The organism is Thiofaba sp. EF100, assembly GCF_039822285.1.
GTDB lineage: Bacteria > Pseudomonadota > Gammaproteobacteria > Halothiobacillales > Halothiobacillaceae > Thiofaba.
Genome location: NZ_JBAJEY010000001.1, coordinates 279,844 through 506,568, shown reverse-complemented (window position 1 = coordinate 506,568; position 226,725 = coordinate 279,844). Strand labels below are relative to the sequence as shown.

Here is a 226,725-nt window from a genome sequence, read left to right as displayed (position 1 = left end):
GGTCCGTCCCGGGTTGGCTCAGGCCAGCGAGGTCGCCCTTGATGTCGGCCAGAAAGACCGGGGTGCCCATGCGGGAGAAACCCTCGGCCAGGGTTTGCAGGGTGACGCTTTTGCCGGTGCCGGTGGCACCGGTGATGAGGCCGTGGCGGTTGGCCATGCGGCCGAGCAGGCGGGCCTGGATCTCCCCGGTCCCGATCAGGATGTCATGTTCCATGGGTCTTCATGTTCCGTGCTTGACGCCGACTCGACCATTGTAGGGGCAGTGTTGTGCGCATGGGGGTGAGGATCAGGGCCGGCTCTGTGTCGTCCAGTCTTCCAGTCGTAAGCCCTGCACGCGTTCGAATTCACGCACATTGTTGGAGACAAGGATCAGCCCCCGGCTGCGCGCATGTCCCACGATCATCAGGTCATACGGGCCGATGGGCGTTCCGGCGCGTGCCAGTTCGGCACGGAGCTGGCCAGTATGCTGCGCGGCTGCTTGGTCGTAGTCGAGGACTTCGAGTCTTGCAGCGAAGCCTTCGATGATCTGGAGGTTCCTGTCGGGGGCTGACGATTTCTCGGCACCGTAGACCAACTCCATCAGTGTGATGGCGCTGATGCACATCTGTCCGGCATGCCGCCCAAAGGCCTCACGGATGATTTGAGGTTTGTTTTTGATGGTGAAGATGCAGATGTTGGTGTCCAGCATGTACTTCAGCATCAGAGCCCCTCGCGCAGCTGGTCTTGAGGCTGTTCGCGCTCGGCCATGAAGTCCGGGGTCACGTCAGGCCCTTCAAACCAAGTGTCCCAGCCCGTGCCAGCAGGTGTGATGATCCGCATACGGCCGATGGCAATGACATCCACGCGTTTGACATCGTCGGGCAAGGCCACCGATTTCGGCAGACGGACGGCCTGACTGCGATTGCTTTTGAATATGGCGGCTTGTTCCATGAGGTCGGGGGCCTTTGGGTTGAAGTCCTGTTCATCATAGGCTGGAGATGGGATATGTCAATGGGATATGCCTGATGTGGGTGGCCTGGAGGCCGATACAGATTGATCCCCGTTGAAATGGGCGATCCCCTTGGGGGCAGTCATGGATGGCGAGCCTCTGCGTGTTATCCTTACCGACCATTTTTGTCAGGTATGAAGTGGCTATGTTGGGTCGTCTGGGTGCGCTGTGGGGGCTGCTTGGGGTGTCGCTTCTGATCGGCTGGGCCGTGGTGCGGCTCACGCCGATGGCTGTGGAGGCCTGGGGTATGCCTTGGGGGATGATCGAATGGCTGGTGGCCGTTCCATGGCTGGTGTTCATGCTGGTGGGGGAGGGCTATCGGGGCTTCCAGAAAGGCTTTGCCCCGCGCGTGGCCGCCCGCGCCCGCTACCTGCGTGACCACCCGAGAGCGCTACATGTGCTGCTGGCACCGCTGTTCTGCATGGGATTCATCCATGCCACCCGCAAGCGGCGCATCGTCTCCCTGGCCGTGACCTCAGGCATCGTGGTGTTGATCCTGGCGGTCAGAATGCTGCCGCAACCCTGGCGGGGGATCATCGACCTCGGCGTGGTGGCTGGGTTGAGCTGGGGCCTGGTGGCGATTGCCGCCTTCGGGGTTCGGGCGCTCACGACTGAACGCTTCGATCACCCTGCGGAAACGCCGGATGAGGAGCAGGGACGGGATGCGTGACCCCTCAGCCCGGAAAGGGTAGGCGGGCTGGCCGGGCCAGCCCGGGATGAGAGGGTCAGTGGCGGCTGACCGCGCGATAGACGGCGTAGGCGCCGCCGACCATCAGGACGGTCAGGACAACGATGCTTCCCCAGGCAGCCGGGTCGTTCATGATCAGGTTCATTGCACGTCTCCCATCAAGTCGTTGCGTCATCCGGCGCGGCCTATAACCACACCGTATGTAGACATTAAACAAGAAGGGTTATGTCTGCAAGCCCCCATCATTATTGTGTGATTGGGGACTTGGCGTCTGCGTCAGGTCGCGCAGGGTCATCCCACTCAGGGCCTGGGCACGGGCGGCGTGCATCCGTCGCATGATGGTCGAGACGGCCGGGCCTTCCTCGTCGAGGACTGCCACACCCTCGGCCACTTCGATCACTTTCTCCAGCGGGATGGCCTCCAGTGCCGCTGCGGGGCGCCATGCCGGTGGCTCGCGCGTATCCGGCATCAGGATGTTCGCCGCATGCAGGCGCTCAAGCAGGGGAAGAATTTCGTCCTGGCGCATGTTCAGGCGGCTGGCCAGGGCCGGGGCGGTCCATCCCGGACCCGCGTGGGTGAAGTCGTCAGCGATCAGTGCCGCCATCCGGAGGGTGGTTTCGGCGGCGGCTCGGCTGTGTCCATCGAAGCGATGGCCCACGCGCTTCGGATTCTGCAGTGCGTAGCTGACGCTCGCGCCCAGCAGCAGGATCAGCCAGGCGAGGTGGAGCCAGAGCATGAACAGGATTAGGCCGGCAAAGGCGGAATAGATGGCGGTGTAGTTTCCGGTCTTGACCACCACGTCGGCGAACAGGCGCCCGGTAAACAGCCAGACTACGGCCGCCAGAGCGGCGCCGATCAGGGCCGGTCCCAGCCGCACGCGGGTGTTGGGGACGTAGATGTAGATGAAGGCGAAGGTGCCGGCCAGCATCAGATAGGGGGCGAGCCGTTCCAGGCCGTGGCCCAAGGGGGTCAGGAGTCCCCCCGCGATCGGCAGGCTCGCCGCGGCCCCGGAAAACTGGGTGAGGGCGCTGATGATGGCGAACAGCAGCACCGGACCGACGATCACGACCGACAGGTAGTGGGTGAAGCGTTGCGCCAGCGGGCGGTCCTCACGCACGCGCCAGACATCGTTGAAGGCCCGCTCAACTTTCTGCATCAGCGCGATCACGGTGTAAAACAGCAGGGCCAGGCCGATCGCCCCGAGCACGCCGACGCGGATGTTCTCGACGAAGCCGACGATGCGGCTGGCGATCTCCTCGCCCTGTGCGCCCAGCGGCTCGAGCACATTCAGCAGGAAGGGCAGCAAGACGTCCTGTACGCCGAACGCCTTCAGTACCGAGAAGCTCACCGCCAGGAGCGGGGCGAGCGAGAGCAGGGTGGTGAAGGACAGGCTCATCGCGTGCAGGTTGAGCTGACCGTGATCCAGTTCCTGCCAGAGGTGCCGTCCGACGAGCAGTATCCGTTTCCACGCCGTACGCACGGCGGGAGGCATCAGGCGTTGAGGGCGTGGGCGCATGGGTCTATTCTCGAAAGCATTCATCGATCATACGCCATGGGACCATCCATGCAGGACATCAAACCACCGCCCGTCGTGCTCGTCTTCGCCGGCCTCGACCCCACCGGCGGGGCGGGCCTTTCGGCCGACATCGAGGCCATCATCAGCCAGGGGTGCCACGCGGCCCCCATCGCCACCGCCCTCACCGTGCAGGACACCCGCGACGTGATCAGGGTGGGGCAGGTGGATGCCCTGCTGGTGGTCGAACAGGCCCGCGCCTTGCTGGAGGACATGCCGGTGGCGGCGATCAAGCTCGGCATGCTCGGTAGCGCGGCGATGGTCGAGGCCATCCACACCATCCTGCGCGATTATCCGCAGATTCCTGTCGTGCTCGACCCGGTGCTGCGTGCCGGCGGCGGCACGGAACTCGCGGACGAGGAGCTGATCGACGCGATGCGCGAACTCCTGATTCCGCAGGCCACCATCCTCACCCCCAACAGCGAGGAGGCGCGCCGCCTCGCCCCGGACGCCGACAACCTGCACGCCTGCGCCCTCTCCCTGCTGGAGCAGGGTAGTGAGTACGTGCTGATCACCGGCACGCACGAGCCGACGCCGGAGGTCGAGAACCTGCTGTTCGGCGGTCACCGCCTGCTTGAGACCTTCAGCTGGCCGCGGCTGGCGGAGAGCTTCCATGGCTCGGGTTGCACCCTCGCCTCCGCCATCGCCGGGCTGTTGGCCCAGGGGCATGAGCCGATGACCGCCATCCACCAGGCGCAGGACTACACCTGGCAGGCTCTCGAGCAGGCCTACCGGCTGGGACGTGGGCAGATGATCCCGAACCGCCTGTTCTGGACGGGGGGCGAAGACGATGTGCTCGATGAGGAGGGCAGCGGCCGTGCCATGCTCCACTGACAAGCAGAGCATGCTCGAGCGGCTCGATGCCATCGAGACCGCCATGCGCGGTCTTGGTCTTTGGTCGCTTGAGCCGCCCTCGGCCGAGGCGCTCGCAAGCCAGACGCCCTTCGCGGCCGACACCATGCCGCTGCAGATGTGGCTGCAGTGGATCTTCCTGCCGCGCATGCGCGAGACCATCCGTTTGGGACTCCGGCCGCCCGCCGCCTGCAACATCCATCCCTTCGCCGCACACAGCTTCGTCAGTCACGGCCTCGCCGCCCGGCCGCTCGTCGCGGCCATCCGTGCCTTCGACGAGGCCTTCGCGGCTTGGGTGAAGGCGATCTGACAGGTCTGCTCAGCCGAGCAGCATCTTCACGCCCAGTCCGATCAAAAGCAGAGCGAAGACCTTCTTCAAGACATTGACCGGCAGCCGGTGGGTGAGTTGGGCGCCGACCCGGGCGAACAGGATGCTCATGATGCCGATGCCGAGCCAGGCCGGAAGGTAGACGTAGCCCAGGCTCGCCTCGGGCAGCCCCGCGAGGTTCCATCCGGCCACGACATACGCCGCCGAACCCGCCATGGCGGCGGGCAGGCCGATGGCCGCCGAGGTGGCGATGGCGTTGCGGATTGGCATGTTGCACCAGACGAAGAAGGGCGTGGAGATCGCGCCTCCGCCCATGCCCATGATCGAGCTGAGCGCGCCGACGCCGGTGCCGGCCACGGTCATGCCGGGCAGGGCGGGGAGCTGGCGGTGTGGTGCGGGCTGGCGGCCGAAGGCCATCTGCAGGGCGATCAGGATCTCGAGCGTGCCGAAGAGCTTCTTGAGCACATCGCTCGGCAGGTAGTGGGCAAGATAAGAGCCTGCTACCGAGCCGATCACGAGCCCCCCGAGGATGCGGCGCACCACGTACCAGTCCACCGCGCGCTTCTTGTGATGCGTCCAGATGGAGCCGATGGAGGTGAGGATGATGGTCGCGAGCGAGGTGCCGACCGCGACCTGCATCAGGTGCTCGGCGGACACGGTGCCCTGGAGGGTGTAGAGGTAGGCAAGCGCGGGTACGACGATTAGGCCGCCGCCGATGCCGAGCAGGCCGGCCATGAGGCCGGTGAAGACCCCAAGCAGGGCATAGATGCCTAGGGCGAGAAGATCCATGCGCAATCTCCGGGAAACGCACCAAAAAGAGCGCGGTGCCCTGTACACCGGGCGGCTGGTATGACCGTCCCGGTGTGGGGGGGGCTCAGTGCCGCTTCTTCGGCGGCAGCAGGTCGGTGATGGTGCCTTCGGCCATCTCGGCGGCAAAGCCGAGGGTCTCGGACAGGGTGGGGTGCGGGTGGATGGTCAGGCCGATGTCGGCCATGTCCGCGCCCATTTCCAGCGCCAGGGCGGCCTCGGCAATCAGCTCACCCGCATTCGGCCCGACGATCCCCGCGCCCAGCAGGCGGTGGGTCTCGGCGCAGAACAGGGCCTTGGTCAGCCCTTCGTCGCGGCCAAGGGAGAGCGAGCGGCCCGAGGCAGCCCAGGGGAAGGCCCCCTTCTCGTAGGCGATACCTTCGCGCTTGAGCTCCTCCTCGGTCTTGCCCACCCAGGCCACCTCCGGGTCGGTGTAGGCCACGCCCGGGATGCCCATCGGCGTGAAGGCCGACGGCAGGCCACAGATCACCTCGGCGGCCACCTTGCCCTCATGCACCGCCTTGTGCGCGAGCATCGGCTGGCCGATCACGTCGCCGATGGCGTGGATATGCGGCACGTTAGTGCGCAGACGGGCATCGGCGGGGATAAAGCCACGCTCATCGACATGCACCCCGGCCTTGTCCGCGTCGATCAGCTTGCCGTTCGGCACGCGGCCGACGGCCACCAGGATGCGGTCGAAGGTGTCCTGCTCCGGCACACCCTTGCCCTCGAAGGACACCACCAAGCCTTCGGGGGTGGCCTGCACGGCGGTCACCTTGGCACCAAGGTAGATCGCCTCGTAGCGCTTTTTGATGCGCTTGAGCAGCGGCAGGGTGATGTCCTTGTCGGCGCCGGGGATGATGGTGTCGGACAGTTCGACCACGGTGATCTTCGCGCCCAGGGCATCGTAGACCTGAGCCATCTCCAGGCCGATGATGCCGCCGCCGATGACCAAGAGGCGCTTGGGGATCTCGGCGAGTTCCAGCGCCCCGGTGGAGTCCATCACCCGCGGGTCGTCGTGGGGGATGAACGGCAGTTGCACCGGGCGGGAGCCGACCGCGATGATGGCGTGCTCGAAAGCCACGGTCTTTACCCCTTCAGCCGTCTCCACCGCCACGGTGTGCGGCGAGGTGAAGCGGCCCACACCGCTCACCACCTGCACCTTGCGCTGTTTCGCCAGCCCCGCGAGGCCGGTGGTGAGCTTTTTGATCACGCCTTCCTTGAAACCGCGCAGCTTGGGCAGGTCCACCGCGGGCTCGCTGAAGCTCACCCCGTGCGCAGCCATCTCACGCGTCTCGTTCATGACCTGGGCCACGTGCAGCAGGGCCTTGGAGGGGATGCAGCCGACATTCAGGCACACCCCGCCGAGCACCGGCTCCTTCTCCACCAGCACCACGCGCTTGCCGAGGTCCGCAGCGCGGAAGGCGGCGGTGTAGCCGCCGGGGCCAGCGCCGAGGACGAGCACGTCGCAGGTGATATCGGCTGACGGAAGGGCTCCCTCCCCCTTGAGGGGGGAGGGTTGGGGAGGGGGTGATGCGGCGGCGGGTGCTGCGGTCATGGCGGGCGCTTGTTGCCCCCTCTCCCCCGGCCCCTCCCCCGCAAGGGGGGAGGGGAGATCGGCGGCGACTTCGATGTTGGCGACCGGTGTGCCTTTACTGACCTTGTCCCCGAGCTTGACCAGGAATTCCACCACCCGCCCATTGACGGGGGAGGGGATCTCCATGGTCGCCTTGTCGGACTCCAGGGTCAAAAGGGACTGGTCCTTCTCGACCTGCTCGCCCGGCTGGACGAGCAGTTCGATGACCGGGATGTTCTCGTAGTTGCCGATGTCCGGCAGCAGGACGGTTTCGATCTTCGCCATGGCCCGCTCCTCAGATCAGCATTTCGCGCAAGTCGCGCAGCAGGGCGGCCAGGCGGGTGGTGAAGCGCACGCCCTCGGCCCCGTCGATCACGCGGTGATCGTAGGAGACGGAGAATGGCATCATCAGCCGCGGCTCGAAGCTTGCGCCATTCCACACCGGGGCCATCTTGGCCTTGGACAGGCCGAGGATGGCGACCTCCGGGGCATTGACGATCGGGGTGAACTGGGTGCCGCCGATGCCGCCCAAACTTGAGATGCTGAAGGTGCCGCCCTGCATGTCGCTGGGGGCCAGCTTGCCGTCGCGCGCCTTCTGGCCAAGCTCCGCCAATTCCCGGGCGAGCTCGAACAGGCCTTTTTTGTCTACGTCCTTGACCACCGGCACGACCAGGCCGTTCGGGGTGTCCACCGCCACGCCGATGTTGTAGTAGCGCTTGAGGATCAGTTTCTCGCCGCCCGGATTGAGCGAGGCGTTGAACTGTGGGAACTCCTTGAGCGCCTGCACCACGGCCATCATCACGAACGGCAGCGGGGTGAGCTTCACCCCGGCCTTGTCGGCGCGGGCCTTGAGGCTTGTACGGAAGGCCTCCAGCTCGGTGATGTCCGCCTCGTCGAACTGGGTGACGTGCGGGATGTTGAGCCAGCAGGCGGTGAGGTGCTTGCCGGAGAGCTTCTTGATCCGGGACAGCTCCTTCTCCTCGGTCGGGCCGAACTGGCTGAAGTCGATGGCCGGGACCTGCGGAATGCCGGCGCCGGCCGTGACCGGGGCCTTGGGCGCGGGCTTCTCGCCCTGCATCACGGCCTTGATGTAGGCCTCTACGTCCTGCTTCTGGATGCGGCCCTTGGGGCCGGTGCCGGTGACGTGCGCAAGCTCCACGCCGAGATGACGGGCGTAGGCGCGCACCGAAGGCGAGGCGTGGAACTTCGCCCCGGAGGGTTGGGCATTGATGGGCTTCTCAGCGGCTTGCGTCAGACCTGCCCCCTCCCCCTTGACGGGGGAGGGCTGGGGAGAGGGTGATGCAGCGGTTGGGGTGGACGCTTCGCTTGAAGGCTTACCACCCTCACCCCCGGCCCCTCTCCCCTCAAGGGAGAGGGGGGATGAAGTGGAAGGTGCCGGGGCCGGCGCGTCCATCGAGGTCTCGATGTCGCAGATGTAGCTGCCCTTGCTGACCTTGTCCTCCAGTTTGATCTGGAGGTTACGGATCACTCCACTGACCGGGGCCGGGATCTCCATGGTGGCCTTGTCGGACTCCAGGGTGAGGACCGACTGGTCCTTCTCGACCGTGTCGCCCTCGCTGACCAGGAGCTCGATGACCGGGATGTTCTCGTAGTTGCCGATGTCCGGCAGCAGGAATTTGTGCATACCCATGCGCGGCTCTCCTTACACGGTCATCGGGTTGGGCTTGTCGGCGTCGATGCCGTACTTGGCGATCGCCTCGCTGACCTTGGCCACCGGCACGCTGCCCTCGTCGGCCAGGGCCTTGAGGGTGGCGACGACGATGTTCCAGCGGTCCACCTCGAAGAAACGGCGCAGGGCCTGGCGGGTGTCGGAGCGGCCGAAGCCGTCGGTGCCCAGGGTGAGGTAGCGCTTGCCGGGCAGGTAGGCGCGCACCTGTTCGGGGATGGCGCGCACGTAGTCGGTGGCGGCGATGATCGGGCCGACGGTCTCGCCCAGGCACTGGGTGACGTAGGGCACGCGCGGCTCGGCCTCGGGGTGGCGGGTGTTCCAGCGCTCGCAGTCCATGCCGTCACGGTAGAGCAGGTTGAAGCTGGTGGCCGACCAGACGTCGGCAGCCACGCCCCAGTCGGCTTCCAGCAGCTCGGCGGCGGCGATGACCTCGCGCAGGATGGTGCCGGAGCCCATCAGCTGGGCGCGGACCGTGTGCTTGGCCTCGCTTGCGCGGAAGCGGTACAGGCCCTTGATGATGCCGTCCTCGACGCCTTGCGGCATCTCCGGGTGGGCATAGTTCTCGTTCATCACGGTGATGTAATAGAACACGCTCTCGCGGTTCTCGACCATGCGCTTAAGGCCATCGTGGACGATGACGGCGAGTTCGTAGGCGAAGGTCGGGTCGTAGGAGAGGCAGTTCGGGATCTGGCCGAAGGCAAGCAGGTTGTGGCCGTCCTGGTGCTGCAGGCCCTCACCCGCGAGGGTGGTACGGCCGGCGGTGGCGCCCATCAGGAAGCCGCGCGCCTGGATGTCGCCCGCCGCCCAGGCCAGATCGCCGATCCGCTGGTAGCCGAACATGGAGTAGTAGATGTAGAACGGCACCATGGCCACGCCATGGTTGGCGTAGGCGGTGCCGGCGGCGATCCAGCTCGACATGGCGCCGGCCTCGTTGATGCCTTCTTCCAGCACCTGGCCGTTGGCGGCCTGCTTGTACCACATCACCTGGTTGGCATCGATCGGCTCATACAGCTGGCCGGCCGGGTCGTAGATGCCGACCTGACGGAACAGGCCCTCGAGGCCGAAGGTGCGCGCCTCGTCCGGGATGATCGGCACCACGCGCTTGCCGAGCGCCTTGTCGCGCAGCAGGGCGGCGAGCAGGCGGCCGAAGGCCATGGTGGTCGACATCTCGCGATCACCCGTGGATTGCAGCAGGGTGTCGAACGCGGAAAGCGGGGGCACAGGCACGGCCGGGGCAGCGTCGCGGCGGGTCGGCAGGTAGCCGCCCAGGGCCGTGCGGCGGGCGTGCATGTACTGCATGACCTCGGAATCCGCGGCCGGGCGGTAGAAGGGGATGTCCTTCTCCAGCTGCTCATCCGAGATGGGTACGGAGAAGCGGTCACGGAAATACTTCAGGCCGTCCAGGTCCAGTTTCTTCTGCTGGTGGATGGCCATGGAGGCCTCACCATACGGCCCCATGCCGTAGCCCTTGATGGTCTTGGCAAGGATCACGGTCGGTTTGCCCACGCTCTCGGTGGCAGCCTTGTAGGCGGCGTAGAGCTTGCGCGGGCTGTGGCCGCCGCGGGTGAGGGCGAAGATCTCGTCGTCGGTCATGTGCTCGACGAGCTTGAGGGTTTCCGGGTACTTGCCGAAGAAGTGCTCGCGCACGTAGGCGCCATTCTTACCCTTGTAGGACTGGTACTCGCCGTCCACCACTTCCATCATGCGCTGGACCAGCTTGCCGGAGTGGTCATGGGCGAGCAGCTCGTCCCAGCCGGAACCCCAGATGACCTTGAGCACGTTCCAGCCCGCGCCGCGGAAGTGGGCCTCAAGCTCCTGGATGATCTTGCCGTTGCCGCGCACGGGGCCGTCCAGGCGCTGCAGGTTGCAGTTGACCACGAAGATCAGGTTGTCCAGTTCCTCGCGCGCGGCGAGGCCGATGGCGCCGAGGGATTCCGGTTCGTCCATCTCGCCATCGCCGAGGTAGGCCCACACCTTGCGCTTGCCCTCGGGCGCGAGCCCCCGGGCGTCCATGTACTTCATGAAGCGCGCCTGGTAGATCGCCATCAGGGGGCCCAGGCCCATGGAGACGGTCGGGAACTGCCAGAAGTCGCGCATCGTCCACGGGTGCGGGTAGGACGGGATGCCCTTGCCGTCGACCTCCTGGCGGAAGTGCACCAGGTGCTCCTCATCCAGGCGGCCCTCGAGGAAGGCGCGGGCGTACATGCCCGGGGCGACGTGGCCCTGGAAGAAGACCATGTCGGCCCCGTCTGGGTGGTCCGGTCCCTTGAAGAAGTGGTTGTAGCCCACTTCGTAGAGGGTGGCGGCGGAGGCGTAGCTGCCGAGGTGGCCGCCGATGCCGTCGTGCGCCTTGTTGGCCTTTACCACCATGGCCATCGCATTCCAGCGGATCAGGGCGCGCAGGCGGCGCTCCAGCGCGAGGTCACCGGGGTAGGTGGGCTGCGCTTCCTTGGGGATGGTGTTGATGTAGGGGGTGTTGGCGGAGTAGGGGGTGTCGATGCCGTGCTTGCGGGCGGCCTCGATGAGCGCGGCGATCAGGTGCTGAGCCTTGTCGGTGCCTTCGAAGCCGATCACCGCCTCCAGGGCGTCCAGCCATTCCTGTGTCTCGTGCGGATCGTAATCCTGATAGGTCGTCGTCATGCGGCGCGCACTCCAAGGTCAAGTTCGGTCGACGGGAAGGCCGGGCGGTGCGCCTGGCCTCCGGGCAGAAAAGTTCCGTGATTATGCTGGAAGGGCACGCTTTTTCCTACCCGAGGAGGCATGAGGCGGCGAGTCCGGCGGCAGCCATTCGGCAGGTGGCTATGTCATAATTCGGAAAATTCGCGTATCTCAAGGAGTCATCATGTCCTCGATCAAGAAGGTGGTTCTGGCCTACTCCGGCGGCCTGGACACGTCCGTCATCCTCAAGTGGCTGCAAGAGACCTACCAGTGTGAGGTGGTGACCTTCACTGCCGACCTCGGCCAGGGCGAAGAGGTGGAGCCGGCGCGCGCCAAGGCGCAGGCGATGGGGGTGAAGGACATCTTCATCGAGGATGTGCGTGAGGAGTTTGTGCGCGATTTCGTCTTCCCCATGTTCCGCGCCAACACCGTTTACGAGGGGGAGTATCTGCTCGGCACCTCCATCGCCCGCCCGCTGATCGCTAAGCGCTTGATCGAGATCGCCAACGAGACCGGCGCCGACGCCATTGCCCACGGCGCGACCGGCAAGGGCAACGACCAGGTGCGCTTCGAACTGGGGGCCTACGCCCTGAAACCCGGTGTCAAGGTCATCGCCCCCTGGCGCGAGTGGGATCTGAACTCGCGCGAGAAGCTCATGGCCTATGCCGAGCAGCATGGCATTCCCGTCGACTTTGCCAAGAACAAGAAGAAGTCGCCGTACTCCATGGACGCAAACCTTTTGCACATCTCCTACGAAGGGGGCGGCCTGGAGGATCCGTGGTGGGCCCCGGAGGAGGACATGTGGCGCTGGACCGTGTCCCCCGAGAAGGCGCCCGATCAGGCCGAGGACATCGTGATTACCTTTGAGAAGGGGGATCCCGTCGCCATCAACGGCGAGCGCCTGTCCCCGGCGAATCTTTTGCTCAAGCTCAACCAACTCGGTGGCAAGCATGGCATCGGCCGCCTGGACCTGGTCGAGAACCGCTATGTCGGCATGAAGTCGCGCGGCTGCTATGAGACCCCGGGTGGCACCATCCTGCTTAAGGCCCACCGCGCCATCGAGTCCATCACCCTGGACCGTGAGGTGGCGCACCTGAAGGACGAGCTGATGCCGCGCTACGCCAGCCTGATCTACAACGGCTACTGGTGGAGCCCGGAGCGCCGCATGATGCAGACCATGATCGATGCGAGCCAGGAGCGGGTGAACGGTGAGGTGCGCGTGCGCCTCTACAAGGGCAACGTCATGGTCACTGGCCGCCGTTCCGAGCGCGACAGTCTGTTCAGCGCCTCCATCGCCACCTTCGAGGACGACCAGGGCGCCTACAACCAGAAGGACGCCGAGGGCTTCATCAAGCTCAACGCCTTGCGCATGCGCATTGCCGCCCAGCGCGGGGGTTGAGGGCCTGTCCATTTAGGCGTGGATGGGGGATATCGGCATGATTCCTCAAAAGCCCTCAACAGTGCATGTTCCCTCCCCCCTGGCGGGGGAGGGTTAGGGAGAGGGGGATGACTTTGCTACTGGTCTTCACCCTCTCCCCCAGCCCCTCCCCCTTGAAGGGGGAGGGGGGTATCTCAATCCGGCCCGCTGCTGCGGGCCTTCTGCTATCTGGAGGTTGAAACCATGCGCATCCTGCACACCATGCTCCGCGTCGGCGATCTTGATCGTTCCATCCGCTTCTACACCGAGGTGCTCGGCATGCGCCTGCTGCGCCGCAAGGACTATCCCGAGGGGAAGTTCACCCTGGCGTTTCTCGGCTATCAGGATGAGTCCGAGGGGGCGGTGCTGGAGCTGACCTACAACTGGGGCGTGGATCATTACGAGATGGGCACGGCCTACGGTCACATTGCCCTGGAGGTGGACGACGTGTACCAGGCGGCCGAGGCTATCCGTGCACGTGGCGGCAAGATCATCCGCGAGCCGGGGCCGATGAATGCGGGCAGTACGATCATTGCCTTCGTTGAGGACCCGGATGGTTATCCGATCGAGCTGCTGGGGCCAAAACACTGACGGATGCGGTTCCGATCATCGGCTGTGCGCAGCCAAGGCGGGCCGGAAAAAGCCATGAACGACAAGGGCTTTGGCGCATCATGCCCGCCTCCTGCACAGGCTTTTCCACAGTCTTTGTGGATGACTTTCTGGCTCCGGGTGCGATTTCTTTTCCACAAGCCTTGTCAAGCCCTTGAAAAGCCATGCGTGGATATGCCTTATGGAGGGCGAGTCGCGCTAAGTTATTGATTCTTTGAATACGAATCCTGGGTGGTCAAAATCTGACCAGCCGTTTGAAAACCTTGGCCGGATGCGTGCTTGCGCCGCTTTCCACCGCTTTATCCACAGCTTCATCCACGGCCCATGTGGAGCAATCCCGCTCCATGCTCAGGTGTGATTTTTCATGTCCGCCATGCACCCCAAAAATCATGCCGGAGGGTTTGATCCCGCCCGGATCGACCTGCCCATCGTCGAAATCCTGCCCGCGCTGCGCGATGCCCTCTCTGCGTCCGGGGTGGTCGTGCTGGAGGCCGCCCCCGGTGCAGGCAAGAGCACCGTTGTCCCGCTCGCCCTGATGGATGAGCCCTGGCTGGGCAGGCAGCGGATCATCATGCTTGAGCCTCGCCGCATCGCCGCGCGTGCCGCGGCCGAGCGCATGGCGGATCTGTTGGGCGAAGCCGTGGGCCAGACCGTCGGCTATCGCATGCGCATGGAGAGCCGGGTGGGGCCCACGACCCGCATCGAGGTGGTGACCGAGGGGGTGCTCACGCGCATGGTGCAGGACGATGCCGCGCTCGACGGGGTGGGGCTGGTCGTCTTCGACGAATTCCACGAACGCAGCCTGCAGGCCGACCTGGGACTCGCCTTCACCCTCCAGGCACAACAGATGCTGCGTGAGGATCTGCGTGTCCTGATCATGTCGGCCACCCTCGAGGGCTTGCCGCTGGCGGAGCGCCTGCAGGCCCGGGTGGTGAAAAGTGCGGGCCGCATGCACCCGGTCGAGGTGCATTACCGGCCGCCCCAGCGCGACTCATCGCTGGAGGGCCATGCTGCCGCCGTGGTGCGGCGCGCCCTGGCGGAGGAGCACGGCGACATCCTGGTCTTCCTGCCGGGCAAACGGGAGATCCAGCGGGTGGCTACGGGGCTGGGGGAGCTTGCGGGGGTGGAGGTCCTCCCCCTGCACGGCGACATGAGCCTCGCCGAGCAGCATGCCGTGCTGGAGCCCCGCCCTGCGCGCCGCCGGGTCATTCTCGCCACCAACATCGCCGAGACCAGCCTGACCATCGAAGGGGTGCGGGTGGTGGTGGACGCGGGCCTGGCGCGCCTCTCCCGCTTCGACCCGGCAAGCGGCATGACCCGCCTCGTCACCCAGCGTGTGTCCCGTGCCAACGCCGAGCAGCGCCGGGGCCGGGCGGGACGCCTGGGGCCCGGGGTGTGTATCCGTCTATGGGGGGAGGGCGAGCAGGCCAGCCTGCCGGCGCAGGCTGAGCCTGAGATCCAGCGCGCCGACCTGCTGCCGCTGGCGCTCGAGCTGGCCCAGTGGGGCGCCCAGCCGGGAGAGCTGTTCTGGCTCGACCCGCCGCCCGTAGCCCTGCTCGACCAGGCCCGCGAGGTCTTGCAGGGGCTCGGCGCGCTGGATGCCGGAGGCCACATCACCTCGCATGGCCGGGAACTCGCGCGCATGCCCCTGCATCCGCGCCTGGCCCACATGCTGATGGAGGGCAAGCGCCTGGGACATGGCGGGCTGGCCTGCGAGCTGGCCGCCCTGCTGGCCGAGCGCGACCTCGTGCGGGGCGCGGGGCGTGAGCGCCCGCCGGTCGACCTCGCCCTGCGCATCGAGGCCTTGCAGCGCGGCAGCGCGGCCCTGGCGCCCGGTCTTGTCCTCGACGAAGGGGCACGCGCCCGCGTCCGCCAGTCGGCCCGCGATCTTGCCCGGCGCATGCGGATCGACCTTGCCGGGGCGGAGGGCGATGTCCATGCCACCGGCCTGCTGGTCGCCCTGGCCTATCCCGAGCGCGTGGCGCAGGGGCGATCGAGCCAACCGGGGCGCTTTTTGCTTGTCAATGGCCGGGGGGCGCTGCTGGAGACGAGCGATGCCCTGGCGCGCGCGCCCTGGCTCTCCATCGCCCATCTCGAGGGCCAGACCGACGGACTGCGCCGTGAGGCGCGCGTCTTTCTGGCCGCGGGCCTTGCGCAGACCGACATCGAGTCAGCCTTCGCGGAGCGGATCGAGGATGTGGAGGAGATCGTCTGGGACGAGCGCGAGCAGGCCGTCAGGGCCTTCCGTCAGCGTCGTCTCGGGGCCTTGGTGCTGGAGGACCGCCCACTCCCCAAACCCGATCCGGAACGGGTACGCACCGCCCTGCTGGAAGGCATCCGCCAGGCGGGGCTGGCCTGCCTGCCGTGGCAGGCGCGCCACCAGCAATGGCGGGGGCGGGTCGCCCTGCTGCGCCGCACGCTCGGCGAGTCGTGGCCGGACGTCTCCGATACCGCGCTCCTGGCCTCGCTCGACGCCTGGCTCGCGCCCTGGCTCGATGGCATGACCCGTCTGGCCCACCTCGACCGGCTCGACCTCGACGCCGCCCTGCAGAGCCTTTTGCCCTGGGACAAACGGCAGGCGCTCGACCGGTTTGCCCCCACCCACCTCGAAGTCCCGAGCGGCTCACGCATCGCCCTCGACTACGGCCCCGTGCTCGAAGGGGAGGGTGTGCCGGTGCTGGCGGTCAAGCTCCAAGAACTGTTCGGCCTTCTGGAGACGCCGCGGATCGCCGAGGGTAGGGTGCCGGTGATGATCCACATGCTCTCCCCCGCGCAGCGGCCGGTGGCGGTCACCCAGGACCTTGCAAGCTTCTGGCGCGGGCCCTACCAGGACGTGCGCAAGGACCTGCGCGGGCGCTATCCCAAGCATCCCTGGCCGGAGGACCCGCTCACGGCCACACCGACGCGGCGCACCAAGCGGGCAGAAGGATGAAGCTGGCGAAGCTTCAGTTTGCGGTCGGGGTGGGCTTGCCTGTGGATGCCAGCGATGGACTGCACCATTGACGATTCGCGGTTCCAGGCTATCTTGTAAGAAACTGCTTACTTACAAGACGCATGAAACCTGCTCGACAACCGACCAAAGCGCGCCAGGGGCAGATCGTGGCGGCCATGGTCAGCCTGGCCGCCCGGCGCAGCCCGGCCGAGATCAGCGTGAATGACCTGGCCGCTGCCGTGGGCCTGAGTTCGGGGGCCATCTTTCGCCATTTCGAGAACAAGGAAGCGATCGGCGTCGCCGTGATCCGCTGGGTGATGTCCGAGTTGCTGCCGAATCTCGAGCGCGTGGCTGAGGAGGCCGGCGCGCCCATGGCCGCCCTGGAGGCGATCTTTCACGCCCATGTCGATTTTGTCACCCGATATCCTGGGGTGCCGAGGATCATCTTCTACGAGCTGCAGCAGCCGGCCGATTCGCCGCTCAAGCAGGCCGTGGGGCAGCTGATGGGGCGCTATCGCACCCTCATTGCGCGTCAGTTGGAGGCCGCGGGCACGGAAGGGGTGTTGCGCGACACCCTTGATCGGGCCGCCGCCGTGGCCCTGTTCGTCGGGGCCGTCCAGGGGCTGGTCATGCAGGCGATGGCGCTGGGCAACGTGGGAGCCATGAAGCTGCTGGCGGCCGGTGTGTTCGATGTGTGGCGTCAGGGCGTCGTCGCCGGGGGGAGGTGAGAGGTGGGCATGGCAGGCAGGGGCTGGATCGGAAAGATCGGCATGGGGGCCGTCGCCATCGCGGTGGTGGCGGGTTTCGTGCTGGTCGTCCTGCGCAACGGGCCGATGGCGCCGACACGCGTGGTGTTGGCGGAGGTACGGGCCGAGCCGATCCGGGAGGAGGTCTTCGGCCTCGGCACGGTCGAGGCAAGGCGCGCGTATGCCGTCGGTCCGACCGTGCCGGGACGGGTCTTGCGTGTGCAGGTCGATGTCGGCGAGCGGGTGCGTGCCGGCGAGGTGCTGGCGGAGATGGATCCGGTCGATCTCGATGCGCGGCAGGCCGCGGCGAGGGCGGGCATCGAACGTGCCCGGCATGCGCTCGATGCCGCCGGTGCCCAGATCCGTGACGCGGAGGCGCGGGTGCGGCTGGCGGCAAGCAATCGTGCACGCTACGAGCAGCTGCTCGCCCAGCGCCTGGTCAGCCCGGCGGATGGCGATGCGCGCCGTCAGGAGCATGAGGCCGCCCAGGCGGGCCTCGTGGCGGCGCGTGCCGCGCAGGAGGTGGCGCAGAGCGATCTGGCACGCAGCCGTGCCGACTACGAGGCGCTGGAACAGCAACGCGGCAATCTCGTGCTGCGGGCGCCGGTGGACGGCGTGGTCACCGCCCGCGACGCCGAGCCGGGCAGCACGCTGGTGGCGGGTCAGAGCGTGGTGCGCCTGGTCGATCCGGCCAGCCTGTGGCTGCAGACGCGGATCGACCAGGCGCGGGCGGGCCGGGTGAGGGTCGGGCAGGAGGCCAGGGTTATCCTGCGCGGTCGTCCCGGACAGCCGCTGGCCGGACGGGTGGAGCGGGTGGAGTGGCTGGCCGACAGCGTGACCGAGGAGCGGCTCGTCCAGGTCGGCCTGCAGGCCATGCCCGAACAGGTGTCGATCGGCGAGCTGGCCGAGGTCACCATCCTCACGGCCGCCCTCGACGAGGCCCTGGTCATCCCCAATGCCGCGTTGAAGCGCGAAGGCGGACGGACGGGGGTTTGGCGCCTGGACGAGAGGCGGGTGGTCTACCAGCCGGTCGAGACCGGGCTGCGTGACCTGGACGGCCGGGTGCAGATCACCCGGGGGTTGGAGCGGGGGGATCGGGTCGTCATCCACAGCGAGCGCGAGCTGACGGCGGCGTCCCGGGTGCGCGTGGTGGATGTGATCCAGGGGCGCTGAGCATGATCAACCTGGCCGCGCGCGACATCCTGCACTCCTGGTCGAAGTTCGTGCTGACCGGCGTGGGGCTGGGCTTGCTGATCGGCGTGACCTTCTCGATGGCCGGCATCTACCGCGGCATGGTGGACGATGGCAAGGCCCTGTTGCGCAACAGCGGCGCGGATCTCTGGGTGGTGCAGCAGGACACGCTTGGCCCCTACGCCGAGCCCTCCAGCCTGCGCGATGACGTCTATCGGGGCATTCTCGGCCTGCCCGGGGTGATGGCGGCGGCCAATGTCACCTACCTGACCATGCAGGTGCAGCGGGCGGGGCGGGACGTGCGCGTGATGGTGGTCGGCTTCGAGCCCGGCCAGCCGGGAGAGCCGCCCTATCTGGTCGAGGGAAGGCAGATCACCCGCAGCCACTACGAGGCGATCGCCGACGTGCGCACCGGCTTCAGGGTGGGGGATGTCGTGCGCATCCGCAGGCATGACTACACCGTGGTCGGATTGACCCGGCGCATGGTCTCGTCCGGCGGCGATCCCATGCTGTTCATTCCACTGAAGGATGCCCAGGAGGCCCAGTTCCTCAAGGACAACGAGGCCATCCTCAACGAGCGGGCGCGCACCGCCGCCAATCCCGCCCTCAACCGTCCCGGCGTACCCGGCCTGCTCGAGGCGGTGCAGGCCGCCCAGACCAGCAGCCACAGTGTCAACGCGGTGCTGGTGCGGCTGCAGCCGGGCTGGACGGCGGAGCAGGTGGCCGAGCCGATCCGGCGCTGGAAGCATCTGCAGGCCTATACGGTGGAGCAGATGGAGGAGATCGTCGTCGCCAAGATGATCGCCACCTCCTCGAAGCAGATCGGGCTGTTCCTCGTCATCCTGTCCGTCGTCTCGGCGGCGATCGTATCGTTCATCATCTACACCATGACCCTCGGCAAGCTCCGCGAGCTGGCCGTGCTGAAGCTCATCGGCACGCGCAACCGCACCATCGCCGGCATGATCCTGCAGCAGGCCCTCGGCCTCGGCCTGATCGGCTTCGTCATCGGCCGCCTGGCGGCCACCCTGTGGGCACCGCATTTCCCCAAGTACGTGCTGCTCCTGCCGGAAGACGCCCTCCGTGGTCTCGTGGCGATCATGGTGATCTGCACCCTGGCCAGCCTGCTCGCCATCCGGGTGGCCCTCAAGGTGGACCCGGCCACCGCCATCGGAGGTTAAGTGCATGGCGTTGCAACCGGCGATCGAAGTGAGTGGCCTGCGCAAGCGCTACGGCGAGGGTGCGACCGCGGTGGACGCGCTCAAGGGCGTGGACATGGTGGTCTGGCCGGGTGAGGTGGTCGGTCTCATCGGTCCCAGCGGTTCGGGCAAGAGCACCCTGCTCAAGTGCCTGGGTGCGGTGACCGACCCCACCGCCGGCCGCATGGCCCTGGGCGGCCAGACCATCTTCGACGAGGGCTGGACGATTCGCGACCTGCGGGCCCTGCGGCGGGACAAGATCGGCTTTGTGTTCCAGGCCCCCTACCTGATTCCCTTCCTCGATGTGACCGACAACGTGGCCCTGCTGCCGATGCTGGCCGGCGTGCCCAATGCGCAGGCCCGCCAGCGGGCACTTGAATTGCTGACCGCCCTCGACGTGCAGCACCGGGCCACCGCCAAGCCCGCCCAGCTTTCCGGTGGTGAACAGCAGCGCGTGGCCATTGCGCGGGCGCTGGCCAACCGCCCGCCGGTCATCCTTGCCGACGAGCCGACCGCGCCGCTCGACAGCGAACGCGCGCTGGCCGTGGTGCGCATCCTCAACCAGATGGCCCGCCAGTACCAGGCGGCAATCATCGTCGTCACCCATGACGAGAAGATCATCCCCACCTTCAAGCGCATCTACCACATCCGCGATGGCAGGACCTACGAGGAAGCGGGCGAGGGGCGTCCCATCGACTGATGCGGGCTGCACCGGCGTGGCCTGAATGAAAAAAGCCCGACCCTGGGGTCGAGCTTTCGTGGGATGGAAGGGCCACTCCCTGGCCCTGTCGGGTGCTTAGTGCTGCGCGGCACCCTCGGCACCGATGCCGGTCTCCGAGCGGACGTACTGGGCAGTGAATGCCTCTTGCTCGGCCTTGGCGCGCGCGCTCTTGTCCGTGATGGAGAAGAACCAGGCCAGGATGAAGGCCACCGGCATGGAGAAGATGGCCGGGTCCTTGTAGGGGACGATTTCCTTGGCGTTGCCAAGCACGTCCACCCACACGGTCTTGGAGAGCACGACCAGCACCACGGCGGTGATCAGGCCGCCAAGACCGCCCATGACCGCGCCACGGGTGGTCAGGCCGCGCCAGTAGATGGCCAGGAACAGGATCGGGAAGTTGGCGCTCGCGGCGACGGCGAAGGCCAGGCCGACCATGAAGGCGATGTTCTGCTTCTCGAACGCGATGCCGAGGAAGATCGCGACGATGCCAAGGGCGATGGTGGCGTACTTGGAGAAGCGCATTTCGGCCTGCTCGTCGACCTGGCCGCGCTTGAACACGTTGGCGTACAAGTCGTGCGACACGGCCGAGGCGCCCGCCAGGGTCAGGCCGGAGACCACCGCGAGGATGGTGGCGAAGGCCACGGCGGAGATGAAGCCGAGGAAGAGGTCGCCGCCGATCGCGTGGGAGAGGTGGATGGCTGCCATGTTGTTGCCGCCGATCAGCTTCTTGGCCGCATCCAGGTACTGGGCATCGGTGGAGACCATGATGATGGCGCCGAAGCCGATGATGAAGGTCAGGATGTAGAAATAGCCGATGAAGCCGGTGGCAAACAGCACAGACTTGCGCGCTTCCTTGGCGTCGCTCACGGTGAAGAAACGCATCAGGATGTGCGGCAGGCCGGCCACGCCGAACATCAGCGCAAGGCCCAGGGAGATGGCGGAAATCGGGTCCTTCACCAGGCTGCCCGGGGCCATGATGGCGTCATGCTTGGGGCTGATCTCAACCGCCTTGCTGAACATGGCGTCGAAGCTGAAGCCGAAGGCCCACAGCACGGCCAGGGCCATGAAGGTGGCGCCGGAGAGCAGCAGCACGGCCTTGATGATCTGCACCCAGGTGGTGGCGAGCATGCCGCCGAAGGTGACGTAGAGGATCATCAGCACGCCGACGATGATCACCGCGTAGGTGTAGGGCAGGCCGAACAGGACCTCGATCAGCTTGCCCGCGCCGACCATCTGTGCGATCAGGTACATGGCGACCACGACCAGCGAGGCCACGGCAGCGACGGCGCGCACCGGCACCTGGGACAGGCGGTAGGAGGCCACGTCGGCGAAGGTGTACTTGCCGAGGTTGCGCAGCTTCTCGGCCAAGAGGAACAGCATGATCGGCCAGCCCACCAGGAAGCCGATGGAGTAGATCAGGCCATCGAAACCGTTGGCGAATACGAGGCCTGCGATGCCGAGGAAGGAGGCGGCGGACATGTAGTCACCCGCCAGGGCCAGACCGTTCTGGAAGCCGGTAATGCCGCCGCCCGCGGTGTAGAAGTCCTTGGCGGTACGGGTACGCTTGGCGGCCCAGTACGTGATGCCGAGGGTGGCGATCACGAACAGGATGAACATAGTCACGGCGGGCATGTTGACGCCCTTCTGGGCGCCATCGGCGGCCAGGGTGACGCCGGCGTAGGCGAGGGCGGCGAATCCGGCCGCCATCATCATGGGACGCATCATCATTTCGCGTTCTCCTTGATCTGCGCGGTCAGGGTGTCGAACTCGCGGTTCGCGCGGCGCACGTAGATGCCGGTCAGGACGAAGGCGGCAATGATGACGAGGAAGCCCGTCAGGATGCCGACCGACATGACCGTGCCTTCGCCGAGCTTGGCGGCCAGGGCCGTCGGATTGAAGGCGATGAACAGGATGAAGGCGTAGTAGATGATCATCATGATGATGGCCATCGTCCAGTTGTACTTGGAGCGCTTGCTCACAAGCTCCTGAAAGCGCGGATCCGCCTGGATGCGCGCGGCCAGATCGGGTTGCATGGTGGAGGACTCCTGAGGGTTGTCTTTATCGTGGCGCAGGGCCGCACGGCAGGGTATGCCGGACGGCCTTGCAGGTAAAGTGCTTTTAAATCATTAGGGTATAAGGATGTCCTAATGATCTGCGTCAAGCCTTGCCCTGCAGCTGGTCCAGGATGGCCGGGTTTTCCAGGGTGGAGACATCACCGGTGATGTCTTCGCCCTTGGCAATGGAGCGCAAAAGGCGGCGCATGATCTTGCCGGAGCGGGTCTTGGGCAGGTTGTCTCCGAAGCGGATCTCGTCGGGCTTGGCGATGGGGCCGATCTGCTCGTTCACCCATGCACGCAGTTCCTCGACCATCTTCGCCGCCTCCTCGCCGACCGGACGCTCACCCTTGCAGACTACATAGGCGACGATGGCCTCGCCCTTGATCTCGTGCGGACGGCCGACCACGGCGGCCTCGGCGACACGCGGGTGGGCGACCAGGGCGGATTCGATCTCCATGGTGCCCAGGCGATGGCCGGAGACGTTCAGCACGTCGTCAATGCGGCCCATGATCCAGAAGTAGCCGTCGGCGTCCTTGCGCGCCGAGTCGCCGGCCAGATAGTAGCCGGGGAAATAGGGCGGGAAGTAGGTCTGCTTGAAGCGCTCGTCGTCGCCCCAGATGGTGCGCACCATGGACGGCCAGGGCTTCTTGATGACGAGATACCCGCCGTGCTCCGCATCGACCGGATGGCCGTGGTCGTCGACCACATCGGCCATGATGCCCGGCAGCGGACGGGTGCAGGAGCCGGGCTTGGTGGCCACGGCGCCGGGGATCGGGGCAATCATGTGGGCGCCGGTTTCGGTCTGCCACCAGGTGTCGACGATCGGGCAGCGCTCCTTGCCGATCACGCGGTGATACCACATCCAGGCCTCAGGGTTGATCGGCTCGCCCACGGAGCCAAGCAGGCGCAGCTTGGAGAGGTCGTACTGGGCGGGAACCTCCTCGCCCAGCTTCATCAGCGCGCGGATCGCGGTCGGTGCGGTGTAGAAGATGGTCACGCCGTGGTTCTGCGCCACTTCCCAGAAACGGCCGCCGTGCGGGAAGGTCGGCACGCCCTCGAAGATCACCTGGGTTGCGCCAATCGCCAGCGGGCCGTAAGCCACATAGGTATGGCCGGTGATCCAGCCCACGTCGGCGGTGCACCAGAACACGTCCGAATCCGTGGTGTCGAAGACCCACTTGTTGGTCAGGATGGCGTTCAGCAGGTAGCCGCCGGAGGAGTGCTGGATGCCCTTCGGCTTGCCCGTGGAACCGGAGGTGTAGAGCAGGAACAGCGGGTGCTCGGCGGAGACGAACACAGGTTCGCAGCTTGCCGGCTGGCTGGCGGTCAGCTCGTGCCACCAGATGTCGCGGCCAGCCGTCATGGCGGCGCCATGGTTGGTGCGCTGGAACACCACGATCTTCTCGATGGTCGGGCAGCCGTGCTCCATGGCCTTGTCCACCGCGCCCTTCAGCTCAATGGTGCGTCCGCCGCGGAAGCCGCCGTCGGCGGTGATGATGACGCGCGCGCCGGCGTCGTTGACGCGGTCACGCAGGGCCTCGGCGGAGAAGCCGCCGAACACCACGGAGTGGATGGCGCCGATGCGGGCGCAGGCCTGCATGGCGACGACTGCCTCGGCGATCATCGGCATGTAGATGACGACGCGGTCGCCTGCCTTGATGCCCAGGCTCTTGAGGCCGTTGGCAAGCGTGCACACCTCGGCGTGAAGCTGGCGGTAGGTGATCTCGCGGGTGTCGCCCCGGTCGCCTTCGAAGCGGATGGCGATCTTGTCGCCGCGGGTCTCGAGGTGGCGGTCCAGGCAGTTCCAGGAGACGTTGAGCTTGCCATCCTCGAACCAGCGGAAGTGCGGGGCGTTCTCGGTGTTGAGAATGGTCTGGAACGGGGTGTGCCAGTCGATCTCGGTACGGGCAAGGTCCGCCCACGTCCCCTCGAAATCCGCGTCGAAGCGCTGGTGCAGTGCGTCGAGGCGCTCCCCGTTCAGACGCGCGCGGGCGACGAATTCGGCGGGCGGGGCGAAGACACGGGTTTCATGCAGGACGGATTCCAGGGCCTCGGACATCACAAGCTCCTTGGGTTGGGCGATCGGAAAACAATGCTCCATTCTATCTGCCCGATGGGGTGCGGGTCACCCCGGGTGCCGGGATGATGCCTTTGCGCCCGATTTGCATTACCTTCGAGCCTGGTATGGGGATGCAGAGGAGGTGTCACATGCGAGTCAGCGAACTGGTTGAACATTGGGCGCGCAAGCCCGAGGCGGGGGAGGTGATCGAGGTGCCGGTCGTGATGGCCCTGGATGACGCCGCCAAGATCGAGGCCTTGGCGGAGATGTTTGCCGCGGGCGATTCACGCACCATCCTGCGCGACCTGATCCATGCTGCCCTGCGCGAGGTCGAGGCCGGTTTTGCCTACGTTCCCGGCCAGCGCGTGGTCGAGCAGGACGAGCAGGGCGATCCCATCTATGAAGACGTCGGCCTGACCCCGCGTTTCGTCGAACTCAGGAAGCGCCACTTCGCCCGTCTGCGGGGCGAGGGCTGACCGCGTGCGTGCGGCGGATGTTGCGCGCCTGCTGGCGCGCGAGATCGAGGCGGCCGTCTTGGGCGAGCACACCCCGGTCATGCTGTGGGGACCGCCCGGGGTCGGCAAGTCCGCCCTGGTCGCCCAGGCAGCCGCCGCCCGGGCGGTGCCCATGATCGACCTGCGCCTGTCCCAGCTTGAGCCCTCCGACCTGCGTGGTATGCCTTACCAGCGGGAGGGTCGGGTCGAATGGGCCACCCCCTCTATGCTGCCGCAAGCCGAACGCGACGGTCCGTGCGGCGTGCTGTTCCTTGACGAGATCAACGCCGCCCTGCCGCAGGTCGCGGCCAGCGCCTACCAGCTCATCCTCGACCGCCGCCTGGGCGACTACCGCCTGCCGGACGGCTGGGCCATCCTCGCTGCCGGCAACCGGTTGGGTGACCGCGGCGTGACCTACGCCATGCCCGCGCCGCTCGCCAACCGCTTCACCCACTACGAGCTCTGGCCTGCGATCGACGACTGGCTGGAGTGGGCTCAACGGGCCGGGGTGGATGAACGCCTGCGCCGCTTCCTCGCCCAGCGCCCGGATCTTTTGTTCGTGTTTCCCGAGCAGGCCAACATTCACGCCTTCCCCAGTCCGCGCAGCTGGGCCTTCGCCGACCGTGCCCTGCGCAAGTTTGCCGCCGACCCGGACCTGTTGGAGCCCGCCCTCGCGGCCTGTGTGGGCGAGGTCGCCGCCATGCTGCTGGCGGACTGGCTTGCGCGGCCGCAGTTCGACCTCGACACCCTGCTGGCCCAGGACGATCCGGCTCTGCCCGAGGATGCGGACGGCCGCTGGGCCGTGTTGGATGCGGCCATCACCCGGGCCGGACGGATCGCCCCTGAGGATGCCGACCAGGCCGGTCGCCTGCTGCGCCTCGCGGGCCGGTTCGAGGCGGAGCTTGGCGAGCGGCTGGTGCGGGCCCTGCACGCCCGCCTGGGCGAGCGGCTGTATGCCTTGGAGGCTTTCGACGACTGGGCCGTCAGGATCGCTGGGGGCTGACCGGGTTTGGACAGGATGGACCGCGTCCGCCGCGAACTCGCCCGTGCCCATCCGGTGCTCGGCCGGCTGGCCAGTTTCCTGCAGGTGACGGTCGAGCCGGGGTTGGGCGTGGATGTCGAAACCAGCGCGCGAAACCTGCGCTTTGACGCGCACTATGCCGCGCGGGCAAGCGCTGCGGACCTTGGGTACTGGCTGGCCCACGCCACCTTGCATGCCGCGTTGTTGCACTTCGCCGCGCCGCCCGGAAGGCCCGAGGCCTGGTCGAAGGCGTGTGATGCCACGGTGGAGCGCCTTTTGCACACGCTGGGGATGCCCCCGCTCGCATCGCCTGCCGCGGAGCGCCATGCCTGGTGGCTCGGTGCGGCGGAGGAGGGCGGGGAGCTTGCAAGAAGCCGCACCTCGGGGGTGGCGAGCGATGAGCAGCCTGCCGGAGCGCCGCACCATCTCGAGGCCCGCCCCTGGCGCATCCGTGTGCGCCAGGCCGTGGGCGAGGCTCTGGGGGCGGGGGATGCGCGCGCTGCCGTACTGCGCGAGCTTTTGGGCGAGTCGCCCGATGTGGCGGCGCACGACTGGCGCGGCCGGCTGGCGGCCTTCATGCAGCGCTGGCACCGGGCGGAGGCGCACTACGGACGGCCCTCGCGCCGCGCCAGCGAGCCCTTCCTTTTGCCCGCGCTGCGGCCCGCCGCCGCGCATATCGTGCTGGCGGTGGACATCAGCGCCTCGATCGACGATGCCCTGCTGCGCAACTTCTGGGCCGAGGTCCAGGCGCTGGCTGGACAGATCCCCATGCGGCTGACCCTGCTCGCCGCCGACACCTGCCTCGCTCCGGGCACCCCCTGGCGCTTTGCCGTGGGGGAGGTGCCGTCCTGGCCCAAGCCGCACGGGCAGGGCGGCACCGACTTCCGCCCGGTGTTCGACTGGATTGGGCAGAGCGGTGAGGATTTCGACGCGCTCGTCTACTTCACCGACGGCAAGGGCGACTACCCGGTCCGCCCGCCCGGCCTGCCGGTGCTGTGGGCAGTGGCGGGCCCGGTCACGCCACCGTTTGGCGAGGTGATCCGCCTGTGAGGCCGGCCCGCGTCATCATCGCCGAGGCGGAGCAGGCCCTGATCCGGCGCGTGCTCGACCAGCTGTGGCTGGAGCAGGGGCTGTCGCGCCACACCCTGAGCGCCTACGAGACGGACATCCGCCTGTTCGCCGCCTGGCTCGACAGGCAGGGACGCAGCCTGATGGGTGCCGACCGGGCGCTGATCATGCGCTTCCTTGCCGAGCGCCTGGCGGAGGGGCATAAGCCGCGAAGCACCGCCCGCCTGCTTTCGGCCCTGCGCCGCTTCTACGGCTGGCTTGCGGCGCATGGCCAGATCGGGCTTGACCCCACCCTCGACATTTCGCCGCCGCGTATCGGCCGCCCGCTGCCCAAGGCCCTGGGCGAGGCGGATGTCGAGGCCCTGCTCGCGGCGCCGATGATCGATACCCAGCTCGGCCTGCGCGACCGTGCCATGCTGGAAACCCTGTACGCCACCGGCCTGCGCGTGTCGGAACTCGTCGGTCTTGCGCTCGGTCAGATCAGCCTGAGTGCGGGCGTGGTGCGCGTGCTCGGCAAGGGGCGCAAGGAGCGGCTGGTGCCGCTCGGCGCCGAGGCGGTGCACTGGATCGAGCGCTATCTGGCCGAGGCTCGCCCCATCCTGCTGGAGGGGTTGGGCGAGAGTGAGGCCTTGTTCGTCACCCGGCGCGGCGGGCCGATGACGCGGCAGATGTTCTGGACGCTGATCAAGCGTTATGCACGCGAGGCCGGCATCGCCGCGCCGCTCTCGCCGCACACCCTGCGCCATGCCTTCGCCACTCACCTGCTCAACCACGGCGCCGATTTGCGCGTGGTGCAGATGCTGCTCGGCCACAGCGACCTCTCCACCACGCAGATTTACACCCACGTGGCGCGGGCCCGCCTCAAGGCCCTGCACGCGGCCCATCATCCTCGCGGATGAACTTTCATGCCCGGGACATGTATGCTGGGCAAAGTGCCTTTTAACCTACCCACCCCTGTGGTGGTTGTTTTTGGAGAATTGCATGAAACGTCTGACCCTCCTGGCCCTTGCGCTTGCCGCGAGCCTGCCCGCGCTGGCCGATCCCGCCACCGAGGCCCTGACCAAGAAGCTCAAGGAGACCATGCCCGGTCTGCCGCTGAGCTCGGTGACGGCCACCCCGGTGCCCGGCGTCTACGAGGTGGTGGCCGGGCCGGACGTGGTGTACATGACCGGGGATGGGCGCTACATGTTCCAGGGGGCGCTGGTGGATTTCGAAAAGCGCAAGAACCTGACCGAAGAACGCCGTACCGGCATCCGGGTCGAGCTGCTCAAGCAGGTGAAGGATGAGGACACCATCATCTACGCCCCGCAGGGTGCGGCGAAATACAGCATTACCGTGTTCACCGACCCGAGCTGCCCCTACTGCCGCAAGCTGCACCAGGAGGTGCCGGAGCTGAACAAGCAGGGCGTCAAGGTGCGCTACGTGCTCTATCCGCGGGCGGGGCTCGATTCGCCGATCGGCAAGTCGAGCATCGGCATCATGTGCGCCAAGGACCGCAAGGCCGAGCTGGACAAGTCGCTCGGTGGCCAGAGCGTGAATCTTCCGGCCTGCGACAAACACCCGCTGGCGCAGATGATCGACCTAGGGGGGCAGTTGGGGCTTGAGGGGACGCCGTTCATCGTCACCGAGGGCGGGCAGGTCATCCCAGGCTACCGTCCGGCGGCCGAATTGGTGAAGGTGCTGGAGCGGCTCAAGGCCGGGGGATGAACCGCGGCTGGCCTGTAGGAGCGCCTCCCGCCGCGTTCGAGTGTCGCTCCATCGGCCCCCGGGGCAGACTGTTTCAAAAGGGCTGTCCTGCCCTTTTGAAACTCGCCTCGTCGCGGTACATGCCCGCGACGGGCTCCGAGAATCAATCACTCATCGTGATTGATTCTCGCGCGATCCGTCCATGGCTCGCATTTCAGCCTGTGTCAAAGGCTTTTGACACAGCCTGGAGGGCGGGCCTCCTACAGCAGGGGCCGCGTGGGAGCGGCGCCCCCGCCGCGATCGAATGCCGGGTGTTCAGCCCGGGGGCGGGCCTCCTACCTCGCTTCATCCGGGCCGATGGGTTGAACCCAGGGAGGCGAACATGATCTGGCTGGCCTTCGGGCTGTGCGCGCTGGTGATCGGGGTGGCGGGCTACCAGCTCTCCCGCTACGGCGACCGGATCGCCGAACTGACCGGCCTGACCCGCGGCTGGATCGGCCTGGCCTTGGTGGCCACGGCGACCTCCCTGCCTGAGCTGTTCACCGGCATCAGTGCCGTCAGCTTTGCGCATGCCCCCAACATCGCGGTGGGCAACATCCTCGGCGCCACGGTCATGAACCTGCTCCTGATCGTGCTGCTCGACTTTTTCCATCGCAAGGCTCCGGTCTTCACCCTGGTCAGCCACGGCCACATCCTCGGCGCGGGTTTCGCGGTCATGATGCTGGGGCTGGTCGGCTTCAACATCCTCCTTGCCCAGCAGGGTCCGCAGCCCACCCTCGGTCATGTCGGTGTCTATACGCCGGTGATCGTGTTGCTCTACCTCGTCGCCCTGCGCGTCGTCTTCCTCTACGAGAAGGGACACAACCACGTCGAACCCCAGCCTCCGGGGGATGGCATCACCCTCGGGGGTGCCATCCTCCGTTTCACGCTCGCGGCGCTGGTGGTGGTGGCTGCTGCCCTGACCTTGCCCTTCATTGCCGAGGGCATCGCCAGCGAGATGGGCTGGGCGCGCGGTTTCGTCGGCACCCTGTTCGTTGCCCTGGTCACCACCCTGCCTGAGATCGCGGTCACCGTTGCGGCCCTGCGGCTGGGCGCGCTCGACCTTGCCATCGGCAACCTGTTCGGGAGCATCCTGTTCAACCTGGCCATCCTTGCCATCGATGACCTGTTCCTTCTCGAGGGGCCGCTGTTCTCCCATGTCGACTTGATGCATGCGGTTTCTGCCCTGTCGGCGGTGATGATGACCGGGGTGGCCGTCGTCGGTCTGCTCTACCGGCCCACGACGCGCCTGTTCAAGACGGTCGGCTGGGTCAGCCTGACCCTGTTTTCCCTCTACATGCTGAATGCCTATGTCCTCTTCATCTATGCCCAGTGAGTGCATGCATGCCGGGGGGGAGGGGAATATCTGCCACAACCTTGCGTGGGAGGTGGTCCTGGCAACACTGCAGAGCGATGCCGATCATGGCCTGGACGAGGAGGAGGCCGCAGCGCGGCTGGCCCGCCATGGCGAGAATGTCCTCCCCAGTCCCCCCCGGCAGGGCCTCCTGAGACGCTTCCTCGCCCAGCTGAACAATCCCTTGATCTATGTCCTTTGGCTTGCCGCCCTGGTGACGCTGTTCCTGGGGCATGTCACGGACACCGGCGTGATCGTGGGGGTCATCCTCATCAATGCACTGCTGGGAGTGGTGCAGGAGGGCAGGGCGGAGCGGGCGCTGGAGGCCCTGCGCCAGGTGCTCACCCCGTATGCCCAGGTGCTGCGCAACGGTCGGGTGATGCAGATCGACGCCAGCCGGTTGGTGCCGGGGGATATCGTGCTGCTGCAGGCGGGGGACAAGGTGCCGGCGGACATGCGCCTGATCCGGGCGCACAGCCTGGCCATCGATGAGAGCCTGCTCACCGGCGAGTCCGTGCCTGCGGAGAAGGGCACGGTTCCGGTGGCCGTCGGGGCCAGGGTGGCCGAGCGCAGCAGCATGGGCTTCGCCGGAACCCTGGTGACCCAGGGGCAGGGGATGGGCGTGGTTGTGGCCACCGGGGTGCACACCGAGCTTGGCCGCATCAGTGCCCTGCTCAAGACGGTTCCCCAGCTGACCACGCCACTCCTTCGGCACCTGGAGCGGCTGTCCAGGGATCTTAGTCTGATCATCTTGGCCCTCGCGCTGCTGGCCTTTGTGATCGGCGTGGCCTGGCAGGGGCTGCCTTGGGCCGACACCTTCCTGATCGCAGTCGGCATGGCGGTGGCCGCAATCCCTGAGGGCCTGCCGGCTGTGCTGACCATCGCCCTCGCCATCGGCGTGCAGCGTATGGCCAGGCGCAACGCCATTGTGCGCCGCCTGCCGGCGGTCGAGGCGCTTGGTGCGGTGACCACCATCTGCACCGACAAGACCGGTACCCTGACCTGCAACGTCCTCACGGCCGTGCATGTCTTGACCCCGCAGGGCGAGTACACGGTCGAAGGTGCAGGCTACGACCCCCACGGCCGCGTCCTGCGGGATGGTGTTCCCATCGAGCGGGATGGTCACCCGGATGTGGAGGCGCTCCTGCATGCGGCCATGCTCTGCAATGATGCCGAGCTGGTCCGCGACGGTGATCGGCGCTGGTACGTCCTGGGGGACCCGCTGGAAGGCGCACTCCTGGTGCTGGCGCGCAAGTTCGGCCTCGACCCGGAGCTTGAGCGCGCGCGCTGGCCGCGCCTCGAGCTTCTTCCCTTCGACGCGCGCCTGCGCTACATGGCCACACTCCATCGCGACCCCGAGGAAGGCAGGGTCGCCTTCATCAAGGGCGCGCCCGAGGTCATCCTGGCCCGTCTGAAGGAGGTTCCGCCGGGTATCGAGGCGGAGCTGGACCGGCTCGCCGGCGAGGGCTTGCGCCTGATCGCCTTCGCGCGCAAGCCGCTGGCGGGCCATGAGCTCGTCGCCGAGGATCTTTCCGGCGGGCTGGAGTGGCAGGGGGTGGTCGGCTTCATCGATCCGCCGCGCGAGGGCGTGCCCGAGGCCGTGGCGGCCTGCCAGCAGGCGGGCATCCGGGTGAAGATGATCACCGGCGACCATGCGGTCACGGCCGCGGCCATCGCCCGCCAGCTCGGCATCGGCGACGGGCAGGCCGTCCTGACCGGCGAGGAACTGGAGAGGCTGGCGCCCAACGAACTGGCCCAGCGGGTGCGCGAGGCGGACGTCTTTGCCCGTACCACGCCCGAGCAGAAGCTGACCCTCCTCTCTGCCCTGCAACAGGCCGGCGAGGTGGTGGCCATGACCGGCGACGGGGTGAACGACGCCCCGGCGCTCAAGGGGGCGCAGGTCGGTATCGCCATGGGCAAGACCGGGTCGGAGGTGGCGCGCGAGGCCTCGGTGATCGTGCTGGCGGACGACAACTTCGCCACCATCGCCAAGGCAGTGCGCGAGGGGCGGGGGGTGTACGACAACCTGCGCAAGACCATCCTCTATATCCTGCCCTCGGATGCGGGCGAGGCGATGATCATGCTCGCTGCCCTCCTGCTGGGCGGGGTCGCGCCGATTACGCCGGTGCAGATCCTTTGGATCAACATGGTGACGACGGTCAACCTTGCCCTTGCCCTCGCCTTCGAGAGGCCCGAGGCGGATGTCATGCGGCGTCCTCCTCGGTCCCCGCGGGCCCTCCTGGTCGGCGGGGGGGTGTTGTGGCGCATCGTCCTGGTCGGCAGCCTGATGGTGCTGGGGGGGTATGGCATGTTCAACCTGCTGCTCGACCAAGGAGGAAGCCTCGAGGCCGCGCGCACCGCGGCACTCAACACCATCGTCCTGATCGAATGCTTCTATCTCCTCAACGCGCGCTACCTGAATGCCCCGGTGCTCAACCGCGAAGGACTGTTCGGCAACCCGGTGATCTGGTACGTGATCGGCCCGCTGATCCTCCTGCAGCTGCTGGTCACCTATGCCCCGTTCATGCATGCCCTGCTTGGCACGGCGCCACTTCCAGCGGTCACCTGGGGCTGGATGATGCTGGTTGCCATCGGGGTGATGCTCGTGGTCGAGCTGGAGGTGAGGGGCAGACGATGGTGGGAGCGGCGCGCTGCATCGCCGCGCGGAGCCTGAAAGCCAGACACCCGCCGGGCGGCGGGTGTCTGGTAGGCGGTGCGGGCTTGCCTTGGCAGGATGTTGAAAGCCTTTTTCAACGGCTGTTAGTGCATCAGGCTGAACATCCTGCGGCGGTAGGTCGAAACCAGAGGGTGCTCGTTGCCGAGCATCTCGAACAGCTGCAAGAGCCCCTTGCGCCCGGCGTCGTCGCCGAAGGCGCGGTCGCGCTTCATGATCTCGAGAAACTGCTCCATCGCCGCCTCGTGCTGGCCCTGGCCGATCAGCACGGTGGCGAGCTTCTGGCGGGCTTCGAGGTCGGCGGGGTCGTGGCTGATGCGCCCCAAAAGCTCGCCCATGTCACCGGCCTCCTTGGCCTGGCGGGCGAAGCCGATCTGCGCCTTCAGCTCGCGTGCCATGCCCGCCTCGGGGGCCTCGTCCGGGATGGCCTCCAAGATGGCCAGGGCTTCGTCGAAGTTGCCGGAGTGGGCGGCGAAGCGGGCGAGGGCGAACAGCACGGCGGTGTTCTTCGGGTCGATGCGGTTCGCCTGCTTGAGCATCTCCACCGCGGCCTCCTCTTCACCCTGCTCCAAGAAGCCCATGGCCTGTTTCAGCAGCAGGTCAGACTCGCGCACGATGTGCTTGTCGATGAGTTTGCGGATTGCGCCCTCCGGTTGCGCGCCCATGAACTGGTCGATGGCGCGGCCGTCCTTGAACAGCATCACGGTCGGCAGGCTGCGGATGCCGAACTGGGCGGCCAGCATCTGCTCCTGGTCGGTGTCGACATAGGCCAGGTGCACCTCGCCGTTATAGCCCTCCACCACGCGCTTGAGCAGCGGCTTGAGGATCTGGCAGGGCTGGCACCACGCTGCCCAGAAATCGACCAGTACGGGGCGCTCGTGTGAGGCCTGGATGACCTTCTCGGCAAAGTCCTGTTCGGTGACGTCAAAGACGAAGCTACTCATCGTGTGATCTCGAATCGGTTCCAAAAACGGTGAGCCCTATCTTACAGGCTGCCGTTAGAATGGGGGCGTCCATCGGGGATTCAAGCGACCAGCATGAGCAACAACGCCTACAACGCCGCCGCCATCGAGGTGCTCACCGGGCTTGAGCCTGTGCAGAAGCGTCCTGGCATGTATACCGACACCACCCGCCCGAATCATTTGGCGCAGGAGGTCATCGACAACAGCGTGGACGAGGCGCTGGCCGGCTTCGCCAAGCGGATCGAGGTGACCCTGCACGGCGATGGTTCGGTCTCGGTGGTCGACGACGGGCGTGGCATGCCGGTCGACATCCACCCCGAACAGGGCATCCCGGGGGTGGAGGTGATCCTCACCAAGCTGCATGCGGGCGGCAAGTTCTCCGAGAAGGCCTACGGCTACTCCGGTGGCCTGCACGGGGTGGGGGTGTCGGTGGTCAACGCGCTTTCGCGCCGGCTGGAGGTCACCGTCTGGCGGGACGGCAAGGAACACGCCATGGCCTTCGAGCATGGCGCCAAGGTCGAGGACCTGCACGTCATGGGCACGGTGGGCAGGAACCGCACCGGCACCTTGGTGCGTTTCTGGCCGGAACCAAGGTATTTCGACACGCCGAAGTTCCAGGTGGGCCGCCTGCGCCAGCTGTTGCGTGCCAAGGCGGTGTTGTGCCCCGGCCTTAAAGTCACGTTCATCGACGAGGGGGAGGGGACGAAGGAGGAGTGGTGCTACGCGGATGGGCTGCGCGACTACCTGCTGGAGGCCTTGGCCGGTCAGCCGATCCTGCCGATGGCGGCCTTCACGGGCAGCCTGGCGGGCGAGCGCGAGGCGGTGGATTGGGCTCTGGCCTGGCTGGCCGAGGGCGGTGAGGCCATCCAGGAGAGCTACGTCAACCTCATTCCCACCCCGCAGGGCGGCACCCACGTCAACGGCCTGCGCCTGGGGCTGACCGAGGCCCTGCGCGAGTTCTGCGAGTTCCGCAACCTGCTGCCGCGTGGGCTTAAGCTTGCGCCGGAGGACGTCTGGCAGGATGTGACCTTCGTGCTCTCCTTGAAGATGCGCGAGCCGCAGTTCGCCGGCCAGACCAAGGAGCGCCTCTCCTCGCGTGAGAGTGCGGCCTTCGTCTCGGGTGTGCTCAAGGATGCCTTCAGCCTGTGGCTCAACCAGCAGCCGGAGGTGGGCGAGCAGATCGCGCAGCTTGCCATCCAGAAGGCCCAGCGCCGCCTGCGCGAGGAGAAGAAGGTGGTACGCAAGCGCGTCACCCAGGGCCCCGCGCTGCCGGGCAAACTGGCGGACTGCCTGTCTACCGACCTTTCCCGCACCGAGTTGTTTCTGGTCGAGGGCGACTCCGCCGGCGGCTCGGCCAAGCAGGCGCGCGATCGGGACTTCCAGGCCATCCTGCCCCTGCGCGGCAAGATCCTGAATACCTGGGAGACCGACCCGGAGCAGGTGCTCGCCTCCCAAGAGGTGCACGACATCGCGGTGGCGCTCGGCATCGAGCCGGGCAACCCCGATCTGTCGGGGCTACGCTACGGCAAGGTGTGCGTGCTGGCGGACGCCGACTCCGACGGCCAGCACATCGCCACCCTGCTGTGCGCCCTGTTCGTGCGCCATTTCCCAAGCCTGGTCGAGGCCGGACACGTGTACGTGGCCATGCCGCCGCTGTTCCGCATCGATGCCGGCAAGCAGGTGTTCTACGCCCTGGACGAGCAGGAGCGCGACGGCATCCTCGACCGCCTGAAGGCGGAGAAGGTGGGCAAGATAAGCGTGACCCGCTTCAAGGGCTTGGGTGAGATGAACCCGATGCAACTGCGCGAATCGACCATCGCCCCGGAGACCCGCCGCCTGGTGCGCCTGACCCTTGATCAGGCGGAGGAGGCGCGCCTCATGCTCGACATGCTGCTGGCCAAGCGGCGTGCCGCCGACCGGCGCGCCTGGCTGGAGAGCAAGGGTCATCTGGCGGATGTGGTGGTCTGAGGCAAGTCTGCATCCCCCCGTATTTCTTCACCGCCACGGGTAGCTTGGCCTCTGGGTGAGCGGTCCCCGCCCGCGATGATGCGCATCGGCCCGGGGCGGGCCTCCTACAGTGCCTTCATTTCCGGAGGGAGGATGGAACCTGCCCACAGCCAGGGGCTACCCCTGCCCCCGCCATCAGGAGGCTTTCGACGGCGCTTCGGCGAGTACGACGACGATGGTCTGGCCGGGCTTGAGCTCGCCCTTCTCGTCCAGCTTGTTCCACTGGCGCAGCTGCGCCACCTCCACCTTGAAGCGTCTGGCGATGCTGAACAGGGTGTCCCCTTTCTGCACGGTGTAGGTGGTCTTGCGCGCTTCCCCGGCAGGCGCCTTGGCGGTGGCGCTCGGCGTGCTCGTCGGGCGTCCTTCCGCGATCTTGGCCTCGCGGAGGCCGTCCGCACCCTGCGCGCGGGCTTCGCCAGCTTCACGTAGCGCCTTCGGCGATCCCCGATCCGCTGATCCCTCCCCTCCGACCCTTCCGGCTTCCATGCCGGAAGCCCCTGCGGGGTGTGGCCGTCGGGTCCACGACGGATCGGTGTAGATGACCAGCTTCTGTCCTGCCTTGAGCGTGGTGTCCGGCTTCAGGCCATTCCACGAGGCGAGGGTCTGCGTATCCACCCCGTGCTGGCGCGAGATCTGGTAGAGGTTTTCGCCAGGTGAGACCGCGTGATTGATGGCCTTGCCGGGAGCCGCTGAAGCGGCCGGTTTGGCCTCGGCCAGTTCGATACGCTCGGAGGGCCTTTCGGGGAGCAATACGGTCTGGCCGCGTGTGACCTTGTCACGCAGCAGGGGGTTCATGTCGCGCAGGGTGGCGAGGCTCACACCAAAACGGCGGGCGAAGCTGGCCGCGCTCTCGTCACGGGCCGCCTTGATCTGGCGCTGCCTGGGCAGGACGGCATACAGCTCTTTCATGTCCATGGTCTTCAGCCGGTGGGCCTTGTCCTGCGGCAGAAGCAGGGCCACGGTTTCCTTGCCATTGCCGTTCACCCCGCGCTTGAAGCCGGGGTTGAGGCGGTACAGTTCATCCACGCTCATGTCCATGGCATTGGCGACCTTGGACAGGTCCAGCGGGCGGTCCAGTTCGATGCGGGCGAGGAAGGGGGCATCCTCGACCTTGTGCGGGATCAGTCCGTACACGTGCGGGTCGTGGAACAGGCGGCTGAGGGCGATCAGGCGGGGGACGTAGGCCTTGGTCTCCTCCGGCAGGTCGAGCGACCAGTAATCCGTAGGCTCGCCTTTGGACGCGGCGCGTTCGATGGCCCGGCTGACGGTGCCTTCGCCGGCGTTGTAGGCGGCGAGGGCGAGGGTCCAGTCGCCCTCGAACATGTCATTCAGGCGCTGGAGGTAGTCCAGTGCGGCCTGGGTGGAGGCGTGTACATCGCGGCGGCCGTCGTACCACCAGTTCTGCTTCAGGCCGAAATGCTGGCCGGTGCTGGGGATGAACTGCCACAAGCCGGCGGCCTGGGAGCGCGAGGTGGCCTGCGGCTGGTAGGCGCTTTCGACGATCGGCAGCAGGGCGAGCTCCATCGGCATGCCGCGCTCGCGCAGCTGCTCGACGATGAAGAACAGGTAGGGTTCCGCGCGCTGGGTGATGGTCTGCAGCTGGTCCAGCCGGCTGAGGTAGCCGAACATCTCCCGGTCGATGCGGTCGTGCACCATGGAGTACATGGTGAAGTCGCGCGCCAGGCGGGTCCACAGTCCATAGTCGGGGGCGGGGTCGCCGCGCGGGGCCTGGGTTGCGGGTGCAGGCTCCTGGGCAGCAAGACGGTAGAGGTCCTCGTGACTCGGCAGGTCGTTCGGCGTCGCACCCGGTCCGGACTGTGCCTCGGCCTTATCCTCGCGGATGTCCAGCTCGGCGCAGCCCGAAAGGGCGAGCATGAGCACGATGGCAAGGGATAACAAGCGCATCGGAGGCCTGTGCTGCTGTCCTGGATCAAGCCGGGGATCGTAACGTTGGCAGGATGTTCATGCAAGTTTGGCATCGAACGCGTCTTTCCAGGCGCGTACTGCGGCGAACATCGCGCTGGGGACCGAGAGGTTTTCTCCGCTGCGCTCGGCCGCGCGCTGGCGCAGCTCGGGGCTGTCCCAGCGCAGGAAGGGGTTGGTCGACTTCTCGAGCAGGAGGGTGGAGGGGACGGTCGGTTCACCCCGCTCGCGCTGTGCGCGGGTGGCCTCGATGCGGGCGCGGATGGCAGGGTTGCCGGGTTCGGCCAGCACTGCGAAGCGCAGGTTGTCCTCGGTGTACTCGTGGCCGCAGTAGATGAGGGTGTCATCAGGCAGGGCGCGGATCTTCTCGAGCGAGTCCTGCATCTGTTGCGGGGTGCCCTCGAACAGCCGGCCGCAGCCGGCGCCGAACAGGGTGTCGCCGCAGAACAGCGCGCCCGCCTTCGGGTTGTAGTAAGCGATGTGGTCGAGGGTGTGGCCCGGGGTGGCCATCACCCGCCACTGGCCGAGCCGGCCAAGATCGACGCTCTCCCCCTCTTTGAGCGGCCGGCTGACGCAGTCGATGCGCTCTGAATCCGGGCCGAGGATCGGCGCCCCATAACGCTCGGCCAGTTCGCGCGCGCCGCCGGTGTGGTCCCAGTGGTGGTGGGTAAGCAGGATGGCGGTCAGGCGCAGGCCTTGGCCGTCGAGGTGGTCGATCACCGGCCGTGCGTCGCCCGGATCGACCACGGCGGCCTCCTGGGCGTCATCGTGCAGCAGCCAGATGTAGTTGTCGTCGAAGGCGGGCAGGGGAGTGATGCGCATGGATTCGGGCTGGTCTAGATTCAGAGGATCATGGAAGTCTAGGCGAAAGGAATGTCGCAGCCCATCCCCTTCTCGGTCACCCCCGCCCGTGCCGCGTTACTGATGCTGGCAGGGTGCGTGGCTGCCATGCCGTGCCCTTCGCTGGCCGAGCATGTCTTTCTTGCCCTGCTCCTTGCCGTGTTGCTGGTGCTCCTCCCCGGTACCCGCCCGCTCGCATGGCTGTTGCTTGGGCTGGCCCTCGGCGGGCATGCGGTCGGGGCGGTGCGCGATGGTTGGCTTGCGGCCCCGCTTGAAGGGGAGCCGTTGGTGTTTGATCTGCGCATCGAGGAATTACCGGAGGCGCGTGCCCGTGGTGTCGTCTTCGTCGCTGAAGTAGTGAGGGCGCCTGAGGGGCAGGAGCCGGGGTTCCCCCGCAAGTTGCGCCTGAGTTGGTACAAGGATGCCCCGAGGCTTGCACCGGGAGAGGTGTGGCGGGTCAACGCGCGGCTCAAAAGGCCGCACGGGACCGTCAACGGCTTCGGTTTCGATTACGAGGCCTGGTTGTTCCGCCAGGGTATCCAGGCCACCGGGACGGTGCGTGATGGCACGCGCCTTTCGCCCGCCCCGGCGTGGGCGGTCGATGGCCTGCGGCTGGCCGTGCGCGAGCGCTTGGCCGGGATGCTGGCGGGGGAGCCTTCGCTTGGCCTGATCTTGGGGCTTGTCATCGGCGATCGCTCGCTCATCGTCGAGTCCCAGTGGGATGATCTGATCGCCACCGGGACCAATCACCTGCTGGCGATCTCCGGGTTGCACGTCACCATGATCGCGGGACTGATCTGGGCGCTGGTGCGCAGGCTTTGGGCGTGGATCCCTGCCTTGGTTCTCCGGTGTCCTGCCCCGCTCGCCGGTGCGCTCGCGGGCGGGGTGGGTGCGCTGGGGTACAGTCTGCTGGCAGGCTTCTCCGTGCCGACCCAGCGCACCTTGCTGATGCTGCTCGCGGTGGTGCTGGCCCTGCTCTCGCGCCGCGTGGTGCGCACGCGCGACGTGCTCGGCCTGGCCTTGCTGTTCGTCCTGCTGTGGGATCCGCTGTCGGTGCTGGACGTCGGCCTCTGGCTGTCCTTTGGTGCGGTCGGCCTCCTGGTCTATGCCGGGTCGGGACGGCTGGCGCGGCCGGGCTGGCTGCGGGAGGCCAGTCATGCGCAGCTGGCAGTCTCGCTCGGCCTCTTGCCTCTGACCCTGCTGCTGTTCCAGCGCGGCGCGCTGGTCTCCCCGCTCGCCAATGCCATTGCTATTCCCTTGGTGAGTCTGCTCGTCACCCCGCTGGCGCTGGCGGGGAGTGTGCTCGCCCTGTTGGCCGAGCCGCTCGCTCATGCCCTGTTGTGGCTCGCCGCCCGCCTGCTTGACGGGCTGATGGGGCTGCTGCACGGCATGGCGGCCTGGCCCATGGCGCAATGGTTCCCGCCCAAGGCCCAGGGCTGGGCCTTCCTGCTCGCCATTCCGGCACTGGTCTGGTTGCTGGCGCCCGTCGGCGTGCCCGCGCGCTGGGTGGGGCTGTTCCTGCTCGCGCCCTTGACTTGGCCGCGCGTACCGCAGCCTGGGCCGGGGGAGCTGTGGCTGGACATGCTGGATGTGGGGCAGGGGCAGGCGGTTCTGGTGCGCACCTCCGGCCACGTCATGCTGTACGACGCCGGTCCCCTCGGCTTTGGCGGTTTCGATGCCGGCGCGGAGGTGGTGCTGCCCGTGTTGCGCGGGCTGGGCGTGGGGCGTCTGGACGCGGTGGTGCTCAGCAATGGGGACCGGGACCACGCCGGCGGATTTGAGGCCATCCGCTCGGATCGCGAGGTGCTACGCCTCTGGCATGGCGGGGGCCTGCATGAGGGCGAGCCCTGCCGGAAGGGCGAGGGCTGGGCTTGGGATGGTGTGCGTTTTGCCTTCTTGCACCCGGTGGCCGGTTTCCGCGACGGCAAGGACAACGATCAGAGCTGCGTGCTGCGCATCGATGCGCCGGGCGGGAGTGTATTACTTACCGGGGATATCGAGCGGCGGGCCGAGGCGGCGCTTTTGGAGGAGCCCGATGCCTTGCGTGCCACGGTGGTGCAGGTGCCCCACCACGGCAGCGCGACCTCTTCGAGCATGGCCTTCGTCGAGGCGGCCGCACCCCGCATCGCCCTGATCTCGGCGGGCTACCGCAACAACTTTCGCCATCCCAGACCGGAGGTCGTGGCGCGCTGGCAGGAGGCTGGGGCGGCGGTCTTGGATACGCCTGCCTGTGGTCGGATTCGGGTGCGGCTGGCGGAGGCTGGGGCGCCGGAGGTGGATTGTGCCCGGTTGGGGTGGTTGTGGGCTTGGCGGGTGCCGGCGGAGTCGCCATCACCCTCTCCCCCGACCCCTCCCCCGTCGAAGGGGGAGGGGGGAGTAGTTATTCAGGCCTTGCCCTGAGGGTCAGGCCGCCTCGAGTGCAGCCAGCTCGTTAAGCACGGCGCGGACCAGGCGGGCCTGAGCCTCGGGCAGACCTGCGGTCAGCGTGTCCGTCTCCCGCTCGCCCTCGACGATGGCGATCAGCGCCTCGGACGTCGCGATCGCGGCCGGGGTGTCCGCCGCCTCGCGCAGGCCCGCCATGGTCTCCAGCGCCTCGCGCTCGCCCAAGGTGGCGGCGTAGATCAGCGCGGCGAGGGGGGCTGCCGCCTGGTGGGCGGCGTCCTGCTCCAGCTCGGCGAGGAAGGTGGGGTCCTCAAGGCCACGCTGCATGGCCTGCAGGATGGCCCGGTCCTCCTCGTCCAGTGCCGCAAGGTCGACAGCCTCGCCGTTGACGAAGTCGATCATGGCCTTCACCAGTGCGTTCCAGCCGGCCTCCTCCATCTCGCGGAAAAGTTCGAACAGGGCCGGGGCCAGGTCGGAATCCTGGCGCACGGCCACCGCCAGGCGGATGAGTTCGGCGTGGGTATGGGCGATCTGGTGCTGGAGGGCGTTGGGCATGGAAGTCACGCGGGCCTGTGAAAGCCGACATGATACGACGTCCGTCAGGTCCGGTTCACCGTCTGCCCCAGCACCTCGGCCAGCTGGCGGGTGGCGGGCCCGGCCAGTTCGGGCTGGACGAAGATGAGGTAGAGCGGCGCCTTACGCCGCTGCCCCTCGCGTAGGGGCAGGGGGAGAAGCTCGCCCGCCTCGATGCGCGCCTGGATCAGGTGGCGGGGCAGCCAGGCGAAGCCGAGCCCGGCGGCAACCATCGACAGGGCCGTCTCCATGCCCGTCACGGTCCAGCGCCGGGGGGAGCCCAGCCAGCCCTCGTCCCTGGGCTTCATCCTGCCCGAGTCGCGCAGCACGACCTGCTGCGCCTGGCGCAGGTCGTCAGCCTCGATGGGGCGTCCAAGGCGATGCAGCGGGTGATTGGGATGGGCGACGGCGATGAACTCGACCTCGATCAGCACATCGCCCAGATGTCCCTCCGGCACCCGCGCGGCGATCACCAGGTCGGCGCTGCCGTCGATGCAGGCCTCGTCCGCCCCGGACAGCACTTCCTCCCGCAATTGCAGGCGCGTCTGCGGCGCCAGTTCGGCAAAGCGGGCCAGGGCCTGGAGCAGCAACGGGGTGGGGAAGGCCGCGTCCACTGCCAGCCGCACTTCCGGCTCCCAGCCTTGGCGCAGGGTGGCGGCCAGTCCCTCCAGCCGGCGCGCGGCCTCCAGCACTTCCTCGGCGCGAGCCAGCAGCGTCCGGCCAGCCTCCGTCAGCCGCGCCTTGCGCCCCTCCGGTGCGAGCAGCTCAAGGCCAAGTGACTCCTGCAGCCGTGCGACGGCATAGCTGACGGATGACTGGCTCCGGTGCAGGGCCGCGGCGGCCTGGGCGAAGCCGCCGTGCTCGACGATCGACTGCAGCACGCGCCATTGCTCAAGGGTGGTCCTTGGGATGAACATTGATCGAATATTTGGATGATATTGTTGCAATTTATGCGCTTTTTTATCGAAGAGATCAAGCCTATCGTTCTCCCGGTAGAAACCTCGGGTCCCCGGATAAGGAGATAGCCATGAACACCCTGCTGCAGATCAACACCAGCGCCCGCGCCGCCGGTCACGCCAACCGCCTGGCGCATGAATTCGTAGACGCCTGGCGTGCCAGGCATCCGGCAGATCGCATCGTCGTCCGTGACCTCACCACGGCTCCCGTGCCGCACCTTACGGAAACCACCCTGAACGCCTTCTTCACCCCGCCGGAACAGCGAGACGAGGCGCTTCAGGCGGCCGCGCGCCTGTCCGACGAGCTGATCGCCGAGATTCAGGGGGCGGACGTGATCGTGATCGGCGTGCCGATGTACAACTTCGGTATCCCGTCCACCCTGAAGGCTTACTTTGATCACATTGCCCGCGCCGGCATCACCTTCCGCTATACCGCAAACGGCCCGGAAGGGCTGCTTCAGGGTAAGCGCGCCATCATCCTCGCGGCGCGCGGAGGGATCTACAGCGGCACGCCGAAAGACACCCAGACCGGCTACCTGCGCGACTTCCTCGGCTTCATCGGCATCACCGATGTCACCTTCGTCTATGCCGAGGGGCTGGCGATGGGCGAGGAGCGCTTCGCCGAGGCCGACGAGGCCGCGCGCCGGCAGATTCACGCCTTGACCTCCGGGTGAAACAAACAAAAGGAGAGCGACATGATCACGTTGCGCAGGGCGGATGATCGCGGCCGCGCCCGCTTCGGCTGGCTCGACAGCCATCACAGCTTTTCCTTCGGCCAGTACTATGACCCGGAGCAGATGGGCTGGGGTCCGCTGCGCGTGATCAATGACGACCGGGTCATGCCGGGGGCAGGGTTCAGCACCCATGGTCACAGCAACATGGAGATCATCTCCTACGTGCTCGAGGGCGCCTTGCAGCACAGGGACTCGACCGGCAGCGGCTCGGTGATCCGTCCGGGCGAGGTGCAGCTGATGAGCGCGGGACGCGGCATCATGCACAGCGAGTACAACCCCTCCGCGACGGAAGAGGTGCATTTCCTGCAGATCTGGATCGAACCTGAGCGGCGCGGCACCGAGCCGGGCTACCAGCAGCGCGCTTTTCCAGCCGATGAGCTGGTCGGGCGCCTGCGCCTGATTGCCTCGCCGGACGGGCGGCATGGCTCGCTGACGATGAAGCAGGACGCGCTCCTTTACGCCGGCCTGCTCGATGGCGGGGAGGTCGTCGAACACACGCTTGCGCCAGGACGCCGCGCCTATGTGCACCTCGCGCGCGGTGAGCTGACGCTCAACGGCCAGCAGATGCGGGCGGGTGACGGGGCGAAGATCGCGGAGGAAGCCCGGCTGGTTTTCGCGGAGGGCAAGGACGCGGAGTTCCTGCTGTTCGACCTGCCATGAGCTTTCCGCGGCAGGGCTTGCAGAGGAGCCGCAGGAGGCTTATTCCCGTACCTTGCCCCGCAGGGCCTTGATCCGGCCGTGTTTCGCCTTGCTCTCCAGCCGCCTCACCCTTGACGCCCGCGTCGGCTTGGTCGGCTTGCGCAGCTTGGCTGGGCGGGTGGCGGTCACGAGCAGGTCGTGCAGGCGCAGGAGTGCGTCCGCACGGTTCTTCTCGTGGCTGTTGAAGCGCTGCGCTTTGATCACGACCACCCCATCCTTCGTGATGCGGTGATCGTGCAGGGCGAGCAGCCGAGCCTTCACCTCGTTCGGGAGGGAGGAGGCCTTCACGTCGAAGCGCAGGTGAACCGCGGTCGCGACCTTGTTCACGTTCTGCCCGCCCGGTCCCTGGGCGCGGATGGAGGTGAGCTCGATCTCGTCCTCGGGGACGGGCAGGTGAGCGGTCACAGCGCGCGGATCTTCGCTTCCTGCGCCCGCAGTTGTTCCAGGGCGGCGCTGAACTCGCGCTCGCGCTGGCGCTCCTGCTCGACGACCGCCGGCGGGGCCTTGTCGGTGAAGGTGGGGTTACCGAGCTTGGTGCGGCACTTGTCCAGCTCCTTCTCGAGCTTGCCGATCTCCTTGCCGAGGCGCGCCAGCTCGGCCTCCTTGTCGATCAGCCCGGCGAGCGGGATCAGCACCTTCATCTCACCGACCAGGGCGACCGCGGACTCGGGCGCGCTGGCCTCGTCCTCGACCACCTCGATGTTCTCGATGCGGGCGAGGGAGGTGAGGAAGGCGCGGTTGTCAGCCAGCAGGCGGCGGTCGTTGGCGGAGGCGTTGGCGATGAGCACCGGCAGCGGTTTGCCCGGGGCAATGTCCATCTCCGCACGGATGCGGCGCACGCCGAGCACGAAGGCCTTGAGCCAGTCGATGTCAGCGAGGGCTGTTTCGTCGATGCGGCTGGCCTCCGGCTGCGGGAAGGGCTGCAGCATGATGGTGGCTTGGTATTCACCCTCTCCCCCGGCCCCTCTCCCCTCAAGGGCGAGGGGAGCCTTGCCTGCCAGCGGTGCGACGCGCTGCCAGATCTCCTCGGTGATGAACGGCATGATCGGATGCAGCAGGCGCAGCAGGGCTTCGAGCACGCGCACGAGGGTGCGGCGGGTGCCGCGCTGGGTGGCCTCATCTCCGGTCTTGAGCGCGGGTTTGGAGAGCTCGAGGTACCAGTCGCAGTACTCGTTCCAGGTGAAGTCGTACAGCGCCTGGGCGGCGAGGTCGAAACGGTAGGATTCAAAATAGCGGATGACATCCGCCTCAAGCCGCTGCAGAAGGCTGATGATCCAGCGGTCGGCGAGGGTGAGGGTCACCTCGCCTGTAGGAGCCCCGCCCTCGGGGCGAGCCGTGTCTGAACGCGGCGAGGGCGCCGCTCCCACCACGCCGCAGTCCTGCCCTTCGCACTGCATCAGTACGTAACGGCTGGCGTTCCAGAGCTTGTTGCAAAAATTGCGGTAGCCCTCCACCCGCGCAAGGTCGAAGCGGATGTCGCGGCCGGTGGAGGCGAGGGCGGCGAAGGTGAAGCGCAGGGCGTCGGTGCCGAAGGCGGGGATGCCGTCCGGGAACTCCTTGCGGGTGTCTTTCTCGATCTTGGCGGCCATCTTGGGCTGCATCAGGCCGCTGGTGCGCTTCTTGACCAGGGTTTCGAGGTCGATGCCGTCGATCAGGTCGATCGGGTCCAGCACATTGCCCTTGGACTTGGACATCTTCTGGCCCTGCGCGTCGCGCACAAGGCCATGCACGTACACCTCGCGGAACGGCACGTCGCCCATGAAGTAGTTGCCCATCATCACCATCCGGGCGACCCAGAAGAAGATAATGTCGAAGCCCGTGACCAGGACGCTGGTGGGGTAGAAGGTGGCAAGCTCGGGGGTTTTTTCTGGCCAGCCGAGGGTGGAGAACGGCCACAGGGCGGAGGAGAACCAGGTGTCGAGCACATCCACGTCCTGGGTCAGGACGAGGTCGGCGGGCAGGCCGTACTTGGCGCGCGCCTCCGCCTCCGAACGGGCGACGTAGACGTTGCCCGCGCCGTCGTACCAGGCGGGAATGCGGTGGCCCCACCAGATCTGGCGACTGATGCACCAATCCTGGATGTTGTTCAGCCACTGGAAGTAGGTGTTCTCCCAGTTTTGCGGCACGAATCTGACCCGGCCGTCACGCACGCAGGCGAGGGCCGGCTCGGTGATGGCCTTCTTGCCGCCGGGGCGGCCATCGGGCTGCACCTCGCGGGTCAGGTCCACAAACCACTGGTCGGTCAGCATCGGCTCGATCACGCTGCCTGTGCGGTCGCCGCGCGGGACCATCAGGGTGTGCGGCTTGATCTCGCCCAGGAGGTCGAGCTCCCTCAGGTCGTGGAGGATGACGTCGCGTGCCTCGAAGCGGTCGAGGCCACGGTACTTCTCGGGGATGAGGCCGAGGTTCGCCTCGCCGCCGACAACCTCAGCCTGGTCGCGGATGCGCGCGTCAGAGGTCATGACGTTGATCATCGGCAGGTTGTGGCGCTGGCCAATGGCGTAGTCGTTGAAGTCGTGCGCCGGGGTGATCTTCACGCAGCCGGTGCCGAAGGCCATGTCGACGTACTCATCGCCGATGATGGGGATCTCGCGGCCCACCAGCGGCAGGCGCAGGGTCTTGCCGATCAGGTGCTTGTAGCGCTCATCCTCCGGGTTCACCGCTACGGCGGTGTCGCCCAGCATGGTCTCCGGGCGGGTGGTGGCGACGACGAGATGACCGGAGCCGTCGCTCAGAGGGTAGCGCAGTTGCCACAGGTGGCCTTGTTCCTCCTCGCTGATCACCTCCAGGTCGGAGACGGCGGTGTGCAGGACCGGGTCCCAGTTCACCAGGCGCTTGCCGCGGTAGATCAGGCCGTCGTCATACAGGCGGACGAACACTTCTTTCACGGCGTCCGACAGGCCCTCGTCCATGGTGAAGCGCTCGCGCGACCAGTCGGGCGAGGCGCCCAGGCGGCGCATCTGGCGGGTGATGGTGCCGCCGGATTCGGCCTTCCACGCCCACACCTTGTCGATGAAGGCGTCACGGCCCAGGTCATGGCGCGTCTGGCCTTTGGCCGCCAGCTGACGCTCCACCACCATCTGGGTGGCGATGCCCGCATGGTCGGTGCCCGGCTGCCACAGGGTCTGGTCCCCCTTCATGCGGTGATAGCGGATCAGCGCATCCATGATCGTGTCCTGGAAGGCATGCCCCATGTGCAGGCTGCCGGTCACGTTCGGCGGCGGCAGCATGATGCAGTAGGCGGGGCCATTCCCCTGCGGGGCAAAGTGGTTGGCGTGTTCCCACTCGGCGTACCAGCGGGCTTCGATCGCTTTCGGATCGTAGGTTTTTTCCATGACGGGCGTTCGGAGGCGTGTAGAAGATGGGGCATTATAGGCTCTTCTTTATCGAGGTTCCGACTGGGGCAGTTGGGAGGTGTGGCATGGGCTGGGCTGAATTGATCCAGGAGCAGGTGAAGTCGCTGCCTGAGGATCAGGCTAAGGAAGTGCTGGACTTCATCGGTTATCTGAAGGAGCGGCGCGAACAACAGGCGTGGGCGGATCTCGTCCAGGCCCAGCAGTCGAGCCTGGCAGGCCTTTGGGACCAGCCGGGCGAAGAGGTCTGGGATCATGTTTGAGGCGGGAAGCATTCTGCTCATCCCTTTCCCCTTCACCGATATGTCCTCGTCCAAGCGCCGTCCGGTGCTGGCCCTGACCGCGCCTGATGCCTTTGGCGATTTCATCGCCTTGCCGGTGACTTCGCGAGCGCATCATGAGCACACCATGCCCCTCAGTAACGCGGACCTTCAGGAAGGGCAGTTGCCTGTCGAAAGCTGGATCAGGCTCGATCGCGTTGTGACGCTGAGTGCGGGGTTGGTCGTCAAGGCCATCGGCAGGGTGGGGACCGAGGTTCTCGAACGGGCGCGGAACGGACTGTGCGACACGATCGGCTGAAGCTGGCGCGGTGGATCTCGCCTGCCGTGCGGCGGGGGGTGGGGTATGTCCTGGTGATCCTCCTCGCTCTCGTCGTTGAGTGGCTCTTCGGCTGGGGGCGCCTGCTCGCCCCTTGGGCCGAGGTCTCGTTCGGCGGGCTGCTGGTCGCCGTCGCCATGATGCTCGGAAGCTATGTTCTCCGCGCCTGGCGCGTGGCGGATCATTTCGCTATCCATCGCCGCTTCGGTGCGGTGCTCTCCCTCAACCTTCAGCACAATCTCTGGAACAACCTCCTGCCCATGCGCAGCGGGGAGCTGAGCTTTCCGATCCTGATGCGGCAGCGGTTTGGCACCGATCCTGCGCATGCGCTGGCGGGGCTGTTCTGGATCCGGCTGGTGGATGCCCAGGTTTTGGCCGCCCTAGGGCTCGGGAGCCTCTTATGGCTGGCGAAGGTGAAGGTCATGGCCTTGGCTTTGCTGGGGCTCGCCCTGGTGGCCCCGTTCGTGGTCTGGTCGTTGCGCGGGTGGCTGACAGCCTGGGTTGCGGGCATGGGGGAGGGCAGGCTGCGCAGGCTGCTCGACAAGGCCCTGGCCGGCCTGCCGCGCGATGTTGCGCATTTCTCACGCGGTGTGCTTTTGACCTGGGCCAACTGGCTGGTCAAACTCGCGGCGCTGGCGTGGATCCTGCGCCAGTTCCTCGCCATCGACTGGGCCGGGGCGGGGCTTGCGGTGCTCGGCGGGGAGGTGACCTCCGTATTGCCGATCCATGCCCCAGGCGGCTTTGGCACCTATGAGGCGGGCATGCTCGGCCTGCTGCTGCCGCAGGGGATGGAGCTGGCAGCAGCCACCGCAGCGGCCATCAATACCCACCTGTTCCTGCTCGCCTCAAGCCTGCTTTTCGGCCTGGCCGCCATGCTGATCTCGGGCAAATCGGCTACCATGCCGACACCCGCCAAGGACCCATCAACGCCATGACCTCCAGCGCCCAGCACCGCCTCTCCCTTGTCATCCCCATGTACAACGAGCAGGACAACGTCCTGCCCATGCTCGAGCGCGTGCACGAGGTGCTGGGGCACTATCCCATGCCCTGGGAGGTGCTGCTGGTGAACGATGGCAGCAGTGATGGCACGCTGGCGATGATGCGCGAGGGCCAGGCCAAGTATGGCGAGCACGTGCGGGTGGTGGAGCTGCGCCGCAACTTCGGCCAGACCGCGGCGATGCAGGCGGGGATCGACCTTGCGCGCGGTGATGTGATCGCCACCCTCGATGGCGATCTGCAGAACGACCCCATCGACATCCCGCGCATGGTCAACCGCCTGCTGGACGAGGACCTCGACCTCGTCGCCGGCTGGCGCAAAAACCGCCAGGATGCGGTCATCATGCGCAAGATCCCCTCGCGCATCGCCAATAAGCTGATCCGCCGTATTACCGGGGTGCAGCTGCACGACTATGGCTGCAGCCTGAAGGTGTTCCGCGCCGAGGTGGTCAAGAACGTGCGCCTGTATGGCGAGATGCACCGCTTCATCCCGGCGTGGCTTGCCACCTACACCGCGCCGAACCGCATCGCCGAGGAGGTGGTGCAGCACCATCCGCGCACCCGCGGGGTGTCGAAGTACGGGATCTCGCGCACCTTCCGTGTCATCATCGACCTGTTGGTGGTGTACTTCTTCATGCGCTTCTCCGCGCGCCCCGGGCATTTCTTCGGCATGGTGGGCCTGGGCCTTGGGGGGCTGGGTGGCCTGATCATGGCCTACATGGTGCTGCTCAAGCTTTTGGGTGAGGACATCGGCACCCGTCCGCTGTTCTTCACCGGCATCCTGCTGATCCTGGTGGGCGTGCAGATGCTGACCACCGGCGTGGTGGCCGAGATGCTCTCGCGGGTCTACTTCGAGTCGCAGGAGCGCAAGAGCTACATTGTGCGCAACAAGGATGCCGTACCGGCCACCGATGATGAGGCTTGGTGTGAACCCCCTCCGGCCTGAGCAGCGGCTCTATCTCGCCCTGGCCGGGCTGTTCGCGCTCCTGCTGCTGATCAGTTTTCTTCCCGGCGTCAACCTGGCGGGTTTCCATTTCATCAATGGCTGGGGCGTAGGATTCGAGCCGCCATGGGCGGGGATCAACCTGCTCGGCGACACCCTGGTTACTGTCGTCCTTTTCCTGCCGTTTATCTGGCGCCGGCCCGAGGTGGTCTGGGCCGCCGTGGTCTCCGCCCTGCTCGCCACCCTGGTGGTCCATGGTCTGAAACCCTGGCTTGCCTGGCCGCGCCCATTGGGTGTTTTGCCGACCGACGAGGTGCACCTGATCGGTCATGCCCTCCACGCCAAGACCTTTCCCTCCGGTCACTCGGCCAGCATTGCCACCGCCGCGGGCGCACTGGCCCTGGCCCTGCGCGCGCCGTGGTGGGGTGTGCTGCTTGCCGCTGGCGTGGCGGTGGTGGTGGGGCTTGCGCGCACCGTGGTCGGTGCCCACTGGCCGCAGGACGTGGCCGCCGGGGTGTTCATCGGCTGGATGGCGGCCTGGGTCGGGGTGCGCCTGGCCGAGCGCTGGCCGGTCAACCGCCGCTGGGGTCAGCCGCTCATGGCCCTGTTGCTGGTCATCGTCCTGACGCAGCTCCATGGCTTCGACGGCGGCTACCCCGAGGGGCGCTGGGTGCTGGTGCCGGTGGTCCTGTGGGCCGTGCTCGGCAGTGCCTGGGTGTTGTGGCGCGCCAATCGCCGCCTGCGCTGACGGCCTGGTGGCCTACACTCCTCGGCAGGCGAATCGAGGAGGTGCCTGCATGAACGCAGAAACGACCAGCGCAGAAACGACGAGCGGGCCAACGCCCCCCGCCAGGGGCGGGATGCGCGGCATCCATGTGTTCTGGATCGTGCTCGTAACGATTCTGGTCACCATCGCGACGACCTTCTGGTTCGTGCGCACCTTCATCGACGTCAAGGATTTCACCCCCGTTGAATTGAGCGCGACGGAGCAACGGACGCTGGCGTCCAAGCTGCGTGCGCTCGGTTTCGAGCCCGAGGTGCCCGAGCACGGCCCAAAGCCACAAACGGACGAGGCGTGGCTTAAGCCCCGACCTTACGCCGAGCGGGCGGAGGAGCGCGTGGTCAGCTTCAGCGAACGGGAGCTGAACGCCCTGATCGCCAACAACAAGGATCTGGCCCGCAAGATGTCCGTCGACCTGTCGCGCGATTTGATCAGCGTGCGCCTGCTGGTGCCGGTCGAGCCGGATTTTCCGATCCTGGGGGGCAAGACCGTGCGCGTGTCCGCGGGGGTGGAGGCGGCCTTCCGAGGCGGCCGCCCGGTGGTCGTGCTCAAGGGCATCAGTCTGATGGGCGTGCCTATCCCCGGGGCCTGGCTCGGCGGTATGAAAAACATCGACCTGGTGCAGACCTTTGGCGACGAGCAGGGCTTCTGGCAGGGCTTTGCCGAGGGTGTCGAGGACATCCGCGTTGAGGATGGCTGGCTGCGGGTGAGGTTGAAGGAGTGACCGGTGTGGCGGCAGGGCGGCGTCCACGGATGAGCCTGGATTCGGTTCGGGGCTCCTCCAGCACCGCCATGCTGGCTACTTCAAACGCACCAGCGCATACCCCCGCTCATCCATCAGCACCTCATGCGGCGGCAGTTCCGCCAGCTTGCGTGTACGGGTCAAGACTAAATCCCCAGGGCGCGGCTCCCGCCGCTCCTGCACATGCCCGCTGTGCACGCTGTAGCTTGGGGTGTTGAGGCCCCACATCACGTAGGGGCCGGCTTGGTTGCGGGCAAGTTCAGCGGCGTGGGCGATGGGGCCTTGCTGGATGGCGGCCAGGCTCGGGACGAGCCACAGGGCGAGGGCGAGGTTGCCGGCGAGTCCCAGGCCGATCAGGGCGCGGGTCAAGGAAAGCCTGCGGGCCAGCATCAGGGCGATGCCGCCGAATGCGAGCAGGGCGAACACGATGCCAAAGCCGGGTACGAACAGCCCCTCCGCGCCGCTCAAGAGGGCGCGCACGTCTTCGTCCCTCTGCATGGCGGTGATATGCGGCCATAGTGGGGGCAGGGCGGCGAGGGCGGCGAAAAACAGCACCGGCGGGAGCAGGGCGAGGGTGCGTGAGCGCAGCGCGGACAGGGCCAGGGCGGCGAGGATCAGGGCCGCGGTCATGCCGTAGTTGAGGTAATGCGGCAGCTTGGTGCCGGAGAGGGAGAAGAACACCAGCACAAAGCCAAACCACAGCCATAGGTAGAGGCCCAGTGGCGACTTGACCCGCTCGGGCAGCTCGCGCACCGCGCGCAGCAGCGGGGTGGTGTAGGGCAGGGCGAGCAGCAGGGCGACGGGGAGGTAATAGAACAGGCTGCCCGCGTGGCCCTCCATCGGCCCCGAGAAGCGTTCGACGTTGTGGGTGCCGAAGAAGCCGTCGATGAAGGCCATGCCCTGGGCCTGGTATTGCAACAGGTACCAGGGCAGGGGGATGGCGATGAGCAGCACCAGGCCCAGCGGATGGAAGGCCGCCCGCCATAGGGCGGGCAGTTCGCGCTGCAGGGCAAAGAACAGCAGGGCCACCGCACCCGGGATCAAGAGCGCAATCGGGCCCTTGGTGAGAAAGCCGAGGCCCATGGCGGCGTGGGTGAGCAGGATCCAGCGCGTGCGGCGCTCAAGGAAGTAGAGGTAGATCCCGAACATGGCCGCCACCAGCCAGAGGTTGAGCAGGGCGTCGGCGGTGGCGGCGCGGCCGATCACCATGATCCCGAGGGCGGTTGCGACCAGCAGGGCGGCGCGCAGGGCGGTGTCGCGATCCAGCACGCGGGCGATGAAGCCGTAGACCAGGAGTACCCAGCCGGTGGCCGCCAGGGCCGAGGGCAGGCGGAAGGCGAATGGGGTGGGGCCGAAGATGGCCATGCTTGCCGCCTGCAGCCAGTGGATCAGCACCGGCTTGTCGAAGCGCGGCACGCCGTTGACGAACGGGGAGATGAAGTCCCCGCGCACGAACATCTCCCGCGTGGCCTCCGAGAAGGCGCCTTCGTCCAGGTCGAACAGGGGGACGCCCCCGAGGTTGACCAGAAAGCTGATCACTGCGGCGAGGGTGAGCAGGACGTAGTGAGGCGCGTAACGGGGCATGGCCGGGCGGAAAATCGAAGGGTGAGGCACTGTAACAAGCCCCTTTGGGTTAGGCTATGCCTCCTTGCCAGTCTCATGACGATATTTTCGTGCGCCCTCTGATCGACACGCCTGATTCCCGCGCCTATCTCGGAGTCGTTCTGCTGATCGGCCTTGTGACCGCTTACCGGGCCTTGGTGCTGGCGGGGTCCGGGCTGAGTCTGTACGTGGACGAGGCCTATTACTGGGGCTGGGCACAACAGCTCGACTGGGGCTATTACTCCAAGCCGCCGCTGATTGCCGTGTTGATCGCCCTGACCACCGCGCTCTGTGGCGATGGCGTGTTCTGCGTCAAGCTCGGCGCGCTGCTGGTCTACCCCATCACCACGTTCCTCGTGTTCAAGCTCGGTGAGACGCTTTTCGATGCCCGCACCGGGCTGTGGGCCGCGGCGCTGTTCCTGCTCATGCCCGGCGTGGCACTCTCCAATCTGATCATCTCCACGGATGTGCTGCTGCTGCTGTTCTGGACGGCAGGGCTGTTGGCCTTCATCCGTGCCCTGGAAACCAATGCCTGGCGCCATTGGCTCCTGGTCGGGCTGGCGGGTGGATTGGGCCTTTTGAGCAAATACACCATGATCCTGTTTGCGCCCTCCGCCCTGCTCGCGCTGCTGCTGGTGCCCGCCTGGCGTGGTCAGCTGCGCAATCCGCGCCTGTGGCTGGCTGCGGGTCTTGCCCTGCTGATCTTCCTGCCCAATCTGCTCTGGAATGCCACCCACGGCTGGCCCACCCTGCGGCATACGGCGGAGATATCCCATCTGCATGAGCAAACCCTGCACTGGGGGGAGCTCGGTGCCTTTTGGGGCGGCCAGTTTGCGGTGTTTGGGCCGTTGGCCTTGGTGCTGGGGCTGGTCGCGGCCTTCCGGGTACCACGTACCCCCTGGACGGTGCTGCTTCTGGTATTCACCTTCACCTTCCTTGCCGTCATCAGTGCCCAGGCCCTGCTTGGCCGGGCCAATGCCAATTGGGCCGCTCCCGCCTTCGTTGCGGCCAGCGTCCTGCTGGCCCACTGGGGCGTGGCGCATGCCCATCCTCGCTGGTTGCTGGCGGCCTTGGCCTTGAATGTGGCGTTGATGTTCGGGGCCTACCATTACGATCGGATCGCGGCGGGGCTCGGTTTCGAGCTGAGCGCCAAGAGTGATCCGTTCAAGCGGGTGCGGGGCTGGGACCGCTTGGGCGAGCAATTCACCCGTCTTCAGGCCGCGCACCCGCAGGCGTTGCTGGTGAGCGAGGAGCGCGAGGTGTTGGCGGAGCTCGCCTATTACGCCCGCATTCCGTCTGAGCGGGTGTTGAGTTGGAATCCGCAAGGTTTGCTGCGGCACCAGTATGACCTCATGCACAGCCTGGGCCCCACGCAGCGGGGCCGGGATGTGTTGTTGGTCACCAGCGCCAGTGCGCCGGGGCCCATCGCCGAACACTTCGCCTCCGTCGAGCCTCTCCCGCCTTTGCATGTGCCCATTCACCGGGACTGGGCGCTGGAGTATTCGGTTTTCCTCCTCCGAGACTACAAAGGATGATGCGCGCATGAACCGAAGGCTGCGCTGGAGCGCCATTTACCGCCTGTACGAGGGCATTGAACCGCTGTTGAATTATTCCGTGGCCAAGGAGGACAAGCCGCGCGGCCAGCGTGTGGTGGTGCTCGCCCCGCACATCGACGATGAGACCATCGGCTGTGGTGGGGTGATGGCCAAGCATGTGGCGCTGGGGGATCGGGTGGCGGTGCTGACCTTTGCCGATTGCACGCCCGAGCGCATCGCGGAAGGTCAGGCGGCCGGAAGGATCTTGGGGGTGCAGCGACAGGATTTTCTGCCCTATCCCTCCAAGACGCTGATGGATCAGGCCGATCTTCCGGGCATACTCGCGACCTTTCTTGCCGAGGAACAGCCGGATGTGGTCTACACCCCGGGGCTGTTTGATCGGCACGTCGACCATCTTTCGGTGAACCTCCTCCTGGCGCGCCACAGCCGGGCGAGCCGGGCGGGTTACATGGTCTACTCGTACGAGGTGTGGAACACCCTCACGCCCAATGTGGCGATCGACATCTCCGCCCATGCCGGGCAGAAGCGCGAGGCGCTGGCCTGCTTTACCAGCCAGAATGCGGCCAACAACTGGCTGGAGGCGGGCATGGCCCTCTCCCGCTACCGAGGCATCACCACGGGCGCGGGCGAGTATGCGGAAGCCTTCCTGCGCATGAGCGCCTCGCGCCACGTCGAGTTGATGGAACATGCCTTCAAGCGCATTTGACGGGCCGGATTGCCGCCTACGCCTGGTGCAGATTATCGCCGGGGATGGCCGCGGCGGGGCCGATCGCATTGCGCTGGCCTTGGGGCGGGCGATGAGCGAGGCCGGGCATCGGGTCGATTACGTCGTCAAGCCAGCCTTCCTGCGTTACCACGACCTCGCTGCCCTGGGGCATGTGACCCTCGACTATCCCCGAGGCCTGCGCGGCCTGCGTGCCTTCAACCGGGCGGTGCACGATGCGGATGTGGTGCTCACGCATGATTCCGGCAGTCGCCACCTGGGGCTGCGTGCCAAGCTGCTTGGGATGCGGCCACCGCTCTGGTTCATGCGTCACTGCATCAGCGGCACCAGCCGTCTGGGCGGGGTGCAGTTGCACCGCTGGCTGGTGGCGCGCCAGATCGCCATCAGTGAGGCGGTGGCGCAATCCCTGATCGCGTCGTCCTACCCCGCCGCCCGCGTGCACCTGATCCATGCCGGGGTCGATCTTTTTCCCTTTGCCCACCCCGATCCCCAGGCGGTGGAGCGCCTGCGGGCGCAGTGGCTGCCCGATCGCCAACCGGGGGAGATGGTGCTTGGCATGGTGGCGCGGTTTGGGGTCTATCCGGGGTGGTCGCCGGACAAGATGGACCTCAAGGGCTACGACGTGCTGTTCGCGGCCCTTGCCAAGGTGAGTTTCCCCTACCGCGTGCTGATCCTGGGGCCCCGTGATGAGCCCGATCATGCCGCCCTGCGTCAGATGGCCGCCTATCATGGCGCCGATCCCGAGCAGCTGGTGTTTACGGGCTTCGTGCAGGATGTGGCGCCGTATTACGCCCTGATGGACATCAATGTCCTGCCCTCGCGCGGGGAAGGCTTAGGGCTTGGGGCCATCGAGGGCATGGCGGCCGGTGTGGTCACCGTGGTGAGCGCGAGCGGTGGATTGGGCGAGGTCATGCGCAACCACGAAACCGGGTTGTCCTTCCCCGAGGGGGATGCGCAGGCGCTGGCTGCCTGCCTTGAGCGGCTGGCGGCCGATGCCGAACTTCGGCGATCCCTGGGCCAGTCTGGGCAGGCGGATGTTTTGGCACGCTTTGGCCTGGAGCGGATGGCGCGAGCGGTGGATGACCTGATGCAAACCTATGTCCGCAAGGCGGCGAATTGACGATGAAACATCCTGTGTTGTGGCTGTGGCTTGGGCTGTTTGCCCTCGCCGCTTTGATTTTCAGCCTCTGGCCTGAGCTCGATCTATGGGTCACTCGACGAGCTTACGATCCCGCACAGGGGTTCATCGGTGAGCGGCTCGGGTGGGTGGATGCCATCTATGCCTCGGCCCGCTGGCAGACCATCGCCGCCCTGTTGCTGGGGCTGGTGCTTTTGGCAGGCAGCTTCGTCAAGCGCTGGCAGGGGCGCTGGCCGCGTCGGGGCGTCGGGGCCTTCCTGCTCGCCAGTCTGCTGTTGGGGCCGGGGTTGATGGTCAACGGGGTGCTCAAGGAACACTGGGGGCGGGCGCGACCGCATCAGGTGGTGGATTTCGGCGGTTCCAAGCCGTTCACTCCCGCCTTGCTGCCGGCCCACAACTGTGAGCGTAACTGCTCGTTCGTCAGCGGGCACTCATCGATCGGCTTCTGGTGGCTGGCGCTGGGGCTGGCCTGGCCGGCCTGGCGCTGGCGCGCCATGGCCCTGGGACTGGTGTTGGGCGGCGCCCTGAGCGTGGCCCGTGTCATGCAGGGGGGGCATTTTCTGAGCGACACGGTGTTTTGCTTTCTCATCGTGTGGGGCGTGGCCGAGGCCCTGGCCTGGCTGTTCCGCCGCCAGGGCTGGCTGCCGGCCCCAGGCGCCCGTCCAACGGAGGATGCGGCACCCTCCAGCCGCTGAGGCGGCGGCTTACCCCTGAGCCGCCTTCTCCATCAGCCAGGTCATGATCAGCGGCAGCGGGCGGCCGGTGGCGCCTTTCTTGTCGCCCGAGTTCCAGGCGGTGCCGGCAATGTCCAGGTGGGCCCAAGGATAGTTCTTGGTGAAGCGGGCAAGGAAGCTCGCTGCCGTGATCGCCCCACCTTCGCGCCCGCCGATGTTGGCCATGTCGGCGAAGTTGGATTTGAGCAGGTCCTGGTAGTCGTCCCACAGCGGCAGCTCCCAGGCGCGGTCGCCGCTCTTCTCGCCGGCCTTGAGCAGGGCCTGCACCAGCGGGCGGTGGTTGCCTAGCAGTCCGGAGGGGAAACGGGCGAGGGCGATGACGCAAGCACCGGTGAGGGTGGCCATGTCCACCACGGCTTCGGGCTTGTAGCGTTCGGCATAGGTGAGCGCATCGCACAGGATCAGGCGGCCTTCGGCGTCGGTGTTGAGCACCTCGATGGTCTGGCCGGAGAGGGAGGTGACGATGTCGCCCGGCTTGAGGGCATGGCCCGAGGGCATGTTTTCCACCGTCGGGATCAGGCCGACCAGGTTCACCGGCAGGCGCATCTCGGCGCAGGCGGCGAAGATGCCAAGCACGCTGGCGGCGCCGCTCATGTCGTACTTCATCTCGTCCATCTTCTCGCCCGGCTTGAGCGAGATGCCGCCGGAGTCGAAGGTCACGCCCTTGCCGACCAGCACGACCGGCTTGCCATCCTCGGGGCCCTGACGGTATTCGAGCACGATGAAGCGCGGCGGCTGGCTGCTGCCGCGGGCGACGGCCAGCAGGGCGCCCATGCCGAGCTGTTCCATCGCGCTCTGGTCCAGCACCTCGGTGTGGATGGTGGTGTAGAGCGAGGCGAGGCGGCGGGCCTCGTCGGCAAGGTAGCTCGGGGTGCAGACGTTGCCCGGCATGTTGGCCAGATCCTTGGTCAGGCGGATGCCGCCGGCGATGGCCTCGGCCTGACGCAGGGGCTCTTCGAGTTCGCGTGCCTCCTTGCGACCGGCGATGAAGTTCACCCGCTTGAGGGCGCGCTTGCCGTTCTTGTCGCGCTTGAACTGGTCGAAACGGTAGTCGCGCTCATCCACGGCGAGCACCGCTAGACGCAGGGCCTCCGCCATGTCCATGCCGCGCGGGAAGGCCTCAAGGAGGCAGAACGCCGCATCGCCCGCGCCGCGCTCCAGAAGGGCGCCGACGGCCTCGGCATGGGCCTTCTTCCAGCCTTTCAGGTCGAGTTCGCGGGCCTGCCCCAGGCCCACCAGCAGCACGCGCTCCGCGGTGATGCCGGGCAACGCCGGCAGCAGCAGGGTCTGGCCGCATTTGCCTTCAAGATCACCGCGCTTGAGGATCTGGCTGATCTGGCCACCACTTGCCTCATCCAAAGCCTGGGCGGAGGGGGTGAGCTTGCGCCCCTCGAACACGCCGACCACGACGCAGGCGCTTTTGATGGAGGTGGCCGAGCCGCTCTTGATGCCGAATTCCACGGTGTTCGTCCTCGTTCCGACGGTGAAGGTCGCATCATCATAGAACCTCTTTCGGCCGCTTTCATACCCCATCCCGTGGGGCGGACCATGGATTGAGCGGGGGGGGCGTTTAGGGTATTCTGCAATTCCTTCAGGGGTGCATCCCTATGTGCCCTGCCCACGGCTTCTGAAGGCTCATGACTCGATACATTTTCGTTACCGGCGGCGTGGTGTCCTCCCTCGGCAAGGGCATTGCGGCGGCCTCCCTCGGCGCGCTCCTCGAGGCGCGCGGCCTCAAGGTCACCCTGCTCAAGCTCGATCCGTACATCAACGTCGATCCGGGCACCATGAGCCCGTTCCAGCACGGCGAGGTGTATGTCACCGAGGATGGCGCCGAGACCGATCTGGACCTCGGTCACTACGAGCGCTTCGTCCGCACCACCTGCACCCGCGACAACAGCTTCACCACCGGCCGCGTCTACGAGGACGTGATCCGCAAGGAGCGCCGCGGCGACTACCTCGGCGGCACGGTGCAGGTCATCCCGCACATCACCGACGAGATCAAGCGCCGGGTGCGCCTGGGGGCGGATGGCTACGACATCGCGCTGGTCGAGATCGGCGGCACGGTGGGTGACATCGAGTCGCTGCCCTTCCTTGAGGCCATCCGCCAGATGGGGGTGGAGCTCGGGCGCGAGCGCGCCCTGTTCATGCACCTGACCCTGGTGCCCTACATCAAGGCCGCCGGCGAGCTGAAGACCAAGCCGACCCAGCATTCGGTCAAGGAGCTGCGTTCCATCGGCATCCAGCCGGACATCCTGATCTGCCGCTCGGATCGCGAGGTCCCGGTGGATGAGCGCCGCAAGATCGCCCTGTTCACCAATGTGGAGCAGGACGCCGTCATCAGCGCAGTGGATGCCGATACCATCTACCGCATCCCGCGCCTGTTGCATGCCCAGGGGCTGGACGAGATCGTGGTGCGCAAGATGCGCCTGGATGTGCCGCCAGCGGATCTGTCCGAGTGGGATCGCGTGGTCGAGGCGCAGACCAACCCGCACCACAGCGTGCGCATTGCCATGGTCGGCAAGTACGTCGAGCTGGCGGACGCCTACAAGTCGCTCAACGAGGCCCTGACCCACGCGGGCATCCATACCCGTACCCAGGTCCACATCGAGTACATCGACTCCGAACGCCTCGAGACTGGCGGCACGGACCTGCTGGAGGGTATGGATGCGATCCTGGTGCCGGGCGGCTTTGGCGAGCGCGGGGTGGAGGGCAAGATCCGCGCGGTGCGTTTCGCGCGTGAGCACAAGATCCCTTACCTCGGCATCTGCCTTGGCATGCAGGTGGCGGTGATCGAGTTCGCCCGCCATGTCGCGGGGCTCGAGGGGGCCTACAGTACCGAGTTCGATCGCAACGCCAAGCACCCGGTCATCGGCCTGATCACCGAGTGGCGCACCGCCGAGGGGGGCATCGAGCAGCGTGGCGAGGATTCCGACCTGGGCGGCACCATGCGCCTCGGCGCGCAATTCTGCCGCCTGGAGGAAGGTAGCCTGGCGCGCAAGGTGTACGGCCAGGAGGTCATCTCCGAGCGCCACCGCCACCGCTACGAATTCAACGAGCATTACCGCGCGGCGCTCGAGGCCACGGGTCTGACCTTCTCGGGCATGTCGGCCGACAACAGCCTGGTGGAGATGATCGAGCTCAAGGACCATCCCTGGTTCCTGGCCTGCCAGTTCCACCCGGAATTCACCTCCACCCCGCGCGACGGACACCCGCTGTTCAAGGCCTTCGTCGAGGCTGCCCTGAAGCACAAGGAGTCCGTCGCGTGAGGCTCTGTGGTTTCGAGGCGGGCATCGACCGGCCGCTGTTCCTGATCGCCGGCCCCTGCGTGATCGAGAGCGAGAAACTCATCCTCGAGACCGCCGCCACCCTCAAGGAGATCACCGGCCGCCTCGGCATCCCGTTCATCTTCAAGGCCTCGTTCGACAAGGCCAACCGCTCGTCGGCCGGAAGCTTCCGTGGTCCGGGTCTGGAGGCAGGCCTGCGCATCCTCGAGCGGGTGAAGACGGAGCTCGGCCTGCCGGTTTTGACCGATGTGCACGAGGACACCCCGCTTGATGAGGTGGCCGCGGTGGTGGACGTGCTGCAGACCCCGGCCTTCCTCTGTCGGCAGACCAATTTCATCCAGAACGTGGCGCGCCAGGGCAAGCCGGTCAACATCAAAAAGGGCCAGTTCCTCGCCCCGTGGGACATGAAGAACGTGGTGGACAAGGCCCGCCAGGTTGGCAATGAGCAGATCATGGTCTGCGAGCGCGGGGTGTCCTTCGGTTACAACACCTTGGTGTCCGACATGCGCGGTCTGGCCATCATGCGCGAGACCGGCTGCCCGGTGGTATTCGATGCCACCCACTCGGTGCAGCAGCCGGGTGGGCAGGGCAGCTGCAGCGGCGGTCAGCGCGAGTTCGTCCCCGTCCTGGCGCGCGCTGCCGTGGCGGCCGGCGTCAGTGGGCTGTTCATGGAGACCCACCCCAACCCGGAGCAGGCTTTGAGCGATGGCCCTAATATGTGGCCGCTGAACAAGCTGGAACCTTTGCTCTCCACGCTGATTGAGCTGGACCGGGTGGTGAAGTCCCGGCCGTGGGCCGAAGATAGCCTGTAGGCCGGAATAAGCAGAACGCCTGTAATAGGGCACGTCCCCTCCCCCCTCGGGGGGAGGGTCAGGGAGAGGGGCCAAGAGCCGCAACGGGCGCCCCCTCTCCCCCAACCCCTCCCTCTCAAGGGGGAGGGGAGAAGTTTATTCAGATTTTTTCAGTGAATGTTCATGCGCAGCTGCTTCAATGGGCTGCGCGACCGACGAATCAAGAGCACAAGGAGCGAACCGAATGTCCGCGATCAAGAGCATCCACGCCCGCGAAATCCTCGACTCCCGCGGCAACCCCACCATCGAGGCCGAGGTGATCCTCGCCTCGGGCATCATGGGCAGCGCCGCGGTGCCCTCCGGGGCCTCCACCGGCAGCCGCGAGGCGCTGGAGCTGCGTGATGGCGACGCCAAGCGCTATGGCGGCAAAGGGGTGACCAAGGCCGTCGCCAACGTCAACGGCCCGATCGCCCAGGCGTTGGTTGGCAAGGACGTGCAGGATCAGGCGGCCATCGACCGGATCATGCTTGAGCTGGATGGCACCTCGTACAAGTCCAACCTCGGTGCCAACGCCATCCTCGCAGTGTCCCTGGCCTGCGCGCATGCCGCGGCCAACGAGAACGGCAAGCCGCTGTACGAGCAGCTCGGCGGTGAAGCGGCCGTGACCCTGCCGGTGCCGATGATGAACATCATCAACGGCGGCGCGCATGCCGACAACAGCGTCGATATGCAGGAATTCATGATCATCCCGGCGGGCGCGCCGAGCTTTTCCGAGGCCCTGCGCTATGGCGCCGAGGTGTTCCACGCGCTCAAGAAGGTGCTGCACGACCGCGGTCTGAGCACCACCGTGGGCGACGAAGGCGGTTTCGCCCCGGACCTGCCCTCCAACGAGGCAGCGATCGAGGTGATCCTCGAGGCCATCGCCAAGGCCGGCTTTGTTGCGGGCAAGGACATCTACATCGGCATCGACGTGGCCTCCTCCGAGTTCTACAAGGATGGCAAGTACGTGCTGGAGAGCGAGGGCAAGTCCTTCACCTCCGAGGAGTTCACCGCCTTCCTGCAGGGTTGGGTCGAGAAATACCCGATCCTCTCGATCGAAGATGGTATGGCCGAGGGCGATTGGGCTGGCTGGAAGCACCATACCGAGGTCCTTGGCAAGAAGATCCAGCTGGTGGGGGATGACCTGTTCGTCACCAACACGGCCATCCTCAAGGAAGGGATCGAGAAGGGCATCGCCAACTCCATCCTGATCAAGGTCAACCAGATCGGCACCCTGAGCGAGACCCTGGAGGCCATGCGTCTGGCAGCCGCCAACGGCTACACCAGCATCAGCTCGCACCGCTCCGGCGAGACCGAGGACACCACCATCGCCGACCTCGCCGTCGCCACCAACTGCGGCCAGATCAAGACCGGTTCCCTGTCCCGCTCGGACCGCATCGCCAAGTACAACCGCCTGCTGCGCATCGAGGAGCGTCTGGGGGCGCGTGCGGTGTTCCCGGGCTTGGCCGCGTTCAACCCGAAGCGCTGAGTCCGCGTGTGAGCCACGCCGGCGGGAACTCGCCTGTCCTGCAACGCCGCCTTCGTGCGGCGTTTTGTTATGCAGGTAAGTGCTGATGCTGCGCTGGCTCGTCCTGCTGCTCGCCGCCCTCTTCGCCCTGCTGCAATACCGGCTGTGGCTCGGGGACGGCAGCTGGCCGCGCGCCGAGGCGGCACGGGTCGCGCTCGAGAAGCAGTTGGCGGAGAACGAGCGGTTGCAACAGCGCAACGCGGCGCTCGAGGCCGAGGTGCTCGATCTCAAGACCGGGCTCGACGCCATCGAGGAGCGTGCGCGCTCCGATCTTGGCCTGGTCAAGCAGGGCGATACCTATTTCCAGATCATTGATGAATCCAGCAAGAACTGACGGCGACCTGTGGGTGGTCATTCCCGCCGCGGGACTGGGTACGCGCATGGCCGCCGACCGCCCCAAGCAATACCTGATGTTGGCGGGGCGGACGGTGCTCGAGCATACCCTGGCCTGTTTCGCCGAGCATCCTCGGGTGCGTGGCATCGTGCTCGCCATTGCCCTCGATGACCCGTTCTGGCCCGATCTCGTGCTCGATGTTGCGTTGCCCGTTCATGTCGTCCCGGGAGGGGAGGAGCGGGCCGAGTCGGTGCTCAATGCCCTCGACTTGCTGGCCGCGCTCGGTCAGCCGTCCGACTGGGTGCTGGTGCACGACGCGGCACGCCCCAACCTTGCGCGGGAGGACCTTGATCGCCTGGTGGCTGAGGTGGAGCAGGATGCGGTGGGTGGCATCCTGGCCGTGCCGGTGCGTGACACGATGAAGCGTGCAGATGAGGAGGGACGCATCGCGCGCACCGAGCCGCGCGATGGGCTGTGGCATGCGCTGACCCCGCAGATGTTTCGCCTCGGCCTCTTGCGCGGTTGCCTGCAGCGGGCACTTGAGGAAGGGGTGCGGGTCACCGATGAGGCCTCCGCGCTCGAATATGCAGGCTTGCACCCGCTGCTGGTCGAAGGGCGGGCGGACAACATCAAGATCACCCGGCCGGAGGACCTTGAGCTTGCGGAGTTCTTTCTGACCCGGAGGCAGGCATGAACCTGCGGATTGGCCACGGCGTCGACGTGCACACGTTCACCGACGGTGACCACGTCACCCTCGGCGGGGTGCGTATCCCTCATACGCATGGCTTCAAGGCCCACTCCGATGGCGATGTGCTCATCCATGCCCTGTGTGATGCGCTGCTTGGCGCACTCGCCCTCGGTGACATCGGCCACCATTTTCCCGACACCGATCCCGCCTACAAGGGCATCGACAGCCGCATCCTGCTGCGCCGGGTGATGGAGGAACTGCGCAGCCGCGGCTTTCGGGTGGTCAACGCCGACATGACGGTCCTCGCCGAGGCACCCCGCCTGGCGCCCCACGTCGACGCGATGCGTGCCGTGCTCGCCGGTGACATGGGCGTGGGTCTGGACCGGGTCAATATCAAGGCCACGACCAACGAGGGCATGGGCTATGTCGGGCGCCGGGAGGGTATCCTGGCCTATGCCACCGTGCTGGTGAGCCAAGGCGCGGCGGGCGAGGGCGCGTGATGCACCGCGATGGTGCGCGGGCGGCCCTCCCAGGCGGGGAGGGCGGCCCTGTTTTTATCCAACCTTTTGAAATAAAAGATTAATCAAACGGTGGCATGCTACATGCTTCTTACATACATGCCAGCAACGCCTGCAAGCGTGGCATGGTGCCGTTGACTCCTCCTGTATTGGCGCACCTCTGGTGCGCCTTTTTTCGTTAGCAGTCGTTGAAAAACGCTTTCAACGGCCTGTTAAGGCAAGCCATGGATGGCTGAGCCGAAATAAGCCAAGGATGGCCTTGCCCAGAGCTTACTTAGGGAAACGCTGAAAATTCAGCGTTTCCCGTTTGGGGCAGGACGCCCCAACGCGAACAACGACGTAAGTCGTTGATTCGCTGAGGCCGTCGCGGACATGCGCCGCGACGAGACGAGCTGAAAAAAATCCATGGATGGATTTTTTCAGCATTTCCTTAGAGGGAACACCCATGGCCGATATGAGTTACCTGGCCGTCATTGAGAGGTATCACGAGTACAGGGGCCCGATCCGCGAGCTTCTCGCCTCCATTATCACCGGCATCACTGAGGCGTCCTTGCTGCATGATCAGGAGGCTCAGCGCCGGACCCTGGTTTCGGTGCGTGAGCGCTATCCCTTCGTGCAAATCCTCTATGTGCTTGATGAACATGGCGTGCAGATCAGCGAGTTCGCGGCAGGTAAGGGTGGGGAGATTAGTACCCGTCATGATGTTGGACGGGGGCGCGACCGACGTCACCGCCCCTATTACCAGCAGGCGGTTGCCGCTGAGGCCGCGATTGTGACCGACCCCTACCTTTCCACGGTCGACAGTACGCTCTGCCTCTCGAGTGCCATGCCGATCGTGGATGGGGATGGGCGAAAGGGATATCTCGTCATCGACGCGAACCTGGAGGAGCTGATCCGCTTCTTCATGGGAGATACCCGCCGCCGCCAGTTCGAACCCCTGTTCAAGGGGGTTTACACCCTGATCGGTCTCAGCCTGCTGGGCGTGGTCGGAGTGTTGATGTTCAATGCCCTGCGCGAGCTTCTCGAGGCCGTTATCCACCCGATTCAGACCGAGCACGACAAGTTACGGCCGTTTGGCATCATCATCGTCATCACCCTGGCGATGGCGATCTTTGACCTGGCGAAGACGACGTTGGAAGAGGAGGTGCTGATGCACAAGGATATCTTCCGTCACAGCACCACGCGGCGGACGATCACCCGCTTCCTCGCCGCCATCATCATCGCCGTGTCGATCGAAGGCCTGCTGCTGATGTTCAAGTCTGCCATGGGCGCAGCCGACCACCTTCTGGAGGCCGCCTTCGTCATGCTGTCCGCGGCGATCCTGACCGTGGGGCTTGGACTCTATGTCTATCTCGGCGCGCGGGCGGAGGCCCAGCTGCTCTCGATCAACCGTCGCAGGGGAAAGTGAGGATGCAGTTCAACGGGCCCCTGATGGTCGATCTTGCCGGGACGCGCCTGGCCTTTGATGAGGCCGAGCGCCTGCGTCATCCGCTGGTGGGTGGCCTGATCCTGTTTGCGCGCAACTACGAGCATCCCGATCAGCTGCGTGCGCTCATCGCTGAGGTGCGTGCCGTACGGCCTGAGATCCTCATCGCGGTGGACCACGAGGGAGGACGGGTACAACGCTTTCGGGACGGCTTCACCCGCGTCCCGCCGGCGGCGCGGCTGGGGGAGCTGTACGATGCAGACCCACACGCCGCGGTGCAGCTTGCGCGCGACTGGGCCTGGCTGCTGGCTGCCGAGCTTCGCGCCTTCGACATCGACTTAAGCTTTGCCCCGGTGCTGGACCTGGGCGGGCCGCGTTCCCGCGTGATCGGCGACCGGGCGCTGCATCCCGATCCCGCCGCCATAGCCATCCTGGGCCAAGCCTGGATGGAGGGCATGCGCGAGGCCGGCATGGCGGCGGTGGGCAAGCACTATCCCGGCCACGGTTCGGTGGCGGAGGATTCGCATCACGAATGTCCCGTCGATCAGCGTGCCCTGGCCGAGATCGAGGCGCTGGATCTTGCGCCGTTCCGTGCCCTGATCGCGGCGGGCCTGCCGGCGGTGATGATGGCCCACGTCATCTACCCGGCGGTGGACGCGCGGCCGGCCGGTTTCTCGCCGCGCTGGGTGTGCGACATCCTGCGCGCAAGGCACGGCTTTGAGGGTGTGGTGTTCACCGACGATCTGAGCATGGCTGCCGCCGCCACGGTGGCGGACCCCGTTGAGCGCGCCCGCCTGGCGCTCGATGCAGGCTGCGACATGCTGCTGGTCTGCAATCGCCCCGAGGATGCCGAGGCGGTGCTGGCGGGGCTTGGGGAGGTGCATGATCCTGCACGGTCGGCACGCCTCGCCCACCTGCGTGGCCAGAGGCGGATCGAACTGGCCGAGCTGCGCGCCATGCCCCGCTTCTGCCAAACCGCCGCTACAATGGCGGCCATGCTGTGAACAGGGGGAGCCCATGCAAGCCGCTGAACTGAATGCCCTGCGCGCGCGGGCCGAATGCCTGGTGGACGGGGCCTCGATGGAGGCAGCCTACGACCGCCTGGCCGAGTCCATTCGATCGGACCTTGCGGATCGGATACCGCTGGTGTTGGTGGTGATGACCGGGGGGGTGATCGCGGCGGGCAAGTTGCTTCCCAGGCTCGATTTCCCGCTGGAGATCGACTACCTGCACGCCACCCGCTATGGCGAGGCAACCCGCGGCGGTGAGCTGCGCTGGCTGGCCCGTCCGCGCCACTCCCTGGCTGGCCGTCATGTGCTCATCATCGACGACATCTTCGATGAGGGGGTGACCCTCAAGGCCATCGTCGAGGCCTGCCGTATCGAAGGAGCCGCCAGCGTGCGCTGCGCCGTGGCCGTCGACAAACGGCATGGGCGCAAGGTCGAGGGCTTCCTTCCGGACTACGTCGGCGTCGAGGTGCCGGACCGCTTCCTGGTGGGGGAGGGCATGGACTACCGCGGCTATTTCCGTAATCTGAACGGCATCCACGCGCTGCCTGACACCCCATGAAGCGGTCACGCATCGGTCTTGCGCTGGGGGGCGGCGCGGCGCGCGGCTGGTCGCACATCGCCGTCCTGCGCGAGCTGGACGCGAAGGGGATCCAGCCCGAGGTGATTGCCGGCACCTCGATCGGTGCCCTGGTCGGGGCCGCCCATGCCCTGGGCCGTCTGGACGCGCTGGAGGCTTGGGTACGCGATATGCGCTGGCCGGACCTTGCGGGCTATTTCGATATCCGCCTCGAGGGTGGCCTGATCGCGGGCGAGCGGCTGATGGCCGCCCTGGCGGAGCTGATCGGCGATGCCGACTTCGCCGATTGCCGCACCCCCTTCGCTGCCGTGGCGACCGACCTCGAGACCGGCCAGGAGCGCTGGCTGCGCGAGGGACGGGTGCTCGACGCCGTGCGCGCCTCCATCGCCATGCCCATCCTGTTCTCCCCCGTGCGCTATGAACAGACGTGGCTGGTGGATGGCGGCCTGGTCAACCCCGTCCCCGTGTCGTTGTGCCGGGCCATGGGGGCGAACCGTGTCATCGCGGTCGACCTGCTGGGGGATGCCTTGGAGCGCGAGAACCTTCAGCCAGCGTCCTCCGTTCCGGAGGATGGCCTGCTCGGCCGTGCCCGACGTGCGATGACGGAATGGCTTGGGCGAGGGGAGGGTGTGGGTATGCCCTCCATCCTCGATGTCATGGGGCGCAGCATCAACATCATGGAGTTGCGCATCAGCCGCTCCCGTCTCGCGGGGGACCCGCCCGATGTCCTGCTGATGCCGCGCATGCCGGGCATCGGCCTGCTGGACTTTCACCGCGCCGAGGAGGCCATGCAGGCTGGCCGCCAGGCGGTTGAGCGTGCAAGCCCGGCGCTCCATGACCTGATTTGCGACATCCAACGAGAAACGACGGGGAGAGAACGATGAACCTGCTGGCCATCATCGGCGGCACCGGGCTTGGCAGCCTGAAGAATCTGGAAATCACCCGCCATCAGGTGGTCAACACGCCGTTTGGTGAACCGTCCGGCCCGCTGACCTTCGGCACCCTCGGCGGCAGCGAGGTGGTGTTCTTCGCCCGTCACGGCTACGCCCATCGCATCCCGCCGCACGAGATCAACTACCGCGCCAACCTGTGGGCGCTGAAGGAGGTGGGGGTCAAGGAGATCATCGCGGTCGCTGCCGTGGGAGGCATTACCCCGCGCATGGGGCCAGCGGTGCTGGCGGTGCCGGACCAGATCATCGATTACACCTATGGCCGCAAGCAGACCTTCTTCGAGGGCGAACTCGAGAGCGTGACCCACATCGACTTCACCCATCCCTACAGTGGCGCCGTGCGTGCTGCGCTGCTCGACAGTGCGCGTACGGTTGGGGTGGAGGTGGTGGATGGTGGCACCTACGGCTGCACCCAGGGGCCCCGGCTGGAAACCATCGCCGAGATCCGCCGCATGGAACGGGATGGCTGCGACCTGGTCGGCATGACCGGCATGCCGGAGGCCGCCCTGGCGCGCGAACTGGGACTGGAGTACGCCCATCTCGCGGTGATCGCCAACTGGGCCGCGGGCAAGAACGGCGAGCAGGAGATCACCATGGAAGACATCGACCGCACGCTCAAGGAAGGCATGCGCAAGGTACGCCTGATCCTCCAGCAGCTATTGGAGAACCGCGCCACCGCCGGGTGATCCCAAGGGGAGGAACCCTCCGCCGGCTGAGGGATAGCCCCAAAGCATGATGCGGTAGGCTACATTCGCGGCAAGGGGTCGTCCCTTGCACCGGAGGATGTCGCCATGATCCGCACCATCGCCTCCCGCCTGCTCTTGCTGTTGTTCATCGGGGCCCCGCTCACGGTCCAGGCCGTCGAACCGCGCCTTTTGGATGCGCAGGTCGATGCCCTACTGCTGCACAGCAGCCCGCCGCCGGGCGTGGTGTTCGAGGTGGAGAGTTGGGATCCGCGCAGCCTGTATGTCCTGCTGCCGTGGGTCGAAAAGCAGGTCGTGCGGCTGCGGGAGCGCTTCCCCGGTCTGGACATGGCGATCGTGACCCACGGGCGCGAGCAGTTCACCCTGCTGCGCAGCGAGGCCGTTGCCCATGCCCCGGTGCATGAGGCGGTGAGGCGTCTGCGCCTGGCCCATGTCCGCGTGCATGTCTGCGGCGAGCATGCCTCTTGGCGCGGTGTGACGCCGGAGGAGTTCATCGCGGACGTGGACGTCGCCGCGTCCGGGCCGGCGCAGATCAACGATTACCTGCGGCTCGACTGGGCGCTGGTGGTCACCGACAAGATGAGCCTTGAGCAATTGATGTCCCTGCTGCCGAAGGCGGCAGGGCAACCATGAACCCCGGAAAGACGAGGCTGGAGCTATGTGCGGTTGCGCATCGATCGGTATGAAGACCTGGCAGGCCGAGGATGGCTGGTACGCGGAGGCCTACGGACGCCAATTCGGCCCAGCCAGGACTGAGCATGAACTGCTGGATTTCATCATCCAGACTTCGCTGGAACAGTCGCGCCAAAACTACGCGCGGGCCCAGGCCGAGGCGGCAGCGGCCTGAGAGGGTGTTTACAAAACAAGTCGCGAAAAAGAAGGTTTTCTTTACACCCCTCTGAGCCCTGCGCCCTCGTCCCAGGGTAGTGCAGTCTTTAAGAGGGGCGGCCCTCGCCGTGATGATTCAATCGGCCCGCGGGCGGGCCTCCTACATGCCCTGAGTCTTGCCTGTTTGGCGCTGCGCACACACCGGGCAGCTTGGGTCGCGCTTGAGCCTGAGGGTGCGCAGGTCGAAGCTTAAGGCGTCGAACAGCAGCAGGCGGCCGACCAGCGGCTCGCCAAGGCCGAGCAGCACCTTGATCGCCTCCAGCGCCTGCAAGGTGCCGAGGCTGCCCACCACCGGGGCGAGGATGCCGTTGCGGGTGCAGGTTTCCAGTTCTTCGCCGTCTTCGCGGTAGAGGCAGTGGTAGCAGGGGCTTTCGTCCTTGCGCGTGTCGAACACCGAGAGCTGTCCCTCCAGGCGGATCGCCGCCGCCGACACCAGCGGTTTGCGCTCCGCCACGCAGGCCCGGTTGATGGCGTGGCGGGCGGCGAAGTTGTCGGTGCAGTCGAGCACCACGTCCGCCGCATGCACCGCGGCGCGCAGCGCCTCGTCGTCCAGGGGGCCGGGCAGGGCATCGATGCGCACGTCCGGGTTGAGGGCGGCGAGATGGTCGCGCGCCGATTCGATCTTGGGGCGGCCCACATCGGCCGTGCGGTGGATGATCTGGCGCTGCAGGTTGGAGAGATCCACCGTGTCGAAATCGACCAGGGTCAGGCGTCCGACCCCCGCGGCGGCGAGGTAGAGACTTGCGGGGGAGCCGAGCCCCCCCAGGCCGACGATCAGGGCGTGACTCTCGAGCAGGCGCTGCTGGCCCTCAAAGTCGATCTGCGGCAGGAGGATTTGCCGGCTGTAGCGCTGGAGTTGTTGGTCGTTCATCGGAGCTAGAGGTAGCGGTCCCAAGCGTCGCCGTTGTGGGCCTGGCCTTTGCCGTGGCGGGCATGGATGTGGGAGGCCAGCTCGCGCATGGCCTCCGGCTGGCTGATCGGTAACAGCAGGGTTTCGCGCTGGGCATCCTCGGAATAGAAAGCCAGCGCATAGCGCAGCTTGGACCACAGGCTGGCGTCCAGGTGCAGGCCCCAGCTTTCCAGGATCTGCAGGATGCCGCGCAGACAGACGGAACGCAGGTCGTAGCTGACTCGCACCGCGTAGGGTGTGGGCGATTCCGCCGTCAGCACGCCGGGAATCTCGGCCAGCATCAGCGCGGCCTTGGCCGTCAGCCCAGGATGTGGGCCGCGCAGGCGGATCTCGCGGGTCTTGATGAAATTGCCGGCATCCATGCGGTGAAGAGTAGCCCGAGTCTCGTCATGTGCAAATCCTGCCGGCGCAAAGCATCAGGAAAAATTCATTGTATCCTATGCGAAAAACCGAATATGTTTTCCCCATGGAGCTTGAAAGCCACACCTTCTTCCACGCCCTGAGCGACCCCACCCGCCTCCGTTGCCTGGCCATGCTGCATGCCCAGGGCGAGCTGTGCGTGTGCGAGCTCACCCGGGCGCTTGGACTGTCGCAGCCCAAGATTTCCCGCCACCTGGCGCTGCTGCGCGATCTTCACATCGTCAAGGCGCGTCGGGAGGGCGTGTGGATGCATTACCATCTGCACCCGGACCTGCCGGGGTGGATGCATGAGGTCCTGCGGCTGGCCCTCGATGCCTTCCTGGTCTCGCCCCAGGGGCAGGCCGACCGGGCAGCCCTCCGCGGCAGGGCGGGGGCTTGTGAGGGCATGGCGGCGCTGGCCGCTGAGGGCTGAGGCGGTCGGTCAGTCTGGCTTGGGCAGCCTCACCCCAGCCAGGCTTCGATCTTGGCCCGGTCGGGCATCCCGCCCGCATGCACCACCTTGCCGTCCACCACCACGCCGGGGGTGGACATGACGCCGTGGCGCATGATCTCGGCGATGTCCTCGACCTTCTCAAGCCGGACGTCCACGCCCTTGGCCTTGGCGGCCTCCTCGATCATCTGATAGACGGTCTTGCAGCTTGCGCAGCCGCTGCCCAGGACCTTGATGTGCTTCATCGTCTGTTCCCCGTCAGTTGCAGCAGGCGCTGGCGCCGCAGCAGCCGCGCCCGGGCAGAGTGGCCGCAGCGGGCGTGGTGCCGAGCTTTTCGAGCATGCGTGCATCCACCCGCTCGTCGAACAGCTGGTGTGCCTCATCGCGCACATTGCGTGCGAGCTTGATCGCCTGGGCGATGTGCTCCGCCGGCACGCCTTGCGCGGCGAGGCGTTCCATCAGGCAGACGTCGCCGCCCGGATGGTTGCTGGCCACGCGCGCGGCCAGCGCGATCAGGTCGAGAATGGAGTCATGCAGACCGGTACTCATAGGGTATGCCTCATGGTGTTGAACAGGACCCCGACCAGGATGAAGGCCAGGGCGAGATAACCGGCGAACAGGCCGAGCAGCGGCCACTTCACCACCTTGCGCAGGATGATCATCTCCGGCAGCGAGAGCGCGGCGACGGCCATCATGAAGGCGAGCACGGTGCCGATGGGGACGCCCTTGCCAAGCAAGGCCTCGGCCACGGCGATGACCCCGACGGCATCGGAATAGAGCGGAATGCCGATCAGCACCGCGCCGATCACCGACAGCACGCCCCCATCGCCGGTGAAGCGGGCGAGCAGATCCATCGGCACATAGCCGTGGATCAGCGCGCCCACACCGACACCGAGCAGGACGAACTTCCACAGCCGGCCAACGATCTCCTTGACCTGGCTGACCGCATAGGCGTGTCGCCCGCGTAGGCTGCGGTCGGGCTCGGGCAGGGTGGCCTCGCCCAGACGGATCTGCCAGACGTAGTCCTCCACCCAGCGCTCGGGGCGGAAACGTTCCAGCACGAAGCCGCCGATCAAGGCCACGGTCAGCCCGGCGAGGACGTAGAGCAGGGTCAGCTTCCAGCCGATCGTTGATGCGAGCACCACCACCGCCACCTCGTTGATCATGGGGCTGGCGATCAGGAAGGAGAGGGTCACGCCGAGTGGGATGCCGGCCTCGACGAAGCCGATGAACAGAGGCACCGAGGAGCAGGAGCAGAAGGGCGTCACCGCGCCGAGACCGACGGCGAGAAAGCGCGAGGAGAGGTTGCCGCGGTGGCGCAAAAACTCGCGCACACGCTCCGGAGTCAGCATCCCACGCAGCCAGCCCATGGCGTAGATGATCAGCGTCAGCAGGACCAGGATCTTCGTCACGTCCATGACAAAGAAGTGCAGGGCGGCGCCCAGTGGCTCCTCGGGGGCCAAGCCCAGGGCGCGGTGGACGAGGAGGTCGGCTAGCAGGTCGAACATGTCAGGTCATCGCAGGATGCATCGCCGCCGAACGAAGGCTGCAGGGTGGCGTGGCGGATGTTGAAGCGCTCCTCCAATCCCGTCTGGGCGGCATGCACGATGGCTGGCCAGCGGGTTGGATCGGGCACGATCAGGTGGGCGGTGAGGCCGATCATGCCGCCGTGGATGCGCCATACGTGGATGTGGTGGGCATGCCCGACCCCGGGAAGCTGGCTCAGGAAGGCCTCCACCTCGTCCAGGCTCAGATCCAGCGGTACGCCGTCCATCAGCTGGTGCACGGCCTCACGCAGAAGGCGCAGGGCGGAAACGCCAATCAGCACGCAGATCACCAGCGAGAGCACGGGGTCGAGCCAGTAGGCCTCCGTGAACAGCAACACGATGCCGGTCGCAAGCGCCACGATCGAGCCTAAAAGGTCGCCCAGCACGTGCAGCAGGGCACCGCGCACGTTGATATTCTCGCCGGAGGGCCACAACAGGCGGGCGACGAGAAGGTTCACGACCAGGCCGATCAGCGCCACCCAGGCGATGGTGCCGGCCGCAAGCTGCGGCGGGGATTGCAGGCGCACGATGGCCTCGTGGGTGATGCCGGCCACCACACCGAGCATGAGCAGGGCATTGATCAGCGCGCCGAGCATCTCGACGCGCCCGAAGCCGTAGGAGTGCCGCCGGTCTGCCGGCCGGCGCGCCAGCCAGGCGGCGAGGGCGGCAAGGCCGAGGGCGAAGGCATCGGTGACCATGTGGGCTGCATCGCCCAAAAGGACCAGGGCGCCGGACCACCAGCCCGCGACCGCCTCGATCGCCGCGAAGCCGAGGGTCAGCCCGACGGCCAGCCCCAGCGCACGGGCCGGGCTGCCTTCATGCCCGTGGGCATGATGATGCCCATGATGCTCGTGCGTGTGCTCGTGGGCCATGGCTTACTGGCCTTCGAATTGCAGGTAGGTGCGGCTCATCACCGTCTTGTGCCAGGTGTCGTAGTGCTTGAGGTGCTTGAACTGCGGCATGTCGGCGTACTTCGCGATCACCTCGTCGAGCGGCTCCATGTTCTGCGCGGCCTTGCCGACCACGTTGACCAGGAAGTCGTAGTAGTCCCCGGTATCACGCTTGGCCTTGGCCAAGTCGCACACCTGACCGTGGCCGGGGATGATCTTCACCGGCTTGAGCTTCACCAACTCCTGCCAGGCGGCCCAGGCACTCTTGACACTGGAGGTGTCATGCACGCCCAGCATGCGGTCGACGTAGACCAGATCGCCGGTGATCGCGACCTTCTCCTTGGGCAGCCAGACCATGGTGTCGTGCGGGAAGTGGGCGTTGGTTTCAATGACCTCCAGGGTCTCACCGCCCAGGGTGAGGGTGGTGCGCGCATCTTTCAGCAGGCGGTTGGCATACACCGGCTGGGTGCCTTCGAAGCGGTCCTTCAGCACCTTGGACAGGGCGTCCATCTGCCCGGCGGCAACCTTCTTCTGCGTTTCGACGGTCCCGGTGAAGGCGATGACCTCCGCGCCCTTGCCGGCGAAATAGCCATTGCCTAACCAGCGGTGGTCTTGGCTGCCGGTATTGATCACCCACTTGATCGGCGCCTTGGTGACGCCCGCCACGGCCTTCTCGATGCGTTCTGCACCCTTGTTGCTCGCCCCGGAGTCGATCAGGATCACGCCGTCCTTGGTGACGATAAAGGCCTGGTTGTTGTTCAGGCCGTCGTTCTCGTAGCTGCGATCGTCGATCGGGCCGACGATGGCGTAGACGTTGTCGACCACCTTGGAGACCTTGAGCGCCTCCTCGGCAAGGACGGTGCCGGTGGTGGCAAACAGGAGCGATGCACTGACAAGAAGTCCTTTGAGCATGGTGTCACCTTGGGGTTGGGGTGTCGCCGGAATGGCTGCACCGTCATGATATATACATAATCGTATATTACAAATATCGTATGTTTTTCGTGGCAGGCCTTGCAGCCTGTCCCCACCATCAGCATGAGGTTCGCAGCATGAGCATCCGCGTCGCCATCAATGGCTTTGGCCGCATGGGCCGTCTCGGCTTCCGCGCCGCTTGGGACAACCCGGCCTTCGAGATCGTCCACATCAATGAGATCAGCGCCGATGCGGCCGCCCTTGCTCACCTGCTCAAGTATGACTCGGTGCATGGCCGCTGGGGGCGTGATGTCCGCGCCGAAGAAGGTGCCATCCTCGTGGACGGCCGGCGGGTGAGCTACAGCATGGAAAAGGACCCGGCCAGGATCGACTGGGCGGGCTTGGGTGTGGACATCGTGGTCGAGGCCACCGGCAAGCTGCGTAACCTAGAGCAGATCCAGCCGCACTTTGACCGCGGAGCCAAGAAGGTGGTGGTGGCCGCCCCGGTGAAGGGCGCGCTCAATATCGTCATGGGCGTGAATGACCATCGTTACGATCCCGCCGTTCATCACCTGGTCACGGCCGCCTCCTGCACCACCAACTGCCTGGCTCCGCTGGTCAAGGTCATGCACGAGCACCTCGGCATCGTGCACGGCACCATGACCACCCTGCACGATCTGACCAATACTCAGTCCATTCTCGATCGGGGGCACAAGGACCTGCGCCGCGCCCGCGCCAGCGGCATGTCGCTCATTCCGACCACCACCGGCTCGGCCAAGGCAATCGGCGAGATCTTTCCCGAGCTGAACGGCAAGCTGAATGGTCATGCTGTGCGCGTGCCGCTGGCGAATGCCTCGCTGACCGACTTTGTGTTCGAGGCCGCGCGGCCGACCACGGTGGAGGAGGTCAACGGCCTGCTCAAGACGGCGGCCGAAGGGGCATTGGCTGGGATTTTGGGCTACGAGGAACTGCCACTGGTGTCGGTCGATTTCAAGGACGATCCGCGTTCCTCCATCGTCGACGCCCTCTCCACCCTGGTGATCGATGGCACCCAGGTGAAGGTCATGGCCTGGTATGACAACGAATGGGGCTATGCCAACCGGATGATGGAGCTGGTGGCCAAGGTGGCGCGGGGGATGTGAATCTTTCGAGGCAAGGGAACGGGGGCTCTGCCCTCGTATGACCCTCACCCCAACCCCTCTCCCGCTTGCGGGAGAGGGGCGATTTTTTGAAGATCATGTTCATGAACGCTGAGCTGCGCAACTACGCCATCGTCACCGGCAACTACTGGGCTTTCACCCTCACCGACGGGGCCCTGCGCATGCTGGTGGTGCTGCACTTCCACCAGCTCGGCTATACGCCGCTCGAGATCGCCATGCTGTTCCTCTTCTACGAGGTGTTCGGCATCGTCACCAATGCGGTGGGGGGCTGGCTTGCGGCGCGCATCGGCGTCAACCGCACCATGCAGATGGGCACGGGCCTGCAAATTGTCGCCCTTGGGATGTTGCTCGCGCCCACCGCCTGGCTGACGGTGCCTTACGTGATGGCTGCGCAGGCGTTGTCCGGCATCGCCAAGGACCTCAACAAGATGAGTGCCAAGTCCTCGGTCAAGCTGGTGGCGGGGGAGGGGAGCCTGTTCAAATGGGTGGCCATCCTCACCGGCTCGAAGAACGCGCTCAAGGGCGTGGGCTTTTTCCTCGGTGGCCTGCTGCTGGCGGTCCTTGGCTTCCACGGCGCGCTGTGGACGCTGATCGGCTTGCTGGTGGTGGGGCTTGCCGTCACCCTCACCTTGCCGGGCGGGCTCGGCATGGTGAAGGGCAAGCCGAAGTTCACGCAGGTGTTCTCCAACACCCCGGCCATCAACTGGTTGTCCGGGGCGCGTTTCTTTTTGTTCGGCGCGCGCGACGTGTGGTTCGTGGTCGGCCTGCCGGTCTACCTCTCCGCCGTGCTCGGTTGGGGGTTTGCCGAGGTCGGCGGCTTCCTCGCCCTGTGGGTGATCGGCTACGGCATCGTCCAGGCGGCCACGCCCGGGCTGTGGAGAAGACCGGGGCACAGCCCGGGGCGCGGCGCAGTGGTGGCAGGGGCTCTGACCCTGGCCTTCATCCCCGGGGCCATGGCCGGGGCCCTCGGCGCGGGCCTCGATCCCGCCACGGTCGTCATCGGCGGCCTGCTGCTGTTCGGCGTGCTGTTCGCCCTCAACTCCTCCGTGCACTCCTACCTCATCCTCGCCTATGCGGAGGGCGACAAGGTGGCGATGAAGGTGGGTTTCTACTACATGGCCAACGCGGGAGGGCGCCTTGCCGGTACGGTATTGTCTGGCTGGGCGTACCAAGTGTGGGGGCTGGAGGGGTGTCTGGTGGCGTCCAGCCTCTTGCTGCTCGGCGCGGCGGCACTGTCGCTCAAGCTGCCGGTCAGCGCAGGAGAGGTTCGCAGAGCGTAATCCGCCGGAGGGGTTACATTCGGCGCAATAGGCTTTGCTACTGCGCCTTGCGTGGATCTGCCTCCCCTCCATCCACTCTCTTCGCAGGGTTTCCTGCTGCGCTGCACTGTTTTAGTGTTCCAAAATAGTGCGCGAGGATGGAGGTCATGCGATGCACCTGTCCCAGAGGCTTGGCAGGGTGTTCGGGGCGGCGACCACGCCTGTGGGGCCGGCAGAGCAGGCAGTGTCCGCGCTCGGGGGGTTCCTCGGCATTTATCTCGTCTTTCTGCTCAGTCACGCCATCCTCGGCCCCGAAGGGGCGGTGTGGATGGTGGTGTCGATGGGGGCGACCGCGGTGCTGCTGTTCGGTGTGCCGCACGGCTTGCTGTCCCAGCCGTGGCCTCTCTTCGGCGGGCATCTGGTCTCCGCCCTGATCGGCGTGACCTGTGCGCTGTGGATTCCAGACACCGCCCAGGCGGCGGCCTGTGCCGTGGGACTTGCGGTCGGTGCGATGCACCTTTTGCGCTGCATCCACCCGCCCGGCGGCGCGACCGCGCTGACAGCGGTACTGGGCGGGCCGGCCATCACGACGCTCGGCTACCACTACGTGCTGGCGCCGGTGCTGCTGAACGTGGCGATCATCTTTGCTGTGGCGGTGGCGGCGAATTATCCCTTCGTCTGGCGGCGCTATCCCATCCAGTTGATGCGTTTCGGGGCGACGCGCACAAAGGCCTCACGCTTGCACGAGGAGGATATCGAGCAGGCACTCCGCGAGATGCATGTCATCGTTGACGTGACGCCCGATGAGCTGATGCAGATTGCCGAGCGCGCCCTTCGGCACGCGGAAGAGGGTGGGGAGATGATTCAGCTGAGAGGTCGGCCGGTCACGCTCCTGCCGGGAGATGAGGAGGCCGACGGGCCGTTCTGCGGGGTGGCGATCCGGGTGAGAGGAACGTAGGCGCATTCCAGACTGTTTCAAAAGGGCTGTCCTGCCCTTTTGAAACTCGCCTGGTCCTCCTCTCACGCCCTTCCGGCATCCATGCCGGAAGCCCCTGCGGGGTTCGGCCTTCGAGAACGTCGCGGTACACGCCCACGACGGTCTCCGAGAATCAATCACTTATTGTGATTGATTCTCGCGCGAGCCATTCATGGCTCGCATTTCCAGGCTGTGTCAAAGGCTTTTGACATAGCCTGATTCGGCGCCATGCGTTTTAGCCATGGCGTTCGCTGTGGCAGTGGCTAGGGTCAGCCTGTCCATTCCTCGGTGAAGGTCCAGGGATCGGGTCGCGACTTGGTAAGGGGCTCGACGGTGGGCGTGCCCATGGCAAGGTAACCCGCCAGCCGCTCGTGCGGCAGCAGACCCAACGCCTGCCGTACCCATGCGTCGCCGCAGCTCTCGCCGGAGAGCCAAACGCTGCCGTAGCCCAGTGCCTGGGCCATCAGCTGCATGTGCTCGGCGGCAGCGCCCACGGCCATCATCTGCTCCCATTCCGGTACTTTGGCGCATTCCTGGAGGTGGGCAATCAGCAGGATCAACAGCGGGGAGCGCAGAGGCTTCCCGCGTTGGCGCTCGATCAGCTCCGCCTCGGCCTCTGGATGGCGGCAGCGATACCCTTCCGCGAAGATGTCGCCCAGCCGTGCGCGGGCCTCGCCCTGAACCAGCAGGAAGCGCCACGGGCGCAGGGCTCGGTGGTCGGGAGCGCTCATGGCCGCGCGCAGGATCAGGTCGAGGTGTTCGCCTTCCGGGGCGGGCGCGCCGAGATGCTTTGCGGGGGTGGAGTGGCGGTTCAGCAAAAGTTCGATGGCGGCATTCATACGCGGCGGGACAACCTTGGTGGAGTGCGGGGAAACCCGGGTGTTTCCCTCTGGTACACTCGCCACATGGTAAAGCGGAGAGCGGATTGATGGAAAAGCATTACGAGGCCATTCTCGGCGCCGTGGGGGAGGACCTGAGCCGCGATGGCCTGCGCGACACGCCCAGACGCGCCGCCAAGGCGATGGAGTTTCTCACCAAGGGCTACCACGAGACGCTCGAGCAGGTGGTGGGCGGCGCGCTGTTCGACTCCGACAACGACGAGATGGTGATCGTCAAGGATATCGAGCTCTATTCGCTTTGCGAACACCACCTGCTGCCGATCGTCGGCAAGGTGCACGTCGGCTACCTGCCGAGCGGCAAGGTGCTCGGCCTGTCCAAGGTGGCCCGCATCGTCGAGATGTTCGCCCGCCGCCTGCAGATCCAGGAGAACATGACCCGCCAGATCGCCGAGGCGATCCTCCAGGTGACCGGCGCCAAGGGCGTGGCCGTGGTTGTGGAGGCGCAGCACTTCTGCATGATGATGCGCGGGGTGGAGAAGCAGAACTCCTGGACCACCACCTCCATGATGCTTGGCCGTTTCCGCGAGGACCGTGGCACGCGGATGGAATTTCTCAGCCTGATCGGCAAGTGAGGGCGGCCATGGTGAGACTCGAAGCTGCCCTGCAGGCCTTGGGCACCCCGGGGTTCAAGGACGTCCTGCGTGACGAACTGCTGCGGCAGGATGCCCTGTCCCGCCCGCTGCAACTCGGCCTGACCTATGGCACGGTGGCGCTGCTGGATGACGTGAACATCGGCATCCTCGCGCTGGAAGAGGGCATGACCGGCCCGCGCATCCGCGCGGCGGTGCACTATTCCAGCATCACCACCGGCTGCAATTGCAGCGAGGAGCCCAACCCCTTGAGCGTGATGTCGGAATACGTCGAGTTGCTGATCGACATCGACCGGACGACGGCTGAGGCGAAGGTCGGCCTGGCGCCGGAGTGAAGCCGTCCGCAAGGGTCAGCGCATCGCCGAGGGCAGGACGATCTCCCTGCCCGCCACCATGAACCGGCCGTAGCCACGGTGATGCAGGGTCTCCGGCCGGGTGACGGCCGGGTCGTGCCAGGCCTTGACCACCTCCAGCACGAAGAAGTTGTAGGGGGTGACCATCTGGCGATCCCTCACTTGGCATTCGAGGTTCGCGTAGCATTCCCCGACCAGCGGCGCGGCCACCTTGGCGGCCGGTTTCGCGGTCAGGCCGAAGGCCTTGAACTTGTCCACCGTGCGGCCGGAGGCATTGCCGCAGGACACCACCTTGTCGGCCAGCTCCACCGTCGGCACGTTCAGCACGCATTCACCGGTCTCCTCGAGCGCGGCAAAGGAGTGGCTGGTTTCGCTGACGACGCAGCCCACCAGCGGCGGCTCGAACTCCATCATCACGTGCCAGGACATGGTCATCACGTTCGCCACGCCTTGGCGTGAGGTGCTGAGCAGCACGACTGGGCCGGGCTCGAGTACGGTGTAGACGTCGGCCAGGGGCAGTTCCCGTTTCATGGCTTCATCCTCGGAGGGATTCACTCTCATGTCTTAGCGGATGCCCCCTGAATGGGCAAGCCGCAGGGCAATCGCATGAAGGCGTGGAGCGATCGCACAAGTTGAAAATCCAGCGTGCGAGGGGGCATCCTTGCTCTCGTTGGCTGTAGGAGGCCCGTCCTCGGGCCGATAGCCCGTTCAGGGCTGACCTATCGCGGCGAGGGCGCCGCTCCTACGCGAGCGTCCAGACCGATGAAATAGGTTCATGCAATTGCCCTGGGGCAAGTCGGATCAGGGGGCGCAGCAGGGCCTTCCACCTCCTATACTGATGAATGACAGGGGTAGGTCCCATGCCCCTCCGTAGTGCGGGCCGATGCCCCCTCTACCGCCCGCATCGCGCATCATGCCGCCCGGGTTCGAACGCCGGGCGCTCCGACAGGGAGATGGTCAAGCGGCTGCCAGGACGGCCTTGCAACCCGTTCGATCCGAAGCAGGAGCACAGCCATGCTCTATCCAAGAAGCTCGGTCGATCCGGAGATGGTGAAGTGCGAGGTATGCCTCAAGGAGATTCCCGCCTCCGAGTCCAAAAACGTGGAGGCGGTCGAATACGTCATGTATTTCTGCGGCCTCGAGTGCTATGCGATATGGAGCCGGCAGGACGCCGATCAACCCAGGCAGGAGCCTCCGGTCTGACGTTCCGGCCGTACCGGAAGAAGGAGAATGTGACATGCCCCAACTGAGCAAGGCCCTGGCGGCCTGGGGAACGCCCGCCTTCAACGATGTCCTGAAGGACGAGGTCCGGCAGCTCGGGGTCGAGCACCTGCCCCTGCAGCAGGGGCTCGCCCATGGCAACTTCACCAGTGGCGAAAACCTCCAGGTGCGTGTCATTTCCACGTCCGAGACGTTTGACGCCATCGAGGTGAAGGCTGGCCTGTTCTATACCAGCATCATTGCCGGTTGCGCCTGCGTGGATGATCCCACCCCCCTGAGCGACCTGCCGGAGTACAGCGAGGTTCTCATCCGCATCGACAAGGTCACCGCCGAGGCGACGATCACCCTGCTCACGGCCTGAAGCACTGCATCACGACGGCGTCACGCAAGCCGCGTTAAGCTAAGGCAAGCTTTTCCGCATGCATCGACTGGAGCCTTGTCCCATGCGCGTTGCCGTCTTCAGCAGCAAACCCTACGACCGCGACAGCCTGATCAGCGCGAATGCCGCGCATGGCCATCAGCTGGAGTTCTTCGAGGCTGCCCTGACCCCGCAGACCTGCGGCCTGGCAGAAGGGTTCGAGGCCGTCTGCGTGTTCGTCCACGACCAACTGGACGAGCACCTGTTGCGTTGCCTCGTGGGGGAGGGGGTACGGGTGGTGGCCCTGCGCTGTGCGGGCTTCAACAACGTCGACCTTGCCGCGGCGCGGGCGCTCGGCATCCAGGTGGTGCGTGTGCCGGCCTATTCGCCCCATGCGGTGGCGGAGCATGCCGTTGCGCTGATGCTGACCCTCAACCGCCACACCCACCGCGCCTACAACCGCGTGCGGGAGGGGAATTTCGCCCTCAACGGCCTGCTCGGCTTCGACATGCACGGCAAGACGGTCGGCATCGTCGGCACCGGGCGCATCGGCGCGGTGCTGGCCCGTATCCTCCATGGTTTCGGCTGCGTGCTGCTCGGGGCAGACCTGCAGGAAAACCCGGACTGCCTTGCGCTTGGCATGCGTTATGTCGACCGCGACACCCTGCTCGCCGAGAGCGACATCATCAGCCTGCACTGCCCGCTGACGCCGGAGACACGCCACATGATCGATGTGCACAGCATCCCGCGCATGAAGCGCGGGGTGATGCTGATCAATACCGGACGCGGGGCATTGATCGATACGCAGGCCATCATCGCCGGTCTCAAGAACGGTCACATCGGCGCTCTGGGGTTGGATGTGTACGAACAGGAAGAGCATCTCTTCTTCGAGGATCACTCCAACGAGATCATCCAGGACGACCTGCTCGAGCGCCTGTTGACCTTCCCCAACGTACTCGTCACCTCCCATCAGGGATTTTTCACCCGCGAGGCCCTCACGGCGATCGCCGAAACGACGCTGGGCAACCTTGCCCGCCTCGAGCGTGGCGAGCCGTGCCCGAATGCGTTGTGAGCCGAGGCGTGTTCATTCGTGCCGCAAGGCCTCGATCGGATCCAGCCTGGCCGCACGGCGGGCGGGGAAGAAGCCGAAGATCACGCCGATGGCGGCTGAGAACAGAAAGGCGAGCAGGTTGATGCCGAGGTTGAAGATGTAGGGCACCTTCATCAGCTGGGCGAGCCCGATCGATGCCCCGGTGGCGAGCAGGATGCCGACCAGTCCGCCGAGCGAGGACAGCACCACCGCCTCGATCAGGAACTGCAAGAGCACCTCGCGCTCCAGCGCGCCGATGGCCAGGCGGATACCGATCTCGCGCGTGCGCTCGGTGACCGACACCAGCATGATGTTCATGATGCCGATGCCGCCGACCAGCAGGCTGACCGCCGCCACCGCGCCGAGCAGGGTGGTCATGACGCGCGTCGTGCCGGAGAGGGTCTCGGTGATCTGACGGGTGTCGAGCACGCTGAAATTGTCATCCTCATTCGGCGTGATCCCGCGTCGTTCGCGCAACAGCAGCACGACCTGTTTCTTGGCCTGGTCGATCGATGCGCCTTCCCTCACCGAGATGCGCAGGCCGGTGATGTCTTGCGTGCCGGTCAGCCGCCGCTGCACGGTGCGCAGGGGCATGACCACCACATCATCCTGGTCCGAGCCGAAGGCCGACTGGCCCTTGCTCACCAGCAGCCCGATCACCTCGCAGGAGAAATTCTTCACCCGCAGGTTTTGCCCCACGGGGCTTTGCTCGCCGAACAGCTCGCGCCGCACCGTCTCGCCGATCACGCACACAGCCTTGCCGCCGCGCTCTTCCGCCTCATTGAACGGGCGGCCGCTGGCCAGGGTCCACTTGCCGGTCTGGAACCAGGCGTTGGTGCTGCCGGTGATGGGCGTGGACCAGTTCCTGGCCCCGTAGACCACGGTGACCCCCCGGCTGACGGTGGGGGCCACGGCCTGTACCGCGCTGATCTGCTCGGCGATGGCCTCGGCATCCGCCAGCCTGAAGTTGGGTGCACCGGCGGTGTCGCTGCCGGGGCCGAGACGCTGTCCCGGGCGCACGATCAGGAGATTGCTGCCAAGGCTTGCGACCTGGTCGGCGATGGCTTGCGTGGCGCCATTGCCGAGGGTCACCATGGTGATGACCGCGGCGACGCCGATGACGATGCCGAGGATGGTCAGGAAGGATCGCATCAGGTTGCGCCGGATCGAGCGCAGCGCAAGCAGCAGGGTGTTCCACAGCATCAGCCGGTCCCTCCGTTGCGCTCGTCGCTGGCGACCCTGCCGTCGCGGAAATGGATGACGCGATGGGCGTATGCCGCCATCTCCGGCTCGTGGGTCACCATCAGCACGGTGATGCCCCTATCGCGGTTGAGCCCGGTGAGCAGTTCCATGATCTCGCGGCTGGTGTGGGTGTCGAGGTTGCCGGTGGGCTCGTCGGCCAGCAGTACGGCCGGTCGGGTGACGATGGCGCGGGCGATGGCGACCCGCTGCTGCTGGCCGCCGGACAGCTCGGCGGGGGTGTGGTGGCCAACGCCCGCAAGCCCCACCGAGGCGAGCGCCTCGCGGGCGAGGGCGTGACGCGATGCGGCGCTCTCGCCACGATAGAGGAGGGGCAGTTCCACGTTCTCCTGCGCCGAGGTACGAGCCAGCAGGTTGAAGCCCTGGAACACAAAGCCGAGGTAGTGGCGCCGCAGCAGGGCGCGCTGGTTGCGGTCCAGCCGCTCCACGGGGATGTTGCGGAACAGGTAGCTGCCGCCGCTGGGCACGTCCAGGCAGCCCATGATGTTCATGGTGGTCGATTTGCCCGAACCGCTCGGTCCCATGATGGCGACGAACTCACCCGCTTCAATGGAAAGATCGACCCCGCGCAGGGCTTGGAAGGCGGCCTGTCCCTGGCCGTAGGTCTTGGTGACCCCGCGCAGGGCGATCAGCGGTTCTCCAGGGGGTGGGGTCGCAGTCATTTCTTCGTGGCCAAGGCTTCGGTGATGACCTCCATCCCGGGCTTGAGCCCGCCGCCGGTGATCTGGGTCATGCGCCCGTCGGTCGCGCCGGTCTGAACCTCCACAGGCACCGGCCGTCCGTCATGCACGACCCAGACCTGTTGCTTGCCATTGCGTGCAGCCTGGCCGCTGCCGCGCGAGGAGGTGCTGCGCGACGGACGGGGGACCAGGGCGCTGAGCAGGCCCGGCTTGGGTGCGGCAGGGGCCGCCGCGGGGCTGAAGCGCAAGGCCGCGTTGGGCACCAGCAGCACGTTCTCCAGCGCGGTGGTGGTGATCTCGGCCGTGGCTGTCATGCCGGGCCGCAGGCTCAGGTCGTCATTGTCCACCTGCAGGATGGTCAGGTAAGACACCACGCCATCCTTGACCTGCGAGCCGAAGTTCACCCGCACCACCGTGGCGGGATAACTGCGGTTGCGGTAGGCATCCACCGTGAAGCGGGCCTGCTGGCCCGCACGGACCTCGCCGACGTCGGCCTCGTCCACGTCCACCTGGAGCTCCATGCGGGCAAGGTCCTCGGCCAGGACGAACAGCACAGGGGCTTGGAGGGAGGCTGCCACGGTCTGGCCGGGCTCCACCTTGCGTGCCAGCACCACCCCGTCGATGGGTGAACGGATGACCGACTTGGCCAGATTGGTCTCGTTCGAGTTGAGCGTCGCCCTGGCCTGCTCGACGGCCGCGTGGGCGGCCGCCACGCTGGCGCGTGCCCGGGCAAGGGCAGCCTCGGCATTGTCCAGTTCAGCCTTCGAGGGCACCTTGCCACCGGAGAGACGGGCCACCTCGCGCAGGCGGCTGAGGTTGGCGCGGGCCTCGTCCTCGGTCGCCTTCGTCTGCAGCACCTGGGCCTCGGCCGAGGCGAGGGCCGCCCTGGACAGGGCGACCTGATCCTTCAGGCGGCTCGGGTCCAGCCAGGCCAGGATCTGCCCTTTGCTCACCCGGTCGTTCTCATGCACCAGCACCGTCTGGATGGTGCCCGAGAGCTCGCTGCCCACGTCCACCTGGTTGGTCGGATGCAGATTGCCCGTGGCGGAGACCGTGACCACGAGATGGCCCATCTCGGCCGGGGTGGTGCTGTAGTTCGTCGCCGAGGATTCCTGCGTCGGGTGCAGCACCAGCCAGGCGATTCCAGCGGCCAGCAGGAGCAGGACAAGGATGATGACGATGCCTGTTCTCATCGGCTGGCGGGGCTTCTGCAGGCCCAGAACCTGCTGAATGTCGGGGGAGGGCGTCGGATTAGTCATGCATTGATCCTTGCAGCATCATCATTCATCACCGGGCCTGGCCCTCTCATGCGGGGGACCAGCCGCCGCCGAGGGCCTTGTACAACTGGATCAGGGCCTGGGTGGTTTCGGCCCGCGCCGAGGCCAGGCTGTCCTCGAGTGACAATACGCTGCGCTCGGTGGTCAGCACGGTCTGGAAGTCGATGATGCCACTGGCGTAGCGCTGGCGGGCGAGGTCCGCTGCGGCACGGGCAGCGCGGGTGGCCTCCGCCAGCGCCACTTCCCGCTCGCGGCCACGGGCGAGGGCGATCAGGGCGTTCTCCACGTCTTCCAGGGCGGTCAGCACGGCCTGTTCGAGCGCGATGCCTGTCCGGTCGCGCACCGCAAGCTGGATCTCCACCTGACGGCGCAGGCGGCCGCCGTCGAAGATCGGCGCGGCGAGACTGGCCAGCGCGGAGCGGGCGAGTGCCCCGCCGCTGGTCAGCCCATCGAGGGTCAGCGCATCCAGCCCGATCGATCCGCTCAGGGAGAGGGTGGGCCAGCGGGCGGCCTCGGCCTGGCCAATGCGCGCGGTCTCGGCGGCAAGCTGACGCTCGGCGGCGCGCACGTCCGGGCGTTGGCGCAGGGTGTCGGCGGGGATGCCGATGGCGAGCGGCGCGGGGGCGGCTGGAATGGGGCCGGGGGCGGCCAGCCGGTCGTGCAGCGCGCCGGGCTGCTCGCCCAGTAGGATGGCCAGGCGGTTCTTCGCGGCGTTGAGGCTGGATTCAAGCAGCGGGATCTGGGCGCGGGTCTGCTCGCGGCTGGCGCGGGCCTGCTCGACCTCAAGGGTGCTGGACAGTCCCGCCTGCGCGCGCCACTCGGTCAGACGCAGGGTTTCGCTCTGGCTGGCGAGGTTGTCGTGGGCGATGCGCAGGCGCTCCTGGGCGGCGCGCAGGTCGACATACAGTCGCGCCACCTCGGCCACCAGGCTGACCTGGGTGGCGTGCAGGCGCGCCTCGCTGGCCGCAAGATCCGCCTGGGCTGCCTCGATGCCGCGGCGGGTGCCGCCGAAGATGTCGGCCTCCCAGCGTGCGTCGAACCCCGCGCTGAAGCTGTTGCGCGTGGTGCCAAGCCCCGTCTCGGCGCTCGACTCACCTCGCCGCGCGGATGCCGAGGCATTCAGCGTGGGGGAGAGGCCGGCCGCAGCCAGCTCGGCGCGCGCCCGTGACTCGCGCAGGCGCGCCTGCGCGGTGCGCAGGTCGAGGTTGCGCGCGAGCGCATCGCGAATCAGCCCGGAGAGCAGCGGCTCCTGCAGCTGCTCCCACCATTGTGCGAGGTGTTGCGGATCGGCGGGGGCGTCCGTCGCCACGCCTTGCGGCAGGCCGCGCCACTGCGCAGGCGCCTGCAGCCCGGGCTGGGCATAGTCGGGGCCGACCACGGCGCAGCCGGAGAGGGCAGCGAAAGCGGTAATCATCCAGAGAGGGGATGGTGTTCTCATCATGACCTCGGGGAGCCGTCTTCCGGGCGGTCCATGGTGATGAGTGTACGTGAGTCCGACCGCTGCGGTCAGGGGGGCCGTTTCCGACCCTCCTCAGGTTCCGTGAGCGGGTGCCTGGTCTGCGCCCGGATGAGGCGGGCGTGCCCCGTGTTACTGCATCTTCGCCCGGGCGGCCTCGCGCTGCTCCGGGGTGAGCACGGCGAGGATCGCGTGCTGCATGCGCACGCGCTGTGCCGCCATCTCTCCCATGGTCTGGGCGGTCTGGGCAATCAGCTCCTGCAGCCGGGTCTCGTCCACGTTGTCGGCGGCAGCAAGCTGGCGCATGGCCAGGCGATTTTCGCGCATTTTCATTGCCAGTTCTCGCATCTTAGGACGGTTCTCCTGCATGATCGTGCGGATCTGGTCGCGCTGGGCGTCGTTCAGGTCGAGGTCGTGCAGCACATGGCGTAGGCCATGGTCGTGGTGTCCCTTGCCGTGCATTGGGGCGTGGTGGTGGCGCTGGCCATCACAGAGACCGTCGCCGGGCAGGGCCAAGGCGGTCAGCGGCAGGGCCAGGGCGGCAACGAGCAGGCTCTTCTTGAGGATGGACGTTTTCATGGTGCGATACCTCGTCTTGTGTGTCGGGGCGGGTGTGCCCCGCTGAGAGCAAGTCTGGGGGTGGCGACCGTTAAATGGCGTTGCCGGTGTGTAAAGTTGGGTAAAGACGGCATTGAATGGGGGTGAATCATGATGCGTTCACCCTATGATCGACTCCATCCCAAGGCGTGTCCCATCCCCTCCCTGAGGCCCCGACCTGTTCACGAAGATGACGACAAAAACCTCCATCCTCTTGGTCGACGACGACACCGAACTGACCGGCCTGCTGCGCGAATACCTCGCCCAGGAGGGCTTTGCCGTGGGTGTTGCGCACAACGGTGAGGATGGCGTGCGCGAGGCCCTGGCCGGCGCGTTCGACCTCGTGGTGCTGGACGTGATGATGCCCGGTCTCAACGGCATCGACGCCCTGCGTGCCATCCGTGAGAAAAGCCGCATCCCCGTGCTGATGCTCACCGCCCGTGGCGACGACGTGGACCGCATCGTCGGTCTGGAGCTGGGGGCAGACGACTACGTGCCCAAGCCCTGCACCCCGCGCGAACTGGTTGCCCGCATCCGCGCCATCCTGCGCCGCAGCCAGCCCTTGGCCCCGGGCGGCTCGCTGATCGTGGGCGCCCTCAGCCTGTGGCCGGAAAGGCGCCAGGCCACGTGGCATGGCGAGCCGGTCGAGCTGACCGGCACCGAATTCAACCTGCTCGAGGTGCTGGCGCGCCACGCCGGGCGCGTGGTGAGCAAGGCCGAGCTGTCCGAGCAGGGGCTTGGCCGTCCGTTGGCGCGCTTCGACCGCAGCATCGATGTGCACATGAGTAGCCTGCGCCACAAGCTCGGCACCCTCTCCGACGGGCGCTCCTGCATCCAGACCGTGCGCGGCCAGGGTTACCAGCTGATTCGGGAGTGAACCCCATGGGCCGCCTGTTTTGGAAGTTCCTCCTCGCCTTCTGGCTCGCCTTGCTGCTGGCGGGGGCGGTGGTCGGTACCACCGTCTGGTTGCACCAACGCGCCCAGGGGCAGGCAGCGGCAAGCCTCGCCACGGGCCCGCGCGACGCCCTGCTGGTGCACACCGCGGCGCTGACCCTGCGCCACGGTGGGGTGGATGCTCTGCGCAGCCTGCTGGAGGAATGGCGTGACGAGCGCGGCGTGCCAGTGCTGGCGGTGGACGACTCCGGGCGTGAACTGCTGGGCCGCCCGTTTGGCCCCGAGGCCCTGGCGGGGGCGCGCGAGCTGGTGCAAAGCGATGTCCGTCCCCGCATGGCCCGGCGGGTGGCGGCCAGCGACGGCAGCCAGTACCTGCTGTTCGTCCTCGCCCGCGAGGGGGCCGTCCCGCACCGTCACCGCCCCCCACAACCCCCTCCGTTCGCCTTCCTGCTGCTCGGCGGGCTGCTTGGAAGCCTGGCCTTCAGCGCCCTGCTGGCCTGGTACCTCTCCCGCCCCATCCGCAACCTGAGTTGGGCGCTGCGACAGATCGAGGAGGGGCGACTGGAAACCCGCGTGCATCCGCTCATGGGCCGTCGCCGCGACGAGATCAGTGACCTGGGCGCGGACTTCGACCGCATGGCCGGTCAGATCGAGGCCCTGGTCGGGGCGCAGAAGCGCCTGCTGCACGACGTCTCGCACGAGCTGCGCTCGCCGCTCGCCCGCCTGCAGGTGGCCGTGGGTCTTGCGCGCCAGCAGCCGGCCAAGCTGGATCAGTACCTGGAGCGCATCGAGCGCGAATCCCAGCGCCTCGACCAGCTGGTGGGGGAGGTACTGACCCTGGCGCGGCTGGAGTCGGGCATGGTGCAGGGCGGCCGGGAGGAGATCGATCTCGGCGACCTGTTGGCCGGTGTCGTGGAAGACGCCTGCTTCGAGGCCGAGGTCCAGAGGCGCCGGATCGGGATGGTCAACGAAGCGGAAGGCCGGGACCGGCTGCACGGACAGGCCGAACTGCTGCACCGTGCCATCGAGAACGTCATCCGCAACGCCCTGCACCACACCCCGGAAGGCGGCGCGGTCGAGGTCGCCCTGCGAGCGGGTGGGCGCGGACTCGTCCTCACCGTCGACGACCACGGCCCCGGCGTCCCCGAGGCTGAACTGGCCGCCATCTTCAAGCCCTTCCGCCGCGGTGCCCACGAACAGGAAGGCAACGGCTACGGCCTCGGCCTTGCCATCGCCCGCCGGGCGATCGAGGCGCACGGCGGGGCGATCCAGGCGGTCAACCGGCCGGAAGGGGGGCTGCGGGTGATCATCGACCTGCCCGTTTCAAGCAGGCTTGACCCGATGCAAGGCGCCATAGCGCAACGCCTTGCGCCGGATGAGGCGGGGTGAAAACCCCAGGTTCCGGGTTGTGATTCTTAATCCTGGCCACGCTTGCTGGCGCAAACCATGCCTTTTCCATGGACTCATGGGCCGCCTGTCGCCAGGCTTTCATGGATGTCGGGTTAGACTATCAATCCTTTTTATCGGAGGTCATGACAACCCATGAAGCGCATGGAGAAGTTCCTGGAAGAGAGCCTATTCGGCAGCCGCTGGCTGATGGCGCCGATCTACTTTGGCCTGGTGGTGGCCATGGCCCTGCTGCTGTTCAAGTTCGGCAAGGAACTGTTCGGCATGATCGCGAACATCGGCAGCGCCAGTGGCGGGGAACTGATCGTCGGGGTGCTGACCCTGGTGGACGTGGCTCTGATCATGAACCTGCTCATCATCATCATCTTCAGCGGCTACGAAAACTTCGTTTCCAAGATGGACCTGGAAGACCACGAGGACCGTCCCGATTGGATGGGCCACATCGGCTTCTCCGACCTCAAGATCAAGGTGATCGCGTCCATCGTCGCCATCTCCGGGATCGAGCTGCTGAAGGCGTTCATGCACGTTGACCATTATTCCGACCGTCACCTGGCCTGGATGATCGGCCTGCACGTCACCTTCGTCGTCTCCGGCCTCGCCTACGCGCTGATGGATCGGTTGGGCAGCAGCAACCACTAAGCTGCAAGACGCACCAAAAACGACACGCCCCGGGGGAAACCTCGGGGCGTCTTTTTGGTGGGGAGGTTGGGGCGTCGAGTTTCCTCTGAGAAGAGGGAGATCGGTGAATGTTCGGTCTTATGGCCGCATATTATTCCGGTAAAGACAGGCCCAGTTATGGGGAGCGGGCTGGGTGGTGGTATCTTTGCACCAGGCTCTGCCTCAATCGTATAGTTTTTTAACTCGACCTATGGGCGGCGCAGGTTTTTGTGCAGGTTCGGTGTAATGTCGGATTGTGCGTCGCTACGATACGTGGTGCTGTTTCGTAACGCGCCCGGAAAGGCTTTCGACATATGGTGATACGTTTGTCTATGTCTTGCCTGGTTAACTGAAGATGGTCGAACTCACGAAGGTCGAGGATTCTCCTGATCAGTCTTTGTGCCTCTCTCTTCTCGGCAAGGGTGAGCGACCGAAGCAGAAATCGTGTTTTGGTGTTGCCGAAAATTCTTTTTGCTAGAAGAGGCGCTTCATCGGCCAGAAGTGGACCGCGATGTTCAAAAAGTCGAAAGTTATTCGGGGTGAACGACGCCAATGGACCTCTTGAATCAATAGGGTTCTGTGATTTCCTAGGGCGACGTCCAACCCAGTTGATTTTTCCGGCAATCCCTTGTTGTGTAGGCCAGCTGCCTACTCCACCCACTCCAATGACAGCATCAAATGTAAAACCTCGTACACGACCCATGCACCCTGCATGACCAAATTGGCGACGATAGTTGGGGTCGCCAATATGAGTTCTTTTGTAGATAAGAATTCTCATATTGATGGATTCTTGAATTTGAATTTGCGATTGCTTGTGCCTTAATTGTCAAGTTAGGGGGGCGCTGATTGGCAATCTGTGTCAGTAACACAACTTCCGTTTTAGTTGGATGCAGCAAAGCCGATCGTTGCTAGAAGGAGGGGGGAGGTGGCTAGGCCGATGATGGTCAAAGCCCAAGCCAGGGCGTTAACTCCAATCCCGGCAAGATTCTTATTCTTTATTGCGATGATTGTTCCAAATACCGCAACAATTGCCGCCAATGGAACGAAGACGATGCCAAAGAAAAGAATACCAAGAACTGCCAGGGCGCAGGCAATGATTCCTGCAACCATTCCAGTTCCTTGTTTGGCTGAGACTGCCTGTGACGTTGTCATTTTCTGTGACTCCCTTCGTCGTTGGTTGAACTATTTGGTTGTTATGGGCGGACAGGATGAGGAAACACTGCATGAGATGTGATGCAGCGTTGGTTGATTTGAAGAGGTTTGTTGCTTGCCTTCCATGGCTTTGTTTCCTTGAGGAGTGAGGAACTGCGCGATCGACTGTAATCCTGCTACAAGCTCGGTACTGAATCAAGCCACTTGCTCGGTACCTTCCCCCCTTCCAATTCCAAGTCGCGCCTTCAAGCTCTCCAGCATGTACAGCAGCGCGGGGATGAAGAACAGCACCAGCAGGGTGGCAAAGCCCAGGCCGAAGGCGATGGAGGTCGCCATCGGGATCAGGAACTGGGCTTGCAGGGAGGTTTCGAACAAGAGCGGGGTGAGGCCGCCGATGGTGGTGAGTGAGGTGAGCAGTACCGCACGCAGGCGGCCGCAGGCGGCTTCGATCAGGGCATCGTGCAGGTCCATGCCCTTGGCGCGCAGCTCGCTGTAGAGGCTGACCAGGATGATGGCGTTGTTGACCACGATGCCGGAGAGGCCGAACAGGCCGAACATGGAGAGGATGGTCAGGTCGATGCCCATCACCCAGTGGCCGAAGATGGCGCCGGCAAGCCCCAGGGGAATGGCGGTCATGACCACCAGCGGCCAGCCCCAGGAGCCAAACACCCAGACTAGGATCAGGTAGATCAGGGCAAGGCCCAAGATCAGGCCATTGCGCATGTCGGCCATGGTTTCGCGCTGGTCGGCGGCGCGGCCCTCGAAGCTGTATTCGAGGCCGTAGCGCTCGGCGAGCCGTGGCAGGACCTCCTTTTTCAGCTCGGCGATGATGGCGTTGGCATTGTTCTGGTGCTTGTCTACCTCACCGGAGACTTCGACTGCGAGCCTCCCTTCGGCGTGGCGCAGGGCCTCGAAGCCACGCCGCGATTCCCACGCGGCGACGGTGGCGAGCGGGACGAACTGTCCGGCATGGGGGCCGTTCGGGAGGCGGATGGTCATGCGCTCCAAGACGTCCAGCCGCTCGCGCTCGTCACGCGGCAGCAGCACCCGAACCTCCAGCTCGTCCTGGCCGACCTGCACCAGTTGCGCGAGGTGGCCGTCGAAGGCGGCGCGCAGCTGGCGGCCGAGGCTTTCGGTGGTCAGCCCCAGGGCCTCGCCGGCGGGGGTGAGGCGGTAGACGAGCTGTTCGCGGCCGAAGGGCATGTCATCCACGGTGTCGGTCACGCCGGGGATGGCCTTGAGGGTCTCCGCGAGCTCCAGGGCGGCGTTCTTGAGGGTGTTGGCATCATCGCCGGTCAGGCGGATGGTCAAATCGCGCCCTGGTGGGCCGGACTGGCGCGAGGTGAGGGTGAGGCTCTCGAGCCCTGCGGGCATGCGGATGTTGGCACGCCAGGCGTTGAGGAAGGTCTCGTTGCGCACCTCGCGCTGCTCGGAGGGGACCATCTCGACGATCATCGAGCCGAGCTGATCGCCCGTCGCCGAGGCTCCCGTGCCTGCCGCCGCCACCGTGCTGCCAAGCCGGGTCACAGCGATCTGCACCAGCCGGCCGCCGAGCTGCTGCTCGGTCTCGCGCAGGCTGCGCTCCAGCTCGCGCAGGAAGGCCTCGGTCTGCGCGCGCGGGGTGCCTGCCACGAAGGTCGCGTTGGCGTAGAGCACCTGCGACTCCGGGGCGGGAAAGAAGACGAATGGGATGCGTCCACCGGCCAGCAGGCCGATGGCGAGGATCATCGTGCCCAGGGTGAGGGCCACGGTGCTGCCGCGCCGCTCGAGCGCCAGCCTCACCAGGGGGCGGAAGCGTCGCTCACGGAAATGCTCGAAGGCCAGATCCAGGCGCTCGCGCAGGCGCGAAGACTTCTGCCTGGCCTCGTGGGCAAAGGCCGTTTTCAGATGGGCGGGCAGGATGAAGAAGCTCTCCAGCAGCGAGGCCATGATGACCATGACCATCACGAAGGGGATGTCGAACAGGATGTTGCCCATCACCCCGCCCACCAGCATCAGCGGCAGGAAGGCAGCCACGGTGGTGAGGGAGGAGGCGGTGACCGGCCAGAACATGCGCCGGGCGCCGCCGAGGGCGGCCTGTTCGGGCGATTCGCCCATCTTGCGGTGGGTGTCCGCGTCCTCGCCCACCACGATGGCGTCGTCAACGATGATGCCGAGCGCCATGATCAGGGCGAACAGGCTGATCATGTTGATGGTGCCGCCGAACAGCATGAGCAGCCCCAGGGTGGCGAGGAAGGCCGTGGGGATGCCCACGCCTACCCAGAAGGCCACGCGTCCGGGCAGGAACAGGTAGAGAATGGCCAGCACGAGCAAAAGCCCCGAGAGGCCATTGGAGAGCAGCAGGTTGATGCGGTCGCGGATCAGTTCCCACTGCTGGTCGTAGACCTCAAGCTTGAGGCTGGGCGGCAGGAGGGGGCGGGTGGCCTTGAGCCAGTCGTCGAAGATGCGCGCGGCCTTGAGCGAATGGCCGGACTCGGCCCGCTGCAACAGCAGTTCGACCACGGCCTCGCCCTTTTCCGATAGATCCAGGCTGGCCGGGCGGGCCTCACGCTGGATGGTGGCGACGTCCCCGAGCCGCACCAGACCACTTTCATCGCTGACCATCGGCAGGCTCTCGAAGGCGAGGGCGTCGCGGCGCTGTTCCAGTCCGCGCACCTCGCGTGCCCCGTCCTGGTTTCCGGCAATGCCCGCGGGCACATCGCGGGCCAGTTGGTTGACGCGCTCGCCCACATCCACCAGCGACAGGCCAAGCGTTTCCAGCGCCGCAGAGGGAACCTCGATGGCGATGCGCTCCTGCGGCAGGCCGGTGATGTCCACCCGGTCGATGCCGCGGGCCAACAGTTCCCGCTCGAACTTGCGCACCCAGGGGCGGAGTTCCTCGATGCTTGGGCCGCGCACCAGGAGGCGGGCAATGGGCTCGTAGCGCGAGACGCGGCTGATCTGCGGCGTTTCGGCGTCCTTGGGCAGGTTGCGGAACTCGTCCACCCGCTGGCGCACCTGGTCAAGGGCGAGCAGGGGGTCGGTGCCCTCCACCAGCTCCAGGGTGATGCTGGCGATGCCCTGGGCGGAGGTGGAGGCCATCTTCTTCAGGCCATCCACCGTCTTGAGCCGCTCTTCGAGTGGGGTGGTGATGCCATTCTCGACGTCCTCCGCCGAGGCGCCCGTCCACACCACACGCACGCTGATCACGTCCAGCGCGAAGGTGGGGAAGAACTGCACGTTCATCCGGTTGAGCGCGAGCAGCCCCACCAGGAAGGCGACCAGCATCATCACATTGGCCGCCACCTTGTGGCGGACGAAGACACCGAGGACGCTGTTCATGATGCGCGCTGGATCGGCGTGACGGCCAGCCCGTCGATGGCGTGGGGCAGGTGGGTGATCATCACCACATCCCCCGGTCTGAGCGCCTCCGCATGCACCAAGAGACGCGCCTCACCGTTGATGCGCAGCTCGCCGATGCGTTGAACGGTCACGCCCTTGAGGCGTCCGTCCTTGACTAGGTAGATGCGATCGCCGCCATGCAGGGCGGAGAAAGGCAGGGCCACGGCATCGGGGGCCAGCGGGCGTTCAAGCTGGGCGTTGACGAAGGCGCCAATCGGCACGCCGGTGGGATCGTCCAGCTTGAGCAGGGCGTCCACCCCGCGCGCATCGGCCTCTCCGGAAAGGCGTTCGAGGCGTGCGCGCAGGGGCTTGCCGCCGAAATCGGCACGGGCAGTCAGCTCCTCGCCGCGCTGGAGTGCTGCGCGAAGTTCTTCCGACAGGTGGGCAGGGACCTTGGCGCGCAGGTAGATGGCATCCGATGGGTAGAGGGTCAGCAGGGTCTGGTTGGGCTGCACCTGGTCGCCGGCGGCGGCCTCGACCTTGCCGATGCGGGCGGCGAAGGGCGCGATGATCTCACCGCGGGCGGCATCGCGCTCGGCTTCAGCCAGCTTCGACTGTAACTGGGCGAGGCGGGCAGGGTGCTCGGCCAGGGCCTGTTCGCGCTGGGTGACGGCCAGTTGGGCGCGCGAGAGCTGCTCGCGCGCCTGGTCGGTGCTGGCCTGCGACCCGAGCTTTTGTGCCTGGATCAGCTCGGCGCGGCGGAGGGCGTCCTCGGCCAGGGCAAGCAGGCGGCGCTCCTGGGCCAGGGCGGCCTGGTCGCTCCTGTAGCGCACCTTCTCGCGCTCCACATCGGCGCGGGCCTGGGCCAGGCGCGGCTCCAGATCACGCGGGTCGAGGCGGGCCAGCACCTGACCGGCGCGCACCCGCTCGCCATCGCGCACCAACACCTCAAGCACGCGGCCGCTGACCGGGCTTGCAGCGCGCACGCGATCAGGGGCCTCCACGCGGCCGTAGAGGGTCAGGGTGGGACGCAAGCTCGTGGGCTGGATGGTCTGGGTGTCGATGTGCCACACGCGCTCCTGCACCGTAATGGCGGGCGGGGCGGGCCGTGTTGCCTTGAGCAGCATGAAGCCACCGATGGCCAGGGCAAGGATGGCAAAGGGCAGGAGACGTTTCATCGAATGCCTGAGTCTATGTGTCGGTTTAGGCGCACAGCATACTGAGGACAGTATGCAAGGCTCAATGTTCCTTATGATCAGAGTCGTCGGCGGACATGGCGCAACGCCGCCATCGCGCGCGGATGAGGTCGGCCTCTGCTAGGCTCTGCTTACCTGTTCAACGGTGAGTCCGGTGCATGTTGCGTTCCACCCGCCAGCGTTTCGGCAGCATAGCCATCCTCTTCCACTGGGGCATTGCCCTGGGCGTCGTCGTCCTTTACGCCCTGGGGCTGTACCTGGATGAGCTCGGGTACCAGGATCCTTGGTTCAACCGCGCGATGGATCTTCACAAGGGGCTGGGCATGCTGTTGTTCGCGGCGATCCTGGCCCGCTGGCTGTGGCGCCGGGTGGATGTACAGCCCGTGCCGCTCGAGACCTATTCGGCCTTCGAGCAGTGGTCTGCCCGGATGATGAAGGCCGTGCTCTACCTGCTGCTTGTCTTGGTGCCGCTCAGCGGCTACCTGATCTCCTCGGCGGAGGGGCAGCCCATCGACGTGTTCGGCTGGTTCCACGTCCCGGCCCTGATCAGCGGCCTGCCGGAGCAGGCGGACGTGGCGGGTGAGGTACACGGGTTTCTGGCCCACCTGCTGATCGCGCTGGCGGTGGTGCATGCTCTGGCCGCCATCAAGCACCACGTGTTCGATCACGATGACACCCTGCGGCGCATGACCTTCAGGCCGCTACGCTCTTCTTCCCGCGAATAAGGAGCCTGACGATGAAACAGCAACGCCTGTTGGTATCCCTGCTGCTTGGCTGCACACTGTCGTTGTCTGCGGGGGCAGCCTGGGCGGAGGTCGAGCGCTACGTGATCGACACCAAGAACGCCCACGCTTTCATCCAGTTCAAGATCAGCCACCTGGGTTTCAGTCGGCTGCTGGGGCGTTTCGACAGGTTCGAGGGGCAGTTCAGTTATGACCCGCAGCATCCTGCGGTGTCCAAGGTCGAGGTGAGTATCGAGACCGCGAGCATCGACAGCAACCACGCCGAGCGCGACAAACACCTGCGCAGCGCTGATTTCCTCGATGTCGGCAAGTATCCCAAGGCCCGCTTCGTCAGCCGCAGCTATACCGAGCAGGCGGACGGCAAGGGTGTGCTCGAGGGGGACCTGACCCTGCACGGCGTGACCCGGCCGGTGACGATCGAGACGCGCGCCCTCGGCCATGGCCCCGATCCCTGGGGCGGTTACCGGCGCGGCTTCGAAGGCACGACCCGGCTGGTACTGAAGGATTTCGGCATCGACTACGACCTCGGGCCGGCTGCGCGCGAGGTCGAACTGTTCCTCTCCGTTGAGGGGGTACGGCAGAAGTAGCGGTCGCCCGTCCGGGAAGGGCCCCATTCCGTTCCCTCCACGTCCCCAAGGAGGTTCCCAGGACTACCGTAGCGGCTTCCGCCTCGGGCCCAGCGCCAGAGGCCGAGCTGTTCCTCACCATCGAGGGTGTGCGCCAGACGGAGGTATGGCGTTAGGTGCGTTGCCCCGGCGCGTCCCTCTCGTGGATGAGCCGTGGGCAACCAAAGCAAAGGCCCGGGGATACAGGCTGGGTCAAAAGCCTTTGACCCAGCCTGGATTGGCGAGCCATGGACGGCTCGCGCGAGAAACAATCACGATAAGTGATTGATTCTCGGAGCCCGTCGCGGGCGTGTACCGCGACGAGGCGAGTTTCAAAAGGGCAGGACAGCCCTTTTGAAACAGTCTGGGATACCGGGCCTTGTCGTATTGGGCGGGACCGTGCCCGCTCAGGTGCGCATGTCGTCGAAGAATTTCTTCACCCGCCCCATCCAGGACTGCTCCTGTGGACGGTGGTGGTCGCCGCCGAGCGACTCGTCGAACCGCCTCAGCATGTCCTTCTGCGCTTCGGTCAGGTTGACCGGGGTCTCGACGTTTACCTTGCAGATCAAATCGCCCGGTGCGCCGCCGCGGACCGGGGCCACACCCTTGCCACGCAGGCGGAAAAGTTTGCCGCTCTGTGTCTCGGCCGGAATCTTCAGACGGGCGCGGCCACCGAGGGTCGGCACCTCCACCTCGCCGCCGAGGGCGGCCGTGGCGAAGCTGATCGGCACCTCGCAATACAGGTCGGCGTCCTGGCGGGTGAAGATCGGGTGCGGCTTGACGTGAATGACCACGAACAGGTCACCCGCCGGGCCGCCGTGCTCGCCCGGCTCACCCTCGCCGCCGAGGCGGATGCGATCGCCCGTGTCCACGCCGGGCGGGATCTTCACCGACAGGGTCTTGTGCGTCTGCACGCGGCCCTGGCCGCGACACTCTGGGCAGGGATCTTCGATGATCTCGCCGCGGCCGTGGCAGGTCGGGCAGGTCTGCTGCACGGCGAAGATGCCCTGCTGGATGCGCACTGCGCCCGCACCGCCGCAGGTGGGACAGGTTTTGGGCTTGGTGCCCTTCTTCGCGCCGCTGCCGCCGCAGACGGTGCAGGGTTCGGTGGTGGGGACGCGGATCTTGACCGTGGTGCCCGCCACCGCCTCCTCGAGACTGATCTCGAGGTTGTACTGCAGGTCGGCGCCGCGATAGGCGCGGGTGCCGCGGCCACGGCCGCCGCCGAAGATGTCGCCGAATACGTCGCCGAAGATGTCGGAGAAGCTGGCCCCGCCGAAGCCTGCGCCATAACCCGGTCCCGCGCCGCCGCCCATGCCTGCCTCGAAGGCGGCGTGGCCGAACTGGTCGTAGGCCGCGCGCTTCTGCGCGTCGGAGAGGATCTCGTAGGCCTCCTTGGCTTCCTTGAACTTGGCCTCAGCGTCCTTGTCGTCCGGGTTGCGGTCCGGATGGTATTTCATCGCCAGGCGGCGATAGGCCTTCTTGAGCTCGTCCTCGCTGGCGTTCTTCGCCACGCCGAGGATTTCGTAAAGGTCTTTCTTGGCCATGATGTTTCCTGAACAATGAGGCCACAGAGCCCACAGAGAGGTCCTCTGTGTTCCCTGTGGCCCGTGAAGGGGCGGTGTTGCCTTACTTGGTGTCCTTCACTTCCTCGAACTCGGCATCAACCACGTCGTCCGCGGCCTTGCCGGCACCGCTGGTCTGCTGGGCACCCGGCTGGGCCTCGGCGCCTTGAGCATAGGCCTTCTGGGCGATGGCGGCGGAGGCCTTGGCGAGTTCCTCGGCCTTGGCCTCGATGGCGGCCTTGTCGTCGCCCTTCATCGCCTCCTTGAGCGCGGCGATGGCATCCTCCGCAGCCTTCTTCTCGCCGGCATCGACCTTGTCGCCGAGGTCCTTGATGGACTTCTCGGTGGCGTGGATCAGGCTGTCGGCCTGGTTGCGCGCCTCGACCAGTTCACGCAGCTTGCGGTCTTCCTCGCGGTGCGCCTCGGCGTCCTGCACCATGCGCTGGATCTCGTCCTCGCTCAGGCCGCTGGAGGCGGTGATACGGATGGACTGCTCCTTGCCGGTGCCCTTGTCCTTGGCGGACACGTGCAGGATGCCGTTGGCGTCGATGTCGAAGGTGACCTCGATCTGCGGCACGCCGCGCGGCGCCGGCGGGATGTCAGTCAAATCGAAACGGCCCAGCGACTTGTTGCCTGAGGCCATCTCGCGCTCGCCCTGCAGCACATGCACGGTGACGGCGGTCTGGTTGTCGTCAGCGGTGGAGAACACCTGACTCGCCTTGGTCGGGATGGTGGTGTTCTTCTCGATCAGCTTGGTCATCACGCCGCCCATGGTCTCGATGCCGAGGGAGAGCGGGGTGACGTCGAGCAGCAGTACGTCCTTGCGCTCGCCGGTCAGTACACCGCCCTGCACGGCTGCGCCCACGGCGACCGCTTCGTCCGGGTTGACGTCTTTGCGCGGATCCTTGCCAAAGAAGGCCTTCACTGCCTCGCGCACCTTGGGCATGCGGGTCTGACCGCCGACCAGGATCACCTCGTCGATCTGGGAGGCGGTGAGGCCGGCATCCTTGAGTGCGACCTTGCACGGCTCGATGGTGCGCTGGATCAGGTCATCCACCAGGGCCTCGAGCTTGGCGCGGGTGATCTTGACGTTCAGGTGCTTGGGCCCTGTGGCATCGGCGGTGATGTACGGCAGGTTGACGTCGGTCTGCTCGGTGGAGGAGAGCTCGATCTTCGCCTTCTCTGCTGCCTCCTTCAGGCGCTGCATGGCCAGCGGGTCGTTGCGCAGGTCGATGCCCTGCTCCTTCTTGAACTCGTCGACCAGGTAGTCGATCAGCCGGTTGTCGAAGTCCTCGCCACCGAGGAAGGTGTCGCCGTTGGTGGAGAGCACCTCGAACTGCTTCTCGCCGTCGATGTCGGCGATCTCGATGATGGAGATGTCGAAGGTGCCGCCGCCGAGGTCATACACGGCGATCTTCATGTCCTTGGATTGCGCCTTGTCGAGGCCATAGGCCAGCGCGGCCGCGGTCGGCTCGTTGATGATGCGCTTGACCTCGAGGCCCGCGATGCGGCCGGCATCCTTGGTGGCCTGGCGCTGGCTGTCGTTGAAGTAGGCCGGGACGGTGATAACCGCCTCGGTCACCGGCTCGCCCAGGTAGGCCTCCACGTCCTTCTTGATCTTCATCAGCACGCGCGCGGAGACCTCGGGCGGGGCCATCTTCTTGCCGTTGACCTCGACCCAGGCGTCGCCGTTGTCGGCACGGACGATCTTGTAGGGCATCAGCTTGATGTCCTTCTGCACCGCCTCTTCCTCGAAGCGGCGGCCGATCAGGCGCTTGACGGCGTACAGGGTGTTCTGCGGGTTGGTGACCGCCTGGCGCTTGGCCGGCTGACCGACGATGACCTCGCCGTCCTTGGTGAACGCGACCACGGAGGGCGTGGTGCGTGCGCCCTCGCTGTTTTCGATGACCTTGGGCTGGCCACCTTCGATGATGGCGACGCAGGAGTTGGTGGTGCCAAGGTCGATGCCGATGATCTTGCCCATGATGAAGTGCTCCTTAACAGAATTCGTTGATTTTGCTGAGGGCGGCGCCCCAGCCGCGATTTGAAATGGTTGATCGCGGCGGGGCGCCGCTCCTACGGGTTGTTCGGTTGGCTTGATGGTGGGGGCACTTAGTGCCGTTTCAAGGCCGTGTCACTGGGAAACGATCACCAGTGCCGGACGCAGCACGCGCTCGTTCAGCTGGTAGCCCTTCTGAAGCACCTGGATGACGCGGTTGGATTCGCCCTCGGCCGGCTGCATGGCAATGGCCTGGTGCAGGTCCGGATTGAAGGGCTCGCCCAGCGGGTCGATCGGCTTGACGCCGAAGCGCTCCAGGGTCTGGAAGAACTGGCTGTGCATCATCTCGGTGCCCTGCTGCAGGGGGGCGATGTCGGTGGCCTCCTGGCAGGCCTTGAGGCCGAGATCCAGGCTGTCGGCCACACCGAGCAGGGATTCGACGAATTTCTCCAAGGCATATTTGCGCGCGTTGTCGATGTCGCGTTCGGTGCGCTTGCGCAGGTTGTCCATCTCGGCGCGCAGGCGCAGCACCTCGTTCCAGTGCTCGTCGGCCTTGCTGCGCGCGTCTTCCAGCAGGGCGTGGATGGAGTCGTCCGGCAGCAGTTCGGTGGCTTGCTCCACTTCGGGGGATTCCGGGGTGGGTTGGGTGTCCTGACTCACGCGCTGTCTCCTGATGCGGATGGTTGGATTGTGGAAAACAAATCTTGGGCTTCAGCCTTCGGTTTCAAGACCGGGACTCATGGCCGCGCCCAGCAGGCGGGCGGTGATGTCCACCAGGGGGATCACCCGATCATAGGGCATGCGGGTGGGGCCGATGACGCCAAGGTAGCCCACCACCCGGCCCTGTTCGCGGTAGGGCGCGGTGATCAGGCTACAGCCCTCGAAGGGATCATAGCCCGATTCGCCACCGATAAAGATCTGCACGCCCTCGGCACGCTCAGACTGATCGAGCAGGTGGAGGATGTCGCGCTTGGTCTCGAAGGCTTCGAACAGGCGTTTCATGCGCGCAAGATTGCCCATGTCCTCCAGCCCGACCAGGTTGGATTGGCCACTGATGACGAGGTCGGGTTCGGGGGTGGCGGCATCGAGTGCCTGTTCGGTGAGCTGGATCGCCTCCAGCATGAGGGTGTTGAGGTCGCTGCGTACCTTGTCCATCTCGGCCAGCAGGGCCTCGCGCACCCGGGCGGCCTCCTGGCCCGCCAGCTGCTCGGAGAGCAGGGCGCTGTACTTGCGCAGCTCACTGCTTGAATAGTCGCGGCTGACCGGTAAGACGCGGTTCTGGACCTCACCGTCGTCCATCACCAGGATCGCCAGGACCCGCCGGCCGGAGAGCGGGACGAATTCGATCTGGGTCAGGCGCGCATGCTCGCGGCGGGGCAGGGTGACCAGGCCGGCATAGCGGGTCAGGTGGGAGAGCAGCTGTGAGGCGGTTTCGATCAACTGCTGGCGCGAACTGCTGGCCTGGCGCAGTTCGCCACTGAGGAAGTCGACCTGGGCCTCGTCCAGGTTGCGCATGGTCAGCAGCTGGTTGATGAACAGGCGGTAACCCTGGATGGTCGGCACCCGCCCGGCGGAGGTGTGCGGCGCATGGATCAGCCCCATCATTTCCAGGTCGGCCATCACGTTGCGGATGGTGGCCGGGCTGAGGGAAAAAGGGGTAGCCTGCGAGAGGGTGCGCGAGCCCACGGGTACGCCTTCGCTGATGTAGCGCTCGATGAGGGCCTTCAGCAACTGCTGGGCGCGTTCGTTGAGGGGCGGTAGGCTCATTGCGCGGAGGTTTGGCACTCGTGGAGTGAGAGTGCCAAAGATTGCCCTGCGGGGGAGAGGGGTGTCAAGGCGGGCGAGCTGGGGGGCGGAGATGCTATATCAAAGTGGGTGATGCCCTGGCACATGGAGGCCGAGGATGCCGGAGATGAATGCGGAAATCGCCGACCGCTTCGACGAGATGGCTGATCTACTCGAGATCGAGGCGGCCAATCCCTTCCGCGTGCGTGCCTACCGTAACGCCGCGCGGCTGCTGCGGACCTTGCCCAGGAGCGTGGACGAGATGCTTGCGGCAGGGGAGGACCTGACCGCGCTGCCGGGCATCGGAGACGATCTTGCGGCGAAGATCGGCGAGTTTGTCGCCTCCGGCCGCCTCGCCGCGTTGGATCGTCTGAAGTGCGAGCTGCCCGAGCATCTCGCCGACCTGCTGCATGTGCGCGGGCTGGGGCCGAAGCGCGTGCATGCGCTGTATCACGAGCTTGGCATCGACAGCCTGGACAAGCTGCGCGCGGCCGCCGAGGCGGGGCGGCTGCAGGCCCTGCATGGCTTCGGTCCGAAGATGACGGTCACCATCCTCGCCGAACTGGCCGCGCTCCGTCCAGCGGAGAGGCGGCGTTGGGCGGATGCCGAGCCGGTGGCGGAGGGTCTGCTCGGCTTCATCCGCGCCATCGATGGGGTGAGGTCGGCCGTGGTGGCGGGCAGCTTCCGCCGGCATCTGGAGACCGTGGGGGATCTCGATATCTTGGTTGTCGTCCAGCGTGGCAGCCCCATCATGCAGCGCCTCGGCGGCCATGCCGAGGTTGACGCGATTCTGGAGCGCGGGGGCACGCGAGCCAGCCTGCGCCTTCGTTCGGGACTGCAGGTGGATGTGCGCGTCGTGCCCGCGGCGAGCTTCGGTGCGGCGCTGCATTACTTCACCGGTTCCCGGGCGCATAACATCGCCGTGCGCACCCTGGCCGTGAAGCGGGGGCTGAAGATCAACGAATACGGCGTGTTCCGCGACGGGCAGCGCGTGGGCGGACGGACCGAGGAGGAGGTGTTCGCTGCGGTGGGCTTGCCTTTCATTCCGCCCGAGTTGCGGGAGGATCGCGGTGAGATCCAGGCGGCGAGGGAGCACCGCCTGCCGGTCCTCGTTGAGCCCTCCGACCTGCGGGGTGACCTGCATGCGCACAGTGACTGGGGCGAGGGGCGCGATGGGCTGGAGGCGATGGCGCGCGCGGCCAGGGCGCGGGGGTACGATTACCTCGCCATCACCGACCATGGGCTGGATGCCGGCCGGCTCCTGGAACAGATCGAGGCGATCGACCGGATCAACGCCCGGCTGGAGGGCATTCGCCTGCTCAAGGGGGTGGAGGTGGACATCCTTGAGGATGGAACGCTCGCGCTGCCCGACGACATCCTGGCCCGGCTCGACCTGTGCGTGTGTGCCGTCAACGATGGATTCGACCTCCCGTCCGCGCAGCAGACCCGGCGCATCCTGCGCGCCATGCAGCACCCGCACTGTACCCTCCTCGCCCATCCCACGGGACGCCTCCTGCCCGGCCGGCCCTCCATGGCGTTGGACATGGAGCAGGTGCTGCGGGCCGCCGCCACGCACGGGGTGGTGCTGGAGGTCGATGCCCGTCCTGAGCGCCTCGATCTCGACGACCATCATGGCCGCATGGCGCGTGACCTGGGTGCCCGGCTGTGCATTGCCAGCGACGCGCGTTCCGCAGCCGAGTTGGATCTTGTGCGGCACGGCGTTTTCCAGGCGCGGCGGGGCTGGATCGAGGCTGGCGATGTGGTCAACACCCTGGCGCTCGACGCTTTGCTTCGGGGCCTGCGCAGGGCCTGAGGCTGGTGGCCGGTCCCGTGTCGGGCAACAATGGGCGGAGAAACGATCCGAGAGAGGGGAGATTGCACATGAATCGACATGAGGTGTCCGTGCTGTTCGTCTGCATGGGCAATATCTGCCGTTCGCCGACGGCCGAAGGCGTGTTCACGCGCAAGGTGACCGAGGCCGGCCTGATCAACCGTATCCGCATCGACTCGGCCGGGACGCATGCTTACCACATTGGCAATCCGCCTGACCCGCGCACCATGCAGGCCGCGCAGCGGCGAGGCTATGACCTGTCGGCCCTGCGTGCGCGCAAGGTCGAGGTGCCGGACTTCTCCCGCTTCGACTATGTGCTGGCGATGGATGAAGACAACCTGGCCATCCTCGAGCGGCTGATGCCGGCCGAGAGTTCATCCCGCGTGGGGCTGTTCATGGAGTTCGCACCCGGGTACGGCGCTCGTGAAGTGCCCGATCCCTATTACGGCGGGCCCGCGGGGTTCGAGCAGGTGCTGGACATGGTCGAGGCGGCCGCCGAGGGTTTGCTCGAGACCATCCGCAGGGAGCGCGGCTGGTACTGACCGGGCAGGGCACGCACAAAAAAGGCGGGGAATGATCTGACTGTTTCAAAAGGGCTGTCCTGCCCTTTTGAGACTCGCCTGGTCCTCCTCTCACGTCCTTCCGGCATCCATGCCGGAAGCCCCTGCGGGGTTCGGCCTTCGAGAGCGTCGCGGTACACGCCCGCGACGGGCTCCGAGAATCAATCACTTTTCGTGATTGATTCTCGCGCGAGTCATCCTTGGCTCGCCCCTTCAGGCTGGTTCAATGGGTTTTGAAACGGCCTGAATGATCCCCGCCCCTTGATGAGGGCCGATGGCGCCCGGCTTGGGGGCGGACACCAGCCTTCCGCTCAGCCGCGCGGGGGTTCTTGTCCGCCCTGCGGTGCGGTGCCAGCTTCGCTGGCCTCGGTTTTGCTTTCGGTCGCGGCGGATTTTTCGCCTTCGGCAGGGGGGGCCGTGTCGCCTGCGGATTCGCTGTCGGCCTCACCCTCGACGCGCGGACGGCGGGTCCGGCGGCGGCGTGGGCGGCGGGCGCGGACCTCGCCGGGCTCGGCCTCAGTCTCTTCCTCGGTGGTCTCCTCGGCCGGGCTCGGAGCAGGCTTTTCAGCATCGAGCTCCGCCTCGGCCGAGACGCTGGCGATGGCTTCCGCCTTGGCGAGGGACGCCTCGCGCTCGCCCTCCCGCGTGGCGGCGGGTTGCTCGGTCTCGGCGGGTGCGGCCGCGATTGCGGGGGCGATGGGCTCGGTGACCAGAAGCGGGGCAGCCTCGACGTGAGGGGCCGGGGCCTCCGGCGTGACTCCGGCCTCGCCGCTGACCACACGGTCGCTGGATTCCAGGCGTACGGCCGCGTTCGGGGGCAGCTGCTCGGCGATGCTGGTCTTGGCCGCGATGTCGATGACCGGCTGCATCGGCGCGGCCAGCGGGGCGGCGAGCTGCTGGGCGATCAGGCCTTCGTCCTCACGCAGGCGCTCAGGGCCGGCTTCGAATTCCTCGCGACGCGGGCGCTGGCGTTCGGGGCGCGTCTCGCGCGGGGGAACGCTCCCCCGGGGGACGGGAGCAATCGCAGGCTTCGGCTGGGCCGGGCGTTCCCCTGCCTCGCCGCGCCCACGTTTGCGGGCGCCGCGCTCGCGCGGTTCGCGGGGCTCCGGCGCGGCCTTCTCCTCGCGCTCCTCGCGCGGGGCTGGTGCAGTCGGCATGGCGAGCCGTTCGGTCGGGGCCGGGGTCTGTGCGCCGAACAGGAAGCCCCAGATGCGCTTGAGGAAACCGCCCTCGGGCGCGGGCTGGGCCTCGCCGGCGGCAGACTCAGGCCGCGGCCTTTCGGCTTGGGTGCGGGGTGGCCTCGGGGGCTTGGCCGGGGCCGCCGCCTCGGTGGGCGCAGGGGCGGGGGCTGGCACGGGGGCCGGGGTCGGCGGGGCCACCATTCTTACCGCAGGCTGGCTTGGCGCCTCACGCATGGCGGCGGGACGGGGGGCCTCCCAGGCGATTTCCTGGCGTGCCTCGACCAGTTCGTGCGCACGGGCACCCTGGGCCTCCATGTCGGCCCGACGGACGCGCTCGAGGCGGTAGTTCGGGGTCTCGAGGTTGGGGTTCGGGATCAGGATGATCTCAAGACGGTATTCCTGCTCGAGGCGGCCGATGACCTCGCGTTTCTCGTTCAGCAGGTAGGTCGCCACCGCGACCGGCAGCTGGGCGACGATGCGGCCGGTATTCTCCTTGAGGGCCTCTTCCTGGATCAGACGCAGGATGGACAGTGCGAGCGATTCGGTGCTGCGGATGGTGCCCTGGCCGTGACAGCGCGGGCAGACGTGCTGGGTGGATTCCTCCAGCGAGGGGCGCAGGCGCTGACGCGACATCTCCAACAGGCCGAAGCGGGAGATGCGGCCGAGCTGGACGCGGGCGCGGTCCATCTTCAGTGCGTCGCGCAGGCGGTTCTCCACCTCGCGCTGGTGTTTGGACGGCGCCATGTCGATGAAGTCGATGACGATCAGGCCGCCGAGGTCGCGCAGCCGCACCTGGCGGGCGATCTCCTCGGCCGCCTCCAGGTTGGTGTTCAGCGCGGTCTGTTCGATGTCCTCGCCCTTGGTGGCCCGTGCGGAGTTGATGTCCACTGCGGTCAGGGCCTCGCACTGGTCGAACACCAGTTCGCCGCCGGAGGGCAGGGTGACGGTGCGCTGGTAGGCGGATTCGATCTGGCTCTCGATCTGGAAGCGGGTGAACAGCGGCACGCGCTCCTGGTACAGCTTCAGGCGCTTGATGTTCTGCGGCATGACCTGCTGCACGAAGTCCATGGCCTGCTGGTAGGTCGGCTCGTGGTCGATCAGGATCTCGCCGATGTCATCGCGCAGATGGTCGCGCAGGGCGCGGATCAAAAGGTTGCTTTCCTGGTAGATCAGCACCGGGGCGGAGCGCTCGGCGGCGGCCTCCTCGATTGCGCGCCAGACATTGAGCAGGTAGTCGAGATCCCACTGCAGCTCCTCCGGGGTGCGGCCCACGCCGGCGGTGCGGATGATCATGCCCATCCCTTCCGGCACATTGAGAGCGGCCATGGCCTCCTTGAGCTCGGCACGGTCCTCGCCCTCGATGCGGCGTGACACGCCGCCGGCGCGCGGGTTGTTGGGCATGAGCACCAGGTAGCGGCCGGCCAGGCTGATGAAGGTGGTGAGCGCCGCCCCCTTCTGGCCGCGCTCCTCCTTGTCGATCTGGACGATCAGCTCCTGCCCGACGGACAGGGCTTCCTTGATGATCGGGCGCCCCTTCTCATCGACGGCCTCGGGCTTGAAGTAGCTGCGGGCGATTTCCTTGAACGGCAAAAAGCCGTGGCGCTCAGCCCCGTAATTGACGAAGACGGCCTCAAGGCTCGGTTCGATGCGGGTGATGGTCGCCTTGTAGATGTTGGACTTCTTCTGTTCCCGGGAAGGGGTCTCGATGTCGATGTCGTAGAGCTTTTGTCCATCCACCAGGGCAACGCGCAGTTCCTCTGGGTGGGTGGCATTGATGAGCATGCGTTTCATGCAGGAATTCTCGGCAAGGGTAACTGGACGCCAAGGCCGGGACCCGCCACCCATCGCCCCCTGAACGAACAGTGCGAGCCGAGCGATCGGTGGTCGCCTTCAGATACGCGCGCAGCAGGCCGATCAAGGATGAGCGGTGACTGCAGAGGCTGGAGGGGCGGGGAGGCTGGGGGCAGGAAGCCGCTGGCTCGGGCGCCTGGCAGAGCAGGCGCCCGAACAGCTGCCGTGCGCTGGAAACGCCCCTTGCAAGGAAGGGAGCGATCAGGCAGGCCAGGGCAAGGCGTCCAAGAATGATCATGAGTCGTTCGTTGACCCTCCGCCTTGAGCGGTTACGGCCCAGGTTGGGGCCGTCTCCCTGCAGCCTTGCCGCGCGGGCGAAACGACAGCGCTCTAAGGTTCGAAACGGACCGGCAGGAAGGTCAGCAAGCGCTGCTTGTGGACCTGCACAGTCCGATTCTGGCTTAGCCTTGGGTCGTTTCTACCCGCGTCCGGCGTGCTGCCGGGAGAGGAAATATCGATGTCGTTCAGGTCGCACGCCCATGCGTACGATCGATCGGAATATAGCAATATCGTTACAGGCCGGCAATTTGCCCTGCACCCCGCTCAGGGGCGGGGCATGGGGTATCATGCCGCTTATGAATACCAAGATCGCGAACACCGAATCCCCCTCGACTGCGGCCCGCCTGGTGACCGTGGGCGAGCACGAGGCCGGGCAACGGCTCGACAACTTCCTCCTCGCCCAGCTCAAGGGGGTGCCCAAGAGCCGGATCTACCGCATGTTGCGCACTGGCGAGGTGCGGGTGAACAAGGGGCGGGCCAAGCCCATGCAGCGCATTGTAGCGGGGGATGTGGTGCGCATCCCGCCGCTGCGCCTGGCCGAGCGCGAGGCCCCGGCCCTGCCGCCGCAGCGGGTGCAGGCCATGCGCGACGCCGTGTTGTACGAGGATGAGCACCTCTTGATCCTGAACAAGCCCCCGGGGCTTGCGGTCCATGGCGGCAGCGGCGTGCCCTACGGCCTGATCGAGCTGGCGCGGGCGGCGTGGTCGCACCTGCCGGGGTTGGAGCTGGCGCACCGTCTGGACCGCGACACCAGCGGTTGCCTGGTGCTGGCCAAGCAGCGTGAGGCCCTGCTCGGCGTGCAGCGCCAGTTGGTGGAAAAGACCTCGCGCAAGGCCTATCTCGCCCTGCTGCAGGGGGTGTGGCGCGGGGGGGCGCGGCGCATCGAAGCGCCCCTGCTCAAGAACGAGCTGATGGGCGGCGAGCGCGTGGTGCGGGTCGATGAACGTGGAAAATCTGCGGTCAGCGTGTTCGAGCCGATCGAGCGTTTCGATCGCCTCGCCACCCTGGTGCGGGTGACGATCGAGACCGGGCGCACCCATCAGATCCGCGTCCACGCCCAGCACATGGGCCACCCGCTGGCGGGGGACGACAAATACGGTGACGAGGTTTTCAACAGGCAGATGAAAGGTTTGGGGCTTGCCCGCATCTTCCTCCATGCCGAACAGCTGGAGTTTCTGCACCCCATCACCGAGTGCACCTTGCGCGTCAGTGCGCCGCTGCCGGCCGACCTCACGGTCGTGCTCGAGCGGCTGCGTGCGGGGGCGGCCGGGGAGGGGCGTGCATGATTCGCGACCTCAAGCTCGTGGTGTTCGACTGGGACGGAACCCTGATGGACTCCACCGATCGTATCGTCAGCAGCTTTCAGAATGCGATGCGAGAGGTCGGCCTGCCGCTGCTCGACGACGGCGCCATCCGCGCGATCATCGGCCTCGGCCTGCCAGAGGCGGTTGCGATGCTCTACCCGGAGGCGGATGCCGAGGCGCGTCAGCGCCTTGCGCGGGCTTACAGCCAGTATTACCTCGCCCTGGACCCGACCCCGATCCGCCCCTACCCGGGGGCCGAGGAACTGCTCGCGGAGCTCGCCGGGCGCGGTTTCTGGCTGGCGGTGGCGACCGGCAAGAGCCGGCGTGGCCTGGACAAGGTGTTGGCGGAAACCGGGTTCGGCCGCTACTTCTTCGCCACCCGCTGCGCGGAGGAGACGGCCTCCAAGCCCGACCCGCTGATGCTGCGCGAGCTGATGTTCGAGGCCGGGGCGGGGCCCGAGCACACGCTCATGGTCGGCGACACCTGGTTCGACCTCGAGATGGCGCGTCAGGCCCGCGTGCCTGCGGTGGGCCTGGCCCATGGTGCCCATGGCCGCGAGCAGCTCGAACCCTGTGCGCCGCTGGCCATCTTTGCAGATCTGGCCGGCCTGCAAGGCTGGCTTGAGACGATCAACCCTTGTATGGATTCGAGCGCATGAACGACTCAGCGAGCAAAACGTCGACCGGGGCCCTGGACGACCCCGCCTGGCAGCGTGACCTCATCGTCCGCCTGGCCGAGGCCAATCTAACCGAACAGCGCCGGGCGCGGCGCTGGGGTATCTTCTTCAAGCTGCTCGGCTTTGGCTACCTGTTTTTTCTGTTGGTGATGATGTTCCGCGAGGGGCCCGCCGAGGAGCACCTGGCCACCCAACCGCACACCGCCCTGGTCACCCTCGAGGGGCCGATCATGGAGGGCTCGCCCGCTGGTGCGGAGACCATCATCAAGGGCTTGCGCAAGGCCTTCGAGAACAAGCACGCCCAAGGGGTGGTGCTGCGTATCAACAGCCCGGGTGGCAGTCCGGTCCAGTCGGGCTATATCTATGATGAGATCCGCCGTTTGCGCGCCAAGCATCCGGACAAGCCGCTATATGCCGTGATCGCCGACATCGGCGCCTCGGGCGGCTACTACGTGGCCGCGGCGGCCGATGCGATCTACGCCGACAAGGCGAGCATCGTCGGCTCCATCGGGGTGCGCATGGACGGTTTCGGCGTGGTCGAGGCGATGAAGAAGCTCGGCATCGAGCACCGTGAGCTGACCGCAGGGGAGCACAAGGCGCTGATGAGTCCGTTCAAGCCGGTGGACCCGGCAGAGAAGGCGCACATGGAACGCCTGCTTGGCGAGGTGCACGCGCAGTTCATCGAGGTGGTGCGCAAGGGACGGGGCGAGCGCCTGAAGGAAACTCCCGAGCTGTTTTCCGGTCTCGTATGGACAGGGGAGCAGGCCGTGGGGCTCGGGCTGGTGGATGGCCTCGCCAGCGTCGATCAGGTCGCGCGCGAGGTCATCAAGGCCGAGAAGGTGGTGGACGTGACGCCGAAAGGCGGGGTGTTCGAGCAGCTCATCGACCGTCTCGGGGTCTCCATCTCGCTGGCGCTGATGCGCGCGCAAGCCGGGCTGTGGGGGTGAGGCATGGGTTCGCGCCTGGCCCCCGCTGAGGACATTGGCCTGCTGCCGGAGGAGGTGGAGGAGGCCGTCAAGCCGCCGCCCATGTACCAGGTGGTGCTGCTGAACGACGATTTCACCCCGATGGAGTTCGTCGTCGCCGTCCTCGAGCGGGTCTTCCGTATGCCCCATGCGCGCGCGGTGCAGGTGATGCTGGACGTGCACCAGAAGGGACGCGGGGTGTGCGGGGTGTACACCCGCGAGGTGGCCGAGACCAAGGTGTCGCTGGTGCTGGAGCTTGCGCGCGACAACGACCATCCCCTCCTGTGTGTGGCGGAGCCGGTCGGGGAGTGAGGGTAAGGATGCCGGGTTTCCGTGCAGTCCTCGGAGGCGAGGGTGCACGGCTTATGGCTGCGAGAGGCACGAGATCATGCTGAGCAAACCGCTTGAAGAGACCCTGAGCCAGGCCTTCCGCCTGGCGCGGGAGCGGCGTTACGAGTACGTCACCCTCGAGGTGCTGCTGCGCATGCTGATCGAGGATGCCGAGGCACGCCCGGTGCTCTTGGGCTGCGGTGCCAATCTGGAGCAGCTTGCGCGTGAACTGGAGCGTTTTCTCGATGAGACCATGCCGCGCCTGCCGCCGGGGGAGGAGGGGGAGGCACAGGCCACCCTGAGCTTCCAGCGCGTGCTGCAGCGCGCGGTGGTGCAGGTGCAGGCCTCGGGCAAGCAGCTGGTCAGCGGCGCCAACGTACTGGTGGCCCTGTTTGCCGAGCAGGATTCGCACGCGGTGTACCTGCTCAAGCGCCAAGGGGTGTCGCGTCTCGACGTGACCCAGTACATTGCCCATGGGGGCGAGCGCGAGGAAAGTCGCGCCGCGGAGGCGGAGGAGGGCGAGGGCCCGGCGCGCGAATCGAGTTCAGGGCTCGAGCAGTACGCGGTCAACCTGAACCAGCTTGCGCGTGAGGGGCGCATCGACCCGCTCATCGGCCGTGCGGCGGAGCTCGAGCGCGTGGCCCAGGTGCTGTGTCGCCGGCGCAAGAACAACCCCCTGCTGGTGGGCGAGGCCGGGGTCGGCAAGACCGCCATCGTCGAGGGATTGGCGCGTATGATCGTGCAGGGCGAGGCTCCCGAGGCGCTGGCGAACAGCACCATCTACAGCCTCGACCTCGGCTCCTTGGTTGCCGGTAGCAAGTATCGCGGCGACTTCGAGAAACGCCTCAAGGGCGTATTGGCCGAGCTTGCGCGCAAGCCCGACGCGATCCTGTTCATCGACGAGATCCACACCATCATCGGCGCAGGTTCGGCCTCGGGCGGGGCGATGGACGCCTCCAACCTGATCAAGCCGGCGCTGGCCAAGGGCTTACGCTGCATCGGCTCGACCACCCACCAGGAGTTCCGCCAGATCTTCGAGAAGGACGCCGCCCTGACTCGCCGCTTCCAGAAGATCGACGTCCCGGAACCCTCGAGCGAGGAGACCCTGGCCATCCTCAAGGGCCTGCGCGCCGGGTTCGAGGCCCACCATCGGGTCAGCTACACCGATGCGGCGCTGGAGGCGGCGGTGCACCTGTCCGAGCGTCACATCAACGACCGCCACCTGCCGGACAAGGCCATCGATGTGATCGACGAGGCGGGCGCGCGGGCGCGTCTGGCCGGGCGGCAGGGCGCGGTGATCGACCAGGACGAGATCGAGGAGATCGTTGCGCGCATGGCGCGCATCCCGGCCCAGCAGGTCTCCAGCACCGATCGCGACGTGTTGCGCAACCTCGACCGCAACCTGCGCATGGTGGTCTACGGTCAAGATGCGGCGGTCGACCAGCTGGTCACCGCGATCAAGCTGGCCCGCTCCGGTCTGCGCTCGGCGGACAAGCCGATCGGCAGTTTCCTGTTTGCCGGCCCGACCGGGGTGGGTAAGACCGAGGTGGCCCGTCAGCTCGCCCGCCTGCTGGGCATCGGCCTGTTGCGCTTCGACATGTCCGAGTACATGGAACGGCACGCGGTCTCGCGCCTGATCGGCGCCCCGCCGGGCTACGTCGGCCACGAGAGCGGCGGCCTGTTGACCGAGGCGGTGCACAAACAGCCGCATGCTGTGCTGCTCTTGGATGAGATCGAGAAGGCGCATCCCGACCTGTTCAACGTGCTGTTGCAGGTGATGGATCGCGGCAAGCTGACCGACGCGAATGGCCGCGAGGTCGATTTCCGCCACGTGATCCTGATCATGACTAGCAACGCCGGCGCGCAGGAGTCCGCGCGCGCCTCGGTCGGCTTCACCCGCCAGGATCACAGCGGCGATGCAATGGAGGTCATCAAGCGCAGCTTCAGCCCCGAGTTCCGCAACCGGCTGGACGCCATCATCCTGTTCAACCCGCTCTCCGAGCGCGACATCGCCCAGGTGGTGGACAAGCTGCTCTTGGAACTCGAGCACCAGCTCGAAGAAAAAGGCGTGCACCTGGTGGTGAGCGAGGCCGCCCGCCGCTGGCTGGCCGACAAGGGCTACGATGCACAGATGGGCGCACGGCCCATGGCGCGGCTGATCCAGGAGCAGATCAAACGTCCGCTGGCCGAGGAGCTGCTGTTCGGTCAGCTGGTCGAGGGGGGCGAGGCGCGGGTGGAATGCAGCGCCGATGGCCTGGGGCTTTGCATCACCGCCCAGGCGCGTCAGCAGGAATCCGCCGAGGCGTAATGCACCACGCCCCCGGCAGGTATCGCCGGGGGCGTGTAGTCCTAGGGCCTGGTGGGCGCGAATTACTTGGAGCGGAAGGAGATGCGACCCTTGGTCAGGTCGTAGGGCGTCAGCTGGACGGTGACGCGGTCGCCGGTGAGGATGCGGATGTAGTTCTTGCGCATGCGGCCGGAGATATGGCAGGTCACGATATGACCGTTGTCCAGCTGGACACGGAACATGGTGTTGGGAAGGGTGTCGAGCACCGTGCCCTGCATCTCGATGTAGTCTTCTTTCGACATTAAATCATCAGTGGTTGACAGGAAAACGCGGATTATCCGGGATGGCCCGCCTGGCCGCAAGGGCGGCGGCAGGGCAATCGCATGAGCCGATTTATGGGGTGGGATACTCGCGTAGGAGTGGCGCCCTCGCCACGACAGGATAGTCCTGCATGAGTGATCGGCCCGGGGCAGGATGTTTCAAAAGGGCTGTCCTGCCCTTTTGAAACTCGCCTCGTCGCGGTACACGCCCGCGACGGGCTCCGAGAATCAATCACTTAACGTGATTGCTTCTCGCGCGAGCCATCCATGGCTCGCATTCCCAGGCTGTGTCAAAGAGTTTTGACACAGCTGGGGGGGCGGGCCTCCTACAGCCAAACAAAGCAAGGATGGCCTCCTTGCACGCTGGATTTCGCCTTGTGCGAGCACTCCAGACTGTCGCGATGGCCCTGAGGGCGGCGGCCCACCGACGGGCTGTGCTAGCATGCGCGTTATTTTTTTCGACCATCCGAGAGATAACGTTCCATGCGTGCATCCTTTGCCGCCGTCTTTCCGGGTCAGGGCTCGCAGTCCGTCGGCATGCTGAGCAGCTGGGCCGAGAGCCAGCCTGTCATTGCGCAAACCTTCCAGGAGGCCTCCGCTGCCCTGGGCTATGACCTGTGGAGCATCGTCCGTGAAGGGCCGGAGGCCCAGCTGAACCGTACCGAGATCACCCAGCCGGCCATGCTGGCCGCGGGGGTGGCCGCCTGGCGCGCCTGGCAGGCCGCGGGCGGCCCGCTGCCGCTGTGCATGGCGGGGCATAGCCTGGGCGAGTACACCGCCCTGGTCTGCGCGGGGAGCATTGATTTTGCCGATGGCGTGCGTCTGGTGGCCGAGCGCGGCCGGCTGATGCAGGCGGCGGTGCCCGAAGGGCAGGGGGCCATGGCCGCCGTGCTGGGGCTGGAGGATGACGTGGTGCGCACGGTCTGCGCGGAGGCGAGCCAGGGCGTGGAGGTGGCCGAGGCGGTCAACTTCAATAGCCCGGGGCAGGTGGTGATCGCAGGCAGCGCCGCGGCCGTCGCCCGTGCCTCTGCGCTGCTTGCCGAGCGGGGCGCCAAGCGCGTCGTGCCGCTGCCGGTGAGCGTGCCCTCGCACTCCTCGCTGATGCGCGAGGCGGCCGAGAAGATGGCCCGTGTGCTGGAGTCGGTCGAGATCCGCAGCCCCACGATCCCCGTCCTGCACAACGTCGATGCCGCCGAGCACGCCGATCCCGCCGCCCTGCGTGCCGCCCTCGTCCGCCAGCTGCACAGCCCGGTGCTGTGGGTCGACTCCGTGCGCGCGATGCAGGCGCGCGGCGCCAAGGCCCTGGTCGAATTCGGCCCGGGCAAGGTGCTCGCCGGGCTCACCAAGCGCATCGAGCGCGATCTTTCCGCCTACCCGGTCCTCGATGCTGCCACGCTCGAGGCCGCCATGACTGCGACCAAGGAGCTTGTCTGATGGAGCTTGCCAACGAAATTGCCCTCGTCACCGGCGCCTCGCGCGGGATCGGCGAGGCCATCCTGCACACCCTCGCTGCGCGCGGCGCGACCGTGATCGGTACCGCCACCTCCGAGTCCGGAGCCGCGGCCATCGCCGCCAAGCTCGAGGCGAAGGGCTGCAAGGGCAGCGGCCTTGTGCTTGATGTCACCGATCAGGCGAGCGTCGATGCCGTGCTCAAGGCTATCGAGGAGCAGTTCGGTGCACCGACTATCCTGGTCAATAATGCCGGCATCACCCGCGATACCCTGCTGATGCGGATGAAGGACGAGGATTGGGACGCCATCATCCAGACCAACCTCACCTCGGTGTACCGCCTGTCCAAGGCCGTGCTGCGGGGCATGATGAAGGCGCGCCGCGGCCGCATCATCAGCATCGCCTCGGTGGTCGGGGCGATGGGCAATGCCGGGCAGACCAACTATGCCGCCGCCAAGGCGGGGATCATGGGCTTCTCCAAGTCGCTGGCGCGCGAGGTGGGCAGCCGCGGCATCACGGTCAATGTGGTGGCGCCGGGCTTCATCGACACCGACATGACCCGCGGCCTGGCCGAGGAGCACAAGCAGGCCCTGCTCGGCCAGATCCCGATGGCGCGCCTTGGGCAGGCCGATGAGATCGCGCACGCGGTGGCCTTCCTGGCCTCGCCCCTGGCGGGCTACATCACCGGTGAAACCCTGCACGTCAACGGCGGCATGTACATGGCGTAAGGCGCGGGCGTCGCGAGGTGACAACGGAAAGGCTGGAATGGTTCCAGCCTTTTCACTACAATCCGGCCGAGCCTTTGGCCGAATTCCCCATCTCATATGAGGTTATCTGATGAGTAGCATTGAAGATCGCGTCAAGAAGATCGTGGTTGAACAGCTTGGCGTGAAGGAAGAGGACGTCACCACCGACGCCTCCTTCGTCGACGATCTGGGTGCCGACTCTCTCGACACCGTCGAGCTGGTCATGGCCCTCGAGGAAGAGTTCGAGTGTGAGATTCCGGACGAAGAGGCCGAGAAGATCACCACCGTTCAGCAGGCGGTTGACTACATCAAGGCCCACCAGGCCTAAGCGTATTCGCGCTGCTGCATGCGCCGCGACCGGGATCGTGCCCTGGCGCGGCGTTTCTATTCCGGGGCCCTGATGTTCCTCTGCGATATCGGGGCCTTTGTCTGTGCGGTCCGGTTTTATCCCGGTCCGATTCCATGGAAAACGTGCTTGGTCGTCGGTTACAGGGGTTTTCGCAGGTGAGTAGGCGTCGCGTCGTTGTCACGGGCCTCGGCATCATTTCACCGGTGGGCAATACGGTGGAGGAGGCCTGGGGCACCATCCTCGCGGGCAAGAGTGGGGTGGGGCCGATCACCCATTTCGACCCTTCCGCGCTTTCGGTGCGCATTGCCGCCGAGGTCAAAGGCTTCCAGGCCGAGGACTGGCTGCCGGCCAAGGATGTCAAGAAGATGGACCCGTTCATCCACTACGGCATGGCGGCGGCGATTCAGGCCATCGAGGACGCCGGCTTGACGGCCGATGAGCCGGATGCGGACCGGATCGGCGTGGCCATCGGCTCGGGCATCGGCGGCCTGCCGGGGATCGAGCGCACGCGCGACGCCTTCAACGACGGCGGTCCACGCAAGATCTCACCGTTCTTCGTCCCGGCCTGCATCGTCAACATGGTGGCGGGCAACCTCTCCATCCGCTACGGCTTCAAGGGCCCCAACATCGCCATCGTCACCGCCTGCACCTCGGCCACCCACAACATCGGCGAGGCCGCGCGCATGATTGCCTACGGCGATGCCGACGTGATGGTCGCGGGTGGGGCGGAGATGGCCACCTGCGAACTTGGCATTGGCGGCTTTGCCGCCGCGCGCGCCCTCTCCACCCGCAACGACGCCCCCGAGGCCGCCAGCCGGCCGTGGGATGCGGACCGGGACGGCTTTGTGCTGGGCGAGGGGGCCGGCATTCTGGTGCTGGAGTCGTATGAGCGGGCCAAGGCCCGCGGGGCGCGCATCTATGCCGAGCTGGCGGGCTTTGGCATGAGCTCGGACGCCTACCACATGACCCTGCCGGCCGAAGGTGGGGATGGGGCCCGCCGCTGCATGGAGGCGGCCCTGCGCGATGCGCGCCTCAACCCCGAGGAGGTGCAATACATCAATGCCCACGGCACCTCCACCCCGGCTGGGGATCGCGCCGAGACGGATGCGGTCAAGGCAGCCTTCGGCACGCATGCGGGCAAGCTCGCCATCAGTTCCACCAAGTCCATGACCGGCCACCTCTTGGGGGCCGCCGGCGGGGTGGAGGCCGTGTTCAGCGTGCTGGCCCTGCGCGACCAGGTGGCGCCGCCGACCATCAATCTCGACACGCCGGGCGAGGGCTGCGACCTGGATTACGTCCCGCACACCGCGCGTGACATGCGCATCGACTGTGCCCTGTCCAACTCCTTCGGCTTCGGCGGCACCAACGGTACGCTGGTGTTCCGTCGTATCTGACGGACGGGTCGTCCGTGGTGGATGCGCTCAACGGTGCAGCAGGGCTGACGGTGCGGCGTCTTAGTGCGCCCGTCGACCTCTTGGCCTTGCACCGCGCCCATCCTGCGCGCTACCCCCACCTGCTCGCAAGCTCAGCCCATGGCACGGAGCAGGGTCGCTACGACATCCTGCTCGCCCATCCGCGCTCGCGCCTGGTGTTCGATGGGGTGCGCTGCTCGCGGGACGGCCAGCCCGTCGCGGGTGGTTTTCTCGATGCCCTCGATGCCTGGTGGCAGGAGGAGCGCATCCCTGAGTCCGAAAGTCCGCTGCCCTTCCAGGGGGGCTGGTTCATCTACCTGGGCTATGAGCTGGCGCACTGGCTGGAGCCAAGCGTACCGCTCGCGGCAAAGCCGCATGGCCTGCCGGTGGCCTTGGCCGAGCGCTGCCCGGCGGCGGTGATTCACGACCACCTCGAGGGTGCGAGCTGGTGGGTGGAGGAGGGCGACGAGGCGCGGCTTTGGCCGCGTTTCATGGAGGACTGCGCCGCGCTGCAGCCGGCCCCTCCGCCGGCCTCCCTGTCCGCCTTGACCCTGGAGGAGGACGCGCCGCAGGCCTTCCTCGATGGGGTGCGGCGCATCCGCGAGTACATCCTCGCGGGCGATATCTTTCAGGCCAACCTCTCGCGCGCCTGGCGCGGGCGCTTTGCCAAGCCGGTGGAGGCCGCGGACCTGTTCCAGCGCCTGGTGCATAACAATCCCGGGCCGTTTGCCGCGCTCTCCCGCATCGATGACCAGGCGATCGTCTCCAGCTCGCCGGAGCGGCTGGTGTGTGCGCGCCACGGGGTGGTGCAGACCCGTCCCATCGCCGGCACCCGTCGCCGCGGTGCGGATGAGCACGAGGATGCGGCGCTCAAGGCCGAGCTGATCGTCCACCCGAAGGAGCGCGCCGAGCACATCATGCTGCTCGATCTGGAGCGCAACGACCTGGGCCGGGTGAGTCGCCCCGGCAGCGTGCAGGTGGACGAATGCATGGTCATCGAAACCTACCGCCACGTACACCACATCGTCTCCAACGTACGCGGCGAGCTGCGGCCGGAGGTCACGCCGGGGCAGTTGCTGGCGGCTTTGTTCCCCGGCGGCACCATCACCGGTTGCCCCAAGGTGCGCTGCATGCAGATCCTCGCTGAACTCGAGGGCTGCGCGCGCGGGCCCTACACCGGCTCGCTCGGTTACCTCAACCGCGACGGCTCGCTGGACACCAATATCCTCATCCGCACCCTGCATCTCGACGGCCAGGGGTTCACCCTGCGTGCCGGGGCGGGGATCGTCGCCGATTCCGAGCCTGAGGCGGAGCTTGCCGAGACGCGCGCCAAGGCGCGTGGCCTGCTGCGTGCCCTGGGGCTCATGGAGGCCTGAGGATGCTGGTCGTGGTGGACGACAGCCTGCCGCTGACCGATCGCGGCCTGCATTACGGCGATGGCCTGTTTGAGACCATGGCGGTACAGGAGGGCAGGGTGCGCCTCATGGACTTGCATCTTGCCCGCCTGGCGCGGGGCGCGGCGCGGCTGGCCATCCCCCTGGCCGATGCCGAGGGGCTCGCCGCGGCCCTCGCCACGGCCGCTGCCGACATGGGCGAGGGCGTGCTCAAGCTGATCCTCACCCGCGGCAGCGGCGGGCGCGGCTACCTGCCGCCGGAGGAGCCAAGCCCCAGCCTGATCCTCCAGCGTCACCCTCCCGTTGTGCCGGAGGGGCAGGCGGGCGTGACCGTGCGCCTGTGCGACCTGCGCCTCGCACGCCAGCCCGTGCTGGCGGGCCTCAAGCACCTCAACCGCCTGGAACAGGTGCTGGCGCGCGCCGAGTGGCGCGATCCGGCCATTGCCGAGGGGCTGATGTTCGATCGCGAGGGCCTGCTGGTCGAGGGGGTGGCGAGCAATGTCTTTCTCGTGCGCGAGGGCCGGCTGCAAACCCCCCTGCTCGACCAGTGTGGCGTCGCCGGGGTGATGCGCGCGCATGTCATGCAGCGTGCCGCCGCGCTGGGGCTCACGGTGCAGGAGACCCGCCTGGTGCTCGATGACCTTTTGGCCGCGGAGGAGGTGTTCCTGACCAACAGCCTGCACGGCATCCGTCCTGTCATCGGCCTGCTCGGTCGGCGCGCCTGGGCGGTGGGCCCCGTGACCCGCGCGCTGCAGGCCGGGCTGTGGGGGGCGTCATGAACCGGCTTGCCGTGCTGCCGACCCTGCTGTTGGTCATGACCTTGGCCGGGCTGGGCGGGGTCTTCGCTTTCGCGGACAGGCTCTTGAACTTTGCCCGCACACCGCTGCCCCTGACCGCGCCGGTCTGCTTCGACATCGAGCGCGGCACCGCCCTGTCCGGGGTGGTCCGTGAGCTTCAGGGCGAGCTCGGACTGAGCGCGTCGGAGGCCACACGCCTGCGCTGGCTTGCCCGCCTGAGTGGCACCGCAGCGCGCCTGCGCGCGGGCGAGTATCAGGTGGAACCGGGCCAGACGCCTGCGGGGTTGGTGCGCATGCTGGCCGAGGGCAAGGTTGTGCTGCACCGGATCACCTTCGTGCCGGGCATGACCCTCGAGCAGGCGCGCGACGTGCTGGCCCAGCATCCCGCCGTACGGCAGGAAGGCTTCGCCCTGCGGCCTGCGGCGCTGATGGCCGCGCTCGGTCAGCCCGGCAAGCCGGCCGAGGGGGCCTTCCTGCCCGAGACCTATGCCTTCCCACGCGGGACGAGCGATATCGAGCTTTTGCGCATGGCACACGAGTCCCTGCGGCGCGAGCTCGATGCCCTGTGGGCGGGGCGCGATCCTGAACTTCCGCTGCACTCGCCCGAGGAGGCCCTCATCCTCGCCTCCATCATCGAGAAAGAAACCGGCAAGGCCGAGGAGCGCCCGCTGATTGCCGGGGTGTTCGTCAACCGGCTGCGCAAGGGCATGCGCCTGCAGACCGACCCGACCGTGATCTATGGCCTGGGGCCGGCGTTCGATGGCAACCTGCGCCGGCGGGATCTTGCCGCCGACACCCCGTGGAACACCTACACCCGCGCCGGGCTCCCGCCGACCCCCATCGCCCTGCCATCGCGCGAGGCCCTGCACGCCGCGCTGCATCCGGCGCCGACGCGGGCGCTGTACTTCGTCGCCGATGGCACGGGCGGGCACAGCTTTTCCGAAACCCTGGACGCGCACAACCGGGCGGTCCAGCGTCTGATCTCTGGAGGTCGTGAGTGAAGGGTCGTTTCATCGTGCTCGAGGGCGGCGAGGGTGCCGGCAAGTCGAGCAACCTCGATGCCCTGCAGCGCCTGCTGGAAGGGCGCGGCCTGGCCGTGCTGCGCACCCGCGAGCCCGGCGGTACCCCGCTGGGCGAGGCGGTGCGCGGCCTGCTGCTCGACCCATCCTTCGCCGGGATGGAGGCGAAGGCCGAGCTTCTGCTGATGTTCGCCGCCCGTGCCCAGCACGTGGCCCAGGTCATCCGTCCGGCCTTGGAGGCGGGCGTGTGGGTGATCTCGGACCGCTTTACCAGCTCCTCCTACGCCTACCAGGGCGGCGGGCGGGGGCTGCCATGGGAGGCGATTGCCTGGCTGGAACGCTTCGTGCAGGACGAGCTGCGTCCGGACCTGACCTTGCTGCTCGACACCCCGGTGGAGGTGGGGCTCGCCCGCATGCGCAGCCGGGGTGAGCCGGAGGATCGCATCGAGCGCGAGGGACGGCCGTTCTTCGAGCGCGTGCGTGCCGCCTTTCTGGCCCAGGCCGAGGCGGCCCCGGCGCGCTTTGCCGTGATCGACGCGAGCCTGCCGCTCGATGAGGTTCAGGCCGCCATGCAGCGTGCCCTCCAGCCCCTGTTGACGGAGCTTGCATGAGTCACGCCCTGTATCCCTGGCTTGTGCCCCTGTTCGAACAGCTGGCGGCCCTCGCCGGGGAGGCCCGCCTGCCGCATGCCCTGCTGCTGGCGGGGCCGGAAGGGGTGGGCAAGGGACGGCTGGCCCGGCGTCTGGCGCAGGCGGTGCTGTGCCATACGCCGGGGCCGGGTGGGCAGCCCTGTGATCAGTGCGCCTCCTGCCGGCCCTTCCTCGCCGGGGCCCACCCGGACTTCACCCCGCTTGCGCCGGAGGAGCCGGGCAAGCCGATCAAGGTGGATGCGGTACGTGATTTCTGCGCCGCCCTCCAGCTCACCAGCCAGTTCAGCCATGGCAAGGTCGGCATCCTGGAGCCCGCGGAGGCGATGAACCTCGCGGCCGCCAACAGCCTGCTCAAGACGTTGGAAGAGCCGCCGGCCGGCACGTTGATCATCCTCGTGACCGCGCTGCCCTCCCGCCTGCCGATCACAGTACGCAGCCGTTGCCAGCGCTGGACCGTCGGCGTGCCGGAGCGGGAGGCGGCGGCCGCCTGGCTGGCATGCCAGCCCCAGGTGGCGGGCGAAGACCCTGGGCTCTTGCTCGATCTGGTCGAGGGGCGCCCGCTGGCCGCGCTCGGCCTCGCCGCCCCCGAGCGGCTGGCGAGCCGCACCCGCTGGCTCGAATCCCTGCTTCATCTGTTGCGCGCGGGGGGCAATCCGCTCGCCCTGGCGGCGGCGACCGACAAGGCCGCGCTGCCGGAGCTTGTGCACTGGTCCATCCTGCTGGTGGCCGACCTGCTCCGCCTGCAAACGGGCGTGCGGGAGGTGGTCAACCGCGACCTGGCCGACCTCCTGCCGCCGGTGGCCCGGCGTGTCGATGCGCGCGGGCTGTTTGGCCTGTATGATCACCTGCTCGAACTCGCGGGGCTGGTGAACCACCCGCTCAACCGGGACCTCCTGCTGGAGGATCTTTTGCTGCGTTTTGACCGACTGGGAGGTCGATCGTGAACTTTGCATCCGGTATCGTCCACCACAACATCCCGGACAAGGCGACCCTGTACGCCTCGTTCATGCCGTTCCTCAAGAATGGCGGGCTGTTCCTGCCGGGGCAGAACCAGTTGCGCATGGGGCAGGAGATCTTCCTGGTGCTGACCCTGATGAACGACCCCGAGCGCATCCGGGTCGCGGCCAAGGTGGTCTGGGTCACCCCGCCGGGGGCGCAGGGCAACCGCCCGGCTGGCGTCGGGGTGCAGTTCCTCGAGGCCGACCAGGGGCAGACCCGCGCCAAGATCGAGAACTACCTCGCCGGCCTGCTCAAGAGCGACCAGCCGACCTACACCCTCTGACCGTATCCCTTCCTGCCCATGCTGCTTGCCGATTCCCATTGCCACCTCGACCGCATCGACCTCGCGCCCTGGGGGGGCGAGTTCGCGCGCTTCATGACCGATGCCCGTGCCCAGGGGCTCGGCCTGATGGTGTGTGTGGGCATCGACCTTGAACGCTATCCCGCGATGCGGGAGCTGGTCGAGCCTTACCCCGAGGTCGTGGTCAGTGTGGGCGTGCATCCGAACGAGGAGCCTGACTGTTCGCCGACGCTCGAGCGGCTGGTGGAGCTGGGCCAGGATCCGCGCGTGGTGGCGATCGGCGAGACCGGGCTCGATTACTACCGCACCGAACCCGGTGCCCCCTGGCAGCATGAGCGCTTCCGCACCCACATCGAGGCGGCCCGCGCGCTTGGCAAGCCGCTCATCATCCACACCCGCGAGGCGCGCGAGGACACCCTGCGCGTGCTGGAGGAGAGCGGTGCCCGCGAGGTGGGTGGGGTGATGCACTGTTTTGTCGAGGACTGGGCAACCGCCAAGCGTGCCCTGGACATCGGTTTCTACATCTCGTTCTCCGGCGTGCTCACCTACAAGAGCGCGGACGCCTTACGCGAGGTGGCGAAACAGGTGCCGGAGGATCGGCTCCTAATCGAGACCGACGCGCCCTACCTTGCCCCGGTGCCGCACCGCGGCAAGCCGAACGTGCCGCAGTACGTGCGCCACGTGGCGGAAACCCTGGCGGGCTTGCGGGGCTGGACGCTGGAGGAGACGGCGGCGCGGACCTATGCCAACGCCCGCCGTCTATTCGGGCTCGAGGGCTGAACTCAGGACGGTCGGGTCAGGCTGGATGGAATCGCCGCGGCACGCGGTTCCCACAGGCGCATTGAGCCGGTGTAGGAGCGGCGCCCTCGCCGCGATGAACACGCGGATGACTCATCGGCCCGGGGGCGGGCCTCCTACCTGGTTGCCCCGTGGGAGCGGCGTGTTGCCACGATGGAGAGCGCAGGCTCACACCCCGCGCCAGTGCGGGTCCAGCCAGCAGCGTGGCAGCGCCTCGCCAGACGGGAAGCTGAGGTTGCTCTTCTTGAACTCTTGGGCGTCCTGCAACTCCTCGCCGGAGTGGAACCGGCCCCGCACCGTGGCATGGCTGGGGTTGATCAGGGCGGTCAGATCGAGGATCTCGACGGCGTCGCCGCTGGCGTGGTCTTTGAGATACATGACGTGCTCCTCACGTGCGGGTAAAGACTCTTTCTTCACACTGAATATAGCAGGGCAGACATGCAACAGAGCGCCTTCCTGAAAACCGCCATCGAGGCCGCCAAGGCCGGTGAGGCGGTGATCCGTCACTATTACGAGAAGAACATCCAGGTGCAGATCAAGGAGGATCTCACCCCCGTGACCGTGGCCGACGTGGAGACCGAGCAGGCGATCAAGGCGGTGATCCAGGCCGCCTTCCCGGACCACGGCTTCTACGGTGAGGAAACCGGCAAGACCAACCCCTCGGCCGAGTACACCTGGCTGGTCGACCCGATCGACGGCACCAAGGCCTTCGTGCGCCAGTACCCGATGTTCTCCACCCAGATCGCACTGATGAAGGGCGATGAGCTGATCCTCGGCGTCTCCAACGCGCCGGTGTTCGATGGCGGGCAGATGGCCTGGGCCGAGCAGGGCGGCGGGGCCTTCCTCAACGGCCAGCCGATCCGGGTCAGCGGGATCGAGGCGCTGGAGCAGGCGGCGCTCTCCGCCGGCAATATCAAGACCCTGGCCGGCTCGCCGCAGTGGGCGGGGTTTGGTCGCATCTGCCAGGTGGTGAACCGCACCCGCGGCTACGGCGACTTCCTCCACTACCACCTCTTGGCCTCGGGGCGCATTGACCTTGTGATCGAGTCGGACGTCAACATCCTCGACATCGCTGCGCTCTCGGTGATCGTGCGCGAGGCGGGCGGGGTGTTCACCGACCTCGACGGCCAGCCGCTGACCCTCGAGACCCGTAGTGTGCTGGCCGCCTGCAGTCGCGAGGTCTATGCTCAGGCCCGGGGAATGCTGTTCGGCTGAGGTGCCGCAGGGGGCGGGGGAGGTAAGCATGCAGCACGCCAAACTCGCCCGGCTGGATGGCCGCCTCGTGATGCTCGGCTTCGGCAGCATTGGCCAGGGCGTGCTGCCCCTGATCCTGCGTCACGTCGAAGTCGATCCCTCCCGGATCACCATCCTCAGCCGGGGACGGCGGGGGAGGGCGGTGGCTGCGGCCCATGGTATCGCCTTCCACGCCGAGACTCTCACCCCGGCCAATCTTGAGTCCCTGCTTGCCCTCCACCTGAGGCCGGGCGACTTCCTGCTCAACCTCTCCTACGGCGTCTCGAGCCTCGCCGTGCTGGACTGGTGCCAGCGGCACGGCGTGGGTTATCTCGATGCCTGCATCGAGCCCTGGGAGGGGACCCACGAGGACCCAGCCACCCCGCCCGAGCAGCGCTCCAACTATGCCTATCGGGAGGCCGCCCTGTCCTTGCGGCGGCAGGGATCGTCCGCGCCGACGGCCGTGATCAATCACGGCGTCAACCCAGGGCTCGTCTCGCACTTCGTCAAGCGTGCCCTCCTGCACCTTGCCCGGGACACCGGATATGAGGCTCCCCCTCCGCGCGAACGGGAGGATTGGGCACGTCTGGCGTGCGCGCTCGGCGTGCGCGTGATCCACATCGCCGAGCGCGACACCCAGGTCGCCTCCCGGCCCAAGCGGCCGGGGGAGTTCGTCAATACCTGGTCGGCCGAGGCCTTCATCGGCGAGTCCTGTCAGCCCGCCGAACTGGGTTGGGGTACGCACGAGCGGCAACTCCCGCCCGATGGCGTCCAGCACGAGAACGGTTCCGGGGCGGCCATCTGGCTGCGTCGCCCGGGCGCCGCGACGCGGGTGCGCAGCTGGGCACCGCTCGCCGGGCCCTACCACGGCTTCCTCATCACCCATGCGGAATCCATCTCCATCGCCGATGCCCTGACCCTGCGCGAGGGCGGGCAGGTGGTCTACCGGCCGACCGTCCACTACGCCTACCACCCTTGCGACGATGCCGTGCTCTCCCTGCACGAGTTGGCCGGGCGCAACTGGCAGGCCCAGGATCGGACCTGCTTGCTGATGGATGAGCTTATCGACGGGCTCGACGAACTCGGCGTGCTGCTGCTCGGTCATGCGCGCACGGCCTACTGGTACGGCTCGCGCCTGACGCTGGCCGAGGCTCGCGCGCTCGCGCCCTGCAATAACGCCACCACCCTGCAGACCGCGGCCGGGGTGTTGGGCGGGTTGGTGTGGGCGCTCCATCACCCCCGCCGCGGGGTGGTGGAGCCGGATGATCTCGATCATGAGGAGGTGCTCGCCGCCGCGGAGCCGTACCTTGGCGAGATGGCGGGGGTGTACGGCGACTGGACGCCGCTCCAGGGCCGCGGCCGGCTGTTCCCGGAGGACGTGGATTACGAGGACCCCTGGCAGTTCGGCAACGTCCGGGTGTGCTGAGGGCATGGCCTCATGGCGAGGTGCAATGAAGCGACGCTCATGAGGTCTGTTCACCCCGTGGCGTGGAGTCGAGCAACAGCTCGGTCAGCGCACGCGAGGCATTCGAGACCGTGCGCCCGGCATGCCGCACCAGCCCCAGGGTGCGGCGGATATCTAGGCCCTCGACCGGCACCTCCACCACGTCATCGCCGAGCATCACCCGGGGCAGGGCGCTCCAGCCGAGGCCGATGGCGACCATGGTGCGGATGGTCTCGAGGTAGTTGGTCTCGAGGATGACATCCAGGGCCCCGTGCCGTTGCAGGATGGGGGCCTCGATGATGGTGCGGGTGTAGGTGCCCACGGCCGGCAGGATGGCCGGGTGCGCGCCAAGCTGCTCGAGCGACGCGCTGGCCTGGCCAGCCAGGGGGTGATCCCGGGCGACGGCGATCACCAGCCGGTCCTCCCACAGCGGGATGCACTCGAGCAGGGGCGAGGGGCGCAGCGGCAGGGTGACCACCCCGAGCTCGAACACGCCGCGTTCCACGGCCTGGCAGGCCTGCTCCGAATCCATGAAGGCGAGATCCAGTCGCACCCTGCGATAGCTGCGGGTGAAGTCGCGCAGGATCGGCGGCAGGCGGCGCAGGCCGATGTGGTGCGAGGTGACGACCGACAGCGGGCCGCTGACCTCGCGCGAGAGGTTGGCGATGACCTGGCGGGTCTCACGCACATCGCTGAGGATGCGCTCGGCCACCGGGCGCAGGGCCCGCCCGGCCTCGGTCAGGGCCACCCGGCGGCCGAGCCGGTCGAACAGGGTGACGCCAAGCTCACCCTCGAGTTGGGCGATGCGCTTGCTGATCGCCGGCTGGGTCAGGTGCAGCTGCTCTGCGGCCAGCGAGAAGGAGGCCTGTTCGGCCACCGCAAGGAAGGCGGCGTAGTTTGATATATCCATCGGGAATGGAATCCATGAAAAGAATGCATTGGAGTTATGGATAGGCCATTTCTACAATGCCTGCAAGATCTTCGAGGAGGGTTGCTTGATGGCTGCCAGAACGCTTTACGACAAACTCTGGGACATGCACGTGGTACGGCAGGAAGATGACGGCACCGCGCTGCTCTACATCGACCGCCAGCTGGTGCATGAGGTGACCTCGCCGCAGGCCTTCGAGGGCCTGCGCCTGGCAGGTCGCCAGCCCTGGCGGCGTGAGGCGATGCTCGCCGTGCCGGACCACAACGTGCCGACCCTCGGCCGCCGCGATGCGGGCGTGGAGGGGATCGCCGATCCCGTCTCGCGTGAGCAGGTCAGCACGCTGGACAAGAACTGCGCCGAGTTCAAGATCGTCGAGTTCAAGATGAACGACGTGCGCCAGGGCATCGTCCACGTGATCGGCCCGGAAGAGGGCTTTACCCTGCCGGGCATGACCATCGTCTGCGGGGATTCGCACACCTCCACCCACGGCGCGTTCGGCGCGCTGGCCTTCGGCATCGGCACCTCCGAGGTCGAGCATGTGATGGCCACCCAGACCCTGATCCAGAAAAAGGCCAAGAACATGCTGGTGCGGGTCAACGGCCACGTGGGCCCCGGGGTGACCGCCAAGGACATCGTGCTCGCCATCATCGGCAAGATTGGCACCGCGGGCGGTACCGGCTACACCATCGAGTTCGCCGGTGAGGCGATCGAGGATTTGTCCATGGAAGGGCGGATGACGGTCTGCAACATGGCGATCGAGGGTGGGGCCCGGGCCGGCCTGGTGGCGGTGGACGAGAAGACCATCGAGTATGTGCGCGGGCGCCCGTTCGCGCCGCAGGGCGAGACGTTCGAGCGCGCCGCCGCCGCCTGGCGTGGGCTGCGTTCTGATCCGGACGCGCACTTCGACCGCGTGGTCGAATTGAATGCCGCCGACATCGTGCCGCAGGTCACCTGGGGCACCTCGCCGGAGATGGTGGTGCCGGTATCTGCCGTGGTGCCCAACCCGGAGGAGGAGAGCGACCCGGTCAAGGCCAACGGCATGCGCAAGGCGCTGGCCTACATGGGCCTTGAGGCCGGTCAGCCGATCGAATCCATCGCCATCGACAAGGTGTTCATCGGCTCCTGCACCAACTCGCGCATCGAGGACATCCGCGCCGCCGCCGCGGTGATCAAGGGACGCAAGAAGGCGGATTCGGTCAAGCTCGCCATGGTCGTGCCGGGCTCCGGCCTGGTGAAAAAGCAGGCCGAGGAGGAGGGGCTGGACAAGATTTTCATCGAGGCCGGGTTTGAATGGCGTGAGCCGGGCTGCTCCATGTGCCTCGCCATGAACGCTGACCGCCTGAAGCCGGGCGAGCGCTGCGCCTCGACCTCCAACCGCAACTTCGAGGGTCGGCAGGGCCAGGGCGGGCGCACCCACCTGGTCAGTCCGGCGATGGCCGCCGCGGCCGCGATTGCGGGCCATTTCGTCGACGTGCGGCATTTCTGAGGAAGCCAAGCCATGCAAGCCTTTACCCAACACACCGGCATCGTCGCGCCGCTCGACCGCCCGAACGTCGACACCGACGCGATCATCCCCAAGCAGTACCTGAAGTCCATCCACCGCACCGGCTTCGGCCCGAATGCCTTCGACGACTGGCGCTACCTGGAGCCGGGCGAGCCGGGCATGGACCATTCCAAGCGCAAGAAGAACCCCGACTTCGTCCTCAACCAGCCGCCCTTCGACCGCGCCACCATCCTGCTGGCGCGGGAGAACTTCGGCTGCGGTTCCTCGCGCGAGCACGCGGTCTGGGCCCTCGACCAGTTCGGCTTCCGCGCGGTGATCGCGCCGAGCTTTGCCGATATCTTCTTCAACAACAGCTTCAAGAGTGGGCTGCTTCCCATTGTTCTGCCAACGGAAACCGTCGACCGCCTGTTCCAGGCCGTGGCGGCCAGGCCGGGGCTTGAGCTGACCATCGACCTGGAGAGCAAGACCATCCGTGGCCTTGGTGAGGAGGTCATCAGCTTCGAGGTCGATGACTTCCGCCGCTATTGCCTGTTGCATGGCCTGGATGACATCGGTCTGACCCTGCGCCATGCCGACGAGATCCGCGCCTACGAGGCGCGCCGCAAGGCCGAGGCCCCCTGGCTCTTTTAGTTTTAAAGTTCAATAAAATTGCATAAGGCTCTGAAATGACGAAGCGAGTTCTGGTTCTTCCGGGGGATGGCATCGGCCCGGAGATCGTCGACGAGGCGGTGAAGGTGCTGGATGTGCTGGTCGGCGAGTTCGACCTGGACATCGAGATGGACGAGGGCCTGATCGGTGGCGCGGCGTATGACGCGGCCGGCCACCCCTTCCCGGAGAGCACCCGCGAGATGGCCCTCGAGGCCGATGCCATCCTGCTCGGCGCCGTCGGCGGGCCGCAGTACGACAACCTGGAGCGCCCGCTGCGCCCGGAGCGCGGCCTGCTCGGCATCCGCTCCGCGCTGGGCCTGTTCGCCAACCTGCGTCCGGCCATCCTCTATCCGCAGCTCGCCGCCGCCTCCACCCTCAAGCCGGAGGTGGTGGCCGGGCTCGACATCCTGATCGTGCGCGAGCTGACCGGCAGCATCTACTTCGGCCAGCCGCGCGGCATCCAGGTCAACGACCAGGGCGAGCGTGAGGGCTTCAACACCATGCGCTATTCGGAGTCCGAGATCGAGCGCATCGGCCGGGTGGCCTTCGAGGCCGCCATGAAGCGCAACAAGAAGGTTTGCTCGGTCGACAAGGCCAACGTGCTGGAGACCTCCGAGCTGTGGCGCGAGGTCATGGAGCGTGTGGCGAAGGACTACCCGGAGGTCGAGCTGTCCCACATGTACGTCGACAATGCGGCCATGCAGCTGGTGCGCGCGCCCAAGCAGTTCGACGTGATGGTGACCGAGAACATGTTCGGCGACATCCTCTCGGATGAGGCCTCCATGCTCACCGGTTCGATCGGCATGCTGCCGTCCGCCTCGCTCAACGGCTCCAACCAGGGCCTGTACGAGCCAAGCCATGGTTCCGCGCCGGACATCGCCGGCCAGGGTATTGCCAACCCGCTCGCCACCATCCTCTCCGCGGCCATGATGCTGCGTTACAGCCTCGGCCGCGCGGACCTCGCCGAGCGCATCGAGCGCGCGGTCTCCGCCGTGCTCGATCAGGGGCTTCGAACCCGCGACATCATGGAGCCGGGGATGACCGAGGTTTCCACCTCCGCCATGGGCGATGCTATCGTGGCCGCGCTGCGTGCCGGCTGATCTGTCTTGAAGAAAAGGTTAGTGCTATGAGTCGTGTATTTGATGTGGCCGTGGTCGGCGCCACCGGCGCGGTGGGCGAGACCATGCTGTCGATCCTGGCCCAGCGCAAGTTCCCGGTGGGCAAGGTGTATGCCCTGGCCTCCGAGCGCTCGGCGGGCAAGCGCGTGCAGTTTGGCGATAAGTACCTGACGGTCGAAAACCTGGCCGATTTCGATTTCTCCAAGGTGCAGATCGGCCTGTTCTCCCCAGGGGCCTCGGTGTCCGCGGTGTATGCGCCCAAGGCCGCGGCGGCGGGCTGCGTGGTGATCGACAACACCTCCCAATTCCGCTACGACGATGACATCCCGCTGGTGGTGCCGGAGGTCAACCCGCACGCGGTGGCGATGTACAAGAACCGCGGCATCATTGCCAACCCCAACTGCTCCACCATCCAGATGCTGGTGGCGCTCAAGCCCATCCATGACGCGGTGGGCATCGAGCGCATCAACGTCGCCACCTACCAGGCCGTGTCCGGCACTGGCAAGGAGGCGATCGAGGAGCTCGCGAGCCAGACCGCCAACCTGCTCAATGGCAAGCCGATCAAGGCCGAGGTCTATCCCAAGCAGATCGCCTTCAACGTCATCCCGCAGATCGACGTCTTCATGGACAACGGCTACACCAAGGAAGAGATGAAGATGGTGTGGGAGACCAAGAAGATCATGGGCGATGACTCCATCCTGGTGAACCCGACCTGCGTGCGGGTGCCGGTGTTCTACGGCCACTCCGAGGCGGTGCACATCGAGACGCGCGAGAAGATCACCGCCGAGCAGGCGCGCGAGCTGCTGCGCAAGGCCCCGGGCGTCGAGGTTCTGGACGAGCACGTGCCGGGCGGCTACCCGACCGCGGTGACCGAGGCCGCCAATCACGACGCAACCTACGTCGGCCGCATCCGTGAGGATGTCTCCCATCCGCGCGGCCTGAACCTGTGGGTGGTGTCGGACAACGTGCGCAAGGGCGCGGCGCTCAACAGCGTGCAGATCGCCGAGCTCCTGATCCGGGATTACCTGTAAGCCTCCCTGCGCCGGCGCGGTGACGGGCCGGCGGTCAAGCGGCGGAAAAAGGTTGTGGAATCCACCCAACCGCGATTATTTTGTGGGAACCTCGGGAAACGCCATGCATGGCGCCTTTACGAGGTGCTCTCGTGGTTGAGATGGCAGCATGAAGCCGCTGTCTGCAGGCCCTGAGAGTTCTATCCAACATCCTGGGCGGTGTGGAACACCGTCCCCTTGGAGACACGACATGCGGAAACTGGCCCTCGCGCTTGCATGCGCCTCGATTCTCGGAACATCGAACGCCCAGGCCATGGGACTGGGGGAGGTGACGGTACGTTCCTATCTCAACCAGCCCTTGCTTGCCGAAATCCCCCTTGTCGATGTTTCGGCCCAGGATCTGGAGGGCATCCGTGTCCGCCTGGCCAACGCGCAGGCCTTCGAGCGCCAGGGTTTTTCCCTGAGTGCCGTGTCCGGGCGTATCCAGCTCCAAGTGCAAGGCGGCAAACGACCGCATGTGGTGCTGACCTCCAAGGCCCCGATCCATGATCCGGTGCTGGGGCTGGTGCTGGAGCTGGAGGGGCCGGACGGACTCATCCAGCGGGGTTATGACATCCTGCTCGACCCTGTCAGCTACCGCGCCCCGCTGCCGAACGTGAGCGGGGCGAATGTGCCGGCAGCCCCAACGGTTGCCGGCACGGCCCTGCAAGGCAGCGTGGAGGACGGTCATTACCGGGTGCGCGAGGGTGAAACCCTGTGGCGCGTGGCCTACAACCTGCGTCCGCAGGGGGTGAGCACCGAGCAGATGATGGCCGCCCTGCGCGATGCCAACCCCAAAGCCTTCGCCGGCTCGGGCCGGGGCGAGACGCTCCTCTCCGGCGCGGTCCTGCGCATTCCCGAAACCGAGGAGATCCTCCGGGCACGGGCGCGGAAGCAAGAGGCCCCTGTTGCCCAAAAGGCGCCTGCCGAGGCCGTGGCGCCCGCTGCCAAGGCGGCCGAGAGCCTTGCCGAACCCAAGGTGGCGATCGTGGCGCCTGCCCAGCCGGTGCCGGCCGTCGTGGCTCCCGTGGTGGGTGAGGTTGTCAGCCCGCCTGTGACGGCCTCGGAGCCGAGGGGCGTGGCTGGTGGTGAATCCGTCCTGCAGGAGCAGTTCGAGGCAGCGAAGGTCGAAAAGGAGCAACTTCTCGCGCGCCTGGGGGCGGTCGAGGGGCAGATGCAGAAGATGGAAGAGCTGCTGCGTCTTAAGGACGAGCAGATCAAGCATCTGGAGCAGCTTTTGCAGGCGGCCGCGCCTGGTTCGGAAAAAACTGCGCCGGTCGAGGTGAAGGAGGCCCAGCCGCCGGTGGCGGCGCCATCGCAGCCTGAGGAGCAAGGCGGCTTGCTGGCCACCCTGACCCAGCCGGTCGTCCTTGGTGCAGGAGGGGTGGGGGCCCTGCTTCTCGCCCTGCTGATCGGCCGTCTGCGCCGCCGTCGCGAGGAGGCGATGGTTCAGGCCGCACCGGTGGTCCAGCCCGAGGCGCCGGCTCCGGTCGCCGAGGTCGCGCCCATGGCGGCCGTCGCAGGGGCCGCTGTGGGTGGTGCCGTGGCGGGGAGTCTGGCGGAAGAGGAGGCTTCCGGGGCGGCGATCGATCCGGTGCAGTCGGCACTCGAGGAGGTCGATGTCATGCAGGCCTACGGGCTGCATGACCGGGCTCGTGAAGTGCTTGACGAGGCCATCGCGCGCATGCCCGAGGCCGATGTCCTGCAGGCCCGTCGTGTCCGCCTGTTCCACGAGATGGGGGCGCGGGATGAGTTCCTGCGTGCCGCGGAGGCCTACCGTGCCACGCATCCCGCCGAGGATGATCCGCACTGGGCCGCCATCCAGGCCATCGGTGCGGCTGCCTATGCCGACGCCCCCCTGTTCGGTGGATCCGCTGTCGTCCAGTCTGAAACCTCGGGCGAGGCTGCCCGCGAGTCTCAGGCTGAGGCCGTCCCAGAGCCCCATCTCCCCTTCGTCCTGCCGGAGGCCGTTAGCCAGGCGGGGGAGGTGGTGCTCGAGTTGCCGACGGTGCCCGAATCCGTCGAACCCCTCCCTGCGGAGGCCGCCGCGCCGGAACAGCCTGCCCAGGAGGAGGCGGGCATCGAATCCCTGTCGCTGGAATGGCCCGCGCTCGAACTGGGCGAGAGCAGGGAAGCCGAAGCACCCCGGGCCGTCGAGCCTGAGCCGCTCCCGGTTTTCGACCTGCAGGCCCTCTCGCTTGAGCCCGCTGGAGAGGAGGTGCCATCTTCGGTGCCTGAGACCGAAGAGACGCCAGCTCTGCCGGAGGCGGCCAGTCCTGAGGCTCCGCTGGTGCCGGCTGCAGAGGCGCCAGCCATGGCCGAGATGACGGCTGAGCAGGGCATCAGCGAGGATGACCTGATGCTGTTGGGGTTGGATACAGTCAGTCTCGAGGCCCAGCCGCTGGATCTTCCCAGCCTGTCCGTGAGCGAGGAGTCTCAACCCACTCCGTCAATGACGACCGCGGCACCGGTTGCGGTGGAGCCTGTCGTAAACCCCTTGCAGAGCCCGGTTGTGCAGGAGCCGGAGCTGGCCTCTGCACCGTCCGCGACCCCGGCGGCAGCCTTCGATGAGCGCTCGGTCAAGCTGGACATGGCGGAGGCCCTCGTTGATCTGGGAGATCTCGATGGGGCGCGCAGCATGCTGGAGGAAGTCCTCTCCAGTGGGGAGGACGAGCTTTCGGCGCGTGCCCGCGAGATGCTTGAGCGGACCACGCCCTGATGATCTCCGTGGTCCCCTTCCCCGCCAGCCTCCGGGCTGGCTTTTGTGTTTTTGAGTCATGAGAATCGCCCTCGGCATCGAATATCAGGGCACGCGCTACCACGGCTGGCAGAGGCAGGCGGCGGTGGACAGCATTCAGGCCCGTCTTGAGGCCGCCATTGCAAGCGTTGCGGCGCATCCCATCGAGCTGGTCTGCGCTGGACGGACCGACCGCGGGGTGCATGCGACCGTGCAGGTGGCCCACTTCGAGACCACGGCAAGGCGTGAGCCCCATGCCTGGCAGCTGGGCACCCTGGCCAACCTGCCCGAGGACATTGGCGTGCTCTGGGTCAAGCCGGTGGGGGAGGGCTTCCATGCCCGTTTCTCGGCCACGGCCCGGCAGTACCGCTACGTCATCTACAACCGCCTCAACCGTCCGGGCCTGTTGTACGGGCGGGTGACCTGGCAACGCAAACCCCTGGATGCCGAGCTGATGCATGAGGCAGCCCAGCATCTCTTGGGCACGCACGACTTCACGAGCTTCCGCGGCAAGGACTGCCAGGCCAAAAGCCCGGTGCGTACCCTCGAATGGATCCGCGTGACCCGCGAGGGGGATTACCTCTACCTCGACGTGCGCGCCAACGCCTTCCTGCATCACATGGTGCGCAATATCGCCGGGACTCTGATGCAGGTGGGGATGGGGCTCAAGCCTCCCGAATGGGTGGTGGGGGTGCGCGACGCCTGCCTGCGCGAGGCGGCGGGATTCACCGCCCCGGCCGATGGCCTGTACCTCGTGCACGTCCAGTACCCGGAGGAGCATGGCCTGAGGCTTACGCCGCGCCTGCCGGTTTTCTACTGAGTGCGTGCGCGCTCTGTTACCATTGCTTGTTATGTCATCATCCAGCCCGCACCGCACCCGCATCAAGATCTGCGGCATCACCCGTCCCGAGGATGCCCTCGAGGCCGCGCGTCTTGGCGCGGACGCCGTGGGCCTCGTGCTCTATCCGCCCAGTCCGCGCGCGATCGATGTCGTGCGCGCCGCGCGCATCCGCGACGTGCTGCCGCCGTTCGTGCAGCCGGTCGCCCTGTTCGTGGATCCTGCCGAGGCCGAGGTCGAGGCGGTGCTGAACCTTATCCCCGAGGTCATGCTGCAGTTCCACGGCAGCGAAACACACGAGTTCTGCGCCTCCTTCGGGCGCCCGTATCTCAAGGCCCTGCCGATGGGCAAGGGGGGCGATCCGGTCAACGAGGCCGCCCGCCATGCGCGGGCCAGCGGCTTCTTGCTCGACAGTCATGATGCGGGCGGGGTCGGGGGAACCGGCCATGCCTTCGACTGGTCGACCATCCCATCCCTGGATCGCCCCATCGTGCTCGCCGGGGGGCTGCGCCCCGAGAACGTGGGCGAGGCCGTGCGCGGGGTACGCCCGTGGGCGGTGGATGTCAGTTCGGGCGTCGAGCGCGCCCCAGGAATCAAGGATCCCGCCAGGATGGCCGCATTCATCAACGAGGTTCGCCATGCCGACCGCAGCGATTGACTTTAACCAATACCCCGACGAGCACGGCCATTTCGGCCCCTACGGTGGCATCTTCGCCCCCGAGACCCTGATGGCGCCCCTGGAGGAGCTGGCCGAGGCCTACGCGCGGGTCAAGAACGACCCGGCCTTCCAGGCCGAGCTCGATGCCGACCTTGCGGACTATGTCGGCCGTCCGAGCCCGCTCTATCTTGCGAAGCGTATGACCGCGGAGCTTGGCGGGGCGAAGATCTACCTCAAGCGCGAGGACCTCAACCACACCGGCGCGCACAAGGTGAACAACACCATCGGCCAGGCCCTGCTCGCCAAGCGCCTGGGCAAGACGCGCATCATCGCCGAGACCGGGGCCGGCCAGCACGGCGTGGCCTCCGCCACCGTGGCTGCGCGCCTGGGGCTTGAATGCGTGGTGTACATGGGCGCGGACGATGTGGTGCGCCAGGCGCCGAATGTGGCGCGCATGAAGATGCTCGGCGCCACCGTGGTGCCGGTCACCTCCGGCACTCGCACCCTCAAGGACGCCCTCAACGAGGCGATGCGCGACTGGGTGACGAATGTGGACAACACCTTCTACATCATCGGCACCGTCGCCGGGCCCCATCCGTACCCGATGATGGTGCGCGATTTCCAGGCCGTGATCGGCCGCGAGGCGCGCCGCCAGTGTCTGGAGAAAGAGGGGCGCCTGCCGGACGCGCTGGTGGCCTGTGTCGGCGGGGGCTCCAATGCCATCGGCCTGTTCCATCCTTTCCTTGGCGACCCCTCGGTCAAGTTGATCGGTGTGGAGGCCGGCGGCAAGGGCCTGGAGACCGGTGAGCACGCCGCGCCGCTGTGCGCCGGCCGCCCGGGCGTACTGCACGGCAACCGTACCTACCTGATGGAGGATGCCAACGGCCAGATCATTGGCACCCACTCCATCTCCGCGGGGTTGGACTACCCCGGGGTCGGCCCGGAACACGCCTGGCTCAAGGACATCGGCCGGGCCCAGTACGTGGCGATCACCGACGACGAGGCGCTGGAAGGCTTCCGCATGCTGACCCGCACCGAGGGCATCATCCCGGCGCTGGAATCCAGCCATGCCATTGCCTACGCGATGAAGCTCGCCCCGACCATGGACAAGGACGAGATCATCATCGTCAACCTCTCCGGTCGCGGCGACAAGGACATGAACACCATCGCCCGCATCGAAGGCTTCGAGTTCTGAGCATGAGCCGTATCGCTTCCCGTTTTGCCGAACTGCGCGTCGCCAACCGCGCCGCGCTGATCCCTTACATCACCGCCGGTGATCCGCATCCGGATCAGACCGTGGGCCTGATGCACCACCTGGTCGCCCAGGGGGCGGACCTTCTGGAACTCGGCGTGCCGTTCTCCGACCCCATGGCCGATGGGCCGGTGATCCAGCGCGCCACCGAGCGTGCACTGGCCCACCAGGTGTCCATGCACGACGTGCTGGGCATGGTGCGCGCCTTCCGTCAGACCGACACCACGACGCCCGTCATCCTCATGGGCTACCTCAATCCGATCGAGGTGCTGGGGTATGAGACCTTTGCCCGCGAGGCGGCCGCAGCCGGGGTGGATGGGGTGCTGACCGTGGACATGCCGCCCGAGGAGACTGCGGGCTACAACGAGGCCCTGCAGGCGGCTGGTCTGGACCGCATCTTCCTGGTCTCGCCGACGACCCCGGCGCGCCGGGTCAAGGCGATTGCGCAAAAGGGGAGTGGTTTCGTCTACTACGTCTCGCTCAAGGGCGTGACTGGTGCGAAAACCCTGGACGTGGCCGATGTGGAGCAGCACCTCGCCACCCTGCGCAGCCAGATCGAGCTGCCGCTGGGCGTCGGCTTCGGCATCCGTGATGCGGTGTCCGCCGCCCAGGTGGCGCGCATCGCCGATGCGGTGGTGGTGGGCTCGGCCCTTGTGCACCTGATCGAGACCCACATGAACGATCCCGAGGTCATGCGTCAGGCCGTGGGTGGACTGGTGGCCGAGATGCGCGCGGCCATGAATCAGGCTCGCAGCCAAGGGGGTTGAGTATGAGCTGGATCCAGAAACTTCTCCCCTCCCGCATCCGCACCGAAGGCGCGGCCAAGAAGGCCATCCCCGAAGGGCTGTGGATCAAGTGCGACGCCTGCGGCGCGGTGCTCTACCGTGCCGAGCTCGAGCGCAACCAGCAGGTGTGCCCCAAGTGCGGTCACCACATGCGCATCGGCATCCGCAAGCGCCTGGATCACTTCCTTGATCCCGAGCCGCGCGAGGAGATCGCCGCCCACCTCGAGCCGGTGGATGTGCTCAAGTTCCGCGACCAGAAGAAGTACAAGGACCGCATCACCCAGGCCCAGCGCGCCACCGGCGAGAAGGATGCCTTCATCGCCATCAAGGGGCGCGTGCTCGGCGTGCCGCTGATCGCCACCGGTTTCGAGTTCGCCTACATGGGCGGCTCGATGGGCGCGGTGGTGGGCGAGAAGTTCGTCCGTGCTGCCAACCGTGCGCTGGAGGAGCGGATCCCGCTGGTCACCTTTACCGCCTCGGGCGGCGCGCGCATGCAGGAGGCCCTGTTCTCGCTGATGCAGATGGCCAAGACCTCCGCCGTGCTCACCCGCCTGTCCAAGGCCGGGGTGCCCTACATCGTGGTGCTCACCGACCCGACCATGGGTGGCGTCTCTGCGAGCTTCGCCATGCTTGGGGATGTGCAGATCGCCGAGCCGAATGCCCTGATCGGCTTTGCCGGCCCGCGGGTGATCGAGCAGACGGTGCGCGAGAAGCTGCCGGAGGGCTTCCAGCGCAGCGAGTTCCTGCTCGCGCATGGGGTGGTGGACATGATCGTGCCGCGTAACGAACAGCGCGAGACCATCGCCCGCATCGTCACCATGTTGCAGAAGCGTCCGGCCCCTGCGGCCTCCTGATCCCCCGCCCATCCTTCCATGTTCCACGCCGAGACCCTGGCCGAGTGGCTGAGCTTCCTCGAGGCCCAGCACCCCAAGGGTCAGGCGGGCATCGAGCTTGGCCTTGAGCGGGTCAGGCGGGTTCTTGGCGCGATGGGGCTCTCCGCACGTCTGCCGTTTCCCGTCATTACCGTCGCCGGGACCAATGGCAAGGGCTCCTCGGTGGCCATGCTCGAGGCCGTCCTGCGCGCCGCCGGCCACCGGGTGGGGGCCTACACCTCCCCGCATCTGTTGCGCTACAACGAGCGCGTCCGCCTGGACGGCGAGCCGGCCGCGGATGGGCTCCTGGTGCGCGGCTTCGCCCAGGTCGAGGCCGCGCGGGGCGAGGTACCGCTGACCTATTTCGAGTTCGGCACCCTCGCGGCGCTGGCGGTGCTGGTCGAGGCCCAGGTGGATGTCGCCATCCTCGAGGTCGGGATGGGCGGGCGGCTGGATGCGGTCAATGTCGTGGATGCCGATGCCGCCCTGATCACCAATGTCGCCCTCGACCACACCGAGTGGCTGGGCCCGGATCGGGAAGCCATCGGCCGGGAGAAGGCAGGCATCCTCCGCGCCGGACAGTGGGCCGTGATTGCCGAGGCCGGGCCGCCCCAGAGCGTGCTGGATCACGCCCAACGGCTTGGCCTGCGCCTGTGGCGACGCGGTTGCGACTTTGACTGGACTCTGGGGGAGGCGGGCTGGACCTGGCAAGGCCCACAGGGCTCCTATCTGCTGCCTCTGCCAGCCCTGCCGGGGACCCACCAGCTCGATAATGCCGCGGGGGTGGTGATGCTGCTCGAAGGCCTGCGCGGGCGCCTGCCCTGGACGATCGAGCACTTGCGCACCGGGCTTGCCACGGTCCGCCATCCGGGGCGCCTGCAGTGCGTGCCCCAGGGCGGCGTGCCGGTATGGATCGACGTGGCGCACAACCCCGCAGGAGTCGAGGCCCTGGCGCGGGCCATGGCGGAGGAGTCTACCGGCGGTCGTACCCTCGCCGTGTTCTCCGCCCTGGCCGACAAGGACGCCGGGGGCATGGCGCGTGCGCTCGCCGGGCAGGTCGATGCCTGGTACGTGGCCGGTCTGCCGGGCCCGCGCGGGCGTGAGGCCGATGCCCTGGCCGATCTGCTTCGGCAGGCTGGGCTGCCTGTGGCCGGGGCGTGGTCACGGCCGGCCATGGCGTATAATGCAGCCATGGACGAGACCGGGGTGGGTGACCGGTTGCTCGTCTTCGGTTCCTTCCTGTGCGTGGCGGACATTCTCGACCACATCCATCCTTCGGATCCTGAGGCCTAACGTGGATCGTGTGTTGCTGAAGCGGCTGCTTGGAGCGGGGGTCATCGTGGCCCTGGCGGTGATCGTGCTGCCGTTCTTCCTGCAGGGGGAGGGCTACAAGGCCGCCCTGCGCACCGATATCCCCGCCCGTCCGCAACCGCCCCAGCCGCTGGACACTGCAAGCCGGGAGCCTCCCGCGGAAGTGCGCGAGCTGATGGAGCCGCCGCCCCCCCTCCCCATGGCGCAGGCTCCGGCGCCCCGTCCCGAGCCCGCCAAGGAGGCCGTGGACGCCGGAGCCGCCAAGCCGGCCCCGAAGCCCGCCGCGCCCCCTGCGCCGCCCGAAGTCAAGCCCGCGTCCAAGCCGGCTCCCACGCCACAGGCACCCCAGGCACCGGCGGCCAAGCCCGCGCCTGAAGCCAGCAAACCCGAGGCGGTGCCCAACGCCGCGGTGAAGCCGGCTGCCCCGCCTGCCCAGCCACCGCTGGCGGCCGCCAAGCCTCAGGCGGGCGGGGTATGGATGATCCAACTCGGCAGCTTCAGCGCCGAGGCCAATGCCCAGCAGCTGCGTGGCCAGGTACAGCGCGTGGGTATTCCCTGCCTGATCGAACCACTGGACATCGAGGGCCGCAAGGTATGGCGCGTGCGCGCCGGCCCCTTTGCCAGCCAGGCCGAGGCGGATGCGGCATTGAAACGCCTGCAGGGTGGCCTCAAGCTTGGCGGCATGGTGATGCAGGTCCGCTGATCTGCTTTCTTCCCCATTTTTCGGGACCCCAATGAACGAGATCGTTCCTGATGACGTGTCCGTTGCGGACATGGCGACCCTTGATGGCGGACGCCAGCACGACCGCAAGCTGAGCGCCCTGCGCGCACCCCCGCACTCGATGGAGGCCGAACTCTCCGTGCTCGGCGGCCTGATGCTGGCCCCTGACGCCTGGGAGCGCGTCGCCGACCGCATCACCGAGGACGATTTCTACCGCCGCGACCACCGCCTGATCTTCCGCGCGCTGCAGTCACTCGCCGACGCCGATCAGCCGCGCGACGTGGTCACCGTGGCCGAGTGGCTGGACAAGCACGCCCTGCTGGACGACGTCGGCGGCCTGGCCTACCTCGGCCGGGTGGCGGCCGACACCCCGACCGCGGCGAACATCGTTGCCTATGCCGACATCGTGCGCGAGCACGCCATCAAGCGGCAGCTGATCGAGGTCGGCACCGGCATCGCCCAGAGCGCCTACCAGCCGGACGGACGCGACAGCCGTCAGCTGCTGGAGGAGGCCGAGCAGAAGGTGTTCCAGATCGCCGAGCAGGGCAACCGCCAGCGCAAGGGCTTTGCCCCGATCAAGAACCTGCTCACCCTGGCGGTCGAGCGCATCCAGACCCTGTACGAGCAGGACGAACCGATCACCGGACTGCCGACCGGCTTTGACGACTTCGACACCATGACCTCGGGCCTGCAGAAGGGGGATCTTGTGATCGTGGCCGGGCGCCCGTCGATGGGTAAGACCACCTTCGCGATGAACATCGGCGAGAATGCGGCGATCCGCACCAAGAAGCCGGTGGCGGTGTTCTCCATGGAGATGCCGGGCGAGCAGCTCGCGCTGCGCATGATGTCCTCGCTCGGGCGCATCGACCAGCACCGCGTGCGCACCGGCAAGCTCGAGGACGAGGACTGGCCGCGCCTGACCTCGGCCGTGGTGATGCTGTCCGAGGCGCCGATCTTCATCGACGACACCCCCGCGCTCAGCCCGACTGAGCTGCGCGCACGCGCCCGTCGCCTGAAGAAGGAGCATGGCCTGGGGCTGATCATCATCGACTACCTGCAGCTGATGCAGGTGCCGGGCAACAGCGAGAACCGCACCGCCGAGATCTCCGAGATCTCCCGCTCGCTCAAGGCGCTGGCCAAGGAGCTGGATGTGCCGGTGATCGCCCTCTCGCAGCTCAACCGCTCGCTCGAACAGCGGCCGAACAAGCGGCCGGTGATGTCCGACCTGCGTGAATCGGGCGCGATCGAGCAGGATGCCGACCTGATCGTGTTCATTTACCGCGACGAGGTCTACCACCCGGACAGCGCGGACAAGGGGGTGGCCGAGATCATCATCGGCAAGCAGCGTAACGGCCCCATCGGCACGGTGCGCCTGACCTTCCTTGGCAAGTACACCCAGTTCGCCAACTACACCCCCGAGGTCTATTCCAGCGGGGATTACGCGTGATGGACGCCTTGCGCCCCGCCCGGGCCCGCATCGACCTGACCGCCCTGCGCCACAACTTTGGCGTGCTCAAGAGCGCTGCGGACGGCGCGAAGGTCTTCCCCGCCATCAAGGCGGATGCCTACGGTCATGGCATGCTCGCCTGCGCCCAGGCCCTGCGCGATCTCGCCGACGGCTTCGTGGTGGCGACCCTGGGCGAGGCCGAGGTCCTGCGCAAGGCCGGCATCACCCAGCGGATCATGGTCCTGCAGGGCTTTGCCTCGCTGGCTGAGGCCCGGCTGGCGGCGCGCCTGATGCTGGAACCCGTCATTCACCAGGCCTGGCAGGTCGACATCCTGGAGCGCGGCCATACCGGCCTGCCGCTGCGGGTCTGGCTCAAGATCGACACCGGCATGCACCGCATGGGCATCGAGCCGGAGCAGGTCGGTGTGCTGCATAAGCGCCTCATGGCGAGCGGCCGGCTGCGCGGTGCGCCGGGGTTCATGACCCACTTCGCCTGCGCGGATGAGCCCGACCCCGCGCTCACCCGGCGCCAGATCGAGGTCTTCCGGCGGGCCACCGAGGGCCTTGAGGGCGAGCGCAGCCTGTCCAATTCGGCCGGGCTGCTCGGCGGCTTTGATGCGGGCGGGGACATCGTCCGCCCCGGCATCGCCCTCTATGGCGGCAACCCCTTCGTGTACGGGCAGGCGGCCGAGCATGGCCTGCGTCCGGTCATGACCCTCACCACCCGCCTGCTCGCCGTGCGAGAACACCCGGCCGGGGCCGCCATCGGTTACGGTGCCACCTGGACCTGCCCGGAGGCGATGCCGGTCGGCATTGCCGCGATCGGCTACGGTGATGGCTACCCGCGTCGCATCCCGCCGGGGACGCCGGTGCTGGTCAATGGCCAGCGTGCCGCCATCATCGGGCGAGTGTCGATGGATCTCATCACCCTCGATCTGCGCGGGGTGGAGGCGAGGCCGGGCGATGAGGTCGAACTGTGGGGCAGGGCGCTACCGGTGGACGAGGTCGCCCAGGCCATCGGCACCATCAGCTATGACCTCACCTGTGCGGCGGGCGCGCACGCGGCGCGTGAATATTTGGGAGAGGCGCCGGCCGTCACGGTTCCGGCTGCAGGGTGACTCGCTTTTCGCTGCGCTGACCCTGGTTGACGATGGTCAGCCGTACCGTATCCCCCACCTTGAAATCATCCAGGCGCGCCTGAAGCTCACGCACCGAGCTGAGCGGGCGCCCCTCCACAGCGAGGATGATGTCGCCGGGGACGATGAGCCCATCCCGGGCGCGCGTGGCCCCGGCCAGGCCCGCGGCCTCGGCGCCGGACCCCGGCGTGACGCCAAGGATCACCACCCCCTCCACCCCCAGCAGGCGGGTCAGCCTGCGGTTGATGTCCTCGTTGACCTGGATGCCGAGCGAGGGGCGCAGGTAGCGCCCGTGGCGGATGAGCTGCGGGACGATGCGGTTGACCGTGTCCACCGGCACGGCAAAGCCAATCCCGGCGCTCGTGCCGCTGGGACTGTAGATGGCCGTGTTGATGCCGATCAGCCGCCCCGCCGAATCCAGCAGCGGGCCGCCGGAGTTGCCGGGATTGATCGCCGCATCGGTCTGGATCAGATGCTCCATGGTGGTCCCCGCATCCGTGGTCAGCGAGCGGTCGAGCGCGGAGACGATGCCGGTGGTGAGCGTCCAGTCGAGGCCGAAGGGATTGCCGATGGCAAACACCTTCTGCCCGACCCGCAGGTTGTGACTCTCGCCCAGCGGGATGGGGGCAGGGCGCTGCTGGCCGAGGCCGATGCGCAGCACCGCAAGATCGTGCGCAGGGCTCGCCCCGACCAGGGACGCCCGCAGCTGGCGGCCATCGGCCAGCCGCACCCACGCCTCGCTGGCGCCCTGGATGACATGGAAGTTGGTGACCACGTGGCCGGCATCATCCCAGAGAAAGCCGGAGCCGGTGCCGCGCGGCACGGAGAAGATGTTGCGGGTCCAGAGGTCCTGCACCTGCTCGCGCGTGGTGATGAACACCACCGACTCGCGTGCCCGCTCGAACAGCTCGATGGTCGCCGCCTCGTCCGCGGCAAGGTCGCCTCGCGGGGTGACGATGCGGGGCTCGGCGTTTGGGGTGTCGCGCCAGGGGGCGAGGGGAAGCTGCCAGAGCAGCAGGGCGAGGATGAGCAGAAGCAGCAGCCCGAGCAGGAGACCGCCCGGGCGGGAGGGAGATGGCGACATGGCGAGGCCCTACGGAGCAAGGAGCCTCGATTTTATCGCCTTCAAACGGGCTTTGAGGGGGCGAGGGTGGGGGCTCTTTCGTTTCTCAGCCGCTGTGCCGCGCTCACCATATTGCGCAGACCCGCCTCGGTCTCCGCCCAGCCGCGGGTCTTCAGCCCGCAGTCGGGATTGACCCACAGGTTCTTGAGCGGGATGACCTCGCAGGCCTTGCGCAGGAGGCGCTCCATCTCCTCCACGCTGGGGACGCGCGGCGAGTGGATGTCCCACACGCCGGGACCGATCTCGTTGGGATAATGGAAGGCACCAAAGCCCTTGAGCAGCTCCATGTCCGAGCGTGAGGTCTCGATGGTGATGACATCGGCATCCAGCGCGGCAATGGCGGGCAGGATGTCGTTGAACTCCGAGTAGCACATGTGGGTGTGAATCTGGGTGGCATCCTCCACCGCCGAGGCGCTGATGCGAAAGCACCGTCCCGCCCAGTCGAGGTAGTCCTGCCATTGGGCGCGTCGCAGCGGCAGCCCCTCGCGGAAGGCCGGCTCATCGATCTGGATGATGCGGATGCCGGCGCGCGCAAGGTCCGCCACCTCGTCGCGGATGGCCAGGGCGATCTGCTCGCAGGTGGTCTTGCGCGGCTGGTCGTCGCGCACGAAGGACCATTGCAGGATGGTCACCGGCCCTGTGAGCATGCCCTTCATCGGTTTTTCGGTGAGGGATTGGGCGAACGTCGTCCAGCCGACGGTCATGGGGGCAGGGCGGCTGACATCACCAAAGATGACCGGTGGCTTGACGCAGCGTGAGCCGTAGGACTGCACCCAGCCGTTGCGGGTGAAGGCGAAACCGGCCAGCTGTTCGCCGAAATATTCCACCATGTCGTTGCGCTCCGGCTCGCCGTGGACGAGCACGTCCAGCCCCAGGGCCTCCTGCTTCTGCACCACCTGGGCGATCTCCTCCTTCATGCGTGCCTCGTAGGCCGCTTGGTCCAGCTCACCGCGCTTGAAGGCGGCGCGGGCCTTGCGCAGCTCCTGGGTCTGCGGGAAGGAGCCGATGGTGGTGGTGGGGAGTAAAGGCAGGCCCAGGGCGGTATGTTGCAGGCGCTGGCGCTCGGCAAAGGGGGCGGCGCGACGGTCGGCGTTCTCGGGCAGGGCGGCCAGGCGTGCCGCGACCTTGTCATCGTGTACACGGGGACTCGCACGCCGGGCGGTGAGGGCGGCGCGCGCCTCGGCCAGGGCGTCATGTACGGCATCCTCCCCCTCGCTGAGGGCGAGGCGCAGCACGTTGATCTCGTCGAGCTTCTGCCGGGCGAAGGCCAGCCAGGACTTCAACTCCGCATCCAGCCCATCTTCCGCCGCAAGATCGATGGGCACATGCAGCAGGGAGCAGCTTGGTGCCAGCCAGAGGCGCTCGCCGCGCTGCTCTGCCAGTGGCCTGAGCTGGGCAAGTGCAGCATCGAGGTCGGCGCGCCAGATGTTGCGCCCGTCGATGATGCCGGCGGAGAGCACCTTGTGCGCGGGCAGCCAGTCAGCCACGCGGGCCAGTTCGTCCGGCGCGCGCACGGCGTCGACATGCAGTCCGTCGACCGGCAGCTGGCAGGTCAGGCGCAGGTTGTCGGCCAAGGCACTGAAATAGGTCGTCAGCAGGATCTTGGGGCGCTCCCCCGCAAGGCGGGCATAGGCTCCTTCGAAGGCCTGGCGCCAACGCTCGGGCAGGTCCAGCCCCAGGATGGGCTCATCCAACTGGACCCATTCCACCCCCTGCCGGCGCAGGCGGGCCAGAAGCTCGCCATAGACCGGCAGCAGATGCTCCAGCAGGTCGAGTCGATCGAAGCCTTCGGTTTTCGCCTTGCCCAGCCAGAGGAAGGTCAAGGGGCCGATCAGCACGGCCTTGACCGGATGCCCCAGGGCCTGCGCCTCGGCCACCTGGTCAAACAGGCGCTCGCTGCTGGGCTTAAAGCGCGTCTCGGGTGTGAATTCGGGGACCAGGTAGTGGTAGTTGGTGTCGAACCACTTGGTCATTTCCAGCGCACGCTGGTCGCCATGATCGTGGTGGGCGCCACAGCATGAGGGCGATTGGCCGTGCACCCCGCGCGCCATGATGAAGTGGCGGGTGAGTTCGTCCTCTTCCGTGAAGCCGAAGCGCGCCGGCTCGCAGCCAAGGAGCTGAATGTGGTCGAGGACGTGGTCGTAGAGGGCGAAGTCGCCGACCGTGACGAAGCTGAGGCTGGCCGCACGCTGGATATCCCAGTGGCGGGCGCGCAGCGCGCGGGCCGTCTCGTGCAGGGCATCGGCGCGGGTTTCGCCCCGCCAGAAGGCCTCCAGCGCGAACTTGAGCTCGCGCTTAAGGCCGATGCGCGGGAAGCCAAGGGTATGGGTTGTATTCATGGCAGTACTCTGTTGATGAATGCATGACATGATCCTGCGGGCTGTTTTATGATTCAAACGAATGTTTTTCATTGTTTGATGATGGTGGTTCATGATTGAGTTGCGCCACTTGCGCATGGTCCAGGCCTTGGCGGAGACGGGTTCGGTCTCGGCAGCGGCGGCCCGGGTGCATCTGACCCAATCCGCGCTATCGCACCAGCTCGGCGCGTTGGAGCGCTATTTCGGGATCCCTCTGCTCGACCGCTCGCGCCGACCGCTGCGCCTGACGCCTGCGGGGGAGCGGCTGCTGCTGGCGGCGCGGCGTGTCCTGCCCGAGGTGGAGGCGGCGCGCGCCGAGCTCCTGCGCCAAGGCTCCGATCAGGCACCCGAGAGCCTGCGCATCGCGGTTGAGTGCCATTCCTGCTTCGACTGGCTGATGCCGGCGATGGATGCCTACCGCGCCGAGCGGCCGGAGGCGGAGCTCGACCTGGTCGGCGGCTTCCTGCCCGAGCCCGTTGACCTGCTGTTGGAGGGGCGGGCGGATCTGGCCGTGGTGTCGCAGCCCGAGGATCGGCCAGGGATCAGCTATCTGCCGCTGTTCCGCTACGAGATCGTTGCCCTGCTGGCCCCGGGGCATCCCTTGGCAGACCGCGCATTTCTGACCGCTGCCGATTTTGCCGGGCAGACCCTGATCAGCTATCCCGTGCCGGACCAGGCGTTGGACGTGGTGCAGCGTGTCCTGCGTCCTGCGGGGGTGGTGCCGGAACGGCGGACCGCCGAGCTGACCGTCGCCATCCTCCAGCTCGTCGCCTCCCGCCGTGGTCTGGCTGCCCTGCCGCGCTGGGCGGCACAGACGCAGATCGAGCGCGGTTACGTCTTGGCGCGCAGCATCGGTCAGGAAGGCCTGTGGAGTACCCTGTACGCCGCCATGCGTACCGAGGAGGCCGATGCCCGGGGTTCCTTCGTATCAACCTTGCGCCGTACGGCTTTCACCACGTTACAGGGCATTGAGCAACCGGTCGGTGAAGGTTGATCTTGGCACTCGGGAATTTGCCCCCGCTCTGTGCTATAAACGCGCAGAAAGCCGTTCCCGTTCATTCCAAGGAGATCTGACATGGCCTTCGTTCTGCCCGAACTGACCTATGCCTATGATGCGCTGGAGAAGTCGATCGACGCCCGCACCATGGAGATCCACCATACCAAGCACCACGGCGCGTACGTGAATAACTGCAACGCTGCCATTGCCGGCACCGAGTGGGACGAGAAGCCGATCGAGGAGCTGATGGCGAATGTCTCCAAGCTGCCGGTGGCCGTGCGCAACAACGGTGGTGGTCACTACAACCACAGCCTGTTCTGGCAGGTCCTCTCGCCGAATGGCGGCGGCAAGCCGAAGGGCGATCTGCTCGCCGACATCGAGACCACCTTTGGCAGCTTCGAGTCCTTCCGCGAGAAGTTCTCCACCGCCGGCGCGACCCGCTTCGGCTCGGGCTGGGCCTGGCTGATCGTCGACGGCGAGGGCAAGCTTGCGATCTGCTCCACTCCGAACCAGGACAACCCGATCATGGACATCGCCGAGGTCAAGGGCACCCCGGTGCTCGGTCTGGATGTCTGGGAGCACGCCTATTACCTGCGCTACCAGAACCGTCGCCCGGACTACATCAATGCCTTCTGGGACGTGGTGAACTGGGACGAGGTCACCCGCCGCTACGCGTCTGCCAAGGGTTGATCCACGGTCCTCGAGGCCGTCCGCGTCGCCCTTCACAAGCCTGGGCGGCGCGGTTAAACTCCAGAAAACATGGCCCGTCTGCCGGGCCATTATTGTTTCTGGAGCATGCTGATTCATTCGCTGAGGCGATCGGATATCGCCTGATCAAATCGATCAGACACTTTCATGGAGCGGGATTTCATGTCCACCCCCCATCTGATGAACACCTACAACCGCCTGCCCGTCACCTTTGCCAAGGGGCAGGGTGCCATCCTCTGGGACACCGAAGGCAAAGCTTACCTCGACGCCATCACCGGCGTGGCCGTCTGCGGCCTGGGGCATGCCCAGCCGGACATCGCCCACGCCATTTGCGAGCAGGCCCAGACGCTCATCCATACCTCCAACATCTACGGCATCGCCTGGCAGGAGAAGTTGGCGGACCGGCTGTGCGGCATCTCCGGCATGGAGAAGGTCTTCTTCTGCAACTCTGGCGCCGAGGCCAACGAGGCCGCGATCAAGCTCGCCCGCCTCTATGCCCACCGCAAGGGCATTGCCGAGCCGCGCATCGTGGTGATGGAGGCGAGCTTCCACGGCCGTACCCTGGCCACCCTGTCCGCCACCGGCAACCGCAAGGTCCAGGCCGGCTTCGAGCCGCTGGTCGGCGGCTTCGTGCGCGTGCCCTACGGCGATCTCGAAACCCTGCGCCAGGTCGGCAGCCACGATCGCAACATCGTCGCCGTGCTGGTCGAGCCGGTGCAGGGGGAGGGCGGGGTGCGCGTGCCGCCGCTATCCTACCTTGCGGGCGTGCGCGAGATCTGTACGGCGCACGGCTGGCTGATGATGGTGGACGAGGTGCAGACCGGCATCGGCCGGACCGGCCAGTGGTTCGGCTTCCAGCACGCCGGTATCCTGCCGGACGTGATGAGTCTGGCCAAGGGGCTCGGCAACGGCGTGCCCATCGGCGCCTGCCTTGCCGCCGGGGCCGCAGCCGAATTGTTCGCGCCCGGCAACCACGGTTCGACCTTCGGCGGCAATCCGCTGGTCTGCCGCGTGGCCCACACCGTGCTCGAGGTGATCGAGCGCGACGGACTGGTCGCACGTGCGGCGAAGCTCGGTACCCGTATCCGCGAGGGTCTCGTCGCTCGCCTGGAGGGTGTGCGCGGGGTGGTCGAGGTGCGCGGGCTCGGGCTGATGATCGGCGTCCAGTTGGACCGTCCCTGTGGCGAGCTGGTCAAGCAGGCCCTGGCGCGTGGCTTGCTGATCAATGTCACCGCCGACTCGGTGATCCGCCTGCTGCCCGCGCTGATCATGAGCGACGAGCAGGCTGACCAGCTGGTGGATATCCTGTCCGGGTTGGTGACGGACTTCCTGGCGGCCGAGGTGAAGGCATGAAAGCCCCGCGCCACTTCATCTCGCTGGACGATCTGAGTCCGGACGAGCTGCGTCGGGTCTTGGACCGTGCCCTCCACCTGAAGGCGGCCCGCGCGCGCGGCGAGCAGGTGCTGACCCTGCAGAACCGCGTGCTCGGCATGATCTTCGAGAAGGCCTCAACCCGTACGCGCGTGTCATTCGAGGCCGGGATGGCGCAGCTTGGAGGGCACGCCATCTTCCTCTCCCCGCGCGACACCCAGCTTGGGCGTGGCGAGCCGATTGCTGATTCCGCCCGCGTGCTATCGCGCATGGTCGACATCATCATGATCCGGGCGCATCACCACGCGGATCTGGTGGAATTCGCCGCCCATTCGCGGGTACCGGTCATCAATGCCCTGACCGACCTGAACCACCCCTGCCAGCTGCTGGCCGACATGCTGACCTACGAGGAGCATCGCGGCAGCATTGCCGGCAAGACCGTGGCCTGGGTGGGCGATGGCTTCAACATGTGCCACAGCTATATCCAGGCAGCGCGCGTGTTCGGCTTCAGGCTGAATGTCGCCACCCCCGCCGGCTACGGGCCCGACCCGGCCATCGTGGCCGAGGCGGACGGGCAGGTGATGCTGACCCACGACCCGCGCGTGGCCTGCCGCGATGCCGACCTCGTGGTCACCGACGTGTGGACCAGCATGGGACAGGAGGATGAGACCGAGCGTCGCCGCCGTGACTTCGCCGGCTATTGTGTGAACGAAGAGCTGATGGCCCTGGCACGCCCGGATGCACTGTTCATGCACTGCCTGCCGGCCCACCGCGGCGAGGAGGTGGACGCCGCCGTGATCGACGGCCCCTGGAGCGTGGTCTGGGATGAGGCGGAGAATCGCCTGCACACCCAGAAGGCCCTGCTCGAGTTCCTGCTCGGTGTCCTGGACTGAGACTTTGCGATGAGCGCAGACACGCATCCCACCCTCCAGCAGCTGCTGCGGGATGCCGCGCCCTACATCCATGCCCACCGCGGCAGGACCGTGGTCCTGGCTTTCGCGGGGGAGGCCCTGCTCGAACAGGGGCTGGAGGCGCTGGCCTCCGATGTGGCTCTGCTCTCGAGCCTCGGCGTCCGTCTCGTGCTCGTGCCCGGGTCGCGCCCGCAGATCGAGGCCGAGCTGCATGGCGCAGGCCTTCGTTCCCGCTTCCACGCCGGTCTGCGCATCACCGGTGAGGCGGAGCTGCCGCACGTCAAGCGTGCCGTCGCCGCGCAGACCGTGGACCTCATCGCCCGCCTCTCCCAGGGCATGCCCAACACCCCGCTCGAAGGCGCGCGCCTGTCCGTGGTGACGGCCAATCTCGTCATTGCCCGTCCTGCGGGGGTTCGCGATGGCGTCGATCTGGGCTGGACGGGGGAGGTACGCAAAGTCGAAGCCGAGCGCCTGACCCGCCTGCTGGACGCCGGGTCTGTCATCCTTCAACCCTGCCTTGGCACCTCGCCGACCGGCGAAGTCTTCAACTTGCGCGCGGAGGATGTGGCCGTGGAGTTGGCGGCCGCGATCCGCGCCGACAAACTGGTGTTCCTCACCGAGTCGGCCAGCCAGCTCCCTGCGCAGCTGACCGTCGCTGAGGCCGCCGCCTGGCAGGAGAGCCCTGCCTTGTCGGCCGAGTTCCGCCTGCATCTCGCGAGCGCGGTGCAGGCCGTGCGCCGCGGGGTGGGGCGGGTTCACCTGGTCGACCGGCGCAACGAGGGCGCCCTGCTGCGCGAGCTGTTCACTCGCGAGGGCAATGGCACGCTGGTGACCGCCGAGCCCGTGGAAAAGCTGCGCCGGGCCACGATCGACGATGTGGGGGGGATTCTCGAACTGATCCGGCCGCTGGAGGAGGAGGGCGTGCTCGTGCGCCGCCCGCGTGAACAGCTCGAGCTCGAGATCGAGCGCTACTGGGTGGTTGACCTGGACGGGCGCATCATCGCCACGGCGGCCCTGCACACCTTCCCGGACGCACCGCTGGCCGAACTGGCCTGCCTGACCGTGCACCCCGACTACCGTCGCGGTGGGCGGGCCAGCCAGCTTTTGCGTCAGATGGAGCGCGAAGCCACTTCGCGGGGACTGGAAGGCTTGTTCGTGTTGACCACCCATACCTCGCACTGGTTCATCGAGCACGGTTTCCGCAAGGCCGAGGTGAGTGAGTTGCCGGTTTCGCGTCAGGCCATCTACAACGCCCAGCGCAATTCCAAGGTCTTCATCAAGAGTCTGGCCGCGCCGGTGGCCGGTCATGGCTCCTCAGATACTCCGGGCTGATGCTCTCACCCATCGTCGTCGTTCCTGAGGGGGCGGATGGGTTGGATCCGGCCCGGCAGCTCGCTCATCGCCTGAACATCCCCTGCGTCGATCAGCCGCCGGCGCACGGCCTCCTTCTTCTGGTCGGGAGGGACGGCTTGGCCCTCCATGATGCCGATGCCCCGCGTGAGCAGCCCCTGCGGGTCGATTTCGAGTCCGGCAGCATGGGGTATCGCCAGCGGGCGGGTTTTCGCCGCGACGAACTGCTTGCGCGTGCGGTGGGCATCAAGGGGGGGTATCTTCCGTCCATCCTCGATGCTACGGCGGGGCTTGGGCGTGACGCCTTCATGCTCGCGAGCCTGGGGTGCGAGCTCACTCTGTGTGAGCGCCATCCCGTCGTCTTTGCCCTGCTTGAGGACGGGCTGTGTCGGGCCGGGCAGGTGCCTGCCCTTGCCCCGGTGATCGGGCGGATGCATCTTGTGGCCGGCGATGCTGCCGCCTACCTGGACTCTGCTGCGGCTCTCGCGCCTGATGTGGTCGTGCTCGACCCGATGTTTCCGGAGCGGGGAAAGTCCGCACTGGTGAAAAAACCGATGCGTCTTTTCCATGGTCTCGTGGGCATGGATCCGGATGCGGACGGCCTGCTGGAGCGGGCGATGGCGAAGGCGCGCAGGCGCGTGGTGGTCAAGCGGCCGCTGCATGCCCCGGCGCTGGGCGGGCTTGCTCCATCCCTCAGCTACAAGGGCAAGGCCGTGCGCTTCGATGTTTACCTGACCTGCGGAGGGTAGGGGAGGCTGAACGCGGCTGCATGGCAGACGCATGGGGTGTCAAACGCACCAAACAAAAAGGGCGCCCTTGCGGGCGCCCCTTGCGTCAGGCCGTCTCCAGATTACTTGGAGGCGGCGTTGACGGTCACTTCCACGCGACGGTTCTTCGCGCGGCCAGCCTTGGTCTTGTTGTCAGCGATCGGCTGGGTCTCACCCTTGCCAGATGCCTTGATCTTGGCGGCCGGCACGCCCTTGCCAACCAGGTAGTCGGCTACGGTCTTGGCGCGGCGCTCGGACAGTTTCTGGTTGTAGGCCTCGGTGCCGATGCTGTCGGTGTGGCCGACGACGGTGATCTCTTCGACCTGGTCGATCTTCATCTCGGCCACCAGCGCGTCGAGGGCCTTCTTACCTTCCGGCTTCAGGTTGGACTTGTCGAAGTCGAAGTAGGTGTCAGCGTTCAGGGTGATCTTCTTGGCGGCGACGACCGGGGCCTTCGGTGCTTCAACGGCCGGCTTGGCCTCGGCCTTCTTCTCCTCTTCCTTGAAGAATTCCGGGTTGCACTCTTTGATGGCGGTGTCTTTGCTCAGGGCGATGTGGCCGTTGAGGACGCACTTGCCCACGCCATCCTTAACCACGACTTTCTGGCTGTCATAGACATACGCGGTCGGCTTGTCGGCGGCGAAGGCCGGAGCGGCCAGAACAGCAGAAGCCAGCAGGCCTGCGCTGAGAGCAGCGAAGTTCTTCATGATTGTTCTTCCCTTCTCGAAGGTTGAGTTTGCAAAAGGGCAAGCCATCGCATTCAACGGCTTGTTGCAATTTATAATACGTTCCCGAGGCCGAAAAAGCTAAGGAACGTTGTTTTTTTGCACGGCTGCTGTTGCTCACCTGCACAGCCATTCGTTCACGGCACCCTTGCACGAAAAGGGTATAGCGCCCAGCGGGCCGGTTCACAAGTCCAAATAACGCGAGACCTTATATTTATGAGTACCTACGACGCCGTCCGCGCCCTGGTCTGGAAGCACGACGCCCTGGAATTGCTCGACCAGCGTCGGTTGCCGGCCGTGCGCGAGTTTGTGCGTTGCACGACGGCCCAGGAGGTGGCCGAGGCCATTCGTGCCATGGTGGTGCGCGGGGCGCCCGCGATCGGTATCGCCGCGGCCTACGGTGTCGTGCTGGCGGGGCGCCAGCACGGCCTCAGGGATGCTGATGCCGTTCGCCGGGTGGAGGAGGACATCGAGCGGCTGGCCCAGTCGCGCCCGACGGCGGTCAATCTGTTCTGGGCCTTGCAGCGGATGCGCCAGGTTCTCGCCGATGGCGGCACGCTGGAGCTTCTGGAAGAGGCGGCGCGGCGGATCGAGCAGGAGGACCTCGAGGCCAACCGGCGCATGGGTGAGTTTGGTGCGGCCCTGATCGAGCCTGGCCGGGATGTCCTGACCCACTGCAACACCGGTTCGCTCGCCACCGCCGGACTCGGGACCGCGCTTGGGGTGATCCGCACGGCTTATGCACAGAAGCGGGTGGCTCATGTCTTCGCGGATGAAACCCGCCCCTGGCTGCAAGGCGCCCGCCTGACCGCCTGGGAGCTCAAGGAGGACGGCATCCCAGTCACCCTGCTCTGCGAGGGCGCAGCGGCCAGTCTGATGCAGACCGGAAGGATTGGCTGGGTCATCGTTGGGGCCGACCGCATCACCGCCCGCGGGGATGTGGCCAACAAGATCGGCACCTATGGCCTGGCCATCCTGGCTCGCCACCATGGGGTGCGCTTCATGGTGGTGGCGCCGTCTTCGACCTTCGACCTGGCCCTGCATTCGGGAGCGGAGATCCCCATCGAGACCCGTCCGATGGAGGAGGTGACGATGCTTGCCGGGCAGCGCATCGCCCCCGAAGGGGTGGAGGCCTGGAACCCCTCGTTCGATGTCACCCCGGCCGAGCTGATCGATGCCATCGTGACCGAGCGCGGCGTGATCCTGCGGCCGGACGCCGAGCGGGTGCGCGCGATCATCGGCGGCGCCTGAGGCGGCTCAAGCCTTGCCGGGCGCAGGCGGTTTTGCCCGCCTGTGGTATAGTTTCGGGCTTTGATGTGCCCTAAACCGAGTGTCATCGTACATGGCTGATTTCGCCAAGGAGATCTTCCCGGTCAACCTCGAAGACGAGATGCGTCAGTCCTACATGGACTACGCCATGAGCGTCATCGTTGGCCGGGCCCTGCCTGATGTTCGTGACGGCCTGAAGCCCGTGCATCGCCGCGCCCTGTACGCCATGAGCGAGCTGGGCAACGACTGGAACAAGCCCTACAAGAAATCGGCCCGCGTGGTCGGTGACGTCATCGGTAAATACCACCCGCACGGTGACACGGCGGTGTACGACACCATCGTGCGCATGGCCCAGCCGTTCTCCATGCGCTACGTGCTGGTCGACGGCCAGGGTAACTTCGGCTCGATCGACGGCGATGCCCCGGCCGCCATGCGTTACACCGAGGTTCGCCAGGCCCGCATCGCGCATGAGCTGCAGGCGGACATCGACAAGGACACCGTCGATTTCGTGCCGAACTACGACGGCTCCGAGCGCGAGCCCGCCGTCTTCCCGACCCGCATCCCCAACCTGCTGGTCAACGGCTCGGCCGGCATCGCCGTGGGCATGGCGACCAACATCCCGCCGCACAACCTCGGTGAGGTCATCGATGCCTGCCTGGCACTGGTGGACGATCCGGAGGTGGCGGACGCTCGCCTGCTCGAGCTGGTGCCGGGGCCGGATTTTCCGACCGCCGGCATCATCTTCGGCGGCGCCGGTATCCGCGAGGCCTACCTGACCGGCCGTGGTCGCATCCAGGTGCGTGCCCGGGCGCACGTCGAGGAGGACGAGCGCACCGGTCGCCAGACCATCATCGTCACCGAGCTTCCCTACCAGGTGAACAAGGCGCGCCTGATCGAGCGTATTGCCGAGCTGGTCAAGGAGAAGAAGATCGAGGGCATCGCGGAGCTGCGCGATGAGTCCGACAAGGACGGCCTGCGCGTGGTGATCGAGGTCAAGCGCGGCGAGATGGCCGAGGTGCTGCTCAACAACCTCTATCAGCAGACCCAGCTGCAGACCGTGTTTGGGATCAACATGGTCGCCCTGGTCGACGGCCAGCCGCGCACCCTGCCGCTGCGCGACATGCTGGAAGCCTTCCTGCGCCACCGCCGTGACGTGGTCACCCGCCGCACCCTGTTCGACCTGCGCAAGGCGCGTGATCGGGCCCACATCTTGGAAGGGCTGGCGGTCGCCTTGGCCAACATCGATGAGATCATCGCTCTGATCAAGGCGGCGGCGAGCCCTCAGGAGGCCAAGGAGCAACTGCTCGAGCGCCGCTGGCATTCGGGCCTCGTGCGCGAGATGCTGGCCCGTGCCGGTGCCACGGCCTCGCGTCCGGAGGGCCTGGAGGCCAGCTTCGGCATGGCGGAGGATGGCACGTATCGGCTCTCCCCGGCCCAGGCCCAGGCCATCCTCGAACTGCGCCTGCACCGCCTGACCGGTCTCGAGCAGGACAAGATCGTCGGCGAGTTTGCCGAGATCCTCCATACCATTGCGGACTTGCTCGACATCCTGGCCCATCCCGACCGGCTGATGGCGGTGATCCGCGAGGAGTTGGTGGCGATCCGCACCCAGTACGCCGATGCGCGCCGTACCGAGATCCAGGCGGCCCGCGCGGACCTATCCGAGGAGGACCTGATCGCCGAGGAGCAGCGCGTGGTGACCCTCTCGCATGCCGGCTACATCAAGACCCAGTCGCTGTCCGACTACCAGGCCCAGCATCGCGGCGGCCGCGGCCGCAGCGCGGCGAAGGTCAAGGGCGAGGACGCCATCCAGAAGCTGCTGGTGGCCAGCTCCCATGACATGATCATGCTGTTCACCAGCCGTGGCCGGGTCTACTGGAAGAAGGTGTGGGAGCTGCCGCTCGGCAGCGGTCAGGCCCGTGGCCGGCCGATCGTCAACATCCTGCCGCTGGAGGAGAACGAGCGCATCGAGGCCCTGCTGCCGTTGCGCGATTTCTCCTCCGATGCCTACGTGCTGTTTGCCACCCGCAACGGCATCGTCAAGAAGACCCCGCTCGCGGAGTTCTCCCGTCCGCGTCCGAGTGGCATCATCGCCATCGACATCCGCGAGGGTGACAGCCTGATCGGCGCGGCCCTGACCGACGGTGCGCAGGACGTGATGCTGTTCACCAACGCCGGCAAGGTCATCCGCTTCCCGGAGACCGATGTGCGGGCGATGGGGCGCAGCGCCTCCGGCGTGATCGGTGTCCGCCTGGCGGAAGGCCAGACCGTGGTGTCGATGATCGTGGCCCAGGACGGTGATAACAAGGGCGATATCCTGACCGCCTCCGAGAACGGCTACGGCAAGCGCACCCCGCTGGACGACTTCCCGCGCCATGGGCGCGGCGGTCAGGGTGTGATCGCCCTGCAGACCAGCGAACGCAACGGCCTGCTGGTTGGGGCGGTGCAGGTGGCGGAAGAGGACGAACTGATGCTGATCAGCGACCAGGGCACGCTGGTGCGTACCCCCGTCGCCGAGGTATCCCGCCTTGGACGCAACACCCAGGGTGTGACGCTCATCCGTCTGGGCAAGGACGAACATCTGGTCCAGATCGAACGTATCCAGAGTGTGGGCGAGGCCGGGGAGGCCGCCGACGCTCCATCAGAATCCACAGATCAATAATTTGAAGAGGGGAGTTCCCATGGCCCATACCCACAAGCGGGTTTACAACTTCAGCGCCGGCCCGGCCATGCTGCCGACCGAGGTCCTTGAGCGTGCACGTGAGGAAATGCTGGACTGGAACGGCTCCGGCATGTCCGTGATGGAGATGAGCCACCGTGGCAAGGAGTACGTCTCCATCGCCGAGAAGGCCGAGGCCGACCTGCGCAAGCTGATGGCCATCCCCGATCACTACAAGGTGCTGTTCCTCCAGGGCGGCGCCTCCGCGCAGTTCGCCATGGTTCCGATGAACCTGTTGCGCGGCAAGACCAGCGCCGATTACCTGAATACCGGCCACTGGTCCGAGAAGGCCGTCGCTGAGGGCAAGCGTTACTGCAACGTCAACATCATTGCCGACACCAAGGGCAGCAAGTACACCACCCTGCCGGACGCCTCCGAGCTGTCGTTCAGCAAGGATGCCGCCTATGTGCACTACACCCCGAACGAGACCATCGCCGGCGTGGAGTTCGGTTACATCCCGGACACCGGCGACATCCCGCTGGTGGCCGACATGTCCTCCACCATCCTCTCCCGTCCGGTGGACGTGTCCAAGTTCGGCGTGATCTACGCCGGCGCGCAGAAGAACATCGGTCCGGCCGGCCTGACCATCGCCATCGTGCGTGAGGATCTGATCGGCGAGACCCTGCCGGGGACCCCGACCATGTTCGATTACAAGATCCACGCCGACAACGGCTCGATGTACAACACCCCGCCGACCTACGCCTGGTACATCGCCGGCCTGGTGTTCGAGCACCTCCTGGCCAAGGGCGGCCTGGCGGCGATGGCCGAGATCAACAAGCGCAAGGCGCAGAAGCTGTACGACGCGATCGACAACTCGCCGTTCTACTCCAACCCGGTGGATCCGAAGTGCCGCTCCTGGATGAACGTGCCGTTCATCCTTGCCAACAGCGAGCTGGACAAGACCTTCCTCAAGGAGGCCGAGGCCGCCGGCCTGTCGACCCTGGCTGGGCACCGCTCCGTCGGTGGCATGCGTGCCAGCATCTACAACGCCATGCCGGAGGCCGGTGTCGATGCGCTGGTCGACTTCATGAACGATTTCGCCCGTCGCCACGGCTGATCAAGCTATAAATCAAGGGGTTATACGATGTACAAGATCCTTACTCTGAACAATATCTCGGCCGTTGGCCTGGACCGTCTGCCGCGCGACAAGTACGAGATCGCCTCCGAGATCCAGCACCCGGACGCCATCCTGGTGCGCTCCGCCAAGATGCACGGCATGGAGGTCCCCGCCACCCTGAAGGCCATCGGCCGCGCCGGCGCGGGTGTGAACAACATCCCGGTCAAGGAGATGAGCGAGAAGGGCATCGTGGTGTTCAACGCCCCGGGCGCCAACGCCAACGCGGTGAAGGAACTGGTCATCGCCGGCATGCTGATGGCCGCGCGCAACATTGCCCAGGCCTGGAAGTTCGCCGTGGAGCTGGAGGGGGATGATGCCTTCCTGCACAAGGCCGTCGAGGATGGCAAGAAGAACTACGTCGGCTTCGAGCTGCCGGGGCGCACCCTGGGTGTGATCGGCCTGGGCGCCATCGGCGTGCGGGTGGCCAACGCTGCGCGTGCGCTCGGCATGAAGGTGATCGGCTTCGACCCGGGCATCACCGTCGAGCGTGCCTGGGAGCTGTCTGCGGACGTGCAGCAGGCGAGCAGCGTGGACGAGGTGCTGGTCAAGGCCGATTTCGTCACCTTCCACGTGCCGCTGATCGATGCGACCCGCAACCTGGTCAACGCCGAGCGCCTGAAGTTCATGAAGGACAACGTCGTGGTGCTCAACTTCGCCCGTGAGGGCGTGGTGGACGAGGCCGCGATGGTCGAGGCGCTGAATTCCGGCAAGGCACATGCCTACGTGTCCGACTTCCCGACCAACCTGACCAAGAACCATCCGCGCTGCATCACCCTGCCGCACCTCGGTGCCTCCACTGGTGAGGCCGAGGACAACTGCGCGATCATGGTCGCCGACCAGGTGCGTGACTTCCTCGAGAACGGCAACATCACCAACTCCGTGAACTTCCCGGAAGTGAAGCTGCCGCGCAAGGGCAGCCATCGCCTGGCGATCGCCAACAAGAACCTGCCGGACATGGTCGGCCAGATGTCGCACATCCTAGGCCAACACAAGGTCAACATCGCCCACATGGTCAACGAGTCCCGTGGTGATCTGGCCTACACCCTGATCGATGTCGAGGGCGAGGTGCCGGCGGCGGCTGCCGAGGCCATCCGCGCCATCGACGGCGTGCTCAACGTCCGCGTGATCTGATCAGGCATGAGTGAGGGCGTAACGCCGCTGCCGCGGCTTGAGGAGATACGCGAGCGTATCGATCAGGTCGACCAGCGGCTGCTGGAACTGCTGTCCGAGCGTGCGCGCCTGGCCCACACCGTGGGCGAGATCAAGCGCGCCGAGGATGGCGCAGGCAGCGTCCAGTTCTACCGCCCGGAGCGGGAGGCGCAGGTCCTGCGCCGTGTGCAGGGGCTCAACCCAGGGCCCTTGGACGATGCCAGCATCGCCTGGCTGTTCCGCGAGATCATGTCGGCCTGCCTGGCCCTGGAGCAACCGACCCGCGTGGCCTATCTTGGCCCCGCAGGCACCTTCAGCCAGATGGCCGCCCTGCGCCAGTTCGGCCATGCCGCCGAACTGGTGCCCTGTCATTCCATCCCCGAGGTGTTCCGTGCGGTGGCCTCGGGGAACGCCGCCTATGGCGTGGCCCCGGTGGAGAACTCCACCGAGGGCGGCGTCGCCCAGACGCAGGAGGCCCTGCTGGCCCACGATCTGTCGATCTGCGGCGAGCTGGCCCTGCGTATCCATCACCAGCTGCTCAGCAACAGCGGCACCCTCGCCGAGGTTCGCCGGGTGTACGGCCATGCCCAGGCCCTGGGCCAGTGCCGGCGCTGGCTGGATGAACACCTGCCGCAGGCCGAGCGCGTGCCGGTGAGCAGCAACGGCGAGGGCGCACGCCTGGCCGCCGGGGAAGAGGGGGCGGCCGCGATTGCCCCCGAGCTTGCGGCCGAGCTTTACCAGCTCCCGATCCTGGCGGCGAACATCGAGGATGAGGCGCACAACACCACGCGCTTCGTCGTGCTGGGGACGAGCGATGCCGGGCCGAGCGGGGAGGACAAGACCTCGCTCGCCGTCTCTACCGCCAACCAGCCGGGGGCGCTCTACCAGCTGCTCAAACCGCTGGCGGAGCGGGGCATCAGCCTCACCCGGATCGAGTCCCGCCCGGTGCGCGCCCGGGCGTGGGAATACCTGTTCTTCATCGACCTCGAAGGGCACCGACTCGAGCCCAGGGTCGCCGAGGCCCTGCGTGAGCTTGAGCAGCATGCGGCCTGGCTGCGCGTGTTCGGTTCCTACCCCAAGGCGGTACTCAAGGCATGAGCAACCATCCATGGCTCAACCTGGCCTTGCCCCAGGTGGCAGGGCTGGCCCCCTATGTCCCCGGCAAGCCCATCGAAGAGCTGGAGCGGGAGCTCGGCATCAGCGGGGCGATCAAGCTCGCCTCCAACGAGAACCCGCTCGGCCCCTCGCCGCGGGCGGTGGAGGCCATGCGCGCCCTGCTGCCGCAGGTGCACCTCTACCCGGATGGCAGCGGCCATGCCCTCAAGCAGACCCTGGCCGCGCACCTCGGGGTCAGGGCGGAGGGCATCACCCTCGGCAATGGCTCCAATGACGTCCTCGACCTCATCGCCCGCGCCTTCCTTGGCCCTGGGCGAGGCGCGGTGTTTTCCGAGTACGCCTTTGCCGTCTACCCCATCAGCACCCAGGCGGCCGGTGGAAAGGCCCAAATCGCCCGTGCCCTGCCGCCGGATCATCCCACCCAGCCCTACGGCCATGACCTGGCCGCCCTCAGGGCGGCGGTGGATGAAACCACCCGCGTGGTGTTTCTCGCCAACCCCAACAATCCCACTGGGACCTGGGTTGAGCGGGATGCCCTGCGGGGTTTCATCGCCTCGCTGCCCAAGGATGTGCTGGTGGTGGTGGACGAGGCCTACATCGAGTATGTCGAGCCGGACTCGGATTTCCCCAACGCCGTCGCGTGGTTGGACGACTTCCCCAACCTGATCGTCACCCGTACCTTCTCCAAGATCCATGGCCTTGCGGGGCTTCGGGTGGGCTATGCGGTGTCCAGCCCGCAGATCGCGGAGGTGCTCAACCGCGTGCGCCAGCCCTTCAACGTCAACCTGCTCGCCCTGGAGGCGGCGCGCGCCGCGCTTGCCGACCCCGAGCATGTGCGCCGTACCCGTGAGCTCAACCGCGCAGGGCTGGCCCAGGTGCGCGAGGGGCTGAGCAAGCTCGGCCTGGCCGCCCTGCCGAGCCTTGGCAACTTCCTCTGCATCGACATGCAGCGGCCGGCTATGCCGGTGTACGACGGCCTGCTGCGCCAGGGCGTGATCGTGCGCCCGGTCGGCAACTACGGCCTGCCGAATTTCCTGCGGGTGAGCATCGGTACCGAGGCGGAGAACGCGCGCTTCCTGGCCGCGCTGGGCAAGGTGCTGGAGGGGCTCCAGTGAGCTTCTACTGCCCGCGCCTGTGCATCATCGGTAGCGGCCTGATCGGCGGCTCGCTCGCGCTCGCCCTCAAGCGCGCCGGACGGGTAGGGGAGGTCGTTGGCGCCGGGCGCAACGCTGCGACGCTGGAGCGCGCGCGCGAGCTTGGCATCATCGACCGCTATGCGACCGATGTGGCCGAGGCGGCCCGCGGGGCGGACATCGTCGTCCTCGCGGTGCCCCTGCTGGCCATGCGTGGGGTGTTCGAGCAGCTTTTGCCCGCGCTGGCGCCTGGCATGGTCCTGACCGACGTGGGCAGCGCCAAGATGAGCGTGATCGAGGATGCACGCACGGTGCTCGGTCAGAAGAGCCGCCAGTTCGTGCCCGGTCATCCGATCGCCGGCACCGAGAAGAGCGGCCCCGAGGCGGCCTTTGCCGAGTTGTTCGAAGGGCGGCGGGTCATCCTCACGCCGCTGTCCGACAACGATGCCGCCGACGTGCAGCGCATCACCGAGATGTGGCGGATCGTTGGCGCGGAGGTGGAGGCGATGACCGCCCTCCACCATGACCATGTGCTGGCGGCCACCAGCCACCTGCCCCACCTGCTGGCCTTCGCCCTGGTCGAGAGCCTGGCACGCATGGAGGAGCGGCACGAGGTGTTCCGCTACGCCGCCGGGGGCTTCCGCGACTTCACCCGCATCGCCGCCTCCGACCCGACCATGTGGCGCGACATCGCCCTGGCCAATGCGGCCGAGATCAAAGGCATGCTCCGGCGCTATCAGAAGGACCTTGAGCACCTCTATCAGCTGCTCGATGCGGGGGATGGCGAGGCCCTGCATGCCCTGTTTAGCCGTGCCAAGCAGACGCGTGAGGGCCTCAAGCTCTGAATTCGGCGCGCGGCCCATGATGGCCGCGCACACCCCTTCCAGATCAAGCGACTCAAAGGCTAGCCCATGACCCTGCGTTACATCGTCCAACCCGGCGGCAAGCTCACCGGCCGCGTGCGCGTCCCGGGGGATAAGTCCATTTCCCACCGCTCGATCATGCTCGGGGCCCTCGCCGAGGGCGTCACCGAGGTCTCCGGTTTCCTTGAGGGTGAGGACAGCCTCAACACCCTGCGTTGCTTCCGCCGCATGGGGGTGCACATCGAGGGGCCGGAAACCCTCGGTGCCGGTCGGGTGCGCATCCACGGGGTGGGGCTGCATGGGCTCAAAAAACCGGAGGGCGCGCTGTGGCTGGGCAACTCCGGCACCTCCATGCGCCTGATGGCGGGCATCATCGCCGGACAGGACTTCGATGCAATCATGGAGGGCGATGCCTCGCTCTCCCGCCGGCCGATGCGCCGGGTCACCGAGCCGTTGGGGCTGATGGGCGCGCGCATCGACACCGCCGAGGGTGGGCGGCCGCCGCTGACCGTGCATGGCGGGTCCAAACTCAAGGGGATCCGCTACGTCATGCCGATGGCGAGCGCCCAGGTCAAATCCTGCCTGCTGCTTGCCGGCCTGTATGCCGAGGGGGAGACCTGTGTGACCGAGCCGGCGCCCACCCGCGATCACACCGAGCGCATGTTGCAGGGTTTCGGCTATGAGGTGCGTCGACACCCGGGCGAGGGCGGTTCGAGCACGGTCTGCGTCACCGGCGGTGGCAAGCTCACCGCCACCAGCATCGATGTGCCCTCGGACATCTCCTCCGCGGCCTTCTTCCTGGTGGCGGCCAGCATCGCCGAGGGCTCGGACCTGGTGCTTGAGCATGTGGGCATGAACCCGACCCGCACCGGGGTGATCGAGATCCTGCGGATGATGGGCGGGAACATCGAGGTGCTGAACGAGCGCGTGGTGGGTGGCGAGCCGGTGGCCGACCTTCGAGTGAAAAGCGCCAGGCTCAAGGGTATCCGCATCCCGGAGGCGCTGGTGCCGCTCGCGATCGACGAGTTCCCCATCCTGTTCGTCGCTGCCGCCTGCGCCGAGGGCGAGACGGTGCTGACCGGCGCGGAGGAGCTGCGGGTGAAGGAATCCGACCGCATCCAGGTCATGGCGGATGGTCTGACCACCCTTGGCATCGATGCCCGCCCCACGCCGGATGGCATGGTCATCCGCGGCGGGCAGCTCGGCGGCGGCACGGTCCTGAGCCACGATGACCACCGCATCGCCATGTCCTTTGCCATGGCCGCGCTCTGCGCCAGCGGTGAGATCCGCATCGAGGAGTGTGACAACGTCAACACCTCCTTCCCCGGCTTCGTCGAGCTGGCGCGGGGGGCGGGCCTCGCCATCACCACTGAGGTTGTGGGCGCATGAGCCGCGTGCCCGTGCTGACCATCGACGGCCCGAGCGGCTCCGGCAAGGGCACGATCGCCCGCTTGCTGGCGAAGCAGCTCGGCTGGCACATGCTCGACTCGGGGGCCCTCTACCGCCTGACCGCGCTGGCCGCGCGGCGGCGCGGCATCGACCTTGGTGACGCCGAGGCCGTGGCCCGCGTGGCTGCCGCGCTGGACGCGCGTTTTGAGGGGGAGGAGGAGACCCGCGTGCTGCTTGATGGCGAGGACGTCACCCTGACAATCCGCAGCGAGGAGGCCGGTGCGGACGCCTCGAAGGTGGCCGCCCATCCTGCGGTGCGCGAGGCCCTGCTTGAGCGCCAGCGCCGCTTCGCCCAGCCGCCGGGTCTGGTGGCGGACGGGCGGGACATGGGCACGGTGGTCTTCCCCGACGCGTTGGTGAAGATTTACCTTGACGCCAGCGCCGAGGTGCGCGGCGAGCGGCGCTATAAGCAGTTGAAAGACAAGGGTCTTGATGCTAACTTAGGCCAGATCATCGAGGACATCCGTCAGCGCGATGCGCGCGACATGCAGCGCCCCGTGGCGCCGCTCAAGCCCGCGGCAGACGCCTACGTGATCGACTCGAGCCATTTGACAGTGGAGCAAGTGCTTGCCGAGTGCCTCGGTCGGTTGGGTCGCTGACCCACCCCGGACCTCTTCTTGCAGCCATCCCACGGCCCCGCGTGCAGGCAGGCGCGCGGGTTTTTTGTTTGACCATGCCGACACGGACGCTTAAGGCATGCGAAACCCTAGACAACGCCCAACCCAACATGACTGAAAGTTTCGCCCAACTCTTCGAGGAAAGCCTCAAGACCACCCCCATGAAGCCGGGCGTGATCGTCCACGGCACCGTGGTTGAAGTCCGTCCCGACTTCGTCGTCGTCAACGCCGGTCTGAAGACCGAAGGCGTGATCCCCGCCGAGCAGTTCAAGGACGAGAACGGCAACATCACCGTCAAGGCCGGCGACGTGGTGGAAGTGGCGCTCAAGTCCCTCGAAGATGGCTTTGGCGCAACCCAGATGTCCCGTGATGACGCCAAGCGTGCGCAGGCCTGGATCCAGCTGGAGAAGGCCTTCGAGAACAACGAGATCATCACCGGTCGCATCACCGGCAAGGTCAAAGGCGGCTTCACCGTCGACATCGGCGAGATCCGTGCCTTCCTCCCCGGCTCCCTGGTCGACGTGCGTCCGATCCGCGACACCACCTTCCTGGAAGGCAAGGACATCGAGTTCAAGCTGATCAAGCTCGATCAGAAGCGCAACAACGTGGTCGTCTCCCGCCGTGCGGTGGTCGAGCAGGAATACAGCGCCGAGCGCGAGGCCCTGCTGGAGAACCTGCAGGAAGGCCAGATGATCAAGGGTATCGTCAAGAACCTCACCGACTACGGTGCGTTCATCGACCTCGGCGGCATCGACGGCCTGCTGCACATCACCGACATGGCGTGGAAACGCGTCAAGCATCCGTCCGAGGTGGTCAACATCGGCGACGAGATCGAGGTGCGCGTGCTCAAGTTCGACCGCGAGCGCAACCGCGTCTCCCTCGGCCTCAAGCAGCTGGGCGCTGACCCCTGGGCGGATCTGGCCCGCCGCAACCCGGTCGGCACCCGCCTGTTCGGCAAGGTCACCAACATCACCGACTACGGCTGCTTCGTCGAGATCGAGGATGGCATCGAGGGTCTGGTGCACGTCTCCGAGATGGACTGGACCAACAAGAACGTCAACCCGGCCAAGGTCGTGTCCGTGGGCGACGAGGTCGAGGTGATGATCCTCGACATCGACGAGGAGCGCCGCCGCATCTCCCTGGGCATGAAGCAGTGCAAGCCGAACCCCTGGGACGAGTTCGCCGCCACCCACCAGAAGGGCGAGCGCGTCGTCGGCCAGGTCAAGTCCATCACCGACTTCGGTGTGTTCGTGGGCCTGGAAGGCGGTATCGACGGTCTGATCCACCTCTCCGACATCTCCTGGAACGAGCAGGGCGAGGAGGCCGTGCGTCGCTTCAAGAAGGGTGACGAGGTCGAGGCGGTCATCATCGCCATCGATCCGGAGCGCGAGCGCATCTCCCTGGGCCTCAAGCAGCTGGAGAATGATCCGTTCACCACCTACGTGGCCGATCATCCGAAGGGCAGCATCGTCAAGGGCACCATCCTGGACGTCGATGCCAAGGGTGCGACCGTGCAGCTGGCCGACAGCGTCGAGGGTTACATCCGTGCCTCCGACATCTCCCGCGATCGTGTGGAAGATGCCCGCAGCGTGCTGAAGGCCGGTGAGGAGATCGAGGCCAAGTTCGTCGGCATCGACCGTAAGAACCGCACCATCTCCCTGTCCATCAAGGCCAAGGACAGCCAGGAAGAGGCCGAAGTGATGAGCGAGTACAGCCGTGCTGCCACCGCTTCCGCACCGACCCTGGGCGACCTGCTCAAGGAACAGCTCGGCCGCGGCGAGTAAGACTCGCCCTGCCGCCCGCGTGCACCCATCCCTGGGTGCACGCTTCCCATCCATGCACGCCTAAGCTTACGGGACATGACGAAGTCCGAGTTGATCGAACTCTTGGCCCGACGACAGGAGCATCTTCCCCCTCGTGATGTCGAGATGGCGGTCAAGTGCATCCTGGAGCAGATGGGCTCGGCGCTGGCCATGGGCGAGCGCATCGAGGTGCGTGGCTTCGGCAGCTTCACCCTGCATTACCGTCGCCCGCGTCAGGGGCGAAACCCCAAGACCGGCGAGCAGGTGATTCTGGAGGGCAAGCACGTTCCGCACTTCAAGCCCGGCAAGGATCTCCGTCTGCAGGTCAATGGCCTGCCTGCCCAAGGCAAGGCAGGGCATGACGACGCTATGGACGAGGACTGAGGTCTTTTGACCTCGCTGCCCGGCTCAATCATCAAGGCCCCCGTTTTCGGGGGCCTTTTCTTTTCATGTTCTTCAGGACATGGCGGCTGTTTTCCTTGCTGCCGGGCTTTCCGGGGGGAATGCCTGGGTCTGGTAAACTGCGAGGGTGATCCCGCGCCTGCAAAGGCTGCCCATTCTGGACTGCTTGAGGACATTCCCCGCCATGGCCTTTCCTGATCCCCGTATTGTTGTTGCCCTCGACTATGCCCATCCTGCGGAGGCCATCGCCCTGGCGCAGCAGCTCGATCCGCGCAGCTGCCGGCTCAAGGTGGGTAAGGAGCTGTTCACCCTTGCGGGCCCGGCGGTGGTGGAGCAGCTGCACCAGCTCGGCTTCGAGGTCTTCCTCGATCTCAAGTTTCACGACATCCCCAACACCGTAGCGCAGGCGGTGAAGGCCGCCGCCTCGCTCGGGGTGTGGATGGTGAACGTCCATGCCCTCGGCGGGCGGCGCATGCTGGAGGCCGCGCGCGAGGCCCTGGAGAACGTCCAACAGCGGCCGCACCTGATCGCGGTCACCGTGCTGACCAGCATGGATGAGGAGGATCTGCACGAGATCGGCCTTTTGGGCAGTCCCGCCCATCACGTCGAGCACCTGGCGGGCTTGGCGCGCCAGTGTGGCCTGGATGGGGTGGTGTGTTCGGCACGGGAGGCCAACGATCTTCGTCGCCTGTGGGGACCACGTGGCCTGCTGGTCACCCCGGGCGTGCGTCCGCGCGGGAGTGACGTGGGCGACCAGCGCCGGGTGGTGACGCCGGGCGAGGCGATCGCTCTCGGGGCGAGTCATCTGGTGGTGGGGCGTCCGATCACCCGCGCAGCGGATCCGCAGGCCGCGCTCCAGGCCATCCGCGCTGAGATCGGCGAGCTGTCCTGAGCTTTTTGGGGAGAGGGGCGCTCAGCCTCTGTCAGTCCTCCGCGCCCCGCTCCGCCAGCATCCGCCGGTACAGCTCAAGATACTGGCCGGCACTTTTTTCCCAGCTGAAGTCGCAGCGCATACCCGTGCGCTGGAGGGCGTGCCAGCGCGCCTTGTCACGGAAATGGTGGAGCGCCTGTCCCACCGCCCAGATGATCGCCGGGGCGTCGAGATAGCGCATCACGATCCCGTTGGCCGTCCCGTCCGCGAGGGTCTCCGGGGTGATGTCGACGACGGTGTCGTTGAGTCCGCCGACACCGTGCACGATCGGCAGGGTGCCATAACGCAGGCTGTACATCTGGTTCAGCCCGCAGGGCTCGAAGCGTGAGGGCATGAGGAACACGTCGCTGCCGGCCTCGATGCGATGGGCCAGCCCCTCGTTGTAGCCGAGGCGCACACTCACGCGCCCGGGGTGACGTGCCGCCAGTTCCGTGAAACTCCATTCGAGGGCCTTGTCCCCGCTGCCAAGCACGGCCAGTTGTACCGGCATGGCAAGCACGTCATCTGCCGCCTGCAGCACAAGGTCCAGCCCCTTCTGTTCGGTCATGCGTCCGATGACGCCGATCAAGAGGGCGTCGTCATCCTGTGCAAGTTCGAGCTCCGCCTGCAGGATGCGCTTGTTCTCGCGCTTGGCCTCCAGATGTTCGGCATCGTAATTGCGTGGCAAGGCGGGGTCGTGGGCCGGGTCCCATTCGCGCGGGTCGATGCCGTTGAGGATGCCGACCACGTCCGCCTGCCGGTGCCGAAGCAGGCCGTCCAGGCCGTTGCCGAATGGAGGCGTCTGGATTTCCCGCGCATAGCTCGGGCTGACGGTGGTGATGAAACGGGCGCCGTTGATGCCGGCCTTGAGGAAATTCATCTCGCCCCAGTGCTCAACCCCGTGCGGTTGCCACAGTGTCCAGGGCAGGCCCAGACGCTCGAAGGTCGCGCGGTCGAACACGCCTTGGTAGGCGAGGTTATGGATCGTGATCAGGCGGGCGTGGCTGGGGGCATGAAGCTGGAGCAGGGCGAGCAGCAGGCCACTCTGCCAGTCATTGGCATGCACGATATCGGGCTTCCAACCGATCCCGGCCCGATCCAGGGCGATGAGCTCACAGGCGCGGCAGAAGAGGGTGAAGCGCTCGGCATTGTCCGGCCAGGCATGGCCGTCGGCGGTGTTGTAGGGGTTGCCGGGGCGGCTGCTGAACAGCGGGTGCTCGACCAGCAGCACCGGGACATCGCTGCCAGGGAGGATCGTCTCGAGGAGACGGCAGGGGCCGAAGGGCTCCACGTGCAGCTCGCTCAAGGGATGCCAGGCGGGCAGCCGCGTCAGGGTGTCGGCATAGGCCGGCATGATGAGGCGCACATCGGCTCCCTGCGCCCGCAGGGCAGAGGGGAGGCTGCCTGAAACATCACCCAGTCCGCCTGTCTTCATCAGCGGATGGGCTTCGGAGGTAGCGAACAGGACGCGCAAGGGTGGGTTCAAGGTGGCTCCCGGACAGAGGGTGTTCATTCGGTCTGCAGGATGAGGGCACCGAGCGGCGGCAGGGTGAGGCGGATGGAGAAGGGCAGTCCATTCCATCCGGTTGCCTCGGCTTCGGCCGCGGTCGGACCGATGTTGCTTCCGCCGTAGAACGCGGCATCCGTATTGAGCAGGACGCGGTAACGCCCCGGGGCAGGCACGCCGACCCGGTAGTCCTCCCGCGGAAGCGGGGTGAAGTTCAGCACCACCACCACTTTGCGTTCGCTGTCCTGGCGCAGGTAGCTCAGCACGGATTGCGCGGCGTCGCCGCAGTCGATCCAGCGGAAACCGTTCCAGTCGAAGTCGCGGACGTGCAAGGCGGGGAGGCGGCGGTACAAGCGGTTCAGGTCACCGATCAGGCGCTGTACACCGGCGTGGAGCGGGTACTGCAGCACCCACCACTCGAGCTCGCGGCCAAAGGCCCATTCTGCCACCTGGCCGAACTCCCCGCCCATGAACAGCAGTTTCTTGCCAGGATAGGTCCACATCATGCTGTAGAGCAGGCGCAGGTTGGCGAAGCGCTGCCATTCGTCGCCTGCCATCTTGCCCACCAGCGAGCCTTTGCCATGCACCACCTCGTCGTGCGAGAGGGGAAGAACGAAGTTCTCCGAGAAGGCATACAAAAGCCCGAAGGTGAGGTCGTTGTGGTGATGCTGGCGGTGGATGGGGTCGCGCGCCATGTAGCCGAGCGTGTCGTGCATCCAGCCCATGTTCCACTTCATGGTGAAGCCGAGGCCGCCGGCATCGGTCGGCTTGGTGACACCGGGCCAGGCCGTGGATTCCTCGGCGATGACCACGGCGCCGGGGAAGCGGCCGTGCACGATGCGGTTGAGCTCGCGCAGGAACTCGATCGCCTCGAGGTTCTCTCTGCCGCCGTACTGATTGGGCAGCCAGTCGTGCGGGTCGCGCGAGTAGTCGAGGTAGAGCATGGAGGCGACCGCGTCCACGCGCAGGCCGTCGATGTGGTACTCCTCCAGCCAGTGCACGGCGGAGGCGAGCAGGAAGTTGCGTACCTCGTTGCGGCCGTAGTTGAAGATGTAGGTGCCCCAGTCACGGTGTTCGCCACGGCGCGGATCGGCGTGCTCGTACAAGGGGGTGCCGTCGAAGCGGGCCAGCGCCCATTCGTCCTTGGGAAAGTGGCCGGGGGCCCAGTCCAGTAGCACGCCGACGTCGTTTTGGTGCAAATAGTCGACGAAGTAGCGGAAATCGTCGGGGGTGCCGAAGCGGCTGGTGGGGGCGAAGTAGCCGGTGGTCTGGTAGCCCCAGGAATCGTCTAGCGGGTGTTCGGTGATCGGCAGCAGCTCGACATGGGTGAAGCCCAGGGGTTTGACGTAGTCCACCAGCTGGTGGGCGAGGGTGCGGTAGTCGAGGAAGCCGCCGTCCTCGCGGCGGCGCCATGAGCCGAGGTGGACCTCGTAGATCGACATCGGCCGGTTCAGCCAGCCCTCCTGCCCGCGGCTCTGCATCCATGTCCCGTCGCTCCATGCATGCGTGGATGGGGCGGGCACGCGGGCGGCCGTGCCGGGGCGGAGCTCGAATTCGCCGCCATAGGGGTCGGTCTTGAGCAGGATGGTGCCGCTGTCGCGGTTGCGAAGCTCGTATTTGTACAGATCGCCGGGCACAAGGCCCGGGATGAAGAGCTCCCACAGCCCGCCACCGCCCCGGCTGCGCATCATGTTGCGTCGGCCGTCCCACTGGTTGAAGTCACCCACCACGCTGACGCGCTCCGCGTTCGGGGCCCACACGGCAAAAAGCACGCCGTCGATGCCGTCCACCTGGTGGGGATGGGCGCCCAGCACGCGGTAGACATGCCAGTGACGGCCCTCGCCGAACAGGTACATGTCCAGCTCGCCGAGCTGGGGCTCGAAGGTGTAGGGGTCGATCAGTTCGAAGGTATGGCCATGTTGGTCGGTGCAATGCAGGCTGTGATGCCGGGGCAGGTCGCCGTCCGGGCCTTCCCACTGCCACAGGCCGCGTGGATCGATGCATTCCATGGCCGGTCCCTGCGGTCCGACTCTGACCGACGCGGCCTGGGGTAGCAAGGCGCGCACGCAGGACCAGCCCTCGCCGAGGGGATGCCGGCCAAGCAGGCTGAAAGGGTCGTGGTGGCGTCCGTCGAGCAAACGGGCAATCGACTGATCCATGAATTCTCCCGGCGGTCGAGGCTGCAGTAGTTTTTTAACAGACTAAACTCATAGTACTAGGCTTAGATTACAGTCGAAAAATCGGTTTTTTTGCCAAGGAGCACGTCGATATGCTGATTGCACAGCCGCAGCGTCTAGTCAGCCGCATTACCCGGGATACCCTGGCCCTGGTGTTGGCGGGAGGACGAGGGTCCCGCCTCAAGCAGCTGACAGACTGGCGGGCCAAGCCGGGCGTGCCCTTCGGGGGTAAATTCCGCATCATCGACTTTCCCCTCTCCAACTGCGTCAACTCGGGCATCCGCCGCATCGGCGTGCTGACCCAGTACAAGGCACATTCGCTGATCCGCCACATCCAGCTCGGCTGGGGCAATTCCAATCCGCAGATGGGCGAGTTCATCGAGCTTCTGCCGGCCCAGCAGCGCATCCATGAGAACTCGTGGTATGCCGGCACCGCGGATGCCGTGTACCAGAACCTCGACATCATCCGCTCCCATGATCCCGAGTATGTGCTGATCCTCGCCGGGGATCACATCTACAAGATGGACTACGGTCTCATGCTGGCCTATCACGTGGAAAAGCAGGCCGACCTGACCATCGGCTGCATCCAGGTGCCGCTCGAGGAGGCCAAGGCCTTCGGGGTGATGGGCATCGATGCCGACGGGCGGGTGCAGCGCTTCCGGGAGAAGCCCGACAACCCGGACCCCATCCCCGGCAAGCCGGATACCGCGCTGGCTTCGATGGGGATCTACGTGTTCAACACCAAGTTCCTGTACGAGCAGCTGATCCGCGATGCCGATGATCCGAAGTCGGAGCATGACTTCGGCAAGAACATCATCCCGTCGGTCATCAACAACTACCGCGTGTTCGCCTACCCCTTCCTCGACGTGCAGAGCGGCAAGCAGAGCTATTGGCGCGACGTGGGGACGGTGGATTCGTACTGGGCCGCCAATCTCGAGTTGATCGGTGTCACCCCGGACCTGAACCTTTACGACAAGGAATGGCCGATCTGGACCTACCAGGAGCAGCTGCCTCCGGCCAAGTTCGTCTTCGATGACGAGGACCGCCGCGGCATGGCAGTGGACTCCATGGTCTCCGGTGGTTGCATCATCTCCGGCGCCGTCGTGCGCCACTCGCTGCTGTTCTCCAATGTCGTCGTGCATGAGCAGGCGCTGGTTCAGGACAGCGTGATCCTGCCCAACGTTACGGTGGGCGAGGGGGCGCGTGTGCGCAAGGCGGTGGTCGACAAGGGCTGCATCATCCCGCCGGGCATGGTGATTGGCGAGGATCCAGCCGAGGACCGCAAGCGCTTCGAGGTCAGCCCCGGGGGGGTGGTGCTGGTGACCCCGGAGATGCTCCACCAGCCCCTGCACCATGTCCGCTGAGGTCGATGCGATGGCCAGCCGCCTGCATGTCGTGCTGCTGTGGCACATGCATCAGCCCGAATATCGCGATCCCTTCAGCGGCCAGTACCAGCGCCCGTGGACCTACCTCCACGCGATCAAGGACTACGTGGACATGGCCGCCCACCTTGAGGCGCATCCCGAGGCCCATGCGGTGGTCAACTTCGTGCCCGTCCTGCTCGAGCAGATCGCGGACTACGCTGGGGCCCTGCGTGCCCACCTCGATGGCGGAGACGTGCTGCCGGACCCACTCCTGGCGGCATTGGCTTCGGGGGATGCGCCCGCAGCGGCCGAGGGGCGCGCCGCGCTGATCGAATCCTGCCTGAAGGCCCACGAGCAGCGGCTGATCCAGCGTTTCGCGCCCTATGCCCGTCTGGCGCGCATCGCGCGGGATTTCCTCGCCCATCCGGAGGGCTTGGTCTATCTTGACGGATCCTTCTTCATCGACCTCAATGTCTGGTACCACCTGGCCTGGCTAGGGGAGAGCGTGCGTCGCCAGGATGCGCGCGCCCGCCGCCTGATCCACAAGGCCAGCGGCTTTGACGCGGAGGATCGCCGTCAGCTGCTGGAGCTTCTCGCCGACCTGCTGGGGGGAGTGATCGAGCGCTACCGGCTGCTCGCCGAGTGCGGTCAGGTGGAGCTCTCCATGACCCCTTACGCCCACCCGATCATGCCCCTGCTCTTGGACATGAATTCCGCGCGCGAGGCCTGGCCCGAGGTGGTGCTGCCCGAGACCGACCACTATCCCGGCGGGGAGGCGCGGGTGCGCTGGCATCTCCAGGAGGGGTTGCGCGTGTTCGAGCGTTTCTTCGGTCGCCGGCCCACAGGCTGCTGGCCGTCCGAGGGCAGCCTCAGCGAGCGGACTCTGCCCCTGCTGGCGGAGGCCGGTTTCCGTTGGTGCGCCACCGGCAGCCAGGTGCTCAGCAACAGCCTGCACCAGGCCGGCCTGTTCGAAAACTATCGCCATTGCCTGCACCGCTTCTACCAGTACAGCACGAATGGCAACGGGGAGGATGGCGTGGTCCAGTCGACGCCGACCGTCTTCTTTCGCGACGATGGCCTCTCCGACCTGATCGGCTTCCGCTACGCGGACTGGCATGCCGATCATGCAGTGGAGGACCTGATCCGCCATCTGGAAACCATCGCGGACGCCTGTCACGACGGCCAGTATGTCGCCTCCATCATCATGGACGGGGAGAATGCCTGGGAGTATTACCCGGAGAATGGCTATTACTTCCTCGATGCCCTCTACCGCCGCCTGGTGGGGCACCCCCGCCTGCACCTGACCACCTACCAGCGTCTGTTGGATGAGGCCCCGCCGATGACCCCGATCCCGCGGCTCGTCGCCGGAAGCTGGGTCTATGGCACCTTCTCCACCTGGATTGGCGAGAAGGACAAGAACCATGCCTGGGTGCTACTGGTCGAGGCCAAGAAGGTCTATGACCGCGTTGTGGCCAGCGGCCGCCTGACGGACGAACAGCTTGCGGCCTGTGAGCGGCAGCTCGGCATCTGCGAAGGGTCCGATTGGTTCTGGTGGTTTGGTGACTACAATCCCGCGGAGGCCGTGCGCGATTTCGAGCGCCTGTTCCGCCTGCACCTGCGCCGGCTCTACGAGCTTTTGGGCGAACCTCCGCCTGAGGTCCTCAAGCATGTCCTTGCCGAAGGTCACGGTGCGCCCTCCATGGGCGGCGTCATGCGCACGGGGCAGGCCGGATGATGGAAGGGGGAGGATCCGAAATCCTGAGCCATCGCCGCGCGGGCATCCTCCTCCATCCCACCTCGTTGCCCGGCGGAACCCTGGGCGATGAGGCCCACCACCTGGTCGACCGTCTCGCCGCCTGCGGCATCACCCTCTGGCAGATGCTGCCGCTCGGTCCAACCCATGCCGATGGCTCGCCCTACCAGTGCCTCTCATCCCACGCCGGTAGCCCTTCCCTCATCAGTCTGGAACGTCTGCGCCACGAGGGGTGGCTGGAACCCTCCGGCACAAGCCTGCGGGAGGCATTCGCCGGCTTCATGCGCCATGCCCGGCCGGAAGAACGCATGGCATTCTCCGCCTTCATGGAAGAGGAGGCGGCGTGGCTGGAGGACTACGCCATGTTCGTCGCCCTGCGCGAGCGGCAGGGCGGACAGGCCTGGTATGACTGGCCCCCCGCGCTGCGCGATCGCGATGCGGATGCGTTGCGCCAGGCGCGGGTCGAACTGCACGAGCGCATCGACCTGGTGCGCTTCGAGCAGTTCGTCTTCTTCCGCCAGTGGCATGCGCTCCGATCCCACGCACGCCGGCAGGGCATCCTTCTGTTCGGCGATGTGCCGATCTACGTTGCGCACGACAGTGCCGAGGTCTGGGCGCGCCCGGACTTGTTCACCGTGGACGCGCAGGGACGGGCGGAGGAGGTGGCCGGTGTGCCCCCCGACTACTTCTCCGCCACCGGCCAGCGCTGGGGCAATCCGCTCTACCGCTGGGAGCGGCACGCGGCCGACGGCTTTGCCTGGTGGAAGGCACGCTTTGCTACCCAGTTCAAGCTGTTCGACCTGGTGCGGATTGACCACTTCCGCGGTCTCGAGGCCTACTGGGCCATCCCGGCCGCCTGCGAAACCGCCATTGATGGCCGTTGGGTCAAGGCTCCGGGGGAGGCGCTCCTGAGCGCCTTACGCGAGCACTTCGGCACCCTGCCGGTGGTGGCCGAGGATCTTGGCATCATCACCGACGAGGTCGTGGCGCTTCGTCAGCGCCATGCGCTGCCCGGCATGCGCATCCTGCATTTTGCCTTCGACGGCAACCCCGACAACCCCTACTTGCCGCACAACCACACCCACGATTCCGTGGTCTACACCGGCACCCACGACAACGACACCACCCTTGGCTGGTGGTCCGGCCTGGACGATGAGACCCGGACACGGGTGCTCGACTACCTGGGCCACATCCCCGAGCCCATGCCCTGGCCGCTGATCCGCGCGGCGCTCGAGTCCGTCGCCAACCTCGTCATCTTGCCGTTGCAGGACGTGCTTGAACTCGGCAGCGAGGCGCGCATGAACACCCCCGGCACGACCGAGGGCAACTGGCAGTGGCGTTTTGCCTGGGAGCAATGGGATGAGGCGCGGAGCGAGCGCCTGCGGCGGGAGATCGAGATGTACGGCCGGCGGCCGGGGGGATGGGATTGAGGGCACCCCAGCTGGGCTAGGTCCCCTCACCGCAATGATTTCTCTTGGCCCGCGGGCGGGCCTCCTACATCAGCTTCACATCGACTGATGCAATCAGCGGGCGGTCGCGTCGGCTTTCCAGCGCGCCCAGACCCGGATCACCACATGCCTGGGCATGGCGGTGCGCGAAGCCTTCCACGGACGCACCAGGCCTTCGAGGCGTGCGCTGTCCTGCGCGACCTCCATGGCCCACAGCGCTTCGGCAGGATGGGCCGGGCGCGGGTTCAGGCGCTCGTGCAGGAAGAACAGGGCGATGAAACGCGGGATGGGCAGGGAGGCCAGCATCAGACCGAGCAGCAGGGTGAGCACGCCCATGGCGGGATAGCCGCTGACGACGAGGGAAGGGTCAGCGCGGAACAGCGGCCAGAGAAAGCTCACGCCGGCAGCCAACAGGCCGGCGGAGAACAGGATGCGCCGCTCGGTGAGCGTGCGGTGGGCGGCATTGAGTAAACGGATCAAGCGCGGTTCGTCCATCGTGGGGCTGACCTCAGGCCGTGGGATGGTCACTGTTTTGAGTGCGATCGATGGTGCGCAGTTTCAAGTGCAACGCGGCCTTGGCCATCAGGTGGGCGCTGACCGGGGCGGTGATGAACAAAAACAGGGTCACCAGCACCTCGTGCAGGCTCGGGCTCTCCGTGCGCAGGCTGAAGTAGAGCGCCGACACCACCAGGATGGCCCCGACCCCCAGGGTGGTGGCCTTGGTCGGGCCGTGCAGGCGCATGTAGAAATCCGGCAGGCGGAATAGGCCGAGCGAGCCGACCAGGGTGAAGAAGGCGCCGAGCAGGACCAGGGCGGCGAGGATGAACTCGATCATCGATCGTTACTCCATGATGTCGCCGCGCAGCAGGTACTTGCTCAGCGCGACCGTGCCGACGAACCCCATCACCGCGATCAGCAGCGCGGCCTCGAAGTAGAGGGCGCTGCCCTGCATCAGGCCGAACAGGATCAAGAGGGCGATGGCATTGATGTACAGGGTGTCCAGGGCGAGGATGCGGTCCGGGGCGTCCGGGCCAAGGAGCAGGCGGAGCAGGCTCAAGGCCAGCGCGAGGCTGACCATGGCGATGGCGTAGGGCAGGACGGCGGCGAGCATCAGGTGAACACCTCTTGCAGGGGCCGTTCGTAGCGGCTCTTGATCTGGCGGATCTCCGCCTCGACGTCGGTGACGTGCAGGGCGTGTACCAGCAGGAAACGGCGGTCCGGCGAAACATCGCAGGACACCGTGCCCGGAGTGAGGGAGATGGTGTTCGCCAGCAGGCTGATGGCGAGCGGCGACTGCACATCGAGCGGGATGCGCATGAACCCCGGCTGCAGGGCCTCCACCGGCCCGAGGATGCGGCGCGCGACGATGAAGTTCGCCACCAGGATGTCCCACAGCACGATACCGACGAACCGCAGCAGGACGCCGGGACGGCGGATGCGCACCTGCTCCGGCCAGAAGGCCGCGGTCAGGCGGGGGATGAGCACGGCCAGCAGGCTTCCGAGCAGCAGCTGACCGGCGGAGAGGCTGTTGTTGAGCAACAGCCAGAGCACCAGCAGGGTCAGGCTGAGCAGGGGGTGAGGCAGGGCTTGGCGGAGCAGACTCATGGTGCGCTTTGGACGGCAGGGGTGGCGAGCACAGCGTTCACGTAGCCGCGCGTGTCGTGCAGTTGCAGGGCGGTCGCCTCCAGCCAGGCCGTGAGCGGCTGGGCGAGGACCACCATCAGCGGTGCGGCCAGCAGCAGCCCCAGGACCGCGGGCAGGGCGGCCTTCTGCGGCGGCAGGCCGGTGGATGGGGCCTCGGCCTGCGTCTGGTAGAACAGGGTGCTGCCGCTCTTCGCCAGCGCGACGATGATGACAAAGCTCGACAGCAGGATCACCGCGTAGTGGACGGCCATCTGCGCATCGTCCAGCGCCGCGTGCAGGATGAGCAGCTTGCCGAAGAAGCCCGACAGCGGCGGCATGCCAGCCAGGGCGATGGCAAGCCCAAAGAACAGCGCGCCGAGCAGCACCCCGTTCGGCATGGCCGCACCGGGCTCCAGCCGATCCCCATCCTCACCGCGCGCCCGCACGATCAGGTCAGCCAGCAGGAAGAAGGCGGCGGCCAGCAGGGTGGAGTGGATCAGGTAGTAGAGCGCGCCGGCCGAAGCCTTTGGGGTGGCGAGGCCGAAGCCGATCAGCAGGGTGCCGATCGAGGCGAGCACCAGATAGGCGATCTGCACCCGCAGGCGGGTGGCGGCCAGCCCCCCCAAGGCCGCCAGGCCCAGGGTGATCCAGCCCGAGACCGCAAGCCAGGGGCTGATGAGCCCGGCCAGCGCGCCGGCCTCCGGCCCGAACAGCGTGCCGTGCACACGCACGATGGCGTAAAGCCCGACCTTGGTCATGATGGCGAACAGCGCGGCGATGGGCGCGCTGGTCCCGGCGTAGGCGGCGGGCAGCCACAGGTAGAGCGGGAAGGCGGCGGCCTTGATGCCGAACACCACCAACAGGAGCAGGCCGGCAGCGGCGATCAGGCCGTGGTTTTCCGCCGGGGCGGCGGCCACCCGCTGGGCCATGTCAGCGAGGTTCAGGCTGCCGAGCACCCCGTACAGCGCGCCTACGGCGAACAGGAACAGGGTCGAGCCCACCAGGTTGATGACCACGTAGTGCAGGCCGGCCTTGGTGCGCAGCCGCCCGCCGCCGTGGAGCAGCAGCCCGTAGGAGGCGAGCAGCAGCACCTCGAAGAACACGAACAGGTTGAACACATCCCCGGTCAGGAAGGCGCCGTTGAGACCGAACAGCTGGAGCTGGAACAGCACGTGGAAATGCGGGCCGCGTGTATCCACATCCGTGGCGATGGCATACACCAGGCTGGCCAGGGCCAGCAGCATGGTCAGGCCGACCATCAGCGCCGAGAGGCGATCGAGCACCAGCACGATGCCAAACGGCGGCACCCAGTTGCCCAGGGCATAGACGCGGTGGACGTCGTCCGAGGCGACGCCGATCAGGGCCAGCGCCAAGGCGGTCACGCCCAGCACGGAGATGAGGTTGATGATCCGCGCAAGGCGCAGGCCGCCCCGGGCGGCGAACAGCAGGATGAAGCCGGTGATCAGCGGCAGCAGGACGGGCCAGGCGGCGAGCGTGCTCATGCGTGGCCTTCCTCCCGCCGCTCCTGGCCCGCAGCCTCGCTGTGCAGGCCATCGACATGGTCATTGCCCAGCTCGCTCTTGGCGCGCAGGGCCAGCACGATCACGAAGGCGGTCATGCCAAAGGCGATCACGATGGCGGTCAGCACCAGCGCCTGCGGCAGGGGGTCGGTGTAACCGGACGCCGCGGGGTCGAGGATGGGCGGCAGGCCGATGGCCAGGCGCCCCATGACGAACAGGAACAGGTTGACTGCGTAGGAAAGCAGGGTCAGGCCGAGCACCACCGGGAAGGTGTGCCCGCGTAAGGAGAGAAAGACGCCGCCAGCGGTCAGCACGCCGATGGCGAGGGCGATCACAAGCTCCATCAGGCAAGCTCCATCAGGGGTTCTCCGGCAGGGATGCACGCTCAGCGGCGCGGCTCAGGCGGCCGAGCTGGACCAGGATCAGCACGGTCGCGCCGACCACCACCAGGAACACCCCGAAGTCGAAGGCCATCGCACTCGCCAGCTCGAACTCACCCACCACGGGCCAGTGCAGGTGGGTGAAGGTGGAAGTCAGGAAGGGGAAGCCGAGGCCCATCGCCACCAGCCCGGTGCCGGTGGCAAGGGCGAGACCCGCGGCGATGACGCGGTGCATGTCCAGCCGCAGGCGTTGTTCGGTCCAGTCGATGCCGTTGGCGAGGTACTGGACGATCAGCGCCACGGCGGTGATCAGCCCGGCAATGAAACCGCCGCCCGGCAGGTTGTGGCCGCGCAGCAGGATGAACACCGCGACCAGCAGGGTCAGAGGTAGTAACAGCCGGGTGAGGGTGGCCATGATCAGCGAGTGGCCGTCAGCATTCCAGCGGCGGCCTTCGGCATCCGCGGCCGGCATGGGCAGCCTCAGGCCGTGCAGCAGGGCGACGATGCCTAGCCCGGCAAGCGCCAGCACGGTGATCTCGCCCAGGGTATCGAAACCGCGGAAGTCGACCAGGATCACGTTGACCACGTTGGTGCCGCCCCCGCCGGGGAGGGCCTGGTCGAGGTAGTAGCCGGCGATGGTGTCGAGCGGGCGGGTGAGGACGGCGAGGGTCAGCAGGGTGGCGCCCAGGCCCGCGCCCAGCGCCAGCAGCCCATCCCGCCCGATACGCAGGCGGCAAGACTCAGACGAGGTCTGCTGCGGCAGGAAGAATAGGGCCAGCAGCAGGAGCACGATGGTGACCACCTCCACCGAGAGCTGGGTCAGGGCGAGATCCGGCGCGGAGAACTTCACAAAGGCGAGCGAGACGATCAGGCCGATCACCCCCATGGTGATGAGCGCGGTGAGGCGCTGCCGGTGCCAGCGCACGGTGGCGAGGGTGGCGAGCACAAGAGCCAGCGCGGCGGTGAGCGAGACGGCATCCACCGGCAGCATCTCGGCCATACCCAAGAGCGGGGCATGGTGGAGGGCAAAGCCGGCCACGGTCACCCCGAGTGCGGCGAGCACCAGCCAGGCGACGGCGCCCTGCAGGCTGCCACGATCCATTCGCTGGGTCACGCCTGCGGCCAGCCGACCGAGGGTGCCCATCAGGGCGTGGTAGGGCACCCGTGCGTCGAGCCGGCCCACGGTGCGCTCGTGCCAGGCGAACAGCGGCTGGCGGAAGACATACACCAGTACGCCGAGGGCCAGCGCGGCCATAGACATCATGAGCGGCAGATTGAAGCCATGCCAGAGTGCAAGGCTGTATTCCGGGACCTGGCCCTGCAGGGTGCCATCCACCGCCACCGCGAGCAGCGGGCCAACGGTCAGGCTGGGCAGGATGCCGACCGCGAGGCAGAGTACCACCAGGATATCGACCGGCACCTTCATGAAGCGCGGCGGCTCGTGCGGGGTCTTCGGCAGGTCGATGGGATCGCCGTTGAAGAACACGTCGTGGATGAAGCGCAGCGAGTAGGCCACCGACAGCATTCCCGCGAGGGTGACCAAGAGCGGGATCAGCCAGGCCAGGGGTAGCTGGCTGCCCACCTCCACCGCCTCGGCGAAGAACATCTCCTTGCTAAGAAAGCCGTTGAGCAGGGGCACGCCGGCCATCGCCGCCGCCGCGATCATTGCCAGCACCGCGGTGTGGGGCATGTAGCGGAGCAGGCCGTTGAGGCGGCGCATGTCGCGGGTGCCGGTCTCGTGGTCGATGATCCCGGCGACCATGAACAGCGAGGCCTTGAAGGTGGCATGGTTGATGATGTGAAACACCCCGGCCACCGCCGCGAGCGGCGTGCCGAAGCCAAACAACAGGGTGATCAGACCAAGATGGGAAACGGTCGAGTAGGCCAAAAGCCCCTTCAAGTCATGTTTGAACAGTGCGGTGTAGGCCCCGACCAAAAGGGTCAAAAGTCCCGCCCCGCCCACCAGCACGCTCCATTCGAGTGTCCCGGAGAGGGCCGGGAACAGGCGCGCGAGCAGGAACACGCCCGCCTTGACCATGGTCGCCGAGTGCAGGTAGGCCGAGACCGGGGTGGGCGCGGCCATCGCGTGCGGCAGCCAGAAGTGGAACGGGAACTGGGCGGACTTGGTGAACACCCCGAGCAGGATGAGCACCAGGATGGGCAGGTAGAGCGGATGGGCGCGGATCATCTCGCCCGCCGCGAGCACCTCGGTCAGGTTGTAGCTGCCGACCACATGGCCAAGCAGCAGTACCCCGGCAAGCAGGGCCAGCCCCCCACCGCCGGTGATCGCCAGGGCCATGCGCGCGCCCTCGCGGGCGTCCTTGCGGTACTGCCAGTAGCTGATCAGGAGAAAAGAAGAGAGCGAGGTCAGCTCCCAGAACACCACCAGCTGCAGCAGGTTCTCGGACAGCACCACCCCCAGCATGGAGCCCATGAACAGCAGCATGTAGGCGTAAAAACGCCCCATCGAGTCGCGCGCGGAGAGGTAGTAACGCGCGTAGATCACGATCAAAAGGCCGATGCCCAGGATCAAGAGGGCGAACAGCAACGCAAGACCGTCCAGGCGGAAGGCGAAGGACAGGCCGAGGGCGGGGATCCAGTCCCACGCCTCGACCCGCTGCTCACCCCCGAACACCCTGAGCGCCTCGGGCAGCAGGGTCAGCGCAGCCGCGAGGGTCACGGCGCCCGCGCTCCAGGCCGAGGCCAGGCGGTTGAGGCGGGCGGACCCGGCGGCCAGGGCGGCCCCGAGGAAGGGCAGCAGGACGACAAGGGCGAGGTTCATGAGCAGTAAGTTTGGTCGATCGGGCTCGAAGGATCAGTCTCGAACCTTAGCATGACCCGGCAGGGTGACCTACCCCGTAAGGGCCATGGCCTGAAGCTGGCTGTAGGAGGTCCGACCTCCAGGCTGTTTCAAAACCCATTGAAACAGCCTGGAGGGGCGAGCCAAGGATGGCTCGTGCGAGTTTCAAAAGGGCAGGACAGCCCTTTTGAAACAGTCAGTCTAGGGCCGATAACCCATTCAGCGCAGTGAGACAGGTTCATGCCATGGCTCGGCGGTCATCATGACGCCGGGTTTTGCGGGGTTGCATGACTGAAGACCACGGCATCGCCCAAGTCCGCGCGCAGGCGGATGGCGAGCGCGTCGGGGAGCCATTCGCTGCTCGCAGCGAGGACCCGGTGGCCGTCGGGCAGCTGCACCGTGTAGAGCTGGCGGTCGCCGCGGAACACCCGGCGCACGATCTCGCCCGCTACTGGGCCATTCGGGTCGGGCACGACCATCTCCGGGCGCAGGAACAGGGTCAGGTGCTCGCCTGCGGGAAGGTGCTGCCCCGGCAGGGCGCCGAGGGCGCAGCGCCACTGGCCCGCGGCATCGCGCTGCAGCGGCAGGAAGCTGCCGTGGCCGATGAAGCGGGCGACAAAGGGATGGGCCGGCTGGTGGTAGAGGGTGTGGGCATCCCCCCACTGCAGGATACGCCCCTGGTGCATCACCCCGATCTGGTCGGCCATGGCGAAGGCCTCGTACTGGTCATGGGTGACCAGCAGGGCGGTCATGCCTTCCTCGCGCAACAGCTCGCGTACATCGCCGGCGAGCTGCTCGCGCAACTCCCGATCCAGCGCGGCGAAGGGTTCGTCGAGCAGCAGCAGGCGCGGGCGTGCGGCCAGCGCACGGGCCAGGGCCACGCGCTGGCGTTGCCCCCCCGAAAGCTCGTGCGGGTAACGTGCAAGCAAGCCCTGGAGGTGCAGGCGCTGCGCGAGCCGCTGCACCCGTTCGCGCCGCTCCAAGGCACTGAGTGAGTGCAGACCGAAGGCGATGTTTTCCGCCGTGCTCAGGTGGGGGAACAGGGCGTCGTCCTGAAAGACGAGGCCGATGCCGCGCCGCTCCGGCGGCAGCCTCCCTACATCCTCGCCGAACAGATGAATGCGGCCTTCGACATGGGCCTGCAGGCCGGCCATGGCACGCAGCAGGGTGGTCTTGCCGCAGCCCGAGGGGCCGAGCAGGCAGGCCAGTTGCTGCTCTTCAAGGCAAAGATCGAGGTGGCGGAGAACCCAGTCCGTGTCCAGGCGGATGCCCAGATCCTGGATGTCGAGCGCTGCGGGCATGGCATGTGTCTGATCGGGAAGGCGCTCAAGTTAACGGATGCGCGTCCCGTAGGCCAGCGCGACCATTCAGGCGGGCGAGCAGGATGACCGCCGGCAGGCTGAGCAGGACGATGCACAGGGCGGGCAGAGCAGCATCGGCCAGACGCTCGTCGGAGGCCAGCTCATGCGCCCGCACGGCCAGGGTATTGAAGTTGAAGGGGCGCAGCACGAGGGTGGCCGGCAGCTCCTTCAGCGTCTCGACGAAGGCGAGGATCAGCACCGTGATGAGGCTGCCGCGCAAGAGCGGCAGGTGGACCTGGATGGCGCTGCGCCACGGGGACAGACCCAAAAGGCGCGCGCTCTCGGTCAGGCTGGGGCGGAGCGTGGCGAGGCCGCTCTCCACGCCCTGCTGACCCAGGGCGAGGAAGCGGGAGAGGTAGGCCCACAGCAGGGCGAGCAGGCCGCCGCTGAATAGCAGGCCGGAAACGATCCCTTGCGCGTTGAGCCAGCGGTCGAATTGGCCGAGCGGGATCATCAGCCCCAGGGCGATCACCATGCCCGGCACCGCGTAGCCGAGGCCAGCGAGCCGGTACAGGCTATGCCTGAGCGGGGAGGGGTGGCGCCGCACACCGAGGGCGAGCAGCAGGGCGAGGGCGGTGATGAGTCCTGCCGCGCCCAAGGCCAGGAGCAGGGAGTGGATCAGCAGGCGCTGGAAGTCCGGCGCAAGCACCTGCTCGATGCGCGGCAGGGCCCACAGGCCAAGCTGCAGCAAGGGCGCGCCGAAGCCCAGGGTCACGATCACCCCGCCCGCCAGCCACGCCGCCAGGGCCTGCCCGCGGCTCAGGCGCCGCGGCAGGATCGGGCGGGCGTGGCGGCCGTAGTCGAACCGGGCCCGGCCGCGCGCGCGCAGCTCAAGGACAAACAGGGTCATGGTCACGGCGGCCAGCACCGCGGCCAGGGCCATCGCCCCCTGCACGTCCCCCAGGCCATGCCAGGTGCGCAGGATGCCGGTGGTGAAGGTGGGGACACCGAAGTGATACACCGCGCCGTAGTCCGCCATGGTCTCCATCAGCGCGAGCATGACCCCGGCGAACAGGGCCGGACGGATCAGCGGCAAGCGCACCGCAAGAAACAGGCGCCAGCCGCGCTGGCCCAGGGTCCGGGCGGCCTCCTCGAAGCCCTGGTGGGGGGCGCGCAGGGCCTCGCGGGCGAGCAGATAGACGTAGGGGTAAAACCCCAGGCTGAAGATCAGGATGGCCCCCGGCAGCGAGCGGATGTCCGGCCACAGGGCACCGCGCGTCCCCAGAAGTTCCCGCAGCCCGGTCTGAAGCCAGCCTTCGGGGGCGAGCAGGCCGGTATAGGTGTAGGCGAGGATGTAGGCCGGCAGGGCGAGCGGAAGCAGAAAGAGTCCGGCAAGCAGACTGCGGCCTGGGAAGTCCAGGCGGGTGACCAGCCAGGCGGAAAACAGCCCAAGCAGGAGGGTGCCTGCGCCCACCCCAAGGCCAAGCAGCAGGCTGTTGATCAGGTATTCGGGCAGGACCGTCTGCCACAACCCAAGCCAGAGTTCGATGCCGGTACCGGGCAGGGCAGCAAAGACCACCAGGATGGGCAGGGCGGGAAGCAGGGCGGCCAGCACCCACCCCGCGCGCGGCAGGCGCAGGCTCAGGGGGCGGGCCGCGAGGGCAGAGATCAACGCCATCCGGCGCGGTCGAGCAGGCGTACGGCCTGGGCGTTCAGCTCGCCCAGGCGGGCGAGCGGCAGGGCATCGGCCTTGAACGCGCCCATGGTACGCAGGGTGGGACTGATCGCGATGCCCGCCTTCACCGGGTATTCCTGATTGACCTCGGCATACCAGCGCTGGGCCTCGTCGGAGACCAGGAACTCCAGCAGCTTGCGCGCCTCAGCAACGTTCTTGGCTGCCGCGGTGATGCCCGCGCCGCTGACGTTCACATGCGCGCCGCGATCCTTCTGGTTGGGCCAGAACACCGCCACCTTGGCTGCGGCCTCGCGCTCGGCGGGCTCCTCGGCGTTCTGCATGCCGGCGAGGTAGTAAGTGTTCACCAGCGAGACATCACACTCGCCGGCGGCGATGGCCTTGATCTGGTCGCGATCCCCCCCCTTCGGCGGGCGGGCGAGGTTGGCCACCACCCCCTTGGCCCAGTCCAGGGTGGCCGCTTCGCCATCGTGGGCGATGAGCGCGGCGGTCAGCGACTGGTTGTAGATGCTGTCCGAGGAGCGCATGCACACACGGCCTTTCCAGCTCGGATCGGCCAGGCCCTCGTAGGTGGACAGCTCCTCACGCTTGACCCGCTCCGGGGCATAGACGATGACCCGCGCCCGCAGGGTCAGCCCGAACCACTGGTTGCCCGGATCGCGGTAGGCGGCGGGAATGGCGGCGTTGAGGGTGGGGGAATCGACCGCCTGCAGCAGGCCGGCGGCCTTGGCACGGTGCAGGCGACCGGCGTCCGCGGTCATCAGCACATCGGCGGGAGACTGCGCGCCCTCGGCCTTGAGGCGTTCGATCAGGGCATCGTCCTTGCCGCTGACCAGGTTGACCTTGATCCCGGTCTCCTTGCTGAAGGTGTCGAGCAGGGGCTTGATGAGGGCCTCACCGCGACCCGAATAGACATTGACCTCGGCGGACTGGGCGGAGACGGCGCTCAGCAGGGTGGCACAGAGGGTGGCGAGAACACGCTTGGACGTCATGGTGGCAGCTCCGGGGGATCTGATTCGAGGCCATTGTGCTTGGCGGCATAAAAAAATCAAGTAAGAAACATTCTCAATTACGTTTGCGTGCATGGGGGTATGATTCCGTCCGTGCCGGCGCCCTCCGAGGCACGGCAACTGCGTGAAAGCCTGAAGCGATCGAACAAGGCGAGAATCCAGCGTGCGAAGGGTGCAATCTTTACCCCCTTTGGCCGTAGGAGGCCCGCCCCCCGGCCGACGGTCCCTTCAGTACCGCCCTATCGCGACGAGGGCGTCGCTCCTACGTCCCGTTCATGCGTTTGACCAGCCCTCCGAGGAGAGGCCGGTGTGAGGTGGTGGGCGGCTCTGGTAATATCCCGGCTTTGCCACGTATTTGAGCCTGTTAGCCGTGACCATGTATCTCACCGACGATCTGCGCATCGTGGGCATCCAGGAAGTCATGCCGCCCGTGGAGGTGCGCCGCAAGCATCCGCTGACCGAGCGCGGGGCGGAGACGGTGTATTCCGCGCGCCAGGCCATCCACGCGATCCTGACCGGTGAGGACGACCGCCTGCTGGTCATCATGGGGCCGTGCTCGATTCACGACGTGAAGGCCGCGCGCGACTACGCCCAGCGCCTCAAGGGGCTGGCGGAGGCGGTGAAGGACGACATCCTGCTCATCATGCGCGTGTACTTCGAAAAGCCGCGTACCACCGTGGGCTGGAAGGGGCTGATCAACGACCCGAACCTGGACGGCAGCTACCGCATCAACGAGGGCTTGCATCTGGCGCGTCACCTGCTGGCGGACCTCGCCGACATGGGTGTGCCGGCCGCGACCGAGTACCTCGACCTCATCAGCCCGCAGTATGTCTCCGACCTGGTCAGCTGGGGCGCCATCGGGGCGCGCACCACCGAGAGCCAGGTGCACCGCGAGCTGGCCTCCGGTCTCTCCTGCCCGGTCGGGTTCAAGAACGGCACCGACGGCGGCCTGCAGGTGGCCATCGACGCGATCCGCGCGGCGGAGCGCCCGCACCATTTCCTGTCGGTGACCAAGGAGGGGCATTCCGCGATCTTCTCCACCCGCGGCAACGAGGACTGCCACATCATCCTGCGCGGCGGCAAGCAGCCCAATTACGATGCCGAAAGCGTCGCCGCCGCCGTGTCCGCGCTGGACAAGGCGAATCTGCCGAAGCGCCTGATGATCGACTTCTCGCACGCCAACAGCCGCAAGGAATACCTGCGCCAGATCGACGTGGCGCGCGACGTGGCCGGCCAGATTGCGGCGGGCAACCGCCACATCATCGGCGCCATGATCGAGAGCCATATCGTTGGTGGCCGCCAGGACGTGCAGGACCCCTGCACACTGACCTACGGCCAGAGCATCACCGACGCGTGCATCGGCTGGGAGGACAGCGTGGGGGTCATCCACGAGCTCGCGGCCGCGGTGCGTGAGCGCCGGAGCAAGGGTTGAGCGGGATGCTGGAGCTTCTCCTCGCGGGTGGCTGGTGGATGGCGCCCATCCTGCTCGCCTCGGTGGTCGCGCTCGGCCTCATCATCGAGCGGGCTTGGAGCCTGCGGCGCGCCCGGGTCCTGCCGCCCGGTGTGGTGGAGGAAATCGAGCGGCTGGTCCAGCGCCGTGAACTCACCGCCGAGCGGCTGCGTGCCATCGGCCTGCGTTCGCCGCTCGGGCGGGTGCTGGTGGCGGGACTCGCCCCCTACGCGATCAGCCGCGAGGAGATGAAGGCCAGGATCGAGGACGCCGGTCGCCATGTGGCGCATGAACTCGAATGCTGCCTGACCACCCTTGGCACCATCGCCGTCATCAGCCCGCTGCTTGGCCTGCTCGGCACCGTGGTGGGGATGATCATGACCTTCGATGTCATCACCAGCCAGGGCCTCGGGCGGCCGTCCGATCTTGCCGGCGGGATCTCCACCGCGCTGTTGACCACCGCGGCCGGCCTGATCGTGGCCGTGCCGAGTGTGATCGCCCACCGCGCCTTCCGCGCCCAGGTCGACCGGCTGGTGATCGACATGGAACGCGAGGCCATGCGCCTGCTCGATGGCCTGTTCGCCATCGAGGCGCGCGCGGCCCTGCGCGAGGCGGGCAAGCCCTCCGCAAGCGCCCCAGTGACGCCGGCGGGATGAGCCGTTCATGAACTTCCGTCCGCGCCAGCGCGACGAGGTTGGCCTCGATCTCACCTCCCTGATCGACGTGGTCTTCCTCCTGCTGCTGTTCTTCATGCTCACTACCACTTTCGTGGAGGCCACCCGGCTCAAGGTCGATCTGCCCGAGGCCGGGCAGGGCGCGGCCGCCGAGCGCAAGGATGAGCCCTGGGTGATCGAGATCGACGCGGCCGGGCACTATGCCCTCAATGGCGAGGTGGTCGAGGCCGATCAGCTGGCGGCCCGCCTGCGCGCCGTCCCGGGGCGCAGCGAGGACACCCAGGTTCTGATCCGGGCCGATGGCCGGGCCACTCACCAGGCCGTGGTGCGCGCCCTCGATGCCGCACGTGCGGCGGGTCTGGTGCACGTCGGCCTCGCCACCGAACCGGCCCCGCCCGCACGATGACGGACCGCACCCACACCCTGCGCGGGGTGGATACCTACCGTCGCCTGTTGGGCTATGTTCGCCCGCACTGGCGCATCTTCGCCCTCGCCATCCTCGGCATGATCGCCGCCTCGCTCACCGACGTGGCCTTTGCCGCGCTGATGAAGCCCCTGCTCGATGGCAGCTTCGTCGCCAAGGACCTCGCCACCACCCAGTGGGTGCCGCTGGCCCTGGTCGGGGTGTTCCTCGTCCGCGCGGTGGGCGAGTTCGGCGCCAAGTACGGCATGACCTGGGTGGCGCGCAAGGTGGTCAGCACCCTGCGCCAGCAGGTGTTCGACAAGCTCCTGCGCCTGCCCACCCGCTTCTTCGACCATGCCCAGTCAGGCGATCTGCTCGCCCGCCTGACCTACACCGTGGAGCAGGTGGCCAGTGCCGCCACCGGGGCGCTGACGGTGCTGGTGCGCGATGGCCTGTCGGTGATCGGCCTTTTGGCGTGGATGTTCTGGCTCAGCCCGCAGCTGACGGTGTTCATCCTGGTGGTGGCGCCCATCGTGGTCGCCCTCATTGCCCTGGTGAGCCGCAACTTTCGCCGCTACAGCCGGCGCATCCAGGCCTCGGTCGGCGAGATCGCCCAGGTGGCGGATGAGGTGGTCGGGGGGCATCGCCTGGTGCGGGTCTACGGCGGCGAGCCCTACGAGCAGGCGCGCTTTGCCGCGGCGAACGAGCGCAACCGCCGGGCCTTCATGCGCATGGAACTGCTGGATGCCTCCAGCACCCCCATCGTGCAGTTCCTGGTGGCGGTGGCGATTGCCAGCATCATCGCCTTCGCCACCAGCGGCGAGCGCCTGGAGCAGCTCACCGTCGGTACCTTCATCTCCTTCATCACTGCCCTCGCGATGCTGCTCTCGCCGCTCAAGCGTCTGACCAGCCTCAATGCCACCCTGCAAAAGGGGATTGCCGCCGGCGAGCAGCTGTTCGCCACCCTGGACGAAATCGAGGAGCGGGACGAGGGGCGCCATGCCCTGGGGAGCGCAACGGGGCACGTGCGCTTCGAAGGGGTGCGCTTTGCCTACGGCGAGGGCCAGCCGGAGGTGCTGCACGGCATCGACCTCGATGTCCCGGCGGGCACCACGGTCGCCATCGTCGGCCAGTCCGGCAGCGGCAAGACCACGCTGCTCAACCTCTTGCCGCGCTTCTACGACCCCACGGGTGGGCGCATCCTGATCGACGGGGTGGACATCCGCGCGCTGCCGCTCGCCGACCTGCGCGCCCAGCTCGCCTGGGTGGGGCAGGAGATCACCCTGTTCGACGACACGGTGGCCAACAACATCGCCTACGGCAGCCTGCAGGGGGCGTCGATGGAGGCCATCCGCGCCGCCGCCGACCAGGCCCAGGCCACCGCCTTCATCGAGGGCCTGCCGGAGGGTTTCGAGACGCGGGTGGGCGAGCGTGGCGTGCTGCTCTCTGGCGGCCAGCGCCAGCGCATCGCCATCGCCCGCGCTTTGCTTCGCCAGGCGCCGATCCTGCTGTTGGACGAGGCGACCTCGGCCCTGGACACCGCCTCCGAGCGCCTGATCCAGCAGGCCCTGGAAGGCCTGATGCGCCATCGCACCACCCTGATTATCGCCCACCGCCTCTCCACCATCCGCAATGCCGACCGCATCGTGGTCATGGACGCGGGGCGCATCGTCGAGCAGGGCAGGCATGAGGAGTTGCTCGCGCGTGGCGGGCATTACGCGCGCCTGTACCGCCTGCAGTTCAGCGAATCCGGGGACGGTGAGGGGTGAGGACGCCGGACTTCTGGCAATCCCCCGCCGACCCGCGCAGCCTGCTGCTGGCGCCGCTCGGCTGGCTGTGGTGCCGCCTTGCCCGCCGTCGCCTGCTCGCCTACCGCAAGGGTCTGAAGCATGCCGAGCGCCTGCCGGTGCCGGTGATCGTCGTCGGCAATATCACCGCGGGCGGCAGTGGCAAGACCCCCTTGACCCTGTGGCTGGCGCGGACGCTCCAGTCCGCCGGCTGGCACCCCGCGGTGCTCAGCCGCGGCTACGGGGCAAGGATCGAGGGCGAGCCCCGGCGGGTGCGGGCGGACAGCCCGGCCACCGAGGTCGGGGATGAGCCGCTGCTGCTCAAGCGTCGGCTGGGGGAGGCGGTGGAGGTCATCGTCCACCCCGAACGGGCGCGGGCCGGGCGCCTGGCACTTGATCTCGGGGCGGATGTGCTGTTGCTCGATGATGGCTTGCAGCACCTGCAACTCGCCCGTGACCTGGAGATTGCCGTGGTCGATGGCGCGCGGGGCGTGGGCAATGGCCGCTGCCTGCCCGCGGGTCCCTTGCGCGAACCGGCAACGCGTCTGCAGGAGGTGGATGCCGTGGTGGTCCAAGGCGGACCGCCCCAAGCCGGGCAGTGGGGCATGCGGCTGGTGCCCGGGGCTGCGGTCAACCTTGTGGATGGTCGCAGCCAGCCGCTTTCCACCTTCCGCGGCCAAATGTGCGACGCCCTGGCCGGGATTGGCCATCCTGAGCGCTTCTTCGCCATGCTACGCGGGCTGGGTCTTGAGATTGAGGGCCACCCCTTCGCCGATCACCACCCGTTCAGCGCGGCCGATCTTGTCCCTTTTACCGCCCGGCCGCTGCTGATGACCGAGAAGGATGCGGTAAAATGCCAAGCCTATGCCCAGCCCAACCACTGGTATGTCCCCGTCGAAGCCGAGGTGGACGCCGGGTTGGCCGAATTCATCCTCTCCCGCCTGGAGCCCTTGCGCGATGGACAAACGCCTGCTTGAGATCCTTGCCTGCCCGGTGACCAAGGGGCCGCTCATCTATGACCAATCCGCCCAGGAGTTGATCTCCATCGCCGCCCGGCTGGCCTATCCGATCCGCGATGGCATCCCGGTGATGCTGCCCGAGGAGGCCCGCCAGCTCTCCGAAGAGGAGGCTGAGCGCCTGCGCGCCCAGCATCCGGCGGCCGCGTGATGGGCTACAAGCTCGTCATCCCCGCCCGCTACGGTTCCTCCCGCCTGCCGGGCAAGCCGCTCTTGCCGCTCGCGGGCCGGCCGCTGATTGCCCATGTCATCGAGCGCGCCCGCACCTGCCAGGCCGACGAGATCATCCTCGCCACCGACGATGAGCGCATCCGTGTGGCCGGCGAGGGGCTTGGGGTGCGGGTGGTGATGACCTCGTCCAGCCATGCCACCGGCACCGACCGGTTGGCCGAGGTGGTCCGCCTCATGGGCTGGCCGGATGACACCCTGGTCCTGAACCTGCAGGGCGATGAGCCGCTGATCCCGGCCGACCTGCTGGACCGGCTGGCGGAGAATCTCGCCGCCCATCCACAGGCCGCCATCGCCACCCTGTGCACCCCGATCCACTCCGCGCGCGATTTGTTCGACCCGCACGTGGTCAAGGTGGTGCGCGACCGCTTCGGTTTTGCCCTCTACTTCAGCCGCGCGCCTATCCCCTGGGAGCGCGATGCCTTTGGCATGGAGGCCGATGCGTATCACGACCATGCCTTCCGTCATCTTGGGCTGTATGCCTACCGTGCCGGCTTTCTGCGCAACTTCGCCGAATGGCCGGAGGCGCCGATCGAAAAATTGGAGAAGCTCGAACAGCTGCGCGCCCTGTGGCAGGGCGCGCGCATCCACGTGGACGTGGTCATGGAGCCGCCGGGGCACGGGGTGGACACGGCGGAGGACCTAGCCCGGGTTGAGGCCTTGTTGGCGCCCCGTCTGTAGGAGGCCCGCCCCCGGGCCGATGAGCCCGTTTAGGCTTTTGTCGCGGCGAGGGCGCCGCTCCTACGCGGCTGAGGTGGCCGTGTGCTGCAGCGATTTTCCCCTTGAAAACAGGGTTTTAGTCCGTCCCCGCAAACAGCTTCCGGCCCAGCGCCTCGGCCTCCTCCGCGCTCATGAACTGGCGCGCCACGGGATGCAGCCGGTCGCCGAGTTCGCTGACCAGCGGCACCTGAAAATGGCGCGGGGCATGGCGGCGCGGCTGGCCGTAGAGGTTGTCCTGCAGGGTGGCATTGCCCGGCTCCCTGAGCACGAGCATGGGGCCTTCGCGCAGGATCTCGACCACGCACAGCCTGCGACCCTCGATCAGGGCCTCGCGACCCAGCAAGCCGCTCAGGTGCTGGAGCAGGGTATCGTCGCTCATCGGACATCAACATGTAGCAGGGGATCAGGAGTATGCAGTGGGAACTGCTTGACCGCGAGGTCATGTATCAGGGGTTTTTCCGTCTGGAGCGCTATCACCTGCGCCACCAGCGTTACGCCGGGGGCTGGACGGACACCATCCGGCGGGAGATGTTCGAGCGCGGGCATGCCGTGGCGGTCCTGCCCTACGATCCCAAGCGCGATGCGGTGGTGTTGCTGGAACAGTTCCGTCCGGGGGCGCTGGACGCCCCGGGCGGGCCGTGGCTGAAGGAGTTTCCTGCCGGCATGATCGAGCCTGGCGAGTCGCCCGAGGATGTGGCGCGCCGCGAGATGCAGGAGGAGGCGGGCCTGGTGCCGCTCTCGCTCGAATACATCACCCGCTTCTGGGTCAGCCCCGGCGGTACCACTGAGAGCCTGTACCTGTACTGGGCCGAGGTGGACAGCGAGGGTGTGGGCGGCCTGCACGGCCTTGAGCATGAGCACGAGGACATCAAGGTCAGCGTCGTGCCGCGCGAGGAGGCCCTGGGGCTGCTGGAGCAGGGGCTGATCTGCTCGGCTGGGCCGATGATCCTGATGCAGTGGCTGGCCCTGCACGGTGACCGCCTGCGGGGAAGAGCGGGCCCGGCTTTCTGATCGGCGGCCTTCAAGCGCCCGGCCGATCCTGGGGCAGGCCGAGCAGCGCGCGCACCTCGGCGGACGAGTGGGCCTTGAGGGCCTCCTCGAGCAGGGCGCGTGCCTCGCCCGTTTCCGTCGTGTGCGCCACATGACCGAGCATGGGGAGCATGAGCGGCTCGACCGAGAAGGCGTGGAAGCCCATGCCGAGCAGGAGCGGGAAAAAACCCGGTACGGCAGGCAACTGGCCGCAGATCCGCATGGATAATCCGAGCGCCTTGCCTTCCTCGGCCAGCCGGGCGAGGAAGCGCAGCCAGGCTGGCGCGTAGGGATCGAGCCAGCGGGCGAGCTCGGGGCGGTTGCGGTCGGTGGCATGGAAGGCCTGCATCAGATCGTTGCAGCCAATCCCGACGAAGTCGGCCTGCGTCTTCCATTCCGGCAGGGCAAAGGCCGCCGCCGGGGTCTCCACCATGGCGCCGAGCGGCAGCCTGCTTAGCCGGGGCCAGCGTTGCAGGCGCGCCTTGATGGCCTCGAACTCCCAAGGGTGGGTCAGGTAGGGCGCCAGCAGGGCGAGGCGGTCATCCCCACTCACTTCCTCCAGGGCGGCAAGTTCGGCATCGAGCACGCACGCCATGCGCTCCAGGGCGTACAGCCGGCTGCCTTGCCAGCCGAGCGGCGCGATGGGCGCCTCCGTCCACCACGGCACCGGTTTGTCCGGGCCGTAGTCGAACAGGCGCACGGTGACCGGCAGGGGGTATGACGCTTCAAGAACCTCACCCAAGGCCTTGATGTAGAAAGCCACATCAGGCACAGCCGGTGGTTCGGGATGGAGGTATTCGCTGCGCACCAGGCCGATGGCCGAGGCCCCGCGGCGCAGGGCCTGGGCCGCACCACGTGCATCGCTGATGCTTGCCATCAGCTCGATCGGTTCACCGTCGGCCAGCCGCCAGGCGTGCTGTCCCCCCTCCGGCTTGGTAAGCGGCGGGGGCAGCGGCTCATCACCCAGCAACCCCTGCTCCCCGTCCAGCTCGAACCACTGCCCCGACACGAGGCTGGTCGCCTGCTGGCTTTCGAGCAGGAGGGTGGGGATGGCGAGGGTGAACAGCCGGATGAGGATGTGCCCAAAGCGTGCCGCATGGTGGACGATCAGTCCGGCCGGCGGGTTGCCCGCATGCCTCAACAGGGCCGGGATGTCCTGCTGATCCAGGAGCAGGATATGCCCGGCAAGATCGCCCTCCATGCGGCTGGTCAGCCGTCCCCGCGCATGGCCGGGGATGAGGGGGATGCCGCGCAGGATCACATCATGCCCCCAGCTTCCATGATCAGGGTTTGGAGGCGCCCGGCGGCCTGTCTAAGCGCCTCAAGCTCGTCGGCCTCAAGTTTTGGGGGCAGGATGGCCTGGATGCCCGCCCCGCCAAGCCGCACGGGCAGGGCGAGGCAGACGTCATGCAGGCCATACTCGCCCTCGAGCAGCACGGAGGCGTTCACCAGCCGGTGCTGGTCACGCGCGATCGCCCGCGCAAGTTCCGTGATCGTCGCCGCGGCGGAGAAAAAGGGTGAGAGCCCGCCGGTCTGGGTGATCAGCCGCCCTCCGGCCTGGCGCGTGGCCTCCAGCAGTTCGGCGATGCGCGGGGCAGGCAGCAGTTCGGTCAGCGGCATGCCCTTGACCGTGCACAGGCGGGGCAGGATCAGCATGTCGTCGCTGTGCGGGCCGAGCACCTGGGCCTGCACGTCCTCGATCGCGACGGACAGGGCATCGGCGACGAAGCGGCGCAGGCGGTGGGCATCCAGCTGGCCGCTGAGGCCAAGGATGCGCTGCCGCGGCCAGCCCCCCATGCGCAGGGCGGCGTGGGTGAGCAGATCCACCGGGTTGCTGACCACGAGGATGATGGCTTCGGGTGCATGCGTACGCACGGCGTCCATGACCTCGCGCAGCACGCCGAGATTCACACGCAGCAGAGCCTCGCGGCTCATCCTCACCGTGCGCGGGGTCCCGGCGGTGACGACGACCAGCCCGGCCCCCGCGCACAGGGTAGGGGCCTCGCCGCCGCTCACCTGCACGGGGCTCGAGGTGAGGGCGAGCGACTGGCGCATGTCCTCCGCCTTGCCCGCGGCAAGGCCGGGCCGGTTGTCGATGAGCACGACATCGCCCAGACCCTCGCGGGCCATGAGGAAGCCGCTGGTGGCGCCGACGTTGCCCGCACCGAAGATGGCGATGCGCAAGCGCGTCGGGATCATGGCTCGCCCCACTCCAGCGCGCGGGCCAGTGCGGGATGCACGACCTTGCCCTCGGCTATGTTGAGTCCATGCGCCAGGTGCGGGTCATCGTACGTGGCCTGCCGCCAGCCCTTGCTGGCCAAGGCGAGCACATGGGGCAAGGTGGCGGCATTGAGGGCCAGGGTCGAGGTGCGGGGTACGGCGCCCGGCATATTGCTCACCCCGTAGTGCAGCACGCCCTCCTCGACATAGGTCGGTTCGGCATGGGTGGTCGGCCGCGCCGTCTCGACACAACCGCCCTGGTCGATGTCCACGTCCACGATCACCGCCCCCTCGGGCATGGTGCGCACCATCTCGCGGGTAACGAGGGTGGGGGCCCGCCCGCCGGGCACCAGCACGGCGCCGATCAAGAGGTCAGTGCGGGTGAGCTCCTGTTCGATGGCCTCGCGCGTGGCGATGCCGGTGCGCAGGCGGCCCGGCATGGCCGCATCCAGCTGACGCAGTGGCGGCAGCGAGCGGTTGAGCACGGTGACCTCGGCCCCGAGGCCGGCTGCCATGCGCGCGGCGTTGCGCCCCACATGGCCGGCGCCGAGGATCAGCACCCGCCCGGGCGGTACTCCCGGCACCCCCGCGAGCAGGATGCCGCGCCCCCCCTGGGATCGCTGCAGGTACCAGGCACCGACCTGCACGCTCATGCGCCCGGCCACCTCGGACATGGGCGCGAGGAGCGGCAGGCTGCCATCCGGCGCGGTGACCGTCTCGTAGGCGATGCCGACGCAGCCGCGCTCCAGCATCACCCGTGCAAGCTCGGGTGCGGCGGCCAGGTGCAGGAAGGTGAATAGCGTAAGGTCGGCGCGCAGGAAGGGATACTCGGCGGGCAGCGGCTCCTTCACCTTCACCACCATCTCGGCCGTGCTCCAGACGGTTTCGGCATCCTCCGCAACACGGGCCCCCGCGCGCCGGTAGTCCTCGTCCGAGGCCCCGATGCCAAGCCCCGCGCCGGTCTCGACCATGACCTCGTGGCCCTGCCCGAGCAGCTCCCGGACGCTCGCCGGAGTCAGGCCGACCCGGTATTCGTGCGTCTTGATCTCCTTGGGTACGCCAATGTGCATGCTGTGGCTCCTCATTGCCGTCTCATGCTTGAGCATAGCCACAGCGCGGGGATGCGGGCGTCCAGCGGCCTCCCGCGGGGTGTTACAATGCCGAAAATTTTTTCATGTCTCCGGGAGTCCAGATCCATGCTCGAAGCTTACCGCCTGCACGTTCATGAGCGCGCCGCCCAGGGCCTGCCGCCGCTGCCGCTCACCGCGGAACAGACCGCCGCCCTGGTCGACCTGCTCAAGGATCCCCCTGCGGGCGAGGAGCAGGCCCTGCTGGAACTGATCACCGACCGCGTGCCGCCCGGGGTGGATCCGGCCGCCTACGTCAAGGCCGCCTTCCTGGCCGATGTGGCCCGCGGCAAGGCCGCCTGCCCGCTGATCGACCGCAAGCGTGCCACCTTCCTTTTGGGCACCATGCTCGGTGGCTACAACATCCAGCCGCTGATTGAGCTTTTGGATGATGAGGCGGTGGCCGAGGAGGCGGTCAAGGCCCTCTCCGGCACCCTGCTCGTGTACGACGCCTTCCGTGACGTGGAGGACAAGGCCAAGGCGAGCAATCCGCATGCCAAGCAGGTCATGCACGCCTGGGCCGAGGCCGAGTGGTTCAAGAACCGCCCGTCCTTGCCCGAGGCGATCACCGTCACCGTATTCAAGGTGCCGGGTGAGACCAATACCGACGACCTCTCCCCGGCCACCGAGGCCTGGAGCCGCCCGGACATCCCCCTGCACGCCAAGGCCATGCTGGCCAGCAAGATGCCCGGCGGGCTCGCTACCATCGAGCAGCTCAAGGCCAAGGGCCATCCCATCGCCTATGTGGGCGATGTGGTCGGCACCGGCTCCAGCCGCAAGTCGGCCATCAACTCCGTGCTCTGGCACATGGGTGAGGACATCCCCTTCGTGCCGAACAAGCGCACCGGCGGGGTGATCCTGGGCGGCAAGATCGCGCCGATCTTCTTCAACACCGCCGAGGATTCCGGCGCGCTGCCGATCGAGGTGGACGTGTCCGCCATGGAGACCGGCGATGTGATCATCGTGCGCCCGTATGCGGGTGAGGTGCTGAAGAACGGCGCGGTCATCGCCCGCTTCGACTTCAAGCCGACCACCCTGGCCGATGAGGTGCGGGCCGGGGGGCGCATCCCGCTCATCATCGGCCGCGCCCTGACCGACCGCGCCCGTGCCGCGCTGGGTCTGCCTCCCTCCGACGTGTTCGTGCGTCCGCTCGCGCCGAAGGACACCGGCAAGGGCTTTACCCTGGCGCAGAAGATCGTCGGCCGCGCCTGCGGCGTTGCGGGGGTGCGCCCGGGCACCTACTGCGAGCCGCGCATGACCACCGTCGGTTCCCAGGACACCACCGGCGCCATGACCCGTGACGAGCTGACCGAACTGGCCTGCCTGGGATTCTCGGCTGACCTCGTCATGCAGTCCTTCTGCCACACCGCGGCCTATCCGAAGCCGGTGGACATCAAGCTGCAGCACACCCTGCCGGAGTTCATCCAGACCCGCGGCGGGGTGTCGCTGCGCCCGGGGGATGGGGTGATCCACTCCTGGCTCAACCGCATGATCCTGCCGGACACCGTGGGCACCGGCGGCGACTCGCATACCCGCTTCCCGATCGGCATCTCCTTCCCCGCGGGCTCGGGCCTCGTGGCCTTCGCCGCGGCGCTCGGGGTGATGCCGCTCGACATGCCGGAATCCGTGCTGGTGCGCTTCAAGGGCGAGATGCAGCCGGGCATCACCCTGCGCGACCTGGTCAACGCCATCCCCTACGTCGCCATCCAGAAGGGGCTGTTGACGGTCGAGAAGAAGGGCAAGAAGAACGTCTTCAACGGCCGCGTACTGGAGATCGAGGGACTGCCGAACCTCAAGGTCGAGCAGGCCTTCGAGTTCGCCGACGCCTCGGCCGAGCGCTCGGCCAACGGCTGCACCGTGCGCCTGAACAAGGAGCCGATCATCGAGTTCCTGCAGTCCAACATCACCCTGCTCAAATGGATGATCGCCAACGGCTACGAGGACAAGCGCACCCTCTCCCGCCGCATCGAAGCGATGGAGAAGTGGCTGGCGAACCCCGAGCTGCTGGAGCCCGATGCGGACGCCGAATACGCCGAGGTTATCGAGATCGACCTCAATGAGATCAAGGAGCCGCTGCTCGCCTGCCCGAACGACCCGGACGACATCAAGCCGCTGTCCGAGGTGGCTGGCGACACCATCCATGAGGTCTTTATCGGCTCCTGCATGACCAACATCGGTCACTACCGCGCGGCCGGCAAGGTGCTGGAAAAGCACGGTGGCATGGTGCCCACCCGCCTGTGGATCGCGCCCCCGACCCGGATGGATGCCCATCAACTCACCGAGGAGGGCTACTACGCCACCTTCGGCAAGGCTGGTGCGCGCACTGAGATGCCCGGTTGCTCGCTGTGCATGGGCAACCAGGCGCGTGTGGCCGATGGCGCGACCGTCATGTCCACCTCCACCCGCAACTTCCCCAACCGGATGGGCAAGGATACCAACGTCTACCTCGGCTCCGCCGAGCTCGCGGCGGTCTGCTCCATCCTCGGCCGCCTGCCGACCGTGGAGGAGTACCTGCAGCACGTGAAGACCCTGGAGCCGCTGGCTGATGATGTGTACCGCTACCTCAACTTCCACGAGATTGCGGAATACAAGAAGGTGGCGGACAAGGTCATTCCCATCGTCGCGGCATGAGTCTGGCTCCTCCCAGGGCCATCGCATGAACTTGTTTCCTCGGTCTGAGGGCTCGCGTAGGAGCGGCGCCCTCGCCGCGACGGGCGTGTCGTGCGTGGGCTATCGGCCCGGGGGCGGGCCTCCTGCGGCCAAAAAGAACACGGATGGCATCATGCGCACGCTGGCTTTGCGCTTTGTGCGATCGCTCCAAGCTTTCATGCTATTGCCCTGCAGGTTCCCCGTGGGCCCTTCACAAAAGGGCCTCGGGCTGGCATAATGTTTGCCTTGAGTCGGGGTGTAGCGCAGCCTGGTAGCGCACCTGTATGGGGTGCAGGTGGTCGGAGGTTCAAATCCTCTCACCCCGACCAAACTTATTCAGAAAGGGTCGCCGAGTGCGGCCCTTTTGCTTTTCGGTCTTGTGGCTAGCCATCGACGCGCTATGCCAACGCAGCGTCTACCTTGCGATCAGCATGGTCCGCGTGGGTCGCGCGATTTCGTTTGTAAATCGTTGTTTTTATTGGTGCCCGGAGCGGGGGTCGAACCCGCACAGCCTTGCGGCCGAGGGATTTTAAGTCCCTTGCGTCTACCGGTTTCGCCATCCGGGCGGAGGAGGGTGGCGGCATGCTAGCACGCGTCTGGCCTTGTCGCCCAGACCGCTGAGCCCTCAGCGGCCGCGCAGCGCGTCCAGCCGTCGGCGGAAGTCCTGGGCGATGGCCTCGTAGAGCTTCTCGCCAAGCACGGCATCCTCGACCCCGCTTTCGATGGACGGATTGTCATTGACCTCGATCACCACCACGCGTCCATCCACCTGCTTGAGGTCGACGCCATACAATCCGTCGCCGATGAGGTTGGCGACCCGGAGGGCGGTTTGGATGACCTCGTGTGGGGTGTCCTGCAAGGGGACGCCGATGGAGCCGCCTTCGCGGGTCTTGCCCTTTGAGTAGTCGACGATCTGCCAATGGTGCTTCGACATGAGGTACTGGCAGGCGTAGAGAGGCTGCCTGTTGAGGATGCCGATGCGCCAGTCGAAGGGGGTGTAGAGGTATTCCTGGGCGAGGATCAGGTCCGATTCGCGCAGCAGGGCGCGGGCCCGATCCTCCATCTGGGCACGGTCGTCGGCCCTGAATACGCCGCTCGAGAAGGAGCCCTCGGGCACCTTTAGCACCACCGGATAGCCGATGTCCGTTTCGATGCGCGCGAGATCCCCGCGGCCGAGGATGAGGGTGCGTGGCATAGGGATACCGTGGGCGCGCATCAACTCCGCGAGGTAGACCTTGTTGGCGCAGCGCAGGATGTCGTCAGGGTGGTCGATGACCACCATCCCCTCGGCCAGCGCCTTGCGCGCGAAGCGGTAGGTGTGGTGGACGATGTGGGTGGTCTCGCGGATGAACAGGGCATCGTATTCGGCCAGCCGGCCGTAATCCTTGGGCTCGATGAGGTCGACGTTCAACCCGGCGGCCCGCCCTGCACGCGCGAAGGCGCGCAGGGCCCGGCGGTCGGAGGGGGGCATGGATTCGTCGGGGTTGTGGAGGATGGCCAGGTCGTAGCGGGCGGAGCGGGGGCGGGGCGCCCGGGGTGGCCGGGCAAGGTAACGGGCGAGCCCTTCGTGGAGGAGGTGGCGGCCCGCCTCATCCAGGGTCTGGATGGCGGGAGCGCTCACACCTTCGATGCGCCAGTGCCCTTGGCGGCGGAAGCTGACCCGCAGCAGGGGGGCGGGGAGGGCGGTGAACACCTGGCGGGCGATTTCGTGGAATCCCTGGACCGCACAGTGACCGAAGGCGATGTCGAGCGAGTATTCATCGCCCTTCACGCCAGCGAGTGCTCTCCCAAGGTCGATGCCCTCCAGGCCGAGGAGGTAGATGGACTTGCGGGACAGATCCTGCGTGGTCCGCACCGACGGAATGACCCGATGGCCGCGCGCCTCGGCCAGGAGGGAGCAGTAATAGCCCTCGGAGAGATAGCGGTAGCTGCGGCAGAGATTCAGCATGCGCGTGTGGCGCCCGGCAGGCAGGCTGGCGCCGGAAAGGTAGTCGCGCGGGGCGATGACGGTGGCCCCGGGCAGGTCGATTTCCCAGTCTTGCGGCTGGGCGATGATCAGCAGGCGTTCAGCCATGCTTGCCTCGCCGCCACAGCACCACCGCAGCCTTCAGGCCGGTTTTGCCGTAGCGTGCCATGCGGTCGAAGTCGCGCTTGCGGATGGGCATGTTGATGGAGTCCATCACCGTTTCCCCGTGCTCGTGGTCCACGAAGGGGTCGTGGAGGTAGATGAAGCGGCTGTCGAAGCCGGTCACCACGACCCAGTGGGGAAATTTCTCGCCGTAGATGGCGTAGGAGGAGATCAGCACCAGTGCCGCCCCGCCTTCGGCGTAGATGCGCTCAAGGTCCGCCACCTGCAGGCTGGTGTAGTGGATGGGGATGCCGAGCTGGCGGGCCTCGTCCTCCATGTCTTCCTGCACCAGGCGCATGACTTCCTTCTTCTCCCGGCTGCGCACCGAGTCCACCAGCAGGGTGCCACGCTCGTTGGTGTAGACCTCGACGTCGAAGCCGCGCCGTGCGGCCGCCAGGGCCAGGCCGTAGGGGCCACAGCCGCCATGGCCCGAGGTCATGAAGATGGTGTTTGCCTCGCGCCAGAGGCGCAGCTCCTTTTTGCGGTCCATGACCACCTCGGGGTCCAGGGCGCGCATGGCCATCATCAGCGAGGCAGGGCCGCAGGTGAAATCGAGGGTCTGCTCGTAGAACGGCACCCGCGTCAGCTCGGTCTTGAGGTGGGGGGCGAGGGACTTCTCGTAGCGCACCGCGTCCGCGTGGTCCTCGTAATAGTCGTGCAGGACATCGAACGGGCGGTAGCCAAGCCGCTCGAACAGGGCGCGGGAGGCGGCATTGTCCTCACGGATCTCCAGCCGCAGGGAGACGCAGTCATGGGCGAGGGCGGCCTCCTCCGCCGCCTTCACCAGGGCGCTCCCAATGCCCTGGCGGACATGCTCGGGGCGAATGGCGATGGAGTAGATCCGTGCCATGGAGACCCCGCGCGAGAACAGGACCAGGACATAGCCGCGTATCCGGCCCGCCTCCTCGTCGACCAGGGTCACCGCGTGGGCCTTGGTCAGCATGTAGCGGAACTGGCGACGGCTGAGGCGATCCCCCTTGAAGCAGGCATTCTCGATCTCGACCAAGGCAGGGATATCGTCCAGCGTGGCAGGTCGCAGCATGGTCAGGTCTGGAGGATAAGGGTTGTTTCAAGCTTAGCAGGGCCCAGCCGGAGGTGCGGAAGGCCCGGAATCTGCGATGATGCGTCCATCGCATGACCGTAGACGCCAGGAGTTCGCATGCCCGCCCCAAGCCTGCACGAGATGCTCGCCCGCTTGATTGCCATCCCTTCGGTGAGCAGCGTCAACCCGGCCTTCGACCAGGGCAACCGCGCCCTGATCGACGAGGTGGCGGGCTGGATGGCGTCCGCGGGTTTTGCGGTCGAGATCATTCCCATCCCCGGCAAGCCCGGCAAGGCCAATGTCATGGGCACCCTCGGTCAGGGGGCGGGTGGGCTGGTGCTCGCCGGTCACACGGATACGGTGCCGTGCGATGAGCACCTCTGGACGCACGATCCCTTCCGGCTCACCGAGGCGGACGGGCGGCTGTACGGACTCGGCACCTCGGACATGAAATCCTTCATCGCCCTGGCACTGGAGGCCGCACGCGGTCTTGATCCGGCCATGCTCAAGCAGCCCTTGATCCTCCTCGCCACCGCCGACGAGGAAAGCTCCATGGCCGGGGCAGAGACCCTGGTCAAGCTTGGGCGCCCGAAGGCGCGCTATGCGGTGATTGGCGAGCCGACCGGGCTGCGCCCCGTGCGCATGCACAAGGGGGTGATGATGGAGGCGATCCGCATCACCGGCCATTCCGGTCACTCCAGCGACCCGAGTCTCGGGGCCAATGCCATCGAAGGCATGCAGCAGGCGCTGGGGGCGCTGCTCGAGTTCCGCACGGAACTGCAGGCCTGCCACTGCAATCCGCTGTTCCATGTGCCGGTGCCGACCATGAACCTCGGCTACATCCACGGTGGGGACAACCCCAACCGCATCTGCGGCCACTGCGAGCTGCATATCGACGTGCGCCCCCTGCCGGGCATGAACATGCTCGAACTGCGGGACATGCTCAAGGAGCGCCTGGACAAGGCCGTGACCCTGCCGGGGTTGAGTCTTGCCATCGAGCCCCTGTTTGCCGGCACGCCGCCGATGGAGACCCCGGCGGACTCCCCGCTGGTGCGGGCGGCGGAGGTGCTCACCGGGCATGCCGCCGAGGCCGTGCCCTTCGGCACGGAGGGGCCTTACCTTAGGGAGCTTGGGATGGATGTGGTGGTGCTGGGCCCCGGGGATATCGCCCAGGCCCACCAGCCGGATGAATACCTCGCCCTGGATCGCATCGAGCCGACGCTTGCGCTGTTGCGCGGGCTGATCCAGCGCTTCTGCATCAGCCCACAAGGGGAATGAAACGATCAGGCCCGCTCAAAGGGCGGGCCTGATCGGGGTGTTTGGAGGCTGGACCCGGAATCGAACCGAGGTACACGGATTTGCAATCCGCTGCATCACCACTCTGCCATCCAGCCAGGATGTCGTCTGAGACGGGAGGAATCTGGAGCGGGAAACGAGACTCGAACTCGCGACCCCAACCTTGGCAAGGTTGTGCTCTACCAACTGAGCTATTCCCGCTCGGGAGGCTGTGAATTGTAGGGCCCCGCACGCTCCTGTCAAGCCGCCCATGCGGCGGAAAATGCTTTGGCAGGGGAGGGCGCAAAGCCCGCACTGGTATAAAATGCCCGTTTTGCATTCCCTGGGTTCCGCGCATGCTCATCCTGCCTGGCCGTTCGGCGCTCTCCGCTGCCCGTCTTGCCAAACTGCTCGCCGATCTTCGCCGTGACGAACCGCGCATTGAGGCGGTCGCCGCGCAGCTCGTGCACTTTGTTGACCTGGAGTCGGCGCTCACCGACGGCGAGCGCGAACGGCTCGGCGCTGTGCTGGACTATGGCTCCGGCGAGGTAAAGGGCTACAAGGATGCGCAGCTGGTGGTCATCCCGCGCCCGGGCACCATCTCGCCGTGGGCAAGCAAGGCGACGGATATCGCCCACAACTGTGGCCTGTCTAAGGTTCACCGCATCGAGCGCGGCATCCTCTACACCCTGAAGACCCGCGACGGCCAGCCGCTGACCGAGGGGCAGTTCGAGGCCGTGGCGGCCATGCTGCATGACCGCATGACCGAGGCGGTGGTGAATGCGGTGGAAGATGCCATCGTGCTGTTTGCGACCGCCGAGCCCAAGCCGCTGCGCAGCGTGGACATCCTCACCGGCGGGCGTCCGGCGCTGGAGCAGGCCAACCGCGACTGGGGTCTGGCCCTGTCGGAGGATGAGATCGACTACCTGGTCGAGAACTTCCAGAACCTGAACCGCAACCCGACCGACGTCGAGCTGATGATGTTCGCGCAGGCGAACTCCGAGCACTGCCGGCACAAGATCTTCAACGCCGATTGGGTGATCGACGGCAAGCCCCAGGCCAAGAGCCTGTTCGGCATGATCCGCAACACCTATCACCACGCCCCGCAGGGCATCCTGTCCGCCTACAAGGACAACGCCTCGGTGATCGAGGGGGCCCGCGGCGGCCGCTTCTATCCGGATGCCGATGGCGTCTACCGCGCGCATGAGGAAGACATCCACATCCTCATGAAGGTGGAGACCCACAACCATCCGACCGCGATCTCGCCCTTCCCCGGCGCGGCGACCGGCTCGGGCGGCGAGATCCGCGACGAGGGGGCGACCGGGCGCGGCAGCAAGCCGAAGGCGGGGTTGTCCGGCTTCTCGGTCTCCAACCTGCGCATCCCGGGGGCCGAGCAGCCGTGGGAGAAGGACCACGGCAAGCCCAACCGCATCGTCTCCGCGCTGGAGATCATGATCGAGGGCCCGCTCGGCTCCGCCGCCTTCAACAACGAGTTCGGCCGCCCGAACCTGTGCGGCTACTTCCGTACCTTCGAGCTGGAGGCCCCAGCGCCGGAGGGGACCGAGCTGCGTGGCTACCACAAGCCGATCATGATTGCCGGTGGGGTCGGCAATATCCGCGGCGAGCATGTCGAGAAGCACACCATCAACGATGGCGACTTGCTGATCGTGCTCGGTGGTCCGGCCATGCTGATCGGCCTCGGTGGCGGGGCGGCCTCCTCGGTCGCCACCGGCAGCCAGGCCGAGGATCTGGACTTTGCTTCCGTGCAGCGCGGCAACCCGGAGATGCAGCGCCGCTGCCAGGAGGTCATCGACCGCTGCTGGGCGATGGGCAAGGACAACCCCATCGTCTCCATCCACGACGTGGGGGCGGGCGGTATCTCCAATGCCTTCCCGGAGCTGGTCAACGATGCTGGCCGCGGTGGCCGCTTCGAGCTTAGGGCAGTGCCGAACGATGAGCCGGGCATGTCGCCGATGGAGATCTGGAGCAACGAGTCGCAGGAGCGCTACGTGCTCGCCATCCCGCCCGAGAAGCTGGAGCTGTTCCAGTCGATCTGCGAGCGCGAGCGTGCCCCGTTCGCCGTGGTCGGCGTGGCCACCAGCGAGCAGCGCCTGGTCGTCGGCGATGCCCATTTCGACAACACCCCGGTCGACCTGCCGATGGACGTGCTGCTCGGCAAGCCGCCGAAGATGCTGCGCGATGTGAAGCACCGCAGCTTCCAGCGCCCCGCGCTGGAGTTTGCGGGCGTGTCCCCGTGCGAGGCGGCGTATCGCGTGCTCCGTCTGCCGACCGTGGCCGACAAACGCTTCCTCATCACCATTGGCGATCGCACCATCACCGGCCTCGTGGCGCGTGACCCGATGGTCGGCCCGTGGCAGGAGCCGGTGGCCGACGTGGCGGTGACCGCCTCGGCGCTGGATGTGTACACCGGCGAGGCCATGGCCATGGGCGAGCGCACCCCCGTGGCCCTGATCGACGGCCCGGCCTCCGGGCGCATGGCCATCGGCGAGGCCATCACCAATATCGCCGCCGCGCCGATCGAAAAACTCTCCGACATCCGCCTGTCCGCCAACTGGATGGCCGCGGCTGGCCACCCGGGCGAGGATGCCAACCTGTTCGACACCGTGCACGCGGTGGGCGAGGAACTGTGCCCGAAGCTTGGCATCGCCATCCCGGTGGGCAAGGATTCGTTGTCGATGAAGACGGTGTGGGAAGAGCATGGCAAACGGCGCGAGATGACCGCGCCGCTCTCGCTGATCATCAGCGCCTTCGCCCCCGTGAGTGATGTGCGCCACGTGCTCACCCCCGAGCTGCGCCGCGATGCGGGCGACACCGACCTGATCCTGATCGACCTAGGCAAGGGCAAGAACCGCCTTGGGGCCTCCTGCCTCGCGCAGGTCTACGGTCAGGTGGGGGATGAAGCGCCCGATCTCGAGGATGCCGAGGCGCTCAAGGCCTTCTTTGGCGTGATCCAGGATCTCAACCGCGACCGCCTGCTCCTGGCCTACCATGACCGCTCCGACGGTGGCCTGTTCGCCACCATCGCCGAGATGGCCTTCGCCGCCCACTGCGGGGTCGAGGTGCGGATCGACACCTTGGGCGAGGATGACCTCGCGGCCCTGTTCGCCGAGGAGCTCGGTGCCGTGATCCAGGTGCGTCACTGCGACACCGATTTCGCCCTGATGGCGCTGCGCGAGGCGGGTCTTTCCGCCCACAGCCACGTCATCGGCACCCTGCGCGAGGATGACCGCATCGTCTTCACCCGCCATGGCCGCGCCGTGCTGGACGAGGCGCGGGTGGACCTGCAACGCGCCTGGAGCGAGACCAGCTTCCACATCCAGCGCTTGCGTGATAATGCGGAGTGTGCCCAGCAGGAATTCGACCGCCTGCTGGACACCCTGGACCCCGGCCTGTCGGTCAGCCTGACCTATGACATGGAGGACAACATCGCCGCGCCGATGATCGCCACAGGCATGCGGCCGCGCGTGGCGGTGCTGCGCGAGCAGGGCGTGAATGGCCAGATCGAGATGGCCGCCGCCTTCACCCGCGCCGGGTTCGATGCGGTGGACGTGCACATGAGTGACATCCTTGAAGGGCGCATCACCCTGGAGGGCTTCAAGGGCATCGTTGCCTGCGGCGGCTTCTCCTACGGCGACGTGCTCGGTGCGGGGGGCGGCTGGGCCAAGTCCATCCGCTTCAATGCGCGCGCCTTCGATCAGTTCTCCGCCTTCTTTGCCCGCGAGGACAGCTTCGGCCTTGGCGTGTGCAACGGCTGCCAGATGCTCTCCCAGCTCTCAGACATCATCCCCGGTGCAGGGCACTGGCCGCGCTTTATGCGCAACCGCTCCGAGCAGTTCGAGGCGCGGGTGGCGATGGTCGAGGTGATGGATTCCCCCTCCATCTTCCTGACCGGCATGGCCGGCTCGAAGATGCCCATCGCCGTTGCCCACGGCGAGGGTCGGGTCGAGTTCGGTCCGGGGCTGGACCCGGAGGCGGTGGCCGTTGGGGGACTCGTGGCCCTGCGCTATGTGGACCACTACGGCCAGCCGACCGAGGTCTACCCGCTGAACCCGAATGGCTCCGCCCACGGCATGACCGGCTTCACCACTGAGGATGGCCGCTTCACCATCATGATGCCGCACCCGGAGCGCGTGTTCCGCGCCGTGCAGTATTCCTGGCGGCCCAAGGGCTGGGGCGAGGATGGCCCCTGGATGCGCATGTTCCGTAACGCGCGGGTGTGGGTGGGCTAAACCCCAGGTCGTACGCTCATAGCTCGCGAGCCCAGTCAGGCGGTCGATTCGAGGAGGAACCTTCATGGATCGTGCCATGGCAACACAGAAGCTGGCGCAGGCCAAACCCGAGTTGCAACGACGTTTCGGAGTGACGCGGCTGGCCCTGTTTGGCTCCACGGCGCGCGACGAAGCGCGTGCAGACAGTGACGTGGATGTGCTGGTCGCCTTTGACGGGGCGGCCAGTGCCGCACGCTACTTTGGTGTGCAGTTTTATCTGGAGGATGTGCTGGGCAGCCCGGTCGACCTGGTGACCGAGAAGGCCCTGCGCCCCGAGCTCAAGCCTTTCATCGAGGCTGAAGTGGTCGATGTCTGAGTACACACGCGCTTGGCGCTTTTACCTCGATGACATGATCGGCTTTGCCGAGAAGGTGCTGGCCTACACCGGCGGGTTCGATCAGGCCGCCTTTGTGTCCAGCGGGCTCAACTACGATGCAACGCTGCGTAATCTGGAACTCATCGGCGAAGCGGCGACGCATATCCCCGACGCCGTGCGTGCGGCGCATCCCTAGATTCCCTGGCGCATGATCGTGGCCACCCGCAACCGGCTCATTCATGGCTATCTTGGGATCGACGACGACATCGTGTGGAGCATCGTGCGCGATGAGGTGCCGGGGTTGTTGGAACAGCTCCGCGCCCTACGTGACTCCACAGCGATGGGTTGAGCGGAGCCGCTCAACGCTCAGCGAGGTACCGTCGCCCGCGGATCATCCTCCGCCACGTGGTAGTGCGGGTCCTCGGCGATATTCACCTCCACCAGATCGCCCGCCTTGCGCAGCAGCTCCCGGCACTCGGGGCTCAAGTGACGCAGGTGCAGGGTCTTGCCCAGGGCGCGGTACTTGTCCGCCAGGTTGTCGATGGCCTCGAGCGCAGAGTGGTCGGCCACGCGCGAGCGGGCGAAGTCGATGATGACATCGTCGGGGTCATTCTTCGGGTCGAACAGTTCGTGAAAGTTTTGTACCGAGGCGAAGAACAGCGGGCCGATCAGGCGGTAGACCTTGCTGCCGTTCGGCAGGGTCTCGGTCTCCGCACGGATATGCTTGGCGTGTTCCCAGGCAAAGATGAGGGCGGAGACGATCACCCCGGTAATGACCGCGGCGGCCAGGTCGACCATGACGGTGATGGCGGCCACCATGATGCTGATGGCGATCTCGCGCCGGGGCACCTTGCCGATCATGTGCAGCGTGCCCCATTCGAAGGTGCCGATCACGACCATGAACATCAGCCCCACCAGGGCAGCGAGCGGGATCTGTTCGATCAGCGGGGCGAGGAAGAGGATGAAGGCCAGCAGGGCCAGCGCGGCGGTGATGCCGGAGAGGCGTCCGCGCCCACCGGACTCCACGTTGATCACACTCTGACCCACCAGGGCGCAGCCGCCCATGCCGCCAAAGAAGCCGGTGGTGATGTTGGCGGCGCCGAGGGCCACGCACTCGCGGTTCGGCTGGCCGCGGGTCTCGGTGATCTCATCCACCAGTTGCAGGGTCAGCAGGGACTCAATCAGACCCACTCCGGCGAAGACGAAGGCGTAGGGCAGGACGACCCACAGGGTCTCCCAGGTCAGCGGTACCTGCGGGATGGCGAACTCAGGCAGGCCGCCGGCGATCGAGGCCATGTCGCCCACGGTGCGGGTCTCCAGGCCGAGCACGATGGCAAGCAGGCTGACCGTGACGATGGCGACCAGGGTGGAGGGTACCGCCCGGGTCAGACGCGGGAAGAAATGGATGATGGCCATGGTCAGGGCGATCAAGCCCAGCATGACGTACATCGCGGTACCGGACATCCATGCCTTGCCGCCCTCGGCCGCGGGGACTTTGAAGTGCTCAAACTGGGCCAGCAGGATGACGATCGCCAAGCCGTTCACAAAGCCCAGAAACACGGGGTAAGGCACGATGCGGATGAACTTGCCGAGCTTGAGCATCCCCACCACGACCTGGATCACCCCCATCAGCACCACGGCAGCGAGCAGGTACTGGGGCCCGTGCTGGACCACGAGAGCCACCATCACCACCGCCAGCGAGCCTGCGGCCGCGGAGATCATGCCCGGACGGCCGCCGAAGGTGGAGGTGATGAGGGCGACGATGAAGGCGGCGTAAAGGCCCATCAGCGGGTGGACCTGGGCCACCAGGGCGAAGGCCACGGCCTCCGGCACCAGGGCCAGGGCGACGGTCAGCCCGGAGAGCACATCGGCACGCACATTGTTGGGCGCATGGCGGGCAATCAAATGAAACATGGGGTTAGCGCGTGTTCTTGAAGCGAGAGGGCGTGCAGTCTAGCATCGCAGGATGGGGGCACCAACCGGATGGAGGTGGCGAAACGGGCCTGGAACGGGTACACAGTAAGCGTGGATCGTCGTCCGTCCATGACGCCAGGGAGCTGCCGTGATCGAGCCCACCGACTTCCTCAAGATGACCGTCAGCCTGCTCGCCATCGTCGAGCCGTTCGGCATCGTGCCGTTCTTCCTCGCCGTGACCCAGGGATGGCCGCGGCAGCGATGCCTGGCGGCTGCTCGCACCGCCGCGCTCACGGTGCTGATCGTGCTGGTGATGACGGTCCTGGTGGGGGAGATGCTGCTCGGCGTGTTCGGCATCAGCCTGGCTTCGTTCGCCGTGGGGGGCGGCCTGATTCTGCTGATGCTGGCGCTCTCCATGCTGCGCGCCCAGGAGGTGGGGCTCAGGCAGACCCCGGAGGAGGCCGAGGAGACCCCCGAACGGAGTGCTGCGGCGGTGGTTCCTTTGGGCGTGCCGCTGCTGGCCGGTCCGGGGGCCATCAGCAACGTCATCATCCAGTCCCACCAGTACGGCGGGGGGATGGATGTGCAGGTGGCCATCGTGCTGGCGATCACCATCGTGGCCTTGGTCGTGGGGCTGGTGTTTAGCTTTGCGGGTTGGATCGCCGAGCGGCTCGGCACCATCGGCGTCAACCTGGTCACCCGGCTGATGGGTCTCATCCTCGCCGCCCTGGCGGTGGAGATGATGGCGAATGGGCTGGTCGAACTGTTTCCGGGCCTCGCGCACTAAACCATGCCCATGCTCGGCTCACGCCTGCGCAACACCTTGCAGACCCTGGCCCTGCTGACCGGCATGGCCATGGTGCTCGGGGCACTGGGATGGATCCTGGGGGGCTGGGGCGGCGTGGCCTGGGCCCTGTTCATGGTACTGGCCACCCTGCTGCTCGTGCCGCGCCTACCGGGCGACCTGTTGGCGCGTCTGATGGGGGCCATACCCCTTGGCGCCTATGCCGCACCCGAGCTGCACGAGCTGCTTGTCCGGCTGACCGAGCGCGCGGGGCTCGACCAGCCTCCCAGACTGTATCTGCTGCCTGGGGCGTCCCTGCAGGCCATGAGCTTTGGTTCGCGCGACGCGCCGGCCATGGCCGTCACCGAAGGCCTGCTGTTCGCACTCGACCGGCGCGAACTGGCCGCCGTGCTGGCCCATGAGCTGGCTCATCTGCGCAACAACGACCTGGGCGTGATGCTGCTTGCCGCCGTGGTGGGGCGCATCACGGCTCTGCTCGCCCTGCTCGGCCAGATCATGCTCCTCCTCGCCCTGCCCGCCATGGCCCTCGGCGTGGCAGACATCCCGTGGTTTGCCTTGCTGCTGCTCGCCTTCGCGCCATGGGTCAGCGACCTGATGCAGCTTGGCCTCGCCCGCACGCGGGAGTATGACGCCGATCATCAGGCCGCCCTGCTGACCGGCGATCCCGAGGGGCTGGCGCGTGCCCTGATCCGGCTGGAGCGTGCCCAGCGCGGCTGGTGGGAGGCGTGGTTCACGCCGTTGCGCCACTGGGAGCCGCCTTCCTGGTTGCGTACCCATCCGCCGACTGCGGAGCGGGTGCGCCGCCTGCTGGAACTGGCCGAATCCGGCAGGCTATGATCCCGACTCGATGAGCTTGTGCTGCTTGCTGCTAAGATCCGTCCTATGAAAGGCATGCTCCCCATACTGGCGCTTGGAATCTTCGCCACGTGGTCCGGCACCGCGGCGGCGGACATCTATGCCTACACCGACGCCAACGGTGTGCGTCACATCACCAACGTGCCGCAGGGCGACTCGCGTTACCAGCTGATCTACAAGAGCCGTTATACCAAGCCAAAGGGCTGGGTGGATTCACCCTCTGCCGCCTACTGGCGGCTCAACCCGTCGGCCTTTGATGACCTGATCCGTAGCACAGCCAGCCAGCACGGCATCGACCCCTCCCTGGTGCGCGCGGTGATGCATGCCGAGAGCGGCTTCAACCCGCAGGCGGTCTCGCCCAAGGGGGCGGCTGGGCTGATGCAGCTCATGCCTGCCACGGCCTCCCGCTTCGGCGTGAGCAACATTTACGATCCCCTTGAAAACGTGCGCGGCGGGGTGGCTTACCTGCGTTTCCTGCTCAACCTGTTCGATGGGGACGTGCGCCTGGCCGTCGCCGCCTACAATGCGGGGGAGGGGGCGGTGAAGAAGTTCGGCGGCATCCCGCCGTACGATGAGACCATCACCTATGTCGCGCGGGTGATGAACCTGCATGGCCGCTATCGTGCCCAGCCCTGATCTGGGGGAGGCTCAGGCCGAACTTGCGGCCTTCCTCGCCAGCCGGCGTTCGCTGGTGCTCGGCACCTTGGGCGAGGATGGCCGTGTGGAATTGAGCGTGGCCCCCTTCGTGCCGCATGGCGATGGCTTTGCCGTCTTCCTCAGCGACCTCGCCCCGCACACGGGCAACCTTCGGCGCACAGAGCTTGCCGAAGTCCTGCTTCTTGAGGATGAAGCTGCAGCGCGTCAACCGTTTGCACGTACCCGGGTGAGTCTCACATGCCGTGCCGGGATGCTCGACCGGGGAGATGCCCAGGGCAGGGCCGTGCTTCAGGCCATGGAAGCGTCCTTCGGCGGCATCGTGCCGCTGCTGCGCAGCCTGCCCGATTTCCACCTCTTCGTACTCACCCCCGGCGGGGGGCGCTTCGTAGCGGGCTTCGGTCGTGCCTTCCGGCTGGAGGGTCTGCAGGTGGTCGAGCATCTTGGGCGGTGAGCCGCCTCAGAGCTCGATCCCGACCTGCCGCAGGGCCTCGCGCAGTACTTCGGGCGTGCTGCCCTTGCGTGGTGCCAGCTCGCTCAGGTGGCGGCGGAAGGCCCGGGCGCCCGGCTGGCCGTGGAAGGCACCGAGGATGTGGCGGGTCATGGCGTGCAGTGGCGTCCCCTTGTCCCATTCGGCCTGCACATAGTCCATCCAGGCGCGCATGACGGCGGTAGGGGCCGGATCGGGCAGCGTGCTCCCATACAGGCGACGGTCGGCCTCGCGCAGCAGGAAGGGGTTCTCGTAGGCCGCGCGGCCGATCATCACCCCGTCCACCTGCGCAAGCTGTGCCTCGGCCTCATCCAGGCTGCGGAGACCACCGTTGATGACGATGGTCAGGTGTGGGAAGTCCTGCTTCAGCCGGTGCACCATCTCATAGCGCAGCGGCGGAATCTCCCGGTTCTCCTTGGGCGAGAGCCCGGCAAGCCAAGCCTTGCGTGCATGGACGATGAACACCTCGCAGCCGGCGGCGGCCACCTGCCCGACAAAACACGCCAGTGGCTCGTAGCCCTCCTGATGGTCGATGCCGATGCGTGACTTGACCGTGACCGGAACCCTCACCGCCTCCCGCATGGCGGCGACGCAGTCAGCCACGAGCCGCGGCTCGGCCATCAGGCAGGCGCCGAAGCGGCCGCTCTGCACCCGGTCGGAGGGACAGCCGACGTTCAGGTTGATCTCGTCATAGCCGAACTGCTCGCCGATCCGGCTGCACTCGGCCAGTTCGCGCGGATCGCTGCCGCCGAGCTGCAGGGCGACCGGATGCTCGGTGGTGTTGAAGGCCAGATGCCGTTCGGCGTCGCCATGCAGGATGGCGCCGGTGGTCACCATTTCGGTGTAGAGCAGGGCCTCGCGGCTGAGCAGACGGAAAAACATGCGCGCGTGGCGGTCCGTCCAGTCGAGCATGGGGGCGGTGGCGAGCCGCCGGTGGCGGCGAAGTGGGTCGGTCATGGGGTGACGGCCATCAGGATGGGGTATGGGCCACCATGCGCGGGGCCCGCTCGGTGACCCAGATCATCAGGTCATAGTAGGCGCGGATGCTGTCTACGTAGTCCAGGGTCAGTTGGCGCCGCTTGCGGCCGTGGGCGCTACCCTGGGCTTCCTCCAGCAGGGCGGAGCGGAAGGCATCCCAGCCCGGAGGGAGGCCGTGCGTGCGCTGGTGGCGACGGATCGCGCCGTTCACCGTGCCCATGCCGATGTTGTAGGCGGCCAGCGCGAACCACGGGCGCTCGACCTCGGGCAGGTCCTTCGGCAGTTGCTGCAGCAAAAGGTCGAGATAGCGGGCCGCGCCTTCGATGCTCGAAGGGGCATCGTGCGGATTCGCGATGCCGAGCTCAAGGGCGGTCGGCGCAGTGAGCTGCATCATGCCGCGTGTCCCGCTGGGGGCAACAGCGTCAGGATCCCAGCGGGACTCCTGGTAGCCGATCGCAGCGAGCAGGCGCCAGTCCAGGCCGTGTTTCTGGGCCGATCGCATGAAGTGCTGGCGGTAGGCCGGCAGACGGTAGCGCACGTCGCGCACGAACTGGCGGGCGCCATCGGGATCAAGGCTGTCGAGGTGATCGAAATAGCGGTCGATGATGCGATCCAGCTCGCCGTTCCGTTTGTTTTCCTCGATGAAGCGCACGGCCTGCTCGCGTAGACTGTCATCCGCACCGGGCGGGAAGGCCCAGGCGTAATCTCTCGGTTCCCCGACGTCGAAGGCCACCTTCACCTCAGGGAAGATCTTCCTGGCCCAGCGGGCCATCGAGGAGTCGATCAAGGCATAGTCCAGTTCCTTGCGGGCCAGCATGGCCACAAGGTCAGTGCCGGACACTTTCTGCAGGGGCTGGGGCACGATCTCGGGATTGTCACGGTTGAGCTCCCGCAGCGTCTCCGCATGGCTGCTGCCTGCCACCACGCTGATGTAGGCGTTGCCGATGTCCTCCAGGCTGGCAGGCTCCCCCAGCCCCTCACGCACCACAAGCTGTTGGCGGACCTGCATGTAGCTCGGGCCGAAATTCACCTGGCCTAGGCGTTCCGGGCTGATGATCAATCCCGCCGCGGCCATGTGGACCTGGCCGCGGCGAACCATCTCGTAGATGTCATTCAGGGAAGCGGCGGGAATGAACTCGACGCCTACCCCCAGCGAGTCGGCAAAGGCACGGACCAGGTCAGCCTCGAGCCCGCTGACCTCACCGCTGTCATTCTTGAAGTAGGTGAGCGGGCCCTCGCGTGTGGCGACGCGCAGAACCCCTTTGCCCAGCACGTCCTCCAGCTGGGTTGGCCCTGCCGCTGCAGGGGGCGATCCGGGCTCGGGTGCCAGGTTGAATTGCAGCATCAACCAGAAGATGGGGACGATGAACAGCGCGATCCATCCGATCGGACTGGCCTTGCAGGGGGGGGGCTGAGGCCCGCGGGTAGGTCGGACGCCCCCTTGGGATAGGGCCCTGCGTGGGATGTTGCGTATGCCGGCGGCGTTTCTCTCGTCGCGCTTCATGCCGGTTTTGGACGCTTGGACGGATGTGGCATTTGCCGATGATGCCGCAAATTGATAACCTCTCAAACCTTCGGAGGGGTACCGAAGTGGCCGTAACGGGCTCGACTCGAAATCGAGTTGGGGCTTCACCGCCCCACGAGGGTTCGAATCCCTCTCCCTCCGCCATCTGATCCAATGTCTGACTCCAGACGTTCTTCCAAGTTCCCCCCCCGCTCTCGAATGGGGTGCGGCTGCGCCGCCTGTCCGTGTTCCTCAAGCCGTGAACCCATGCGGCGGAAATCGGTCTTTGGCTTGCATAAGTGACTGATCCTTCAGGCCCCAAGAGCGTGAACGCAACGAACACCTACAGTGACGACCTGTCCCTCCTGATCGCTGCCCTCCCGGCCGCCCTCAGAGAGCGTTTGCATGCCGTGCCCGCCACCGACCTGGTGGAGGTGGTGCTGGACCTCGGGCGGGTGCCGGAGGCGCGCTTCGCGGAGGGCGGGCAGCGGCTCGGCGAGGAGCCCGTCAGCCGCGAAGAGCTCGACCATGTAATCGCCCACCTCGGCGAGTTCTCCGCGGATAACCGCGCCGGCATCGAGCGCACCCTGCACCGCATCTCCGCCATCCGCAACCGCAAGGGCGAGGTGGTGGGGTTGACCCTGCGCGTTGGCCGTGCAGTCTTTGGCACCATCGACCTCATCCGTGACGTGATCGAGTCGGGGGCCAATGTACTCCTGGTTGGCCGGCCGGGCGTGGGCAAGACCACCAAGCTGCGCGAGATCGCCCGCACCCTGGCGGACGAGCTCCAGCGCCGGGTGATGGTGATCGACACCTCCAATGAGATCGCGGGTGACGGCGACATCCCGCACCCGGCCATCGGCGGGGCGCGGCGCATGCAGGTGGCTCACCCCGACCGCCAGCACGCGGTGATGATCGAGGCAGTGGAAAACCACATGCCGCAGGTCATTATCGTCGATGAGATCGGCACCGCCGCCGAGGCAGCGGCCGCCCGCACCATCGCCGAGCGTGGCGTGCAGCTGATCGCCACCGCGCACGGCAACACGCTCGAGAACCTGGTCATGAACCCCACCCTGTCCGATCTCGTGGGCGGGGTGCAGACGGTGACCCTGGGCGATGATGAGGCGCGCTTCCGCGGTACGCAGAAGACCGTGACCGAGAGGAAGGGGCCGCCCACCTTCGACGTGGTGGTCGAGATCGTGGCCCGCGACGAGGTGATCGTGCACGCCGATACCGCCGCGGCGGTGGATCAGCTGCTGCGCGGCCGGCCTCCCGTGGGAGAGCGACGGGGCGGGGGCAGCGGGCCTGCCGAGCCCGCCTTCGAGCGCAGGGCCGAGACCGTGTCTGCGGCTCGTCGTACCACCGTGCCGGCCACGCCTGCGGGCACGGTCCGTATTTATCCCTATGCCATCAGCCGCGACCAGGTCGAGCGCGTGCTGCGCGACCTGCGCCTCGATGCCCGCACGGTGCCCCACCCAGAGGGGGCCGACATGGTCGTGGCGCTGCGCTCGCGCGGTGACGACCCGCGCCTGCAGCGGCTCGTGCGCGCCATGGGGATCCCGCTGCACCTGGTGAAGAAAAACACCACCGCGCAGATCAGCAAACTCCTGCGTGAGGTCTTCCATCACTATCCTGACCTCGAGGAGGACGAGGCGAGGGAGGCCCTGCTCGAGGCGGAGGAGGGGATCCGGCGCGCCCTGGAGGAGGGCGTGGTGATCGAGCTCGCCCCACGCAGCCCCGCGCTGCGCCAATTGCAGCACAAGCTGGTGGTGCAGCACCGGATGGTCGCGGAAAGCTTTGGCAGCGAGCCGCAACGGCGCCTGGCGATCTATCCTTCCGAATGAGCCCGCATCACCTCGAAATCCTCCCTATAGTCGAAGGCATGCGGCGCTGATGTCCCGCGCTGGGAAGGAGGGATGGGCATGACCAAGTTCTCGATCATGGTGGACGAGGTGCACAGGGTGCTCGGCTGGATACCCGGCCCACGTTCCGAAGGCTTGCAGGAGAGGCTCGTCAGGCTCTGCCGGGAACACTGGCAGGAGATGCGCGGGCCGATGCCGGACACCCGCCTGGCGAAGGTGCTGTGGGGGACGCCGCCCCATCTCGCCTACCTCTTCGCGCATCTGTATGCCACCGGCGACCCGCGCCTGGCGGACGTGCTCGGCCACCTCACCCCGCAACAGGGGCTTGCGCTGCTCGTGCTCGCCGAGATCGCGCAGGGGGATGCCGAGGGTGCGCGCAGCGCGTATGCGGAGATGCACGTGTTCGAGTCCCCCGCGGCGCGCGAAGCCTGGCTGGAGACCCTGCGCGCCGGACCGGGCGGTCATGCGCCGGAGGCGAGGCTGCGGCACGCCCATCGTCCTGTCCTCTGGCGGGCGGTGGTGGAGTTCGCCACCCAGACCGGGCGCTGGGATCTCGACGGCGTGCTGGCTGGCCTCGGTCTGCTGGGGGAGGTCCAGGCCGGGGCGCTGCCGGTGGAGCCTGACGCGCAGCCCCTCCTGGCCCTGCTCGACGAGCTCGGTGTGACCATCCTCGGCGTCGAGGCGGAGCACCTGCGCTTTGCGGTGCGCGGCGAGGAGCACGAGCCCGTCCACTTCAAGAAGATCACGGAGATGTTGTCCGAGGGGCGGGAAGTGGAGGGGATTTAGTTTGGCATCGCCGAAGGGTGGGGGAGCCGGGAAACACCTTGCCTTTCCCTAAGCTGCTAGACTTCGCGCCCATGCTGAACCTCAACCATCTCTCCCTCCGCCGCGGTCCGAAGCTGCTGTTCCGCGACGCGAACTTCCAGATCCATCCCGGCCAGCGCGTGGGCGTGACCGGGGCCAACGGCTGTGGCAAGTCCAGCCTGTTCGCCTTGCTGCGTGGTGAGCTCTCGCCCGACGCGGGCGAGGCGGTCTATCCGTCGCACTGGGTGTTGGCGCACGTGGCGCAGGAAACTCCGCCGGATCCGCGCCCCGCCATTGAATATGTCCTCGATGGTGATACGGAGCTGCGAGCCATCGAGCGCGCCATGGCCGAGGCCGAGGCCGCGGGGGAGGGGACGCGCCTGGCCGAGCTGCACGGGCGGCTGGAGGCGATCGGCGGCTATGAGGCGCGCGCCCGCGCCGCGCGCCTGCTGCATGGCCTCGGTTTCGCGCCCGGAGCGGAGTTGCGCCCGGTGGCCGAGTTCTCCGGCGGCTGGCGGATGCGCCTGAACCTTGCCCGCGCGCTGATGTGCCGCTCCGACCTGCTGCTCCTGGACGAGCCGACCAACCACCTGGACCTTGAGGCCGTGGTCTGGCTGGAGGACTGGTTGAAAGGCTACCGCGGCACCCTGCTGTTGATCTCGCACGATCGCGACTTTCTCGACGCCGTTTGCACCCACATCGTGCACATCGAGAACGAGGCGGCGATCCTCTACACCGGCAATTACAGCGCCTTCGAACGCCTGCGTGCCGAGCGTCTGGCGACCCGCCAGGCCGAATACGCGCGCCAGCAGCGCGAGATCGCCCACATCCGCGGTTTCGTCGACCGCTTCAAGGCCAAGGCGAGCAAGGCCAGGCAGGCGCAGAGTCGTCTCAAGGCCCTCGAGCGCATGGAGCTGATCGCCGCCGCGCACGCGGACTCCCCCTTCCATTTTGCCTTCCAGCCGCCCGAGAAACTGCCCAACCCGCTCCTGCGTCTGGATGGGGTCAGCGCGGGCTATGGCGAGCGGCCGGTGCTAGGCGGAGTGAAGCTGATCCTCGCCCCGGGGGATCGGATCGGTCTTTTGGGCGTCAATGGCGCGGGCAAGTCGACCCTGATCAAGCTCTTGGCGGGCGAGATCGCGCCGCTTGCTGGAGAGCGCCTGCCGGCCAAGGATCTGCGCGTCGGCTATTTCGCCCAGCACCAGCTCGAGCAGCTTCGTCCAGAGTGGACGGCGCTCGAACATCTGCGCCATGAACATCCTCAGGTCCCCGAACAGGAGCTGCGCGACTACCTCGGCGGCTTCGGTTTCGTGGGCGACATGGCGCTCGCTCCGGTTGCGCCGTTCTCGGGCGGCGAGAAGGCCCGCCTGGTGCTCGCCCTGCTGGTCTACCGTCGGCCGAACCTGTTGCTGCTCGACGAGCCGACCAACCACCTCGACCTCGACATGCGCGATGCCCTGGCCCTGGCGCTCCAGGACTTCGAGGGGGCCATGGTGATCGTCTCGCACGACCGGCACATGCTGCGCACCTGTGCCGACCGGTTGTGGCTGGTGCATGGCGGGCGGGTGGATGAGTTTCCGGACAGCCTGGATGACTATCCGCGCTGGCTGGCGGCCCAGCAGGTCGCCTCCCATCCGGTGGCGGCCGTCACCGCCGAGGCCGAGCACAGCGCCGCGGCGCGCAAGGACCGCCGACGCTTGGAGGCCGAGTTGCGCAAGCGCCTGCAACCCCTGCGCCGGGAGGTGGAGCGGCTGGAGGCCGAGATGGGGCGCCTCACGGGGGAGAAGGGGACGCTGGAGCAGACCCTCGCCGATCCCGCGATCTATGCCGAATCCAGCAAGGAGGAGCTCAAGCGCCTTCTTGCGGACAAGGCGCGGGTCGATGCCGCCCTCGCCAAGGTCGAGGAGGAGTGGCTTGCGGCCAGCGAGGCGCTGGAGGAGGCGATGCAGGCGGCCGAAGGCTAGGGAAGGTCTGAAAAAATGCTTCTCCCTAACCCTCCCCCACCAGGGGGGAGGGAACGTGCCACATGCCGGGTTTTTCAGCGTTTCCCCAAGGACCGTGAGGCGTTGCCCCGCCCCCTGTCACCGCTCCGCAGGAGACCGATGAAGGCGATGTAGGAGGCCCGCCCCGGGCCGACGGGCATTTCTCCTCCAAAGCCCGGCGTGGTTTGTGAGGCGATCCGCTGGGCCGGCAGAGGAGGGCTCAGGCCCCCGAGGCCTCCTCGGGATGGAGGTGTGGATACGGCTTCGGCGGTTCCGGCGTCAGCACGGTGTCCTCCGGCGGCCCCGGCAGCAGGCCAGGATGGTCGAGGATGTAGTGCAGACCGCGGCTCTCCTTGCGTGCCATGGCACAGCGCACGATCAGCTCGGCCACCACCACCAGATTGCGCAGTTCGATCAGGTTGTGGGTGACGCGGAAATGACCGTAGTAGTCGTTGATCTCCCGCTTGAGCAGGTCGATGCGGTTGAGGGCGCGTTCCAGGCGCTTGGTGGTGCGCACGATGCCCACGTAGTCCCACATGGTCTGCCGCAGCTCGTGCCAGTTATGGCTGACGACGACCTCCTCGTCGGAGTCGGTCACCTGGCTCTCATCCCACTCCGGAATCTCCGGTAGGGCGTTGGCCTCCCGCATGCGGCGGGCGATGTCCTGCGCCGCGGCCCGGCCGTAGACCAGGCACTCGAGCAGCGAGTTGCTCGCCAGCCGGTTGGCGCCGTGCAGGCCGGTGTGGCTGACCTCGCCAATCGCATACAGGCGGTCGATGTCGGTGCGGCCGTGCTCGTCCACCATCACCCCGCCGCAGGTGTAGTGCGCGGCCGGGACCACCGGGATGGGCTGACGGGTGATGTCGTAGCCGTACTCCAGGCAGCGGGCATAGATGGTGGGGAAGTGCTCGCGCACGAACTCCGGCGGCTTGTGACTGATGTCCAGATACACGCAGTCCAGCCCCAGGCGCTTCATTTCGTGGTCGATGGCGCGGGCGACGATGTCGCGCGGCGCCAGCTCGCCGCGCGGGTCGTAACGGTGCATGAAGGGGGTGCCATCCGGCAGCAGCAGGCGCCCGCCCTCGCCGCGCACCGCCTCGGAGATCAGGTAGGTCTTGGCGCGCGGATCAAAGAGGGCGGTGGGGTGGAACTGGATGAACTCCATGTTCGCCACCCGGCAGCCGGCACGCCAGGCCATGGCGATCCCATCCCCGGTCGAGCCATCCGGGTTGGTGGTGTAGAGGTAGACCTTGCTCGCGCCGCCGGTTGCCAGCACCACGAAACGGGCGCGGAAGACTTCGACATGCCCAGTGTTGCGGTTGAGGGCATACGCGCCCACGCAGCGGTCGCCCTCAAGCCCCAGGCGGCGGGTGGTGATGAGGTCGATGGCGGTGTGCTGATCGAGCAGGGTGATGGTCCGGCGTGCACGGGCGGCGCGCAGGAGGGTGCTCTCCAGCGCCGCGCCGGTCGCGTCCTGGGCGTGGGCCACCCTCCGGTGACTGTGCCCCCCCTCGCGGGTCAGATGCAGGCGCCCTTTCTCACGGGTGAAGGGCATGCCCAGGCGCTCGAGCCAGCCGATGAGGTCGGCAGCCTCCGAGGCGATGCGTTCGACCACCGCACGATGGGGCAGGGCCGCTCCCGAGTCCAGGGTGTCCTCGACATGGCTGGCCACGCTGTCCGTGGGATCCAGCACGGCCGCGATGCCCCCCTGAGCCCATTGGGTGCTGCCCTCGAACATGGCGTTCTTGGCCAGCACCCCGACCCGCAGGCCGCCGGGCAGATGGAGCGCGCAGGTCAGCCCTGCGGCCCCGCTGCCCAGGATGAGCACGTCGAAGGTGTGAGGAGCAGCGGTCATGCGGGTGATCCCATCGTTCGGTCCATTTACGTTGTATGATTCCAACAATATCGACAATCCCGCTTTGACGGAACCTTCCCGCCCCGCAGCCGTCTATCCCCTTGTGCATGGGACGTGATGTGGGGGGTAACCCAGGAATGCAGCACGCATGTCGTCCAGTCCAACCGACCAGCAACTCGTCGCCCGTGCGCGCGAAGGCGACCAACGCGCCTTCGAGTTGTTGGTGCGCAAATACCAGCACAAGGTGCTCAAGCTCATCATGCGCTACGTGCGGGACATGGACGAGGCCATGGATCTGACCCAGGAAACCTTCGTCAAGGCCTGGAGAGCGTTGGGCTCCTTCCGTGGCGAGAGCGCCTTCTACACCTGGATCTACCGCATTGCCGTCAACACGGCCAAGAATCACCTGGTCAGCGTGCAGCGTCAGCCCTACACGGTCGATCTGGATGCCGACGAGACGGACCAGTATGCCGCCGAGCCCGGCCTGACCGACACCGACACGCCGGAGGGTGAGGCGCTGGGGAGTGAATTGCACCGCGTGGTCATGCAGGCCATCCACGACCTGCCGGAAGACCTGCGTACCGCCATCACCCTGCGGGAGCTGGAAGGGCTGAGTTACGAGGAAATCGCCGAGGTGATGGGATGCCCCATCGGCACCGTCCGTTCGCGGATCTTCCGTGCGCGTGAAGCGATCGACAAGCGCCTGCAGCCCTTGCTGGGCTGAGCGGGCGGGAGAATGCAGATGAACAAACCAAGCCTTGATGAAACCCTGTCCGCCATGCTGGACGATGCCCTCAGCCGCCATGAGGTCGACCAGTTGCTCGAGCAATTGCGCCATGATCCGCAGGGGAGTGAGCGCATGGGGCGCTACAGCCTGATCGGCATGGCCATGCGGGGCGAGCTGGTGGAAGCCCCTTCGCGCGACATGACGGCGCGCATCATGGCCAGCATCCGGGCCGAACAGATGGCGCCGGCACGCCGGGTCACGCTGCTCGACACCCTCCGCGAGGGGCTGCGCACCTGGCGTATTCCCGCCTTGGGGCTAGCCCTTGCGGCCACCGTGGCGGGCGTTGCCGTGCTGGTGATCCAGCCCGCGCAGCAAAACCCGGATGGATCGTTCGTCGTCCTCTCCGCCCCGCAGGGGCCGCAGCACACCGTTCAGGTCGCGGCCAAGGGCGCGCAGGAGGCGCAGGAGGCGGATGTCATGCCCGATCCTTATCTCGTTCAGCACCTGACCTATGCCGAGGGTGGTCCGATGACCTCCATGGCCTCCAATATCCGCCTGGTAGCCTACGAGCGTCCCTGATGCCTCTTGCCCTGAATCGCCTTCTCCCCATCGCCTTTCTCCTCGGGCTTGCCGGTGCCGCAGACGCCTCGCCGGGGACCGAGGCCTTGCTCCAGCGCATGGCGCACACCATGCACACCGTCAATTACGAGGGGCTGCTGCTGCATGTCCAAGGGCAGGAGGGCGATACCCGCACCCTGCGCATCTTTCATCTCTTTGATGAACAGCATGGCGAGCGTGAGCGCCTGGTGAGCATGGATGGCCCGCCGCGGGAGGTGTTGCAGGAAGGGGATCGTTGCACCTGTGTCTGGCCGCGTGCGCGGCTGGTGGTCACCGGCCGTGCTCCTTCATGGCGAGGACGTTTGTCCGCCGAGCGCTTTGGCGAGACGGCCCAGCTGTCCAAGTTCTACGATTTCATCCAGAACGGGGATGCGCGCGTGGCCAACCTGACCTGCAAAGTGGTCAGGCTGGTGCCCAAGGACTCTTACCGTCATGGCTACCGCCTGTGCATCCACGAGCCGAGCGCCATGTTGCTCCGTCTCGAGCTGCTCGATGGCGACCGGCGCCTGGAGATGAGCCAGTTTGCCAGCCTGCGCATCGTGCCGGAGATGGGTGAGGAGGCCATGCGTCTGAGCACGGACATCCAGGGGTTCCGCGTGGTGGAGGAGCCTTTCGAGGAGAAACCTTTTCAGCCGCACTGGATTGCCACGACCTTGCCGCCTGGCTATGCCTTGCGCAATGCGGCTGAGCGTCGCAGCCCACACAACGGCAAGGTGCTGGAGCATCTCATCTATTCTGACGGCCTGGGCAGTGTGTCGGTCTTTATTGAACGCCAATCCGAGCAGGCGCCGCCTGAGCAGGCCGGAAGCGGTGTCATGCACCGCGTCACGCGCGACGCGGACGGATTCCGTCTGACGGCCATTGGCGAGGCGCCGGAGGCCGCCATGCGCATGATCCTCGACGGTCTGCGTCCGATGGGGGCGCCCTGAGATGCTCGAGGCACGGGGCAGAGTGGTCGCCATCGAGGACGGCATGGCCTGGGTCGAAAGCCCGCGCCAGTCCGCCTGCGGCAGCTGCGCCTCCAAGGGGCATTGCGGCACCGGCCTGCTGGGGGATGCGCTGATGGGCGGCAAGGTGAGCCGTATGGCCGTGCGCGACACGCTCGGCGTGCGGGTGGGGGATGAGGTCATCCTCGGCCTGCCGGAAGAGGGCGTTGTACGTGCCTCGCTGCTGCTCTATGGCCTGCCTCTCGCAGGCTTCGTCGGCGGCATGGCCCTGTTTCAGCCGGCCGGGGAAGGCTGGTCCCTCTTGGCGGGGGGGCTTGGCCTTGTCGGTGGGCTGTTGCTGCTCGGCCCCCTTGGCCGGCGTGCCGCGGGCCGGCAGGCCGAACCCCGCATCCTCGCCCGTATCCAGGGCCCCGTGGTCGCCCGCTGTAATGTCCATCCATGAAAAAGCATTTCTTCGCCCTGCTGCTGGGCCTGACTCTTGCGGGCTGTTCCGAACCGAAGGTCGCCCTGCCTGATTTCAGCGATCTCGTCGATCGCGCCGCGCCTGCGGTGGTGAATATCAGCACCACCCTCAAGAACACCCCCAAGTCCGAGACGGCGATGGCGAATCCGTTTCCGGAAGGGTCCTCCCTGGGCGAGCTGTTCCGTCACTTCTTTGGCTCTCCCGATCAGGGCGAGGGGGAGGATGAGGGCTCGCTCGGCTCCGGCTTCATCCTCGAGCCCGATGGCTATATCCTGACCAACCAGCACG

At 66.8% G+C, this 226,725-nt stretch carries 207 protein-coding genes, 5 tRNA genes and 1 pseudogene (2 of these 213 cut by a window edge); 141 read left to right on the top strand and 72 right to left on the bottom strand.

Features of this window, described 5'->3' with window-relative positions:
• The 3 genes from V6D91_RS02455 to vapB form a co-directional block, all read right to left on the bottom strand.
• Window positions 1-214: the 5' portion of a helicase HerA-like domain-containing protein gene (locus V6D91_RS02455; protein ID WP_347317596.1), read on the bottom strand. The gene continues 1,268 nt to the left of window position 1, outside the view; only the first 214 of its 1,482 coding nucleotides appear in the window; its start codon is at window positions 212-214; the stop codon falls past the left edge of the window.
• 72 nt (window positions 215-286) lie between these two features.
• Window positions 287-700 (bottom strand): tRNA(fMet)-specific endonuclease VapC, encoded by a 414-nt coding sequence (gene vapC / locus V6D91_RS02450; protein WP_347317595.1) that lies wholly within the window; start codon window positions 698-700, stop codon window positions 287-289.
• Entirely contained in the window at window positions 700-930 is a 231-nt protein-coding gene (gene vapB / locus V6D91_RS02445) for a type II toxin-antitoxin system VapB family antitoxin (RefSeq protein WP_347317594.1), read from the bottom strand. Before vapB ends, vapC begins: the two co-directional genes overlap by 1 nt.
• 203 nt (window positions 931-1,133) lie before the next feature.
• Here vapB and V6D91_RS02440 point away from each other — a divergent pair, with 203 nt between their 5' ends.
• Entirely contained in the window at window positions 1,134-1,658 is a 525-nt protein-coding gene (locus V6D91_RS02440; RefSeq protein WP_347317593.1) for a hypothetical protein, read from the top strand.
• 241 nt (window positions 1,659-1,899) lie between these two features.
• On the opposite strand, the gene V6D91_RS02435 is transcribed toward V6D91_RS02440, so the two are convergent.
• On the bottom strand, window positions 1,900-3,192 hold the full coding sequence (locus tag V6D91_RS02435) for a YihY/virulence factor BrkB family protein (protein WP_347317592.1): 1,293 nt from the start codon (window positions 3,190-3,192) through the stop codon (window positions 1,900-1,902).
• A 48-nt stretch (window positions 3,193-3,240) separates the two neighbouring features.
• Between V6D91_RS02435 and V6D91_RS02430 the strand changes: the two genes are divergently transcribed.
• Together V6D91_RS02430 and V6D91_RS02425 are read left to right on the top strand one after the other, a co-directional pair.
• A complete protein-coding gene (locus V6D91_RS02430) occupies window positions 3,241-4,083 on the top strand; it encodes a hydroxymethylpyrimidine/phosphomethylpyrimidine kinase (RefSeq protein ID WP_347317591.1) in 843 nt (280 codons plus the stop codon).
• Entirely contained in the window at window positions 4,067-4,411 is a 345-nt protein-coding gene (locus tag V6D91_RS02425) for a YqcC family protein (RefSeq protein WP_347317590.1), read from the top strand. Before V6D91_RS02430 ends, V6D91_RS02425 begins: the two co-directional genes overlap by 17 nt.
• A gap of 9 nt (window positions 4,412-4,420) precedes the next feature.
• On the opposite strand, the gene V6D91_RS02420 is transcribed toward V6D91_RS02425, so the two are convergent.
• The 4 genes from V6D91_RS02420 to aceE form a co-directional block, all read right to left on the bottom strand.
• Window positions 4,421-5,218, bottom strand: coding sequence for a sulfite exporter TauE/SafE family protein (locus V6D91_RS02420; protein ID WP_347317589.1), 798 nt, complete (start codon window positions 5,216-5,218; stop codon window positions 4,421-4,423).
• A gap of 85 nt (window positions 5,219-5,303) precedes the next feature.
• On the bottom strand, window positions 5,304-7,097 hold the full coding sequence (gene lpdA / locus V6D91_RS02415; protein ID WP_347317588.1) for a dihydrolipoyl dehydrogenase: 1,794 nt from the start codon (window positions 7,095-7,097) through the stop codon (window positions 5,304-5,306).
• A gap of 10 nt (window positions 7,098-7,107) precedes the next feature.
• Entirely contained in the window at window positions 7,108-8,463 is a 1,356-nt protein-coding gene (gene aceF, locus V6D91_RS02410; protein ID WP_347317587.1) for a dihydrolipoyllysine-residue acetyltransferase, read from the bottom strand.
• 12 nt (window positions 8,464-8,475) lie between these two features.
• On the bottom strand, window positions 8,476-11,142 hold the full coding sequence (gene aceE / locus V6D91_RS02405) for a pyruvate dehydrogenase (acetyl-transferring), homodimeric type (protein ID WP_347317586.1): 2,667 nt from the start codon (window positions 11,140-11,142) through the stop codon (window positions 8,476-8,478).
• Window positions 11,143-11,341: 199 nt separating this feature from the next.
• On the opposite strand from aceE, the gene V6D91_RS02400 reads away from it, so the two are divergent.
• From V6D91_RS02400 to V6D91_RS02370, 7 genes are all read left to right on the top strand, one after another.
• A complete protein-coding gene (locus tag V6D91_RS02400; protein WP_347318097.1) occupies window positions 11,342-12,559 on the top strand; it encodes an argininosuccinate synthase in 1,218 nt (405 codons plus the stop codon).
• Window positions 12,560-12,781: 222 nt separating this feature from the next.
• A complete protein-coding gene (gloA, locus tag V6D91_RS02395) occupies window positions 12,782-13,168 on the top strand; it encodes a lactoylglutathione lyase (protein WP_347317585.1) in 387 nt (128 codons plus the stop codon).
• Window positions 13,169-13,550: 382 nt separating this feature from the next.
• Window positions 13,551-16,118 (top strand): ATP-dependent helicase HrpB, encoded by a 2,568-nt coding sequence (hrpB, locus tag V6D91_RS02390; protein ID WP_347317584.1) that lies wholly within the window; start codon window positions 13,551-13,553, stop codon window positions 16,116-16,118.
• A gap of 122 nt (window positions 16,119-16,240) precedes the next feature.
• Complete coding sequence (locus V6D91_RS02385; RefSeq protein WP_347317583.1) at window positions 16,241-16,846, top strand: TetR/AcrR family transcriptional regulator; 606 nt, start codon at window positions 16,241-16,243, stop codon at window positions 16,844-16,846.
• Between the two features lie 9 nt (window positions 16,847-16,855).
• Window positions 16,856-18,037, top strand: a complete 1,182-nt coding sequence (locus tag V6D91_RS02380; protein ID WP_347317582.1) for an efflux RND transporter periplasmic adaptor subunit — start codon at window positions 16,856-16,858, stop codon at window positions 18,035-18,037.
• Between the two features lie 2 nt (window positions 18,038-18,039).
• Window positions 18,040-19,233 carry an ABC transporter permease gene (locus tag V6D91_RS02375; protein WP_347317581.1) on the top strand — a complete coding sequence of 398 codons (1,194 nt, stop codon included), beginning with the start codon at window positions 18,040-18,042 and terminating at the stop codon, window positions 19,231-19,233.
• A 4-nt stretch (window positions 19,234-19,237) separates the two neighbouring features.
• Window positions 19,238-19,951: an ABC transporter ATP-binding protein gene (locus tag V6D91_RS02370; protein ID WP_347317580.1), complete on the top strand. Its 714-nt coding sequence runs from the start codon at window positions 19,238-19,240 to the stop codon at window positions 19,949-19,951.
• A 96-nt stretch (window positions 19,952-20,047) separates the two neighbouring features.
• Here V6D91_RS02370 and V6D91_RS02365 read toward each other — a convergent pair whose 3' ends face one another.
• The 3 genes from V6D91_RS02365 to acs all read right to left on the bottom strand — a co-directional run bounded on the left by V6D91_RS02365 (window position 20,048) and on the right by acs (window position 24,088).
• Complete coding sequence (locus tag V6D91_RS02365) at window positions 20,048-21,697, bottom strand: cation acetate symporter (RefSeq protein WP_347318095.1); 1,650 nt, start codon at window positions 21,695-21,697, stop codon at window positions 20,048-20,050.
• Window positions 21,697-22,005: a DUF485 domain-containing protein gene (locus V6D91_RS02360; RefSeq protein WP_347317579.1), complete on the bottom strand. Its 309-nt coding sequence runs from the start codon at window positions 22,003-22,005 to the stop codon at window positions 21,697-21,699. The genes V6D91_RS02365 and V6D91_RS02360 overlap by 1 nt, the downstream gene beginning before the upstream one ends.
• 124 nt (window positions 22,006-22,129) lie before the next feature.
• Complete coding sequence (gene acs / locus V6D91_RS02355) at window positions 22,130-24,088, bottom strand: acetate--CoA ligase (protein ID WP_347317578.1); 1,959 nt, start codon at window positions 24,086-24,088, stop codon at window positions 22,130-22,132.
• A gap of 149 nt (window positions 24,089-24,237) precedes the next feature.
• On the opposite strand from acs, the gene V6D91_RS02350 reads away from it, so the two are divergent.
• The 7 genes from V6D91_RS02350 (at window position 24,238) to V6D91_RS02320 (ending at window position 32,424) form a co-directional block, all read left to right on the top strand.
• Window positions 24,238-24,564: a type 1 pili tip component gene (locus V6D91_RS02350; protein WP_347317577.1), complete on the top strand. Its 327-nt coding sequence runs from the start codon at window positions 24,238-24,240 to the stop codon at window positions 24,562-24,564.
• Window positions 24,565-24,568: 4 nt separating this feature from the next.
• On the top strand, window positions 24,569-25,585 hold the full coding sequence (locus V6D91_RS02345; RefSeq protein ID WP_347317576.1) for an AAA family ATPase: 1,017 nt from the start codon (window positions 24,569-24,571) through the stop codon (window positions 25,583-25,585).
• Window positions 25,586-25,600: 15 nt separating this feature from the next.
• Window positions 25,601-26,653 (top strand): VWA-like domain-containing protein, encoded by a 1,053-nt coding sequence (locus V6D91_RS02340; protein WP_347317575.1) that lies wholly within the window; start codon window positions 25,601-25,603, stop codon window positions 26,651-26,653.
• Entirely contained in the window at window positions 26,650-27,570 is a 921-nt protein-coding gene (gene xerD, locus V6D91_RS02335) for a site-specific tyrosine recombinase XerD (RefSeq protein WP_347317574.1), read from the top strand. The genes V6D91_RS02340 and xerD overlap by 4 nt, the downstream gene beginning before the upstream one ends.
• Before the next feature lie 82 nt (window positions 27,571-27,652).
• Window positions 27,653-28,378 carry a DsbC family protein gene (locus V6D91_RS02330; RefSeq protein ID WP_347317573.1) on the top strand — a complete coding sequence of 242 codons (726 nt, stop codon included), beginning with the start codon at window positions 27,653-27,655 and terminating at the stop codon, window positions 28,376-28,378.
• Window positions 28,379-28,739: 361 nt separating this feature from the next.
• Entirely contained in the window at window positions 28,740-29,732 is a 993-nt protein-coding gene (locus V6D91_RS02325; protein WP_347317572.1) for a sodium:calcium antiporter, read from the top strand.
• A complete protein-coding gene (locus V6D91_RS02320; RefSeq protein WP_347317571.1) occupies window positions 29,707-32,424 on the top strand; it encodes an HAD-IC family P-type ATPase in 2,718 nt (905 codons plus the stop codon). Before V6D91_RS02325 ends, V6D91_RS02320 begins: the two co-directional genes overlap by 26 nt.
• Window positions 32,425-32,510: 86 nt before the next feature.
• Here V6D91_RS02320 and trxA read toward each other — a convergent pair whose 3' ends face one another.
• Window positions 32,511-33,368, bottom strand: a complete 858-nt coding sequence (gene trxA / locus V6D91_RS02315) for a thioredoxin (protein WP_347317570.1) — start codon at window positions 33,366-33,368, stop codon at window positions 32,511-32,513.
• Between the two features lie 93 nt (window positions 33,369-33,461).
• Between trxA and parE the strand changes: the two genes are divergently transcribed.
• Window positions 33,462-35,354, top strand: coding sequence for a DNA topoisomerase IV subunit B (gene parE, locus V6D91_RS02310; protein ID WP_347317569.1), 1,893 nt, complete (start codon window positions 33,462-33,464; stop codon window positions 35,352-35,354).
• Between the two features lie 174 nt (window positions 35,355-35,528).
• Here parE and V6D91_RS02305 read toward each other — a convergent pair whose 3' ends face one another.
• Both V6D91_RS02305 and gloB read right to left on the bottom strand, forming a co-directional pair.
• Window positions 35,529-37,298, bottom strand: a complete 1,770-nt coding sequence (locus tag V6D91_RS02305; protein WP_347317568.1) for a LysM peptidoglycan-binding domain-containing protein — start codon at window positions 37,296-37,298, stop codon at window positions 35,529-35,531.
• Between the two features lie 57 nt (window positions 37,299-37,355).
• Window positions 37,356-38,138, bottom strand: a complete 783-nt coding sequence (gene gloB / locus V6D91_RS02300; protein WP_347317567.1) for a hydroxyacylglutathione hydrolase — start codon at window positions 38,136-38,138, stop codon at window positions 37,356-37,358.
• A 51-nt stretch (window positions 38,139-38,189) separates the two neighbouring features.
• Here gloB and V6D91_RS02295 point away from each other — a divergent pair, with 51 nt between their 5' ends.
• Complete coding sequence (locus V6D91_RS02295) at window positions 38,190-40,556, top strand: DNA internalization-related competence protein ComEC/Rec2 (protein WP_347317566.1); 2,367 nt, start codon at window positions 38,190-38,192, stop codon at window positions 40,554-40,556.
• Between the two features lie 3 nt (window positions 40,557-40,559).
• Here V6D91_RS02295 and V6D91_RS02290 read toward each other — a convergent pair whose 3' ends face one another.
• Together V6D91_RS02290 and V6D91_RS02285 are read right to left on the bottom strand one after the other, a co-directional pair.
• Window positions 40,560-41,093 (bottom strand): hypothetical protein, encoded by a 534-nt coding sequence (locus V6D91_RS02290; protein ID WP_347317565.1) that lies wholly within the window; start codon window positions 41,091-41,093, stop codon window positions 40,560-40,562.
• Window positions 41,094-41,137: 44 nt separating this feature from the next.
• Window positions 41,138-42,028 (bottom strand): LysR family transcriptional regulator, encoded by an 891-nt coding sequence (locus V6D91_RS02285; RefSeq protein ID WP_347317564.1) that lies wholly within the window; start codon window positions 42,026-42,028, stop codon window positions 41,138-41,140.
• 110 nt (window positions 42,029-42,138) lie between these two features.
• Here V6D91_RS02285 and V6D91_RS02280 point away from each other — a divergent pair, with 110 nt between their 5' ends.
• Both V6D91_RS02280 and V6D91_RS02275 read left to right on the top strand, forming a co-directional pair.
• Window positions 42,139-42,741 carry an FMN-dependent NADH-azoreductase gene (locus V6D91_RS02280; protein ID WP_347317563.1) on the top strand — a complete coding sequence of 201 codons (603 nt, stop codon included), beginning with the start codon at window positions 42,139-42,141 and terminating at the stop codon, window positions 42,739-42,741.
• Window positions 42,742-42,762: 21 nt separating this feature from the next.
• Window positions 42,763-43,461, top strand: a complete 699-nt coding sequence (locus V6D91_RS02275; protein ID WP_347317562.1) for a pirin family protein — start codon at window positions 42,763-42,765, stop codon at window positions 43,459-43,461.
• Window positions 43,462-43,500: 39 nt separating this feature from the next.
• Here the strand turns inward: V6D91_RS02275 and arfB are convergent, their stop codons facing one another.
• Together arfB and V6D91_RS02265 are read right to left on the bottom strand one after the other, a co-directional pair.
• Window positions 43,501-43,905: an alternative ribosome rescue aminoacyl-tRNA hydrolase ArfB gene (gene arfB, locus V6D91_RS02270; protein ID WP_347317561.1), complete on the bottom strand. Its 405-nt coding sequence runs from the start codon at window positions 43,903-43,905 to the stop codon at window positions 43,501-43,503.
• On the bottom strand, window positions 43,902-46,835 hold the full coding sequence (locus V6D91_RS02265) for a valine--tRNA ligase (RefSeq protein ID WP_347317560.1): 2,934 nt from the start codon (window positions 46,833-46,835) through the stop codon (window positions 43,902-43,904). The genes arfB and V6D91_RS02265 overlap by 4 nt, the downstream gene beginning before the upstream one ends.
• Window positions 46,836-46,921: 86 nt before the next feature.
• Between V6D91_RS02265 and V6D91_RS02260 the strand changes: the two genes are divergently transcribed.
• From V6D91_RS02260 to V6D91_RS02235, 6 genes are read left to right on the top strand one after another with little or no spacing between them, the layout of a single operon-like run.
• Window positions 46,922-47,116 carry a DUF2281 domain-containing protein gene (locus V6D91_RS02260; protein ID WP_347317559.1) on the top strand — a complete coding sequence of 65 codons (195 nt, stop codon included), beginning with the start codon at window positions 46,922-46,924 and terminating at the stop codon, window positions 47,114-47,116.
• Window positions 47,109-47,432 carry a type II toxin-antitoxin system PemK/MazF family toxin gene (locus V6D91_RS02255; RefSeq protein ID WP_347317558.1) on the top strand — a complete coding sequence of 108 codons (324 nt, stop codon included), beginning with the start codon at window positions 47,109-47,111 and terminating at the stop codon, window positions 47,430-47,432. The genes V6D91_RS02260 and V6D91_RS02255 overlap by 8 nt, the downstream gene beginning before the upstream one ends.
• Window positions 47,414-48,385 carry a lysylphosphatidylglycerol synthase domain-containing protein gene (locus V6D91_RS02250; RefSeq protein ID WP_347317557.1) on the top strand — a complete coding sequence of 324 codons (972 nt, stop codon included), beginning with the start codon at window positions 47,414-47,416 and terminating at the stop codon, window positions 48,383-48,385. The genes V6D91_RS02255 and V6D91_RS02250 overlap by 19 nt, the downstream gene beginning before the upstream one ends.
• Window positions 48,382-49,392, top strand: coding sequence for a glycosyltransferase family 2 protein (locus V6D91_RS02245; RefSeq protein WP_347317556.1), 1,011 nt, complete (start codon window positions 48,382-48,384; stop codon window positions 49,390-49,392). The genes V6D91_RS02250 and V6D91_RS02245 overlap by 4 nt, the downstream gene beginning before the upstream one ends.
• Window positions 49,373-50,137 (top strand): phosphatase PAP2 family protein, encoded by a 765-nt coding sequence (locus V6D91_RS02240; protein ID WP_347317555.1) that lies wholly within the window; start codon window positions 49,373-49,375, stop codon window positions 50,135-50,137. The genes V6D91_RS02245 and V6D91_RS02240 overlap by 20 nt, the downstream gene beginning before the upstream one ends.
• Before the next feature lie 49 nt (window positions 50,138-50,186).
• Entirely contained in the window at window positions 50,187-50,894 is a 708-nt protein-coding gene (locus tag V6D91_RS02235; protein ID WP_347317554.1) for a hypothetical protein, read from the top strand.
• 75 nt (window positions 50,895-50,969) lie between these two features.
• Here the strand turns inward: V6D91_RS02235 and V6D91_RS02230 are convergent, their stop codons facing one another.
• On the bottom strand, window positions 50,970-52,496 hold the full coding sequence (locus V6D91_RS02230; RefSeq protein ID WP_347317553.1) for a glycosyltransferase family 39 protein: 1,527 nt from the start codon (window positions 52,494-52,496) through the stop codon (window positions 50,970-50,972).
• Between the two features lie 89 nt (window positions 52,497-52,585).
• On the opposite strand from V6D91_RS02230, the gene V6D91_RS02225 reads away from it, so the two are divergent.
• From V6D91_RS02225 to V6D91_RS02210, 4 genes are read left to right on the top strand one after another with little or no spacing between them, the layout of a single operon-like run.
• Entirely contained in the window at window positions 52,586-54,049 is a 1,464-nt protein-coding gene (locus V6D91_RS02225; protein ID WP_347317552.1) for a glycosyltransferase family 39 protein, read from the top strand.
• Window positions 54,050-54,056: 7 nt separating this feature from the next.
• Complete coding sequence (locus tag V6D91_RS02220; protein ID WP_347317551.1) at window positions 54,057-54,776, top strand: PIG-L deacetylase family protein; 720 nt, start codon at window positions 54,057-54,059, stop codon at window positions 54,774-54,776.
• Window positions 54,757-55,914 carry a glycosyltransferase family 4 protein gene (locus V6D91_RS02215; RefSeq protein WP_347317550.1) on the top strand — a complete coding sequence of 386 codons (1,158 nt, stop codon included), beginning with the start codon at window positions 54,757-54,759 and terminating at the stop codon, window positions 55,912-55,914. The genes V6D91_RS02220 and V6D91_RS02215 overlap by 20 nt, the downstream gene beginning before the upstream one ends.
• 2 nt (window positions 55,915-55,916) lie before the next feature.
• Entirely contained in the window at window positions 55,917-56,627 is a 711-nt protein-coding gene (locus tag V6D91_RS02210; protein ID WP_347317549.1) for a phosphatase PAP2 family protein, read from the top strand.
• A gap of 9 nt (window positions 56,628-56,636) precedes the next feature.
• Here V6D91_RS02210 and V6D91_RS02205 read toward each other — a convergent pair whose 3' ends face one another.
• Window positions 56,637-58,127: a leucyl aminopeptidase gene (locus V6D91_RS02205; protein WP_347317548.1), complete on the bottom strand. Its 1,491-nt coding sequence runs from the start codon at window positions 58,125-58,127 to the stop codon at window positions 56,637-56,639.
• A gap of 176 nt (window positions 58,128-58,303) precedes the next feature.
• Here V6D91_RS02205 and V6D91_RS02200 point away from each other — a divergent pair, with 176 nt between their 5' ends.
• The 13 genes from V6D91_RS02200 (at window position 58,304) to V6D91_RS02140 (ending at window position 69,365) form a co-directional block, all read left to right on the top strand.
• Window positions 58,304-59,935, top strand: a complete 1,632-nt coding sequence (locus V6D91_RS02200) for a CTP synthase (RefSeq protein WP_347317547.1) — start codon at window positions 58,304-58,306, stop codon at window positions 59,933-59,935.
• Window positions 59,932-60,765 carry a 3-deoxy-8-phosphooctulonate synthase gene (kdsA, locus tag V6D91_RS02195; protein ID WP_347317546.1) on the top strand — a complete coding sequence of 278 codons (834 nt, stop codon included), beginning with the start codon at window positions 59,932-59,934 and terminating at the stop codon, window positions 60,763-60,765. Before V6D91_RS02200 ends, kdsA begins: the two co-directional genes overlap by 4 nt.
• 223 nt (window positions 60,766-60,988) lie before the next feature.
• Window positions 60,989-62,272 carry a phosphopyruvate hydratase gene (gene eno / locus V6D91_RS02190; protein ID WP_347317544.1) on the top strand — a complete coding sequence of 428 codons (1,284 nt, stop codon included), beginning with the start codon at window positions 60,989-60,991 and terminating at the stop codon, window positions 62,270-62,272.
• Window positions 62,273-62,357: 85 nt separating this feature from the next.
• Window positions 62,358-62,645: a cell division protein FtsB gene (gene ftsB, locus V6D91_RS02185; protein ID WP_347317543.1), complete on the top strand. Its 288-nt coding sequence runs from the start codon at window positions 62,358-62,360 to the stop codon at window positions 62,643-62,645.
• Entirely contained in the window at window positions 62,626-63,339 is a 714-nt protein-coding gene (gene ispD / locus V6D91_RS02180) for a 2-C-methyl-D-erythritol 4-phosphate cytidylyltransferase (protein WP_347317542.1), read from the top strand. The genes ftsB and ispD overlap by 20 nt, the downstream gene beginning before the upstream one ends.
• Window positions 63,336-63,833 carry a 2-C-methyl-D-erythritol 2,4-cyclodiphosphate synthase gene (gene ispF, locus V6D91_RS02175; RefSeq protein ID WP_347317541.1) on the top strand — a complete coding sequence of 166 codons (498 nt, stop codon included), beginning with the start codon at window positions 63,336-63,338 and terminating at the stop codon, window positions 63,831-63,833. Before ispD ends, ispF begins: the two co-directional genes overlap by 4 nt.
• A 463-nt stretch (window positions 63,834-64,296) precedes the next feature.
• Complete coding sequence (locus V6D91_RS02170) at window positions 64,297-65,259, top strand: PDC sensor domain-containing protein (protein ID WP_347317540.1); 963 nt, start codon at window positions 64,297-64,299, stop codon at window positions 65,257-65,259.
• A 2-nt stretch (window positions 65,260-65,261) separates the two neighbouring features.
• Window positions 65,262-66,281, top strand: coding sequence for a beta-N-acetylhexosaminidase (gene nagZ / locus V6D91_RS02165; RefSeq protein ID WP_347317539.1), 1,020 nt, complete (start codon window positions 65,262-65,264; stop codon window positions 66,279-66,281).
• Window positions 66,282-66,294: 13 nt separating this feature from the next.
• A complete protein-coding gene (locus V6D91_RS02160; protein ID WP_347317538.1) occupies window positions 66,295-66,846 on the top strand; it encodes a hypoxanthine-guanine phosphoribosyltransferase in 552 nt (183 codons plus the stop codon).
• Window positions 66,843-67,748 carry a patatin-like phospholipase RssA gene (gene rssA / locus V6D91_RS02155; RefSeq protein WP_347317537.1) on the top strand — a complete coding sequence of 302 codons (906 nt, stop codon included), beginning with the start codon at window positions 66,843-66,845 and terminating at the stop codon, window positions 67,746-67,748. Before V6D91_RS02160 ends, rssA begins: the two co-directional genes overlap by 4 nt.
• Window positions 67,745-68,500, top strand: coding sequence for an S-methyl-5'-thioinosine phosphorylase (locus V6D91_RS02150; RefSeq protein WP_347317536.1), 756 nt, complete (start codon window positions 67,745-67,747; stop codon window positions 68,498-68,500). Before rssA ends, V6D91_RS02150 begins: the two co-directional genes overlap by 4 nt.
• A gap of 105 nt (window positions 68,501-68,605) precedes the next feature.
• Window positions 68,606-69,151: a DsrE family protein gene (locus V6D91_RS02145; protein ID WP_347317535.1), complete on the top strand. Its 546-nt coding sequence runs from the start codon at window positions 68,606-68,608 to the stop codon at window positions 69,149-69,151.
• A 25-nt stretch (window positions 69,152-69,176) separates the two neighbouring features.
• Complete coding sequence (locus V6D91_RS02140; protein ID WP_347317534.1) at window positions 69,177-69,365, top strand: hypothetical protein; 189 nt, start codon at window positions 69,177-69,179, stop codon at window positions 69,363-69,365.
• Window positions 69,366-69,506: 141 nt separating this feature from the next.
• Here V6D91_RS02140 and V6D91_RS02135 read toward each other — a convergent pair whose 3' ends face one another.
• Window positions 69,507-70,277 (bottom strand): molybdopterin-synthase adenylyltransferase MoeB, encoded by a 771-nt coding sequence (locus tag V6D91_RS02135; protein ID WP_347317533.1) that lies wholly within the window; start codon window positions 70,275-70,277, stop codon window positions 69,507-69,509.
• A 5-nt stretch (window positions 70,278-70,282) separates the two neighbouring features.
• Window positions 70,283-70,678, bottom strand: coding sequence for a hypothetical protein (locus tag V6D91_RS02130; protein ID WP_347317532.1), 396 nt, complete (start codon window positions 70,676-70,678; stop codon window positions 70,283-70,285).
• A 104-nt stretch (window positions 70,679-70,782) separates the two neighbouring features.
• Here V6D91_RS02130 and V6D91_RS02125 point away from each other — a divergent pair, with 104 nt between their 5' ends.
• Entirely contained in the window at window positions 70,783-71,148 is a 366-nt protein-coding gene (locus V6D91_RS02125; protein WP_347317531.1) for a metalloregulator ArsR/SmtB family transcription factor, read from the top strand.
• 29 nt (window positions 71,149-71,177) lie between these two features.
• Here V6D91_RS02125 and V6D91_RS02120 read toward each other — a convergent pair whose 3' ends face one another.
• From V6D91_RS02120 to V6D91_RS02100, 5 genes are read right to left on the bottom strand one after another with little or no spacing between them, the layout of a single operon-like run.
• Window positions 71,178-71,411: a thioredoxin family protein gene (locus tag V6D91_RS02120; RefSeq protein ID WP_347317530.1), complete on the bottom strand. Its 234-nt coding sequence runs from the start codon at window positions 71,409-71,411 to the stop codon at window positions 71,178-71,180.
• A gap of 13 nt (window positions 71,412-71,424) precedes the next feature.
• A complete protein-coding gene (locus tag V6D91_RS02115; protein ID WP_347317529.1) occupies window positions 71,425-71,715 on the bottom strand; it encodes a hypothetical protein in 291 nt (96 codons plus the stop codon).
• Window positions 71,712-72,674: a permease gene (locus V6D91_RS02110; protein ID WP_347317528.1), complete on the bottom strand. Its 963-nt coding sequence runs from the start codon at window positions 72,672-72,674 to the stop codon at window positions 71,712-71,714. Before V6D91_RS02110 ends, V6D91_RS02115 begins: the two co-directional genes overlap by 4 nt.
• Window positions 72,659-73,585: a cation diffusion facilitator family transporter gene (locus V6D91_RS02105; protein WP_347317527.1), complete on the bottom strand. Its 927-nt coding sequence runs from the start codon at window positions 73,583-73,585 to the stop codon at window positions 72,659-72,661. Before V6D91_RS02105 ends, V6D91_RS02110 begins: the two co-directional genes overlap by 16 nt.
• A 3-nt stretch (window positions 73,586-73,588) precedes the next feature.
• Window positions 73,589-74,515, bottom strand: a complete 927-nt coding sequence (locus V6D91_RS02100; protein ID WP_347317526.1) for an MBL fold metallo-hydrolase — start codon at window positions 74,513-74,515, stop codon at window positions 73,589-73,591.
• Window positions 74,516-74,652: 137 nt separating this feature from the next.
• Here V6D91_RS02100 and V6D91_RS02095 point away from each other — a divergent pair, with 137 nt between their 5' ends.
• From V6D91_RS02095 to V6D91_RS02085, 3 genes are all read left to right on the top strand, one after another.
• Window positions 74,653-75,657: an ArsJ-associated glyceraldehyde-3-phosphate dehydrogenase gene (locus V6D91_RS02095; protein ID WP_347317525.1), complete on the top strand. Its 1,005-nt coding sequence runs from the start codon at window positions 74,653-74,655 to the stop codon at window positions 75,655-75,657.
• Between the two features lie 101 nt (window positions 75,658-75,758).
• On the top strand, window positions 75,759-76,955 hold the full coding sequence (arsJ, locus tag V6D91_RS02090) for an organoarsenical effux MFS transporter ArsJ (RefSeq protein WP_347317524.1): 1,197 nt from the start codon (window positions 75,759-75,761) through the stop codon (window positions 76,953-76,955).
• A gap of 151 nt (window positions 76,956-77,106) precedes the next feature.
• Complete coding sequence (locus V6D91_RS02085; RefSeq protein WP_347317523.1) at window positions 77,107-77,892, top strand: HPP family protein; 786 nt, start codon at window positions 77,107-77,109, stop codon at window positions 77,890-77,892.
• A gap of 287 nt (window positions 77,893-78,179) precedes the next feature.
• Here V6D91_RS02085 and V6D91_RS02080 read toward each other — a convergent pair whose 3' ends face one another.
• Window positions 78,180-78,749 (bottom strand): nitroreductase, encoded by a 570-nt coding sequence (locus V6D91_RS02080; protein WP_347317522.1) that lies wholly within the window; start codon window positions 78,747-78,749, stop codon window positions 78,180-78,182.
• Window positions 78,750-78,838: 89 nt separating this feature from the next.
• On the opposite strand from V6D91_RS02080, the gene folE reads away from it, so the two are divergent.
• Together folE and V6D91_RS02070 are read left to right on the top strand one after the other, a co-directional pair.
• Entirely contained in the window at window positions 78,839-79,381 is a 543-nt protein-coding gene (gene folE / locus V6D91_RS02075; protein WP_347317521.1) for a GTP cyclohydrolase I FolE, read from the top strand.
• 8 nt (window positions 79,382-79,389) lie between these two features.
• Window positions 79,390-79,734, top strand: a complete 345-nt coding sequence (locus tag V6D91_RS02070; protein ID WP_347317520.1) for a hypothetical protein — start codon at window positions 79,390-79,392, stop codon at window positions 79,732-79,734.
• 15 nt (window positions 79,735-79,749) lie between these two features.
• On the opposite strand, the gene V6D91_RS02065 is transcribed toward V6D91_RS02070, so the two are convergent.
• Complete coding sequence (locus V6D91_RS02065; protein WP_347317519.1) at window positions 79,750-80,283, bottom strand: flavin reductase family protein; 534 nt, start codon at window positions 80,281-80,283, stop codon at window positions 79,750-79,752.
• Window positions 80,284-80,766: 483 nt separating this feature from the next.
• Here V6D91_RS02065 and V6D91_RS02060 point away from each other — a divergent pair, with 483 nt between their 5' ends.
• The 3 genes from V6D91_RS02060 (at window position 80,767) to V6D91_RS02050 (ending at window position 82,403) form a co-directional block, all read left to right on the top strand.
• The gene (locus V6D91_RS02060; protein WP_347317518.1) at window positions 80,767-80,955 is read left to right on the top strand and encodes a DUF3330 domain-containing protein; all 189 of its coding nucleotides are present in this window, start codon (window positions 80,767-80,769) and stop codon (window positions 80,953-80,955) included.
• Between the two features lie 34 nt (window positions 80,956-80,989).
• Window positions 80,990-81,334 carry a hypothetical protein gene (locus V6D91_RS02055; RefSeq protein WP_347317517.1) on the top strand — a complete coding sequence of 115 codons (345 nt, stop codon included), beginning with the start codon at window positions 80,990-80,992 and terminating at the stop codon, window positions 81,332-81,334.
• An 82-nt stretch (window positions 81,335-81,416) separates the two neighbouring features.
• The gene (locus V6D91_RS02050; protein WP_347317516.1) at window positions 81,417-82,403 is read left to right on the top strand and encodes a 2-hydroxyacid dehydrogenase; all 987 of its coding nucleotides are present in this window, start codon (window positions 81,417-81,419) and stop codon (window positions 82,401-82,403) included.
• A 12-nt stretch (window positions 82,404-82,415) separates the two neighbouring features.
• Here V6D91_RS02050 and V6D91_RS02045 read toward each other — a convergent pair whose 3' ends face one another.
• From V6D91_RS02045 to V6D91_RS02025, 5 genes are all read right to left on the bottom strand, one after another.
• Entirely contained in the window at window positions 82,416-83,624 is a 1,209-nt protein-coding gene (locus tag V6D91_RS02045) for an ABC transporter permease (RefSeq protein WP_347317515.1), read from the bottom strand.
• The gene (locus tag V6D91_RS02040) at window positions 83,624-84,343 is read right to left on the bottom strand and encodes an ABC transporter ATP-binding protein (protein ID WP_347317514.1); all 720 of its coding nucleotides are present in this window, start codon (window positions 84,341-84,343) and stop codon (window positions 83,624-83,626) included. The genes V6D91_RS02045 and V6D91_RS02040 overlap by 1 nt, the downstream gene beginning before the upstream one ends.
• Complete coding sequence (locus tag V6D91_RS02035) at window positions 84,340-85,620, bottom strand: efflux RND transporter periplasmic adaptor subunit (RefSeq protein WP_347317513.1); 1,281 nt, start codon at window positions 85,618-85,620, stop codon at window positions 84,340-84,342. Before V6D91_RS02035 ends, V6D91_RS02040 begins: the two co-directional genes overlap by 4 nt.
• Before the next feature lie 46 nt (window positions 85,621-85,666).
• The gene (locus tag V6D91_RS02030) at window positions 85,667-87,052 is read right to left on the bottom strand and encodes an efflux transporter outer membrane subunit (protein WP_347317512.1); all 1,386 of its coding nucleotides are present in this window, start codon (window positions 87,050-87,052) and stop codon (window positions 85,667-85,669) included.
• 174 nt (window positions 87,053-87,226) lie between these two features.
• Entirely contained in the window at window positions 87,227-87,673 is a 447-nt protein-coding gene (locus tag V6D91_RS02025) for a Spy/CpxP family protein refolding chaperone (protein ID WP_347317511.1), read from the bottom strand.
• 208 nt (window positions 87,674-87,881) lie between these two features.
• On the opposite strand from V6D91_RS02025, the gene V6D91_RS02020 reads away from it, so the two are divergent.
• From V6D91_RS02020 to V6D91_RS02005, 4 genes are all read left to right on the top strand, one after another.
• Complete coding sequence (locus tag V6D91_RS02020) at window positions 87,882-88,568, top strand: response regulator transcription factor (RefSeq protein ID WP_347317510.1); 687 nt, start codon at window positions 87,882-87,884, stop codon at window positions 88,566-88,568.
• A 5-nt stretch (window positions 88,569-88,573) separates the two neighbouring features.
• Window positions 88,574-89,974: an ATP-binding protein gene (locus tag V6D91_RS02015; RefSeq protein ID WP_347317509.1), complete on the top strand. Its 1,401-nt coding sequence runs from the start codon at window positions 88,574-88,576 to the stop codon at window positions 89,972-89,974.
• 153 nt (window positions 89,975-90,127) lie between these two features.
• Window positions 90,128-90,631 carry a TIGR00645 family protein gene (locus V6D91_RS02010; protein WP_347317508.1) on the top strand — a complete coding sequence of 168 codons (504 nt, stop codon included), beginning with the start codon at window positions 90,128-90,130 and terminating at the stop codon, window positions 90,629-90,631.
• A gap of 955 nt (window positions 90,632-91,586) precedes the next feature.
• Entirely contained in the window at window positions 91,587-91,883 is a 297-nt protein-coding gene (locus V6D91_RS02005; RefSeq protein ID WP_347317507.1) for a hypothetical protein, read from the top strand.
• 113 nt (window positions 91,884-91,996) lie between these two features.
• On the opposite strand, the gene V6D91_RS02000 is transcribed toward V6D91_RS02005, so the two are convergent.
• Window positions 91,997-95,122 (bottom strand): efflux RND transporter permease subunit, encoded by a 3,126-nt coding sequence (locus tag V6D91_RS02000; RefSeq protein WP_347317506.1) that lies wholly within the window; start codon window positions 95,120-95,122, stop codon window positions 91,997-91,999.
• Window positions 95,119-96,300: an efflux RND transporter periplasmic adaptor subunit gene (locus V6D91_RS01995; protein ID WP_347317505.1), complete on the bottom strand. Its 1,182-nt coding sequence runs from the start codon at window positions 96,298-96,300 to the stop codon at window positions 95,119-95,121. The genes V6D91_RS02000 and V6D91_RS01995 overlap by 4 nt, the downstream gene beginning before the upstream one ends.
• Window positions 96,301-96,476: 176 nt before the next feature.
• Between V6D91_RS01995 and V6D91_RS01990 the strand changes: the two genes are divergently transcribed.
• Together V6D91_RS01990 and V6D91_RS01985 are read left to right on the top strand one after the other, a co-directional pair.
• Window positions 96,477-97,043 (top strand): cytochrome b, encoded by a 567-nt coding sequence (locus tag V6D91_RS01990; protein ID WP_347317504.1) that lies wholly within the window; start codon window positions 96,477-96,479, stop codon window positions 97,041-97,043.
• Window positions 97,044-97,054: 11 nt separating this feature from the next.
• Complete coding sequence (locus V6D91_RS01985) at window positions 97,055-97,648, top strand: YceI family protein (protein WP_347317503.1); 594 nt, start codon at window positions 97,055-97,057, stop codon at window positions 97,646-97,648.
• A gap of 425 nt (window positions 97,649-98,073) precedes the next feature.
• Here the strand turns inward: V6D91_RS01985 and dnaJ are convergent, their stop codons facing one another.
• The 4 genes from dnaJ to hrcA form a co-directional block, all read right to left on the bottom strand.
• Window positions 98,074-99,213 carry a molecular chaperone DnaJ gene (gene dnaJ / locus V6D91_RS01980; protein WP_347317502.1) on the bottom strand — a complete coding sequence of 380 codons (1,140 nt, stop codon included), beginning with the start codon at window positions 99,211-99,213 and terminating at the stop codon, window positions 98,074-98,076.
• A gap of 82 nt (window positions 99,214-99,295) precedes the next feature.
• Window positions 99,296-101,215, bottom strand: a complete 1,920-nt coding sequence (dnaK, locus tag V6D91_RS01975) for a molecular chaperone DnaK (RefSeq protein WP_347317501.1) — start codon at window positions 101,213-101,215, stop codon at window positions 99,296-99,298.
• Between the two features lie 150 nt (window positions 101,216-101,365).
• Entirely contained in the window at window positions 101,366-101,890 is a 525-nt protein-coding gene (gene grpE, locus V6D91_RS01970; RefSeq protein WP_347317500.1) for a nucleotide exchange factor GrpE, read from the bottom strand.
• Window positions 101,891-101,941: 51 nt separating this feature from the next.
• Window positions 101,942-102,997, bottom strand: a complete 1,056-nt coding sequence (hrcA, locus tag V6D91_RS01965) for a heat-inducible transcriptional repressor HrcA (RefSeq protein WP_347317499.1) — start codon at window positions 102,995-102,997, stop codon at window positions 101,942-101,944.
• Window positions 102,998-103,142: 145 nt separating this feature from the next.
• Here hrcA and polX point away from each other — a divergent pair, with 145 nt between their 5' ends.
• A complete protein-coding gene (gene polX, locus V6D91_RS01960) occupies window positions 103,143-104,828 on the top strand; it encodes a DNA polymerase/3'-5' exonuclease PolX (RefSeq protein WP_347317498.1) in 1,686 nt (561 codons plus the stop codon).
• 68 nt (window positions 104,829-104,896) lie between these two features.
• Window positions 104,897-105,388 carry a low molecular weight protein-tyrosine-phosphatase gene (locus V6D91_RS01955; RefSeq protein ID WP_347317497.1) on the top strand — a complete coding sequence of 164 codons (492 nt, stop codon included), beginning with the start codon at window positions 104,897-104,899 and terminating at the stop codon, window positions 105,386-105,388.
• Between the two features lie 329 nt (window positions 105,389-105,717).
• On the opposite strand, the gene V6D91_RS01950 is transcribed toward V6D91_RS01955, so the two are convergent.
• The gene (locus V6D91_RS01950; RefSeq protein ID WP_347317496.1) at window positions 105,718-108,378 is read right to left on the bottom strand and encodes an Rne/Rng family ribonuclease; all 2,661 of its coding nucleotides are present in this window, start codon (window positions 108,376-108,378) and stop codon (window positions 105,718-105,720) included.
• A gap of 635 nt (window positions 108,379-109,013) precedes the next feature.
• Here V6D91_RS01950 and rluC point away from each other — a divergent pair.
• From rluC to clpA, 5 genes are all read left to right on the top strand, one after another.
• Window positions 109,014-110,003 carry a 23S rRNA pseudouridine(955/2504/2580) synthase RluC gene (rluC, locus tag V6D91_RS01945; RefSeq protein ID WP_347317495.1) on the top strand — a complete coding sequence of 330 codons (990 nt, stop codon included), beginning with the start codon at window positions 109,014-109,016 and terminating at the stop codon, window positions 110,001-110,003.
• A complete protein-coding gene (locus V6D91_RS01940; protein ID WP_347317494.1) occupies window positions 110,000-110,680 on the top strand; it encodes an HAD-IA family hydrolase in 681 nt (226 codons plus the stop codon). The genes rluC and V6D91_RS01940 overlap by 4 nt, the downstream gene beginning before the upstream one ends.
• On the top strand, window positions 110,677-111,645 hold the full coding sequence (gene sppA / locus V6D91_RS01935) for a signal peptide peptidase SppA (protein ID WP_347317493.1): 969 nt from the start codon (window positions 110,677-110,679) through the stop codon (window positions 111,643-111,645). Before V6D91_RS01940 ends, sppA begins: the two co-directional genes overlap by 4 nt.
• Before the next feature lie 3 nt (window positions 111,646-111,648).
• A complete protein-coding gene (gene clpS / locus V6D91_RS01930; RefSeq protein WP_347317492.1) occupies window positions 111,649-111,975 on the top strand; it encodes an ATP-dependent Clp protease adapter ClpS in 327 nt (108 codons plus the stop codon).
• Window positions 111,976-112,051: 76 nt separating this feature from the next.
• A complete protein-coding gene (clpA, locus tag V6D91_RS01925; protein WP_347317491.1) occupies window positions 112,052-114,301 on the top strand; it encodes an ATP-dependent Clp protease ATP-binding subunit ClpA in 2,250 nt (749 codons plus the stop codon).
• Window positions 114,302-114,363: 62 nt separating this feature from the next.
• On the opposite strand, the gene infA is transcribed toward clpA, so the two are convergent.
• A complete protein-coding gene (gene infA / locus V6D91_RS01920) occupies window positions 114,364-114,582 on the bottom strand; it encodes a translation initiation factor IF-1 (protein WP_347317490.1) in 219 nt (72 codons plus the stop codon).
• Between the two features lie 501 nt (window positions 114,583-115,083).
• Here infA and fabD point away from each other — a divergent pair.
• The 11 genes from fabD to V6D91_RS01865 all read left to right on the top strand — a co-directional run bounded on the left by fabD (window position 115,084) and on the right by V6D91_RS01865 (window position 124,496).
• On the top strand, window positions 115,084-116,034 hold the full coding sequence (gene fabD / locus V6D91_RS01915) for an ACP S-malonyltransferase (protein ID WP_347317489.1): 951 nt from the start codon (window positions 115,084-115,086) through the stop codon (window positions 116,032-116,034).
• Window positions 116,034-116,777 (top strand): 3-oxoacyl-ACP reductase FabG, encoded by a 744-nt coding sequence (gene fabG, locus V6D91_RS01910; RefSeq protein ID WP_347317488.1) that lies wholly within the window; start codon window positions 116,034-116,036, stop codon window positions 116,775-116,777. The genes fabD and fabG overlap by 1 nt, the downstream gene beginning before the upstream one ends.
• A 109-nt stretch (window positions 116,778-116,886) precedes the next feature.
• Window positions 116,887-117,123, top strand: coding sequence for an acyl carrier protein (gene acpP, locus V6D91_RS01905; RefSeq protein WP_347317487.1), 237 nt, complete (start codon window positions 116,887-116,889; stop codon window positions 117,121-117,123).
• 176 nt (window positions 117,124-117,299) lie between these two features.
• Window positions 117,300-118,538, top strand: a complete 1,239-nt coding sequence (gene fabF, locus V6D91_RS01900; protein WP_347317486.1) for a beta-ketoacyl-ACP synthase II — start codon at window positions 117,300-117,302, stop codon at window positions 118,536-118,538.
• Between the two features lie 44 nt (window positions 118,539-118,582).
• Complete coding sequence (locus tag V6D91_RS01895; RefSeq protein WP_347318093.1) at window positions 118,583-119,932, top strand: aminodeoxychorismate synthase component I; 1,350 nt, start codon at window positions 118,583-118,585, stop codon at window positions 119,930-119,932.
• 2 nt (window positions 119,933-119,934) lie between these two features.
• Window positions 119,935-120,729, top strand: coding sequence for an aminodeoxychorismate lyase (pabC, locus tag V6D91_RS01890; RefSeq protein ID WP_347317485.1), 795 nt, complete (start codon window positions 119,935-119,937; stop codon window positions 120,727-120,729).
• Window positions 120,726-121,748 carry an endolytic transglycosylase MltG gene (gene mltG / locus V6D91_RS01885; protein ID WP_347317484.1) on the top strand — a complete coding sequence of 341 codons (1,023 nt, stop codon included), beginning with the start codon at window positions 120,726-120,728 and terminating at the stop codon, window positions 121,746-121,748. The genes pabC and mltG overlap by 4 nt, the downstream gene beginning before the upstream one ends.
• Entirely contained in the window at window positions 121,745-122,377 is a 633-nt protein-coding gene (gene tmk, locus V6D91_RS01880) for a dTMP kinase (protein ID WP_347317483.1), read from the top strand. The genes mltG and tmk overlap by 4 nt, the downstream gene beginning before the upstream one ends.
• On the top strand, window positions 122,374-123,360 hold the full coding sequence (locus tag V6D91_RS01875) for a DNA polymerase III subunit delta' (protein WP_347317482.1): 987 nt from the start codon (window positions 122,374-122,376) through the stop codon (window positions 123,358-123,360). The genes tmk and V6D91_RS01875 overlap by 4 nt, the downstream gene beginning before the upstream one ends.
• Window positions 123,357-123,698 (top strand): PilZ domain-containing protein, encoded by a 342-nt coding sequence (locus V6D91_RS01870; RefSeq protein WP_347317481.1) that lies wholly within the window; start codon window positions 123,357-123,359, stop codon window positions 123,696-123,698. The genes V6D91_RS01875 and V6D91_RS01870 overlap by 4 nt, the downstream gene beginning before the upstream one ends.
• 21 nt (window positions 123,699-123,719) lie before the next feature.
• Window positions 123,720-124,496, top strand: a complete 777-nt coding sequence (locus V6D91_RS01865; protein WP_347318091.1) for a TatD family hydrolase — start codon at window positions 123,720-123,722, stop codon at window positions 124,494-124,496.
• A gap of 186 nt (window positions 124,497-124,682) precedes the next feature.
• Here the strand turns inward: V6D91_RS01865 and V6D91_RS01860 are convergent, their stop codons facing one another.
• Window positions 124,683-124,892 (bottom strand): acetyltransferase, encoded by a 210-nt coding sequence (locus V6D91_RS01860; protein ID WP_347317480.1) that lies wholly within the window; start codon window positions 124,890-124,892, stop codon window positions 124,683-124,685.
• A gap of 60 nt (window positions 124,893-124,952) precedes the next feature.
• On the opposite strand from V6D91_RS01860, the gene V6D91_RS01855 reads away from it, so the two are divergent.
• Entirely contained in the window at window positions 124,953-125,729 is a 777-nt protein-coding gene (locus tag V6D91_RS01855; RefSeq protein WP_347317479.1) for an inositol monophosphatase family protein, read from the top strand.
• Between the two features lie 28 nt (window positions 125,730-125,757).
• On the top strand, window positions 125,758-127,173 hold the full coding sequence (locus V6D91_RS01850; protein WP_347317478.1) for a saccharopine dehydrogenase C-terminal domain-containing protein: 1,416 nt from the start codon (window positions 125,758-125,760) through the stop codon (window positions 127,171-127,173).
• Between the two features lie 37 nt (window positions 127,174-127,210).
• Here the strand turns inward: V6D91_RS01850 and V6D91_RS01845 are convergent, their stop codons facing one another.
• The gene (locus V6D91_RS01845) at window positions 127,211-128,101 is read right to left on the bottom strand and encodes a LysR family transcriptional regulator (RefSeq protein ID WP_347317477.1); all 891 of its coding nucleotides are present in this window, start codon (window positions 128,099-128,101) and stop codon (window positions 127,211-127,213) included.
• A gap of 88 nt (window positions 128,102-128,189) precedes the next feature.
• Between V6D91_RS01845 and leuC the strand changes: the two genes are divergently transcribed.
• The 14 genes from leuC to alr all read left to right on the top strand — a co-directional run bounded on the left by leuC (window position 128,190) and on the right by alr (window position 144,177).
• Window positions 128,190-129,605: a 3-isopropylmalate dehydratase large subunit gene (gene leuC, locus V6D91_RS01840; protein WP_347317476.1), complete on the top strand. Its 1,416-nt coding sequence runs from the start codon at window positions 128,190-128,192 to the stop codon at window positions 129,603-129,605.
• Window positions 129,606-129,617: 12 nt separating this feature from the next.
• Window positions 129,618-130,253: a 3-isopropylmalate dehydratase small subunit gene (gene leuD, locus V6D91_RS01835; protein WP_347317475.1), complete on the top strand. Its 636-nt coding sequence runs from the start codon at window positions 129,618-129,620 to the stop codon at window positions 130,251-130,253.
• 35 nt (window positions 130,254-130,288) lie between these two features.
• Entirely contained in the window at window positions 130,289-131,371 is a 1,083-nt protein-coding gene (gene leuB, locus V6D91_RS01830) for a 3-isopropylmalate dehydrogenase (protein ID WP_347317474.1), read from the top strand.
• A gap of 26 nt (window positions 131,372-131,397) precedes the next feature.
• Window positions 131,398-132,420 carry an aspartate-semialdehyde dehydrogenase gene (locus V6D91_RS01825; RefSeq protein ID WP_347317473.1) on the top strand — a complete coding sequence of 341 codons (1,023 nt, stop codon included), beginning with the start codon at window positions 131,398-131,400 and terminating at the stop codon, window positions 132,418-132,420.
• Window positions 132,421-132,649: 229 nt separating this feature from the next.
• Entirely contained in the window at window positions 132,650-135,157 is a 2,508-nt protein-coding gene (locus tag V6D91_RS01820) for a FimV/HubP family polar landmark protein (RefSeq protein WP_347317472.1), read from the top strand.
• Window positions 135,158-135,215: 58 nt separating this feature from the next.
• Window positions 135,216-135,995 carry a tRNA pseudouridine(38-40) synthase TruA gene (gene truA / locus V6D91_RS01815; protein WP_347317471.1) on the top strand — a complete coding sequence of 260 codons (780 nt, stop codon included), beginning with the start codon at window positions 135,216-135,218 and terminating at the stop codon, window positions 135,993-135,995.
• A 31-nt stretch (window positions 135,996-136,026) separates the two neighbouring features.
• Complete coding sequence (locus tag V6D91_RS01810; RefSeq protein ID WP_347317470.1) at window positions 136,027-136,671, top strand: phosphoribosylanthranilate isomerase; 645 nt, start codon at window positions 136,027-136,029, stop codon at window positions 136,669-136,671.
• Window positions 136,652-137,866 (top strand): tryptophan synthase subunit beta, encoded by a 1,215-nt coding sequence (gene trpB, locus V6D91_RS01805; RefSeq protein ID WP_347317469.1) that lies wholly within the window; start codon window positions 136,652-136,654, stop codon window positions 137,864-137,866. Before V6D91_RS01810 ends, trpB begins: the two co-directional genes overlap by 20 nt.
• Window positions 137,867-137,868: 2 nt before the next feature.
• A complete protein-coding gene (gene trpA, locus V6D91_RS01800) occupies window positions 137,869-138,690 on the top strand; it encodes a tryptophan synthase subunit alpha (protein WP_347317468.1) in 822 nt (273 codons plus the stop codon).
• A gap of 2 nt (window positions 138,691-138,692) precedes the next feature.
• Window positions 138,693-139,562: an acetyl-CoA carboxylase, carboxyltransferase subunit beta gene (accD, locus tag V6D91_RS01795; RefSeq protein ID WP_347317467.1), complete on the top strand. Its 870-nt coding sequence runs from the start codon at window positions 138,693-138,695 to the stop codon at window positions 139,560-139,562.
• Window positions 139,563-139,580: 18 nt separating this feature from the next.
• Complete coding sequence (gene folC / locus V6D91_RS01790; protein ID WP_347317466.1) at window positions 139,581-140,873, top strand: bifunctional tetrahydrofolate synthase/dihydrofolate synthase; 1,293 nt, start codon at window positions 139,581-139,583, stop codon at window positions 140,871-140,873.
• Between the two features lies 1 nt (window position 140,874).
• Window positions 140,875-141,594: an SPOR domain-containing protein gene (locus tag V6D91_RS01785; protein ID WP_347317465.1), complete on the top strand. Its 720-nt coding sequence runs from the start codon at window positions 140,875-140,877 to the stop codon at window positions 141,592-141,594.
• A 70-nt stretch (window positions 141,595-141,664) separates the two neighbouring features.
• Window positions 141,665-143,059 carry a replicative DNA helicase gene (gene dnaB / locus V6D91_RS01780; RefSeq protein ID WP_347318090.1) on the top strand — a complete coding sequence of 465 codons (1,395 nt, stop codon included), beginning with the start codon at window positions 141,665-141,667 and terminating at the stop codon, window positions 143,057-143,059.
• A complete protein-coding gene (gene alr / locus V6D91_RS01775) occupies window positions 143,059-144,177 on the top strand; it encodes an alanine racemase (RefSeq protein WP_347317464.1) in 1,119 nt (372 codons plus the stop codon). Before dnaB ends, alr begins: the two co-directional genes overlap by 1 nt.
• Here alr and V6D91_RS01770 read toward each other — a convergent pair.
• On the bottom strand, window positions 144,155-145,279 hold the full coding sequence (locus V6D91_RS01770; protein WP_347317463.1) for a trypsin-like peptidase domain-containing protein: 1,125 nt from the start codon (window positions 145,277-145,279) through the stop codon (window positions 144,155-144,157). The two genes, alr and V6D91_RS01770, sit on opposite strands and share 23 nt — an antisense overlap.
• A gap of 41 nt (window positions 145,280-145,320) precedes the next feature.
• Entirely contained in the window at window positions 145,321-147,657 is a 2,337-nt protein-coding gene (gene metE, locus V6D91_RS01765; RefSeq protein ID WP_347317462.1) for a 5-methyltetrahydropteroyltriglutamate--homocysteine S-methyltransferase, read from the bottom strand.
• Between the two features lie 91 nt (window positions 147,658-147,748).
• On the opposite strand from metE, the gene V6D91_RS01760 reads away from it, so the two are divergent.
• From V6D91_RS01760 to V6D91_RS01735, 6 genes are all read left to right on the top strand, one after another.
• Window positions 147,749-148,669: a LysR family transcriptional regulator gene (locus tag V6D91_RS01760; RefSeq protein WP_347317461.1), complete on the top strand. Its 921-nt coding sequence runs from the start codon at window positions 147,749-147,751 to the stop codon at window positions 148,667-148,669.
• 81 nt (window positions 148,670-148,750) lie between these two features.
• Window positions 148,751-149,362, top strand: a complete 612-nt coding sequence (locus V6D91_RS01755) for a superoxide dismutase (protein ID WP_347317460.1) — start codon at window positions 148,751-148,753, stop codon at window positions 149,360-149,362.
• Window positions 149,363-149,542: 180 nt separating this feature from the next.
• Window positions 149,543-150,733: an aspartate aminotransferase family protein gene (locus V6D91_RS01750; RefSeq protein ID WP_347317459.1), complete on the top strand. Its 1,191-nt coding sequence runs from the start codon at window positions 149,543-149,545 to the stop codon at window positions 150,731-150,733.
• Complete coding sequence (gene argF / locus V6D91_RS01745; protein ID WP_347317458.1) at window positions 150,730-151,644, top strand: ornithine carbamoyltransferase; 915 nt, start codon at window positions 150,730-150,732, stop codon at window positions 151,642-151,644. The genes V6D91_RS01750 and argF overlap by 4 nt, the downstream gene beginning before the upstream one ends.
• Window positions 151,645-151,653: 9 nt before the next feature.
• Window positions 151,654-152,994, top strand: a complete 1,341-nt coding sequence (gene argA, locus V6D91_RS01740; protein ID WP_347317457.1) for an amino-acid N-acetyltransferase — start codon at window positions 151,654-151,656, stop codon at window positions 152,992-152,994.
• Complete coding sequence (locus tag V6D91_RS01735; protein ID WP_347317456.1) at window positions 152,994-153,761, top strand: class I SAM-dependent methyltransferase; 768 nt, start codon at window positions 152,994-152,996, stop codon at window positions 153,759-153,761. The genes argA and V6D91_RS01735 overlap by 1 nt, the downstream gene beginning before the upstream one ends.
• Before the next feature lie 101 nt (window positions 153,762-153,862).
• Here the strand turns inward: V6D91_RS01735 and V6D91_RS01730 are convergent, their stop codons facing one another.
• Window positions 153,863-154,486 carry an OmpA family protein gene (locus tag V6D91_RS01730; RefSeq protein WP_347317455.1) on the bottom strand — a complete coding sequence of 208 codons (624 nt, stop codon included), beginning with the start codon at window positions 154,484-154,486 and terminating at the stop codon, window positions 153,863-153,865.
• A 234-nt stretch (window positions 154,487-154,720) separates the two neighbouring features.
• Here V6D91_RS01730 and mtnA point away from each other — a divergent pair, with 234 nt between their 5' ends.
• From mtnA to pyrF, 12 genes are all read left to right on the top strand, one after another.
• Window positions 154,721-155,755, top strand: coding sequence for an S-methyl-5-thioribose-1-phosphate isomerase (gene mtnA / locus V6D91_RS01725; RefSeq protein ID WP_347317454.1), 1,035 nt, complete (start codon window positions 154,721-154,723; stop codon window positions 155,753-155,755).
• Between the two features lie 91 nt (window positions 155,756-155,846).
• On the top strand, window positions 155,847-158,435 hold the full coding sequence (gyrA, locus tag V6D91_RS01720; protein WP_347317453.1) for a DNA gyrase subunit A: 2,589 nt from the start codon (window positions 155,847-155,849) through the stop codon (window positions 158,433-158,435).
• A gap of 19 nt (window positions 158,436-158,454) precedes the next feature.
• On the top strand, window positions 158,455-159,549 hold the full coding sequence (serC, locus tag V6D91_RS01715) for a 3-phosphoserine/phosphohydroxythreonine transaminase (protein WP_347317452.1): 1,095 nt from the start codon (window positions 158,455-158,457) through the stop codon (window positions 159,547-159,549).
• 27 nt (window positions 159,550-159,576) lie between these two features.
• Window positions 159,577-160,740: a 3-phosphoglycerate dehydrogenase family protein gene (locus V6D91_RS01710; RefSeq protein WP_347317451.1), complete on the top strand. Its 1,164-nt coding sequence runs from the start codon at window positions 159,577-159,579 to the stop codon at window positions 160,738-160,740.
• 6 nt (window positions 160,741-160,746) lie between these two features.
• The gene (pheA, locus tag V6D91_RS01705; RefSeq protein WP_347317450.1) at window positions 160,747-161,856 is read left to right on the top strand and encodes a prephenate dehydratase; all 1,110 of its coding nucleotides are present in this window, start codon (window positions 160,747-160,749) and stop codon (window positions 161,854-161,856) included.
• Window positions 161,853-162,989 (top strand): histidinol-phosphate transaminase, encoded by a 1,137-nt coding sequence (hisC, locus tag V6D91_RS01700; RefSeq protein ID WP_347317449.1) that lies wholly within the window; start codon window positions 161,853-161,855, stop codon window positions 162,987-162,989. Before pheA ends, hisC begins: the two co-directional genes overlap by 4 nt.
• On the top strand, window positions 162,986-163,852 hold the full coding sequence (locus V6D91_RS01695; RefSeq protein WP_347317448.1) for a prephenate dehydrogenase/arogenate dehydrogenase family protein: 867 nt from the start codon (window positions 162,986-162,988) through the stop codon (window positions 163,850-163,852). Before hisC ends, V6D91_RS01695 begins: the two co-directional genes overlap by 4 nt.
• A 66-nt stretch (window positions 163,853-163,918) precedes the next feature.
• Window positions 163,919-165,259 (top strand): 3-phosphoshikimate 1-carboxyvinyltransferase, encoded by a 1,341-nt coding sequence (gene aroA / locus V6D91_RS01690; protein ID WP_347317447.1) that lies wholly within the window; start codon window positions 163,919-163,921, stop codon window positions 165,257-165,259.
• Window positions 165,256-165,918, top strand: a complete 663-nt coding sequence (gene cmk / locus V6D91_RS01685) for a (d)CMP kinase (protein ID WP_347317446.1) — start codon at window positions 165,256-165,258, stop codon at window positions 165,916-165,918. The genes aroA and cmk overlap by 4 nt, the downstream gene beginning before the upstream one ends.
• Window positions 165,919-165,992: 74 nt before the next feature.
• A complete protein-coding gene (gene rpsA, locus V6D91_RS01680) occupies window positions 165,993-167,720 on the top strand; it encodes a 30S ribosomal protein S1 (protein WP_347317445.1) in 1,728 nt (575 codons plus the stop codon).
• A gap of 75 nt (window positions 167,721-167,795) precedes the next feature.
• A complete protein-coding gene (ihfB, locus tag V6D91_RS01675) occupies window positions 167,796-168,122 on the top strand; it encodes an integration host factor subunit beta (protein ID WP_347317444.1) in 327 nt (108 codons plus the stop codon).
• A gap of 202 nt (window positions 168,123-168,324) precedes the next feature.
• Complete coding sequence (gene pyrF, locus V6D91_RS01670; protein ID WP_347317443.1) at window positions 168,325-169,032, top strand: orotidine-5'-phosphate decarboxylase; 708 nt, start codon at window positions 168,325-168,327, stop codon at window positions 169,030-169,032.
• Between the two features lie 31 nt (window positions 169,033-169,063).
• On the opposite strand, the gene glgA is transcribed toward pyrF, so the two are convergent.
• Together glgA and glgB are read right to left on the bottom strand one after the other, a co-directional pair.
• Entirely contained in the window at window positions 169,064-170,524 is a 1,461-nt protein-coding gene (gene glgA, locus V6D91_RS01665) for a glycogen synthase GlgA (RefSeq protein ID WP_347318088.1), read from the bottom strand.
• A gap of 35 nt (window positions 170,525-170,559) precedes the next feature.
• Complete coding sequence (gene glgB, locus V6D91_RS01660; protein WP_347317442.1) at window positions 170,560-172,716, bottom strand: 1,4-alpha-glucan branching protein GlgB; 2,157 nt, start codon at window positions 172,714-172,716, stop codon at window positions 170,560-170,562.
• A 113-nt stretch (window positions 172,717-172,829) separates the two neighbouring features.
• Between glgB and glgC the strand changes: the two genes are divergently transcribed.
• Genes glgC through malQ form a run of 3 tightly spaced genes read left to right on the top strand, consistent with a single transcriptional unit; the run spans window position 172,830 to window position 177,281 of the window.
• Window positions 172,830-174,098, top strand: coding sequence for a glucose-1-phosphate adenylyltransferase (gene glgC, locus V6D91_RS01655; protein WP_347318086.1), 1,269 nt, complete (start codon window positions 172,830-172,832; stop codon window positions 174,096-174,098).
• Window positions 174,088-175,833 carry a glycoside hydrolase family 57 protein gene (locus V6D91_RS01650; RefSeq protein WP_347317441.1) on the top strand — a complete coding sequence of 582 codons (1,746 nt, stop codon included), beginning with the start codon at window positions 174,088-174,090 and terminating at the stop codon, window positions 175,831-175,833. Before glgC ends, V6D91_RS01650 begins: the two co-directional genes overlap by 11 nt.
• Window positions 175,830-177,281 (top strand): 4-alpha-glucanotransferase, encoded by a 1,452-nt coding sequence (gene malQ, locus V6D91_RS01645; protein WP_347317440.1) that lies wholly within the window; start codon window positions 175,830-175,832, stop codon window positions 177,279-177,281. The genes V6D91_RS01650 and malQ overlap by 4 nt, the downstream gene beginning before the upstream one ends.
• A gap of 93 nt (window positions 177,282-177,374) precedes the next feature.
• Here the strand turns inward: malQ and V6D91_RS01640 are convergent, their stop codons facing one another.
• The 10 genes from V6D91_RS01640 to V6D91_RS01595 all read right to left on the bottom strand — a co-directional run bounded on the left by V6D91_RS01640 (window position 177,375) and on the right by V6D91_RS01595 (window position 187,608).
• Window positions 177,375-177,794, bottom strand: coding sequence for a hypothetical protein (locus tag V6D91_RS01640; RefSeq protein WP_347317439.1), 420 nt, complete (start codon window positions 177,792-177,794; stop codon window positions 177,375-177,377).
• 13 nt (window positions 177,795-177,807) lie between these two features.
• The gene (locus tag V6D91_RS01635) at window positions 177,808-178,134 is read right to left on the bottom strand and encodes a Na+/H+ antiporter subunit G (protein WP_347317438.1); all 327 of its coding nucleotides are present in this window, start codon (window positions 178,132-178,134) and stop codon (window positions 177,808-177,810) included.
• Window positions 178,135-178,140: 6 nt separating this feature from the next.
• On the bottom strand, window positions 178,141-178,410 hold the full coding sequence (locus V6D91_RS01630) for a K+/H+ antiporter subunit F (RefSeq protein WP_347317437.1): 270 nt from the start codon (window positions 178,408-178,410) through the stop codon (window positions 178,141-178,143).
• Entirely contained in the window at window positions 178,410-178,904 is a 495-nt protein-coding gene (locus V6D91_RS01625; RefSeq protein ID WP_347317436.1) for a Na+/H+ antiporter subunit E, read from the bottom strand. The genes V6D91_RS01630 and V6D91_RS01625 overlap by 1 nt, the downstream gene beginning before the upstream one ends.
• Window positions 178,901-180,424 (bottom strand): monovalent cation/H+ antiporter subunit D, encoded by a 1,524-nt coding sequence (locus V6D91_RS01620; protein WP_347317435.1) that lies wholly within the window; start codon window positions 180,422-180,424, stop codon window positions 178,901-178,903. The genes V6D91_RS01625 and V6D91_RS01620 overlap by 4 nt, the downstream gene beginning before the upstream one ends.
• The gene (locus tag V6D91_RS01615) at window positions 180,421-180,786 is read right to left on the bottom strand and encodes a Na+/H+ antiporter subunit C (RefSeq protein WP_347317434.1); all 366 of its coding nucleotides are present in this window, start codon (window positions 180,784-180,786) and stop codon (window positions 180,421-180,423) included. The genes V6D91_RS01620 and V6D91_RS01615 overlap by 4 nt, the downstream gene beginning before the upstream one ends.
• A gap of 13 nt (window positions 180,787-180,799) precedes the next feature.
• The gene (locus V6D91_RS01610) at window positions 180,800-183,604 is read right to left on the bottom strand and encodes a monovalent cation/H+ antiporter subunit A (RefSeq protein WP_347317433.1); all 2,805 of its coding nucleotides are present in this window, start codon (window positions 183,602-183,604) and stop codon (window positions 180,800-180,802) included.
• Between the two features lie 278 nt (window positions 183,605-183,882).
• Window positions 183,883-184,923, bottom strand: coding sequence for an ABC transporter ATP-binding protein (locus tag V6D91_RS01605; RefSeq protein WP_347317432.1), 1,041 nt, complete (start codon window positions 184,921-184,923; stop codon window positions 183,883-183,885).
• A 25-nt stretch (window positions 184,924-184,948) separates the two neighbouring features.
• Window positions 184,949-186,601, bottom strand: a complete 1,653-nt coding sequence (locus V6D91_RS01600; RefSeq protein ID WP_347317431.1) for an iron ABC transporter permease — start codon at window positions 186,599-186,601, stop codon at window positions 184,949-184,951.
• Entirely contained in the window at window positions 186,592-187,608 is a 1,017-nt protein-coding gene (locus V6D91_RS01595; protein ID WP_347317430.1) for a Fe(3+) ABC transporter substrate-binding protein, read from the bottom strand. Before V6D91_RS01595 ends, V6D91_RS01600 begins: the two co-directional genes overlap by 10 nt.
• Before the next feature lie 394 nt (window positions 187,609-188,002).
• Here V6D91_RS01595 and aroG point away from each other — a divergent pair, with 394 nt between their 5' ends.
• Genes aroG through kdsB form a run of 7 tightly spaced genes read left to right on the top strand, consistent with a single transcriptional unit; the run spans window position 188,003 to window position 193,865 of the window.
• Window positions 188,003-189,058, top strand: a complete 1,056-nt coding sequence (gene aroG, locus V6D91_RS01590; protein WP_347318084.1) for a 3-deoxy-7-phosphoheptulonate synthase AroG — start codon at window positions 188,003-188,005, stop codon at window positions 189,056-189,058.
• Window positions 189,059-189,063: 5 nt separating this feature from the next.
• Complete coding sequence (locus tag V6D91_RS01585) at window positions 189,064-189,732, top strand: MotA/TolQ/ExbB proton channel family protein (RefSeq protein WP_347317429.1); 669 nt, start codon at window positions 189,064-189,066, stop codon at window positions 189,730-189,732.
• A gap of 7 nt (window positions 189,733-189,739) precedes the next feature.
• On the top strand, window positions 189,740-190,156 hold the full coding sequence (locus V6D91_RS01580; RefSeq protein ID WP_347317428.1) for a biopolymer transporter ExbD: 417 nt from the start codon (window positions 189,740-189,742) through the stop codon (window positions 190,154-190,156).
• Window positions 190,153-191,922: a lipid A export permease/ATP-binding protein MsbA gene (msbA, locus tag V6D91_RS01575; protein ID WP_347317427.1), complete on the top strand. Its 1,770-nt coding sequence runs from the start codon at window positions 190,153-190,155 to the stop codon at window positions 191,920-191,922. Before V6D91_RS01580 ends, msbA begins: the two co-directional genes overlap by 4 nt.
• Window positions 191,919-192,917: a tetraacyldisaccharide 4'-kinase gene (gene lpxK, locus V6D91_RS01570; protein WP_347317426.1), complete on the top strand. Its 999-nt coding sequence runs from the start codon at window positions 191,919-191,921 to the stop codon at window positions 192,915-192,917. Before msbA ends, lpxK begins: the two co-directional genes overlap by 4 nt.
• Window positions 192,898-193,107, top strand: coding sequence for a Trm112 family protein (locus tag V6D91_RS01565; protein WP_347317425.1), 210 nt, complete (start codon window positions 192,898-192,900; stop codon window positions 193,105-193,107). Before lpxK ends, V6D91_RS01565 begins: the two co-directional genes overlap by 20 nt.
• Entirely contained in the window at window positions 193,107-193,865 is a 759-nt protein-coding gene (kdsB, locus tag V6D91_RS01560; protein WP_347317424.1) for a 3-deoxy-manno-octulosonate cytidylyltransferase, read from the top strand. The genes V6D91_RS01565 and kdsB overlap by 1 nt, the downstream gene beginning before the upstream one ends.
• A 115-nt stretch (window positions 193,866-193,980) precedes the next feature.
• Here kdsB and V6D91_RS01555 read toward each other — a convergent pair whose 3' ends face one another.
• Window positions 193,981-194,283, bottom strand: a complete 303-nt coding sequence (locus tag V6D91_RS01555) for a hypothetical protein (protein ID WP_347317423.1) — start codon at window positions 194,281-194,283, stop codon at window positions 193,981-193,983.
• A gap of 32 nt (window positions 194,284-194,315) precedes the next feature.
• Here V6D91_RS01555 and V6D91_RS01550 point away from each other — a divergent pair, with 32 nt between their 5' ends.
• Window positions 194,316-194,915: an NUDIX domain-containing protein gene (locus tag V6D91_RS01550; protein ID WP_347317422.1), complete on the top strand. Its 600-nt coding sequence runs from the start codon at window positions 194,316-194,318 to the stop codon at window positions 194,913-194,915.
• A gap of 10 nt (window positions 194,916-194,925) precedes the next feature.
• On the opposite strand, the gene V6D91_RS01545 is transcribed toward V6D91_RS01550, so the two are convergent.
• From V6D91_RS01545 to ald, 3 genes are read right to left on the bottom strand one after another with little or no spacing between them, the layout of a single operon-like run.
• Window positions 194,926-196,194: a putative PEP-binding protein gene (locus tag V6D91_RS01545; RefSeq protein WP_347317421.1), complete on the bottom strand. Its 1,269-nt coding sequence runs from the start codon at window positions 196,192-196,194 to the stop codon at window positions 194,926-194,928.
• Window positions 196,191-197,132, bottom strand: coding sequence for a malate dehydrogenase (locus V6D91_RS01540; RefSeq protein WP_347317420.1), 942 nt, complete (start codon window positions 197,130-197,132; stop codon window positions 196,191-196,193). The genes V6D91_RS01545 and V6D91_RS01540 overlap by 4 nt, the downstream gene beginning before the upstream one ends.
• Window positions 197,129-198,223, bottom strand: coding sequence for an alanine dehydrogenase (gene ald / locus V6D91_RS01535; protein ID WP_347317419.1), 1,095 nt, complete (start codon window positions 198,221-198,223; stop codon window positions 197,129-197,131). Before ald ends, V6D91_RS01540 begins: the two co-directional genes overlap by 4 nt.
• Before the next feature lie 126 nt (window positions 198,224-198,349).
• On the opposite strand from ald, the gene acnB reads away from it, so the two are divergent.
• Entirely contained in the window at window positions 198,350-200,911 is a 2,562-nt protein-coding gene (gene acnB, locus V6D91_RS01530) for a bifunctional aconitate hydratase 2/2-methylisocitrate dehydratase (RefSeq protein ID WP_347317418.1), read from the top strand.
• Window positions 200,912-201,181: 270 nt separating this feature from the next.
• A tRNA-Pro gene (locus V6D91_RS01525) sits at window positions 201,182-201,258 on the top strand.
• A 150-nt stretch (window positions 201,259-201,408) separates the two neighbouring features.
• Here the strand turns inward: V6D91_RS01525 and V6D91_RS01520 are convergent.
• The 3 genes from V6D91_RS01520 to V6D91_RS01510 all read right to left on the bottom strand — a co-directional run bounded on the left by V6D91_RS01520 (window position 201,409) and on the right by V6D91_RS01510 (window position 204,099).
• Window positions 201,409-201,495 (bottom strand) — tRNA-Leu (locus V6D91_RS01520).
• A gap of 59 nt (window positions 201,496-201,554) precedes the next feature.
• Window positions 201,555-203,003, bottom strand: coding sequence for a RimK family protein (locus V6D91_RS01515; RefSeq protein ID WP_347317417.1), 1,449 nt, complete (start codon window positions 203,001-203,003; stop codon window positions 201,555-201,557).
• Entirely contained in the window at window positions 202,996-204,099 is a 1,104-nt protein-coding gene (locus V6D91_RS01510; RefSeq protein WP_347317416.1) for a GNAT family N-acetyltransferase/peptidase C39 family protein, read from the bottom strand. Before V6D91_RS01510 ends, V6D91_RS01515 begins: the two co-directional genes overlap by 8 nt.
• A 117-nt stretch (window positions 204,100-204,216) precedes the next feature.
• Here V6D91_RS01510 and argE point away from each other — a divergent pair, with 117 nt between their 5' ends.
• Window positions 204,217-205,377 carry an acetylornithine deacetylase gene (gene argE, locus V6D91_RS01505; RefSeq protein WP_347317415.1) on the top strand — a complete coding sequence of 387 codons (1,161 nt, stop codon included), beginning with the start codon at window positions 204,217-204,219 and terminating at the stop codon, window positions 205,375-205,377.
• Between the two features lie 42 nt (window positions 205,378-205,419).
• Here argE and V6D91_RS01500 read toward each other — a convergent pair.
• A tRNA-Cys gene (locus tag V6D91_RS01500) sits at window positions 205,420-205,493 on the bottom strand.
• Window positions 205,494-205,520: 27 nt separating this feature from the next.
• Window positions 205,521-205,596: transfer RNA gene (locus tag V6D91_RS01495), tRNA-Gly, on the bottom strand.
• A gap of 134 nt (window positions 205,597-205,730) precedes the next feature.
• Here V6D91_RS01495 and purL point away from each other — a divergent pair.
• The 3 genes and pseudogenes from purL (at window position 205,731) to V6D91_RS01480 (ending at window position 210,328) form a co-directional block, all read left to right on the top strand.
• A complete protein-coding gene (gene purL / locus V6D91_RS01490) occupies window positions 205,731-209,624 on the top strand; it encodes a phosphoribosylformylglycinamidine synthase (protein ID WP_347317414.1) in 3,894 nt (1,297 codons plus the stop codon).
• Between the two features lie 64 nt (window positions 209,625-209,688).
• Window positions 209,689-209,979: a nucleotidyltransferase family protein gene (locus V6D91_RS01485; protein WP_347317413.1), complete on the top strand. Its 291-nt coding sequence runs from the start codon at window positions 209,689-209,691 to the stop codon at window positions 209,977-209,979.
• Window positions 209,972-210,328: pseudogene (locus V6D91_RS01480) on the top strand (DUF86 domain-containing protein). The gene V6D91_RS01485 and the pseudogene V6D91_RS01480 overlap by 8 nt, the downstream one beginning before the upstream one ends.
• A 17-nt stretch (window positions 210,329-210,345) precedes the next feature.
• Here V6D91_RS01480 and V6D91_RS01475 read toward each other — a convergent pair.
• A complete protein-coding gene (locus V6D91_RS01475) occupies window positions 210,346-211,893 on the bottom strand; it encodes a SulP family inorganic anion transporter (protein ID WP_347317412.1) in 1,548 nt (515 codons plus the stop codon).
• A gap of 148 nt (window positions 211,894-212,041) precedes the next feature.
• Here V6D91_RS01475 and V6D91_RS01470 point away from each other — a divergent pair, with 148 nt between their 5' ends.
• From V6D91_RS01470 to V6D91_RS01455, 4 genes are read left to right on the top strand one after another with little or no spacing between them, the layout of a single operon-like run.
• Complete coding sequence (locus V6D91_RS01470; RefSeq protein ID WP_347317411.1) at window positions 212,042-212,680, top strand: NAAT family transporter; 639 nt, start codon at window positions 212,042-212,044, stop codon at window positions 212,678-212,680.
• A gap of 9 nt (window positions 212,681-212,689) precedes the next feature.
• The gene (locus V6D91_RS01465) at window positions 212,690-213,535 is read left to right on the top strand and encodes a zinc metalloprotease HtpX (RefSeq protein WP_347317410.1); all 846 of its coding nucleotides are present in this window, start codon (window positions 212,690-212,692) and stop codon (window positions 213,533-213,535) included.
• 45 nt (window positions 213,536-213,580) lie between these two features.
• Complete coding sequence (locus V6D91_RS01460) at window positions 213,581-214,189, top strand: lytic transglycosylase domain-containing protein (protein WP_347317409.1); 609 nt, start codon at window positions 213,581-213,583, stop codon at window positions 214,187-214,189.
• Window positions 214,164-214,661: a pyridoxamine 5'-phosphate oxidase family protein gene (locus V6D91_RS01455; RefSeq protein ID WP_347317408.1), complete on the top strand. Its 498-nt coding sequence runs from the start codon at window positions 214,164-214,166 to the stop codon at window positions 214,659-214,661. Before V6D91_RS01460 ends, V6D91_RS01455 begins: the two co-directional genes overlap by 26 nt.
• A gap of 6 nt (window positions 214,662-214,667) precedes the next feature.
• On the opposite strand, the gene dusA is transcribed toward V6D91_RS01455, so the two are convergent.
• Both dusA and mltF read right to left on the bottom strand, forming a co-directional pair.
• Entirely contained in the window at window positions 214,668-215,654 is a 987-nt protein-coding gene (gene dusA, locus V6D91_RS01450; RefSeq protein WP_347317407.1) for a tRNA dihydrouridine(20/20a) synthase DusA, read from the bottom strand.
• Between the two features lie 13 nt (window positions 215,655-215,667).
• Entirely contained in the window at window positions 215,668-217,020 is a 1,353-nt protein-coding gene (mltF, locus tag V6D91_RS01445) for a membrane-bound lytic murein transglycosylase MltF (protein ID WP_347317406.1), read from the bottom strand.
• Between the two features lie 231 nt (window positions 217,021-217,251).
• Here mltF and V6D91_RS01440 point away from each other — a divergent pair.
• The 4 genes from V6D91_RS01440 to V6D91_RS01425 all read left to right on the top strand — a co-directional run bounded on the left by V6D91_RS01440 (window position 217,252) and on the right by V6D91_RS01425 (window position 221,809).
• Window positions 217,252-217,344, top strand: a tRNA-Ser gene (locus V6D91_RS01440).
• A gap of 161 nt (window positions 217,345-217,505) precedes the next feature.
• Window positions 217,506-219,023, top strand: coding sequence for a R3H domain-containing nucleic acid-binding protein (locus V6D91_RS01435; RefSeq protein WP_347317405.1), 1,518 nt, complete (start codon window positions 217,506-217,508; stop codon window positions 219,021-219,023).
• Window positions 219,024-219,101: 78 nt separating this feature from the next.
• Window positions 219,102-219,827, top strand: coding sequence for a hypothetical protein (locus tag V6D91_RS01430; RefSeq protein ID WP_347317404.1), 726 nt, complete (start codon window positions 219,102-219,104; stop codon window positions 219,825-219,827).
• A 71-nt stretch (window positions 219,828-219,898) separates the two neighbouring features.
• The gene (locus V6D91_RS01425) at window positions 219,899-221,809 is read left to right on the top strand and encodes an ATP-binding cassette domain-containing protein (protein ID WP_347317403.1); all 1,911 of its coding nucleotides are present in this window, start codon (window positions 219,899-219,901) and stop codon (window positions 221,807-221,809) included.
• A gap of 238 nt (window positions 221,810-222,047) precedes the next feature.
• Here V6D91_RS01425 and nadB read toward each other — a convergent pair whose 3' ends face one another.
• Window positions 222,048-223,682 (bottom strand): L-aspartate oxidase, encoded by a 1,635-nt coding sequence (gene nadB / locus V6D91_RS01420; protein WP_347317402.1) that lies wholly within the window; start codon window positions 223,680-223,682, stop codon window positions 222,048-222,050.
• A gap of 148 nt (window positions 223,683-223,830) precedes the next feature.
• On the opposite strand from nadB, the gene rpoE reads away from it, so the two are divergent.
• The 5 genes in view from rpoE to V6D91_RS01395 are tightly spaced (at most 18 nt apart) and all read left to right on the top strand, a layout consistent with a single transcriptional unit that may run on beyond the window.
• Window positions 223,831-224,406 carry an RNA polymerase sigma factor RpoE gene (gene rpoE, locus V6D91_RS01415; RefSeq protein ID WP_347317401.1) on the top strand — a complete coding sequence of 192 codons (576 nt, stop codon included), beginning with the start codon at window positions 223,831-223,833 and terminating at the stop codon, window positions 224,404-224,406.
• Window positions 224,407-224,424: 18 nt separating this feature from the next.
• Complete coding sequence (locus V6D91_RS01410; protein ID WP_347317400.1) at window positions 224,425-224,988, top strand: sigma-E factor negative regulatory protein; 564 nt, start codon at window positions 224,425-224,427, stop codon at window positions 224,986-224,988.
• A complete protein-coding gene (locus V6D91_RS01405; protein WP_347317399.1) occupies window positions 224,988-225,956 on the top strand; it encodes a MucB/RseB C-terminal domain-containing protein in 969 nt (322 codons plus the stop codon). The genes V6D91_RS01410 and V6D91_RS01405 overlap by 1 nt, the downstream gene beginning before the upstream one ends.
• Window position 225,957: 1 nt before the next feature.
• Complete coding sequence (locus V6D91_RS01400) at window positions 225,958-226,416, top strand: SoxR reducing system RseC family protein (RefSeq protein WP_347317398.1); 459 nt, start codon at window positions 225,958-225,960, stop codon at window positions 226,414-226,416.
• Window positions 226,413-226,725 carry the 5' end (the start) of a Do family serine endopeptidase gene (locus tag V6D91_RS01395; protein WP_347317397.1) on the top strand. The gene runs 854 nt beyond the window's last position, so 313 of the gene's 1,167 nt are visible here — the first part of the coding sequence; the start codon lies at window positions 226,413-226,415; its stop codon lies beyond the right edge, outside the window. The genes V6D91_RS01400 and V6D91_RS01395 overlap by 4 nt, the downstream gene beginning before the upstream one ends.

Coding starts and splice junctions, on each gene's coding strand:
- vapC (WP_347317595.1), bottom strand. CDS start 700: ATGCTGAAGTACATGCTGGACACCAACATCTGCATCTTCACCATCAAA.
- vapB (WP_347317594.1), bottom strand. CDS start 930: ATGGAACAAGCCGCCATATTCAAAAGCAATCGCAGTCAGGCCGTCCGT.
- V6D91_RS02440 (WP_347317593.1), top strand. CDS start 1,134: ATGTTGGGTCGTCTGGGTGCGCTGTGGGGGCTGCTTGGGGTGTCGCTT.
- V6D91_RS02435 (WP_347317592.1), bottom strand. CDS start 3,192: ATGCGCCCACGCCCTCAACGCCTGATGCCTCCCGCCGTGCGTACGGCG.
- V6D91_RS02430 (WP_347317591.1), top strand. CDS start 3,241: ATGCAGGACATCAAACCACCGCCCGTCGTGCTCGTCTTCGCCGGCCTC.
- V6D91_RS02420 (WP_347317589.1), bottom strand. CDS start 5,218: ATGGATCTTCTCGCCCTAGGCATCTATGCCCTGCTTGGGGTCTTCACC.
- lpdA (WP_347317588.1), bottom strand. CDS start 7,097: ATGGCGAAGATCGAAACCGTCCTGCTGCCGGACATCGGCAACTACGAG.
- aceF (WP_347317587.1), bottom strand. CDS start 8,463: ATGGGTATGCACAAATTCCTGCTGCCGGACATCGGCAACTACGAGAAC.
- aceE (WP_347317586.1), bottom strand. CDS start 11,142: ATGACGACGACCTATCAGGATTACGATCCGCACGAGACACAGGAATGG.
- gloA (WP_347317585.1), top strand. CDS start 12,782: ATGCGCATCCTGCACACCATGCTCCGCGTCGGCGATCTTGATCGTTCC.
- hrpB (WP_347317584.1), top strand. CDS start 13,551: ATGTCCGCCATGCACCCCAAAAATCATGCCGGAGGGTTTGATCCCGCC.
- V6D91_RS02385 (WP_347317583.1), top strand. CDS start 16,241: ATGAAACCTGCTCGACAACCGACCAAAGCGCGCCAGGGGCAGATCGTG.
- V6D91_RS02380 (WP_347317582.1), top strand. CDS start 16,856: ATGGCAGGCAGGGGCTGGATCGGAAAGATCGGCATGGGGGCCGTCGCC.
- V6D91_RS02375 (WP_347317581.1), top strand. CDS start 18,040: ATGATCAACCTGGCCGCGCGCGACATCCTGCACTCCTGGTCGAAGTTC.
- V6D91_RS02370 (WP_347317580.1), top strand. CDS start 19,238: ATGGCGTTGCAACCGGCGATCGAAGTGAGTGGCCTGCGCAAGCGCTAC.
- V6D91_RS02365 (WP_347318095.1), bottom strand. CDS start 21,697: ATGATGCGTCCCATGATGATGGCGGCCGGATTCGCCGCCCTCGCCTAC.
- V6D91_RS02360 (WP_347317579.1), bottom strand. CDS start 22,005: ATGCAACCCGATCTGGCCGCGCGCATCCAGGCGGATCCGCGCTTTCAG.
- acs (WP_347317578.1), bottom strand. CDS start 24,088: ATGTCCGAGGCCCTGGAATCCGTCCTGCATGAAACCCGTGTCTTCGCC.
- V6D91_RS02350 (WP_347317577.1), top strand. CDS start 24,238: ATGCGAGTCAGCGAACTGGTTGAACATTGGGCGCGCAAGCCCGAGGCG.
- V6D91_RS02340 (WP_347317575.1), top strand. CDS start 25,601: ATGGACCGCGTCCGCCGCGAACTCGCCCGTGCCCATCCGGTGCTCGGC.
- V6D91_RS02330 (WP_347317573.1), top strand. CDS start 27,653: ATGAAACGTCTGACCCTCCTGGCCCTTGCGCTTGCCGCGAGCCTGCCC.
- V6D91_RS02325 (WP_347317572.1), top strand. CDS start 28,740: ATGATCTGGCTGGCCTTCGGGCTGTGCGCGCTGGTGATCGGGGTGGCG.
- V6D91_RS02320 (WP_347317571.1), top strand. CDS start 29,707: ATGTCCTCTTCATCTATGCCCAGTGAGTGCATGCATGCCGGGGGGGAG.
- trxA (WP_347317570.1), bottom strand. CDS start 33,368: ATGAGTAGCTTCGTCTTTGACGTCACCGAACAGGACTTTGCCGAGAAG.
- parE (WP_347317569.1), top strand. CDS start 33,462: ATGAGCAACAACGCCTACAACGCCGCCGCCATCGAGGTGCTCACCGGG.
- V6D91_RS02305 (WP_347317568.1), bottom strand. CDS start 37,298: ATGCGCTTGTTATCCCTTGCCATCGTGCTCATGCTCGCCCTTTCGGGC.
- gloB (WP_347317567.1), bottom strand. CDS start 38,138: ATGCGCATCACTCCCCTGCCCGCCTTCGACGACAACTACATCTGGCTG.
- V6D91_RS02295 (WP_347317566.1), top strand. CDS start 38,190: ATGTCGCAGCCCATCCCCTTCTCGGTCACCCCCGCCCGTGCCGCGTTA.
- V6D91_RS02290 (WP_347317565.1), bottom strand. CDS start 41,093: ATGCCCAACGCCCTCCAGCACCAGATCGCCCATACCCACGCCGAACTC.
- V6D91_RS02285 (WP_347317564.1), bottom strand. CDS start 42,028: ATGTTCATCCCAAGGACCACCCTTGAGCAATGGCGCGTGCTGCAGTCG.
- V6D91_RS02280 (WP_347317563.1), top strand. CDS start 42,139: ATGAACACCCTGCTGCAGATCAACACCAGCGCCCGCGCCGCCGGTCAC.
- V6D91_RS02275 (WP_347317562.1), top strand. CDS start 42,763: ATGATCACGTTGCGCAGGGCGGATGATCGCGGCCGCGCCCGCTTCGGC.
- V6D91_RS02265 (WP_347317560.1), bottom strand. CDS start 46,835: ATGGAAAAAACCTACGATCCGAAAGCGATCGAAGCCCGCTGGTACGCC.
- V6D91_RS02260 (WP_347317559.1), top strand. CDS start 46,922: ATGGGCTGGGCTGAATTGATCCAGGAGCAGGTGAAGTCGCTGCCTGAG.
- V6D91_RS02255 (WP_347317558.1), top strand. CDS start 47,109: ATGTTTGAGGCGGGAAGCATTCTGCTCATCCCTTTCCCCTTCACCGAT.
- V6D91_RS02245 (WP_347317556.1), top strand. CDS start 48,382: ATGACCTCCAGCGCCCAGCACCGCCTCTCCCTTGTCATCCCCATGTAC.
- V6D91_RS02235 (WP_347317554.1), top strand. CDS start 50,187: ATGAACGCAGAAACGACCAGCGCAGAAACGACGAGCGGGCCAACGCCC.
- V6D91_RS02230 (WP_347317553.1), bottom strand. CDS start 52,496: ATGCCCCGTTACGCGCCTCACTACGTCCTGCTCACCCTCGCCGCAGTG.
- V6D91_RS02220 (WP_347317551.1), top strand. CDS start 54,057: ATGAACCGAAGGCTGCGCTGGAGCGCCATTTACCGCCTGTACGAGGGC.
- V6D91_RS02215 (WP_347317550.1), top strand. CDS start 54,757: ATGCCTTCAAGCGCATTTGACGGGCCGGATTGCCGCCTACGCCTGGTG.
- V6D91_RS02210 (WP_347317549.1), top strand. CDS start 55,917: ATGAAACATCCTGTGTTGTGGCTGTGGCTTGGGCTGTTTGCCCTCGCC.
- V6D91_RS02200 (WP_347317547.1), top strand. CDS start 58,304: ATGACTCGATACATTTTCGTTACCGGCGGCGTGGTGTCCTCCCTCGGC.
- eno (WP_347317544.1), top strand. CDS start 60,989: ATGTCCGCGATCAAGAGCATCCACGCCCGCGAAATCCTCGACTCCCGC.
- ftsB (WP_347317543.1), top strand. CDS start 62,358: ATGCTGCGCTGGCTCGTCCTGCTGCTCGCCGCCCTCTTCGCCCTGCTG.
- ispD (WP_347317542.1), top strand. CDS start 62,626: ATGAATCCAGCAAGAACTGACGGCGACCTGTGGGTGGTCATTCCCGCC.
- ispF (WP_347317541.1), top strand. CDS start 63,336: ATGAACCTGCGGATTGGCCACGGCGTCGACGTGCACACGTTCACCGAC.
- V6D91_RS02170 (WP_347317540.1), top strand. CDS start 64,297: ATGGCCGATATGAGTTACCTGGCCGTCATTGAGAGGTATCACGAGTAC.
- nagZ (WP_347317539.1), top strand. CDS start 65,262: ATGCAGTTCAACGGGCCCCTGATGGTCGATCTTGCCGGGACGCGCCTG.
- V6D91_RS02160 (WP_347317538.1), top strand. CDS start 66,295: ATGCAAGCCGCTGAACTGAATGCCCTGCGCGCGCGGGCCGAATGCCTG.
- rssA (WP_347317537.1), top strand. CDS start 66,843: ATGAAGCGGTCACGCATCGGTCTTGCGCTGGGGGGCGGCGCGGCGCGC.
- V6D91_RS02150 (WP_347317536.1), top strand. CDS start 67,745: ATGAACCTGCTGGCCATCATCGGCGGCACCGGGCTTGGCAGCCTGAAG.
- V6D91_RS02145 (WP_347317535.1), top strand. CDS start 68,606: ATGATCCGCACCATCGCCTCCCGCCTGCTCTTGCTGTTGTTCATCGGG.
- V6D91_RS02140 (WP_347317534.1), top strand. CDS start 69,177: ATGTGCGGTTGCGCATCGATCGGTATGAAGACCTGGCAGGCCGAGGAT.
- V6D91_RS02135 (WP_347317533.1), bottom strand. CDS start 70,277: ATGAACGACCAACAACTCCAGCGCTACAGCCGGCAAATCCTCCTGCCG.
- V6D91_RS02130 (WP_347317532.1), bottom strand. CDS start 70,678: ATGGATGCCGGCAATTTCATCAAGACCCGCGAGATCCGCCTGCGCGGC.
- V6D91_RS02125 (WP_347317531.1), top strand. CDS start 70,783: ATGGAGCTTGAAAGCCACACCTTCTTCCACGCCCTGAGCGACCCCACC.
- V6D91_RS02120 (WP_347317530.1), bottom strand. CDS start 71,411: ATGAAGCACATCAAGGTCCTGGGCAGCGGCTGCGCAAGCTGCAAGACC.
- V6D91_RS02115 (WP_347317529.1), bottom strand. CDS start 71,715: ATGAGTACCGGTCTGCATGACTCCATTCTCGACCTGATCGCGCTGGCC.
- V6D91_RS02110 (WP_347317528.1), bottom strand. CDS start 72,674: ATGTTCGACCTGCTAGCCGACCTCCTCGTCCACCGCGCCCTGGGCTTG.
- V6D91_RS02105 (WP_347317527.1), bottom strand. CDS start 73,585: ATGGCCCACGAGCACACGCACGAGCATCATGGGCATCATCATGCCCAC.
- V6D91_RS02100 (WP_347317526.1), bottom strand. CDS start 74,515: ATGCTCAAAGGACTTCTTGTCAGTGCATCGCTCCTGTTTGCCACCACC.
- V6D91_RS02095 (WP_347317525.1), top strand. CDS start 74,653: ATGAGCATCCGCGTCGCCATCAATGGCTTTGGCCGCATGGGCCGTCTC.
- arsJ (WP_347317524.1), top strand. CDS start 75,759: ATGAACGCTGAGCTGCGCAACTACGCCATCGTCACCGGCAACTACTGG.
- V6D91_RS02085 (WP_347317523.1), top strand. CDS start 77,107: ATGCACCTGTCCCAGAGGCTTGGCAGGGTGTTCGGGGCGGCGACCACG.
- V6D91_RS02080 (WP_347317522.1), bottom strand. CDS start 78,749: ATGAATGCCGCCATCGAACTTTTGCTGAACCGCCACTCCACCCCCGCA.
- folE (WP_347317521.1), top strand. CDS start 78,839: ATGGAAAAGCATTACGAGGCCATTCTCGGCGCCGTGGGGGAGGACCTG.
- V6D91_RS02070 (WP_347317520.1), top strand. CDS start 79,390: ATGGTGAGACTCGAAGCTGCCCTGCAGGCCTTGGGCACCCCGGGGTTC.
- V6D91_RS02065 (WP_347317519.1), bottom strand. CDS start 80,283: ATGAAACGGGAACTGCCCCTGGCCGACGTCTACACCGTACTCGAGCCC.
- V6D91_RS02060 (WP_347317518.1), top strand. CDS start 80,767: ATGCTCTATCCAAGAAGCTCGGTCGATCCGGAGATGGTGAAGTGCGAG.
- V6D91_RS02055 (WP_347317517.1), top strand. CDS start 80,990: ATGCCCCAACTGAGCAAGGCCCTGGCGGCCTGGGGAACGCCCGCCTTC.
- V6D91_RS02050 (WP_347317516.1), top strand. CDS start 81,417: ATGCGCGTTGCCGTCTTCAGCAGCAAACCCTACGACCGCGACAGCCTG.
- V6D91_RS02045 (WP_347317515.1), bottom strand. CDS start 83,624: ATGCTGTGGAACACCCTGCTGCTTGCGCTGCGCTCGATCCGGCGCAAC.
- V6D91_RS02040 (WP_347317514.1), bottom strand. CDS start 84,343: ATGACTGCGACCCCACCCCCTGGAGAACCGCTGATCGCCCTGCGCGGG.
- V6D91_RS02035 (WP_347317513.1), bottom strand. CDS start 85,620: ATGACTAATCCGACGCCCTCCCCCGACATTCAGCAGGTTCTGGGCCTG.
- V6D91_RS02030 (WP_347317512.1), bottom strand. CDS start 87,052: ATGATTACCGCTTTCGCTGCCCTCTCCGGCTGCGCCGTGGTCGGCCCC.
- V6D91_RS02025 (WP_347317511.1), bottom strand. CDS start 87,673: ATGAAAACGTCCATCCTCAAGAAGAGCCTGCTCGTTGCCGCCCTGGCC.
- V6D91_RS02020 (WP_347317510.1), top strand. CDS start 87,882: ATGACGACAAAAACCTCCATCCTCTTGGTCGACGACGACACCGAACTG.
- V6D91_RS02015 (WP_347317509.1), top strand. CDS start 88,574: ATGGGCCGCCTGTTTTGGAAGTTCCTCCTCGCCTTCTGGCTCGCCTTG.
- V6D91_RS02010 (WP_347317508.1), top strand. CDS start 90,128: ATGAAGCGCATGGAGAAGTTCCTGGAAGAGAGCCTATTCGGCAGCCGC.
- V6D91_RS02005 (WP_347317507.1), top strand. CDS start 91,587: ATGATGGTCAAAGCCCAAGCCAGGGCGTTAACTCCAATCCCGGCAAGA.
- V6D91_RS02000 (WP_347317506.1), bottom strand. CDS start 95,122: ATGAACAGCGTCCTCGGTGTCTTCGTCCGCCACAAGGTGGCGGCCAAT.
- V6D91_RS01995 (WP_347317505.1), bottom strand. CDS start 96,300: ATGAAACGTCTCCTGCCCTTTGCCATCCTTGCCCTGGCCATCGGTGGC.
- V6D91_RS01990 (WP_347317504.1), top strand. CDS start 96,477: ATGTTGCGTTCCACCCGCCAGCGTTTCGGCAGCATAGCCATCCTCTTC.
- V6D91_RS01985 (WP_347317503.1), top strand. CDS start 97,055: ATGAAACAGCAACGCCTGTTGGTATCCCTGCTGCTTGGCTGCACACTG.
- dnaJ (WP_347317502.1), bottom strand. CDS start 99,213: ATGGCCAAGAAAGACCTTTACGAAATCCTCGGCGTGGCGAAGAACGCC.
- dnaK (WP_347317501.1), bottom strand. CDS start 101,215: ATGGGCAAGATCATCGGCATCGACCTTGGCACCACCAACTCCTGCGTC.
- hrcA (WP_347317499.1), bottom strand. CDS start 102,997: ATGAGCCTACCGCCCCTCAACGAACGCGCCCAGCAGTTGCTGAAGGCC.
- polX (WP_347317498.1), top strand. CDS start 103,143: ATGAATGCGGAAATCGCCGACCGCTTCGACGAGATGGCTGATCTACTC.
- V6D91_RS01955 (WP_347317497.1), top strand. CDS start 104,897: ATGAATCGACATGAGGTGTCCGTGCTGTTCGTCTGCATGGGCAATATC.
- V6D91_RS01950 (WP_347317496.1), bottom strand. CDS start 108,378: ATGAAACGCATGCTCATCAATGCCACCCACCCAGAGGAACTGCGCGTT.
- rluC (WP_347317495.1), top strand. CDS start 109,014: ATGAATACCAAGATCGCGAACACCGAATCCCCCTCGACTGCGGCCCGC.
- V6D91_RS01940 (WP_347317494.1), top strand. CDS start 110,000: ATGATTCGCGACCTCAAGCTCGTGGTGTTCGACTGGGACGGAACCCTG.
- sppA (WP_347317493.1), top strand. CDS start 110,677: ATGAACGACTCAGCGAGCAAAACGTCGACCGGGGCCCTGGACGACCCC.
- clpS (WP_347317492.1), top strand. CDS start 111,649: ATGGGTTCGCGCCTGGCCCCCGCTGAGGACATTGGCCTGCTGCCGGAG.
- clpA (WP_347317491.1), top strand. CDS start 112,052: ATGCTGAGCAAACCGCTTGAAGAGACCCTGAGCCAGGCCTTCCGCCTG.
- infA (WP_347317490.1), bottom strand. CDS start 114,582: ATGTCGAAAGAAGACTACATCGAGATGCAGGGCACGGTGCTCGACACC.
- fabD (WP_347317489.1), top strand. CDS start 115,084: ATGCGTGCATCCTTTGCCGCCGTCTTTCCGGGTCAGGGCTCGCAGTCC.
- fabG (WP_347317488.1), top strand. CDS start 116,034: ATGGAGCTTGCCAACGAAATTGCCCTCGTCACCGGCGCCTCGCGCGGG.
- acpP (WP_347317487.1), top strand. CDS start 116,887: ATGAGTAGCATTGAAGATCGCGTCAAGAAGATCGTGGTTGAACAGCTT.
- pabC (WP_347317485.1), top strand. CDS start 119,935: ATGCTGGTCGTGGTGGACGACAGCCTGCCGCTGACCGATCGCGGCCTG.
- mltG (WP_347317484.1), top strand. CDS start 120,726: ATGAACCGGCTTGCCGTGCTGCCGACCCTGCTGTTGGTCATGACCTTG.
- V6D91_RS01875 (WP_347317482.1), top strand. CDS start 122,374: ATGAGTCACGCCCTGTATCCCTGGCTTGTGCCCCTGTTCGAACAGCTG.
- V6D91_RS01860 (WP_347317480.1), bottom strand. CDS start 124,892: ATGTATCTCAAAGACCACGCCAGCGGCGACGCCGTCGAGATCCTCGAT.
- V6D91_RS01855 (WP_347317479.1), top strand. CDS start 124,953: ATGCAACAGAGCGCCTTCCTGAAAACCGCCATCGAGGCCGCCAAGGCC.
- V6D91_RS01850 (WP_347317478.1), top strand. CDS start 125,758: ATGCAGCACGCCAAACTCGCCCGGCTGGATGGCCGCCTCGTGATGCTC.
- V6D91_RS01845 (WP_347317477.1), bottom strand. CDS start 128,101: ATGGATATATCAAACTACGCCGCCTTCCTTGCGGTGGCCGAACAGGCC.
- leuC (WP_347317476.1), top strand. CDS start 128,190: ATGGCTGCCAGAACGCTTTACGACAAACTCTGGGACATGCACGTGGTA.
- leuD (WP_347317475.1), top strand. CDS start 129,618: ATGCAAGCCTTTACCCAACACACCGGCATCGTCGCGCCGCTCGACCGC.
- leuB (WP_347317474.1), top strand. CDS start 130,289: ATGACGAAGCGAGTTCTGGTTCTTCCGGGGGATGGCATCGGCCCGGAG.
- V6D91_RS01825 (WP_347317473.1), top strand. CDS start 131,398: ATGAGTCGTGTATTTGATGTGGCCGTGGTCGGCGCCACCGGCGCGGTG.
- V6D91_RS01820 (WP_347317472.1), top strand. CDS start 132,650: ATGCGGAAACTGGCCCTCGCGCTTGCATGCGCCTCGATTCTCGGAACA.
- truA (WP_347317471.1), top strand. CDS start 135,216: ATGAGAATCGCCCTCGGCATCGAATATCAGGGCACGCGCTACCACGGC.
- V6D91_RS01810 (WP_347317470.1), top strand. CDS start 136,027: ATGTCATCATCCAGCCCGCACCGCACCCGCATCAAGATCTGCGGCATC.
- trpB (WP_347317469.1), top strand. CDS start 136,652: ATGCCGACCGCAGCGATTGACTTTAACCAATACCCCGACGAGCACGGC.
- trpA (WP_347317468.1), top strand. CDS start 137,869: ATGAGCCGTATCGCTTCCCGTTTTGCCGAACTGCGCGTCGCCAACCGC.
- accD (WP_347317467.1), top strand. CDS start 138,693: ATGAGCTGGATCCAGAAACTTCTCCCCTCCCGCATCCGCACCGAAGGC.
- folC (WP_347317466.1), top strand. CDS start 139,581: ATGTTCCACGCCGAGACCCTGGCCGAGTGGCTGAGCTTCCTCGAGGCC.
- dnaB (WP_347318090.1), top strand. CDS start 141,665: ATGGCGACCCTTGATGGCGGACGCCAGCACGACCGCAAGCTGAGCGCC.
- alr (WP_347317464.1), top strand. CDS start 143,059: ATGGACGCCTTGCGCCCCGCCCGGGCCCGCATCGACCTGACCGCCCTG.
- V6D91_RS01770 (WP_347317463.1), bottom strand. CDS start 145,279: ATGTCGCCATCTCCCTCCCGCCCGGGCGGTCTCCTGCTCGGGCTGCTG.
- metE (WP_347317462.1), bottom strand. CDS start 147,657: ATGAATACAACCCATACCCTTGGCTTCCCGCGCATCGGCCTTAAGCGC.
- V6D91_RS01760 (WP_347317461.1), top strand. CDS start 147,749: ATGATTGAGTTGCGCCACTTGCGCATGGTCCAGGCCTTGGCGGAGACG.
- V6D91_RS01755 (WP_347317460.1), top strand. CDS start 148,751: ATGGCCTTCGTTCTGCCCGAACTGACCTATGCCTATGATGCGCTGGAG.
- V6D91_RS01750 (WP_347317459.1), top strand. CDS start 149,543: ATGTCCACCCCCCATCTGATGAACACCTACAACCGCCTGCCCGTCACC.
- argF (WP_347317458.1), top strand. CDS start 150,730: ATGAAAGCCCCGCGCCACTTCATCTCGCTGGACGATCTGAGTCCGGAC.
- argA (WP_347317457.1), top strand. CDS start 151,654: ATGAGCGCAGACACGCATCCCACCCTCCAGCAGCTGCTGCGGGATGCC.
- V6D91_RS01735 (WP_347317456.1), top strand. CDS start 152,994: ATGCTCTCACCCATCGTCGTCGTTCCTGAGGGGGCGGATGGGTTGGAT.
- V6D91_RS01730 (WP_347317455.1), bottom strand. CDS start 154,486: ATGAAGAACTTCGCTGCTCTCAGCGCAGGCCTGCTGGCTTCTGCTGTT.
- mtnA (WP_347317454.1), top strand. CDS start 154,721: ATGAGTACCTACGACGCCGTCCGCGCCCTGGTCTGGAAGCACGACGCC.
- gyrA (WP_347317453.1), top strand. CDS start 155,847: ATGGCTGATTTCGCCAAGGAGATCTTCCCGGTCAACCTCGAAGACGAG.
- serC (WP_347317452.1), top strand. CDS start 158,455: ATGGCCCATACCCACAAGCGGGTTTACAACTTCAGCGCCGGCCCGGCC.
- V6D91_RS01710 (WP_347317451.1), top strand. CDS start 159,577: ATGTACAAGATCCTTACTCTGAACAATATCTCGGCCGTTGGCCTGGAC.
- pheA (WP_347317450.1), top strand. CDS start 160,747: ATGAGTGAGGGCGTAACGCCGCTGCCGCGGCTTGAGGAGATACGCGAG.
- hisC (WP_347317449.1), top strand. CDS start 161,853: ATGAGCAACCATCCATGGCTCAACCTGGCCTTGCCCCAGGTGGCAGGG.
- aroA (WP_347317447.1), top strand. CDS start 163,919: ATGACCCTGCGTTACATCGTCCAACCCGGCGGCAAGCTCACCGGCCGC.
- cmk (WP_347317446.1), top strand. CDS start 165,256: ATGAGCCGCGTGCCCGTGCTGACCATCGACGGCCCGAGCGGCTCCGGC.
- rpsA (WP_347317445.1), top strand. CDS start 165,993: ATGCCGACACGGACGCTTAAGGCATGCGAAACCCTAGACAACGCCCAA.
- ihfB (WP_347317444.1), top strand. CDS start 167,796: ATGACGAAGTCCGAGTTGATCGAACTCTTGGCCCGACGACAGGAGCAT.
- pyrF (WP_347317443.1), top strand. CDS start 168,325: ATGGCCTTTCCTGATCCCCGTATTGTTGTTGCCCTCGACTATGCCCAT.
- glgB (WP_347317442.1), bottom strand. CDS start 172,716: ATGGATCAGTCGATTGCCCGTTTGCTCGACGGACGCCACCACGACCCT.
- V6D91_RS01650 (WP_347317441.1), top strand. CDS start 174,088: ATGTCCGCTGAGGTCGATGCGATGGCCAGCCGCCTGCATGTCGTGCTG.
- malQ (WP_347317440.1), top strand. CDS start 175,830: ATGATGGAAGGGGGAGGATCCGAAATCCTGAGCCATCGCCGCGCGGGC.
- V6D91_RS01640 (WP_347317439.1), bottom strand. CDS start 177,794: ATGGACGAACCGCGCTTGATCCGTTTACTCAATGCCGCCCACCGCACG.
- V6D91_RS01635 (WP_347317438.1), bottom strand. CDS start 178,134: ATGATCGAGTTCATCCTCGCCGCCCTGGTCCTGCTCGGCGCCTTCTTC.
- V6D91_RS01630 (WP_347317437.1), bottom strand. CDS start 178,410: ATGCTCGCCGCCGTCCTGCCCTACGCCATCGCCATGGTCAGCCTCGCG.
- V6D91_RS01625 (WP_347317436.1), bottom strand. CDS start 178,904: ATGAGTCTGCTCCGCCAAGCCCTGCCTCACCCCCTGCTCAGCCTGACC.
- V6D91_RS01620 (WP_347317435.1), bottom strand. CDS start 180,424: ATGAGCACGCTCGCCGCCTGGCCCGTCCTGCTGCCGCTGATCACCGGC.
- V6D91_RS01615 (WP_347317434.1), bottom strand. CDS start 180,786: ATGGAGCTTGTGATCGCCCTCGCCATCGGCGTGCTGACCGCTGGCGGC.
- V6D91_RS01610 (WP_347317433.1), bottom strand. CDS start 183,604: ATGAACCTCGCCCTTGTCGTCCTGCTGCCCTTCCTCGGGGCCGCCCTG.
- V6D91_RS01605 (WP_347317432.1), bottom strand. CDS start 184,923: ATGCCCGCAGCGCTCGACATCCAGGATCTGGGCATCCGCCTGGACACG.
- V6D91_RS01600 (WP_347317431.1), bottom strand. CDS start 186,601: ATGGCGTTGATCTCTGCCCTCGCGGCCCGCCCCCTGAGCCTGCGCCTG.
- V6D91_RS01595 (WP_347317430.1), bottom strand. CDS start 187,608: ATGACGTCCAAGCGTGTTCTCGCCACCCTCTGTGCCACCCTGCTGAGC.
- aroG (WP_347318084.1), top strand. CDS start 188,003: ATGTATCTCACCGACGATCTGCGCATCGTGGGCATCCAGGAAGTCATG.
- V6D91_RS01585 (WP_347317429.1), top strand. CDS start 189,064: ATGCTGGAGCTTCTCCTCGCGGGTGGCTGGTGGATGGCGCCCATCCTG.
- V6D91_RS01580 (WP_347317428.1), top strand. CDS start 189,740: ATGAACTTCCGTCCGCGCCAGCGCGACGAGGTTGGCCTCGATCTCACC.
- msbA (WP_347317427.1), top strand. CDS start 190,153: ATGACGGACCGCACCCACACCCTGCGCGGGGTGGATACCTACCGTCGC.
- V6D91_RS01565 (WP_347317425.1), top strand. CDS start 192,898: ATGGACAAACGCCTGCTTGAGATCCTTGCCTGCCCGGTGACCAAGGGG.
- kdsB (WP_347317424.1), top strand. CDS start 193,107: ATGGGCTACAAGCTCGTCATCCCCGCCCGCTACGGTTCCTCCCGCCTG.
- V6D91_RS01555 (WP_347317423.1), bottom strand. CDS start 194,283: ATGAGCGACGATACCCTGCTCCAGCACCTGAGCGGCTTGCTGGGTCGC.
- V6D91_RS01550 (WP_347317422.1), top strand. CDS start 194,316: ATGCAGTGGGAACTGCTTGACCGCGAGGTCATGTATCAGGGGTTTTTC.
- V6D91_RS01540 (WP_347317420.1), bottom strand. CDS start 197,132: ATGATCCCGACGCGCTTGCGCATCGCCATCTTCGGTGCGGGCAACGTC.
- ald (WP_347317419.1), bottom strand. CDS start 198,223: ATGCACATTGGCGTACCCAAGGAGATCAAGACGCACGAATACCGGGTC.
- acnB (WP_347317418.1), top strand. CDS start 198,350: ATGCTCGAAGCTTACCGCCTGCACGTTCATGAGCGCGCCGCCCAGGGC.
- V6D91_RS01515 (WP_347317417.1), bottom strand. CDS start 203,003: ATGGCTGAACGCCTGCTGATCATCGCCCAGCCGCAAGACTGGGAAATC.
- V6D91_RS01510 (WP_347317416.1), bottom strand. CDS start 204,099: ATGCTGCGACCTGCCACGCTGGACGATATCCCTGCCTTGGTCGAGATC.
- argE (WP_347317415.1), top strand. CDS start 204,217: ATGCCCGCCCCAAGCCTGCACGAGATGCTCGCCCGCTTGATTGCCATC.
- purL (WP_347317414.1), top strand. CDS start 205,731: ATGCTCATCCTGCCTGGCCGTTCGGCGCTCTCCGCTGCCCGTCTTGCC.
- V6D91_RS01485 (WP_347317413.1), top strand. CDS start 209,689: ATGGATCGTGCCATGGCAACACAGAAGCTGGCGCAGGCCAAACCCGAG.
- V6D91_RS01475 (WP_347317412.1), bottom strand. CDS start 211,893: ATGTTTCATTTGATTGCCCGCCATGCGCCCAACAATGTGCGTGCCGAT.
- V6D91_RS01465 (WP_347317410.1), top strand. CDS start 212,690: ATGCTCGGCTCACGCCTGCGCAACACCTTGCAGACCCTGGCCCTGCTG.
- V6D91_RS01460 (WP_347317409.1), top strand. CDS start 213,581: ATGAAAGGCATGCTCCCCATACTGGCGCTTGGAATCTTCGCCACGTGG.
- V6D91_RS01455 (WP_347317408.1), top strand. CDS start 214,164: ATGGCCGCTATCGTGCCCAGCCCTGATCTGGGGGAGGCTCAGGCCGAA.
- dusA (WP_347317407.1), bottom strand. CDS start 215,654: ATGACCGACCCACTTCGCCGCCACCGGCGGCTCGCCACCGCCCCCATG.
- mltF (WP_347317406.1), bottom strand. CDS start 217,020: ATGCTGCAATTCAACCTGGCACCCGAGCCCGGATCGCCCCCTGCAGCG.
- V6D91_RS01430 (WP_347317404.1), top strand. CDS start 219,102: ATGACCAAGTTCTCGATCATGGTGGACGAGGTGCACAGGGTGCTCGGC.
- V6D91_RS01425 (WP_347317403.1), top strand. CDS start 219,899: ATGCTGAACCTCAACCATCTCTCCCTCCGCCGCGGTCCGAAGCTGCTG.
- nadB (WP_347317402.1), bottom strand. CDS start 223,682: ATGACCGCTGCTCCTCACACCTTCGACGTGCTCATCCTGGGCAGCGGG.
- rpoE (WP_347317401.1), top strand. CDS start 223,831: ATGTCGTCCAGTCCAACCGACCAGCAACTCGTCGCCCGTGCGCGCGAA.
- V6D91_RS01410 (WP_347317400.1), top strand. CDS start 224,425: ATGAACAAACCAAGCCTTGATGAAACCCTGTCCGCCATGCTGGACGAT.
- V6D91_RS01405 (WP_347317399.1), top strand. CDS start 224,988: ATGCCTCTTGCCCTGAATCGCCTTCTCCCCATCGCCTTTCTCCTCGGG.
- V6D91_RS01400 (WP_347317398.1), top strand. CDS start 225,958: ATGCTCGAGGCACGGGGCAGAGTGGTCGCCATCGAGGACGGCATGGCC.